205 protein-coding genes, 3 tRNA genes, 1 other RNA gene, 2 pseudogenes and 1 riboswitch (2 of these 212 running past the window's edge) are annotated in these 229,421 nt (G+C 65.2%); of the genes and pseudogenes, 134 read left to right on the forward strand and 77 right to left on the reverse strand.

All coding sequences use genetic code 11. The features are described 5' to 3' along the window. The 4 genes from AC3ANU_RS09240 to AC3ANU_RS09255 all read left to right on the forward strand — a co-directional run. Positions 1-1,097: the final stretch of a UPF0182 family membrane protein gene (locus AC3ANU_RS09240; RefSeq protein ID WP_186447752.1), read on the forward strand. The gene continues 1,882 nt to the left of window position 1, outside the view; only the last 1,097 of its 2,979 coding nucleotides appear in the window; its start codon lies beyond the left edge, outside the window; its stop codon occupies positions 1,095-1,097. A 136-nt stretch (positions 1,098-1,233) separates the two neighbouring features. Beyond that, positions 1,234-1,307, forward strand: a tRNA-Met gene (locus AC3ANU_RS09245). Positions 1,308-1,453: 146 nt separating this feature from the next. Beyond that, a tRNA-Met gene (locus AC3ANU_RS09250) sits at positions 1,454-1,527 on the forward strand. A gap of 138 nt (positions 1,528-1,665) precedes the next feature. Next, positions 1,666-2,598 (forward strand): cytochrome b/b6 domain-containing protein, encoded by a 933-nt coding sequence (locus AC3ANU_RS09255; protein ID WP_488315867.1) that lies wholly within the window; start codon positions 1,666-1,668, stop codon positions 2,596-2,598. Between the two features lie 29 nt (positions 2,599-2,627). Here AC3ANU_RS09255 and AC3ANU_RS09260 read toward each other — a convergent pair whose 3' ends face one another. The 3 genes from AC3ANU_RS09260 to AC3ANU_RS09270 all read right to left on the reverse strand — a co-directional run bounded on the left by AC3ANU_RS09260 (position 2,628) and on the right by AC3ANU_RS09270 (position 7,088). Continuing rightward, positions 2,628-4,052: a cryptochrome/photolyase family protein gene (locus tag AC3ANU_RS09260; RefSeq protein WP_018768544.1), complete on the reverse strand. Its 1,425-nt coding sequence runs from the start codon at positions 4,050-4,052 to the stop codon at positions 2,628-2,630. Positions 4,053-4,143: 91 nt separating this feature from the next. Next, a complete protein-coding gene (locus AC3ANU_RS09265; RefSeq protein WP_056388133.1) occupies positions 4,144-4,932 on the reverse strand; it encodes a PspA/IM30 family protein in 789 nt (262 codons plus the stop codon). 107 nt (positions 4,933-5,039) lie between these two features. Further along, a complete protein-coding gene (locus AC3ANU_RS09270; protein WP_488315868.1) occupies positions 5,040-7,088 on the reverse strand; it encodes a TPM domain-containing protein in 2,049 nt (682 codons plus the stop codon). A gap of 283 nt (positions 7,089-7,371) precedes the next feature. Between AC3ANU_RS09270 and AC3ANU_RS09275 the strand changes: the two genes are divergently transcribed. The 4 genes from AC3ANU_RS09275 (at position 7,372) to AC3ANU_RS09290 (ending at position 11,719) form a co-directional block, all read left to right on the forward strand. Beyond that, a complete protein-coding gene (locus AC3ANU_RS09275) occupies positions 7,372-8,943 on the forward strand; it encodes a S1C family serine protease (RefSeq protein WP_488315869.1) in 1,572 nt (523 codons plus the stop codon). A gap of 239 nt (positions 8,944-9,182) precedes the next feature. Next, the gene (locus AC3ANU_RS09280) at positions 9,183-9,974 is read left to right on the forward strand and encodes an electron transfer flavoprotein subunit beta/FixA family protein (RefSeq protein ID WP_018768539.1); all 792 of its coding nucleotides are present in this window, start codon (positions 9,183-9,185) and stop codon (positions 9,972-9,974) included. A 13-nt stretch (positions 9,975-9,987) separates the two neighbouring features. Further along, positions 9,988-10,935: an electron transfer flavoprotein subunit alpha/FixB family protein gene (locus AC3ANU_RS09285; RefSeq protein WP_018768538.1), complete on the forward strand. Its 948-nt coding sequence runs from the start codon at positions 9,988-9,990 to the stop codon at positions 10,933-10,935. 4 nt (positions 10,936-10,939) lie between these two features. Beyond that, positions 10,940-11,719: a PIG-L deacetylase family protein gene (locus tag AC3ANU_RS09290; RefSeq protein WP_488315870.1), complete on the forward strand. Its 780-nt coding sequence runs from the start codon at positions 10,940-10,942 to the stop codon at positions 11,717-11,719. A gap of 79 nt (positions 11,720-11,798) precedes the next feature. On the opposite strand, the gene AC3ANU_RS09295 is transcribed toward AC3ANU_RS09290, so the two are convergent. The 4 genes from AC3ANU_RS09295 to AC3ANU_RS09310 all read right to left on the reverse strand — a co-directional run bounded on the left by AC3ANU_RS09295 (position 11,799) and on the right by AC3ANU_RS09310 (position 14,941). Continuing rightward, entirely contained in the window at positions 11,799-12,671 is an 873-nt protein-coding gene (locus AC3ANU_RS09295) for an anti-sigma factor (protein WP_488315961.1), read from the reverse strand. A 10-nt stretch (positions 12,672-12,681) separates the two neighbouring features. Next, positions 12,682-13,290, reverse strand: a complete 609-nt coding sequence (locus AC3ANU_RS09300; RefSeq protein ID WP_018768535.1) for a sigma-70 family RNA polymerase sigma factor — start codon at positions 13,288-13,290, stop codon at positions 12,682-12,684. Between the two features lie 215 nt (positions 13,291-13,505). Next, a complete protein-coding gene (locus tag AC3ANU_RS09305) occupies positions 13,506-13,973 on the reverse strand; it encodes a tRNA (cytidine(34)-2'-O)-methyltransferase (protein ID WP_134163788.1) in 468 nt (155 codons plus the stop codon). A 23-nt stretch (positions 13,974-13,996) separates the two neighbouring features. Continuing rightward, positions 13,997-14,941 carry a J domain-containing protein gene (locus tag AC3ANU_RS09310; RefSeq protein ID WP_018768533.1) on the reverse strand — a complete coding sequence of 315 codons (945 nt, stop codon included), beginning with the start codon at positions 14,939-14,941 and terminating at the stop codon, positions 13,997-13,999. A 199-nt stretch (positions 14,942-15,140) separates the two neighbouring features. Here AC3ANU_RS09310 and AC3ANU_RS09315 point away from each other — a divergent pair, with 199 nt between their 5' ends. After that, positions 15,141-15,830 (forward strand): hypothetical protein, encoded by a 690-nt coding sequence (locus AC3ANU_RS09315; protein ID WP_488315871.1) that lies wholly within the window; start codon positions 15,141-15,143, stop codon positions 15,828-15,830. A gap of 179 nt (positions 15,831-16,009) precedes the next feature. On the opposite strand, the gene AC3ANU_RS09320 is transcribed toward AC3ANU_RS09315, so the two are convergent. Then, complete coding sequence (locus AC3ANU_RS09320) at positions 16,010-16,432, reverse strand: hypothetical protein (RefSeq protein ID WP_134163790.1); 423 nt, start codon at positions 16,430-16,432, stop codon at positions 16,010-16,012. Positions 16,433-16,520: 88 nt separating this feature from the next. On the opposite strand from AC3ANU_RS09320, the gene AC3ANU_RS09325 reads away from it, so the two are divergent. From AC3ANU_RS09325 to AC3ANU_RS09365, 9 genes are all read left to right on the forward strand, one after another. Then, positions 16,521-17,186, forward strand: a complete 666-nt coding sequence (locus tag AC3ANU_RS09325) for a helix-turn-helix transcriptional regulator (protein WP_488315872.1) — start codon at positions 16,521-16,523, stop codon at positions 17,184-17,186. Positions 17,187-17,231: 45 nt separating this feature from the next. Beyond that, a complete protein-coding gene (locus AC3ANU_RS09330; RefSeq protein ID WP_268003322.1) occupies positions 17,232-18,461 on the forward strand; it encodes a cysteine desulfurase family protein in 1,230 nt (409 codons plus the stop codon). 169 nt (positions 18,462-18,630) lie between these two features. After that, a complete protein-coding gene (gene mnmA, locus AC3ANU_RS09335) occupies positions 18,631-19,743 on the forward strand; it encodes a tRNA 2-thiouridine(34) synthase MnmA (protein WP_235509712.1) in 1,113 nt (370 codons plus the stop codon). 268 nt (positions 19,744-20,011) lie between these two features. Continuing rightward, the gene (locus AC3ANU_RS09340; protein ID WP_056388114.1) at positions 20,012-21,646 is read left to right on the forward strand and encodes an ABC transporter substrate-binding protein; all 1,635 of its coding nucleotides are present in this window, start codon (positions 20,012-20,014) and stop codon (positions 21,644-21,646) included. Between the two features lie 95 nt (positions 21,647-21,741). After that, a complete protein-coding gene (locus AC3ANU_RS09345) occupies positions 21,742-22,824 on the forward strand; it encodes an ABC transporter permease (RefSeq protein ID WP_018768526.1) in 1,083 nt (360 codons plus the stop codon). Then, positions 22,824-23,825: an ABC transporter permease gene (locus tag AC3ANU_RS09350; RefSeq protein ID WP_488315873.1), complete on the forward strand. Its 1,002-nt coding sequence runs from the start codon at positions 22,824-22,826 to the stop codon at positions 23,823-23,825. Before AC3ANU_RS09345 ends, AC3ANU_RS09350 begins: the two co-directional genes overlap by 1 nt. Next, positions 23,822-25,537, forward strand: a complete 1,716-nt coding sequence (locus tag AC3ANU_RS09355; protein ID WP_488315874.1) for an ABC transporter ATP-binding protein — start codon at positions 23,822-23,824, stop codon at positions 25,535-25,537. Before AC3ANU_RS09350 ends, AC3ANU_RS09355 begins: the two co-directional genes overlap by 4 nt. Positions 25,538-25,634: 97 nt before the next feature. Continuing rightward, positions 25,635-26,042 carry a chorismate mutase gene (locus AC3ANU_RS09360; protein WP_056388109.1) on the forward strand — a complete coding sequence of 136 codons (408 nt, stop codon included), beginning with the start codon at positions 25,635-25,637 and terminating at the stop codon, positions 26,040-26,042. Between the two features lie 74 nt (positions 26,043-26,116). Continuing rightward, entirely contained in the window at positions 26,117-27,124 is a 1,008-nt protein-coding gene (locus AC3ANU_RS09365) for a uroporphyrinogen decarboxylase/cobalamine-independent methonine synthase family protein (protein ID WP_018768522.1), read from the forward strand. Between the two features lie 2 nt (positions 27,125-27,126). Here the strand turns inward: AC3ANU_RS09365 and AC3ANU_RS09370 are convergent, their stop codons facing one another. The 6 genes from AC3ANU_RS09370 to AC3ANU_RS09395 are packed head-to-tail and all read right to left on the reverse strand — an operon-like array spanning position 27,127 to position 33,485. Further along, complete coding sequence (locus AC3ANU_RS09370; RefSeq protein ID WP_268003318.1) at positions 27,127-27,840, reverse strand: DUF4166 domain-containing protein; 714 nt, start codon at positions 27,838-27,840, stop codon at positions 27,127-27,129. Between the two features lie 43 nt (positions 27,841-27,883). Beyond that, positions 27,884-29,176 (reverse strand): DUF58 domain-containing protein, encoded by a 1,293-nt coding sequence (locus AC3ANU_RS09375; RefSeq protein WP_488315875.1) that lies wholly within the window; start codon positions 29,174-29,176, stop codon positions 27,884-27,886. Further along, positions 29,176-30,171: an AAA family ATPase gene (locus tag AC3ANU_RS09380; RefSeq protein WP_488315876.1), complete on the reverse strand. Its 996-nt coding sequence runs from the start codon at positions 30,169-30,171 to the stop codon at positions 29,176-29,178. The genes AC3ANU_RS09375 and AC3ANU_RS09380 overlap by 1 nt, the downstream gene beginning before the upstream one ends. Next, positions 30,168-31,394 (reverse strand): DUF4350 domain-containing protein, encoded by a 1,227-nt coding sequence (locus tag AC3ANU_RS09385; RefSeq protein ID WP_488315877.1) that lies wholly within the window; start codon positions 31,392-31,394, stop codon positions 30,168-30,170. Before AC3ANU_RS09385 ends, AC3ANU_RS09380 begins: the two co-directional genes overlap by 4 nt. Continuing rightward, positions 31,391-32,029, reverse strand: coding sequence for a DUF4129 domain-containing protein (locus AC3ANU_RS09390; RefSeq protein ID WP_018768517.1), 639 nt, complete (start codon positions 32,027-32,029; stop codon positions 31,391-31,393). Before AC3ANU_RS09390 ends, AC3ANU_RS09385 begins: the two co-directional genes overlap by 4 nt. After that, on the reverse strand, positions 32,019-33,485 hold the full coding sequence (locus AC3ANU_RS09395) for a DUF7847 domain-containing protein (RefSeq protein WP_488315878.1): 1,467 nt from the start codon (positions 33,483-33,485) through the stop codon (positions 32,019-32,021). Before AC3ANU_RS09395 ends, AC3ANU_RS09390 begins: the two co-directional genes overlap by 11 nt. Positions 33,486-33,667: 182 nt before the next feature. On the opposite strand from AC3ANU_RS09395, the gene mtrA reads away from it, so the two are divergent. The 7 genes from mtrA to secA all read left to right on the forward strand — a co-directional run bounded on the left by mtrA (position 33,668) and on the right by secA (position 43,995). Continuing rightward, positions 33,668-34,342 (forward strand): MtrAB system response regulator MtrA, encoded by a 675-nt coding sequence (mtrA, locus tag AC3ANU_RS09400; RefSeq protein WP_018768515.1) that lies wholly within the window; start codon positions 33,668-33,670, stop codon positions 34,340-34,342. Positions 34,343-34,469: 127 nt separating this feature from the next. Next, the gene (mtrB, locus tag AC3ANU_RS09405; protein WP_224084484.1) at positions 34,470-36,242 is read left to right on the forward strand and encodes an MtrAB system histidine kinase MtrB; all 1,773 of its coding nucleotides are present in this window, start codon (positions 34,470-34,472) and stop codon (positions 36,240-36,242) included. Continuing rightward, positions 36,239-37,954: an LpqB family beta-propeller domain-containing protein gene (locus AC3ANU_RS09410; RefSeq protein WP_488315879.1), complete on the forward strand. Its 1,716-nt coding sequence runs from the start codon at positions 36,239-36,241 to the stop codon at positions 37,952-37,954. Before mtrB ends, AC3ANU_RS09410 begins: the two co-directional genes overlap by 4 nt. 116 nt (positions 37,955-38,070) lie before the next feature. Next, positions 38,071-39,039 (forward strand): ComF family protein, encoded by a 969-nt coding sequence (locus tag AC3ANU_RS09415; RefSeq protein WP_488315880.1) that lies wholly within the window; start codon positions 38,071-38,073, stop codon positions 39,037-39,039. 144 nt (positions 39,040-39,183) lie between these two features. Beyond that, positions 39,184-39,909 carry a ribosome hibernation-promoting factor, HPF/YfiA family gene (gene hpf, locus AC3ANU_RS09420; protein ID WP_026265659.1) on the forward strand — a complete coding sequence of 242 codons (726 nt, stop codon included), beginning with the start codon at positions 39,184-39,186 and terminating at the stop codon, positions 39,907-39,909. A 32-nt stretch (positions 39,910-39,941) separates the two neighbouring features. Next, positions 39,942-41,153, forward strand: a complete 1,212-nt coding sequence (locus tag AC3ANU_RS09425; protein ID WP_488315881.1) for a winged helix-turn-helix domain-containing protein — start codon at positions 39,942-39,944, stop codon at positions 41,151-41,153. A gap of 100 nt (positions 41,154-41,253) precedes the next feature. After that, positions 41,254-43,995, forward strand: coding sequence for a preprotein translocase subunit SecA (gene secA / locus AC3ANU_RS09430; protein ID WP_056388091.1), 2,742 nt, complete (start codon positions 41,254-41,256; stop codon positions 43,993-43,995). 116 nt (positions 43,996-44,111) lie between these two features. Here the strand turns inward: secA and AC3ANU_RS09435 are convergent, their stop codons facing one another. Further along, positions 44,112-44,414 carry an Rv3235 family protein gene (locus tag AC3ANU_RS09435; RefSeq protein WP_018768508.1) on the reverse strand — a complete coding sequence of 101 codons (303 nt, stop codon included), beginning with the start codon at positions 44,412-44,414 and terminating at the stop codon, positions 44,112-44,114. 305 nt (positions 44,415-44,719) lie between these two features. After that, a complete protein-coding gene (locus tag AC3ANU_RS09440) occupies positions 44,720-45,622 on the reverse strand; it encodes a hypothetical protein (protein ID WP_134163803.1) in 903 nt (300 codons plus the stop codon). Between the two features lie 139 nt (positions 45,623-45,761). On the opposite strand from AC3ANU_RS09440, the gene AC3ANU_RS09445 reads away from it, so the two are divergent. Next, entirely contained in the window at positions 45,762-46,331 is a 570-nt protein-coding gene (locus AC3ANU_RS09445; protein ID WP_018768506.1) for a hypothetical protein, read from the forward strand. 5 nt (positions 46,332-46,336) lie between these two features. Here the strand turns inward: AC3ANU_RS09445 and AC3ANU_RS09450 are convergent. After that, positions 46,337-46,441: pseudogene (locus AC3ANU_RS09450) on the reverse strand (helix-turn-helix domain-containing protein); the annotation flags it as partial. A gap of 893 nt (positions 46,442-47,334) precedes the next feature. On the opposite strand from AC3ANU_RS09450, the gene AC3ANU_RS09455 reads away from it, so the two are divergent. The 4 genes from AC3ANU_RS09455 to AC3ANU_RS09470 all read left to right on the forward strand — a co-directional run bounded on the left by AC3ANU_RS09455 (position 47,335) and on the right by AC3ANU_RS09470 (position 52,288). After that, entirely contained in the window at positions 47,335-47,802 is a 468-nt protein-coding gene (locus AC3ANU_RS09455) for a hypothetical protein (RefSeq protein ID WP_488315882.1), read from the forward strand. 267 nt (positions 47,803-48,069) lie between these two features. Next, positions 48,070-49,173 carry a tyrosine-type recombinase/integrase gene (locus tag AC3ANU_RS09460; protein WP_488315883.1) on the forward strand — a complete coding sequence of 368 codons (1,104 nt, stop codon included), beginning with the start codon at positions 48,070-48,072 and terminating at the stop codon, positions 49,171-49,173. Further along, the gene (locus AC3ANU_RS09465) at positions 49,170-51,680 is read left to right on the forward strand and encodes a hypothetical protein (RefSeq protein WP_488315884.1); all 2,511 of its coding nucleotides are present in this window, start codon (positions 49,170-49,172) and stop codon (positions 51,678-51,680) included. Before AC3ANU_RS09460 ends, AC3ANU_RS09465 begins: the two co-directional genes overlap by 4 nt. Next, complete coding sequence (locus AC3ANU_RS09470) at positions 51,677-52,288, forward strand: DUF6262 family protein (RefSeq protein ID WP_488315885.1); 612 nt, start codon at positions 51,677-51,679, stop codon at positions 52,286-52,288. Before AC3ANU_RS09465 ends, AC3ANU_RS09470 begins: the two co-directional genes overlap by 4 nt. On the opposite strand, the gene AC3ANU_RS09475 is transcribed toward AC3ANU_RS09470, so the two are convergent. Both AC3ANU_RS09475 and AC3ANU_RS09480 read right to left on the reverse strand, forming a co-directional pair. Beyond that, positions 52,285-52,524 (reverse strand): helix-turn-helix domain-containing protein, encoded by a 240-nt coding sequence (locus tag AC3ANU_RS09475; RefSeq protein WP_109045392.1) that lies wholly within the window; start codon positions 52,522-52,524, stop codon positions 52,285-52,287. The genes AC3ANU_RS09470 and AC3ANU_RS09475 overlap by 4 nt on opposite strands. 138 nt (positions 52,525-52,662) lie before the next feature. After that, positions 52,663-52,779, reverse strand: a pseudogene (locus AC3ANU_RS09480) (helix-turn-helix domain-containing protein); the annotation flags it as partial. Between the two features lie 152 nt (positions 52,780-52,931). Here AC3ANU_RS09480 and AC3ANU_RS09485 point away from each other — a divergent pair. Genes AC3ANU_RS09485 through AC3ANU_RS09500 form a run of 4 tightly spaced genes read left to right on the forward strand, consistent with a single transcriptional unit; the run spans position 52,932 to position 61,277 of the window. Then, positions 52,932-53,573 (forward strand): hypothetical protein, encoded by a 642-nt coding sequence (locus AC3ANU_RS09485; RefSeq protein ID WP_488315886.1) that lies wholly within the window; start codon positions 52,932-52,934, stop codon positions 53,571-53,573. Continuing rightward, positions 53,570-54,874, forward strand: a complete 1,305-nt coding sequence (locus AC3ANU_RS09490; protein WP_488315887.1) for a CpaE/TadZ family protein — start codon at positions 53,570-53,572, stop codon at positions 54,872-54,874. Before AC3ANU_RS09485 ends, AC3ANU_RS09490 begins: the two co-directional genes overlap by 4 nt. A 55-nt stretch (positions 54,875-54,929) precedes the next feature. Further along, entirely contained in the window at positions 54,930-59,783 is a 4,854-nt protein-coding gene (locus AC3ANU_RS09495; RefSeq protein WP_144599949.1) for an NAD-glutamate dehydrogenase, read from the forward strand. A 27-nt stretch (positions 59,784-59,810) separates the two neighbouring features. Beyond that, on the forward strand, positions 59,811-61,277 hold the full coding sequence (locus AC3ANU_RS09500; RefSeq protein WP_018768501.1) for a sensor histidine kinase: 1,467 nt from the start codon (positions 59,811-59,813) through the stop codon (positions 61,275-61,277). A 157-nt stretch (positions 61,278-61,434) separates the two neighbouring features. Here the strand turns inward: AC3ANU_RS09500 and AC3ANU_RS09505 are convergent, their stop codons facing one another. Next, positions 61,435-61,683, reverse strand: a complete 249-nt coding sequence (locus AC3ANU_RS09505; RefSeq protein WP_003804966.1) for a WhiB family transcriptional regulator — start codon at positions 61,681-61,683, stop codon at positions 61,435-61,437. A 325-nt stretch (positions 61,684-62,008) separates the two neighbouring features. On the opposite strand from AC3ANU_RS09505, the gene AC3ANU_RS09510 reads away from it, so the two are divergent. Further along, complete coding sequence (locus AC3ANU_RS09510; protein ID WP_488315888.1) at positions 62,009-62,401, forward strand: hypothetical protein; 393 nt, start codon at positions 62,009-62,011, stop codon at positions 62,399-62,401. Positions 62,402-62,461: 60 nt separating this feature from the next. Here AC3ANU_RS09510 and AC3ANU_RS09515 read toward each other — a convergent pair whose 3' ends face one another. Then, positions 62,462-66,547, reverse strand: a complete 4,086-nt coding sequence (locus tag AC3ANU_RS09515; RefSeq protein WP_488315889.1) for an FtsK/SpoIIIE domain-containing protein — start codon at positions 66,545-66,547, stop codon at positions 62,462-62,464. Between the two features lie 242 nt (positions 66,548-66,789). On the opposite strand from AC3ANU_RS09515, the gene glf reads away from it, so the two are divergent. From glf to AC3ANU_RS09540, 5 genes are all read left to right on the forward strand, one after another. Then, positions 66,790-67,977, forward strand: a complete 1,188-nt coding sequence (gene glf / locus AC3ANU_RS09520) for a UDP-galactopyranose mutase (RefSeq protein WP_018768498.1) — start codon at positions 66,790-66,792, stop codon at positions 67,975-67,977. Continuing rightward, positions 67,974-69,998 carry a glycosyltransferase gene (locus AC3ANU_RS09525; protein WP_144599945.1) on the forward strand — a complete coding sequence of 675 codons (2,025 nt, stop codon included), beginning with the start codon at positions 67,974-67,976 and terminating at the stop codon, positions 69,996-69,998. The genes glf and AC3ANU_RS09525 overlap by 4 nt, the downstream gene beginning before the upstream one ends. Further along, positions 69,995-70,876: an ABC transporter permease gene (locus AC3ANU_RS09530; protein ID WP_223992093.1), complete on the forward strand. Its 882-nt coding sequence runs from the start codon at positions 69,995-69,997 to the stop codon at positions 70,874-70,876. Before AC3ANU_RS09525 ends, AC3ANU_RS09530 begins: the two co-directional genes overlap by 4 nt. Further along, a complete protein-coding gene (locus AC3ANU_RS09535; protein ID WP_144599941.1) occupies positions 70,877-71,602 on the forward strand; it encodes an ABC transporter ATP-binding protein in 726 nt (241 codons plus the stop codon). A 145-nt stretch (positions 71,603-71,747) separates the two neighbouring features. Next, complete coding sequence (locus tag AC3ANU_RS09540; RefSeq protein WP_488315890.1) at positions 71,748-73,724, forward strand: DUF6541 family protein; 1,977 nt, start codon at positions 71,748-71,750, stop codon at positions 73,722-73,724. On the opposite strand, the gene AC3ANU_RS09545 is transcribed toward AC3ANU_RS09540, so the two are convergent. Together AC3ANU_RS09545 and AC3ANU_RS09550 are read right to left on the reverse strand one after the other, a co-directional pair. Further along, positions 73,694-73,978 (reverse strand): integrase core domain-containing protein, encoded by a 285-nt coding sequence (locus tag AC3ANU_RS09545; RefSeq protein ID WP_488315962.1) that lies wholly within the window; start codon positions 73,976-73,978, stop codon positions 73,694-73,696. The two genes, AC3ANU_RS09540 and AC3ANU_RS09545, sit on opposite strands and share 31 nt — an antisense overlap. Before the next feature lie 1,494 nt (positions 73,979-75,472). Next, entirely contained in the window at positions 75,473-76,690 is a 1,218-nt protein-coding gene (locus AC3ANU_RS09550) for a polysaccharide biosynthesis protein (protein WP_488315891.1), read from the reverse strand. Positions 76,691-77,284: 594 nt separating this feature from the next. Between AC3ANU_RS09550 and AC3ANU_RS09555 the strand changes: the two genes are divergently transcribed. Further along, on the forward strand, positions 77,285-78,193 hold the full coding sequence (locus tag AC3ANU_RS09555; protein WP_488315892.1) for a glycosyltransferase: 909 nt from the start codon (positions 77,285-77,287) through the stop codon (positions 78,191-78,193). 33 nt (positions 78,194-78,226) lie between these two features. After that, the gene (locus AC3ANU_RS09560; protein ID WP_223992086.1) at positions 78,227-79,210 is read left to right on the forward strand and encodes a glycosyltransferase; all 984 of its coding nucleotides are present in this window, start codon (positions 78,227-78,229) and stop codon (positions 79,208-79,210) included. Positions 79,211-79,232: 22 nt separating this feature from the next. On the opposite strand, the gene AC3ANU_RS09565 is transcribed toward AC3ANU_RS09560, so the two are convergent. Together AC3ANU_RS09565 and AC3ANU_RS09570 are read right to left on the reverse strand one after the other, a co-directional pair. Then, the gene (locus tag AC3ANU_RS09565; RefSeq protein ID WP_223992085.1) at positions 79,233-80,159 is read right to left on the reverse strand and encodes a glycosyltransferase; all 927 of its coding nucleotides are present in this window, start codon (positions 80,157-80,159) and stop codon (positions 79,233-79,235) included. Positions 80,160-80,204: 45 nt separating this feature from the next. After that, entirely contained in the window at positions 80,205-80,966 is a 762-nt protein-coding gene (locus AC3ANU_RS09570) for a glycosyltransferase (protein WP_268003302.1), read from the reverse strand. Positions 80,967-81,290: 324 nt separating this feature from the next. On the opposite strand from AC3ANU_RS09570, the gene AC3ANU_RS09575 reads away from it, so the two are divergent. Next, a complete protein-coding gene (locus tag AC3ANU_RS09575) occupies positions 81,291-82,226 on the forward strand; it encodes a glycosyltransferase family 2 protein (protein ID WP_268003301.1) in 936 nt (311 codons plus the stop codon). 185 nt (positions 82,227-82,411) lie between these two features. Here the strand turns inward: AC3ANU_RS09575 and AC3ANU_RS09580 are convergent, their stop codons facing one another. Then, complete coding sequence (locus tag AC3ANU_RS09580; protein ID WP_488315893.1) at positions 82,412-84,283, reverse strand: DUF7657 domain-containing protein; 1,872 nt, start codon at positions 84,281-84,283, stop codon at positions 82,412-82,414. Positions 84,284-84,800: 517 nt separating this feature from the next. On the opposite strand from AC3ANU_RS09580, the gene AC3ANU_RS09585 reads away from it, so the two are divergent. Beyond that, positions 84,801-85,226, forward strand: a complete 426-nt coding sequence (locus AC3ANU_RS09585) for a GtrA family protein (RefSeq protein ID WP_268003298.1) — start codon at positions 84,801-84,803, stop codon at positions 85,224-85,226. A 131-nt stretch (positions 85,227-85,357) separates the two neighbouring features. After that, positions 85,358-86,239 (forward strand): glycosyltransferase family 2 protein, encoded by an 882-nt coding sequence (locus AC3ANU_RS09590; RefSeq protein WP_018768486.1) that lies wholly within the window; start codon positions 85,358-85,360, stop codon positions 86,237-86,239. A 55-nt stretch (positions 86,240-86,294) separates the two neighbouring features. Here AC3ANU_RS09590 and AC3ANU_RS09595 read toward each other — a convergent pair whose 3' ends face one another. Genes AC3ANU_RS09595 through rfbB form a run of 4 tightly spaced genes read right to left on the reverse strand, consistent with a single transcriptional unit; the run spans position 86,295 to position 89,868 of the window. Continuing rightward, positions 86,295-86,705, reverse strand: a complete 411-nt coding sequence (locus AC3ANU_RS09595; RefSeq protein WP_142072158.1) for a DUF2304 domain-containing protein — start codon at positions 86,703-86,705, stop codon at positions 86,295-86,297. 8 nt (positions 86,706-86,713) lie between these two features. Then, positions 86,714-87,445, reverse strand: coding sequence for a glycosyltransferase family 2 protein (locus AC3ANU_RS09600; protein ID WP_144599918.1), 732 nt, complete (start codon positions 87,443-87,445; stop codon positions 86,714-86,716). Continuing rightward, positions 87,442-88,866: a bifunctional dTDP-4-dehydrorhamnose 3,5-epimerase family protein/NAD(P)-dependent oxidoreductase gene (locus AC3ANU_RS09605; protein ID WP_268003297.1), complete on the reverse strand. Its 1,425-nt coding sequence runs from the start codon at positions 88,864-88,866 to the stop codon at positions 87,442-87,444. Before AC3ANU_RS09605 ends, AC3ANU_RS09600 begins: the two co-directional genes overlap by 4 nt. Positions 88,867-88,869: 3 nt before the next feature. Further along, positions 88,870-89,868: a dTDP-glucose 4,6-dehydratase gene (gene rfbB, locus AC3ANU_RS09610; protein WP_134163811.1), complete on the reverse strand. Its 999-nt coding sequence runs from the start codon at positions 89,866-89,868 to the stop codon at positions 88,870-88,872. Positions 89,869-89,923: 55 nt separating this feature from the next. Here rfbB and rfbA point away from each other — a divergent pair, with 55 nt between their 5' ends. Beyond that, the gene (gene rfbA, locus AC3ANU_RS09615; protein ID WP_018768481.1) at positions 89,924-90,790 is read left to right on the forward strand and encodes a glucose-1-phosphate thymidylyltransferase RfbA; all 867 of its coding nucleotides are present in this window, start codon (positions 89,924-89,926) and stop codon (positions 90,788-90,790) included. Positions 90,791-90,899: 109 nt separating this feature from the next. Here the strand turns inward: rfbA and AC3ANU_RS09620 are convergent, their stop codons facing one another. Then, on the reverse strand, positions 90,900-93,398 hold the full coding sequence (locus tag AC3ANU_RS09620; protein WP_488315894.1) for a GH25 family lysozyme: 2,499 nt from the start codon (positions 93,396-93,398) through the stop codon (positions 90,900-90,902). Positions 93,399-93,402: 4 nt separating this feature from the next. On the opposite strand from AC3ANU_RS09620, the gene AC3ANU_RS09625 reads away from it, so the two are divergent. The 17 genes from AC3ANU_RS09625 to AC3ANU_RS09705 all read left to right on the forward strand — a co-directional run bounded on the left by AC3ANU_RS09625 (position 93,403) and on the right by AC3ANU_RS09705 (position 109,420). Next, positions 93,403-93,759 (forward strand): hypothetical protein, encoded by a 357-nt coding sequence (locus AC3ANU_RS09625; protein WP_488315895.1) that lies wholly within the window; start codon positions 93,403-93,405, stop codon positions 93,757-93,759. A 346-nt stretch (positions 93,760-94,105) separates the two neighbouring features. Then, complete coding sequence (locus tag AC3ANU_RS09630) at positions 94,106-95,329, forward strand: TadA family conjugal transfer-associated ATPase (protein WP_488315896.1); 1,224 nt, start codon at positions 94,106-94,108, stop codon at positions 95,327-95,329. Beyond that, complete coding sequence (locus AC3ANU_RS09635) at positions 95,326-96,183, forward strand: type II secretion system F family protein (protein ID WP_134163814.1); 858 nt, start codon at positions 95,326-95,328, stop codon at positions 96,181-96,183. Before AC3ANU_RS09630 ends, AC3ANU_RS09635 begins: the two co-directional genes overlap by 4 nt. Next, positions 96,180-97,121 carry a type II secretion system F family protein gene (locus AC3ANU_RS09640; RefSeq protein ID WP_144599911.1) on the forward strand — a complete coding sequence of 314 codons (942 nt, stop codon included), beginning with the start codon at positions 96,180-96,182 and terminating at the stop codon, positions 97,119-97,121. Before AC3ANU_RS09635 ends, AC3ANU_RS09640 begins: the two co-directional genes overlap by 4 nt. A gap of 76 nt (positions 97,122-97,197) precedes the next feature. Continuing rightward, entirely contained in the window at positions 97,198-97,494 is a 297-nt protein-coding gene (locus AC3ANU_RS09645) for a hypothetical protein (protein ID WP_018768475.1), read from the forward strand. 3 nt (positions 97,495-97,497) lie between these two features. Then, complete coding sequence (locus tag AC3ANU_RS09650; RefSeq protein WP_488315897.1) at positions 97,498-97,911, forward strand: TadE family protein; 414 nt, start codon at positions 97,498-97,500, stop codon at positions 97,909-97,911. Continuing rightward, on the forward strand, positions 97,892-98,569 hold the full coding sequence (locus AC3ANU_RS09655) for a hypothetical protein (protein WP_488315898.1): 678 nt from the start codon (positions 97,892-97,894) through the stop codon (positions 98,567-98,569). Before AC3ANU_RS09650 ends, AC3ANU_RS09655 begins: the two co-directional genes overlap by 20 nt. Then, the gene (locus tag AC3ANU_RS09660) at positions 98,566-99,012 is read left to right on the forward strand and encodes a pilus assembly protein TadG-related protein (RefSeq protein ID WP_488315899.1); all 447 of its coding nucleotides are present in this window, start codon (positions 98,566-98,568) and stop codon (positions 99,010-99,012) included. Before AC3ANU_RS09655 ends, AC3ANU_RS09660 begins: the two co-directional genes overlap by 4 nt. A gap of 73 nt (positions 99,013-99,085) precedes the next feature. Next, positions 99,086-100,201 (forward strand): peptide chain release factor 2, encoded by a 1,116-nt coding sequence (gene prfB / locus AC3ANU_RS09665; RefSeq protein ID WP_018768471.1) that lies wholly within the window; start codon positions 99,086-99,088, stop codon positions 100,199-100,201. A 187-nt stretch (positions 100,202-100,388) separates the two neighbouring features. Further along, entirely contained in the window at positions 100,389-101,177 is a 789-nt protein-coding gene (gene ftsE / locus AC3ANU_RS09670; protein ID WP_488315900.1) for a cell division ATP-binding protein FtsE, read from the forward strand. Next, positions 101,174-102,088, forward strand: coding sequence for a permease-like cell division protein FtsX (gene ftsX / locus AC3ANU_RS09675; RefSeq protein ID WP_018768469.1), 915 nt, complete (start codon positions 101,174-101,176; stop codon positions 102,086-102,088). The genes ftsE and ftsX overlap by 4 nt, the downstream gene beginning before the upstream one ends. Before the next feature lie 29 nt (positions 102,089-102,117). Then, positions 102,118-103,548 (forward strand): peptidoglycan DD-metalloendopeptidase family protein, encoded by a 1,431-nt coding sequence (locus tag AC3ANU_RS09680; protein WP_488315901.1) that lies wholly within the window; start codon positions 102,118-102,120, stop codon positions 103,546-103,548. Between the two features lie 83 nt (positions 103,549-103,631). Next, positions 103,632-104,105 carry an SsrA-binding protein SmpB gene (gene smpB, locus AC3ANU_RS09685; protein WP_009356865.1) on the forward strand — a complete coding sequence of 158 codons (474 nt, stop codon included), beginning with the start codon at positions 103,632-103,634 and terminating at the stop codon, positions 104,103-104,105. A 73-nt stretch (positions 104,106-104,178) separates the two neighbouring features. Further along, positions 104,179-104,547: a transfer-messenger RNA gene (gene ssrA, locus AC3ANU_RS09690) on the forward strand. A 116-nt stretch (positions 104,548-104,663) separates the two neighbouring features. Next, entirely contained in the window at positions 104,664-105,125 is a 462-nt protein-coding gene (locus tag AC3ANU_RS09695; RefSeq protein ID WP_144599907.1) for a pyridoxamine 5'-phosphate oxidase family protein, read from the forward strand. A gap of 87 nt (positions 105,126-105,212) precedes the next feature. Then, a complete protein-coding gene (locus AC3ANU_RS09700; protein WP_488315902.1) occupies positions 105,213-108,398 on the forward strand; it encodes an HAD-IA family hydrolase in 3,186 nt (1,061 codons plus the stop codon). After that, complete coding sequence (locus AC3ANU_RS09705) at positions 108,395-109,420, forward strand: ATP-dependent 6-phosphofructokinase (RefSeq protein WP_018768464.1); 1,026 nt, start codon at positions 108,395-108,397, stop codon at positions 109,418-109,420. The genes AC3ANU_RS09700 and AC3ANU_RS09705 overlap by 4 nt, the downstream gene beginning before the upstream one ends. A gap of 4 nt (positions 109,421-109,424) precedes the next feature. Here AC3ANU_RS09705 and AC3ANU_RS09710 read toward each other — a convergent pair whose 3' ends face one another. Beyond that, on the reverse strand, positions 109,425-110,435 hold the full coding sequence (locus AC3ANU_RS09710; protein ID WP_488315903.1) for a zinc-dependent alcohol dehydrogenase family protein: 1,011 nt from the start codon (positions 110,433-110,435) through the stop codon (positions 109,425-109,427). Between the two features lie 21 nt (positions 110,436-110,456). Then, positions 110,457-110,927: a pyridoxamine 5'-phosphate oxidase family protein gene (locus AC3ANU_RS09715; RefSeq protein WP_018768462.1), complete on the reverse strand. Its 471-nt coding sequence runs from the start codon at positions 110,925-110,927 to the stop codon at positions 110,457-110,459. A 168-nt stretch (positions 110,928-111,095) separates the two neighbouring features. Between AC3ANU_RS09715 and AC3ANU_RS09720 the strand changes: the two genes are divergently transcribed. Both AC3ANU_RS09720 and AC3ANU_RS09725 read left to right on the forward strand, forming a co-directional pair. After that, positions 111,096-111,974: a hypothetical protein gene (locus tag AC3ANU_RS09720; protein ID WP_488315904.1), complete on the forward strand. Its 879-nt coding sequence runs from the start codon at positions 111,096-111,098 to the stop codon at positions 111,972-111,974. A gap of 10 nt (positions 111,975-111,984) precedes the next feature. Beyond that, on the forward strand, positions 111,985-113,040 hold the full coding sequence (locus tag AC3ANU_RS09725; RefSeq protein WP_488315905.1) for a zinc-dependent alcohol dehydrogenase family protein: 1,056 nt from the start codon (positions 111,985-111,987) through the stop codon (positions 113,038-113,040). A gap of 12 nt (positions 113,041-113,052) precedes the next feature. Here AC3ANU_RS09725 and AC3ANU_RS09730 read toward each other — a convergent pair whose 3' ends face one another. Then, on the reverse strand, positions 113,053-113,517 hold the full coding sequence (locus tag AC3ANU_RS09730; RefSeq protein WP_488315906.1) for a pyridoxamine 5'-phosphate oxidase family protein: 465 nt from the start codon (positions 113,515-113,517) through the stop codon (positions 113,053-113,055). Positions 113,518-113,679: 162 nt separating this feature from the next. Here AC3ANU_RS09730 and AC3ANU_RS09735 point away from each other — a divergent pair, with 162 nt between their 5' ends. Beyond that, complete coding sequence (locus AC3ANU_RS09735) at positions 113,680-114,663, forward strand: S1C family serine protease (RefSeq protein ID WP_488315907.1); 984 nt, start codon at positions 113,680-113,682, stop codon at positions 114,661-114,663. A gap of 48 nt (positions 114,664-114,711) precedes the next feature. Here the strand turns inward: AC3ANU_RS09735 and AC3ANU_RS09740 are convergent, their stop codons facing one another. The 10 genes from AC3ANU_RS09740 to AC3ANU_RS09785 form a co-directional block, all read right to left on the reverse strand. Next, positions 114,712-115,089: a hypothetical protein gene (locus tag AC3ANU_RS09740; RefSeq protein WP_018768457.1), complete on the reverse strand. Its 378-nt coding sequence runs from the start codon at positions 115,087-115,089 to the stop codon at positions 114,712-114,714. Between the two features lie 63 nt (positions 115,090-115,152). Continuing rightward, on the reverse strand, positions 115,153-115,551 hold the full coding sequence (locus AC3ANU_RS09745; protein ID WP_056388044.1) for a fluoride efflux transporter FluC: 399 nt from the start codon (positions 115,549-115,551) through the stop codon (positions 115,153-115,155). Continuing rightward, on the reverse strand, positions 115,548-115,985 hold the full coding sequence (locus AC3ANU_RS09750; RefSeq protein ID WP_051081310.1) for a fluoride efflux transporter FluC: 438 nt from the start codon (positions 115,983-115,985) through the stop codon (positions 115,548-115,550). The genes AC3ANU_RS09745 and AC3ANU_RS09750 overlap by 4 nt, the downstream gene beginning before the upstream one ends. Continuing rightward, the gene (locus AC3ANU_RS09755; RefSeq protein ID WP_018768454.1) at positions 115,957-116,670 is read right to left on the reverse strand and encodes a metal-dependent transcriptional regulator; all 714 of its coding nucleotides are present in this window, start codon (positions 116,668-116,670) and stop codon (positions 115,957-115,959) included. The genes AC3ANU_RS09750 and AC3ANU_RS09755 overlap by 29 nt, the downstream gene beginning before the upstream one ends. Before the next feature lie 45 nt (positions 116,671-116,715). Beyond that, positions 116,716-117,474 (reverse strand): class I SAM-dependent methyltransferase, encoded by a 759-nt coding sequence (locus AC3ANU_RS09760; RefSeq protein ID WP_056388041.1) that lies wholly within the window; start codon positions 117,472-117,474, stop codon positions 116,716-116,718. Between the two features lie 102 nt (positions 117,475-117,576). Next, positions 117,577-118,995: an aminotransferase class V-fold PLP-dependent enzyme gene (locus AC3ANU_RS09765; RefSeq protein ID WP_478223205.1), complete on the reverse strand. Its 1,419-nt coding sequence runs from the start codon at positions 118,993-118,995 to the stop codon at positions 117,577-117,579. A 36-nt stretch (positions 118,996-119,031) separates the two neighbouring features. After that, positions 119,032-119,145: riboswitch (SAM riboswitch) on the reverse strand. 152 nt (positions 119,146-119,297) lie between these two features. Then, complete coding sequence (gene hisN, locus AC3ANU_RS09770) at positions 119,298-120,110, reverse strand: histidinol-phosphatase (protein WP_018768451.1); 813 nt, start codon at positions 120,108-120,110, stop codon at positions 119,298-119,300. A gap of 44 nt (positions 120,111-120,154) precedes the next feature. Beyond that, positions 120,155-121,270, reverse strand: a complete 1,116-nt coding sequence (rsgA, locus tag AC3ANU_RS09775) for a ribosome small subunit-dependent GTPase A (RefSeq protein ID WP_018768450.1) — start codon at positions 121,268-121,270, stop codon at positions 120,155-120,157. Further along, positions 121,254-122,642 (reverse strand): 3-phosphoshikimate 1-carboxyvinyltransferase, encoded by a 1,389-nt coding sequence (gene aroA / locus AC3ANU_RS09780; protein ID WP_478223207.1) that lies wholly within the window; start codon positions 122,640-122,642, stop codon positions 121,254-121,256. The genes rsgA and aroA overlap by 17 nt, the downstream gene beginning before the upstream one ends. A gap of 6 nt (positions 122,643-122,648) precedes the next feature. Continuing rightward, complete coding sequence (locus tag AC3ANU_RS09785) at positions 122,649-123,197, reverse strand: DoxX family protein (RefSeq protein WP_018768448.1); 549 nt, start codon at positions 123,195-123,197, stop codon at positions 122,649-122,651. A gap of 194 nt (positions 123,198-123,391) precedes the next feature. Between AC3ANU_RS09785 and AC3ANU_RS09790 the strand changes: the two genes are divergently transcribed. After that, complete coding sequence (locus AC3ANU_RS09790; RefSeq protein ID WP_026265646.1) at positions 123,392-124,246, forward strand: sigma-70 family RNA polymerase sigma factor; 855 nt, start codon at positions 123,392-123,394, stop codon at positions 124,244-124,246. Further along, positions 124,243-124,503 carry a mycothiol system anti-sigma-R factor gene (rsrA, locus tag AC3ANU_RS09795; RefSeq protein WP_018768446.1) on the forward strand — a complete coding sequence of 87 codons (261 nt, stop codon included), beginning with the start codon at positions 124,243-124,245 and terminating at the stop codon, positions 124,501-124,503. Before AC3ANU_RS09790 ends, rsrA begins: the two co-directional genes overlap by 4 nt. Before the next feature lie 104 nt (positions 124,504-124,607). On the opposite strand, the gene AC3ANU_RS09800 is transcribed toward rsrA, so the two are convergent. From AC3ANU_RS09800 to AC3ANU_RS09820, 5 genes are all read right to left on the reverse strand, one after another. Continuing rightward, positions 124,608-124,682 (reverse strand): 50S ribosomal protein bL37, encoded by a 75-nt coding sequence (locus tag AC3ANU_RS09800; RefSeq protein WP_369299106.1) that lies wholly within the window; start codon positions 124,680-124,682, stop codon positions 124,608-124,610. A 119-nt stretch (positions 124,683-124,801) separates the two neighbouring features. After that, positions 124,802-125,263, reverse strand: a complete 462-nt coding sequence (locus AC3ANU_RS09805) for a PadR family transcriptional regulator (protein ID WP_018768445.1) — start codon at positions 125,261-125,263, stop codon at positions 124,802-124,804. Next, the gene (locus tag AC3ANU_RS09810; protein ID WP_056388036.1) at positions 125,263-126,096 is read right to left on the reverse strand and encodes a DUF4097 family beta strand repeat-containing protein; all 834 of its coding nucleotides are present in this window, start codon (positions 126,094-126,096) and stop codon (positions 125,263-125,265) included. Before AC3ANU_RS09810 ends, AC3ANU_RS09805 begins: the two co-directional genes overlap by 1 nt. Before the next feature lie 87 nt (positions 126,097-126,183). Continuing rightward, complete coding sequence (locus AC3ANU_RS09815; protein ID WP_488315908.1) at positions 126,184-126,783, reverse strand: GDSL-type esterase/lipase family protein; 600 nt, start codon at positions 126,781-126,783, stop codon at positions 126,184-126,186. Positions 126,784-126,938: 155 nt separating this feature from the next. Further along, positions 126,939-130,757, reverse strand: coding sequence for a multifunctional oxoglutarate decarboxylase/oxoglutarate dehydrogenase thiamine pyrophosphate-binding subunit/dihydrolipoyllysine-residue succinyltransferase subunit (locus AC3ANU_RS09820; protein ID WP_488315909.1), 3,819 nt, complete (start codon positions 130,755-130,757; stop codon positions 126,939-126,941). Positions 130,758-131,350: 593 nt separating this feature from the next. Between AC3ANU_RS09820 and AC3ANU_RS09825 the strand changes: the two genes are divergently transcribed. The 5 genes from AC3ANU_RS09825 (at position 131,351) to AC3ANU_RS09845 (ending at position 136,502) form a co-directional block, all read left to right on the forward strand. Beyond that, positions 131,351-132,685, forward strand: coding sequence for a hemolysin family protein (locus tag AC3ANU_RS09825; protein WP_134163830.1), 1,335 nt, complete (start codon positions 131,351-131,353; stop codon positions 132,683-132,685). Beyond that, positions 132,682-133,752 (forward strand): hemolysin family protein, encoded by a 1,071-nt coding sequence (locus tag AC3ANU_RS09830; protein WP_018768440.1) that lies wholly within the window; start codon positions 132,682-132,684, stop codon positions 133,750-133,752. Before AC3ANU_RS09825 ends, AC3ANU_RS09830 begins: the two co-directional genes overlap by 4 nt. Before the next feature lie 76 nt (positions 133,753-133,828). Continuing rightward, positions 133,829-134,806 carry a metal ABC transporter solute-binding protein, Zn/Mn family gene (locus tag AC3ANU_RS09835; RefSeq protein WP_134163831.1) on the forward strand — a complete coding sequence of 326 codons (978 nt, stop codon included), beginning with the start codon at positions 133,829-133,831 and terminating at the stop codon, positions 134,804-134,806. Further along, a complete protein-coding gene (locus AC3ANU_RS09840) occupies positions 134,803-135,618 on the forward strand; it encodes a metal ABC transporter ATP-binding protein (RefSeq protein ID WP_134163832.1) in 816 nt (271 codons plus the stop codon). Before AC3ANU_RS09835 ends, AC3ANU_RS09840 begins: the two co-directional genes overlap by 4 nt. Then, positions 135,618-136,502: a metal ABC transporter permease gene (locus AC3ANU_RS09845; RefSeq protein ID WP_488315910.1), complete on the forward strand. Its 885-nt coding sequence runs from the start codon at positions 135,618-135,620 to the stop codon at positions 136,500-136,502. The genes AC3ANU_RS09840 and AC3ANU_RS09845 overlap by 1 nt, the downstream gene beginning before the upstream one ends. On the opposite strand, the gene AC3ANU_RS09850 is transcribed toward AC3ANU_RS09845, so the two are convergent. Next, positions 136,480-136,941: a Fur family transcriptional regulator gene (locus AC3ANU_RS09850; RefSeq protein ID WP_307093236.1), complete on the reverse strand. Its 462-nt coding sequence runs from the start codon at positions 136,939-136,941 to the stop codon at positions 136,480-136,482. The genes AC3ANU_RS09845 and AC3ANU_RS09850 overlap by 23 nt on opposite strands. Positions 136,942-137,057: 116 nt before the next feature. Between AC3ANU_RS09850 and AC3ANU_RS09855 the strand changes: the two genes are divergently transcribed. Next, positions 137,058-137,714 carry an MBL fold metallo-hydrolase gene (locus AC3ANU_RS09855; protein WP_134163834.1) on the forward strand — a complete coding sequence of 219 codons (657 nt, stop codon included), beginning with the start codon at positions 137,058-137,060 and terminating at the stop codon, positions 137,712-137,714. Here AC3ANU_RS09855 and AC3ANU_RS09860 read toward each other — a convergent pair. Next, the gene (locus AC3ANU_RS09860) at positions 137,711-138,823 is read right to left on the reverse strand and encodes a PLP-dependent cysteine synthase family protein (protein WP_488315911.1); all 1,113 of its coding nucleotides are present in this window, start codon (positions 138,821-138,823) and stop codon (positions 137,711-137,713) included. The genes AC3ANU_RS09855 and AC3ANU_RS09860 overlap by 4 nt on opposite strands. 109 nt (positions 138,824-138,932) lie before the next feature. On the opposite strand from AC3ANU_RS09860, the gene AC3ANU_RS09865 reads away from it, so the two are divergent. From AC3ANU_RS09865 to AC3ANU_RS09875, 3 genes are read left to right on the forward strand one after another with little or no spacing between them, the layout of a single operon-like run. Further along, positions 138,933-139,847, forward strand: a complete 915-nt coding sequence (locus tag AC3ANU_RS09865) for a sulfurtransferase (protein ID WP_134163836.1) — start codon at positions 138,933-138,935, stop codon at positions 139,845-139,847. Further along, the gene (locus AC3ANU_RS09870) at positions 139,844-141,037 is read left to right on the forward strand and encodes an NAD(P)-dependent alcohol dehydrogenase (RefSeq protein WP_488315912.1); all 1,194 of its coding nucleotides are present in this window, start codon (positions 139,844-139,846) and stop codon (positions 141,035-141,037) included. Before AC3ANU_RS09865 ends, AC3ANU_RS09870 begins: the two co-directional genes overlap by 4 nt. Further along, positions 141,034-141,462 (forward strand): HIT family protein, encoded by a 429-nt coding sequence (locus AC3ANU_RS09875; RefSeq protein WP_018768431.1) that lies wholly within the window; start codon positions 141,034-141,036, stop codon positions 141,460-141,462. The genes AC3ANU_RS09870 and AC3ANU_RS09875 overlap by 4 nt, the downstream gene beginning before the upstream one ends. A gap of 25 nt (positions 141,463-141,487) precedes the next feature. On the opposite strand, the gene AC3ANU_RS09880 is transcribed toward AC3ANU_RS09875, so the two are convergent. The 3 genes from AC3ANU_RS09880 to AC3ANU_RS09890 form a co-directional block, all read right to left on the reverse strand. Beyond that, positions 141,488-142,471: a beta-ketoacyl-ACP synthase III gene (locus tag AC3ANU_RS09880; protein ID WP_134163838.1), complete on the reverse strand. Its 984-nt coding sequence runs from the start codon at positions 142,469-142,471 to the stop codon at positions 141,488-141,490. 30 nt (positions 142,472-142,501) lie between these two features. Then, entirely contained in the window at positions 142,502-146,470 is a 3,969-nt protein-coding gene (gene hrpA / locus AC3ANU_RS09885; protein WP_134163839.1) for an ATP-dependent RNA helicase HrpA, read from the reverse strand. Between the two features lie 78 nt (positions 146,471-146,548). Further along, positions 146,549-146,716 carry a hypothetical protein gene (locus AC3ANU_RS09890; RefSeq protein WP_166673023.1) on the reverse strand — a complete coding sequence of 56 codons (168 nt, stop codon included), beginning with the start codon at positions 146,714-146,716 and terminating at the stop codon, positions 146,549-146,551. 81 nt (positions 146,717-146,797) lie between these two features. Here AC3ANU_RS09890 and AC3ANU_RS09895 point away from each other — a divergent pair, with 81 nt between their 5' ends. Continuing rightward, positions 146,798-147,766, forward strand: a complete 969-nt coding sequence (locus AC3ANU_RS09895; protein ID WP_018768427.1) for a GlxA family transcriptional regulator — start codon at positions 146,798-146,800, stop codon at positions 147,764-147,766. A gap of 13 nt (positions 147,767-147,779) precedes the next feature. Here AC3ANU_RS09895 and AC3ANU_RS09900 read toward each other — a convergent pair whose 3' ends face one another. Together AC3ANU_RS09900 and AC3ANU_RS09905 are read right to left on the reverse strand one after the other, a co-directional pair. Next, on the reverse strand, positions 147,780-148,112 hold the full coding sequence (locus tag AC3ANU_RS09900) for a protealysin inhibitor emfourin (protein ID WP_056388014.1): 333 nt from the start codon (positions 148,110-148,112) through the stop codon (positions 147,780-147,782). A gap of 57 nt (positions 148,113-148,169) precedes the next feature. Further along, positions 148,170-149,222: a M4 family metallopeptidase gene (locus AC3ANU_RS09905; protein ID WP_134163840.1), complete on the reverse strand. Its 1,053-nt coding sequence runs from the start codon at positions 149,220-149,222 to the stop codon at positions 148,170-148,172. A 125-nt stretch (positions 149,223-149,347) separates the two neighbouring features. Between AC3ANU_RS09905 and AC3ANU_RS09910 the strand changes: the two genes are divergently transcribed. Continuing rightward, complete coding sequence (locus AC3ANU_RS09910; RefSeq protein WP_018768424.1) at positions 149,348-150,298, forward strand: cation diffusion facilitator family transporter; 951 nt, start codon at positions 149,348-149,350, stop codon at positions 150,296-150,298. 83 nt (positions 150,299-150,381) lie between these two features. Here the strand turns inward: AC3ANU_RS09910 and AC3ANU_RS09915 are convergent. The 4 genes from AC3ANU_RS09915 to AC3ANU_RS09930 form a co-directional block, all read right to left on the reverse strand. Continuing rightward, positions 150,382-150,454, reverse strand: a tRNA-Arg gene (locus tag AC3ANU_RS09915). Positions 150,455-150,564: 110 nt separating this feature from the next. Then, positions 150,565-152,115, reverse strand: coding sequence for an FAD-dependent oxidoreductase (locus AC3ANU_RS09920; RefSeq protein WP_134163841.1), 1,551 nt, complete (start codon positions 152,113-152,115; stop codon positions 150,565-150,567). Then, positions 152,112-152,984 (reverse strand): FAD:protein FMN transferase, encoded by an 873-nt coding sequence (locus AC3ANU_RS09925; RefSeq protein ID WP_488315913.1) that lies wholly within the window; start codon positions 152,982-152,984, stop codon positions 152,112-152,114. Before AC3ANU_RS09925 ends, AC3ANU_RS09920 begins: the two co-directional genes overlap by 4 nt. 3 nt (positions 152,985-152,987) lie before the next feature. Then, positions 152,988-153,479, reverse strand: coding sequence for an FMN-binding protein (locus AC3ANU_RS09930; protein WP_488315914.1), 492 nt, complete (start codon positions 153,477-153,479; stop codon positions 152,988-152,990). 210 nt (positions 153,480-153,689) lie between these two features. On the opposite strand from AC3ANU_RS09930, the gene argS reads away from it, so the two are divergent. The 10 genes from argS (at position 153,690) to AC3ANU_RS09980 (ending at position 166,366) form a co-directional block, all read left to right on the forward strand. Beyond that, positions 153,690-155,339: an arginine--tRNA ligase gene (argS, locus tag AC3ANU_RS09935; RefSeq protein WP_018768420.1), complete on the forward strand. Its 1,650-nt coding sequence runs from the start codon at positions 153,690-153,692 to the stop codon at positions 155,337-155,339. A gap of 4 nt (positions 155,340-155,343) precedes the next feature. Beyond that, the gene (gene lysA / locus AC3ANU_RS09940; RefSeq protein WP_018768419.1) at positions 155,344-156,816 is read left to right on the forward strand and encodes a diaminopimelate decarboxylase; all 1,473 of its coding nucleotides are present in this window, start codon (positions 155,344-155,346) and stop codon (positions 156,814-156,816) included. Next, complete coding sequence (locus AC3ANU_RS09945) at positions 156,817-158,133, forward strand: homoserine dehydrogenase (RefSeq protein WP_018768418.1); 1,317 nt, start codon at positions 156,817-156,819, stop codon at positions 158,131-158,133. Further along, positions 158,134-159,240, forward strand: coding sequence for a threonine synthase (gene thrC / locus AC3ANU_RS09950; protein ID WP_488315915.1), 1,107 nt, complete (start codon positions 158,134-158,136; stop codon positions 159,238-159,240). 2 nt (positions 159,241-159,242) lie between these two features. Next, positions 159,243-160,217: a homoserine kinase gene (gene thrB / locus AC3ANU_RS09955; RefSeq protein WP_018768416.1), complete on the forward strand. Its 975-nt coding sequence runs from the start codon at positions 159,243-159,245 to the stop codon at positions 160,215-160,217. Positions 160,218-160,510: 293 nt separating this feature from the next. Continuing rightward, positions 160,511-162,694, forward strand: a complete 2,184-nt coding sequence (rho, locus tag AC3ANU_RS09960) for a transcription termination factor Rho (RefSeq protein ID WP_018768415.1) — start codon at positions 160,511-160,513, stop codon at positions 162,692-162,694. A 106-nt stretch (positions 162,695-162,800) separates the two neighbouring features. Beyond that, positions 162,801-163,874, forward strand: a complete 1,074-nt coding sequence (gene prfA, locus AC3ANU_RS09965) for a peptide chain release factor 1 (protein ID WP_488315916.1) — start codon at positions 162,801-162,803, stop codon at positions 163,872-163,874. Between the two features lie 37 nt (positions 163,875-163,911). Further along, on the forward strand, positions 163,912-164,799 hold the full coding sequence (gene prmC, locus AC3ANU_RS09970) for a peptide chain release factor N(5)-glutamine methyltransferase (protein WP_223992008.1): 888 nt from the start codon (positions 163,912-163,914) through the stop codon (positions 164,797-164,799). Then, a complete protein-coding gene (locus AC3ANU_RS09975) occupies positions 164,796-165,608 on the forward strand; it encodes an L-threonylcarbamoyladenylate synthase (protein WP_134163845.1) in 813 nt (270 codons plus the stop codon). Before prmC ends, AC3ANU_RS09975 begins: the two co-directional genes overlap by 4 nt. Further along, the gene (locus AC3ANU_RS09980) at positions 165,608-166,366 is read left to right on the forward strand and encodes a WecB/TagA/CpsF family glycosyltransferase (protein ID WP_488315917.1); all 759 of its coding nucleotides are present in this window, start codon (positions 165,608-165,610) and stop codon (positions 166,364-166,366) included. The genes AC3ANU_RS09975 and AC3ANU_RS09980 overlap by 1 nt, the downstream gene beginning before the upstream one ends. Before the next feature lie 40 nt (positions 166,367-166,406). Here the strand turns inward: AC3ANU_RS09980 and AC3ANU_RS09985 are convergent, their stop codons facing one another. Beyond that, complete coding sequence (locus AC3ANU_RS09985; protein WP_134163846.1) at positions 166,407-167,303, reverse strand: glycosyltransferase; 897 nt, start codon at positions 167,301-167,303, stop codon at positions 166,407-166,409. A 275-nt stretch (positions 167,304-167,578) separates the two neighbouring features. Here AC3ANU_RS09985 and AC3ANU_RS09990 point away from each other — a divergent pair, with 275 nt between their 5' ends. The 14 genes from AC3ANU_RS09990 to AC3ANU_RS10055 all read left to right on the forward strand — a co-directional run bounded on the left by AC3ANU_RS09990 (position 167,579) and on the right by AC3ANU_RS10055 (position 181,168). Then, on the forward strand, positions 167,579-168,691 hold the full coding sequence (locus tag AC3ANU_RS09990) for an MraY family glycosyltransferase (RefSeq protein ID WP_018768409.1): 1,113 nt from the start codon (positions 167,579-167,581) through the stop codon (positions 168,689-168,691). Positions 168,692-168,802: 111 nt separating this feature from the next. Continuing rightward, complete coding sequence (locus AC3ANU_RS09995) at positions 168,803-169,285, forward strand: Cg1360 family ATP-synthase-associated protein (protein WP_018768408.1); 483 nt, start codon at positions 168,803-168,805, stop codon at positions 169,283-169,285. Continuing rightward, positions 169,278-169,616 (forward strand): AtpZ/AtpI family protein, encoded by a 339-nt coding sequence (locus AC3ANU_RS10000; protein WP_018768407.1) that lies wholly within the window; start codon positions 169,278-169,280, stop codon positions 169,614-169,616. The genes AC3ANU_RS09995 and AC3ANU_RS10000 overlap by 8 nt, the downstream gene beginning before the upstream one ends. An 81-nt stretch (positions 169,617-169,697) precedes the next feature. After that, positions 169,698-170,498 (forward strand): F0F1 ATP synthase subunit A, encoded by an 801-nt coding sequence (atpB, locus tag AC3ANU_RS10005; protein WP_134163847.1) that lies wholly within the window; start codon positions 169,698-169,700, stop codon positions 170,496-170,498. 109 nt (positions 170,499-170,607) lie between these two features. Further along, entirely contained in the window at positions 170,608-170,826 is a 219-nt protein-coding gene (gene atpE, locus AC3ANU_RS10010; RefSeq protein WP_003804776.1) for an ATP synthase F0 subunit C, read from the forward strand. Between the two features lie 54 nt (positions 170,827-170,880). Next, a complete protein-coding gene (locus AC3ANU_RS10015; protein ID WP_018768405.1) occupies positions 170,881-171,432 on the forward strand; it encodes a F0F1 ATP synthase subunit B in 552 nt (183 codons plus the stop codon). Next, a complete protein-coding gene (locus tag AC3ANU_RS10020; RefSeq protein ID WP_056387991.1) occupies positions 171,432-172,259 on the forward strand; it encodes a F0F1 ATP synthase subunit delta in 828 nt (275 codons plus the stop codon). Before AC3ANU_RS10015 ends, AC3ANU_RS10020 begins: the two co-directional genes overlap by 1 nt. 78 nt (positions 172,260-172,337) lie before the next feature. Then, a complete protein-coding gene (gene atpA / locus AC3ANU_RS10025) occupies positions 172,338-173,975 on the forward strand; it encodes a F0F1 ATP synthase subunit alpha (protein WP_056387990.1) in 1,638 nt (545 codons plus the stop codon). Positions 173,976-174,047: 72 nt separating this feature from the next. Continuing rightward, positions 174,048-174,938 (forward strand): F0F1 ATP synthase subunit gamma, encoded by an 891-nt coding sequence (locus tag AC3ANU_RS10030; RefSeq protein WP_056387988.1) that lies wholly within the window; start codon positions 174,048-174,050, stop codon positions 174,936-174,938. A gap of 83 nt (positions 174,939-175,021) precedes the next feature. Continuing rightward, positions 175,022-176,476, forward strand: a complete 1,455-nt coding sequence (gene atpD / locus AC3ANU_RS10035) for a F0F1 ATP synthase subunit beta (protein ID WP_056387986.1) — start codon at positions 175,022-175,024, stop codon at positions 176,474-176,476. A 1-nt stretch (position 176,477) separates the two neighbouring features. Next, on the forward strand, positions 176,478-176,762 hold the full coding sequence (locus AC3ANU_RS10040; RefSeq protein WP_018760117.1) for a F0F1 ATP synthase subunit epsilon: 285 nt from the start codon (positions 176,478-176,480) through the stop codon (positions 176,760-176,762). 10 nt (positions 176,763-176,772) lie between these two features. Next, positions 176,773-177,204 (forward strand): DUF2550 domain-containing protein, encoded by a 432-nt coding sequence (locus AC3ANU_RS10045; RefSeq protein WP_018768399.1) that lies wholly within the window; start codon positions 176,773-176,775, stop codon positions 177,202-177,204. Between the two features lie 5 nt (positions 177,205-177,209). Then, positions 177,210-178,538 (forward strand): alpha/beta hydrolase, encoded by a 1,329-nt coding sequence (locus tag AC3ANU_RS10050; RefSeq protein WP_134163849.1) that lies wholly within the window; start codon positions 177,210-177,212, stop codon positions 178,536-178,538. A gap of 32 nt (positions 178,539-178,570) precedes the next feature. Next, on the forward strand, positions 178,571-181,168 hold the full coding sequence (locus AC3ANU_RS10055; protein WP_488315963.1) for a phosphatidylglycerol lysyltransferase domain-containing protein: 2,598 nt from the start codon (positions 178,571-178,573) through the stop codon (positions 181,166-181,168). Between the two features lie 93 nt (positions 181,169-181,261). Here the strand turns inward: AC3ANU_RS10055 and AC3ANU_RS10060 are convergent, their stop codons facing one another. Together AC3ANU_RS10060 and nucS are read right to left on the reverse strand one after the other, a co-directional pair. Further along, positions 181,262-181,465, reverse strand: a complete 204-nt coding sequence (locus AC3ANU_RS10060; RefSeq protein WP_011692441.1) for a cold-shock protein — start codon at positions 181,463-181,465, stop codon at positions 181,262-181,264. 307 nt (positions 181,466-181,772) lie between these two features. Further along, positions 181,773-182,468: an endonuclease NucS gene (gene nucS / locus AC3ANU_RS10065; protein ID WP_018768396.1), complete on the reverse strand. Its 696-nt coding sequence runs from the start codon at positions 182,466-182,468 to the stop codon at positions 181,773-181,775. 119 nt (positions 182,469-182,587) lie between these two features. Between nucS and AC3ANU_RS10070 the strand changes: the two genes are divergently transcribed. Together AC3ANU_RS10070 and AC3ANU_RS10075 are read left to right on the forward strand one after the other, a co-directional pair. Beyond that, positions 182,588-182,941, forward strand: a complete 354-nt coding sequence (locus AC3ANU_RS10070) for a hypothetical protein (protein WP_026265638.1) — start codon at positions 182,588-182,590, stop codon at positions 182,939-182,941. A 29-nt stretch (positions 182,942-182,970) separates the two neighbouring features. Beyond that, positions 182,971-183,768 (forward strand): alpha/beta hydrolase, encoded by a 798-nt coding sequence (locus tag AC3ANU_RS10075; protein WP_488315918.1) that lies wholly within the window; start codon positions 182,971-182,973, stop codon positions 183,766-183,768. A gap of 37 nt (positions 183,769-183,805) precedes the next feature. Here AC3ANU_RS10075 and AC3ANU_RS10080 read toward each other — a convergent pair whose 3' ends face one another. After that, positions 183,806-185,125: an AI-2E family transporter gene (locus AC3ANU_RS10080; protein WP_478223226.1), complete on the reverse strand. Its 1,320-nt coding sequence runs from the start codon at positions 185,123-185,125 to the stop codon at positions 183,806-183,808. 234 nt (positions 185,126-185,359) lie between these two features. Here AC3ANU_RS10080 and AC3ANU_RS10085 point away from each other — a divergent pair, with 234 nt between their 5' ends. Genes AC3ANU_RS10085 through AC3ANU_RS10100 form a run of 4 tightly spaced genes read left to right on the forward strand, consistent with a single transcriptional unit; the run spans position 185,360 to position 189,473 of the window. Then, the gene (locus AC3ANU_RS10085; RefSeq protein ID WP_488315964.1) at positions 185,360-187,033 is read left to right on the forward strand and encodes a DUF8094 domain-containing protein; all 1,674 of its coding nucleotides are present in this window, start codon (positions 185,360-185,362) and stop codon (positions 187,031-187,033) included. Between the two features lie 51 nt (positions 187,034-187,084). Continuing rightward, entirely contained in the window at positions 187,085-188,077 is a 993-nt protein-coding gene (locus AC3ANU_RS10090) for a co-chaperone YbbN (protein ID WP_488315919.1), read from the forward strand. Next, entirely contained in the window at positions 188,077-189,174 is a 1,098-nt protein-coding gene (locus AC3ANU_RS10095) for an NADH:flavin oxidoreductase/NADH oxidase (protein ID WP_018768390.1), read from the forward strand. The genes AC3ANU_RS10090 and AC3ANU_RS10095 overlap by 1 nt, the downstream gene beginning before the upstream one ends. Before the next feature lie 14 nt (positions 189,175-189,188). Further along, positions 189,189-189,473 (forward strand): DUF3253 domain-containing protein, encoded by a 285-nt coding sequence (locus AC3ANU_RS10100; RefSeq protein ID WP_488315920.1) that lies wholly within the window; start codon positions 189,189-189,191, stop codon positions 189,471-189,473. 14 nt (positions 189,474-189,487) lie between these two features. Here AC3ANU_RS10100 and AC3ANU_RS10105 read toward each other — a convergent pair whose 3' ends face one another. Next, positions 189,488-191,362 (reverse strand): Na+/H+ antiporter, encoded by a 1,875-nt coding sequence (locus tag AC3ANU_RS10105; RefSeq protein ID WP_026265635.1) that lies wholly within the window; start codon positions 191,360-191,362, stop codon positions 189,488-189,490. A gap of 51 nt (positions 191,363-191,413) precedes the next feature. Here AC3ANU_RS10105 and AC3ANU_RS10110 point away from each other — a divergent pair, with 51 nt between their 5' ends. The 5 genes from AC3ANU_RS10110 (at position 191,414) to AC3ANU_RS10130 (ending at position 196,793) form a co-directional block, all read left to right on the forward strand. Further along, positions 191,414-192,208: an ABC transporter ATP-binding protein gene (locus tag AC3ANU_RS10110; RefSeq protein WP_026265634.1), complete on the forward strand. Its 795-nt coding sequence runs from the start codon at positions 191,414-191,416 to the stop codon at positions 192,206-192,208. Further along, entirely contained in the window at positions 192,190-193,761 is a 1,572-nt protein-coding gene (locus AC3ANU_RS10115; RefSeq protein ID WP_488315921.1) for a transporter, read from the forward strand. Before AC3ANU_RS10110 ends, AC3ANU_RS10115 begins: the two co-directional genes overlap by 19 nt. A 21-nt stretch (positions 193,762-193,782) precedes the next feature. Beyond that, the gene (gene nagB, locus AC3ANU_RS10120) at positions 193,783-194,562 is read left to right on the forward strand and encodes a glucosamine-6-phosphate deaminase (RefSeq protein ID WP_488315922.1); all 780 of its coding nucleotides are present in this window, start codon (positions 193,783-193,785) and stop codon (positions 194,560-194,562) included. A gap of 108 nt (positions 194,563-194,670) precedes the next feature. Further along, on the forward strand, positions 194,671-195,012 hold the full coding sequence (locus tag AC3ANU_RS10125; RefSeq protein ID WP_026265633.1) for a DUF3039 domain-containing protein: 342 nt from the start codon (positions 194,671-194,673) through the stop codon (positions 195,010-195,012). Further along, positions 195,012-196,793: a DEAD/DEAH box helicase gene (locus tag AC3ANU_RS10130; RefSeq protein ID WP_018768383.1), complete on the forward strand. Its 1,782-nt coding sequence runs from the start codon at positions 195,012-195,014 to the stop codon at positions 196,791-196,793. The genes AC3ANU_RS10125 and AC3ANU_RS10130 overlap by 1 nt, the downstream gene beginning before the upstream one ends. Positions 196,794-196,811: 18 nt before the next feature. On the opposite strand, the gene AC3ANU_RS10135 is transcribed toward AC3ANU_RS10130, so the two are convergent. Together AC3ANU_RS10135 and AC3ANU_RS10140 are read right to left on the reverse strand one after the other, a co-directional pair. Then, positions 196,812-197,444 (reverse strand): isochorismatase family protein, encoded by a 633-nt coding sequence (locus AC3ANU_RS10135; RefSeq protein WP_018768382.1) that lies wholly within the window; start codon positions 197,442-197,444, stop codon positions 196,812-196,814. A gap of 9 nt (positions 197,445-197,453) precedes the next feature. Beyond that, the gene (locus tag AC3ANU_RS10140) at positions 197,454-198,782 is read right to left on the reverse strand and encodes a nicotinate phosphoribosyltransferase (protein ID WP_018768381.1); all 1,329 of its coding nucleotides are present in this window, start codon (positions 198,780-198,782) and stop codon (positions 197,454-197,456) included. A gap of 332 nt (positions 198,783-199,114) precedes the next feature. Here AC3ANU_RS10140 and clpS point away from each other — a divergent pair, with 332 nt between their 5' ends. The 6 genes from clpS (at position 199,115) to rdgB (ending at position 203,442) form a co-directional block, all read left to right on the forward strand. After that, a complete protein-coding gene (gene clpS / locus AC3ANU_RS10145) occupies positions 199,115-199,498 on the forward strand; it encodes an ATP-dependent Clp protease adapter ClpS (RefSeq protein ID WP_018768380.1) in 384 nt (127 codons plus the stop codon). Then, a complete protein-coding gene (locus AC3ANU_RS10150) occupies positions 199,491-200,057 on the forward strand; it encodes a DUF2017 domain-containing protein (protein ID WP_056387968.1) in 567 nt (188 codons plus the stop codon). The genes clpS and AC3ANU_RS10150 overlap by 8 nt, the downstream gene beginning before the upstream one ends. A 123-nt stretch (positions 200,058-200,180) precedes the next feature. Continuing rightward, entirely contained in the window at positions 200,181-201,194 is a 1,014-nt protein-coding gene (gene murI, locus AC3ANU_RS10155) for a glutamate racemase (protein ID WP_018768378.1), read from the forward strand. Further along, positions 201,191-201,988, forward strand: a complete 798-nt coding sequence (locus tag AC3ANU_RS10160; RefSeq protein WP_018768377.1) for an MBL fold metallo-hydrolase — start codon at positions 201,191-201,193, stop codon at positions 201,986-201,988. The genes murI and AC3ANU_RS10160 overlap by 4 nt, the downstream gene beginning before the upstream one ends. Positions 201,989-202,039: 51 nt before the next feature. Beyond that, a complete protein-coding gene (gene rph, locus AC3ANU_RS10165) occupies positions 202,040-202,798 on the forward strand; it encodes a ribonuclease PH (RefSeq protein ID WP_026265632.1) in 759 nt (252 codons plus the stop codon). After that, a complete protein-coding gene (gene rdgB, locus AC3ANU_RS10170) occupies positions 202,795-203,442 on the forward strand; it encodes an RdgB/HAM1 family non-canonical purine NTP pyrophosphatase (RefSeq protein WP_018768375.1) in 648 nt (215 codons plus the stop codon). Before rph ends, rdgB begins: the two co-directional genes overlap by 4 nt. A 130-nt stretch (positions 203,443-203,572) precedes the next feature. On the opposite strand, the gene AC3ANU_RS10175 is transcribed toward rdgB, so the two are convergent. Continuing rightward, on the reverse strand, positions 203,573-204,367 hold the full coding sequence (locus AC3ANU_RS10175) for a DedA family protein (RefSeq protein ID WP_043424767.1): 795 nt from the start codon (positions 204,365-204,367) through the stop codon (positions 203,573-203,575). Positions 204,368-204,435: 68 nt separating this feature from the next. Between AC3ANU_RS10175 and AC3ANU_RS10180 the strand changes: the two genes are divergently transcribed. Continuing rightward, positions 204,436-205,491 carry a 3'-5' exonuclease gene (locus AC3ANU_RS10180; protein WP_056387966.1) on the forward strand — a complete coding sequence of 352 codons (1,056 nt, stop codon included), beginning with the start codon at positions 204,436-204,438 and terminating at the stop codon, positions 205,489-205,491. A gap of 83 nt (positions 205,492-205,574) precedes the next feature. Next, on the forward strand, positions 205,575-206,054 hold the full coding sequence (locus AC3ANU_RS10185; RefSeq protein ID WP_223991988.1) for a DUF4395 domain-containing protein: 480 nt from the start codon (positions 205,575-205,577) through the stop codon (positions 206,052-206,054). Here the strand turns inward: AC3ANU_RS10185 and AC3ANU_RS10190 are convergent. Next, a complete protein-coding gene (locus AC3ANU_RS10190) occupies positions 206,035-207,120 on the reverse strand; it encodes an ADP-ribosylglycohydrolase family protein (RefSeq protein WP_488315923.1) in 1,086 nt (361 codons plus the stop codon). The two genes, AC3ANU_RS10185 and AC3ANU_RS10190, sit on opposite strands and share 20 nt — an antisense overlap. A 215-nt stretch (positions 207,121-207,335) precedes the next feature. On the opposite strand from AC3ANU_RS10190, the gene AC3ANU_RS10195 reads away from it, so the two are divergent. From AC3ANU_RS10195 to AC3ANU_RS10210, 4 genes are all read left to right on the forward strand, one after another. Continuing rightward, complete coding sequence (locus tag AC3ANU_RS10195; RefSeq protein ID WP_488315924.1) at positions 207,336-208,280, forward strand: aquaporin; 945 nt, start codon at positions 207,336-207,338, stop codon at positions 208,278-208,280. Positions 208,281-208,337: 57 nt separating this feature from the next. Continuing rightward, the gene (locus tag AC3ANU_RS10200) at positions 208,338-209,516 is read left to right on the forward strand and encodes an exonuclease SbcCD subunit D (RefSeq protein WP_488315925.1); all 1,179 of its coding nucleotides are present in this window, start codon (positions 208,338-208,340) and stop codon (positions 209,514-209,516) included. Continuing rightward, on the forward strand, positions 209,513-212,641 hold the full coding sequence (locus tag AC3ANU_RS10205; protein WP_488315926.1) for an AAA family ATPase: 3,129 nt from the start codon (positions 209,513-209,515) through the stop codon (positions 212,639-212,641). Before AC3ANU_RS10200 ends, AC3ANU_RS10205 begins: the two co-directional genes overlap by 4 nt. 166 nt (positions 212,642-212,807) lie before the next feature. Then, complete coding sequence (locus tag AC3ANU_RS10210) at positions 212,808-214,064, forward strand: MFS transporter (protein ID WP_488315965.1); 1,257 nt, start codon at positions 212,808-212,810, stop codon at positions 214,062-214,064. Positions 214,065-214,099: 35 nt separating this feature from the next. Here the strand turns inward: AC3ANU_RS10210 and AC3ANU_RS10215 are convergent, their stop codons facing one another. Beyond that, on the reverse strand, positions 214,100-214,831 hold the full coding sequence (locus AC3ANU_RS10215) for an IclR family transcriptional regulator (RefSeq protein ID WP_488315927.1): 732 nt from the start codon (positions 214,829-214,831) through the stop codon (positions 214,100-214,102). Between the two features lie 250 nt (positions 214,832-215,081). Between AC3ANU_RS10215 and AC3ANU_RS10220 the strand changes: the two genes are divergently transcribed. After that, positions 215,082-216,416 (forward strand): MFS transporter, encoded by a 1,335-nt coding sequence (locus tag AC3ANU_RS10220; protein ID WP_018768365.1) that lies wholly within the window; start codon positions 215,082-215,084, stop codon positions 216,414-216,416. A gap of 78 nt (positions 216,417-216,494) precedes the next feature. On the opposite strand, the gene AC3ANU_RS10225 is transcribed toward AC3ANU_RS10220, so the two are convergent. From AC3ANU_RS10225 to AC3ANU_RS10235, 3 genes are all read right to left on the reverse strand, one after another. After that, positions 216,495-217,142: a phosphoribosyltransferase gene (locus AC3ANU_RS10225; protein ID WP_488315928.1), complete on the reverse strand. Its 648-nt coding sequence runs from the start codon at positions 217,140-217,142 to the stop codon at positions 216,495-216,497. 103 nt (positions 217,143-217,245) lie between these two features. Then, positions 217,246-218,073: an alpha/beta fold hydrolase gene (locus AC3ANU_RS10230; RefSeq protein WP_018768363.1), complete on the reverse strand. Its 828-nt coding sequence runs from the start codon at positions 218,071-218,073 to the stop codon at positions 217,246-217,248. 81 nt (positions 218,074-218,154) lie between these two features. Next, entirely contained in the window at positions 218,155-219,546 is a 1,392-nt protein-coding gene (locus AC3ANU_RS10235; RefSeq protein WP_488315966.1) for an amino acid permease, read from the reverse strand. Between the two features lie 301 nt (positions 219,547-219,847). Here AC3ANU_RS10235 and AC3ANU_RS10240 point away from each other — a divergent pair, with 301 nt between their 5' ends. From AC3ANU_RS10240 to AC3ANU_RS10260, 5 genes are read left to right on the forward strand one after another with little or no spacing between them, the layout of a single operon-like run. Continuing rightward, the gene (locus AC3ANU_RS10240; RefSeq protein ID WP_488315929.1) at positions 219,848-220,558 is read left to right on the forward strand and encodes an NUDIX hydrolase; all 711 of its coding nucleotides are present in this window, start codon (positions 219,848-219,850) and stop codon (positions 220,556-220,558) included. Next, positions 220,555-221,856 (forward strand): quinolinate synthase NadA, encoded by a 1,302-nt coding sequence (nadA, locus tag AC3ANU_RS10245; RefSeq protein WP_056387944.1) that lies wholly within the window; start codon positions 220,555-220,557, stop codon positions 221,854-221,856. Before AC3ANU_RS10240 ends, nadA begins: the two co-directional genes overlap by 4 nt. Further along, complete coding sequence (locus AC3ANU_RS10250) at positions 221,856-223,658, forward strand: L-aspartate oxidase (protein WP_056387942.1); 1,803 nt, start codon at positions 221,856-221,858, stop codon at positions 223,656-223,658. The genes nadA and AC3ANU_RS10250 overlap by 1 nt, the downstream gene beginning before the upstream one ends. After that, positions 223,651-224,568: a carboxylating nicotinate-nucleotide diphosphorylase gene (gene nadC / locus AC3ANU_RS10255; RefSeq protein ID WP_056387941.1), complete on the forward strand. Its 918-nt coding sequence runs from the start codon at positions 223,651-223,653 to the stop codon at positions 224,566-224,568. Before AC3ANU_RS10250 ends, nadC begins: the two co-directional genes overlap by 8 nt. A 7-nt stretch (positions 224,569-224,575) precedes the next feature. Further along, positions 224,576-225,742 (forward strand): cysteine desulfurase family protein, encoded by a 1,167-nt coding sequence (locus AC3ANU_RS10260; RefSeq protein WP_018768356.1) that lies wholly within the window; start codon positions 224,576-224,578, stop codon positions 225,740-225,742. Positions 225,743-225,756: 14 nt separating this feature from the next. On the opposite strand, the gene AC3ANU_RS10265 is transcribed toward AC3ANU_RS10260, so the two are convergent. Together AC3ANU_RS10265 and AC3ANU_RS10270 are read right to left on the reverse strand one after the other, a co-directional pair. Continuing rightward, the gene (locus AC3ANU_RS10265) at positions 225,757-226,245 is read right to left on the reverse strand and encodes a GtrA family protein (protein ID WP_144599852.1); all 489 of its coding nucleotides are present in this window, start codon (positions 226,243-226,245) and stop codon (positions 225,757-225,759) included. Between the two features lie 86 nt (positions 226,246-226,331). Beyond that, positions 226,332-226,994: a DUF1684 domain-containing protein gene (locus AC3ANU_RS10270; protein ID WP_018768354.1), complete on the reverse strand. Its 663-nt coding sequence runs from the start codon at positions 226,992-226,994 to the stop codon at positions 226,332-226,334. Between the two features lie 180 nt (positions 226,995-227,174). Between AC3ANU_RS10270 and AC3ANU_RS10275 the strand changes: the two genes are divergently transcribed. Both AC3ANU_RS10275 and AC3ANU_RS10280 read left to right on the forward strand, forming a co-directional pair. After that, complete coding sequence (locus AC3ANU_RS10275) at positions 227,175-228,002, forward strand: hypothetical protein (RefSeq protein WP_488315930.1); 828 nt, start codon at positions 227,175-227,177, stop codon at positions 228,000-228,002. A gap of 67 nt (positions 228,003-228,069) precedes the next feature. Next, a complete protein-coding gene (locus tag AC3ANU_RS10280; RefSeq protein ID WP_488315931.1) occupies positions 228,070-228,876 on the forward strand; it encodes a transglutaminase-like domain-containing protein in 807 nt (268 codons plus the stop codon). 74 nt (positions 228,877-228,950) lie between these two features. Here AC3ANU_RS10280 and AC3ANU_RS10285 read toward each other — a convergent pair whose 3' ends face one another. Continuing rightward, entirely contained in the window at positions 228,951-229,418 is a 468-nt protein-coding gene (locus AC3ANU_RS10285) for a MarR family winged helix-turn-helix transcriptional regulator (protein ID WP_018768351.1), read from the reverse strand. Beyond that, on the reverse strand, positions 229,418-229,421 hold the end of the coding sequence (locus AC3ANU_RS10290) for an LLM class flavin-dependent oxidoreductase (protein ID WP_018768350.1). Its footprint extends 1,106 nt past the window's final position; only the last 4 of its 1,110 coding nucleotides appear in the window; the start codon falls outside the window, past its right edge — the gene reads right to left on this strand; it ends in the stop codon at positions 229,418-229,420. The genes AC3ANU_RS10285 and AC3ANU_RS10290 overlap by 1 nt, the downstream gene beginning before the upstream one ends.

Genomic DNA, 229,421 nt, shown 5'->3' on the forward strand with positions numbered 1-229,421 from the left:
CGGTCAAGGCCACTGTGGATGCCTACGACGGCTCGGTCACCCTCTATGCCTGGGATGACACGGACCCGGTCCTCAAGGCCTGGCAGAAGGTCTTCCCCTCATCCCTGAAGCCGTACTCGGAGATGTCCGGCGCGGTGATGAGCCACGTCCGCTACCCGGAGGACCTCTTCAAGGTCCAGCGTGAGCTGCTGGGGCAGTACCACGTGACGGATCCCACCAGCTTCTACAAGAACAACGACGCATGGAGCGTACCTGCCGATCCCACGGTGGATACGGACGTGAAGCAGCCGCCGTTCTACATGTCGCTGCAGATGCCGGACCAGCAGAAGCCTGCGTTCCAGCTGACGTCCTCGTTCATCCCGCAGATCGTCAACGGCAATGCCCGCAACGTCCTGTACGGGTTCCTCGCCGCTGACTCGGATGCCGGGAACCAGGCCGGTGTGAAGGCCGACGGCTACGGCAAGCTCCGGCTGCTGCAGATCCCGCCGGAAACGCAGGTGCCCGGTCCGGGCCAGGCGCAGAACAAGTTCAACTCCGATCCCACTGTTTCGCAGGCACTGAACCTGCTGCGGCAGGGTGCGTCGGACGTGCTGAACGGCAACCTGCTCACCCTGCCCGTCGGCGGCGGCATCCTTTACGTCCAGCCTGTCTACCTCAAGTCCACCGGTGAGACGTCCTATCCCACCCTGCAACGCGTGCTGGTGGCCTTCGGGGACAAGGTGGGCTTCGCGCCAACGCTTGACGCGGCCCTCAAGCAGCTCTTCGGTGGTGACTCCGGTGCAGCAGCGGGTGACTCCGCCAACAACGGCCAGGTGCCGGCCGGCCCGGCAGCGCCTGCGACACCGGCCGCTGCGGACGCGAAGGCCCAGCTGAAGGCGGCCCTGGACGAGGCGAATGCGGCCATCCAGTCCGGCCAGTCGGCACTGGCGGCAGGCGACTTCGCTGCCTATGGCGAGGCGCAGAAGAAGGTGGCGGCCGCGCTGAAGAAGGCGATGGACGCCGAGGCCAAGATCCCGGTCACCGCTCCGGAGGCAAGCCCGGCCCCCGCTGCTTCCAGCTCACCCTCGGCAACGCCGTCCCCGTCAGCGGGCCGGTAGCAGGACGGGCACGGCAGCACGACGGCGGCGGCCCGGCATCCGAGCCCCATGGGGGCCGGTGCCGGGCCGGCGTAACGGACGTCACGCCGCTTCGATTTGGCCTGCGGTTCACCTCCCGGTAAAGTAGTTCTTGCGACGCGGGGTGGAGCAGTTCGGTAGCTCGCTGGGCTCATAACCCAGAGGTCACAGGTTCAAATCCTGTCCCCGCAACTGAGGAAAGGCCCGGACATTGGAAACAATGTCCGGGTCTTTTGCTTTCTCCGCTGGGGCCGCCGGGACCGTCGTCGAACCCCAAGGGGGCCTGGTGGACGTGTGGTCAGGCCGGCCGTGAAAGTAGGGTAGTGTTGATCAAGCGACGCGGGGTGGAGCAGTTCGGTAGCTCGCTGGGCTCATAACCCAGAGGTCACAGGTTCAAATCCTGTCCCCGCAACTTATGAAGGCCCCGACCGGCAGTTACGCCGGCCGGGGTCTTTCTTTTCCTTGGATGCGCACAGTTCCTAGTATTCTCTTTCGAAGGGTCCCGCGATCTGCGGGCTGCCCCAGTCATTCTTGAGAGGTATGTTGTTCGATGGCCACACCCACGAAGAAACCCGGCGCCGCGACGGGTAAGCGGTCCCGGCTCTACTGGGCGGTTCCTGTTGTCCTCGTGGCGCTGGTCCTGGTGGTTCTGGCGGCCAGGCTGGTCGTGGGACTGCCCGCCGTCGCGTCCTTTGTCACCGACTACCCGGGCCAGTCGGCACTGCCGGCCGGCGCCCCGGTGGGATTCCCCGCGTGGCTCGCCTGGCAGCACTTCCTCAACGCCTTCTTCCTGCTCCTGATCATCCGCACCGGATGGCAGGTGCGGACCACCACACGGCCCAGCGGGCACTGGACCCGGAACAACAAGGGCCTGATCCGCACCAGGAACGCGCCCACCAAGATCAGCCTTGAACTGTGGTTCCACCTGACGCTGGACGCCCTGTGGATCCTGAACGGGCTCGTCTTTGCCGTGCTGCTGTTCGCCACCGGGCAATGGATGCGCATCGTCCCCACCAGCTGGGATGTCTTCCCCAACGCCCTGTCGGCCGCGCTGCAATACGCCTCGCTGGACTGGCCCACGGAAGACGGCTGGATCAACTACAACGCGCTGCAGCTCCTGGCTTACTTCGTGACGGTCTTCCTCGCCGCTCCGCTGGCGTTCATCACGGGCCTGCGGATGTCCTCCGCCTGGCCAAAGAAGGCTGCCGGCCTGAACAAGGCCTACCCGATCGAATGGGCCCGCGCCGTCCACTTCCCGGTGATGATCTACTTCGTGGCCTTCATCGTGGTCCACGTCTTCCTGGTGCTCACCACGGGTGCTCTGCGGAACCTGAACCACATGTACGGGGTCCGGGACGACGACGGCTGGTTCGGCTTCTGGGTGTTCCTGGCCTCCGTGGCCGTCATGGCGGCCGCGTGGTTCCTGGCCCGCCCGGTCTTCCTGCGGCCCATCGCCTCCCTCATGGGCAAGGTCAGCCGCTAAGCCACCCAGCACCCCACAGCCGGGGCGGCTCAGCCGTCCTTGAGCTGCTGGTAGGCAGCCAGCGCCCGTTCCCGGGACTGAGGAAGCTCCACAAGGGGTTCCGGGTAGTCCGGGACCCCGGTCTTCCAGGGCTCGTGGATGGACTTGTTGTCCAGGTCCGCGAGCTCCGGAACGAACTCGCGCAGGTACCGGCCGCCGGCGTCGAATTTCCTGCTTTGGGTGACGGGATTGAAGATCCGGTAGTACGGCGACGCGTCCGCGCCGGAACCGGCCACCCACTGCCAGTTGGCCGGATTGCTGGCGGCGTCGGCGTCCACCAGCGTGTCCCAGAACCATTGCTCTCCAATCCGCCAGTCGGCCAGCAGATTCTTCACCAGGAACGAGGCCGCGGCCATCCGCACCCGGTTGTGCATCCAGCCGGTCTGCCAGAGCTGCCGCATCCCGGCGTCCACCAGGGGGTAACCCGTGCGTCCCTGCTGCCAGGCCGCGAGCTCACTCCTGCCCGGCTGCTGCCAGGCGAACCGGTCGAATTCGGGCCGGTAGTTGCGGGTGGCCAGGTCCGGGTTGTTGTACAGCAGCTGCCAGCAGAATTCCCGCCAGCCAAGCTCCGAGCGGAAAATTCCGACGTCGGCCGGCACCTTATGCGGAAAGCGTTGGCGGATCTCACGCCACACCCGGAACGGGCTGACTTCGCCGAAACGCAGGTGGGGTGACAGACGGCTGGTTCCCTCGATGCCGGGCAGGTTCCGTCCGGTTCCATATTCCTCGGCAGGGCCGTCCAGGAAGTCCGCCAGCCGGTGGCGCGCGCCTTCCTCGCCGGGAGTCCAGGTGGCGGAGAGGCCGCCGCTCCAGTCGGGGGAGGAGGGGAGCAGCCGCCAGCTGTCGAGCTCGTCGCCGGCCTGGAGACGGCCGCCCTGCGGGGGTCCCGGGATCCGGGCCGGAGGCTCCTGGGGGTCCCGGACCTCCTGGCCGGCAAGGCATGCCCGCCAGAAAGGAGTGAACACCTTGTAGGGGCCGCCGGAGCCGGTCTTGACCGTCCAGGGCTCGAACAGGAGGTTTGCCTGGAAGCTTGAAGCCTCCAGGCCGTTCTCCCCGGCCCACTCCTTGACCGCGGCGTCGATGCTGCGCTCGGGTTGACCGTACCGCCGGTTCCAGAACAAGTGCGTTGCTCCGGCGTGCACAGCCACTTCCTTAATCACCCGCCCGGCCGGCCCCCGGCGAAGGAGCAGCCGCGAGCCGCGGGCCTCGAGGGAGGAAGCCAATCGTGCCAGTGAGTGGTGCAGCCACCACCGGGTTGCACCGCCCAGCGGCCGGATGCCCGCAGATTCTTCATCCAGGACGTACACCACTGTCACCGGCAGGCCCAGCGCGGCGGCGGAGTTGAGGGCGGGGTTGTCATCCAGGCGAAGGTCATCGCGCAGCCAGACCAGGGCGGTCTCTTCAGAGGAGGTCATGGCTCCACGCTACACACTGCGGACATGCCGGTGGCCGGGACCACGGGGTCCCGGCCACCGCCTGGTTTCGACTGTGTGGTGCTGGCTGGCCTTAGAGCTTGTCGAAGTCCGCTTCCTCCACGGTTGCCTCGGACTCCGCGGCGTTGGCGGCGCCGAGGGCAGGTGTGGCGCCGCCGGCCTTCAAAGCGGCCAGCCGGGCCTCGATCTCCGTCTGCTCGCCAAGGTCCTCCAGCTGGTTGAACTGGGCATCCAGGCTGGACGCTGCCAGTTCCTCCTGGCCGCGGACCCTGGCCTCTTCGCGGCGGATCTTTTCTTCGAAGCGTCCCACTTCGCTGGTAGGGTCCATGATGTCGATGCTCTTGATGGCGTCGTGCACCTGGGACTGCGCCTCTGCCGTCTTGGACCTGGCCACCAGTTCGTTGCGCTTGCTGGTCAGCTGGTTGAGCTTGTTCTTCATCTGGTCCAGGCCGGTCTTCAGCTTGTCCACCACCTCGCGCTGGGAGGCGATGCTCGGCTCTGCGCCCTTGGCTTCGTTCTCGGCCGCCATCTGCCGCTGCAGGGCGACCTTTGCCAGGTTGTCGAACTTCTCGGCGTCGGCAACGTCGCCGGCGGCGCGGAACTCGTCAGCCTTGCGGGAGGCGGCCAGTGCCTTGTTCCCCCAGTCGCGGGCGTTCTTGACGTCTTCGTTGTAGTCGTCTTCCAGCATGCGGAGGTTGCCGATGGTTTGCGCCACGGCGGACTCGGCTTCGGCGATGTTGTTGGTGTAGTCGCGGACCATCTGGTCCAGCATCCGCTGCGGATCCTCGGCGTTGTCCAGCAAGGAGTTGATATTGGCCTTTGCCAGCTGCGCGATCCGGCCGAAAATGGACTGCTTAACCATGGTGTTTGCCTTTCGTCCTGCTCTGTGTTGACCACTGACGTCCGTGAACAGTGGTGTCGTGCTTCTGTCCGCCCGCCGGGTTCTCCAGCGTGTTCCGACGGAAGTGTTTAGAAACTGCCGGAGTCTCCGCCGCCGAAATCACCGCCGCCAAAGCCGCCGTCCCCGCCGAAGCCGCCGCCTCCACCGCCATCACCCCAGCCGCCGCCGCCGCCCCAGCCGCCGTGGCCACCGTTGAGGATTGAGTTGATCAGGATGCCGCCCAGGATGGCGCCGCCCAGTCCGCCGCCGCCTCCGCCGCCGAACATGCCGCCACGGCCGAAGCCCTGGTTGGCATAGCCGTCAAAATGCTCGACGTCGGCCTGGGCCAGCTGTGCGGCCTGTGCTGCCAGGGCGTGGGCCTGCTGCGCGTAGGTAAGCGCGGTGACGGGGTCGGTGCGGGCAATGGAGAGTGCGTAGTCGAGGTTCCGCTGCGACTCCGCAAGCCTGGTGCGTGCCTCGGTGCCCACCCCGCCGCGGCGCGCGGTGATGTAATCGGAGGTGGCACTGATCTGGGCCTGGGCGGACATGATGGTCTGCTGCAGCGACGCCTGTGCGCGGCGGGCCTGCTCCTGCTGGTCCCGGATCCCGGTCAGGGCCTGGTCCAGGGACTGGTGCGCGGTTTCCACCCTCTGCAGGGTGGCGATGGGGTCAATCTTTCCACCCTGGATTTCGGTCTTCACCTGGGCAAGGGCGGCCTCCACCGCTGCCACTGGACCGGCCAGTTCGGCGAGGGTGCCGGACTGGATCATGGCCTTTGCCTGGGCCAGGTCCTGGGACGTATCCACCACCGCCGCTTCGAGGCCGTTGCGGGCCTGGTCGAGATTGGCGGCGACCTTGGCGATGGCATCCAGCAGGACGTTGGTCTGGTGCAGGCTTTCTTCGGCTGCGCGAACGGCCACTGCCGCCAGGCTGCTCTCGCCCTCGCCGAGCTTCTGCTGCGCGGTTTCGGAGGCGTTCTGGACGAACGCCAGCCGTTCCTTGGCCTGCACGATGTTGTCCGAGACCTGGGTCAGCGCACTGTCGGCGTACTTTGACCGCATGGCGGCAAGGGACTGCTCCGCGCTGGCGATCTTGGCGTCCGCTTCGCGGGCTCCGGTGTTGACCGCCGCAAGGGCCTGCGGTGCGTTCTTCTCCAGCTCACGCAGGGAGTCAAAGTCCGCCTTCTGCTCCTGCAGGGAGGCGAGGGCGGCTTCCGAGCGCCGGATGATCTCGCCCAGCCAGGTCCGCTGCTGCTCCTCGGTGTCCGGAATGTGGTCGTCCAGCTGCTGCTGAAGCTTGAAGGACTCCGTCATGTGGGCCTTCGCTTCCGCCAAAGCTTTGGTGAAGTTTCCGACGGCGGCATCACCGTACTGTGCCTGGGCAAAGCCGAGTTCCTGCTCGCTGGACTTGATGGCGTCATCCGCTTCGATGAGCAGGGATCCGCTCTTCCGGCGGAGTTCCTCCACGCTCAGTGACGCCAGCGGGTCCAGTTCTGCGCCCTGGGGGCCGTAACTTCCAGTGGACGCATCCTTGCCGGCGGCCTTCTTTCGCCGGTTCCGGTAATACAGGTACGCACCGCCGCCGGCCACCACCACGCCGGCACCCACCAGGATGCCCGCGCCGGCCCCGTCACCGGATGACACATTGCCGCTGCCGCCGCCGGCAGCATCGCCGATGGCTGAGGCGGTATCGATGGCAGCCTGCGCGAAGTCGCGCTTGCCCGCCCCGAGGTTGGCGGCGACAGCGTTCTGGGTGATGTTGCTGCGCTTGGAGTAAATGGAACTGGCGGAATTGGGCGAGAAGTAGTACTTGCCCTGCTCGGTGGCGATGGCAAGAATGGCGTCTGCTTTGCCCATTCCCTTGGCCTGCGCCACCGCATTGCTCCAGGCTGCGGGATCAGTGGGGTTCTCGAACGACTTAACCGTGACCACGTACAGGTTGTACTTGTGGTCCTTCAGCAGCTTCTGGATGGCGTCCTGGACCTCGCCCTTCCGGCTGCCCAGGACGTTCGCGTCATCAACAATGTTGGTGCCGGAGGGGATGGTGACCGGGTTTTCGGCCCAGGCGGCGCCGGCGGGTACCGCCAGCAGCCCGGCAAGGCCGATCACGGCGAGGAAACGTTTGAACTTTGACCGCATGTGCAACCCTTCAGCACGCCTGACACCGATTCGGGACGAATCAGTCGTCGAATCCAACAGCGCCCCCACGCTTGGTGTGAAGCCGCAGGTCGCTGTGGCAATTCATCTTTGATTCTATGGTGCACCCCACAGCCAGTCCATGACGGCGAATATGCCCCCAGCGAAACGCCCCGCCCTCCAGAAGGACATGACCGGAACGTTCAGGAAGCTCTCAGCAAACATCCGAGCTTGTTCCAGCGGGACGGTCCATAGTTAATGGCAGACGAGGATGAAAGGAAGTCCCATGACTGAGAATCAAACCCCAGGACCGGTCCCGGAGGACAGCCACGCGGGCAACCGGAACCCGTGGCAGCGGCAGGGCCAGCAGCAGGACGCGCAGCAGCCCGGTGACCGGCAGGTGGCCACTCAGTATGGGAACGGGACCGCGGACCAGGAGCCCGGCGGCTACAGCGGTGCGGAGCAGCGCGACCACACCCAGGAGTTGCCCGGAGCTCCACGTCCGGTGTATCCGCAGCGCCAGCCGTTTTACGGCCAGTCCGGATACTATGGCCAGCAGCAGCACCACGAAGGCCAGCCCGTTCACGGCGGGGGCCCCGGCACGCCGAACGGCAACGCCGGCTACACCCCCAATCCCAAGGACGCGCCGCGCCGGAAGGCAACCTTTGGCGTCGGTACCCTCGTGGCCAGCATCCTCGCAGCAGGCCTTGTGGGAGGCGGCGTGGCTACGGTGGGTGCCGGCGAACTGTTTGGGAACACCGGGTCCAGCACTTCAACCGTCGGCAGCAACAGCCAGCCCGGCACGGTCATCGTCAACAACAAGGACGACGTCAACGCCATTACCGCGGCTGCCGTGAAGGCCTCGCCCAGCGTCGTCACCATCAGTGCCACCAGCGGCAGCTCAGGGGGCACGGGTTCGGGCATCGTCCTTGACGACCAAGGCCACATCCTGACCAACACCCACGTGGTGACCCTCGATGGCCAGACTGCCAATGCCACCCTCGAAATCCGGACCAGTGACGGAAAGGTCCTGCCGGCAAAGCTGGTGGGCACCGACCCCCTGTCCGACCTCGCCGTCATCAAGGTGGACGACACGTCAAGCCTGACCCCTGCCACCCTCGGTGATTCCTCCAAGCTGAACGTGGGTGATACGGCCATCGCCATCGGTTCCCCGCTGGGGCTGACCGGAACGGTCACGGACGGCATCGTGTCCACGCTCAACCGGACCATCAGCGTTGCATCGTCCGCAGCCCCGAAGGGCGGCGACAACAGCCAGGGCGGCGACCAGGGCTTCCAGTTCGCCCCTCCGGGCGGCGGCCAGAGCCAGCAAAGCGCGGGCGAGGGATCCATCGCCATCAACGTCATCCAGACTGATGCTGCCATCAACCCTGGCAACTCCGGCGGCGCCCTGGTGAACAGCAAGGGCGAGATCATCGGCGTCAACGTCGCCATTGCTTCCGCGGGCTCCGGGACGTCCACTTCCCAGAGCGGCAACATCGGCGTGGGGTTCAGCATCCCGATCAACAACGCCAAGCGCGTCGCCCAGGAAATCATCGACACCGGCAAGGCCTCGCACGGCCAGCTGGGTGTCAGCGTCAAGGCCAAGACGTCGGGTGCCTCCTCCGAATTCTCGGTGGGGGCCGACGTGGCAACCGTTGACCCCAACTCTGCCGCAGGAAAAGCCGGTATCAAGGTCGGTGACGTCATCACCAAGTTCAACGACCTCACCATCGGCGAACCGAACCAGCTGACCGCGGCCGTCCGCGAACAGCCGGCGGGCTCCACCGTGAAGATCACGGTGGAGCGCAGCGGCAAGGAACAGACATTCGACGTCACGCTGGGTGCCGCAGCCAGCTGAGGCCAGGCAGCAACATCGTGCAGCAATGACGACGGCGGCGTTCCCATCCAAGGGGGCGCCGCCGTCGTCATGCTGAGCCACGGTGAGGGCCTGACACAGGCGTTAACGGAAGAGGGCGCAGGGGCGCGCCGATATGGTTAGCTAGGAGCTACCCGCCTGCCGGGCATTCCGCGGCCATGACCCACCCGGCTGGCTGTCCACAAGCATGGAAGGCTGCTGTAAACACAGTGGAAGAGACATTGAAGATCGTAGTCCTGGTCAAACATGTACCGGACGCCCAGTTCGACCGTCATCTCAACGGTGAGGGCAACACGGTGGACCGCGACGAAAGCATTCTGTCCGAGCTTGACGAGTACGCCCTCGAGGCAGCGCTGCAGCTGGCCGAGGCGAGGGGCGGGAGCAAAGCGGGCAACCAGGTCATCGCCCTGAGCATGGGACCCTCCGGAGCCGTCAACGCCGTCAAGAAGTCGCTGCAGATGGGCGCCACCGAGGGCGTTCATCTGACGGACGACGCCCTGGCCGGCTCGGACGCCGCGGCCACGTCGCTTGCGCTCGCAGCGGCCGTCCGCCACCTGGGCGACGTGGACCTGGTCATCACCGGCATGGCCTCCACCGACGGTGAAACCTCGCTTGTCCCGGCGCAGCTGGCGGAGCGGCTCGGGCTGCCCCAGGTGACCTTTGCCTCCACGCTGGAGGTCGACGGCGGCCGGCTGACGGCCCGCCGCGACGCCGACACCTCCTCGGAGACCGTAGAGGCGCCGCTGCCCGCCGTCGTATCCGTGACGGACCAGATCAACGAGCCCCGGTACCCCAACTTCAAGGGAATCATCGCAGCCAAGCGCAAGAGCATCACCACACTGTCCCTGGCCGACATCGGTGTGGACCCCGCCCAGGTCGGCTTCGCCGGTTCCTGGACCAGCGTGGCCAGCGCGGAACAGCGGCCGCCCCGGACTGCAGGGACCATCATCACCGACGAGGGCGACGCCGGCATCAAGCTGGTTGACTTCCTGGCCGCCCAGAAGCTGCTCTAAGAGGGACATCGACATGGCAAAAGTACTCGTATTCATCGACAACCCCGGCGAATCGCTCAAGAAGAGCAGCCTTGAGCTGCTGACCCTGGCCCGTTCCCTGGGCGGGGGCGCCGTGGCGCTCAACGGAGACCTTTCCGACGGCGCCGCAGCCACCTTCGCCGAATACGGCGTGGAAAGCATCCTGCGCCCGTCTGCCCAGGACCTGGATGACTTCCTGGTGGCACCCAAGGCCGCCTACGTGGCCGCCGCGGCTGAAGCCAGCGGCGCCGGCATCGTGCTGCTGGACAACTCGCCCGAAGGCAAGGAGATCGCGGCGCGGGCGGCTATCCGGTTGAACGCCGGGGTCATTACTGACGTGGTGGCCGTGGACCCGGACGGCACTGCCCACAAGTCCGTCCTGGCCGGCTCGTACAACACGGACTGCAAAGCCACCACCCCGGTTTCCGTGCTGACCCTGAAGGCCAACAACGTCACCCCGGAACCTGCCCCTGCACCCACAACGCCCGAAACAGCGACGGTTGAGGTCCCCGCGGTGGCTGCAGCCGCCCGGATCACGGCCCGTGAGCAGAAGGTGGCCAGCGGCCGGCCCGACCTCACGGACGCACGGATCGTGGTTGCCGGCGGACGCGGCATGGACGGCGACTTCGGCCCGGTGGAAGAGCTGGCCGATGCCCTCGGTGCCGCCGTGGGCGCCTCCCGTGCCGCCACGGACGCGGGCTGGATCAGCCACGATGCCCAGGTGGGGCAGACCGGCAAGACAGTTTCCCCGCAGCTGTACATCTCCGCAGGCATCTCCGGCGCCATCCAGCAAAAAGCCGGAATGCAGACGTCCAAGGTCATCGTTGCCGTGAACAAGGATGCCGAGTCCCCGGTCTTCGAGATTGCGGATTTCGGCATCATCGGCGATGTGTTCGAAGTCCTCCCGCAGGCCACCGCCGAGATCAAGAAGCGAAAAGGCTGAATCGTTGACTGCCTCCCACGAGCAGGCAGGGAGCCCGTTCAACCCGGACATACACCGGGTTGGGCGGGTGCTCTGTTTTGCGGCCCACCCTGACGACATCGATTTTGGCGCAGCCGGCACCGTTGCCGCCTGGACGGCGGCCGGCGTGGAGGTCAGCTACTGCATCATGACTGACGGCGACGCCGGCGGCTTCGACCCGGCGCACCGCGCGGACATCATCGCCATGCGCGACGCCGAGCAGCGCCGTGCCGCGGAACTGGTGGGCGTCACCGACATCCACTACCTTCACCAGCGGGACGGGTACCTCGAGCCGTCGCACGAGGTGATGAAAGGGGTGGTGCGGCTGATCCGGGAACTCCGTCCCGACGTCGTCCTCGCCATGCATCCGGAACGGAACTGGCAGCGGATCCAAAAGAGCCATCCCGACCACCTGGCCGTGGGGGAAGCGGTAACACGTGCCGTGTATCCCGCGCTCGAGAACCCGTTCGCCTACCCGGAACTGGCCGAAGCCGGCCTGGCAGCCTACAAGCTGCCGTGGCTGTGGCTTTACGCCGGACCCGAGGAACGGGAGAACCACTTCGTGGACGTCACCGCCCAGGTGGACGCCAAGCTGGCCGCCATCCATGTCCACGTCAGCCAGCATCCTGACGTGGCTGCCATGGAAGCCGCCGTCCGGCAGGGTATGCGGCTCAATGCCGCACGGGCCGGGCTGCCGGAGGGGCACAGCGCGGAAGCCTTCCACGTGGTGGCAATCAACGGGCCCGGGACCATCGCAGGCTTTTGAGTTGGAAAGCGCCCCCGGTTCCTTCCTCAGGAAGGAACCGGGGGCGCTTTACTGTTTGACGGCTGATGCCGGGGCCGGGTCAGGCTCCCAGCGGGGCTGCCGCCACCGTGGGCAGGGTGGGGGCCTTGGACCCGCCCGCCGGCTCAACTGTGATTCCCAGTGAAGCGGCCGAGTGGATGCCCTGGACCACCGCAGGCTTGGACAGGGCCTGTTCGTCCATGAGGCCCTGCGACACCGGTGCGGAGCCGTCCTTGGGGATCAGCCACATCTGGTAGACCTTGCCCGCCGGGGGAGCGGGCACGCCGCTCATCTTCACTACGGCCGCGTCCTCCGACGCTGAAATCAGGAGGGTGGCCTTGCCGCCGCCCACCACGTTCACGGAAGCTTCGCGCAGGTCCCCGGCCCTGGCCACCTGGTTGACCGGATCGTTTTGGTCGGCAATGTAGGCGCCAACGCCCACGCCGCCCAGGGCAATGGCTGCTGCAGCTGCCACGCCGACCAGCCAGCGCCGGGCGCCGGAAGCGCCGCGCCGGTCCTCCCGGCGCTTGCGGGCCTGCGCCAGCTCATCGCGAGCTTCCGGCCCTGCAGGCTTGCCTTCAAATGGGGTTGGCGGGGTGCCTGCGGCCGGTACGGCTCCACCGGGCAGCCCCTCCTGCCCGGGGAATTGGGCAGGAAGCTGCGCAATGATCCGCTCGAAGAGGTCCGACGGGGGTTCTTCCTCCACCCGGAAAGTGCGCGCCAGCGCCTCGCGGGACTGCCGGACGCGGTCCAGGAAGGCCAGGCGCTCCGCTGCCGGGGCCGAGGAGATGTACTGGTCAATGGCGTCGCGTTCCTGCTCCGTGACCGCATCCAGGGCGTAGAGCTCGGCCAGGTCAACGGCGCGGCCTGACGCAAGGTCCATGGCGACGGTGTCGCCGAAGGAACCCGAACGTCCACTGCGCCCTTCGTCCATACCGCTCATCTCAACTCACCCCCAAACAGGTCTTCAATCGGATCAGTCCATCGCGGATGCGGGACTTGATGGTGGGCACGGCTGCGTTCAGCCGTTCGGCGACCTCCCGGTAGGTGAGGCCGCCGTAGTAGGCAAGGCGCACGGATTCCTGCTGTGTTTCGGTCAGCGTCCCCAGGCAGCGGACCACCGCCTCAGCCTCAAGCCGGCTGCCCACTTCGTCGGAAACACTGTCGTGGTCGATGTCCTGCGTGCTGGCCCCGTACCTGGCTTCCCTGTCGGTGGAAGACTGCGACGAGCGCACCTTGTCCACGGCCCGCCGGTGCGAGATGGTCATCAGCCAGGAAAGCGGGCTCCCTGCCTGCGGATCGAACTTCGCCGCGTTCTGCCAGACCTGCAGGAAGACTTCCTGGGTGGTGTCCTCGCTGAGTTCGGGATCGATCAGGACGCGCCGTGCCATGCCGAAGACCCTGCGGGACGTCAACTGGTAGAACTCGGCGAACGCCGCCTGGTCTCCGCGGGCGATGCCCGCGAGCAGGATTGACAGGCGTTGGCTGAGGTCTGCCGGCGGGTCAGTCACCGCGGCGGAGCCCTCGGAATTTGGCGCGTTGGGAGTTTCCATTAAGTCCAAGCATAAGTCTCCGGGCGGCGAATCCTGAGCACTGCCGTGCCGGTTGCGGCTTGCCTGCCTGGATCCTGACTCCAGTAGTGTCACCTGCCGCTCCTTGCTCCGCTCGAATGTCGTCAAGAGTCATTCGAGGCCGGAGGCGGGGCGGATGGGACGGCGGCTGAAGAATTTGCATGGCTCCTGGGAGGGGGCGCCGGTCCGGACGACTGCTACAGCCTGGCCCCCGCAAAACCTTGCTGGCGCCAGGCCTCATACACGGCAATCGAGGCGGCGTTTGCGAGGTTCAGGGAACGCAGGGCCGGCAGCATGGGCAGGCGCACGGTGGCCGTTACATGGGGATCGGTCTTCAGTTCCGCCGGCAGTCCCACGGATTCACGGCCGAACATCAGTACATCACCGGGACGGTAGGTGATGTCCGTGTAGCTGGTGGTGCCGTCAGAGGTGAAGGCGTAAACGTTCCCGGGCTGAAGGTGCTCCCAGGCGGCTTCGATCGACTTGTGCACAGTGACGACGGCGAGGTCGTGGTAGTCGAGGCCCGCCCGGCGGAGTTTTGCGTCAGAGAAGTCGAACCCCAGGGGTTCCACAAGGTGCAGCTCTGCGCCGGTGATTGCGGCAAGGCGGATGGCGTTGCCGGTATTGCCGGGGATTTCTGGGGCATGGAAAAGGATGCGGAACACCTCCCCATCCTAGCGATCCGTTCTTAGTGCATCCCCCGCAGCAGCCTTGCGAGGACCGGAACGTTGACGGTGTTCGGGGCAGGGCCCGATGCCAGGAACTCCTTCAGGCCGCGCACCATGCCGGCGGCATTGACGATCTGGACGGTCTCCAGGGCGCCCGCGGGGCGCCGGTGGTGGTCGATCACGGGTTCGTGGAGGTTGCCGTCAGGGCTGTGCACCACGGTCCATCCGGTGACGTTGAGCTCGGGAAAGATGTCCTGCATGGCCCACACCACGCGGGCGAGCTGCGGTGGTGCCACCGCGCGGCCGCCGTGGTTGAGGGTCCGGCCGTCCCATGCATAGGCGCCCTTGGGCAGCAGCATGGAGTTGACCAGGGCCAGCCGGTAGCCGGACAGGACCGCGTGGTCGATGTGGCTGTTGTCCGCGGGCGACTGCAGGCCGTTGATGAGCCGCGCGGCCGGGATGGCCGGAAGCACCTGCCGGGTCAGCAGCTGAACGGTGCGCATCTCGCGCTGGATGCGGGCCTCGGCACCGAAGATACCCCGTTTCCGCGGCATCCCGTGTACCTGTTGGCGGGCCTGGGCAAGGGGAATGAGCGGGACCGCGGAGCCAGCTGCCTCGTACGGCGGAACGTAGACCGGCGGGTCGCCTGCGGTGTTCCTGCCGTTGTCCGGCCTGCGGACGGTGGCAGAGGCCCGGCTTCCGGCGGCGGGCGCATCAAAGTGGGCGCCGCCGTCGGACGTGTCACGGACCGCACCCGCGCCATAGGTGCGGTCGTAGGCTTTCCGGCGCTGCGGATCGATGAGGGTCTCGTACGCGGCGGTCACCCGGCGGAAGGTTGCGGCGTCACCCCCGTGGTCCGGGTGTGCCGCCCTGGCAGCGCGCCGGTACGCCACCTTGATTTCCTTTTCGGTGGCGGTAACGGCCACGCGAAGGACCTGGTAGTGGGAGCTGCTGCTCTCGGTCAAGATCTTCCTTTTCTTGATGCGCGGCGTCTTAATTCTCCGCAGGGAAAGCAAAGTGCCCGCCCAGTCTAGCCAGCACGGTTGATGGGCCTGCCGTAACAACGAATGTCCGGGGCTTCCAGGTTCCCGGCCGACGGCGTCTAGACTCTTGCCAGCGCGGCCGGACACCGGCCGAAGGGGATGCGACGGACTGGAGACGGATATGCCGACGACGGCGGGACGGGCCGGCAGGGCATGGAACCGGGGAGTGCGGCCCGCCATTGCAGGCCTGGTTGCGGTGCTTCTTGGCGGCTGCAGCGTGGACGTCCGGGATCCTTCCGTGCCTGCTGCCCCTGCCAGCACGCCCGTTCTGTCCACGCCAACCATCATCCCGGGCCACGACGCCGCTGCAGTGGCGGGACGGGACCTGCCCTTTGCCGCCGGTGGCACCTTGGCGCCCGGGGTGCCGGTGGGAATTTCTGACGGGCTGAAGGACGTGCCCGGCTGGAAGGTCACCAAGGACAACGTGTCGGACGCCAGCGAATACGTCAAGGCGGATGGGTGCGTTGTCGCCGCACGGGTCAGTACGGGCCAGGGGCCGCTGGTCCGCGGCGATGACCGTGAATCGTCTGTCGCCCTTTTCCAGTACCTGGACGCCACCATCCAGCCCTCGTACCTGAAGACCGGGACTTTGCGGTGGGGTGGTACCCCCGAGGCTCCCGGCAAGAATGTGGAAGTGCTGGCGCTGGAGCAGACGGCTCCCGGCGGAAGGTCCACCGCCGTGCTGGCGAGGGTCTTCGGTACCGCAGGCTCCTCGGCCTATATATCCGTGTCCTGCCCGGATCCGGCCACCTTGGCCACGGCGCGCGACGAGGTGGTCCGCTACCTGCCGTTGCTGCCTCCGTCTGCTTGAGCCCGGACAGCGTGCATGCATGGGCCCTGTTGCAGGGCTGGGGCGCGGGGTCCGGCTCGTAAAACCGCCGGCGGCTGGAGGGCTCAGCTGCCGGCGGCTTTGGGTGTGCACAACGCTCCGCGCCGTGAGTAATGCTGTGCGCTGTCTGTAGTGCTTGCGCCTGGCCGGCGCCAGCGGCGTCAGGCAGCAGTTCGGCTGGTCCCCATCGACAGCCGGTTAAGGGCCAGCGCGCCGACCAGCAGCCCGAAGTCCCGCAGGGCCACGTCGTAGAAACTTCCCAGCAGGAGCAGGTTGATGATGATCCCTGCCAGCCACGCCGCCACGAGCAGCGAACCATACTTCGGCCGGACGGCCACGACGATGCCCGCGATGATCTCCACTGCGCCGACGATGTACATGAAGGTCTGGGGCGGCAGCGGCACCACCGCTGTTGCCTGGGGCGCCAGGTAGATGGTCCAGTCAGTCAGGATGTTCGTGAACTTGTCCAGGCCGAAAAGGACCGGAGCAACGGTGAAGACGGTACGCAGCAGCACGAACGCCTGCCGGGCCGCCGGCATGGTGGTTGATGCGTGCTGGGCCCGCACTGCCGATGCTGATTTCATGGTGTTCTCCTTCTAAAAGTAGGTATTCCCATTTTAGAAAGCGCACGTTCTATAATCAATAGATCTTGACTTTGGATTGGTGGGCATTATGTACCGACTTCCCTGGGCTGACAGGATTGCTGCCGTTGCCTCGCTGACGGACGCCAAGAGGCTGCATCTTTTCGAGCTCGTGGCATCATCACCACGGCCGCTGGGGCGCGACGATGTTGCCGAGGCCGCAGGCATGGCCCGCAGCACGGTGTCATTCCACCTGGACAGGCTGGTCCAGGACGGTTTGCTGGCCGTGGAGTTCCACAAGCCCGCAGGAAGGACGGGGCCGGGCTCCGGCCGCCCCGCCAAGATGTACCGGACAGTGGGGAGTGAAATCGGCGCGTCGGTGCCGGACCGGAACTATGACCTCGCCGGGGAACTCATGGCGGCCGCCATCGAAGCCTCCCAGGCCGACGGCGCGCCTGTGGCTGAGTCGCTCCGCGCGGCCGCCTTCCGGAAGGGCCGGGAACTGGCGGAAGCGGCGGGGGACCTGGAAGAGTTCCTGACCGAATCGGGCTACCAGCCAGAGCACGACGGCGAGGGCGGTTACCTGCTTCCCAACTGCCCGTTCCACCGCCTGTCGCGGGCACATGCGGCAGTGGTGTGCGATATGAACGGCGCCTTCCTGCGCGGGGCCGCGGTGGGGTGTGGCAGTCCGGAAGAGCGCGTTGCCCCGGCTGCCGGCGCCGGCCATTGCTGCGCGAGGATTACCGGCGGGGACTGACCGGCTCCCCGGGGATGCGGCGGCAGGCCACGATAGAATTGGGGGATGCCCGCCTATCTCGACCATGCCGCCACCACTCCGCTGTCCGCAGCGGCGCTCGCCGCCCTGACGCGTGAACTGGCCCGGACCGGGAACCCGTCGTCGCTTCATGGATCGGGACGCCGGGCGCGCCGTGCCGTTGAGGATGCGCGCGAGGTGATCGCAGCGGCCGCGGGAGCCCACCCCTCCGAGGTAATTTTCACCTCCGGAGGCACCGAATCGGACAACCTCGCAGTGAAGGGCATGTACTGGTCCCGCGTGGCAGGGGACCCACACCGGCGCCGCATCCTTTGCTCCGCCGTCGAACATCATGCGGTGCTGGACACCGTCGAATGGCTCGAACGCCACGAGGGTGCCGACGTGACCTGGCTGCCGGTGGACGGCAAGGGTGTCCTGGACCTCGACGTCCTCGAAGCCGAGCTCGCGCGCGACCCCGCCGCTGTGGCCCTGGTGACCGTGATGTGGGCGAACAACGAGGTGGGCACCATCCAGCCCATCCACCGGGTGGTTGAGCTGGCCCATGCCGCCGGCGTCCCCGTGCACTCCGACGCCGTCCAGGCATTCGGCTCCGTCCCGGTGCACTTCAAGGAATCGGGCCTGGACGCGATGTCCATCTCCGGACACAAGATCGGCGGCCCGGTGGGCGTGGGCGCACTCCTGCTGGGCCGCGCTGTAAAACTGACGCCGGTACAGCACGGCGGCGGCCAGGAACGTGACGTCCGCTCCGGCACGCTGGACACCGCCTCCATCGCTGCCTTCGCTGCCGCCGCGGAGGCCGTCACCGCCGGGCTGCCGGCGGAAGCGGCGCGGATTGCCGCACTGCGTGACCGCCTGATCGAGGGCGTCCGGGAAAGCGTTCCGGAGGCCGTCCTCCGCGGGGCACCCCACGGCGGCCGGCTGCCAGGCAATGCCCATTTCACGTTCCCCGGCTGCGAAGGTGACTCGCTGCTGTTCCTTCTTGACCTGGCCGGCGTCGAATCATCCACCGGCTCGGCGTGCACCGCCGGCGTGCCGCGGCCATCCCACGTGCTGCTCGCCATGGGCCTGGACGAGGAAACGGCACGCGGAGCCCAGCGTTTCAGCCTGGGGCACGCGTCCACCGAGGCCGACGTTGATGCTTTGCTGAGGGCGCTTCCGGAGGCTTATGCGCGGGCCCGCCAGGCCGGCATGGCCGGGCACGAGTCCTCCATCCAGACAGCAGGAACCGTGGCGCGGCAGGCGCTGCGCGGCGTGTGAACGCGCCACCCGACGTTCTTCGTGCCCATACCGGCCTGGATCGTGCCGGCCGATTTGCCTGCCACCGTAGAATAGATAGGCGAAGATCGTTTCCGCTGCCGGTGGGTCCCAGCCCGGCCCGGAAAAACATATCCCTCAACAGAAGGCCAGCATGCGAGTACTAGCAGCCATGAGCGGCGGAGTGGACTCCGCTGTTGCCGCCGCCCGCGCGGTGGAGGCCGGGCACGACGTCGTCGGCGTCCACCTGGCCCTCTCGCGCATGCCCGGCACCCTGCGCACGGGCAGCCGAGGCTGCTGCACCATTGAGGACTCCCGGGATGCCTGGCGCGCCTGCGACGTTTTGGGCATTCCCTATTACGTGTGGGATTTCTCGGAGCGCTTCAAGGAAGACGTCGTCCAGGACTTCATCGATGAATACGCGGCCGGCAGGACGCCCAACCCCTGCATGCGCTGCAACGAACGCATCAAGTTTGCGGCCCTGCTGGAAAAGGCCATCGCCCTGGGCTTTGATGCCGTGTGCACCGGCCACTACGCCAAGGTGATCGAAGACGCCCACGGTAACCGGGAACTGCACCGCGCCGCGGACTGGGCCAAGGACCAGAGCTACGTCCTTGGCGTCCTCACCCACGAACAGCTCAAGCACTCCATGTTCCCGCTGGCCGACACCCCGTCCAAGGCCGAGGTGCGTGCCGAAGCGGAGCGGCGGGGCCTGTCTGTCGCCAACAAGCCGGACAGCCATGACATTTGCTTCATTCCCGACGGCGACACGGCGGGTTGGCTTGCGGAAAAAATCGACATGACCACCGGCGACATTGTCGACGAGACCGGCGCGAAGGTGGGGGAGCACCCAGGAGCCAACGCGTTCACGGTCGGCCAGCGGCGCGGACTAAAACTCGGAACTCCCGCTGCCGACGGCAAGCCCCGCTTCGTCCTGGAAATCCGGCCCAAGGAAAACAAGGTGGTGGTGGGTCCCGAGGCGCTGCTGGCGATCGACGAGATCCGCGGCATCAAGGTGTCCTGGGCGGGACTTCCGATCGCCGAGGTGGAAACGGGAGCTGAGTTCGACTGCTACGCCCAGGTCCGGGCGCACGGGGACCCGGTGCCGGCCACTGCCAGGATGGAGCCTGCCACGGACGGAGCCGGAGGCCAGCTGGTGGTCCGGCTGGTGACGCCCCTGAGGGGGGTGGCCCCCGGCCAGACAGTGGTGCTCTACCAGGGCAGCCGGGTACTGGGCCAGGCCACCATCGACACCGCCCGGTCGCTGCAGCGCGCCGCGCTCTAGCCACACGATCCCAAGGCACCGTCCCGGTTGTCGCCGGGGCGGTGCTTTGGCGTTTCCGGCCGATTCCTGTCCCTCAGGCGCCTGCATCCGCAGTCCGACCAGTGGGCAGGGGTACCAATGAGATAAATTTTGTGTTTCAACTCACAAATTGGCCGTCCCGAGGGCTGACTCTCTGATTGAATCTAGGGATCAGCCCTGTGCTCCGGGGCAGGGGCACACACGCCCATGTGCCCGGAGCGCACGTTCTCATCGGACAGAAAGCTCACAGATGACGAAGAGCAACAAAGCCCTGCATGGCGCGATCGCGCTGGCAGGCATTTCCGCGCTGGCAATGACGGCCTGCACAGGCCCGTCCGGAGGCGGAAGCAGCACAGCATCGGGAAGTGCAGGCAGCATCATTGCTTACGGCACCACCGACAAAGTCACTGCCCTGGACCCGGCGGGGTCGTACGACAACGGTTCGTTCATGGTGATGAACCAGATCTACTCCTTCCTGATGAACTCCAAGCCCGGCGGCGCCGAACCTGCACCGGACCTGGCCGAATCGGGTTCCTTTACTAAACCCACGGAATTCACGGTCAAGATGAAGAGCGGCCTTAAATGGGCCAATGGGCACGTACTGGACTCCAAAGACGTGAAGTTTTCGTTCGACCGCCAGGTCAAGATCGCTGATCCCAACGGGCCTGCATCCCTGCTGACCAACATCCAGTCCATTGCCACCCCGGATGCCACCACAGTGGTGTTCACCCTCAAGCAGGCCAACGATCAGACCTTCACCCAGATCCTGCAAAGTCCCGCGGCCCCCATTGTCGACGATGAAGTCTTCCCGGCGGACAAACTCCTCAGTGACGAGGAGATCGTCAAGGCCAAGGCCTTCCACGGCCAGTACGTTATCGACTCCTACAACAAGAACACGCTGGTGAGCCTCACGGCTTGGCCCGATTACAACGGTGTCCTCGGCAAACCGGCCAATTCCGGCGCCACCATTAAGTACTACACCGACCAGACCAACATGAAGCTGGAAGTCAAGGGTGGGCAGATCGACGTTGCCAACCGCAGCCTCAGCGCCACGGACATTGACGACCTCAAAAAGGACTCCAACGTCAAGGTCAACGTCGGCCCCGGCGGCGAGATGCGGTACATCGTCTTCAACTTCGACACCATGCCCTTTGGCGCCAAGACTCCCGAAGCAGATCCTAAGAAGGCGCTGGCCGTGCGGCAGGCCATGGCCAACCTCGTTGACCGCCAGGCCATTTCCGACCAGGTCTACAAGGGCACCTATCTGCCCATGTGGTCCAATGTTCCGTCCGGTTTCCTCGGCGCCAACGAATCCTTCAAGCAGGCGTACGGCGACGGAAGCGGCAAGCCGAGCCTGGACAAGGCGAAGAAGGTCCTCAGCGACGCCGGCATCAGCGGTCCGGTCAATCTCAAACTGCAGTACAACCCGGACCACTATGGCAAGTCCTCGGGTGACGAATATGCCATGGTCAAGGACCAATTGGAGAAGAGCGGCCTCTTTACCGTAGATCTGCAGTCCACCGAGTGGGTCACCTACAACTCGGCATCGAAGAAGGACAGCTACCCCGTCTTCCAGCTTGGCTGGTTCCCGGACTTCAGTGATGCGGACAACTACCTGACCCCCTTCTTCCCTAAGGGCGGCTTCTTCAACAACCACTACTCCAACACCGACGTCGAAGCGCTGATTGCCAAGCAGTTGGTCACTGCCGACAAATCGGAGCGTGTTAAGACTATCCAGGACATTCAAAACCAACTGGCCAAGGACATTTCCACCCTGCCGCTGCTGCAGGGAGCCCAGGTGGCCGTTTCAGGGAAAAACGTGAAGGGCGTGGATTCCACATTGGACGCATCCTTCAAGTTCAGGCTCGGGACCGTTTCCAAGTAATCACCAATCCGCCAGCTTAGGAGGTGGGGCCTGCGCGGCTCCGCCTCCTAACTGTTGGCCCCATATCTTTCGTTTTCTTACCAAGCAGGGACAGCATGGCCACAATGATCGATGCGCCGCCGCCAACGGTAGCGCCGCCCAAATCCAAATCCGCGGGAGGTGGCCTCGGGAGATACATCCTGATCCGCTTCCTGCTTATCTTTCCGACGATCTTCATCCTCGTCACCCTGGTCTTCTTCCTGATGCGGATCACTGGCGATCCCATCACCGCATCCCAAGGCGGACGCCTGCCGCAGGAGCAGATTGATGCGTTGATCCACCAGGCTGGTTATGACCGGAGCCTGTTCATTCAGTACGTCGAGTACCTTGGCAACATCGCCACAGGCAACTTCGGAAGGACCATCTCAGACGGGCGGCCCGTCATCGAGATGCTGACCACTTTCGGGGCCGCCACGCTGGAACTGAGCATCAATGCCTTGATCGTGGCGCTGCTGGTGGGAATTCCGCTGGGGATGTTTGCCGCCCACAAACGCGATAAGGTTCCGGACGCCCTCCTGCGGTTGTTTGCCATTCTTTGCTACGCCACTCCTGTCTTCTTCGCAGGTCTGCTGCTGAAGCTGGTCTTTTCCGTAGGCTTGGGCTGGTTCCCCGTCGCGGGCCGTGCATCCACCACAACGGAACTGGCGATGGGCAGGCTGGCAGCGCCCAGCCGGATCTACTGGCTGGACGCCCTGCGCAGCGGTGACCTGGCAGCTTTTGGCGACATCGTCCACCACGCGGTTCTGCCTGCCGTCGCCCTCGGCCTGCTTACAGCCGGTGTTTTCCTGCGCCTGGTCCGCACCAACGTCATTGGCACCCTGGGCAAGGATTATGTTGAGGCCGGCCGCTCCCGTGGAGTCAGCGAATTCCGGCTTGTGACAAAGCATGCCTACAAGCCGGCCCTGATCCCCATCATCACCGTTATGGGCCTGCAGATCGCCTTGATGCTCGGCGGCGCAGTGCTGACGGAAACCACTTTTGAGTGGAAGGGCCTTGGGTATCAGCTGGCGCAGTACCTGACGGCGCGTGACTTTGTTGCGGTCCAGGGGATAGTCATGCTTCTGGCCGTCATCGTTGCGGTCACCAATTTCGTGGTGGATATTGCGGCCGCGCTGATTGATCCGCGGGTGAGGTACTGATGAATAACGAAGCCCTGTCCCATCCCAAAAAGCCGCTGCTCGACCGCCTGCCGGTGGCGTCCCACATCCGCCAAAGCGTTGGCCTGCAGCGCACGATGCTGCTGATCGGCGTCGTGCTTTGTGTTGTTTTTGTGGTGGCTGCTGTTTTCGCGCCGCTGCTGGCGCCCTATGGTTTCTCCCAGATTTCCGATGAAGCAGGCTCGTTTCCGGCCCAGGCGGAACCCGGTGGCAAGCACCCATGGGGGACGACTGTTGGAGGCTACGACGTCCTGTCACGCGTGATCTGGGGATCACAGACAGCCGCAGCGGTGCTTGTGGCCGCTGTCGTGATGTCAATCTTCCTCGGGGTATTTCTGGGGCTCGTCAGTGGCTACATTGGTGGCTGGCTGGACCGGGTTCTTGTGGTGGTTGCTGATGCCATCTATGCCTTTCCGACCCTCCTCGTAGCGATCGTTATGTCCATCGCGATCAATAAGGGGCAGTCCGGATTCTGGGGTGGAATCTTCGCCTGCGGGCTGGCGATCACCGCAGTGTTTGTCCCGCAGTACTTCCGGGTGATACGTGCCGAAACCATACGGCTGAAAGCCGAACCGTTCGTGGAATCCGCCCAGGTGGTAGGTGCCTCCAGCGCCAGGATCATCGGCCGGCACATTTTCGCCAACGCCACCAGGACCCTGCCATTGATCTTCACCCTCAACGCATCGGAAGCCATCCTGACCTTGGCAGGGCTGGGCTTCCTGGGCTTTGGCATTGAGCCGAGCTCCGCTGCGGAATGGGGATTTGACCTGAACAAGGCACTTTCCGATGCCTCCTCGGGCATCTGGTGGACCGGTGTGTTCCCTGGCTTGGCCATAGTCCTGACGGTCGTCGGACTCACCTTGGTCGGGGAGAGCATTAATGACCTGAACGACCCGCGCCTGCGCGGACGCAAGCGTGCCGGCGGCACGGCGCCGGCCCCGGTGGCCAATGAGGCCATCGCTGCAGAAGTGAGGAATTCATGACAGGCAACATCGACCCGTCGCCGGTACACGAGCCCGACGCCGGCCAGCACGTGCTCGACATCGACCACCTGCAGGTCACGTTCGCCACGGACGCAGGCGATGTCCACGCAGTCAAGGACGTGAGCCTCAACGTCAGGAAGGGTGAGGTCCTTGCCATCGTGGGGGAGTCCGGCTCCGGCAAGACCGTCACGGCCAAAACCATCCTGGGCCTGCTCCCGGAAACCGCCACGAGTTCCGGCGCGGTCCTGATCAACGGCACCAACATCATCAGCCTCAGTCCGCACCGGCTGCGGCAGATCCGCGGCCGGGATGTGGCCATGGTGTTCCAGGAGCCGTCCACGGCCCTGAACCCCGTATTCACAGTGGGCTGGCAGATCGCCGAGGGGATTCGCGCCCACGCCGCCGTGGATGGCGGAGGCCGCGTCTCGGCAAAGGAGGCCAAAGCACGGGCAATCGAGGCGCTCCGCAAGGTGGGCATCCCTGACCCGGAACACCGCGTCAACTATTACCCGCACCAGTTCTCCGGAGGGCAGAAGCAGCGTGTGGTGATCGCCGCCGCGCTGGCGCTGAACCCCGGACTGATTGTCGCCGACGAGCCCACCACCGCCCTCGACGTCACCGTCCAGGCCGAGATCCTGGAGCTGCTGCGAGACCTTCGCGACAAGTACGGCACGTCCATAGTGCTGATCACGCATAACATGGGCGTGGTGGCTGACCTGGCGGACCGCGTGGTGGTGATGTACCAGGGCGACGTTGTGGAGGAAGCCCCGGCGAAGACGTTGTTCGCTGAACCCCGCCAGGACTACACCCGCAAGCTCCTGGCTGCAGTCCCGCACCTGGGCCGGAATTCCGCGTCCGCAGGCCTTACCGAACGGCGCCACCAGGATGAGGAAGTCCTTGTGGCTGCTGACAACCTGGTCATCGAGTATCCGGGGCGGCTCGGCACCCCCGCTTTCAAGGCCGTGGACGGCGTCAGCTTCACCCTGTCCAGGGGTGAGGTTTTCGGCCTGGTGGGCGAATCGGGGTCCGGCAAGACCACCATCGGGCGGGCCATCGCCGGGCTCAACCGGACCACCGGCGGCAGCCTGAAGGTGCTGGGCTATGAGATGCTCAACCTTCGCGAACGCACTTTCAAGCCGCTCCGCAAGGACATCGGCTTCGTGTTCCAGGACCCCGCCGCCTCCTTCAACCCGCAGCTGACCATCGGGGAATGCATCGCCGAACCTATGGTCATCCACACAAATCCAAGCCCGGCCCAGGCGCGGAAACGCGTCGGTGAGCTGCTCGAATCAGTCCAGCTGCCGGCGTCGTACGCGGCCCGTTACCCGCACGAACTGTCCGGCGGCCAGCGGCAGCGGGCATCACTGGCGCGGGCGCTGAGCCTGAACCCGCGGCTGCTGATAGCGGATGAGCCGACGTCGGCCCTGGACGTTTCGGTGCAGGCAAAGGTCCTGGAGCTGTTCAGGGACATCCAGGAGGAGTTCGGCTTCGGCTGCCTGTTCATCAGCCATGACCTGGCTGTAGTGGACATCCTGTCCTCGTGGGTGGGCGTGCTGTACAAGGGCAAGCTGGTGGAGCAGGGGATCGGAAGCCAGGTCATGGGGAACCCCCAGCATGACTACACGCGCCGGCTGATCGCCTCCCTGCCCGTGCCGGACCCGGCCGAACAGGCCAAACGCCGGGAGGAGCACCGGGCACTCCTGGGCATCTGACCCTCCAGGCCCGCAGTGTGGGGCGCCGGTGCCGGCGGACGGCCGCACCGGCGCTTCACACCCGCGTCGATTCCGTCGGCTCCCATAGACTGGAGCCATGACGCAGCACAACCCCAGCACTCCTGGCTCCGACGATTTTGATCCCTCCGCCAGCTCACTGGCTGGCCACGTGGACGATTCGGTGATGGCTGAACTGCTGTCCATCCGCTCCAGCATCGACAACATTGATGCCACCCTGGTGTACCTCCTGGCCGAGCGATTCAAGGCCACACAAAAAGTGGGCTTCCTGAAGGCAACGCACCGCCTTCCGGCCGGCGACCCAGGACGTGAAGCAGCCCAGATCGCGAGGCTGCGACGCCTCGCCGAGGACGCCCACCTTGACCCGGCATTCGCAGAGAAGTTCCTCAACTTCATCATCGGCGAGGTGATCCGCCATCACGAGGCCATCGCCGAGGACCACCAGGCCTCGTCGGGCCAGCAGCCGCAGACTTCCGCACTGGCGTGAGCCGGGAACAGCACCAAAGGGGCCCAGCCCCGCGTCCGGCCGCGGCTCCCTTCCAGGAGGTCACAGCCAGGGAAGTGACGGCCACCGGACTGGGACCGTGGCCGGGCGAGGACCCGCTGGAAGCCGCCCGGATCATCCGCGGCGAGCTCGGCAGCCCGCACCTGCCATTCCTCGCCGAACTGCCCGACCGCGGTGTCGGCTCAGACGCCCTGGGCCGTACGGCCTCGTTCCTGGAAGAGCTGGCGGTGGACGTCCAGCCCTACGGATGGCGGCTTGTTGACCGCCCCGGCAAGGACATGCAGCGTGCCGTGTCGGCGCTGTCCACCGACCTGAATGTCCTCGCCGACGTGGCCGGGGGCGAGGACGTGTCGGCGGGTGAACTCAAGGTGCAGCTGGTGGGGCCGCTCAGCCTTGCCGCCGGCCTGCACTTGCATAACGGGGAGCGCGCCCTCCTGGACTACGGAGCCCGCCGGGACGTGGCCGCGTCCCTTGCCGCGGGCGTCGGCGGTTACCTTCGCCGGGTTGCGGCGGCCGTACCGGGTGCACGCCTGGTGGTGCAGGTGGACGAGCCCGCCATCGCCGCCGTGCTGGCCGGAACCATACCCACGGCGAGCGGTTACCGCACCCTCCGCGCAGTGCCGGCATCGGAAGCGCGCGAATCCTGGCGCCTGGTCCTGGACGCCCTCCGCTCGGCCGGTGCCGCTGAGGTTGTTGTCTCATGTCCTGAAATCGAAGCGCCGATCGAGCTGGTCCTGGCGGCCGGTGCGGACGGCGTCGCCCTGCCGCTCAAGGCACTGACCAACCGCCAGTGGGAACAGCTTGCCGCAGCACTGGAGTCAGGGAAACAGTTCTGGGCCGGTGCGCTGGACGTCCCCGCCGGCGCCCCGCTGCCCAGGGTCGCCGACTGCGTGGAGTCAGTATGGCGTCCGTGGCGCCAGCTGGGTCTTCCGCCGTCGCTGCTTGGCGCCATCCGGGTGACGCCTTCAGCAGGACTGGCAGGCCACACACCTGCGCAGGCCACCGCCGTCCTGGGCCGGCTGATCCAGGTGGCCGACGGCCTGAACCAGCAGGCGCTGGGATAGGGCTACACCCTGTTCTCCCAGCGGTCCGGCTGGGCGTAGCGGGGCAGGAAGCTTTGGGCGGAACTGCCGCCAGTGTAGGGCCGCAGCCGGTAATCGAAGGCGCCCGCGTACACCAGCACCAGGCCGATCTGCGGCTGGATGACCTTCACCTGGATGCGGTGCCGCCCGTTGCTTCCTTCCGCGGGATCCCACCACTGTTCGGCGTAGGCCTTGGCGTCCAGGCCTGCCGGAAGCGGGACCCGGAGCGGGCCCAGGAAGAGCCGCGACGCCTCTGAGACACCGCGCAGACTTCCGGCAGCGGTGACGCTCAGGTTCAGGTCGGTCACCAGGCGCCGGTATCTGCCCACGTAGTCCACCAGCTGGGTGGTGCCACCCCGGTTGGTGACGCTGGTGGTGTCCTGGAAAAGCCGGGTGCGCGCCGGGAACCGGATCTCGCGCCGGGCGGTAAGGCTGGAACGGCCGAACGGATCCTGGTGGGCGTGGTTCTCGATCCGGAACGGAACGTTCTCCCCGTACTCGGGGAAGAAGGCCTCTTCGCCCCCGGTGACCCTCAGCAAAGGGCGCAGCCACCGCTGGCGGCACCCCACGACATCGAACGTTCCTTCCCCTACGCCGTACTGGCCGGATCCCGGGACCAGCGAGAAGTACTCCTGGAGCTCGGGCTGCAGCCGGGAGAATTCCCGGCCCAGGGCCTGCTGGTAGATCGGGACGTTCATGAAGTGGACCTCCTGTTGCCGGGGGAGACGATAGCCTCCGGATTCACAATCTACCGGCAGCCTTGAGCCGGATGTACATGTCCGCCAGCCGGGGCGGCAACTCGTGGGGCTCGGCGTCCACCACTTCCACCCCGTAGCGGCGCAGCTCGGCTGAGACCGCCGCCCGCTGCAGGAGGGCGCGCTCGGCCGCGGCCGCGCGGAACACCGCCGTGGCATCGTTCCGTTCCCGGAGCATGGCGCCCAGCTGCGGGTCGCGGACAGCCGCCACCACCACGACATGCTGGTTCGCCAGCCGCTCCGCCACGGGAAGCAGGCCCTCCTCCGGCGCCCCGCTGTCCAGCGACGTCAACAGCACCACCAGCGACCGGTGCGCCGAAACAGCACGGACCTGGGCCGGGACCGCAGGCCAATCCATCTCAATCAGCTCGGCCTCAAGCGGAGCCATGGCCTGGACCAGCCGGCCCAGGATATTGCCCTGCCCGGCAGAGCCCGCCCGCGCCCGGACCCTGCGGTCGAAGGCTACCAAGTCCACCCGGTCGCCACCTCGTTCGGCCAGGACACCCAGAAGGAGCGCAGCCTCTATCCCGGTGTCCAGGCGCGATTCGTCCACGATCCTTGCTGCGGCGGTACGGGACGTATCCAGGACCATCACCACGCGCCGGTCCCGTTCCGGGCGCCAGGTCCGGACCACCACGGAGGAGCGCCGGGCAGTGGCGCGCCAGTCGATGGAGCGTACGTCGTCACCGCGGACATAGTCCCGCAGGGAATCGAACTCGGTGCCCGCGCCCCGGACCTGGACTGCCGCCTTCCCATCAAGTTCACGCAGCTTCCGCAGCTTTGACGGCAGGTGGCGTCGGGAATGGAAGGGCGGCAGCACCCGCACCGAGCCCGGACAGTCAATGGTCCGCTGGCGGGCTGCCAGGTGCAGCGGACCAAAGGACCGAAGCGTCACGTGCGGCGCTGAGAGGTCACCCCGCCGGACCGGCCGGAGCCGAACCGCGAACCGCCTGCCTTCCCCGGCCGGGACATCAATGTACTGGACGGGGTTCCGGGCACCGGCGGAAGGTTGCCACCCGTCCCGGAACGATCCCCGAAGCCGCCTGCTGCCGCCGTTACGGATGGTGAGCGCCGCCTCCACCGCATTGTTCAGGGTTACGTTCTCCGGTTCGGCACGCGCCACATTGACCTGCCGGAGGGGTGCCGCGGCCAGCAGGTCCGCGCCCAGCAGCGCTGCAAGCACCGCGATCGTGGCCAGGACCGTCAGCCATTCCGGGAACAGCAGTACCGGTACAAGTCCCAGCAGCGCCACTGCCACGAAGCGCCCGGAGATGGCCATCAGCGCGGAACGGGGACGGCGGCCAGGATGCTGCCCAGGACGTCGTCCACCCGGACCCCGTCCATCTGCGCTTCGGGCTGCAGCGCCACCCGGTGCCGCAAGCAGGGCAAAGCCAGCGCCTTGACGTCGTCCGGGGTCACGAAAGAGCGGCCGGAGAGCCACGCCCACGACCTTGACGTGTTCAGCAGGGCGGTGGCGCCACGCGGTGAGACGCCAAGCTGGAATGAAGGCGCTGACCGGGTGGCGCGCACCAGGTCAACGATGTAGCCGATAATTTCCGGTTCCACCGCCACCCGGCCCACTGCCTCCCGCGCCTGTTCCAGGTCCTCCGCGCCGGCCACGGCCCGGACGCCGGCGGCAGCCAGGTCCCGCGGATCGAACCCGGCGGCGTGGCGGCGGATGACTTCTATCTCATCCCTGCGTTCAGGCAGCGGCATGGTGAGCTTCAGCAGGAACCGGTCCAGCTGTGCCTCAGGCAGGGAATAGGTCCCCTCGTACTCCACGGGGTTCTGGGTGGCCGCCACCAGGAATGGCGAGGGCAGCCGCCGGGAGACGCCGTCCACAGACACCTGCCGCTCTTCCATGGCTTCGAGGAGTGAAGCCTGGGTCTTTGGAGGAGTCCGGTTGATCTCGTCCGCCAGCAGGAGGTTGGTGAAGACCGGTCCTTCCCGGAAGCTGAACTCGGAGGTGTGCGAGTCGTAGACCAGGGAACCGGTGACGTCACCCGGCATGAGGTCGGGGGTGAACTGCACCCGCTTGGTGTCCAGGCTCAGCGCGGAGGACAACGCCCGGACCAGCAGGGTCTTTGCAACCCCGGGGACGCCCTCCAGCAGCACATGCCCCTGGGAAAGCAGTGCAATCAGGAGGCCGGTGACGGTGGCATCCTGCCCCACCACCGCCTTGGCCACCTCCCGGCGGACCGCAAGCAGCGCCTGCCGAGCGCCGTCGTCGTCAACCGTATTAAGGACCCGCTGGCCACTGCTCTGTTCGCTCATCGGATCTTGACCTCTTTCTCGAGTTTGTCCAAGGCCTGCGACCAGGCAACCAGCCGGGCCTCGGTTGCGGGGCGTTCGTTGATCAGCGCGCGGACTTCAGTGGCGTCCCGGTTCAGGATCCGGGCTGCTGCCGAAATCGTGTCCTCGGCGGTGGCGCCTGGTCCCATCCGCAGCTTCCCGGACAACCGGACCAGCAGGCCGGCCCGGAGGTTGTCCCGTGCCTGGTCGATGGCGCGCGCGTCCTGGTAGAGCCGGGCACGTCCCTCGGCCGTCTCAACAGCCTTGACCACCACCGGCAACGGCTCGAATACGAGCGGCCCGTGCCGCCGGCCCCGCCACACGACGGCCGTCACCGCCACCAGGAGCAGCCAGGGGCCCAGGAAGCGGGCCCAGGCCGGAGCAATGTCATCGAGGGTTTTCCCGGATCCGTTGGATGCTGCGTCCTCAATCGAGGGCAAGTACCAGACCAGGTCAGGCGACGCGCCGAGCAACCTGGTGGCAAGCGCGGCGTTTCCCAGTTCGTCCAGCCTCCCGTTGCCCAGGACGGCCGTGCTGCCCAGCACGGCCAGGCGGCCATCGCCGCTGATGGCAAGCATTCCGGCGGTTCCTGCTGTCCGGAAACAGGACGTGCCGCCGTCGTACACAAATCCTCCCTGTCCCGTGATCTGTCCCGCAGCTTCCGCGTCAGGGTGGGAACACCCGGCATCAAGGATCGGGAAGGCATCGGGAACAACGCCGGCCTGGTGGATGCCGCTGTCAAGGGCGGTGAGCGTCTCCAGCCGTGGGGAGAGCACCACCACCCGGTCTGCCTCCGCTCTCAGGTCGGCCAGCTGCTGCGCACCCAGGATGCCGTTCCTGTCGTAGAGCAGGAGGGTGGGGGAGGAGCCGGAGCGCAGGTCCGCCAGCGCTGCATCGAACCGGCCCGGTGTGTGAACGGAAACCCCGTGCCGGCCCAGGATCTGCGCCAGCGCCCTGGCCCCTTCCGGCGCGGCATTGTGGACCGAGAGGGGAACGGCGTCACCCTTCGGAGCGAGTTGCGTGCCCACGACAAGTGCCAGCCCCGCAGCCACCACCATTGCCGCCGCGGTCAGGCCGCGGTGCCGCCGCAGCCAACCCCGAATCCTCCGGTTGTCAGCCACGGATCCGGTGGCCGGTTGCTTGCCACCGTCCGGTTCCCTGCCCGCGTCCCGGGGTTTCTCGCCGATGGCGGGAAGGCCGGTCACGGCGTCACCGCCGCAGTGCCGGCGGTGGCGGGCTTCATGGCGTCCAAGGCGGTATCAAGCTCCACCATCTGCCGGTAGTCCCCGCTGTCGGCCGCCCTGTTTCCGTAGCGGACCCCGTCGAAAGTGGCCGCTGCCCGGGCAAGGCGCCCGGACTGGCTGTTGAACGGAACGGACAAGGCCCGGGCCGCTTCGTCGGCAGTGCGGCCGGGCTGCGGGTCCAGGATGGCCCGGTCCTCCGCACTCCGGACCACCGCGCGGAAGCGGTCGACGACGGCGTCCCCCCACTTTCCGGCGGCGGCCGCCGCTTCCGCACGGGCCCGGTAGTCGGTGGCACCAAGGGTGGGTTCCCGTTCGAAGACGTCCCTGGCCTGCCGGGACCGGGCGTGCAGGCGGGGGCGGGCCAGGATGACGGCAGCCGCGATGATGGCGGCAATAACGAGGGCGATGACGGGGCTTGGCACCGGGGCAGCGTCTCCCTGGGAGCCGTCCAGGGACTGCAGCCAGTCCAGGAAGTTCCGCCACAGGGTGCCGAGCCATGAGGGGGCGGCATCACGGTACTCCCGTTTGGCCAATTCCTCCTCCGCCCAGCGCCGTGCCTCCCCGGCACCCGGACGCACGGGTGGCTCAGCCGCCATAAGGCCAGGCTCCAGGCGAGGCTCCATATCCGGGATACGGGCGGTTGTTGCCGGGGTGCGCGCCCCGGCCCGGGATGCCGTCAGGATCAGCGCCGTTCTCCAATTGGTGCAGCAGCGCAATGTCCAGGCCGTCCCGGCGCATCCGCAGGTCCATGTAGAGCAACGCCATGACTGACGTCTGGAAGGCGTAACCGACCGCGCCCACCAGGGCACCGACCACCGCGGTGAAGATGCCGACGGCCACGGCGAGCGTTGCTTCCTGCCCGCTGCCGCCGTGCGGCGAGACCACCCCGGAGAGGACCGTTGGCAGGATGCTGGCCGGGATCAGGACCACCTGGGTGATGACGGCCACCAGGATCCCCACCACCAGGGTGATGCCAAAGATCCGCCACCAGTTGCCCCTGGTCAGTTTCCAGGACCGGCGAAGGCCGGCAAACGCCCCGAGTTCTTCGATAACGACGGCGGCGGGCGCCACCATGAGCTTGACCGCCACCCAGAGGAACCCGGCGCCGAAGGCCAGCATCAGGGGGATGACCAGCAGGGCTCCCGCGCCACGCACGTTGGAGAACAGGAGCACGACGACGGCGACGAAAACGATCGCCGTGGCCAGCACGGCTGCAACCAGCAGCGCCGCCAACCTGATCAGTGACCCAAACCTTGGACGCGCCAACGACAGCATGCGCCGGAAGCCGGTGGGCTGGTTAAGGACGGACCGGGCCACCGGGACCACCATGGCACCTTGGAGGACAACGGTGATGAAGACGGACAGGATGGACAGCAGGACGAAGGTGGCCATCAGCCCGAATCCCAGGGAAGCGATATCGGTGTTGCTCGCCGTCCGGGCCCAGGCTTCGATGGACCCTGACGACGTCGCGAAAACTCCCGTTAGCACCGCCGCGAGGATGGCTGACAGGGACTGCGCCAGGAGGCCGGCGCCGAGCATCGCCTTGGCGTTGCGCCTGATGGCCTGGAAGGAACCGTCCAGGACCTCCCCGAACAACAACGGCCGCAACGGAATGATCCCGGGTTTGGGCGGGGCTGCATACCTGGGCTGCGCTGAGGGCCAGGCGCCGTAGGAACCGCCGGAATACGGCGACCGAATATCTGGGGGTCCGCCGTAAGGCTGGCCGCTGTATCCCGGGGTCCCGTAGGACTGGCCGCCGGATGGGAAAGCTCCGGGGGACGGGGCGCCAGGGTACGGGGCTTCAGGGTACGGGGCATTTCGGGGCGGGTGCTGTCCGGGCTGCTGTTGCCACTGCGGTTGCTGCCGCGGCTCGGTTCCCGGCCAGGGGCCTGCTTGCCGGCCCTCGGGCGGCGTCCAGGGCTGGTACCACTGCTGTTCCCGGGCGGGCGGCACCGGCCCGGGCCCGCCTGCGGAAGCCGGCCCGACGTCGTCGTGTCCAACGCCTGGCTGCTCCTGCGCCGGCTCCCCGGGCCCCGACTCCTGTGGTGACACTGATTCCTCCCCCAATACCAGTCCGCCTGCTCCTGCGCCGGAAATGCACCCGGCAAAAGGGCGCACCGGCCACGCGGGGCATGACCCCAAGACTATAGTTCCGGCGCCGGACGGCCTAGTGCCCCGCCATGCCGGAAGCCGCTCAACAGGACAAACCCATCCCGATAAGGGAATATATAGCTATGAAGGCACGCATTCTGGTGGTAGATGATGACGAAGCGCTGGCCGAGATGATTGGAATTGTCCTCCGTAATGACGGCTTCGAGCCGGTCTTTTGCGCCGACGGCGCCCAGGCCCTGGACGTGTTCCGGTCATCGCGGCCGGACCTGGTCCTGCTCGATCTCATGCTTCCCGGTATGGATGGCATCGAGGTCTGCCGCCAGATCCGCGGCGAGTCGGACGTGCCCATCGTCATGCTGACCGCCAAGTCCGATACCTCAGACGTCGTCCGCGGGCTGGAATCCGGGGCTGACGACTACGTGCCTAAGCCGTTCAAGCCTGCCGAGCTGGTGGCACGCGTGCGTGCCCGCCTTCGCCCGGGGGACCAGAAAGCGCCCGAAACGCTGCGCATCGCGGACATCACCATCGACGTCGCCGGGCACACGGTCAGCCGGGGCAATGAGCGGATCTCCCTGACGCCGCTGGAGTTCGACCTCCTGGTGGCGCTGGCCCGCAAGCCTTGGCAGGTCTTTACCCGGGAACTGCTGCTGGAGCAGGTCTGGGGCTACCGCCACGCCGCTGACACCCGGCTTGTCAACGTCCATGTCCAGCGCCTGCGGTCCAAGATCGAGCAGGACCCGGAAGCTCCGGAAGTCGTATTGACGGTGCGTGGTGTCGGCTATAAAGCAGGGGTCTGACCCCGCCGCGCAGGACGGGGAACCGGATCAGCGCCCAACCCCGGACTCCGCGGATGCCGTGAAACAGGACGGCGCCGTCCAGGACGTGCCGGAAGCCGGCGACGCCGCCACTCCCGGGCTGCGGCACATGGCGTTCCGGGCAAGGATCTGGCAGCGGCGTGCCCTGATTGTGGCGCTCCGCGTCGCCCGGCTCGTCCGGACGGGAGTCCGGCGCTTCCTTCCCGGTCTGCGGTACCTTGGGCGGGCCTTGCAGCGGCGCTGGCGCCGGTCCATTCAATTTCGCACCGTTCTCACCACCCTGATGCTCGCCGTGACCTCGTTCGCCGTGGTCGGTGCCTATCTGTCCAACCAGATTGCCAACAACCTGTTCCAGGAGCGGCTGACGCAGGCGGAGTCCGAGACCCGCTACAACGTCAAGCAGGTCCAGGAAACGTTCGACGGCGCCCAGGTCACCGACCAGTCCAGCGTCATCACCCTGGTCTACGACACCCTGAACGCGGTGGAGGGCCGGGGCTCAGTGATCCAGCGCCGGTACGTCTTCGAGGCGATGCCGGAGCAGACCAAGCCCCGCAACCGGTGGGTTGAGTCGCGGGCATCCGACCAACTGACGGTCAGCGTCATTCCCCCTGAGCTGCGCAAGGCCGTCCAGCAGTCGGGGAAGGACCAGTACTGGGCTTCCACCGTCATCCCCGTGGGCACCGAGGACCGGCCGGGGATCGCGGTCGGCAACAAGGTGACCTTCAACGGCACTGTCTACGAGCTTTACCTGATCTACGACCTGAACACAGCGCAGCAGACGCTTAACGAGATCCAAAGCGTCCTGTGGGCCGGCGGTGCGGTGCTGGTCCTCCTGATTGGCGCTGTCGCCTGGTACGTCACCCGCAACGTGGTGAGCCCGGTCAGCCATGCCGCGATGGTCTCGGAGAAGCTCGCCGCCGGGCAGCTGCAGGAGCGCATGGTGGTCAAGGGGGAGGACGAGGTGGCCCGCCTTGGCGCTTCCTTTAACCACATGGCCGCCAGCCTGCAGGAGCAGATCACCCAGCTGGCGACGCTCTCCCAGATGCAGCAGCGCTTCGTGTCCGATGTGTCGCACGAGCTCCGGACGCCGCTCACAACCGTGCGCATGGCGGCAGAGGTCCTGTACGACGCCCGCGATGACTTCGACCCCATCAACAAGCGGTCCGCAGAGCTCCTGTACAACCAGGTGGAGCGGTTCCAGTCCCTCCTCTCCGACCTCCTCGAAATCAGCCGCTTCGACGCCGGCGTGGCCGTGCTGGATGCTGAACCCGAGGACCTTCTCCAAGTGATCTCCCACGTCATTGAAGGCGCCGCGCCGGTGGCGGCTGAATACGGTTCGGAGATTGTCCTGACCGCTCCCGAGGGCGCCGTGGTGGTGGAGATGGACGCCCGGCGCATCGACAGGATCCTGCGGAACCTGATCCTGAACGCGGTGGAGCACGGTGAGGGCAAGCCGGTGGCCGTCACGGTCGCGGTCAATGAAACTGCCGTGGGCGTTGCTGTCCGCGACCACGGGATCGGGATGGACCAGGCACAGGCCGCCAGGGTTTTCGACAGGTTCTGGCGAGCCGACCCTGCCCGCGCACGCACCACGGGCGGCAGCGGGCTGGGATTGTCCATCGCCATGGAGGATACGAAGCTGCACCACGGCTGGCTCCAGGCCTGGGGCAGGAAAGGCGACGGCGCCAACTTCCGTTTGACCCTTCCCTTGCGCCAGGACGGTGGCATCACTGAGTCGCCCGTCCAGCTGGAGCCAAAGGACGTCACCAATCCCGGAGCACCGGGGAGCGTTCCCGCGGAACAGGACTACAAAAACATGCTGGTGCTGCAGGCGGGAGCGGCCCGGCCTGCTCCGGTGCGCGCGCCCGAGGAGACACCATGAGGGCCACCGTGCGCCTGGCGAAGTACCCGGCGGCACTGCTTGCCCTGCTGATCGTCCTCTTGTCCGGCTGCGCACGGATCCCCACGTCCGGTCCGGTGGGAAAAAGCAGCGAAAGCAGCGCCGGCAACGTCAGCGCCCCCGTGTTCCTCCCGGCAGCGCCGCAGCCCGGGGCATCACCCGAGACCATCATCGACTACTTCTACCGGGCAGGCAGTGGCTACGAGGACGACTATGCGGTGGCCCGCCAGTACCTGACCCAGGCCTCGGCTGTGTCCTGGAAACCGGACAAACGCGCGCTGGTATACCGGGAGGCGCGCGTTGTGCCCACGGGCACGGAAAACGTCTTCAACTACGAGCTCGATGTGTCCTACACGGTGGACGCCGACGGCATAGCCACCCAGTCGCCGCCGGGAACCGTGGAGCGCATCCCGGTGACGGTGACCCAGGTGGATGGAGAGTGGCGGATTTCGGCGATTCCCGACGGGACCGCCATTGCCGAGGAAACGTTCAAGGTGATCTACGGTGCCTACCCCATCTACTTTTACGACCCCACCTTCACCTATGCCATCCCGGACGTCCGCTGGTTCCTGAAGAACAAGACCGTCAAAGCAATGACCAGTGCCCTGCTGGCCGGGCCCGCCCCGTACCTGCGCGGCGCCGTCGCCAGTGCCTTCCCTTCCGGGATCAAGCTCGCCCGGGAATCCGTGCCGGTGGTGTCCGGGGCCGCACAGGTGGACCTGACAACCAAGGAGCTGACGGAAACATCGGCGGAGGACCGGCTCCGCATGCAGATGCAGCTGACCCTGACATTCCGCAGCCAGCCTGACGTGGTCAATGTTGAACTCCGTGCCAACCAGGACCTGGTCCGGGTGGAGGACAACGGGTCCGTTCTTCCTCCGGTGCTGGACAGGACCGTGCCCTCACGCCAGATCGCCATCAGCGGCAACGAACTGGTGCGCTATGAAAACAACCGCGTCTCGCCGTTGCCTGACATGCAGCCGGTGTCTGCGCTCAACCCCCGCTATCCGGCGGAATCCCCGGTGTCACAGACGGCTGCCTTCCTCAATGAAGGCCGCACCACGCTGTACAGCATCAATCCCGGCCAGCCTGCGCGCGCCTTGACTACCCGGAGCACCCTCACCCGCCCGTCCTTCAGTGTCTCCGACTGGGTATGGACGGCCGGACCCGGTGCCACCGGAGCCACGGAAGTAGTGGCTTTCCATCCCACCGGAGTGGCAGAGGGCGCCGCCGTTCCGTCCGTGACGCTGGCACCCTCCTGGCTTGCCGGCCGCACGGTCAAGGAATTCCGCGTCTCACGCGACGGTGTGCGCGCCCTGGTCATATCCGAACAGAACGGGAAGTCCAAGGTGCAGGTGACAGGCATGATCCGCGCCGCCGACGGCACGCCGCGCGAACTGACCGCGCCCGTCACCCTGGTATCCGGCACCGACCCTGATCAAGGGGTGTGGGTGAATGGCATTACCGTTGCCGTGATGAAGGGGGCGCCGGGTTCCAACGTCACACCGGAGCTGTTGTCCCTCACCTCCGGACAGCCGCAGCAGCTTGCCCCGTGGCCGGGCCTGGTAGCCATCAGTGCCGGGAATGGCGCCGACGACATTTATGTCCAGTCCGGGGAAGGGATCTTCCAGCGCCTCGGCAATGGCTGGTCCCCGCAGATCAAGGGCCCTATCGACCCCGCGTTTCCCGGCTGACACCCTGTTGGCGGTATCGCCAGGTTCTGCCTCCGCCGTCCCGATGGGGCCTGCCTTATGCACATAGCCCGGCCTGGGCCTCCAACTGTGACTGGGCTTCAGGCGACAGTGGAACCATGAAACGGCTCATCCGCAGGAACGGCGCGGCCGGTTCCGGCCACCGGGGGACCCGGAGGGTGGATCCGGACCTTCAACCGCCCCCGCCCTGGGCGGCGCTGCACCGGGGTGAACACGCGGCCGCCCTCCTTCGCCTTGCCGACTGGCTGGCCGGCGCCGTGGCGGATCTGCTCGCCCTGGCCGTCCCTGTGGACTGTGTCTGCTGCGGGGCCGAAGACAGCACCCTGTGCCCATCCTGTGCCAGCCGCATCCGCCAGCTGACCAGGCAGCCATTCCGGGCCGAAAGCGGAGCTCCGGCCCTTATGGATGTCGCCGGCTCCGTCGTGCTTCCCGTCGTGGCAGCGGGGGTGTACCGGGACGAGCTGGCGCAGGGACTGCTGTCGTTCAAACGGCACGGCCAGCCTCAGCTTGGCAGAAGCCTTGGCCGGGCGCTCGCATGTGCAGTCAGGGCCGCCGTCCCTGGCCCCGGCCGATGCCTCCTGGTCCCCGTGCCCACCAGCACGCCGGCCTACGTCAGCCGGGGCTTCAGCCCGGTCCACCTGCTCCTGAAGTCGGCGGCACGGCAGCATCCACGGCTCGACGTCGCGGATGTGCTGGGCAAGACTCCAAGGCCTGGCCCCGTCCTCCCCGGCACCCGCGGATCCGGCAGCGGAAGAGGTGTGGCCGGCCAAAAAGGCCTGGGGAGGGGAGCCCGTTCCCAGCGCGTCCGGGGGTCCATGCGGGTCAAGCCCGGGGCCCGGGCAAAGGTGGCAGGGCGCCCCTGCATCATCGTTGATGACGTCCTCACAACCGGTGCCACGGTGGGCGAAGCAGCCCGCGCACTGCACCTGGCCGGCGCTGTGGTGAGGGGCGCCGTCGTGCTTGCCGCGACACGCCCGCCCGATACCCAGCAGCCGGGCTGCCGGGCCGCCGCGCCGCGTGAAAGCCCGCATGACTTAGAAAAAAATAAACCGGGAAAGGATGAATAACGGGTGGCTATGAACTAACGTCTGAGGTGGGTACCAAGAACAGAATGTACCTTTCGATGGCGGCTCGGAGAGGGGCTCGACTGTCACACAGCCCGGCCCAGGGAAGCGCCGCCGTCGTGTCACCGAAGTCATTTGGAGGGCACCATGGAGTTTATGATCAGCGGACGAAATCTGACAGTTTCAGACCGGTTCCGCGAGTATGCCGGGGAAAAGATCGCGAAAATTGAATCGCTGGGCGACAAAGTCCAGCGGGTCGACGCGAAAGTCTCCAAGGAGACCAATGCCCGGCAGACCGGCGACCAGCTGACCGTCGAGGTGACAGTCCTGGGCCGCGGACCCGTAATCCGTGCCGAAGCAAGCGCCGCAGACAAGTTTGCCGCCTTTGACCTCGCCTACAACAAACTGCTTGAGCGGCTCCGGCGGGCCAAGGACCGCAAGAAGGTCCACCACGGCCGCCACACTCCCAAGGCTGTCCGTGAGGCCACCGCCTCACTCGAACCTGCCAGTGCCCATGAACCGCTGTATCTTGAGGCCAACCACCGGAATGAAGCGGTGGCAGCCCCCGAAGACAAATCGCCGTACGATGTTGACAACGACATCCCGGCCGGAAACTCACCGGTGCTGATCCGGCGCAAGGTCTTTCCCGCCGCATCCCTCTCCCTCGACGACGCCGTAGACAATATGGAGCTTGTGGGCCACGACTTCTATCTCTTCGTGGACAAAGCGACCAACACGCCCTCCGTCGTGTACCGCCGCCGTGGCTGGACCTATGGGGTCATTACGCTGGACCATGAATGCGAGCCGGGAGACACCGTGGTGGAGGAAAAGATTCTTGCCTACCGCTCCGACGACGCCGCCGCCAACGCTTAGGGTGGACCAAACCACCAGCAGAGAGGACTGAATTGTCAGCAACGCTGAGCCTTCACCAGGCACGGCGGATCGCATTGGCAGCGCAGGGACTCCATAAAGTACGGCCCACCGGCCCCGTGACAGCACGGGCGGTGGGCCGTACTTTTGCCCGCCTCCAACTCGTCCAGATCGACTCCGTGAACGTCCTGGTCCGCAGCCATTTCCTGCCCTTTTATTCCCGCCTTGGCAACTATGACCGGGACATCCTGAAGCGCATGTCTGCCAGCCACCCCCGCCGGATGCTTGAGTACTGGGCACACGAAGCGAGCTACATCCGGCCGGAGCATTACCAGGATCTGCTGCTGTGGCAAAAGCGCTCCTGGGTGGGCGCCTCCCGGCTGGATCCCGGGCTCCGCAACGACGTCGCAGACCGGGTCCTGGCGGTCCTGGCCAGGTCCCGGCCCATGACGGCCTCCGAACTGACCGCCCGGATTGGCCACGTTGAGGAAAAACAGACAACCGACTGGGGGTGGAACTGGAACGCGGTGAAACGGGTCCTTGAACACCTCTTCGAAGAAGGGTTGGTATCGGCAGCCTCGAGGACCGGGCAATTCGAGCGCAGGTACACGCTGACAGCCAAAGTCCTCCCACGCCCTGCCGAAGCAGGAGGGGAAGTCGACCCAACAGCTGCGCTCCGCCGGCTGACCGAAGCGGCGGCCCGGGCGCATGGGATCGGAAGCATCCGCTGCTTCGCCGACTACTTCCGGACGCCCGTCAAGGCAACGGCGCTCGCCGTTGCGCACTTGGTGGAGCAGGGCAGGCTGGAACCGGTCAACGTGACGGGGTGGGGGAGGGACGTGTTCCGGCATGTCGAGGCTGTACTGCCGCGGCGTGCCACCGGCCGGGCCCTGTTGAGCCCGTTTGATTCCATGGTCTTTGAACGCCGGCGCCTGCTGGAACTGTTCGGCTTCCATTACCGGATCGAGATCTACACCCCGGAGCCCAAACGGCGCTACGGCTATTACGTCCTGCCGTTCCTGCTGCGCGACAGGATGGTGGCCAGGGTTGACTTGAAGGCGGACCGGACGGGTGGCCGTCTGCTGGTGAGAGCCGCCTTTGCCGAGCCGGACGCACCCGCGGACACCGCGGTCGAACTCGCTGCCGAGCTGAGGCTGATGAGCCAGTGGCTTGGCCTGCCGGATGTGGAAGTGGGGCCGGCAGGAGACCTCGCTGCAAGGCTTGCCCATGAGCTGGCACGGCTGTAAGGAGTATCCGCTCTCAGGGAAAAGGGGGCACCGGCCGCGTGTCTCTCCCGTAGACTGAACACGCCAGAATTCGGCGGCATCAGACTGGGAGCATCTTCACGTGGCATCACTTATCGAAAAAATTCTCCGCACGGGTGACAAGAAAACACTCCGGCAGCTGCGGAACTATGCCGATTCCATCAACGCCCTCGAAGACTCATTCAAGACCTTTACCGACGCAGAGTTGCGTGAGGAGACTGACCGTCTCCGCGAACGCCACCAGGACGGTGAAAAGCTCGAAGACCTTCTACCGGAGGCTTTTGCCGCCGTGCGCGAAGCGTCCTCGCGGACCCTGGGGATGCGCCACTTCGATGTCCAGCTGATGGGCGGCGCTGCCCTGCATTTGGGGAACATCGCTGAAATGAAAACCGGTGAAGGCAAGACCCTGGTGGCGACCGCTCCCGCCTACCTGAACGCCCTCACCGGCAAGGGTGTCCACGTGGTCACCGTCAACGATTACCTGGCCGAATACCAGTCCGAACTCATGGGCCGTGTCTACCGCTTCCTCGGCCTGACCAGCGGCGTCATCCTCGCCAACCAGGATCCTGCCGTGCGCCGCCAGCAGTACGCCGCGGACATCACCTATGGAACCAACAACGAGTTCGGGTTCGACTACCTGCGCGACAACATGGCCTGGGACCGGAACGAATTGGTCCAGCGCGGCCACAACTTCGCCATCGTCGACGAAGTCGACTCCATCCTTATCGATGAAGCGCGTACGCCGCTCATCATCTCCGGCCCTGCCCAGGGGGACACCAACCGCTGGTACAGCGAGTTCGCCAAAGTGGTGCTCCGGCTGCAGCCGGAGAAAGACTACGAAGTCGATGAAAAGAAGCGCACCGTCGGCGTCCTGGAGAGCGGAATTGAAAAGGTCGAGGACTACCTTGGCATCTCCAACCTGTACGAATCCGCGAACACGCCGCTGATCGGGTTCCTGAATAACGCCATCAAGGCCAAGGAACTGTTCAAGCGGGACAAGGACTACGTCATCCTGGACGGCGAAGTCCTGATCGTTGACGAGCACACCGGCCGCATCCTGGCCGGGCGACGCTACAACGAAGGCATGCACCAGGCGATCGAGGCCAAGGAAGGCGTCGAGATCAAGGCGGAAAACCAGACCCTTGCCACAGTCACCCTGCAGAACTACTTCCGCATGTATGACAAGCTTTCCGGCATGACCGGCACCGCCGAGACTGAGGCGGCCGAGTTCATGAGCACCTACAAGCTCGGCGTGGTGGCCATCCCCACCAACCGGGACATGCAGCGGATAGACCAGCCGGACCTCGTGTTCAAGAATGAGGTTGTCAAGTTCGACGCCGTGGTGCGGGACATCGCCGAACGCCACGAAAAAGGCCAGCCTGTCCTCGTGGGCACCACCAGCGTGGAGAAGAGCGAGTACCTGTCCAAGCTGCTCGCCAAGGAAGGCATCCGGCACGAAGTCCTGAACGCCAAGAACCACGCCCGCGAAGCCGCCATTGTCGCCCAGGCGGGCCGGAAGGGCGCGGTTACCGTGGCCACCAACATGGCCGGCCGCGGCACCGACATCATGCTCGGCGGCAACGCGGAGTTCACCGCCGTGGCCGAGCTTGCCAAGCGCGGGCTGGACCCGGAGGAGAACTCGGAAGAATACGAGGCAGCCTGGCCTGCGGCACTTGAAGCTGCCAAGCAGTCCGTGAAGGACGAACACGAGGAAGTCCTGGACCTCGGCGGTCTCTATGTCCTGGGCACCGAGCGCCATGAGTCACGCCGCATCGACAACCAGCTCCGCGGCCGTTCCGGCCGCCAGGGCGATCCCGGGGAATCCCGGTTCTACCTCTCGCTGACAGACGACCTTATGCGGCTCTTCAACTCGGGAGCCGCGGAACGGCTGATGAACAGCTCGGTCCCGGACGACGTCGCGCTCGAATCCAAGCTTGTCTCGCGTGCCATCGCGTCCGCGCAGGGCCAGGTGGAAGGCCGGAACGCCGAGCAGCGCAAGAACGTGCTGAAGTACGACGACGTCCTGAACCGTCAGCGCGAAGCGATTTACAGCGACCGCCGGCGCATCCTTGAGGGCGATGACCTGCACGAGAAGGTGCAGTTCTTCATCGAAGACACCATTACGGCGCTGATCGACGCCGCAACGGCGGAGGGGAACGGTGACGACTGGGACTTCCACCAGCTGTGGACCAACCTCAAGACGCTCTACCCGGTCAGCGTTTCGGCGGAAGACATCATCGAGGAAGCCGGGGGCAAGTCCAGGGTCACCGTGGAGCTGCTGAAGGAGGAAATCCTCTCTGACGCCCGCCTGGTGTACCAGGCCCGCGAGGAGGTCATCGGCTCCGAAAGCATGCGCGAGCTCGAGCGCAGGGTGGTCCTGTCCGTCATCGGACGCAAATGGCAGGAACACCTCTACGAGATGGACTACCTGAAGGAAGGGATTGGCCTGCGCGCCATGGCACAGCGCGATCCGCTGGTGGAGTACCAGCGCGAGGGCTTCGCCATGTTCCAAAGCATGATGGAAGCCATCCGCGAGGAAAGCGTTGGATTCCTCTACAACCTTGAGGTGGAAGTAACCCCCGCCCAGGATGTAGTAGTACAGGATGCCGCCGGCGGGCATACCGAGCACGTTGACCCCCAGGTTCACGCCGCCGGCCTCGAAGCCCCCGAGAAGCCTGCGCAGCTGCAGTACACGGCTCCCTCGGAAAGTGGAGGAACCCAGACACGCGTGGAAACGCGCGCCGGAAGCGGTCGCTCCGGCAATCCTGCCAAGGCAGCTGCCCAGGATGCAGCCAAACGCCCCGCGAAAAAGAAGAAGCGCTAGCAGGACAGCTGCAGGTACCCGCCGGCGGCGGCAAACAGGGCAGGGACGGACGCGTCCCTGCCCTGTTTGCGCGTCGCCTGTTCCGTACCACCGCACGCCCCAGGTATTTCGACGGGTCAGCCGATGACAAGTTCAACAACCCGCCACACCTGCTTGCTGCGCTCAAGCCGGACAGCTACGGCACGGGCCCGCACATCATCCACCACTACAGCACTGGCCTCGTAGATTCCGTCGGCCACTTCACAGACCCGCACGGAGCGGACTGTTGAATTCCGGTGGAGCCGGGCCAATGCAGGATTGCCGGTCCTGGTGAGCTCGCGCCTGATCAGCGCTGCCCGGTGCTGCAGCGATGCCAGGCAGCGCGGGTCCAGGCGCCGCGCCAACTGCTGGATGGGGCGGATGCCGGCGAGGACCTCCATGGAAGCCTGAACTGTCCCGCGGGTAATGGCCCTGACCTCCGCAGCCTCGCTAACTGGCCGCAGCGATGGAGGGGTTGCCCCGGTGGATTGGCCGGAGCGGGTTGGCGTCGACACAGGCAGCGGCTTTGCGGGACCGGCCCCTCCCTGCCTGGACTCGGTGGCCGGACCTTTAACGGCCCGGATAGGTGTCACTGCGGTCATGGCGTTCCCCTTGGTTGGTGTGACTGGTGATTAGGCTTGCTTCTGGTTCGACGTGATGTTGGTACTTTGACCGGTTATTGGTGCGAGTGGGTCACTTACAGCGGCTACGACGCTGCCGGCGCCTGGAGTATCTGGCCTGGAAGCAGGACATCCGGGCTTCCACCGATCAGTGCACGGTTCGCGGCATACCAGCGCGGCCATTCAAGAGCGATGTCCACATCCGATGCCTCCGGGCCCAAATGGGTGGCTACGATGTCCCACAGCGTGTCGCCCGCGAGGACCGTCACTGCCTTTGCCGGGCCACCCCTGCCATTGGCACCAGGGCCACTGCCGCCCCACTCCGGCGCGGTCCTGGTTTCCGGTCCGGCCAGGAGGCCGGGCTCCACCACAGGGGGAGCGGGCTGCCAACCGGGGTCGATCGGAGTGACGGTGGGCGGTGTCGTGGAATTCCATGCCGGCGACGGCCCTTCCCGGCCGGTTGGCGCTGCTGCAACCGGGAGAGGCGGGTTTTTAACGCGCACACCGCCCGGGCTGTCGCTGACCGTGGGCAGCGGACCATCTTGGGGAGCCGCCGGGTCTGACGGAGCCGATGACGCCACGTGTGCCTGTGTAGGCGTCCACTCGGGCCCGGGAGCGCTTAGGACCGCCGCATGTGCGGCGACACCTGACGCGAGTTGTATTGAGAGTGCCGCGACAACTGCCCTCCGCATGAAAGCGGGCGAGAGCCTCCGCGCGGCCGCTGCGGCCCGCCGTCGTCCCAGGCGTTCCAGCAGAACGGATGCCCCGGCGGTCAGGATCGAGACACCCCACCAAAGGAGAAGGCCAATGCCGGTGGCCGCTGTGGTCCCACCCAGGAGGAGGTCCACGGATTCGCCCTGGTGCCGGGCCATGGATTCCTGCCACTGGGACAACAGGCCCGTTCCGAGGAAGCAGAGCAGAATGCCGAGTACCAACAGGGCCAGGACCATGCAGGCATCCGACCAGTGGATTTTGTCTGCCCGATCCATTAGTACTCCTTTGATAGCGTTTGATGCTGTTTATTGATGTTTGAATCAGTTTGGACCGCAATCAAAGTATTTGTCCATACGTTAGAATGAAAAAGACGGCGCATTGACGGGCCGGACAGGGGGACCCTACGCTGGCGGAATGCGCTGGGATGCACTCTTCAATGACATGGAAAGCCAGCTTGCGGAGGCTGAGCGGCTGGCGCTGGACAGTGAGGTCAACGAGCGCGCGCGGGCAGAAATGGTGAGCCTGCCCCTTGAAGGCAGGTTGCGCGCCGCTGTTGGGTACCGGATCGGTGTTCAGCTCATCTGCGGCGAAACGGTGCACGGGGAACTGACGCATGCTGGAGCGGATGCACTGGTCCTGGATGAAGGCCAGCACCAGGTGCTCATCCCCTATGCGGCGGCGGCACGCTACGTTGGCCTGGGCAGGCACGCATTGGCGGAGACTTCACCGGTCCGCCGGTCGATCGGATTGGCGCATGCCCTGCGTGGCCTGGCGCGCGACCGGGCGGAGCTCTCGGTAACGATTGGTGGTGGAGCCGGGACCAGCAGGCTGGCAGGCGTGATCGACCGTGTTGGCAGGGACTACATCGACCTGGCCATGGTCAATACCGGGGAGCCCCGGAGGGGTCACAGTGTAGGCCAGGTTTCAGCAATACCTTTCACGGCCCTGGCCATGATCAGGTCATACAAACCCGGCGGGAGCTAGCGGCGTCAGACGGACTTCGAGCGCGATTCCTGGATCATGCGGCTGGCCTCGGCGTAGCGTTCCTCGATGTACTGCTCCAGCATCTTCTCTTCGACCCGCCATTGCCCGCGGTTATCTTGCCTGGAATGAGCTGTGGGGATTGTTCGTTTTGGCATGCAACTCGCCGCTCCTTACACTTTTTGCGGCCGGCGTGAGGATGGAGCCTGACGACCTGGAGTCATTGGGGTAAGTGGGTCAGAACTACGGTTACGATGGCTGCTCCCAGTACGACGAATCCCGCTCCAGCGATTCTGTAAATGCTAGCGTCCGGAGCCGAACCGTTGAAGAACACTGAAGCGTTGTTTTTTGCGAATTGGCCAAGCCAACGGGCGGATCCCTGGAAGTCCGCAACTACCGAGAGGCCAAGCAACACGGCCACTGAAGCCGCACCTATGGCCGCTGCCCCGAGGAGCGTCCTGTTCGTTTGACCGAGCAAGGTCAAAGCGATGACCGCGACAAAGAATAGAATGCCCAGGACTTTCAGCGGCCACGGCACTGGTGCATTCGACTTCACAGGCTCCCCCTGGTTCGGACGGACGATCCCGAGGCTCTGTGAGCACGGCGGGCATGGCTGAACTGAATCACTGACATGTCATGGGGGCAAGACGCTTGCGCAGATCTTGTGGCCTGTTGCGACGGCGGAGCGGCAACCCGGTGCTCCGGAGCGCGGTGAGGGCCTGGCTGCGCCGGCCGAAGTTTTGATCAAGATCGTTGTTTTCCTTCCTCCCCGGGGTTAGCCTCTGCCTGTATTGGGGTGAGGTCGTGACCAACGGTTCGAGGAGCCGGGACATTCTTGTCAGGCACAGCCATGCAAATTTGACGACGAGAGTCGAGCCACTCGCGCTGCAAATAAGGGGAGGGAATTACGATCGGACCACCAAGGCCGGAACCAAGCCTCGAGCCCACGCCGCGGCGTTGGCTGGAGAAATTCTATGACTCGGGTATCGCTAACATCGTGCCGCCATTGCTGATGTTTTTGGTGGCGTTCGATCCGCTTCGTCAAGCTCTTGGGTGGTTGCCGGCCTTTGTCATCACTGTGGTGGCCGGTGTTGTTTTAGGGTTTGTCATTTCCTTGCCGGTCGTTCCTTTGAAAAAACAACGCGCCAAGCAAGACGCGGAACGAGGGATCGTCGAATGCGTCCACCGGGAAAAGGGATCAACCCTCCGGGGACGATGGGCCACTGGGTATGCCAAGGCAGAGCCAGGCAGGCTCCTGTTTCAAGCCAAGACTGGTCAAACCGGCCCGCTCTACGGAAGCGTCGAGATATACATAGCTCCCCGCCCGCTCGGCAAGCCCGTAAAAGCCCCGTTTTCAGTATTTCCACGAGGAGAAATCATGGCTTTTGCTACCGACAAAGGGGAAGTGGAGTTGGCTGCTGCGCCTTCAAGCTTGAAGCTACTGACTGAACTAACCACGCGGGACGGCCACTGAAACCGGCTTCAAACCAACCTCTCGCCGCCTGGGAAACGCATTCATCCAAGGCTCCTTGCTCAACCCGTCGCTGTCTCCGTTCGGCGTGAGGATCGGAGCCTCTCCATCAGGCCGCACCCGAAGTCTTAGGGCAGTCCTTTGTTGAGCAGGGTGCGGCTGGTCTTATTCGGTCTCCTCGTCTTCCAGCCGGATAGTTTGGTGACAATTAATCCTCCAGTTGCATCCTGGCTGTTGTTTGCCCCGATTCGTCCTCGATAGCTTCCGTTTATGAAGATTTTCCAAGCGGTGGAAGTGACGGTCGAGAAGGACGAGATCGTTTGGGCTGTGGTGGATGACCGGTTCGTCCTGAGCGAGGAATGCCGTAGTTACGCGTTGTGGTTGGCCCATACGGGCCGTGCCATCAATACCCAAAGGGCGTATCAGCTGAGGCTGGCTAGGTTTCTCTCTTGGTGCGCTGAAACGGGGACCCCGTGGGAAGGGCTTCGCTTCCACCAGCTCGCCGCATACAAGGCCAGTCTTGAAGGGTTGCGTGATAAGAGTGGAGACGGGTTGTCGGGGAAAACGGTCAACGCCCATTTGACGGCAGTGATGGTGTTCCTGCGTTATGCCCTGGCACAAGGTTTTGGCACTTACCAGCTACGGGCCACGGTCGAGGGCGGCCGCCACGCCGTGGCTTCCCTTGGTCCTGAGGGCCAATGGACGACGGCGCCGCCAAGGCTGGTGAAGGCCCGGGAGATCAAACGGCGACCGGTGGTGCTGACCTCGTCACAGGTCAGCCGTGTCCTGGATGCGGTCGAGAGGCCGCGGGACATGCTCCTGGTGTTGCTGATGCTGCGTTGCGGTCTGCGGGCCGGCGAGGTGCTCGGCCTACGGCTGGAGGACATGCACATGCTGCCCGATTCCGGCCACCTGGGCTGCACGATTCCCGGGCCCCACGTCCATGTTGAAAGGCGTAGCAACCCGAACGGGGCCTGGGCCAAGTCACCGTATGAGCGGAACGTCCCCGTGCCTGCCGATGTTTGCGAGGTCCACGCCGCCTATATGGCCCAAAGATACGCATCGTTGGGCGGCAGTCAGCCGGACGCGTTGTTCCTGTCTAGGGACGCCAAGAAGCCGCAGGTGCTGGGATACCCGGGGCTGCACCGCATGCTCGCGACCGTTGGGAAGAGCACGGGATTGCCGGTCAGAGCTCATCAGTTTCGGCATACCGCAGCCACCGGCTGGGCACGGGCCAAGGTCGACCCCGACGTCATCATGGGACTGCTCGGCCACAGGTCATTGGCGTCGACGTCGATCTATCTGCACCCCGCGCAGGAGGAGCTTCGCAGCGCGGTGGAAGAAACCCTGCCCGGCAAGGACGCACCACAGTGACAGCGTCCACCGAATTCCTGCGCCGTGAATCTCCGGTCCCCGATACCGGCTCCTATCTGGCATTTCTGGAATCCATGCTCGAGCCCCAATGGCGGCCCGACGAATGGGACCACCGGCTCTGGCTTTTCGCGGCAGACCCGGAGAATCCTTTGACCGGGATCTACCCTTGTCCCACGCCCGGGTGCCCCCGCGTTGCGACCGTCACTGGCCGCCTCTGCCGTTCCTGCACCGATGGAGAACCCGGGGCCGACCCTGTCCCGGCACGGCGCTGGTCCCCTGATCCCGACGCGCCTCGCTGCATCGTCGGCTCAGCCGGGCGGAACTGCAAGGCCATGGGCATGATCAGGGGGCTCTGCCACCTGCACTACGGCCGCTGGCACCGCAGCTTCAACAACGGACGTCCCCGGCTCAGCATCGAGGAGTTCGCCGCGGCCGACACCATCATGTATCGGCCCGGCAAGCCCTGCGCGTCCCCGGGCTGCAGGGAAGAATCAAACCAGCGCGCGACGCGGCTCTGCCTCTGGCACCACAGCATGTTCCGCCGGCTCACTAAGCTCGGCGTCGACCTCGAGACCTTCACCGCGGTCGAACGCCCCCTTAACCGCCACTACCACCGCCATGTCTTCTCCTTCATCGATCTGCCACCGATCCTGCGGACCGAACTGCTGCTCGTCCTCCAGGAACGAGACCGCAAGGCATTCCGGATCCTGCCGGTCATCATGCGCCGGATCGTCCGGACCGCCATGGAAACCCGTGCCCGGTCCATCCACCGGCTGCTGGATACAGAAGAGGCCCGGATTCGCCGCGATGCGAGCGTCATCGGGTTCCTCCGGCACGCTGGTCTGCTCACGGCCCGGTGGCGATACCGCCACTCCGGCCGGGACATGCGCTCAGAGGACGTCTGGGATTCCGCCGTCATTGGTCTTCGCAAAGACCGGACTACCGACACGCTCTGTTCCAAAGGCACTCTCGATTTCCGGCCCATCGGTGTCGACTGGCTGCGCCAGGCTGCCAAGGACTACTCCCGGCACTTTGACCTCGCCGCAGACCAGGTGCGGGATGTCATCCGCACCATCCAAGTCGTCTCGGACGCCCTGGCACGCCGCCCCCACGGAACCCGGCCCGAACTCCTAACCCGAACAGACGCGAACGCAGTCGTGGACGCCTACCGCCACCTCACCGACACCGACGGCGAACCCCGGACTGACTCCGTGAAATACGACTACTTCAAGCTCTTCCAACGGATCCTCCGCAATGGCGGGGACCTTGAAAGCCTGGCCCGGGTCAGCCCCAAGTTCATGTTCATCACTGCCGATTCCCTCCCAACCGCGGCGCGAGCCAGGAACGCCGGGAAGGCAATCCCGGAACACGTCATCAGGATTCTCGATGCGAACCTGGAACTGCTCGCCGTGGACGAGGGTTTTGCCAATCCGGTCGGTCGAACTAGGGCCCTCCACAACCTGATGCTGCAGACCATCTACCAGTTGCTGCGGGACCTCGGCCGGCGGCCCACGGAAATCTATTCCCTGCCCCGCGACACCCTCCGGGAAACCGACGACGGCCAGCCTTACATCATCTACAACAGCCACAAAACCGGCGAGTACGGGCTGGAACTTCCCATCCACCGCTCCACCGCCCGCGTCATCCAGACCTGGCAGGACGCGCTTGGCGCCGTCGAGGGCATCCACCCCGACGCTGCCGGCTACCTGTTTCCCTCGCCACGGCCCTACGGCCCGCAGTCACGGACCCACATCACACCAACTGGATTTCACACCAACTACTGGCGCTGGATCGACCGGATCCGGAACCTGCCCGACGTCCGGGACGACCCCGCGAAACCAGTCGACTTCCTCACCAGGTCCCGGATGGGCCTCTATAACTGGCGCCATACCTACGCCCAACGGCTCAGCGATAACAGCACGCCGCCGGATGTCATTCAGGAGCTGATGAATCACAAGAGCTTCACGACTTCCACCGGATACATCAAAATCACTAGGGAACGACAGCGCCAGGCCATCGAGATCGTCAACAGCACCACGATTGACCGCCAGGGGCTGCTCCACGGACCCAAAGACTATGCAGCCTATGTCCGGGAATCCGTAGCGACGCCACTGGGGCTCTGCACCGAGCCCAGCAACGTCAAAGCCGCCGGACAATCCTGTCCCGTCCGCAACAAATGCGGCGGATGCCAGTACTACCGGGCCAACCTCTCCCATCTGCCGCAGATCGACGCCCACATCGTCGCCCTCACAGCAGATCTCGCAGCGGCCGGTGACATCGCCGAACCGTGGATCCACCAGTCACTCAAAGAAGAGATCAACTCCTACAAGCGAATGCGCACCGCGCTGCTGAAGGAAAAATCCAGGCTGACCCCCGAGGACAAGGCCGCTATTGATGACGCCGTCACGCTCCTGCAGCAAATCCCTCCCGCAGCGCCACGCCTTGAAGCCGCCGGAGAACGCCGCATGCTGTCACTGACCCCCGTCCGAACCGCGGACCGCAGATGAGCGAAAAACGGCAGGCAGCCATCGCCGCGCTTATCACGGCCAAGAAAAAGGAAAGCAAAACCAAACAAGCCCTCGTCCGGAAAGCAATCACCCGGCTCATCAACGGCTCCGAGCTGCTCACCGTCTCCTCAGTCGCACGGGCAGCCGGGGTCAGCCGCTGGCTGATCTACAACACCCCGGAACTGAAAACCGCGGTCACCCGCGCAGCGGCGCAGCAGCGCGCAACGTGGGCCCAAGGCCATGAACAGGCAGGAATGACACCCAAAGGCGCCGTGACCGAACTCCTGCGGCTCCAGGAACGACTCGCCACCGTCACCCGGCAACGCGATCACTACAAACGCGCAGTGAACACCAACCTCGCCGAAGCCCTGGCCGGAAGAACCCCGGAACAAATGGCCAGCTACATCAGCGAACTGGAAAGCCAACTCAGCACAGAACGCAAAAGCGCTGAACAGGCACGCAGCGCCATCTCACTACTCGAAGCCCAGGTCGAAGACCTGAACGACCAGCTGCGCGCCGCGCAGTCCATCAACAGGACCATGATGAAACAACGTAACGAGGCAGTGCCCATCACGAAACTTGAGGCCCGAATACCTGAAAAGGGCTAGACACCGTCCGGCACGGGCCGGCCCTCAGCAGACTGCGCACGGACATACTCGGCGGTCTTCTCATAACCTCGGGAAATGTATTCCTCTAGAAGGCGCGACTCAACCCGCCACTGCCCCCGGCCCCCAACCTGAATCGCAGGCAATTCGCCTGACCGGACCAGGGCATACGCCTGGGCTGAGGAGATGTTCAGAATCTCCGAAACATCAGCCAACGCCAAAAACCGCTTCTCAGCCACAGCACATCACGCCCCAAAGACTATCCAATCGGGCCCTACGATCCTCGCGAACCGCACAGAAATCAATCACCGGAATCAAGCCCTCTGGCCATGAGCTCCGGGCAGAAATGGCATCGACCCACGTGACTGATCAAGATAACCGCGGCCACCCACCTGGATAGCCTTCAGCTCACCGCTGCGGACCAGGGCGTAGGCGGCGGGGGAATTGATCTGGAGCTGCTCCGCGACGTCAGCGAGTGTGAGGAACCTGGGCATGTATCCATTTTGCCATCAAGTGGCTCATTTTGTGGCTGTTATCCACAGATTGGCGCCATTTAGACAAATGACTTTTGTTCACCGGGCCATGCGGTAACAATGAGGAGTCCGGCCAGAGCGGACAGGTTCGGTATACCTGGGGGGAGAACGGCATGGTTCCTGATTCAAGTGCCACTGCAGCGCGGCTTAAGCGTCCATCGTGGAAGGACCCCCGGCTGCTGGTTGGCGTTCTCCTGGTCCTGGTGTCCGTCGCCGGAGTCGTCTTCCTTGTCGGAAGTGCAGACCGCACCACCGAGGTCTACGCCGCACGGGACGGCATAGCCGTTGGTGAGCGCCTGACGCCCGACAATGTAGTCCGCGCCAAGGTCCGGCTGGGCGATGCCGAACAGCACTACATCACTGTCGAGGCCGGCCTGCCCCAGGACGTGGTCGCGATGCAAAGAATCGCAAAAGACCAACTGGTTCCCAGGGCAAGCCTCGGTACGGTGGATCGGTTGGACCGGAAGCCCGTCGCCCTCAGCGTTGAGCAGACTTTGCCGTCACAGGCAGTTGCCGGTGCCCGCGTGGACGTCTGGGTGGCACAGCCGGATGCGAAGAATGGATTCAGCGAGCCCAGGCTGATCCTTCCCGGAGCGGAAATTGCAGAGGTCTCCACGGGATCCACCGCTCTTGGATCGTCAAAGACCACTGTGCTTCTGGTCCTGGTGGAGGACAAGCAGATGCCTGCGTTGCTGGGGGCCCAGGCAAACGAGGCCAAGATCTCCGTGGTGTGGAATCCGGGCGGCGCCCGATGAACATTCCCGTTGTCACCGTCGGCCAGAGCCGCGAGGACCTGGTGGGCGGGCTCGAAAGACTCCACGGCCCGGTCACGGTGGTTCGCAGGTGCGCTGAACTTCCCGAACTGCTTGCTGCCTGCCAGAGCGGGCTGGCGAGGGCGGCAGTCGTGGCAGAGGGTTCAGAGGGGCTGACCGCGTCCCTGGTTGACCGTCTTGGAGCTGTTGGCGTGGCGATCGTCGCGCTGACCGATAACGCGGAGGAGGCAGCCAGACTCCGCACGATAGGTGTCGCTTCGGCGCTGTCGGGCGTTGAGTCCGCGGAGCTTTCGGACAGGATCGCGGACGCCGTCGCCCAGCTGACCGGCGCGCTTCGTCCGGCGAACCTCAGCGCGCCCGCCGATACCGCTGCTGCACTGGCAACGGATCCCGTTGTGCCGGCGGTGGACGAGGAGGGGCGCGGGGCCGGGAAGCTGATCGTTGTTTGGGGTCCCGCCGGATCTCCGGGACGTACAACGGTTGCTGTGAACATCGCCGGTGAGATGGCAGCCGACGGCCGGTCAGTCCTGCTGGTCGACGCCGACACGTACGGCGCCAGCGTGGCGGCAGTGCTGGGACTCCTGGATGAGTCAGCCGGGCTTGCCCAGGCGTGCAGGCTTGCAGACCAGGGCCTGCTGGACGCCGAGGCACTGCGGAAGGTGGCCGCCACGGTCGCCACCACGGCCGGGACGTTCCGGGTGCTGACCGGCATAACCCGGGCCGATCGGTGGACGGAACTCCGCGCCCCTGCCCTGGGACTGGTCCTTGAGCGGGCCCGGCAGATTGCCGATGTTGTGGTGGTGGACACCGGGTTTTGCCTTGAGGCGGATGAAGAACTGAGCTTTGACACCACGGCGCCTCGACGGAACGCGGCGACACTGCGTCCGCTGGAACTGGCGGACACTGTGTACGCCGTCGGCGCTGCTGATCCCGTGGGTGTCCCACGGCTGGTCCGTGCACTTGCCGAGCTGGAGGGCGCAGTCCCGCACGCATCGCCCACAGTCGTAATGAACAAGGTGCGTTCGTCGTCCGTGGGAAGGGCCCCCGAGCGGCAATTGCGGGATGCGTGGGAACGGTACGGCCCCGCGTCCAGCCTCAGGGCATTCCTGCCTTACGACCCTGTCGCCGCCGACGCCGCACTCCTGGCGGGATCACTGCTGCTCGAAGCGTCGCCCGAATCGACCCTCCGGCGCGCTATCCGGGAACTGGTTTGTGCACCCGACCAGCGAAAGTCCAAATCATCTGTATTTTCTTCCACACCGCGGCGAAGGGCAAAGGACTAGGCTCGCCATAAGAGCTGCAAAGGTGCGGCGAGAATCTCTGATGGAGGCGTTGTCGATGTCGTCTGGATCCAGTGTGGAGGATCAGCCCCTCTCCATTGAAAGCCTTGAAGGCTTCATGGGGGACTACTACCAGCACCTGGCTGAGGAGGATGCCCGAAGCTACCCCCGCGACGTACTGGAGTCCCGGGCCGAGGAACACCGCCGGACAGCATCAGTACGGCAGCCCGGGCAGGCGAAGATCTCGATCATCGACGAAGAGGACAGCAGCGTCATCTTTGTCGTCACCGACGACATGCCGTTTCTTGTCGACTCCGTGAACTCAGAACTGGTCCGGCAGCACGCCGCCATCAAGCTTGTGGTCCACCCGCTTTTCGTGGCCACCAGGAACCGGGAAACGGGCGAGCTGGTCAAGGTCAACAGGGTCCCCGCGCACTTGGGCATATCAAGTGGGGATACCGCGGCAATGCCAAACCTCTCCCACCTCATCGCGCAGGGTGAGAACGCGTCGCACATGGAGTCGTGGATCGCCGTCGAAATCCAACGCGTCTCCGACGACGTGAAGGCGTCCCTGCTCGCCGGCCTGACCCGCGTGCTGAAAGATGTGCGCGCCGCCGTTGAAGACTGGCCCAAAATGCGCCAAAAGGCCCTGGAAATCGCCGAAAGCCTGGACCGGGTGGCCAATCCCGCCCAGATTGCCGAACTGCGGCAGGCCAAGGACCTGCTGCGGTGGCTTGACGAAGGGAACTTCACGTTCCTCGGCTACCGTGAGTACGACCTTCTCAACGTGGACGGCGAAGACGTCCTCGAACTGCGCGAGGACAGCGGCCTCGGGCTGCTGCGCGCGGCCGCCGACTCCCCGCACATCCAGCACCTCACTGATACCGGCCGTAAGAAGGCCCGCGAAAAGCGTGCACTGGTCATCACGAAGGCCAATTCACGGTCCACCGTCCACCGCTCGGCCTACCTGGACTACATCGGCATCAAAAGCTTCGACGCCGCGGGCAACGTCAACGGGGAGCGCCGTTTCATCGGTCTTTTCGCCACCAGCGCCTACGCCGGCTCCGTCCGCGATATTCCCATTGTCCGGGAGAAAGTGGATGCCGTGCTGCAGAGCGCGGGTTTCCCGCCGGACTCGCACTCGGGCAAGGACCTCCTGGGAATCCTCGAAACCTACCCCCGGGATGAACTTTTCCAGATCGAAATTCCCGACCTTGCCGCCACCGCGCTGGGAATCCAGAAGCTGCAGGAACGGCGGCGTACCCGCCTGTTCCTGAGGCCGGACATCTACGGCCGGTTCATGTCCGCCGTCGTTTACCTGCCGCGCGACCGTTACACCACCAACGTCCGGCTTCGCATAGAACAGGAACTGCGGGAAACGTTCCAGGCGGTCTCGATTGATTACGAAGCCCGTATGACGGAGTCCGCCCTCGCCAGGCTGTTCTTCCGTATTCGGCTGCCCAAGGATGCCGATGTCAGCCACGTCAACAGCGATGAGCTGGAAAAGCGGCTGGTCCGGGCCGCAAGGTCATGGAGTGAAGGCATCGCGGAAGTCCTGCGTGAAGGGCGGGATGCGACCGAAGCCAAGGAACTCGCCGCTATCTGGGCCGAAGCATTCCCGGCCAGCTACCGCGTGGACTACGAAGTAGAGGACGCGCTTGAGGACATTGCGCGTTTCGAAAAGTACGGGGCCGCCGCGGAGCGGAGCACCGGCGCGCGGCAGGAAAGGCCCGGCGTCCACGTGTACCTTCCAGAAGGGGCCGGCGCCACCCTGGAAGAGGATGCAAGGGTCAAGCTCTACATGCTGGAGCCCAAGAGCCTGAGCCAGATTTTGCCGTACTTCCATAATCTCGGACTCGAGGTCCTGGATGAACGGCCGTTTGAAATCGAAACAGCAGACCACCGCGACTTCTTCCTGTACGACCTGGGTTTGAAATACCCGGCCGGCGTGGACCCGATGTCAACGGGAGAGCTTCTCGCGGAATCCTTCGGGGCGGCTGTCACGGGCGCTGCGGAATCGGACAGCTTTGACCGGCTGGTGCTGAGGGAGGGCCTGCACTGGCGGCAGATCACCGTACTGCGCGCCTATGCCCGTTACATGCGCCAGATGGGCAACAGCAGCTCCTTCGGCTTCATGGCGGACACGCTCCTCGCGAACCCCAACGTGACAAGGGGCCTCACGGCGCTCTTTGCCGCCCGCTTTGACCCGGCCTTGACTGACGGAGACCGGTCCGAGGCACAGGCCTCCGTGGGACGGGACCTGGCAGCATCCATCGAAAAGGTGGCAACGCTGGACGCCGACCGCGTGCTGCGCACCTTCGTCAACCTCATTGAGGCCACGCTTCGCACCAACTTCTACCAGGACAAGCCGCACCTGAGCTTCAAGCTGGATCCCGCGCGGATCGAAGGACTGCCCTTCCCGCGGCCTATGTTTGAAATTTGGGTTTACTCCCCACGAGTTGAGGGTGTGCATCTTCGGTTCGGCAAGGTGGCGCGTGGCGGATTGCGCTGGTCTGACCGGCGGGAGGATTTCCGGACGGAGGTCCTGGGCCTGGTGAAGGCGCAGACGGTCAAGAACGCCGTCATCGTGCCAACCGGTGCCAAGGGCGGCTTCTTCGCCAAGCAGCTTCCCGATCCCGCCACGGACCGCGCCGCCTGGATGGCCGAGGGCGTCGAAAGCTACAAAACGTTCATCCGTGGGCTGCTGGATCTAACTGACAACCTTCTCACGGAAGGCGGCGGCGAACGGCTCGTGCCGCCGTCGAACGTTGTCAGGCATGACGACGACGACTCCTACCTGGTGGTCGCGGCGGACAAGGGAACGGCTACTTTCTCAGACATTGCCAACAGCCTTTCCGCGGAGTACGGCTTCTGGCTTGGCGACGCCTTCGCCTCCGGCGGCTCCGTGGGGTACGACCACAAGGCCATGGGCATCACGGCCCGCGGCGCCTGGGAATCGGTCAAGCGGCACTTCAGCGAGCTGGACCTGGATACCCAGACCGAGCCGTTCACGGTGGTGGGTGTGGGGGACATGTCCGGTGACGTGTTTGGCAATGGGATGCTCCTGTCCCGGCACATCCGCCTGCTGGCTGCCTTCGACCACCGGCACATCTTCCTGGACCCGGAGCCGGACGAGGAGTCCTCGTTTGCGGAGCGGCAGAGACTTTTCGAGCTGCCCCGGTCCTCGTGGGACGACTACGACAAGTCGCTGATCAGTGAAGGCGGCGGGGTCTTCGCCCGGCAGGCCAAGTCCATTCCCGTGTCCACGCAGGTTCGGACCGCGCTGGGGCTCCCGGCGGACACCACTGAACTCAGCCCTCCCGAGCTGCTGCGTGCCATCCTGCTGGCGCCTGCCGACCTTCTCTACAACGGCGGTATCGGTACCTACGTCAAGGCGAGTTCCGAATCCAACGCATCCGTGGGGGACAAAGCCAACGATGCCATCCGCGTCAACGGCCGGGACCTGCGCGTCAAGGTGGTGGGTGAAGGCGGAAACCTGGGCATGACCCAGCGCGGACGTATCGAGGCAGCGTTGCAGGGCGTCATTCTCAACACGGACGCGATCGACAACTCCGCCGGCGTGGACTGCTCGGACCACGAAGTGAACATCAAGATCTTCGTTGACCGGATGGTTGCGGCTGGCAAACTGCCGGCCGGTGAGCGGGCCGACTTCCTCGCTTCCATGACCGATGAGGTGGGCCGGCTGGTCCTCGAAGACAACATCGACCAGAACATCCTGCTGCTGAACGACAGGACCCGCGTCGCGGAGTGGAGCCCGAGCTACGAGCGGCTCATGGACTGGCTGGAGAAGAGCGCCGACTTGAATCGCGACCTGGAAGCGCTGCCCAGCACGGCAATGCTCCGGGACCGGCTGCAGCAAGGCCAGGGCCTGACCTCTCCCGAGCTTTCGGTGCTGGCCGCCTACGCCAAGATCGAGCTTGCCTCGGCGCTGCGGGACAGCGACCTTGCCGATGACCCGTGGTTCCGGCAGACGCTGCGTTCCTACTTCCCGCACCAGGTGCGGGAACGCTTCGATGCGGAACTGGACACCCACCCCCTGCGCCGCGAGATTATCGCCACCGTGGTGGCGAACGACATGATCAACCTGGGCGGCATCACCTTCGCCTTCCGCGTCATGGAGGAAACCTCGGCCAGTGAAGTGGCCGTGGCCAAGGCATTCGTGGCGCTGCGCGAGGTGTACGAACTGGATGCGATGGTGGGCGAGCTGAACAGCCTGCCTGCCTCGTTCCCCACGGAGCACTGGAGCACCGTCCACCTGGACATCCGCCGGCTTCTGGACCGTGCGGTCCGGTGGCTGCTGAGCCAGGAGAGCGTTTCACGCCCCATCGCCGACGTGGTGGCCGAGTTCAAGCCGCTCATGGATCCCATGCGGGCACGGCTGCTGGACTACCTGCGCGGCGACGACCGCGAGCGGGTGGCGGAATGGCTGGCGAAGGGCCGCGAGTGGCAACTGCCCGAAGGCCTTGCCCTGCGCTGGGCAGAACTGTTCGAGAGCTTCGTGCTGCTGGACATCGCAAAGATCGCCCGGACCCGGAAAGACCCGGTGGAGCAGATCGCCGCCGTCTACTACACGGTGTTCAACCGGTTCCATGCCGACTCGCTGCTGGAGCGGATCAGCAGCCTGCCCCGACAGGACCGGTGGCAGGCGCTGGCAAGGGCTGCCCTGCGCGACGATCTGTACTCAACGGTGTCGGACATGACGACGGCGGTGCTGGACGCTACGTCTGCCGCCGACGCCCCCGATGCACGGCTCAAGGACTGGGAGGCACAAAATGCCGAGCAGCTGGGCAGGGCAAAGAGCATGTTCGACGAGGTGAATGCACTCGAGGCCGACGACATGGCCTCGCTGTCGGTAGCATTGAGGCTCTTGAGGTCAATCGTCCGACGCTAGCAATCCGGCGTCGCAAATGGAGGTGCAGTGGCAATCTTTACGGACCCTATCAGGGAACATGCTGATTTCGGGCCGGGCGATGCCGAATGGCTGCACCTCCTGGTGGGGGACTGGCAGATGGTCGCGGACTTGGCGTTCGCCGACCTGGCGCTCTGGTTCCCCCACCCGGAGCTTGGCTACATCGCTTTGGCGCACGTACGCCCGTCCACCACGCACACGGCGTTCCACAGCGACTTCGTCGGCGAGGGAATCCGGTCAGACCTGCAACCGCTCGTGGACAAAGCCTGGAACTCCCGGTCCATTGAGCGCTCCAGCGAGACGAACTGGAACAGCGAGATGGCGCTGCGGGTGGAGGCCGTCCCCATGGTCCGCAACGGCCGGACCCTTGCGGTAGTCACCACCCATATGGACCTCTCCAGTTCACGCATGCCGTCACGGCTGGAGTTGACCTACCGCCAGTGCGCCTACGACCTCCTGCGAATGGGCACGCTTGGGTTGTGGCCCGACTTCGCCTCACCTACCGGCTCCCGCCGGGGCGCGCCCCGCGTAGGGGACGGCCTCATCCGGCTGGATGCCGATGGCGTGGTCCAGTACGCCAGTCCCAACGGAGTGTCGGCCTTCCGGCGCCTGGGTGACGGCGAATCCCTGGAAGGGCGCTCGCTCGCCGAAGTCACCGCCGGCCTGCTCAAGGACCGGCGCATGGTCGATGAGACCCTGCCGCTGGTTGTCACCGGACGCATGCCATGGCGCAGCGAGATCGAGTCCCGCGGGGTCAGCCTGTCCCTGCGGGCCATTCCGCTCCGGGACGAACAGCAGCGGTTCGGCGCCCTGGTTCTCTGCCGTGACGTCTCCGAGTTGCGCCGACGCGAAATGGAGCTGGTGACCAAGGACGCCACGATCCGGGAGATCCACCACCGGGTCAAGAACAATCTTCAGACCGTGGCTGCGCTCTTGCGGATGCAGTCCAGGCGCATGGTCAGCGATGAGGCGAAGCAGGGCCTGGAGCAGGCGATGCGGCGCGTTGCCACGATCGCGCTGGTCCACGAGACATTGTCGCAGGGCCTGACGCAAAGTGTTGATTTCGACGAACTGATCGGGCGCCAGTTCAGGCTGTCTGCTGAGGTGGCCTCCCCGTCGCAGCAGGTCCGGACCGAACGGTCAGGGACCTTCGGTGAACTTCCCAGCGATCTTGCCACCCCGCTGGCCCTCGTCATCAACGAACTGGTGACCAACGCTGTGGAGCATGGCCTTGAAGGAAGGGCAGGAACAGTCTGGCTTGTTGCCGACCGGTCCGAAGGGGACGACGGCGAAGAACTGACTGTGACCATCGCCGATGACGGGGTGGGGCTTCCGCAGACTCCGCACGTTGAGGGGCTCGGGCTTCAGATCGTGCGCACGCTTGTCACCAGCGAGTTGGGCGGGACCATCACGTGGGAGCGCCGCGAGGGCGGCGGGACTGAGGTCAAGATCCGGCTCAGCCTGGCCGGGAAGTAGAGGGTGCCGGTCCGGCCACATCCAAGGGCCGGACGGTGAGTAATACAGACACCGTAGAACAGACAGAGGCCCCTGGACGATCCATGTGGATTGTCCAGGGGCCTCTGTTCTGCGGTTGCTGGGCCCGATGCTGACCGGCCTGCGGTGCCGTGCCTTCCTAGGAGGCGCGACGTGCGCGGGCGGCGCGCCGTTTAAGCGCGCGGCGCTCGTCTTCGCTCATGCCGCCCCATACGCCGGCGTCCTGGCCGGACTCGAGGGCCCACTGCAGGCAGGTGTCTACGACAGGGCACCGGCGGCAGACGCTCTTGGCTTCCTCGATCTGCAGGAGGGCAGGTCCTGTGTTCCCAACGGGGAAAAACAGTTCCGGGTCCTTGTCAAGGCACGCTGCGCGGTTACGCCAATCCATGCTGATCAGTTGCTCCATTTCTGGGAAATGCCTTTGTGAAATTATTCACTAGTGGCTACAAAGGAAAGGGGCCCTCAGGGCCCCCTTGGTCATCTGCATCAAGCCTGTCATGTTAACGCTGTGTAAACAAGGGGTAATAACGCTTGATATCCGCTGAAACCTGAGCGATGCATCACAGTGTCGGCTCCCGCCCTCACCAGTGTCCGACTATGTCCGGTAGGGTGCCAGTGTGTCAAGACCCCCGGTAAACCCAGCAGGCGCCCCCTCTTCTCCTGATGAGCCCCGTGACGGTGCTGACCCTTCGGCCGGCGATCGTCCGGCAACCGTGCCGGCCGCGGCCAAGGTGGTGGCCATTGTTTCTGCTGCAGAGGCGACGGCTTTGCTGGCAGCCGCCGGGTGGTACGCCTACGAGCTGCTCAGCGGGAGCCCCGTGCTGTCCTTCTGGGGTGCCGTCTTCACCTTGGGGCTCCTGCTTGCTTTCTCCGCGTGGCTGTTTGCCGTGTCCGTCTTTTTGTACAGGGGCTATCGCTGGACCCGGGCGGCCGCATTGGTGGCCCAACTGTTCGTCCTGACCATAGGCGTACCCGCCATAACCAGCGGCCTGGTCCTTGCCGGGTTGGCGATGCTGGTACCCGCTGTTGTCGCCATCGTCCTCCTTTTCTCCAACAACGTGATCAACCATGCCTCCCGAACCGGAAGTGCTCCGCCCGCACTTTGACCTGCAGCGCGGGGCCTGGCCGCCTCTCCGCGGGACGGCGTTCGACGGGCACCGGCATGCTCAGCCTGTCGCGCCCGCCCAGGCCACCTGAACGGGGCAGGACCGCCCGCCGGAGATGAGGACGCCACGCCCCGGCGGAGCGTTGGACTCAACTTCGAACCTGATCCCAAACAGGTCGCCATCCGCCAGGGAACGTGGACCCAGCAGAAGTCCGGCGCCGGCGCCCCTTGCGTTCATGACCAGCGGAACGCGTTGGAAAAGCATTGGGCTGAAGGCAGCAGTGACCATCAGTGAGTGGCCCAAAGCGGCCAGCTGCTCCAAAGCCCTCAACGCCGGAAGGGCCAGCAGATCAACGTCGTCAACCAGCAGTACGGTCTCCCGCGAAAGCCCCCCGCTCTCCGCCTGCATAAGCACGTCCCGCCAAAAATCTTCTGCGCCTTCTGCCGGTACCGGACACGTGCACCACTGCTGTCCCGGGTTGAGTGCTGCCAGCGCGAGCAGGGTATTGCTTTTGCCGCTTCCCGGGTTGCCAAGAATGGCGGTGACTCCGCTGCCAGGCATCCGCAAGGACGCTGGAGCGGGTTCGTCTCCGGCTACACCCAGGAGGACGTTGCGTGGCCGGCGGGGCGGTTCCGATAGTTCGGAGCAGTGCGTACCGCCAGGCGGGTCCTGGTCTGGGGACCGCAGGGCTCGTTGGGGTGTCCCCGCCGCCGACATGACCGCTGCGACCTGCCGGACCGTGATTTTCGCCGGGAGGGGTTCAATGCGGAATGGAGTCGATGCGGCTGGCGGATATCCGGCGCCTCTCCGGCCTGTGCAAGCCTGCAGATCGGGGGTGCGGTAGAACTGGCAGGCAACGGGGTTGCCGCCCGAGACAGGGCCGAAGGCTACAGCCCTGCCCTTGACGGCCGGGACGGCAGGCATCCGCGGCCACAGGGCGCGGTTCTCCTCGGTGGAGCAGGCTGGAAAAAAGAAACGATTGGGAAGTGCACCAAAGAACCTGGCGGTGACAAGCTCCCGCTCCCCATGGACCAGGAGCGTTATCCCTGCCCTGGCGCCGTCGCGCACGAGGTCCAGAACCAGATCTTCCGCCCAGGCCAGCGGTCCGGACCGGAATGCCGAAACCCAGGATCCCCAGCCGATGATGACGAGGACGAGAGGTTCCGGATTGGAGGCGGGTTGACTCAACCGCTGCCCCAGTTCACGGACGAGCCGTTCCAGGATGCGCACTCCACGCCGCAGATCGTGCAAGGCGGCGTGGGCGCCCACCCGTGCTTCACCTGCCAGCGGGCAAAGACTCCCGTCCGCGTCCAGGAAATAGAAATGGGCTCCATCAGGACTGGCCATTAGTTCATGGACAGTTAATTCCAGTGCCGATCCGGCCCCGGAAGTTGGACTGCCAATGAAGGCTGCGTGACCGTGCTTGGCATGGCTCCACAGAAGGGGCTGAAGTTCTTGTTGCTCGGGAACATCCATCAGGCCGAGGCAGATCTGGCCCGCCACAGCCACGGGTTCCAGGGCCAGTGAGTCAGCGGTTCCCGAATCCGAGGATGGCGCGTTCGGGTCGGGCTTTTCCAGTTCAGTCGGCAGTGGAGGTGCGACAGGCCTTCTCGGTGCTGGTCTCTGCTGGGCAGCGCACAGGCTCCTCACCAAGGCTGCCAGCGGTTCCACTGCCTGTGCGGGGGTGGGTGCAGGGGCTCGTCTGTCGCCTGGTTCGGCTGCCTGGCAGGCGAGATAGTCCATTGTCCGCTGGACAGAAACGGCACTTGGCTGTTTGCGATCGGAGACTGACGACAGGGACGCGGCCTGGAACTCCTCGGCCGGCTCCGTTCCGCGCGCCAGGAAGGCGCGGCCGGGGGTCTTAACGCTGATGGCCGAAGCGTCCCTGGAATTGACGATGTCGACAGATTCCATGTCGGACTGCACGCGAAGTGCAATGCTCGAGGTGACGTTTGCACGGATGTCAGCTGTCAACGCTCCCTGCGGCCTCTGAGTGGCCATGATCAAGTGGATGCCCAGTGACCGTCCGATCGATGCTATCCGCAGCAGCTCACGAAGCACTTCCGGCGCGTCGTCAACCAGCATCCTGAACTCATCGATGACGATGACGAGGTGGGGGAGCACAAAATCCTTGGCCGCCGGTGCGGAGCGGTACGTGGAGACGTCAGGGACGCGGGCCGCGGCGAGGCAGCTCTCCCGCAGCCTCACTTCGGCGCGAAGCGATGTCAGTGTCCGCTCCATCTCGGAATCGGAAAGATCCGTCTGCAGTCCCACGCAATGGAAGAGCCCGCTGAGCGGACCAAGACCTGAACCGCCCTTGAAATCGATGAAGAAGAAGTTGACCCGGTCCGGCGGATAGGACAAGGCCAGCGCCAGGGCCATGCTCCGGAGCAGTTCCGACTTCCCTGAGCCTGTGGTGCCTGCCACCACGAGGTGCGGACCGTCGGCCAGGAGGTCGAAGGTCTTCGTTCCCGACCTGCAAACGCCCAAGGGTACGGGCAATCCGATGTTTCGGGCGCTGCAGTCCCATCTGCTTGCGGTAGCCGCGAGCGTCAGTGGCAGGACTTCGTCAAGGCTGCAGGAAGCGGGAACGGTCTTGGCCTGTTCCTTGTCACGAATCAGGGCACCGGCGAGGTGCCGGCAGAAAGCGGTAAAGACTTCGTCCGGGACCAGGTCAGGGACAAACACAGTACCGCGGTGGTTCTGCACCACGGTTGATGCGCGCTCGGACAGGAGGACGTCAGGTGCAGGCCAATCGCCGTCTTCGGGCAGGAAGTGAAGAACCTGCCACCCCCGCTGGAGCGCTGCTTCCCGGAGCGACTTTTCCACCACCGCTCCGGAGTTATCCCCCCGGATCAAAAGGACTCCCCGCCCGCAGCCCTGCTGCTCGCTGCCGTCCACTGCATTGAGGGCGGCGGGCAGTGTTGCAGTGAGCGTCACTCTGCTGAGATACCGGGCTGCGAGGGGTAGGGCTTCCGGCAGCCCGTGGACGACGACATTCATCGTGCCCGTGCGCGGGTATGCCGCAAGTTGCATGAGAAGGGAGCGGAGGGTGCCATCGGTGGCAAAGCGCGGGCCGCCCAGCGTGGTGAGCGGGACGTCCGGGTCCAGAACGACGGGGACGATTCCTGCCCGTGGGATGGTCGCGGCAGCACCGGGCGGTTCGATCCTGACATTGGCCGGCTGTTCTGCCTGTCCCAGCCGCAGCCACACCCCGTCGCCGGGTGAATCCGGGCTGGACGTCCCTTCAGTCCGCCGGGCCGCAAGAGCAACGATGGACAGGGAAGGGGCGCACCGTCGTCGGCGTTCCCTGTCATCTTCAACAGCCGACTTCAGGGCCGCGGACAGGTCCCGCCTGTGCCGCCGTCCGCTGACCGCGGGCACCAGGACCGAAAACACCGAAACCGCGGAAAAGGCCAGAAACATCCACATGCCGGTGAGAAAGGCCAGCAGTACCCCAAGTGCCAGTGGGAGAATCGCGGTCAGAAGGAGTGCCGCGCGGTTTCCTGGATCAGGGCGGCCGGACACCACGATAGGTTCCGCCACCGACTTTCCTGCTTCCGAGAGGACTCTATGGGGCACATCTGCAAACACCAGCGATAGGTTCGATTGACCGCACCTGATGGTTGAGTCCGTTGAGATAACCGTGTTCCGTATCCTTTGGCCGTCGACATACGTCCCGTTGGCGCTGTCCAGGTCAACCAATATGATCTCCGTGTCAGTGACCACCACACTGGCATGTTCACGGGACAACTCCGGGTCCGGGATGACAATCCGTGTGCCGCTTCGACCGATGGTGTAGGTGCCACGCCGTAATGGCACAACGGTTCCCGCTGCTGCTCCGCTGTCGATGGCGAGGACCAGGGGAGGGACGGCATCGGCAATTGGCGGGCGCCGTGGCCGCCTGCTCGAAGGTGGGGTGCCGCCGTCGACAAGGATTGCCGCCTCTACGAGCGGCGGCACGCCGAGGACCAGGGAACGCAGATCCTGCCCGTCCACTCTGACTGAGCCCGCACCGTACTTCTGGACCAACTGTTCGTGAATGACGTACCCTGCCGTGCCGGCCGGTGCATCAATGGACAGTTCCACGGGTGGCTGGGGACGCGGTGATCCCGGTCCGCCCACCAGAGTGCAATTAAGCGTCATGGGTAGTTGGTCCCTCGTGCATGCACCCACGCTAGCCACCGGGCTCAGTGCGGGGCATTGGCTTCTGCGCCTATGTGGATAAACCGCACTGGGATAACGGAGTCCTTCGCCTGCCCACCGGGACTCCGTGTGCCGGGTCACAGCGGGAATGCTGATTCGACGGGCCCTGCAGTCACTCGGGTAGGCTAGAGCAGCAGACACTGCGCACCATTGCGCTGCCCGCATTCGAACCAGGAGATTTTGTGACCGCTGACCTCGTCATCGTAGGGTCCGGCTTTTTTGGCCTGACAATCGCAGAACAGGCCGCCACTGAGCTCGGCCTGAAGGTCGTTGTCATCGACCGCCGCCACCACATCGGCGGAAACGCGTACAGCGAAAAGGAAGAGCAGACCGGGATCGAGATCCACCGGTACGGCGCCCACCTCTTCCATACCTCGAACGAGCGGGTGTGGGAGTACGTCAACCGGTTCACCACCTTCACTGACTATGTGCACAAGGTCTATGGCGTCCACAAGGGCGAGGTCTATTCGCTTCCCATCAACCTGGCCACCATCAACCAGTTCTTCCGGGCCAATCTCACCCCCGGCCAGGCCCGCGACCTCATCCAGGAACAGGCAGGGGAACTGGCGGGAACTGACCCCCAGAACCTGAACGACAAGGGCATCCAGCTGATCGGCCGCCCCTTGTACGAGGCCTTCATCAAGCACTACACCGGCAAGCAGTGGCAGACAGATCCCAAGGACCTGCCGGCCGGTATCATTTCTCGGCTGCCTGTGCGCTACAACTATGACAACCGGTACTTCAATGACAAGTACGAGGGCCTGCCGACCAACGGCTACACCGCCTGGATCGAAAAGATGGCAGAGCACCCCAACATCGAGGTGCGGCTCAATACCGACTTCTTCGACGAGTCCCACGAGTACAGCAAGAACAAGGTCGTGGGCAACATTCCTGTCGTCTACACCGGCCCGGTGGATCGGTACTTCGACTATGCCGAGGGCGACCTGTCCTGGCGCACCATCGACTTCGAGGAAGAAGTCCTTGAGATGGGCGACTTCCAGGGCACGTCGGTTGTGAACTACAACGACGCAGACGTCCCCTACACCCGCATCATCGAACCGCGCCACTTCCACCCGGAGCGCGACTACCAGACCGAAAAGACGGTCATCATGCGCGAATTCTCGCGCTTTGCCGAAAAGGGCGATGAGCCTTACTACCCGGTCAACACCTCCGCGGACAGGGAACGCCTCCTGAAGTACCGAGACCTCGCTGCGGCCGAAAAGGACGTATTGTTCGGCGGCAGGCTGGGCACCTACAAGTACCTCGACATGCACATGGCCATCGGCGCCGCTCTCAGCATGTTTGACAACAAGATCCGGCCGCACTTCGAAAGCGGCGTACAGCTTGAAAGCGGGGGAGTCGACGCATGAGCGTCCCTACCGACAACAAGACGAAGAACACCGTGAGGGCTGACGCTGTTAAGGACCGGGGAGCGTGGCAGACGCTTCAGCGTGTGATCCTGCCCAGTGCCAGCCAGATGGACACGGTGCCCCTCTATATGGACATGGGCACCGCGACGGGCATTCAGTTGCCCACCGCCGGCGACCGCGACGGTAAGACCGCGAAGCCCCGGACCATCAGCAGCCCCACCAAAGAAGCGCACGTTGAAGACTTCCTTTCGCGGCACTCAACGTCTGTCCGTTCCGGCGAACGGGTGTCTTTCGGCACCTACTTCAACGCTTTCCCCGCCAGCTACTGGCGTCGGTGGACGACAGTAGACAAGATCCGGCTCCAGGTCCGGACCCAGGGCGCCGGCTCGGTTATCGTCTACAAGTCGAACGCCCGCGGTTCCCTGCAGCGGGTGGACACCCGCCGGGTTGAAGGCAACGCGGAGAGCACGTTTGAACTTTCACTGGCGCCCTTCGGCGACGGCGGGTGGTACTGGTTCGACCTGCTGGCCGGAACCGAGCCCTTGATCATGCTCGACGCGGAATGGCAGGGTCCGGCGGTCGAAACAACGCCGGGGTCCGTCACGCTCCAGATCACCACCCTGAACAAAACGGATTTCTGCCTCAACAACCTGCGGCTCCTTGCCGACAGCGAAGAAGCGCTGGCCCACGTGCAGGAAATCCTGATTGTTGACCAGGGCACACAGAAACTTTCCGACGCTGAGGGGTTCGACGACGTCAAGCGTTCCCTCAGGGGCAAGCTCCGCATCATCAACCAGTCCAACCTGGGCGGTTCGGGCGGGTTTGCGCGGGGCATGTTCGAGGCTGTCGAGAACGGCAGCGACTACGCCCTGTTGATGGATGATGACGTCGTTGTTGAGCCTGAGAGCATCATTCGCCTTCTGACGTTCGCGGACCGGTGCAAGACTCCGACCCTCGTCGGAGGGCACATGTTCGACCTCTACAACCGGACGGTCCTGCACACCTTCGGCGAAGTGGTAAACCCTTACCGATTCCAGCCTTCGCTTCCCAGCGAGGACATGATCCTGGGCCACGACTTCCTGTCGTCCAACCTTCGCCAAACCCCGTGGCTGCATCGGCGTTGCGACGTCGATTACAACGGCTGGTGGATGTGCCTGATCCCCACCCAGGTGATCCGGGAGATCGGACTCTCACTCCCGCTGTTCATCAAGTGGGACGATTCCGAATATGGGCTGCGGGCCAAGGCGGCCGGATACCCCACGGTGTCGCTGCCGGGCTCAGCTGTTTGGCACGTGTCCTGGATTGACAAGGACGACCTCGTTGGCTGGCAGGCCTACTTCCACGCCCGCAACAGGGTGGTGGCCGCCCTCCTTCACAGCCCCTACGAGTTTGGCGGCAGGGTCATCAAGGAGTCGCAATACGCTGACGTCAAGCATCTGGTGTCCATGCAGTACGCCACGGCCCAGGGCCGGCAATGGGCCCTGGAGGATGTGTTGAAGGGGCCGGAAGCCTTGCCAGGGCTGTTGTCAGCGAAACTGCCGCAGATCCGCGAGATGATGTCCGCGCATTCGGATGCTGTCTTCCGTCCTAATCCGGAAGACTTCCCGGCCCCCAAGATGGATAAGCCTCCCCGCCGGGGCCACGGTCCCTCGAAGCCGGGAAAGCTGACACTTCTGCCCTGGGCTGCCAAGACCGTCGTTCGGCAATTGGCGAGCCCTGTCCATGGCACCAGCGCAGAGCGCCCGCAGACAACTATCGCCCACCAAGACAACCGGTGGTGGCGCATGGCGCAGTACGACAGCGCTGTAGTGTCCAACGCTGAAGGCACCGGAGCCTCCTGGTACCGCCGGGATCCCAAGGAACTGAGGAAGATGCTGGCCGAAAGTGCCCGTCTTCACTCTGCCCTCCTCAAGGACTGGCCGGCCCTAAGCAGGAAGTACAAAGCAGCAGTCTCGGACCTCACCTCCATGGAGTCCTGGAGGAAGACGTTCGAACAACATACCCAGAACGAGATCAAGTGAGCGCAATCGCATCCGGTGAGTTGACCACTCCCGGACTGGGGGGTGGCCTGCGGGACATCAGGCAGTCAGGCTTCCTTCTTAAGCTGCTGGTACGGAAAGAACTCAAAGTGCGCTACCGAGGGTCGGTCTTGGGCCTGCTCTGGTCGTATGTGAAGCCCGGCGTGCAGTTCATCGTCTTCTATGTGGCCCTGGGAGTCTTTCTCGGACTGGAACGAAGCTCACGGAATCCGGAGGGGCTGACAAACTATGCGGTCTACCTGTTTTCCGGAATTGTCCTGATCAACTTCTTCTCAGAGGCCCTGGGCAATGCGGCCAGGTCCATCGTCAATAACGGAAACCTCATCAAGAAGATCTATCTTCCGCGCGAGCTCTTTCCTGTGGCGTCAGTGTGGGTTTCTGCTGTGCACTTCTTCCCGCAGCTGGTGGTGCTCATCGTCGGTTGCCTATTCGCCGGTTGGCATCCCAACGTGTTTCAATTGCTCGCTGCGGTGGCCGGCTTTGCTATCGTTGCCCTCCTTGCGACGGGCCTGGGTCTTCTGTTCGGCGCGGCCAACGTCTACTTCCGTGACTCCGAGAACCTGGTGGACATGCTCCTGATGGTTGCCACCTGGGCATCGCCCGTCATGTATGCATGGTCCATGGTGCAGGAGAAGCTGGGAGCAGGATGGTTCGCCGTCTACCAAGCGAACCCGATCACGATCGGCGTAGAGCTTTTTCACTACGCGTTTTGGTTCCCGACGACTGACGGTTCCGTCTCCATGCCCCCCAATCTGTTTAGTATTTGGCTGCTGGTTGGGCTGGGTGTTGCCTTGGCGATCCTCGTCTTGGGCCAATTCACTTTCCGCCGCCTTGAGGGCCGTTTCGCGCAGGAGCTCTAAGTGGTCAACGCAATTGAAGTTTCTGACATCAGCAAGCAATTCGTCCTTCGTCATACGCGATCCATCAAGGAAGCCGTCGTTTGGCTCGTGAAAGGGCGCAAAGGGGATCTTTCGGAGAAGTTCCACGCACTAAAGAACGTTTCTCTCAACGTCGAGGCGGGGGAAACTGTGGCGCTGCTGGGCCTGAACGGCTCCGGCAAGTCCACTTTGCTCAAGCACATTTCCGGAGTCATGCTTCCTGATTCAGGAACGGTAAAGACAAGGGGCAGGGTCGCAGGACTGATCGAAGTCGGCGCGGGCTTCCACCCGGACCTCTCCGGACGCGACAACGTGTTCCTTAACGGCGCCATCCTGGGAATGACTGAGCAGCAGATCAAGGACCGGTTCGACGATATCGTCGAGTTTTCCGAGATCGGGCAATTCATCGATACAGAGGTTAAGTTCTATTCCTCCGGCATGTACTTGCGGCTGGCGTTTTCGGTTGCTGTCCACACAGACCCGGAAGTCTTTCTTATTGATGAGATCCTTGCGGTCGGAGACGAACCTTTCCAGCGCAAATGTATTGACAAGATCCAGGAACTGGCCCGGGACGGTAAGACCCTGGTCGTGGTAAGCCATGACCTGGACCTTGTCTCCCGGATTTGTCAGCGGGGTGTTCTCCTCAAACACGGAGAAATGATCTACGACGGCCCGATACGCGAGGCCGTCGGCCTGTTGCGTCATTGAGCCAAGTAACCTTATGTCGCGGTTAGCATCCTAACCGGCCGCGATGTTTCAACGGGCAGCAGCGGCATGCAGAATACCCGCGCTCCAGTAGCCGTACGGAGGACTCTTGTCTTGGTTTGAAGCAGTACCGCAGTGTGTCCTCGCGGTGGCCCTGCTGACTATCCCCGGTTTCGCCGTCGGCATGGCGGCCCGGCTCGGCGCAGCCCGGGCCGCCGCCACAGCTCCCGGGATAAGCGTTTCAATAATTGCTGTGGCTGCAATCGCAGCACCCTTCGCTGGAATCGCATGGTCGCTCCTGCCGGTAATCGCCGTAACCATTGGGGTGGCTGCCGTAGCTTTTGCGCTGTCCCTCCTGCTCAGGAAGCGGGCCGGCGCGGGCGATGCGAAATTGGAGGACAAACCGGGACACTGGATCGTGGCTTCTGTAGCGGCGGCGGCCGTCGCAGCCGTCCTCATAGGTGGCCGTCTGCTGCGCGCTATAGGATCCCCCGAATCGTTCTCCCAGACGTTCGATAATGTCTTTCATCTGAACGCTATACGGTACATTCTTGACACCGGTTCCGGTTCGTCACTTACTTTGAGCGGAATGACGGGTGGTAGTTCCTACCCTGCTGCCTGGCACGACTTGGTATCCTTGGTCGTCCTCATCGGGGGAGGGGAGATAACCTCCTCCGTAAATGTAATCAATCTTCTGATAGCCGCCTTCGTATGGCCTTTAGGCTGCATTTATCTTTCGCACGCTATCTGGGGGCGACGTCCTGCCGTGAGTTTCGCGGCCGGCGTACTCTCCGCTGCCTTTGGTGCCTTTCCTATCTCTCTGCTGGATTTCGGCGTTCTTTACCCCAATTTCCTTGCGCTCGCGCTTTTGCCCTTGGTGTTTGCTCTAGGCCTCGAGTCAATGGGTTTGTCCGCCATCTCGAACCGATCCAAGCTGTTGAGCCTTCTTCTGCTGCTTGCCGTGCTTCCTGGTATGGCGCTTGCCCACCCGAGTGTCGCCATGGCGTGGCTGGCGCTGATGTTGCCGCCGGCCCTTTACGTCTATGCCCTCGTTTTTGCCAATGCGCTGAAGTTTAGGAGAGGCAGAGCACGCATTCTGGTGGCGACGGTATTCTCCATTGCTTTACTTACCGGCATCGCTTTGATCAAAATGCTGTGGGATGTGGTACGCCCTCCGGCGGAAACCGCCTTTTGGCCGCCGGTAGAGTCTACAGGCCAGGCAATTGGAGAGGTGATCTCCAGCTCAGCTATCGGCCGCCCCGCAGCGTGGGTGATCATGCTTCTGACGCTCATGGGCATTTATTTGACCATCCGGTCTAGCCGGCAGCTGTGGCTACTGGGATCCTATGCCGTCGCAGCATTTCTCTTCGTTGTAGTCAGCTCCTTTCCGGCCGACGACTTCCGGCTCTTTCTCACTGGCATCTGGTACAACGACCCGCCCCGGCTGGCGGCACTCCTACCCGTGGTGACCATCCCGCTCGCGTGCCAAGGCGCCGTCTTTGTGTGGACTCAGCTGACCACCATCCTGGCAAGCTCTACCGGATTGCTGAGGGGTCGTTCTGTTCGAAGCACGGCGCCTGCAAAGGGGGGAAGGACATCACAGCCGGAACTACTGGTTGCCCTAGCGGCTACCGCGATGGTCTTTGCTTTGATTGTGGGTACTCAACGCGGCAATGTCGGCCAAGCCGAGGCATCTATGGCTGGATCTTACCGGTTGTCCGAGAATTCGCCGCTGATATCGAGCGACGAAATGGCGCTTATCAAGCGTTTGCCGGGCGAAGTGCCTAAAAACGCCCTTATGGTGGGAAATCCTTGGAATGGAAGTTCCCTTGCGTATGCCTTTGCCGACCGGAAGCTCGTCCAACTTCACATCCTCAGTGCTGTTCCCCAAGGCGCAGCTCCATTGCTCAACGGTCCCACTCCAGCCAAGGGCGACCCCGCTGTATGCCCCACAGTTGAGCGCCTTAAGATCGAGTACATCCTCGACTTCGGGCACCGGGAAGTCCATGGAAGAGACAGCGGCTACAAAGGATTGGACGCCCTGATAGGTGCCGGGCTAGCTACGCTCGAAGACTCACAGGGTGAAGCGAAGCTCTACAAGCTGGATTTATGTCCTGCTGTTTGAGTTAGGGCGGTCTTTGCAGTGCGTCCGTGGTGCCTCGGTGTGCCCAGTCGGTAAGTTGACAGTTGACACCTGCTGGTGGGTGGACTCGCTCCGAGGCTGCGGTGGGCCCGGTGAGTGTTGTAGAAGTTTAGCCACGACTGCAACGCATCGGTCCGGGCCTGGTTTGAGATGCAAGTCTCTCGGTGCTCCCGGCCTTTCTGGAAGGTGCGGTTGAAGCGTTTTGCTTTGCCTTTTGCAGAGATGGCGGCATCTATTCAGGATGTGCTTGGCCCCCAACGCGGCCAGCGCGTCGTGGAAGTCCCGAGCGAGCAGGTAGGCGAAGGCGCTGTCAGTCATTACGTGTGTTACCGGAGCAGGGTTGGCTGTCTGGCGGCTCTTGAGCGGGCGAGGAATCTGGCGCCGGTTGGGCTTTTCTCGTCGGGCAGGACCCGGCGTAGGCGAAGCGGGGGAGCAAGCAACCGCGGCGAGGACGTAGTAAGATCCAGGTCTGCCCGAAGGGCAGTGGGTGGCCCGGCTTTGGGAAAGGTCTGTCTGCTGACCGCCGCTGTCGGGAATACGGTCGACTATCCTCGGCGTGGATGTGAATCATGTGTCCGGGATGTCACGTTCATAGCGGTGGTCCTTGGCAGGAGAAGCTCGGATCCGGGTCGCATAGCCGGGGCATGCCGGCGCGGGCCAGAATCCTACAGACCGTCCGGGCACGGGACACGCAGCGCAAGACGAGGCCGTCGGCCCCTCCCGATACATCACCCGCTTGACAGGAATGTGGCCCGGGTGGCGAGAGGGCACTACTTTGGACGGGAACTCCGGTCCTCAAGGTCTTCCCAGCCGTGGAAGCGGTATCGGCTTGTCCAGTGGTGGGAGCGGGTCCCTTGAGAAGCCCAGTCCCCTGGCCGCGTGGGCGACCGCGCGTCCGGTGACAACACGCTTTCATGATGATGCGTCTACCTGTCGGTGACGGTCGATAGGCGAGCCTTTGTGACGGCGGCGGAGTTCAGCGGTCGATGCAACGGTTTATGGTTCTGTCGCCGGTGAAGTCCGTCTAGCCAGGTGCTCCATTGGACTCTGCCAACCCAGGACTTCGCGGGGGCTGCGATTAATTTCGGCCGCGACCTTGGTGAGGTGTTTGGGGCTGTGGACGTCGAAGTCTGTTCCTGTCGGGAAGTACTGCCGGAGCAGGCCATCACTATTCTCGCCTGAGCCGTGCTGCCAGAGGGTCGCTGGATCACAGAAATGCATCGGAATCAGCGTCTGCCGCGTAAGACTCTGGTGGCAAGCCCTTTCAGTCCCCTGAACCCACGTCAAAGAATGGCTCACGGGAGTGGGCTCATAGAAGGAGCCAGCCGATCGCGCAGATTCCCAGAACCGTGGTTTCCGCCAAGTGTACGGATCTAAGAGGTCCTCAACCATTCATGATAACCACCATTCTGCTCAGTACATCTAGGCTGCTGAGAGTAGGAACGGCCGTCGGTGGATTTCACTTGCGGGATACTGACGCGCTGCCTAGCGGAGAAGTCGAACATAGTGGATGAACTACATTTTCCGGGGCGCATTTTGGGCCGGCGTGGTCAACATCCGTGTCTGCAGCGCTGGCTACACTCAATTTCATAAAATCGTCGCCCGTGTCATCGTGTACGTCTGCAGCACAACCACGCCCCGTGGCTTTTACACGCGGCCCGGCAGCGAGACTTTTGGGTTAACCCTGGAACTGGGTTGCGTAAGTCGCACGCCCAAGTCGGTGGCTGGATTTAGGGATAAGAGAGAGCCGTGTTCCTGACGAAGTATCGTCGGAGGGCTCTGCCTTGATACGCGGCAACTAGTATTTCAGAAACCGCGACTGCCCACGCTACTCCGGTGACATCGGTGAACAACGCCGCCAACACAATAGCAGGCGCGCCGCAGACGGCACCGAGAACGGTTGATTGGACAAGGATTCTTCCCTGTCCCACGGACACGAGGCAAGCCAACCCAAGGATCTGGGAAACTGCCACTGACAAGAACATCAATCCCACAGCAGCGCTCAGTGAACTCGGGAAAATAACTAAACCGTTGGACAATATCTCGCTTGCGACCGGACCTAGTAGGAAGATGCCCATTCCGCCAAGAAATCCGAACAAGGGTGCAACCTGAGCACTCCGCACGAGCCTATGCTTTAGGTTTTCGGGACCCCCTTCGGGGATCCAGCCCTGAATGAATTGAAGGAGCGGGGAAAGCGCCAAAACGCCGTAGCGAAAAATTCTATCCGCCATGAGGTAGACCCCCAGCTGCGCGGGCAGGAATAGATTGATCGCCACTAGTGGCAGGTTCACGTATAAGCTTCCGGTCGCGGCTGTGACGACGCCGTGTCTCTGGTGCGCCAACCGGCTAAAGGCTTCCCTTACCCTGAAGTTTGCCGTAATACTTGCCTTCGCAGGTTTAACTATGACCGTGCAGGTAAGGGCCAGAGCAAGAATATTGAAGAGCAATTGTATCGCTACCAGCCAGATGATCTCGCGGGTTAGAGCCAGGACTGCCAGGCCGATCAAAGTCCCACCAAACTGCGGGAGTGCATCGAGGAAAAATAGCCTCTTGGGCTTGGCTTCACCTATGAAGTACCAGTTTCCGCCAAGGAACGGCAGCAAATACGCGATGGAGGCCAGCACAACGAGAGGCACATGTTCAGGTTGCAGGATGATCATGACGGCTGCCATCGCCGGGGCCGCGATCAAATATAGGTAGCCTCGACTAACAAGCGAATCAACGAAGAGCTGGGGTCGAAGTGCCTTGTTCATCGAGGCAACCATCGACGGACCGGTAGTGCCCCAACCGAAGGCAACAAGGATGCCGAACATGATCGACACAGATTGGGCCATTGCCTGAACTGCCCAAAGCTGTGCTCCGGCGATCCCGGTTATCACCGGAATTGACACAAGCCCAACGATCGTTCCGACGCCAACTGTTAGGGAAAAACTTGCAAGACGTGCCAAGGAGGCCATGATCGGTTTCGCTGACAAGATTTCTCGCGTTCCTCGAGTTTGAACAGGCCAAGTACCCAATAATAGTTCACCACGCGGTGGGGCCAGGATTGCCTGATGGGCCACGTGATACTAATCCCACCTTCGGAGGCAGCGCTGTACAGCCCCGATTGGTGGACTCGCGGGATGGAAGCAGAGGGCTGCTGCTTCGCAGAATGTCCGCACATCTCGCCACACTAAGAGGCGCTGAAGCCGCTAGTGCTGTCCAAGGCTCTGTGTCAGCTACATAGGGAAGTCCACATTACGGCTCAACAAAATGGCCGGAAGTCTGCTTCGTGGTACTTGCAGGGGCGGTGAGACGTGCCAGCATCATGGTGCTTGGGTCATGGTCCATTAGAATTGGTTGACGACAGAGCCGTTTGAGCGGGAAAGTTCGGGGCGTTCGGCTTTGCCTGCGGATCGTACTCGGGCTGTCGTGGTGGGCATGAATGCTGCCGAGTATGCAGCCCATCTTTCCGAATATCTCGAGTTTCAGCTCGGATGCTGACAACTGCGGCGGCGGGCGCTGCAAGATAAACAGCTACACGATGAATTGAGGAAATATTCATGACGCAGGGAGAGGAGAGCGTTCGCGTCGCCGCGATTATAGCGGCGTATAATCCCGATAAGAAGGTCATTGATGTTTTTAGGGCCGTTGTTGGGCAGGTGGATTTGGTTGTTGTCGTAGATGACAGATCAAATGATTCCTCCACAATGCCAGTTTTTGAAGAATTACGGTCTTTGGGTGCAGAAGTAATTCATTCACCAAACAACGGCGGCATAGCCAGAACGCTCAATATAGGTATAAGCAGGTGTGCAGCGATCGGCCGGTTTGACTATTATCTGACCTTGGACCAAGATTCCATACCGGACCAGGATTATGTCAGCAATGCTTTGAAGACGGACAGGCTTGCGCGTGAGCTGAACATACCAGTGGGGTTCGTAAGTGCTGCGACATATAACAACAGCCCAGTCCTCGGAAACGGAACCTTACTCGGATTCGAGCAGCCCTTCGATCCATGGCAATCGGGAATGTTAATACCCCGCTCGACCTTCAACGCGGTAGGGGGCTTGGATGAGAAGCTCGTTATCGACGCAGTCGACTCTGAATTTACGCTACGAGTGCGGAAGGCCGGCCTTGCAGTTCTTTGCGGCAGTGGGTGCAATATGGCGCACTCTCTGGGACAACAAAGTACGGTTAGTTTTTGGGGAAAGAAGAGGCTCTATACGTACCATTCGCCGGTACGTGTCTATTACATCACTCGAAACAATTTATTAATTTTCTTCCGTTACTTCTTGGCGGACCCAATTTGGGTTGCGCGTAAAAGCTACTACGAGCTGGTCAACCATTCTCGAAGGATTCTTTTTAGTAAAAATAAGAAGGAAATTTTACGGGCCATGCTCTTCGGAGTCCGCGATGCCTCAATGTTTCGAAATGGTATTATTAGGGCCAGCGACATGCAGAAGTTGAGCTAGCCTGTGTTTTTTGGTTGGGTGAAGGGGAATAAATTGAACGATCAGGTTCGGACGGGCTTTGGTGTTGTCGCCCTAGCGGCCTACAAACCTGACTGGAACCTGTTCCGGCGTCAACTGCAATCGATTCGCGATCAATCGCATGATGAGTTCCTATGCTTAATTTCGGCTGACGGTGGCTGTGATGAAATCAAGGCTTTCGTCGATGAAACTGTTATGGGCGACACTCGGTTCCAGGTTATCGGATTTGATGAGCGTTTGGGATTCTATGGAAATTTCGAACGAGTTCTAGAGCATGTGCCGGTGGATGCCACCTGGATTGCTCTATCGGATCAGGACGACTTTTGGTATCCAAATAAGTTGGACACGTTGATTCCCTATCTTACTCACTATTCACTGGCGACTGGCCAAGCTCGTGTAGTCACCGAGACGGGTGCTGTCCTCGCTGAATCCACTAATCGATGCAACGTCCCGCCAGCGCATCTTCTCGTTGACAATCAGATAACCGGGGGCCTTTCCGTCTTCCGGAGGGAACTACTTGCTACCGTTCTTCCGTTTCCTCGTTTGAGCAATCCATCCGAGAACCACGACCATTGGATTGGGCTTTGCGCGGCCGTCGCTGAAGGGGCTTATATTGCTGACGCATTAGTACAGGACTATGTGCAGCATGGAGGGAACGTTCTGGGTGAGCCGGACCGGAGTTTCAATGTAAAGCGTTCGATCGATAACTTCCGAAGAATGGGTCACAAATTCGAAGGTGCGGGTAATTTGTCATCGCTTTTGCGCGTGATGATGAACATCAAGTTCGGCTGGTCTCGTACCATGGTCCTTGAGCTTCGAGGGAGAGCGCCGCAACGCCTCCAGGCATTGGAGCCGCTCCTGGAAGTTGTGACGCCCAGAAAATACTGGATCAAGAAGCTGGCAGTTCTATGGTCCGCCGTTTCAAGCAAGCACGTCTCGATACCCTCAGCCATAACGTTTGCAGCAGGCGCTGCCGTGGCATCGGTACTTCGGCGATAACCCCGCTGGTCATCGCCGGCTTCTATTTCAATTTCGCGGCATCTTGTGGTCGAATGCGGCCAGAATGACCGGCGACTGCATCCCGGATACCAGTAAGCCACGCGCGCACGAACGCGATGCGGCGTGGCCCAAATGCGACGCGGACAATGTTGCTCTCGACTTCCATCCAAAGGCGTCGCAACATCCAAATACGATTCGTAGAAAAGTAGCGGACGACCATGAGCCAGATATTTCGGGTTATGTAATAAACGCGAACAGGAGAGTGATGGATAATCTGAAGATCCTGACCGTCAACCCGCAAAGGGCGCCCCATTATAGACATAGGCCGTGTTTCTCCAAGGGAGTGTTCGATGTCGCAGCCGACGCCGACAGGGGTTGAGTAACCTGCTGCACGGATCCGGAGATTAAAGTCGGTATCAACGCAGTCTATGAACAGGCTCTCATCGAAAAGCCCGACGTCGTCCAATACGCTGACTGGAATAAGACAACCCGACTGCATCGGGTCAAAGGCCTGGACTACGTCTTCGTTTCCATGGAGCCTCTTGACTGGTTTTGCGTTGTGCGACTCCGGTGAAACCAGGCCAACTCGCATTCCTTGGGCAGCCGCATTACGGAAGCTGCGAAGTGCATTTTCCACGTAGTTCTCGCCGAGTGTCGAATCTTGGTCCATAGTAAGGATCCAGTCGGGCTCCCATAGGGTGCGCGCCTGCCGGATGCCCTCGTTGAGCGCACTGGCAATTCCTGAGTTCCGCGGCTGGCGGAGAACTGTTATGCCGTCTTCTTCCAGAACGCTAAGAATGGGCGACGCATCCTGATTGGAGCCGTCGTCCACGACCAATATGTAGGGTACAAGATTCCGGAGGAGAGTTACACGGGAGATGATGTCAACTGAGGGGTTATAGCTGGTGACGACGGCGGCAACTTTATGCTGGGGTCCTGCTTCAAACATGGGTATCCGTTTCGCGATGTGTGGCGGATTTAGCGCGCAGCAAACTCAACCTTTGACAGTTGCGGGCGATTTGCGCCGCCGCCTGCTTCGAAGCGCCAGAGTGACGAGGTTGGCTAGGAACGCGGCGCGGGCGCGGACAATCTTACTAATTCCGCGCATTTTTCTGGGGGTCAGATTCTCATTGTGCAGCCGGTGAAGTATCGTGTCATCCTCAAGATAGGCGATGCTCTTTGAAAAATTACCGCACATTGCCAACCACTGGTCGTGGGATTCAGACATATGAGACGGGAAAGGGAGCGCCAACTCCTTCAAATTTGACTTGAAAGCCATGGCGCAGCCCCAATGCAGTCTATACCCAATAACAATTCCCAGGAGATTCCTAAAATGTTTCTGGGAATCTCTGCTGCGAAGCCTGATGTCATGAAAACGACCCGATTCACCACCAAAATGCTTGCAGTTTGTTACCACCATGGATTTGTCGGCCAGAGCGGCGAGCATTTTGTCCAGCCGGCCTGGGACCCATATATCATCTTGATCGGATAGAAAAATATAATTTCCGCTGCTTAGCCATATCGCTTTTTCAAATGTTCTCACATAGCCAAGATTTTGCTTATTGCGATGAAGGACTACCCTCGAATCTTGAACAGCCTCAATCCGTGCGACTGTGTCGTCCGTGGATTCATCATCTACTATGAGCAGTTCGTCATTTGGTCCGAGCTGCGGCAGTATGGACTCGATCTGCTCTGCGATGAATTCGGAGCCGTTATAGGCGGCCATGCAGACGCTGACCCGGACATTTTCTGTCATTAGTCGGAAGCCCTTCTTCAACTCACGGACAGGAGAATCACGCGGTAGCAAATACGTGAGGTCTATAAGAGTTTACCCGTATTCCTGACGAGACTCCGTCTGCGGGTCTTCGACGGTAGAGGCCAGGCCGGGTTCCTGCACGAAGAGGCGTTGCTGGTGTCTGCCTGTCCGATACACCATCCTTGCCGGGGCAGCAGGAGCCTCTGCTGTATACGTTCTCCGCGATCAGAAGCGTGGGAAGCCAGCGGGTCCCGACCCAGGAGCTTACCGAGGCGGATGGGCTATGGTTGATGGGTTCATCTTCACCTTTCGACAGGAAGTCCAATGACCGTTGCTGCTGTGGTCGTCTCATACAACAGGAAAGACCTCCTCGAAAAATGTCTTGCTGCCCTCGAGGGGCAGACACGAGCACTCGACGAAATCATTGTGATCGACAACTCGTCCACCGACGGCGCTCCTGAACTGGTGAAGGAATTGTTTCCAAAGGTGAAACTCTTTGACACGGGCTCCAACGTCGGTGGAGCAGGTGGCTTTGCGTGGGGCGTTGAGTTGGCGATTGCGCACGGACACGAGTATGCCTGGTTGATGGACGATGACGCCGAGCCGGAGCTGGACGCCTTGGAACCGCTGATCGAGCTTGCAGGAAGCGCTTCTGAGCCCTACTCCTTCCTGGCATCTATGGTCACGCTGGGTGGAAACACCATCAACACTGGGAACCCGCCTGTATTCAGCAACGACATCAGCCGCCAGGTGAGTGCGAACCTCAAAGGTGCGATCGCAATCGATGCAGCGACTTTCGTAGGCGTTTTGGTAAATCTTGACGTCGCCCGCCAAACCCACCTGCCGCAAAGGGATTATTTCATCTGGGTTGACGACACCGAGTACACCTTTCGCTTGTCTCGTATAGCCCCGGCTGTGATGGTGCGGGAGAGCAGGATCAAGCATCCCCTCAGCAAGTCAGGGTCAAAAGACATGGGCTGGCGTCTGTTCTACTTCCTTCGAAACAAGCTTTGGCTGATCCGGACAGATCCCCAAATGAGCATCCAACGAAAGGCATTTGAGATTCTGGGTTATGTCGGCGCCGCATTGCTCCAGGGGCCGCACGCGGAAGACAAGAAGTTGTGGATTCGAAGCGTAGTCCGCGGGGCATATCAAGGCCTCGTCAAATCCGCACGTAAGGAACTTCCGGGCACTTTGTTGGATGAATTGAGCCCTACAGAACGCGACACAGCCCTCGAACATAAAAGTATGAACGTTTAGTGGAGTATGTGGGCGCCGGCAGCCTAGCTATGCAAAGACTGGCCGGCATCTTCAGCGAGGCAGGTTTCTCGGCCTATCTGTGAAGGCTGGACAACGGTGGGACAGGCTGATCCTCTCTGCGACTGAGTAGGCTCTGTCATCTCAACCCTAGGGTGAAACTGTGAGAAGTGGATCATTCGCCTTGTCTACGAAACTTTGTAGATAAGGGTTTCTTGTCCCGACCATGTCAGCTCCTTTTCCAGGCTCAAGCAGGACCCGGAAAGTTCTTGCGACGCAGTGATGTGGGTGAGGGAGGGAAACGACTCCTTGAGGTCGCATGGATCGATGTGGACGATTGTTCTGTCCGTACCGTTATTTGAAAACGCCGGCGGTGCCCCTGGCGTCCAGAAGAACTGGATAAAGCCGCCACCTCTGTTCCAGTCGTTGGCAAAGCGCTGTTCGGGGTCCAAGACGGTCCACTTGCTAGCGTCCGGGCCGGAACGTTGAACTCCCGTAAGTGACGGTACGCCGTTAGCGAGCAGCAACGTGTCGACCGAGGGCCGGTCAGAAGCCCAAAGCGAACCTGCCGCGCGGCTTACTTTGCCTTCAGAGTAGAAATATTTAGCCGTTGTCGATGCACGCAGGTCACCCAGCCCAAATATCAGGGGATTCGATCCAAAAACAGGGATCGCCATCAGGGCTGCTGCAATACCCACAGAAAAGGCGGACTTGGGAAAGCTGGTCACAATGAAGACCACGACGGCGACGCCAGCAGCGGCAAGCAGAACTTCTTTCCTCGACATGGTAGGAAGGTAAGAAAGTTGAAGCTCGGATCCTGCATACGCTGTCACCAATCCTGTTGCCAGAGCCGAAGCTATCGAGAGGCGCCAGCGACGATTGTCCGGCAGTCGGGACAGTAGCACACCGACTAACAGCGCCCCCAAGATTCCGCAAACCTGTGCTGCCCTGGCAGGCTGCACGTAGTTCAGCAGGGGAATCTTCGCGCCCATGGGCCCGAAGTTGAAAGAGCACCATAAGAGCCATAAACCACCCGAGAAGGCAAGCACCAGGGCCACGACATTGTCGCGCCACCTGCCCATGGCAGAGATGCCGAGCCATATCACGACAGCCCAGACGAACGTCACTGTGAAGGCCGTTGACATCTCGCTCTGGTTACTGCCAAGAGGCACTGCATCCTTGAGTTCGCCGAGAGCTGGCGCGCCGAAAAGAAATCCGAATGGCTGGGCTTCACCGGTCGACCGTCTCGAACCCGGATAGACGGTGTTCAGCAGCCCATTGATGCCCTTTTCATTTTCCAGCAGCGTGCCGACGCCGAAGATCAGTGCGACACCAGCGGTGAAGCCAACGGCTTTTAATTTTGGCAGCCACCCGTCCTTCCGGGACAGGATCCAGAGAGCACTTGCGGCAAGAACGGGCAAACCGAGAACGAGTGACCAAGGAATGTAGAAACTAGGGATGCCGGCAAGGAGGATTCCGCCGACAACCGACTGCAAAAGCGGTAGAGCTGACCGTTTAGATTTGAAGCCGCAGTAGGCGGAGAGAAGCAAACTCGAGCCCGCAACCGTGTAGGCAATGAGCTGAATAGGCATCATCGTCCACCAGGATGCGGCGGGGGAGAGCGCTATCAGGAACGCTGCCAACCAGCCCATATTGCGGGACGATCCAACCTGTTCGAACCATTTAGGGAGAAAGAGGAAGAGCGCGACGGCAGGAAGCCACCAATGGGCTGCGAAGACCATCTCGTCTGGAAGTATCGCCGCCGCCCGAAGCATTGTGGAATCAAAGTAGACGAATGTTTCAAAGAAGCCGCCAGATGGGTACCTGTGAACAACATCGGCGGGGGCCGCAAGGTAGCTTGTCGTTGGCGCTGCACCCGTAGCCATGATCGAAATCGCTATAGGAGAAAACGCGTTGAACTCGTCCGAGCGGATGACGGAACTTGACCCTATTTGGTATCCCTCGGGGTGGGAGGGATCTTGTCGGAGTTCTGCCACTCCAATTGAAGAGGTCGTAGCGCCGGTGATCACCAGGAATGCATATACAGCGATGACGGCCATTCGCGCCATTCGGTCGGAAGCTGACACCCAACGCCAGGCATGCAAGCTGATGCTTTGAAGTCTGGACGACATCTGGGGTGACATTCTGCTCTTCCTTCTTGCCTAACGACTGCTGTTACCTGTGCCATAACCCGGGCGCGACGCTGCACAGACAATTTCGACCGACTTGCATGGGATCCCTGCCGCCCATAGATCGCGGCTGGCGCCCAGACCAAGGGGTCCAAAGGTGAAATCACCGGCTATGGCTCGATGCCGCAGAATGATGTGTTGTTGCTCCCCAAATTTCTGAAGCGCCGAATTAACCCCCGCGCCCCCGGCGAGGGCGCCACGTATGCAACGGCAACGCAAGTATAACGTCATGGAACCGGTCGAAGCCGTCGGCGCGAATGCCGCCTCGACCTCTTTGCCGGTAGCACCCCATGGACAGCCACCCGGTATGATGGCTTGAGCCCGACTGCAACCTGCGGGGGTATACGGAACTGGGAGTGGCTTGCAGACAACAGACAGTGCGCGATCAGTGAAGCATCGAGCACAGAAACTCGCTTCCCGGATCTCAGGGATCGTTGAGCGCAGCCACCTGATCAAGTTCCTGCTCGTTGGAGGCGCTTCCTTCGCAGTAGATCTTGCTCTACTGGCCCTCATGCATGAAGTCTTCGGAGTGGACCTCTGGATTGCCACGCCCATCGCTTTTGTCGCCAGCTTGGTGTTCAACTTCGCCCTCCAGCGCTCCTTTACGTTCCGTGCCAGAAACCGGAGCCATGTGAGCCTGCTCAAGTATCTGGCCCTGGTGGTTTTCAACATCGTGGCAATAGATGTCATCGTGAACGGCTTCGACGCCTGGGGAATTTCCTACGGAATAGGCAAGGCGTTCGCGACTGTACTGACCACATCTTGGAACTTTTGGCTCTATAAGGTATGGATTTTCAGGCATGAGCCCGGATAAGTTCCTGCTCGTGCAGGAACTGTGACCGCTGAAGGCACGGACTAGCACTCCTCAAACGACCATCTGGCTCACGTTCGGACTAACCGCTGGCGGGCATCCGCTGGAAGACAAGAAAAGGATCTACCTGGCACATGGCCATTGATGTATTGCTTCCCTACTATGGGGACGTCGACCTGATGAAACTCGCTGCCCAGAGCGTCATGAGCCAGCAGTTCGAAGACTGGCGGCTCATCGTGGTGGATGATGGGTTTCCAAGCCCGGAACCTCAGCGCTGGTTCGAATCCATCTCCGACCCTCGGGTGAGCTACCAAAAGAACGAAAAGAACCTGGGTGCCAACGGAAACTACCGCAAGGCCCTGGACCTGGCTGAAGCCCCCATCGTCGTCGTCATGGGCGCTGATGACATCATGCTGCCGAACTATCTGGCAGTAGTATCAAAGGCTTTCGAAGCCTACCCACAAGCCAGCGTGGTGCAGCCAGGGGTCCAGGTGATCGACGAGAAGGGCCGAGTCGCGTCGCCTCTGGTCGACATCGTCAAGAAGGTCTATGCCCCGAGCGTCAAGGAACCGGTCCTCCTGCAGGGCGAAAGAATGGCAACCAGCCTTATGCGGGCAGACTGGGCTTACTTCCCGTCCCTTGCTTGGCGCACGGACGTGATTCGCCGCATCGGTTTCACCGAGGGGCTGCACGTCGTCCAGGACCTCGCACTATTGCTGGATATTGCTGCTGAAAACGGATCTATGGTGGTTGATCCAACCTTGGCATTCCTTTATCGCCGTCATTCAGCCTCAGACTCATCAGTTAAGGCTCTGGATGGGAGGCGCTTCGATGAGGAGCGGGCCTTCTTCGAGGGCCAGGCGCGCCGATTCCGCGAACTCGGCTGGCAGAGGACAGCTCGCGCGGCTGCTTTCCATACGACGTCGCGTCTGAACGCCGCTACCCTGGTCGCGCGTTCCCTGGCGATTGGGAAGACCGATTCCCTGCCCCGGCTGTTGAAACACGTTATCTCTTAGGAGACTTAAATAATTCAGGTGGCTGCAGGCATTGACCGGCAGCCACCTGAATAGTTTAAGCAGTGGTTTCGGGCGGCCTTCCCGCGCTTGGCACCTCGTTGCCCGGTACAGATTGATCGCGTGTTTGGCCTTTTTCCAGTTCCTGTACTTTGAGCCGCAGAATTCCTACTTCTTCGGCCAGGACACGGATCTCGTCCTCAGCCTGGGACTGCTCGAAAGACAGATGAAGGCAGACCAGGACGAGCAAAAGCAATGCCATCGCGAAAAGGAGGTTTGAAGGCACTTGAACGCCGAGCACGCCGCTGGCCCAGAAAAGTAGCTGTGGGAACGCAACAAGGACCAGCATTCCAACACCGATGATGATCCAGAGGACTGCGTACTTTTCCCTCAGATGACGCCGGCGGAGCATCTCGAAGATAATGAGCAGAATGACCAGCACAAAGATGAAGCCAACAAGCGTGGCCATGTGAACTCCTAGTTGGATGACGGTACGTTTTTCTTGCGCGTCAAAGCGAAGAGGAGGGCAAAAGCTGACCGGCCGAGGTAGATGGCTGCCTTCAATGGGTCGTGGCTCGGCGTCCCGCCCTGCCGCTCCCGCATTGACACTCCAACCTGGCGCACGGTGCACCCGGACCGGATCGCAACAACCAGGGAATCAATGGTATCCCCGAGGTACTCCGCAGGGTAGTGGTCAACGTATTGCCGGATGGCCTTTGTGTTCGCAGCGCGGAACCCTGACGTGACATCCGTGAGCCGGGTTCCTGCGACCCTCGATATCGTCCACGCCAGGACGTTCATGGCCCACTTACGGGGCCCGCGGACTGTGTAATTGCCCTTATCGGCGAAGCGGGCACCGATGACGATGTCTGCTTCCTGGAGCCCATCGAGGACGGCTTTTATATCCCGGGGATCGTGCTGGCCATCCGAATCCACTTGGATGACCTGGGTGTAGCCGTGCATCTTTGCGAATTTGAACCCGGTTCTCATGGCACCGCCAACGCCCATGTTGAACGGTAGCTGCACAACCAGCGCGCCTGCATCACGGGCTACCTGTGCCGTGTCGTCCCGTGAACCGTCGTCAACTACCAGGACATCGCAATCCGGGCCAAACTCGAAGACCTCACGAATCGTGTTGCCGATGGCCTCCGATTCGTTCCAGGCCGGCATGATCACAAGGGTGTGCTGCGTCTGATCTACAGGTCTCATGCCTTATCGTTTTCCAACTTCAGATAGGCTGCCAGCCGCTCGTCGGCATCAGGTATGTCGAAACCCGTAGAGCGCGTCTTTGCCAAGTCGAGCGTGCTGGAAAGTGGCCGCGGGGCCGCTGCCTTGTCCTTGAAATATTCGGCAGTGGTGATGCCAGTGACGTCACTGCCGGATGCCCCGCACTGCTCGAACACATCCCGCGCAATATCCGCCCAGCTCCTGACGGGCCCGTCATTGCTGAAGTTATACAAACCATAGGTTGCATCCGACTCCAGCAAATGTCGAATGAAAGCCGCAATGTCCTGGGTGAAGCTCAGGCGGCCTGTCTGGTCATTCACGACGGAAGGCTTGACCCCTTTTCGCGCCAGGCTGGCCATGGTGCGGACGAAGTTATTTCCTTCTCCAATAACCCAACTGGTCCGCACAATGTAGTGGCGGGGAACCACGCTGACTACCGCGTCTCCGGCGGCCTTTGTCTGCCCATAAACGCCCAAGGGAGAGCAGAGCTCGTCCTCGTCGTGGATATCGCGGCTACCGTCAAAGACATAGTCCGAGGAAATATGGACCAAAGTGAGATCATTCTCGACGGCGGTGCGCGCCAGTTGCGCTACGGCCGCGACGTTGATGGACCAGGCGGAGGCCCGCCCATCTGCGCTTTCCGCCGCGTCGACAGCAGTGTAGGCGGCGACGTTGATAATCGTCGAGTAGTTCTTCCAGTTCCTGCTTTTGAAACTGTTCGCGTTGGTGAGATCGAACTCAGCGCGGCCTGCAAACTCAACCGAGGTATCGCCGTCGTACTGGGCACGAAGTGCCTTGCCCAGCTGCCCCCCGGCACCTACCACAAGGATCTTCTTGGCTGCCATCGGGACCACGTCGGCCATCCGCGGGTGCGCTTTGTCCTTGTCAGAGAGTTCCGCCTGGGTGAGCGGAATCGGCCACTGGATCGCAGCCGTCTCATCGGCGAGGTTAAGGAAGGTGTATTGACCTTGAGCGTCCGCGGACCAGTGGTCGTTCACCAAGTACGTGTAGGCGGTATTGTCCTCCAGCGTCTGGAACGCATTGCCGACTCCGCGGGGGATGAAGATTGCCTGGCTCGGGTCGAGTTCAGCCGTGAAGACCGCACCGAACGAGGGGCCCTCCCGAAGATCAACCCACGCCCCGAAGATGCGGCCGGTGGCCACCGAAATGAATTTGTCCCACGGCTCGGCATGGATCCCACGGGTGGTTCCGGCCTTTTCGTTGTAGGAGATGTTGTTCTGCACGGGCCGGAAGTCAGGCAGCCCGAGAGCAAGCATCTTTTCCCGCTGCCAGTTCTCCTTGAACCATCCCCGGTTGTCGCCGTGGACCGGGAGGTCGTAGAGAACGACGCCGGGAATGGGGGTTTGGTGGGCAGCAAGCTTCTTCGAGAACTCCAGCGACATGGATTACTGGCCCTGTTCCTTGTATTTTGCTTCGGTGGCAGCCTTCTGCGGGCGCCACCAGTCTTCGTTATCCCGGTACCAGGCGATTGTGTCTTCGATGCCCTCGTCGAAGTTGGAGAACTGAGGTTTCCACCCGAGTTCGTCGCGCAACTTGGTGGAATCGATGGCGTAGCGGAGGTCGTGACCTGGCCGGTCGACCACATGGTCGTAGGCATCCGGGGCCTGTCCCATGTGCTTGAGGATCAGCTCTACGACGTCTTTGTTGTTCTTCTCGCCGTCCGCGCCGATCAGATAGGTCTCGCCAATCTTTCCCCCGGCGATGATTGCAAGCACAGCGGAGGAATGGTCGTTGGCGTGGATCCAGTCCCTGACGTTCTCGCCCTTACCGTAGAGCTTGGGGCGAATGCCGTCGATGACATTGGTGATCTGCCGGGGGATGAACTTCTCCACGTGCTGGTACGGACCATAGTTATTGGAACAGTTGCTGATGGTGGCCTGCAGGCCGAAGGAGCGTACCCATGCCCGTACCAGCAGATCGGAACCGGCCTTGGTTGACGAGTACGGGCTTGAGGGGTTGTAAGGCGTTTGTTCGGTGAAACGCTCCGGGTCATCCAGCTCCAGGTCTCCGTAAACTTCGTCCGTGGAGATGTGGTGGAAGCGTTTGTTGTGCTTGCGCGCTGCCTCAATGAGCGTATAGGTGCCGATGATGTTGGTGTCCAGGAAAGGGCGTGGGTCGTGCAACGAGTTGTCGTTGTGCGACTCGGCAGCGTAGTGAACAACGACGTCGGAATCGGCAACAAGACCATCTACAAGGGCTGCGTCCGCGATATCCCCCCGGACGAAGGTGAAACGTTCCTCCGGAAGGCCCTTCAACGACTCGAGGTTACCTGCGTAGGTCAGCTTGTCCAGAACCGTTACGTGGTCGTCGGTGTTTTCCAAAACGTAGTGGACAAAGTTCGAGCCAATAAAGCCGGCTCCGCCGGTTACGAGAAGTCGCTGCATAATTCCCTAGACTACCGGATTTGCTGCTGCTCCTAGCGAAGGGAAAGATGGGGACATGCGCGGAATAATACTGGCCGGCGGAACCGGCTCCAGGCTTCATCCCATCACGCTGGGTGTCAGCAAGCAATTGGTACCGGTCTACGACAAGCCGATGATCTACTACCCGCTGTCCACGCTGATCCTGGCTGGGATCCGGGACATCCTCATCATTACCACTCCCCACGACGCGGAGCAGTTTGAACGCTTATTGGGGGATGGGTCCCGGTTCGGCGTCTCCATCACCTACAAGCAGCAGCCTTCTCCTGACGGACTGGCCCAGGCATTTGTGCTCGGTGCGGACCATATCGGTGATGACAGCGTTGCTCTGGTCCTGGGTGACAACATCTTCTATGGCCAGGGCATGGGCACTCAGCTGCGCAGGTTCAAGACCATCGACGGGGGAGCAGTCTTCGGATACTGGGTCAAGGATCCGTCTGCTTACGGGGTGGTGGAATTCGATGACGATGGCAAGGCTTTGTCCCTGGAAGAGAAGCCCGCGGCACCCAAGAGCCACTACGCAGTTCCAGGGCTCTATTTCTATGACAACGATGTTGTTGACATCGCCAAGAACCTCAAGCCGTCCGCCCGCGGTGAACTCGAGATCACCGACGTGAACCGCGTCTATCTGGACGCCGGTAAGCTGCAGGTCGAGATCCTGCCCCGGGGAACTGCTTGGCTCGACACCGGGACCTTCAACGACCTAAACGATGCGTCCAATTTCATTCGGACGGTGGAGAACCGGCAAGGCTTGAAGATTGGAGCGCCCGAAGAGATCTCGTGGCGGCTGGGGTTCCTGACCGACGATGAACTCCGCGAAAGGGCCGAACCCCTCGTCAAGAGCGGTTACGGCTCATACCTGCTCGAGCTCCTCGCCGAAAAGTAGATTTCTACAAACAGAAAAGGGTTGAAGCGGCTGCTTCAACCCTTTTCTGTTCTGAATCCAAGAGCTCAACCGCTGTGGCTCCTGCTGCCCGCAGCAGGAGCCACAGCGGTTACCGACGCACTGTGCTTGCGCTGGCCCCAGTTGTGGGGCTCCAGGTGATGGACCCGCCCTGGTAGTTCTGGAAGCAGCCTCCGTTGGCCAAGGTGCAGGAAGTTGCTGCGATGGGATAGCCGAGGAAGCTGTTCTCGTAGCCAAGGCTGGCGTATTTTGCACGAATCGCTCCACTGCTGGGTTGAGCCCCCGTTGCCTGCGACCACAGCATCGCTCCGCCTTGGAAATTCTGGTAGCAGCCTCCGTCCCTGATGCCGCAGACCACACCGCCCGTAGGGTATCCCAACTCGCTGAGCTCGTAGCCCATGGAGCCCCACTTGGATCTGATGGGTCCGTTGGGGCTTATCTGCGCGCCCGTGGCGGGAGACCAGAGAATAGCCCCGTTTTGGTAGTTCTGGTAGCAACCACCGTCTTTCAGGCCGCAGACCTGGTTACTGGTGGGGTATCCGAGAGAACCGTTTTCGTATCCTGTCGCAGCCCAGAGTGTGCGGATGGGCCCTGCAGGGCTCGGCTGGGCGCCCGTGGCCGCCGACCAGAGAACGGCGCCATTCTGGAAGTTCTGGTAGCAGCCTCCTCCGACAAGCCCGCAGACTTGGGTTGCGCTGGGGTAGCCAAGTACTCCGGACTCGCGCCCCTGAGCTTTCCATGAGGCAAAAATTGGGGACATGACCTGCAAGACGCCTCTGCCGGAAGTCCACGTAAGTGAGCCGTTCTGGAAATCCTGCGAGCAGCCTCCGTCGGGTAGCCCGCAAACTTCGGTTGCGGTGGGGTAGCCCATGGCACCGTTCTCAAAGCCGGTTCGAGCCCATTCATTTCTGATGGGACCAGCCTTGCTCAGCTGCGCACCGGAGGTCGCTGACCAAATAATGGCCCCGCCTTCGAATTCCTGGAAGCAGCCGCCGTTCACGAGCCCGCATGTTTGAGGTGCGGTGGGATATCCCATCAGACCGCTCTCACCCCCTTGCTGAAGCCACAACGTGCGGATAGGTCCGTTGGGGCTCAATTGGGCTCCAGTGGAGGGTGACCAGACGGTGGCACCCTTTTCGAACAGTTGCCGGCACCCCCCGTTTTTCAGTCCGCAGGATTCATCCTGAGTGGCATACCCGAGCGGTCCAGCTTCCCGCCCGGAAGTGCGCCAAGCCGACTCCATGTCGCCCCAAACGATGTGCGTTCCGGTGGCGGTGGAGCTGGCGATGCTCCCTGTTTGAAAGCGCTGGAAACAGCCGCCGTCCCGCAGCCCGCAAAGCGTGTCGCTGGCGGGATATCCCAGGGGTCCCGCCTCGAATCCGGTCTTCTGCCAAGCCGTTCGAATGGGACCGTTCAGGCTGAGGTTGGCTCCGGTGCCGGGCGACCACAAGATCGCACCCGACTGGAAATTCTGGTAGCAACCTTGAGCGGAAAGGCCACATACCTGGCCTCCCAGTGGATAACCCATGGGTCCGTTTTCAAATCCCGAGTTTGCCCATGCCGTTCGGATGGGGCCTCTCACGCTGATTTGAGCGCCAGTGCCCGATGTCCAGATGATCGCCCCGTTCTGGAAGTCCTGAAAGCAACCGCCATTCTTCAGGCCGCATACGACAGCAGACGTTGGGTAGCCCAGTATTCCGTTTTCGAAACCGGATGCTTGCCAGACGCCACGGATAGGGCCCGTAGGGCTTGGCTGTGCTCCGCTGGCAGGCGACCAGATCACAGCGCCATTTTGATAGTTCTGGTAGCAGCCGCCGTCGCGCAGACCACAAACTATTGCCGATGTCTGGGCCCCCAGCTCCGGCGTGCGGGCTCTGACGTCACTAATACCCTGACTTGCTGCAAGCGGAATAGCGGTCCCAGCGAATGCCTTGAGTCCCGCATAGTCCCCGTTCCAAACGTTGGAGTCCCCAGCAAACGGCCCGGTGCTGCTGTACTGCCAGATGCTGTAGGTGTCCCAACTCCCTGTCGGAATGGCGCCCGCATCGTTGGTTGCCGAGTACGGGTAGGCCGCAACCCACAAGGGATAGTCCCCAAAACCGGTGGGATTGCCCAGGCACTGGTTCCACCAATTTGTATTCGTATAGATCATCGGCAGTCTGCCGGTGAGGGACCTCATCGTGTTTCCGAAGTCCTGGACCCAGGATGTCAGTTGCGCCTGGGACATGCCATAGCAGGTGTTGCCAAAGTAGAAGCCGTTGATCGTCCGACCCTCGTAGGGGTTGAACTCGAAGTCGAGAACCGGCGGCATCGTATAGCCGTCGCCGGACCATCCACCACCGTTGTTCACGAAATAGCGCGCCTGATCGGCGCCGGAAGACCAGTTGGGGATCGCGAAGTGGTATGCGCCCCGGAGCATCCCCACGCTTCGTGCGCCTTGGTACTGTGAGCCAAACAGATCATTCGTGAAGTAATTGCCTTCAGAGGCTTTCACATACGCGAACCGGGCACCCATGTTCCACTGCTGCTGCCAGTCGACGCTGGTTTGGTGTCCACTGACGTCAAGCCCCTGTATCCCAAAGGAGGGCATCCATGTGCCCTCTGTTGCGAGCGATTCGGCGCTGAGCTTCTGGGCGGTGGGCGACGGGGAAGCAGAGGTCACTCTCTTGGACCTCTGCCCCATTTCCGCCCCGCCGGGGCCGATGGCCTGGGCCATTGACTGGGGAGCAGCCGACGTCGGCGAACTGGCTGCGATGGAAGGCTGCGGCGACGCTGTGGTTGTTGGTGCCGGCGTCGCCTGTGGCAGCGTAGTGGCAGTTTGGGACGGGGCAGGCGTTGGTGTGGGACTGGGCTCCAAAGCGGAAGCTGCTCCGATCAGGCCAGGGCCGGTCAGCAAGGAGGCAGCTAATAAGCCGGCCCCAAGGGACATCATGATTGGGCGACGGGACTGAGACAGGTTCCGCTTCATATGTGCTCCGGAGACAATGCGGCGCTCCCCCAAGCGCCTCTTTGGATACTGCTCAGGTGATTTCCCCCAGGAAGGCACCTGATAGTGCTATTTCGATAAATAACGCGCTCACCATAGCACCAGTGTTACTGGCGCAACCAGTGATTCTGGTGTTACTTATGTGAATCCTGTGGTCTTCGAAGCGAAATCTTGAGCCCTACTAAGGGGAATCTTGAGGGTCGTCAGTTATCCACAGGAGTGCTGAATGACTTGTTGCGGCAGGACGCTCTACTTAAGCTGTACCCAGTCGAACTGCCTCCGCTGGGGGCGGCAGTTGTATGGGGGAACATATGGACGCGCTGGAAATTGTCGAGGACGAAGTCCGCGAGCTCATCCGCCGTCGTGGGCTGGACCCACTGAGGCAGGCAGGAGAGGTCCGTAGGCTGGTGGAAGCAGCCGTCACTGACTATGACGAGCGCGCCCTTATGGGGCCTCTTCCACCCCTTGGCCCGTTGGATGCTGCCCGTAGGTTCCTGTTCGATGCCGTAGCCGGCTTTGGAGTGCTCCAGCCACTCCTCGACGATCCTTCAATAGAAGAGATCTGGCTCAACGCGCCAAACGAAATATATGTGGCACGCAACGGGGAGTCAGAGCTGACCTCGCTGAGCCTCTCCGAGCAACACGTGCGTGACCTCGTAGAACGCATGCTCAAAAGCTCCGGCAGGCGGCTGGACATGTCGTCCCCTTTTGTGGACGCGGCACTGCCGGACGGATCCAGGCTCCACGTAGTCATTCCGGATGTAACCCGCCGGCACTGGGCCGTGAACATCCGCAAATTCGTCGTGAAGGCCAGCCGACTGGAACACCTGGTCGAGTTGGGAACGCTGACACCGCAGTCGGCACGATTTCTCGGCGCAGCGGTGTCCAGTGGCCTCAACATCCTTGTGTCGGGGGCCACCCAGGCAGGCAAGACAACCATGCTGAACTGTCTGGCGGCGAGTATAGGTAGCCGGGAGCGTGTCATCACGGTCGAGGAGATCTTTGAACTTCAGTTTCCGCTCCGGGACGTGGTGGGTCTGCAGTGCCGGCAGCCGAACCTCGAAGGTGAGGGCGAAATTCCACTCCGTCGCCTGGTCAAGGAAGCGTTGCGGATGCGTCCGGACCGGCTGGTGGTAGGGGAGGTGCGGGAAGCCGAGAGCCTGGACATGCTGATTGCCCTTAACAGTGGCCTGCCCGGAATGTGCACCGTCCATGCGAACTCGGCGCACGATGCTGTGACCAAGATCTGCACGTTGCCGCTGCTGGCGGGGGACAACATCTCCAGTGCGTTCGTGGTCCCCACCGTTGCATCCTGCATCGACCTTGTAGTGCACTGCAGCAGGCATCCCGATGGGCGTCGGCAAGTGACCCAAATCCTATCGTTGGGGCGCCGCGTGGAAAACGGCATCATCGAGTCGTCACTGGTTTTCGCCCTGGAGAATGGAATCCTGCAACCACGGGCCAACGCCATGCCGGCAGCTGAGAAGTTTTCGCGTGCAGGATACGACCTCGCCACGCTGCTGGATCCGCGATGATCCCGGCGCTGATGGGGGCGGCGCTAGGGATGGGCCTCTTCCTCATTTGGTGGTCCTGTTGGGAAACGCCGGACCCCGGGAACCGCGTGCGAAAGCCCGGCCACCTGGCTGACCTGCTCGCGGTTGCCGGGGTCGACAGGGTCTCAGCCCGCGGTTTGGCCGGTACTTGCTTGGGCCTCGGGGTTTTTGTAGCACTGGTGTTCTACGGGCTTAGCCATTCGTGGCCCATTGCGGGCTGCTTCGGACTTTTCGGCACATGGCTTCCCGTCACCATCCTCAGGTGGCGGGCCAAAAAGAGGACGGCCCTGCTGCGCCAACTCTGGCCTGACGTCGTGGATCATCTGCGCTCTGCGATCCGTGCGGGCCTGCCCCTGCCCGAGGCCCTCATTCAGCTTGGAGAAAAGGGACCTGAGGAATTGCGGCCCATTTTTCGTGAGTTCGGCGCTGACTATCGCGCCGGAGGCCAGTTTGATGGGTCTCTAAACAAGTTGAAGCAGCGATTGGCTGACCCGGTGGCCGACCGCATCGTCGAAGCGCTCCGGCTGACCCGGGAGGTAGGCGGTTCGGACCTGGGGAAGCTCTTGGGCACCTTGGCGGAATTCCTGCGGGAGAATGCCCGGACCCGCAGCGAGCTCGAGGCGCGGCAGTCGTGGACCATCAATGCCGCCCGGCTTGCCGTCGCGGCTCCCTGGATCGTGATGATCCTGCTTGCCAGCAGGCCGGAGGCGATCCAGGCCTACAACACGCCTATGGGCGCCGCAGTCCTGCTCGGCGGCTTGGTGGTCTCGCTTGTTTGCTACACGGTGATGTTGAAGATCGGGGCCCTGCCACAGGACGAAAGGGTGCTCCGATGATCATCATCCCGCCTGCAGCAGTAATCTGCGGTATCGGCCTTGGCCTTGGTTTGTGGCTCGTGATCTTCCGGTCACCTCCCATGCGCGCCCTGACGCTTTCCCAACGCATAGAGCCCCAACTTAAGTCGCAAAACCTGGAGTCGAGGCTCCTGCACGCCGGCGAGCAGAACCTGACACCTTTCGGCCCCCTCGAACGAATTTTCCGTCCCGTCTTCCGGGACTGGCTGTCCGCATTGGGAAGACTGAACCCCACGCCTGGTGCCACGGGCCGGCGGCTGGCCCAGGCAGGAATCAACAAGTCTGCCATCGACTTCCGCGCTGAACAGTTGCTGTGGGCTGCTGCGGGTTTTGTCCTCTCAGCGACTTTCATGCTCATTGGAGCCGCAGCGGGCAGGTTCAGTCCGCTCTTGGCAGCGGCGGTAATTATCGGCAGTACCGCAGCGGGTTTTGTGTTGCGGGATTACTGGCTTGGCGCCCAGGTCCGCCGGCGGGAAGCGCGGATGATGGCCGAGTTTCCCAGCCTTGCCGAACTGATGGCCCTGGCCGTCGGCGCAGGGGAGAGCGCAACAGGCGCATTGGATCGCGTCTGCAGGAGTGCCAACGGTGAGCTGTCCAAGGAATTTTCGAAGATCCTCGCGGAGACCAGGGCCGGCAAGCCGCTGATTCTGGCAATGCAGGAGTTCTCTGCGCGCACCGACCTTGCGCCGCTGGTCAGGTTTGTTGACGGCATCATCGTTGCGGTGGAAAGAGGAACACCCCTTGCGGACGTGCTTCGCGCGCAGGCGCAGGACGTGCGCGATTCGGCCAAGCGGGACCTGATGGAAGCTGCCGGGAAAAAGGAAATCGCAATGATGGTGCCCCTGGTTTTCGGGGTGCTTCCCCTGACCGTGGTGTTTGCTGTCTTCCCCGGCCTGGCCGCCATCAACCTGGGCTTCTGATGGGGAGAAAGACCCGAAGCCCGGACCCGCTGCCATTAGTTAAAGCCCACCTTAGGAACCAGGAATAGGACTCAAGATGAAAACCATGGGAACCCGCTGTGCACTGCTGCTTCTTGGCCTTGCCGCTTTACTGCAGCTCAAGGTGCCCGCGACAGCCGGGAGGGGGCGCCCTATCGGTGCACAGTACACCGAAGGCAGGGAAGACCTTCAGGTGCCTCCGACCATCGGTAACGATAACCCTGAACGAGGGGACGTTCCGGGATGGGTGATGATAACCCTGATGTCCGCGGTCCTGGTTGCAGCCCTGCTGGCGCTCGCGGGCCCCGCCTTGGAGGCCATGTTCAACCAGGCAATGGACAAGGTGGGGAACTGAACCATGCTGCCGTCCGCTCACGGACCCGTGCAGCCAGTGCTGCCCAAGCCGGGCGAGCGGGGTTCAGCCGTGGTGGACTTCGTCCTGGTTGGCGGGTTGCTGACGATGTTCTTCCTTGCGATTATTCAGCTGACCCTGGTTCTGCATGTCCGGAACACACTTATTGATGCTGCTGCCTCTGGTGCCCGGTACGGCACACTCGCTGACCGCAATGCCGCCGACGCGCAAGAGCGGACCCGCAGCCTCATCAGCATGGCCCTGAACGAAGGCTTTGCTGACCAGGTCAGTACGCAGGAAGTAACTGTCCAGGGGATGCGCACCCTGGAAGTGACTGTCCGTTCCCCAATGCCGGTCATCGGTCTGATTGGGCCCCGGGACCTGCTGGAGGTGAAAGGGCATGCGGCTGTCCAGCCTTGATCCGTTCAGCGCCAGCCCGTTGCCCCACCCCGACGGACCACCCCGCGCCAGTGCGCAGTCCTGTTCCAGTGCCCAGTCCCGCTCCAGCGCACAGTCCGGTTCCAATCTGTTCCTGGTCACGGCCCGCGTGGCAGAAGTGCTCTGCAGGGAGCGTGCCGGGGGCACGCACGTGGGCGACCCATCCCACTGCCCCAGGCCTGCTCGCGGGGAGCACCAGCAGCAGGGCTTTGTGCATGAGGAGCAGGGGAGCGGACACGAGCAAGGAAGTGCGGTAGTCGAGTTCACGTTCCTTGCACTTCTGCTGATGGTCCCGCTGGTGTACTTCGTGATCACCGTCGGGCAAATCCAGGGCGGTTCCTTCGCCGTGGTGGGTGCCGCGGACCAGGCGGCCAAGGTTTATGTGGCACAGCCGGATTCCTCCACAGCCCAGGCAGCTGCGGAGCAGGCCGTGGCCCTCGCCCTTTCCGACTTCGGGCACCAGGCAGACAGGGCCCGCATGGCCACGACCTGCAACCCTGCTGACTGCCAGGCCGCCGGAACCACGGTGACTGTCACCGTAAGCCTGAGCGTACCGCTGCCGTTCATTCCATTCGCCGACGGATTATCAGCCACGGAGGTTGAGGCGTCTTCCACCCAATTGGTAGGCCGGTACCGGTGAAACGCGGGGAATCGGACCAGAGCGGCCAGGTCATGGTGATGATTCTCGGCTACATCACCCTGGCACTTCTGGTGGCGACGGTCGTCGTCGGCATATCTGCCGTCTATCTGGAGCACAAGCGCCTGCTGTCCCTGGCAGACGGGGCATCGCTTGCGGCGGCCGACAGCTACACCCTGGGAGAAGTCACATCCCAGGGTGGAAGCCCCTCGGCTGTCCTTAATCCCGCGCGCGTCCGCAATGTAGCTGCCGACTTCGTCTCGAGGAGCCCAGCCTCGCAGCGTTTCTCAGGCCTCGCCGTCGCCGCTACAACGGGTACACCTGACGGCTCCACCGCCGTCGTGGTCCTCACGGCAGACATGCACCCACCTGTGGTGAACTTCCTTGTCCCTGATGGCATCCGAATCGAAGCGACGTCCACCGCCCGCTCACGCCTGACCCGCTGAGTCATGCACCCGCTGAGCCAATGATCCTGGCAGCGCCGGGCCGTACCGCTCCATAGCGTAGGCTTAAACAACCATGGCCAATATTGATTTTTCCGCTGAAATCCGGGCGCTGCGCGCCACCTACGAGTCCATTGAACGCGTCAGCGACGTGGAGACACTCAAGGAGGACATCGCCGAACTCAGCGAGCGGGCAGGGGAGCCGGACCTTTGGGACGACCCCGCGGCCGCGCAGAAAATCACCTCCCGGCTTTCCCACCGCCAGTCCGAACTGGAGCGACTCACCAGCCTGGCATCCCGGATCGACGACCTTGAAGTCCTCGTTGAGCTTGGGCAGGACGAGGACGACGCGGACTCGATGGGGGAGGCCGCGACAGAACTTGAGTCCATTAGGAAAGCCCTCAAGGACCTGGAAGTGGTCACCCTGCTGTCCGGCGAGTACGACGAACGCGAAGCCGTGGTCTCCATCCGCGCCGGCGCGGGAGGCGTGGACGCCGCAGACTTCGCCGAGATGCTGATGCGCATGTACCTCCGGTGGGCCGAGCGGCACGGCTACCCCACCACCGTCATGGACACGTCCTACGCGGAGGAGGCCGGGCTCAAGTCGGCCACCTTCGAGGTGAAGGCTCCCTACGCGTACGGCACGCTCAGCGTGGAAGCCGGAACCCACCGTCTCGTCAGGATCAGCCCGTTCGACAACCAGGGCCGCCGCCAGACGTCCTTTGCCGCCGTGGAAGTCATTCCGCTGATCGAGCAGACGGACTCCATCGACATCCCGGACAACGAAATCAGGGTGGACGTGTTCCGTTCGTCGGGCCCCGGCGGCCAGTCGGTCAACACCACGGACTCCGCCGTCCGCCTCACCCACATCCCGACCGGCACGGTGGTTTCCATGCAAAACGAGAAATCGCAGCTGCAGAACCGCGCCGCCGCCATGCGCGTGCTGCAGTCCCGGCTCCTGCTGCTGAAGAAGGAGCAGGAGGATGCGGAGAAGAAGGCGCTGGCCGGCGATGTTAAAGCTTCGTGGGGTGACCAGATGCGCTCCTACGTTCTGAACCCGTATCAAATGGTGAAGGACCTGCGCACCGAGCACGAAGTGGGCAACACGTCCGCAGTGTTCGACGGCGAGATTGACGACTTCATCGATGCGGGCATCCGCTGGCGTACTGACAACCGCAACGCCGAAAAGTAGGCCTGCCGGCCCCGCCGTCCTGCAGCTGATCCAGCGACACGCCCCCGAAAGCAGGTCGAAGCACGGGGGACCCTGCGTATAGTCGAGGGGCCGGGGCCCTACTTTCCCCAAACGAAAACCCGTGCACCGGCTGCAGAACTGGGCTGCATCACAAGAATCAGCCATGCCCTGCAGGGTACTTAGGGCCATGATCCGATTCGAAAATGTCACCAAGGTTTACGACCAGAAAGCCCGTCCGGCGCTGGACTCTGTCACCCTTGAGATTGACCGCGGCGAATTCGCCTTCCTTGTCGGTGCGTCCGGCTCCGGAAAATCCACCTTCCTCCGCCTGGTGCTGAAGGAAGACCGCGCCACCTCCGGCGCTGTTTACGTCGCCGGCCAAAACGTCGCGAAGATTTCCAGTTGGCGTGTTCCGCGCCTCCGCCGGGGCATCGGCGTCGTGTTCCAGGACTTCCGCCTCCTGCCCCAAAAGAATGTCTTCGCCAACGTGGCGTTCGCCATGCAGGTCATCGGCAAGAGCCGCAGCGTCATCCGCGACACCGTCCCGGAGGTCCTGAAGACCGTCGGCCTCGAAGGCAAGGAACACCGCATGCCGCACGAGCTGTCCGGCGGCGAGCAGCAGCGCGTGGCCATCGCGCGTGCCGTGGTCAACCGGCCCGGGATCCTCCTCGCGGACGAACCCACCGGAAACCTGGACCCCACCACGTCCATGGGAATCATGGGCGTCCTGGACAAGATCAACCAGAACGGAACCACCGTGGTGATGGCCACCCACGATGACGACATCGTCAACGAAATGCGCAAACGGGTGGTCGAACTCAGGAACGGCGTGGTGATCCGCGACGAAGCCAAGGCCTTGTACACCTCGATGATTCCCGTCGTCGGCCAGTCCAGGCGCCTTAAGGACGCCAGTGGCAGGGAAACGCCCGACGGCGGCCTGCCGGGCAATGGCGCTGAAAGCGAGGCCCAGCGGTGAGGCTCGCATTCATCCTTTCGGAAATCGGCAGCGGGCTGCGCCGGAACCTTTCCATGGTGGTCTCGGTCATCCTGGTGACGTTCGTGTCCCTCACCTTCGTGGGTGCGGCCGGAATGCTGCAAATGCAGATCAACCAGATGAAGGGCTACTGGTACGACAAGGTCCAGGTGGCGATCTTCCTTTGCAGTGAAGGTTCGACGGCGCCGGGTTGCGCTTCCGGGCCAGTCACCCCTGAGCAGCAACAGGGCTTGAACGCGCTCCTTGAGTCCCCGGCCGTGGCGCAGTACATCAACGACTTTCAGTTCGAGTCCAAGGATGAGGCCTACAAGCACTTCAAGGACCAGTTTTCGAACTCTCCGATCGTCGATTCCGTGACGCCGGACCAGCTGCCCGCATCGTTCCGGATCAACATGAAGGACCCGGAAAAGTACCAGATCATCAGCGAGACGTTTTCCTCCCAGCCAGGCGTGGAAACGGTGATCGACCAGCGCCAGCTCCTCGAACGCCTCTTCTCGGTGATGAACGGTGCGTCCCTTGTGGCGGTCGGCATCGCAGGGGTCATGATCGTCTGCGCCATCCTGCTGATCGCCACCACCATCAGGCTCTCCGCGTTCAGCCGGCGCCGCGAAACCGGAATCATGCGCCTGGTCGGTGCCTCAAAAACCGTGATCCAGCTGCCGTTCATCCTGGAAGGCGTCATAGCAGCCGTCATCGGCGCTGCCCTGGCCTCGGGCACCCTGTGGGCCGTAGCGCAATACTTCCTGGGCGACTATATGTCGCGGCAATACCCGGATACGGCCTTTATCTCATCCGGGCAGACCCTGATCATCGCCCCGGCGCTGATAATCCTTGGCGGATCCTTGGCAGGAATTTCGTCTCTCTTGACCTTACGTAGATATTTGCGCGTTTAGGCTGTGCACACCGCGACCTAGGAATGCCCATGAACCTCATTCACCAAACCTTGCCCCGCCCCCGGCACAGCCGAGGGCGGGCCGCTGCCCGCCGTTTGGGGATCGTCAGCGGCGTGCTCACCGTCATCCTTTCGGCCGGGATGGCCCTTGCCACACCCGTCGCTTTCGCCGACGACCTCGAAGACCGCCAAGCCGCGCTCGAGGCCGAAGCCGCACGCGTCCAGGCATCCCTCGAATTCGTCGATTCCCGGATCGCCAAGGCCGCCAGCGACCTGGTGATCTACCAGGGACAGTTGCCCGGTGCCCAGCAGGCACTCCTTGAGGCACAGGGGCGGGTAGCCGGGGCTGTCAAGGAGGTAGAGGCGCTGTCGGCCCGCGTGGACATGGCCCAGCAGAACAAGGCCAAGATCACCCAGCAGCTGGAGACGGACAAGCAAAAGATCGCGGACACCAAGAAACTGATTGGGCAGATCGCCACCCAGGCCTACAAATCCGGCGGCGTTCCTTCGAACCTGTCGCTCTTCTTCGGCTCCAACAGGGGCAGCAGCCTGACCGAAACCATGGACCTTGCGGACCAGGCCATGCGCAGCCAGAACGCAGCCATGGACAAGCTCAGCCAGCAGAACGCCACCAACGTCAACTCCGAAGCGCGCCTGCAAGCTGTCGAAGCTGAGATCAAGGACCTCAAGGCCAAGGCCGACGCCGCCCTGGAGCGGGAGAAGGCCGCCCGCGACGAGGCTGCGGCCAAGAAGGCCCAAGTCGACCAGCTCATTGCGAACACCACCCGCCTCGATGCCGAACTCCAAGCGGCAAAGCCCGGCATCCAGGCCCAGTTGGCCGGCGTCCAGGCCAACCAGAACCAGGTGGCCAACGAGATCGCCGAACGCGACCGCAGGGCCCGTGAAGCTTGGGAAGCCGAGCAGCGCAGGCAGGCGGCTGCTGCTGCCGCTGCGGCGGCCGCGGCCGCGGCCGCCGCAAACCGCCCGGCCCCGCCCGCGCAGCCGTACGTCCCGCCCGCCGCGGGATCGCCGTCGGCGTTTGGCCTCCGCCACCCCTTCGACGGCAGCATCCCCATCACCTCCGGTTTTGGCTACCGCACCACCCCGCCGGGAACCATCGACTTCTATGGCACCGGTGGATACATGCACACCGGAATCGACTTTGGCGCAGCCTGCGGCACGCCCGTGTATGCGGCAGCTGCCGGTGAGGTCTTCAGCTCAGGCTGGAATTCCGCCGATGGTGGCGGTTGGCGCGTCAAGATCGATCACGGCGTGGTGCAGGGCAATACGCTCACCACCATCTACTACCACAACTCCAGCATCGTGGTTTCGAATGGGCAGAGGGTCTCCCAGGGCCAGCTCATTGCCTACTCCGGCAGCACCGGCAACTCCACGGGTTGCCACGCCCACTTCGAAACCTGGCTCAATGGTGCCGCCGTCGACCCCATGGGATTGCTGTAGGGGCGAAGCGCTGCTGCCGTAGACTGGTATAGCTCCGCGCCGCAGGCCCGGAGGCACCCGACCTGAACCCGAGGAGTTTCCCCGTGCCTAAAGAAAGTGGCCGTAAGGTAGTGGCCACCAACCGCAAGGCCCGGCACGATTACCACGTGCTGGATACTTACGAGGCCGGCATCGCGCTGATGGGCACCGAAGTGAAGTCCCTGCGTGAGGGCCACGCCTCCATGGTGGACGGATTCTGCACGTTCTATAACGACGAACTGTGGATGGAAGCCATCCACATTCCCGAATACAACCAGGGCAGTTGGACCAACCACGCGGCACGCCGGCGCCGCAAGCTGCTGCTGCACCGGGAAGAACTCATCAAGATCTCCCACAAGGTCCGGGAGTCCGGCTACACCATTGTTCCCCTCCAGCTGTACTTCGTGGACGGCAAGGCCAAGGTGGAAATCGGTGTTGCCCGCGGCAAGCGCGAATACGACAAGCGGCAGACGCTGCGGGAACAGCAGGACAACCGTGAAGCCCAGCGTGAGATGCGCGAGCGCAACCGGCGCCGGTAGGAATTATTTCCACGGGTCATGCGTTAGTATGGATAGTCCGGCAGGCTTGCCAGCCGGTTTGGTAACAAAATACGGGGATGATCGGTTTCGACGGTGTTAGTCGCGACAGGTGAAGCGGGCCGAGGATGCAGAATTATCTCGTAAACGCTTTCTGCAAACCAATAAGTGCCGAATCTAAGCGCACTGACTTCGCTCTTGCTGCCTAAGCAGTAAGACAGTCCGTCAGCCCGGGGTTGCTATCGCCCCGGATCCTGGCGTCATTTAGATAGCCACTGCTGTTTGCTCCCGTCATCGGAGTAAACGGGACTTTTAGATGACTGGGCCCGGATCAGCCAGCTGTTTGCAGCATGGCTGGGGCCGAGAAAATCCGACGCAAACTGCGCCCGGAGAAGCCCTGACAACACGACATCGGACGGGGGTTCAATTCCCCCCATCTCCACCCACGGGTAAAACACCCCGGTCTTCGGACCGGGGTGTTTTTCTTTGCCTGTCAAGGCAAGGGGACCCGGGCCTAAATGCTCTACCGGGCTGGCCCCGCAAGCCGTTACCTTCGACTGCATGCACAACGATCCACCGCAAACGCCTACCGAAGTCCTGGACGCCGGAACGTGCTGGGACCTCCTGCGTGGAGTATCCGTCGGCCATTTGGCAGTGCTGGTGAACGGATACCCGGAGGTGTTCCCGGTCAACTACAAAGTGGACCACGAATCGCTGGTCTTCCGGACGGGGGAGGGAACGAAACTGCGCGCAGCAGGCGGGCCGCTCGCCGTCGCCCTGGAAGCCGACGGCCATGATGCCGCCAAAGCATGGAGCGTCCTGGTCAAAGGCAAGGCCGTCATCCTCGAGCCATCGGAGGAACTGATGAAGGGAGCAGGGCTTACCCTGTTTCCCTGGCAGGCCGGTGAAAAGGAGCACTTTGTCCGGATCGTTCCCAACTCCGTAACGGGCAGGCGTTTTTCCATCACGTCCCCGTTGACCTGGTGGAGCCACGTGGGGCACACAGCCGGCGCAAAGACATAGGGTTCCAGTGGCCGCGTCGTGACCCGGCGGCCGCGCCGGGCCCTAGGGCCCTGTCCGGAATGACCGCTTTGCTGGTACCACTGACCTATGATCGGGTCGCCCACCGCCGCTGCTGCCAAGCCACCGTTTGACGCCGTCATCTTCGACCTGGACGGGGTGGTCACCAATACAGCGCTGGTCCACCAGGCTGCCTGGAAAGATGCGTTCGACCGGATCCTGCGTGACCCAAGAGTCCCTGCCGGCGCCAACCGTGCCCCGCTCAGCAGGAATGACTACCTCACCTTCATCGACGGGATGCCGCGGGAGGAGGGGGTGGTACGGTTCCTGGCTGCCAGGGGAGTGCAGGTTGAGAAGGGAAACGAGACGGACGAAGCCGGCGCATGGACCGGGTTCGGCCTGGGTGCCTGGAAGAACGAACTGTTCCTGAAACACCTCCGGACCGACGGCGTCCAGAGTTACCCAGGCACCCTGGATTTGCTGCAGAGGCTTGCGGGCGCGGCAGTGCCCACTGCTGTGGTCACCTCAAGCCGGAACGCCGGGTTGGTCCTGGAAGCGGCGGGCATCCAGGATCTCTTCAGGGTGGTGCTGGACGGAACGACGGCGGCCCGGCTCGGCCTGCGCGGAAAACCGGCGCCGGACGTCTTTCTTGCGGCCGCATCGCGGCTTGGGGTCTCCCCGCCACATGCGGTGGTGATCGAGGACTCCGCGGCGGGGGTTGAGGCCGGCCGCCGGGGTGACTTCGGCCTCGTTGTCGGAATCGACCGGACCGGCAACCGCCGGCAGCTTGAGGCAGCCGGCGCCCATACCGTCCTCAACGACGTGGGGGAGCTGGATCTGGGCCAGGTCATCGGCAACGCCTGGCACCTCGTCTATGAAGGTTTCGACGCCGCACACGAGGGACACCGGGAAGCCCTGACCACGCTGGGCAATGGTTACATGGGCGTCCGCGGGGCGGCGCCCGAAGGCGGCAGCTTCAGCTACGCGGGCATGTACCTCGCCGGCGTCTACAACCGTGTCCGCGCGGAAGCCGGCGGCGAGACGCTGCTGGAAGAACACATGGTCAACGCCCCCAACTGCCTGCCGCTCGACCTGCGCCTGCCGGGCCAGCAGTGGTGGTCGGAGGGCGGAATGACCTCGGTCCGCGAGCACAGGGTCCTGGACCTCAGGCGGGCGGTACTGGAGCGGCGGCTGCTGCTGGAGACAGCCGACCACCGCAGGCTGGAAGTAGTGCAAACCCGTTTCGCGTCCATGGCCGAGCCCCATCTGCTGGTCCTTGAGACGGTTATCACCGCGCTGGGCTGGAGCGGTCAGGTGGAGGTCCGCAGCGGTGTCAACGCCGGGGTCCGCAACGCCAACCTCCCCGAACATGCCCAGGGTTCGGACGTCCACATCGCTGACAGGACAGCCTCCCACCGCTCCATCCCTGAGCCGTCCGCGCTTGCTGCCTCCGTCGTCGAAGTGGAAACTACCCAGAGCCTCATCCGCATCGCCGCGGCCTATCGAACACAGGTATTCCCGGAAGCGGAGGGAGTTGAGGAGGGCAGGAAAGGGGCCTTCCATTTCCAGACTCTTCTGCTGTCCCTCAGTGCCGGCGCCGCGGTGCGGATCACCAAGACGGTGGCAGTGGTGACGTCCCGTGACCGTGCCATATCCTCTCCGGAAGCCGGTGCCCGTGCGGTCCTGGCGCGTATCCCCGGGGACTTCGATTCGCTGCTGACGGCGCACGAGGAAGCGTGGCGGCGCGAGCTGCGGCCGTTCATGGTGGAGATCGATGCCCCGGTCCAGGTGCGCCTTGTCCTGAACCTGCACATATTCCATCTGCTGCAGACACTGACACACCATACGACCGAACTGGATGCCGGTGTGACGGCGCGTGGACTCCACGGCGAGGGCTACCGGGGCCACGTCTTTTGGGATGAGCTGTTCGTCCTGCCGGTACTCGCCTCGAGGACGCCTGAGGTTGCGCGTGCCGTCATCGATTACAGGTGGCGGCGGCTTCCCGCCGCCCGGCATGCCGCGGCCCTGGAAGGTCTGGCAGGGGCGAAATTTCCGTGGCAAAGCGCCAGCGCCGGAACCGAGGAAACGCCCAAATGGTTGTACAACGACAGGTCCGGCAGGTGGGTCAAGGACTACTCGCACCTGCAGGTGCACTCCGGACTTGCTGTCGCGTTCAATGCCTGGCAGTACTTCCAGACCACTGGTAACAAGATCTGGCTCCTGCAAAAGGGGGCGGAACTGGTGATCGAGGTTGCCCGTTTCTTCCGCTCACTGGCGGACTACGACCAGCAGGAGGGCCGTTACCACCTGCGCGGCGTCGTGGGACCGGACGAATACCACACCGGCTATCCCGGCAGCGACGGACCCGGCCTGGACGACAATGCCTACACCAATGTCATGGCGGCATGGGCCTGCTCCACGGCAAGGGGAATCATGGCTTTCCTGCACGGCAGCGAACGTGCCGTACTCATGGAACGCCTGGGTGTCACAGAGGAGGAAACCGCCGGGTGGGCGCACGTGGGATCGGCGATGTACGTCCCCTTTCACGAGGACGGCGTCATTAGCCAGTTCGAGGGCTACGGGTCGTTGAAGGAACTCGACTGGGACCACTACCGGGACAGGTACGGCGACATTGAGCGGCTGGACCTCATCCTCGAGGCCGAAGATGACAGTACCAACTGCTACAAGCTGGCAAAACAGGCCGACGTCCTGATGCTCCCGTACCTGTTGGGACACGACGGACTGGTCAGCATTCTTCGGCGGCTTCAGTATGCATTCACGGCGGAACACCTTAACAAGACGATCGAGTATTACCTGGCCAGGACGGCGCACGGCTCCACCCTGAGCAGGGTTGCCCACGCGTCCGTCCTTGCGGGCTTGGACGCGGACCGGGCGTGGGACAGTTTCCGGGAAGCGCTCGACGCCGATCTTGACGATACCCAGCACGGCACCACGCGCGCGGGCATCCATTTGGGCGCGATGGCCGGAACCATCGACGTGGTCCAGCGCAGCTTTGCGGGGCTCCGGTTCAGCGGTGACACGATCCTGTTTGCACCCAACCTCCCCACCGGGCTGCGCGCCGTTGCCTTTGAGGTCCTCTACCGGGGACACCGCCTCCGCATACATCTCAAGGACGGGGACATGAGCATCGCCTCTGCTCCCGGTGACGCCGGCCCCATCAAGGTGCAGGTGCATGGCAATGACGAGGTCCTTCCTCCCGGGCAAACCCTCCATTTTCCGTTGCCTGTCCGGGCTTCGGGGGTGGTGGTCCGGTGAAGCGGCTGGGGATCCTCACCAGTGGCGGTGACTGCCCGGGCGTGAACGCGGTCATCCGGGGAGCCGTGCTGGGCGGACACGTTTCGCATGGCTATGGATTCATCGGGTTCCGGGACGGTTGGCGGGGTGTGTTGGAGCAGGACATTTACCCTTTGCCCCGTACGAGTGTCCGTGGGATCGCCCGCCTGGGTGGAACCATCCTGGGCACGTCCCGGACCAACCCGCTGGTGGGCAATGGAATCGAGGGTGTCCGTGCCTGCGTCCGGCACAACGAACTGGACGGCCTGATTGCCATTGGGGGAGAGGGAACACTGGCAGCCGCCCGGGAACTCTGCTCCCAGGGCATCAACGTGGTGGGAGTGCCCAAGACCATCGACAATGACCTCGGCGCCACCGACTACACCTTCGGCTTTGATTCTGCGGTGCAGACCGCCACCGAAGCCATCGACCGGCTCCGGACCACCGGCGAATCGCACCACCGGTGCATGGTGGCCGAGGTCATGGGCCGCAGTGCGGGCTGGATAGCACTGCATTCCGGGATGGCATCGGGCGCGCACGCCATCCTGATACCTGAACATCCGGTGTCCCTGGACCAAATTTGCTCGTGGGTGCTGTCAGCCCGTGACCGGGGCAGGGCTCCGCTCGTGGTGGTGGCCGAGGCCTTCGCTCCTGAAGGCCACGAAGCACCGTACGCGCCCCGTGGCCTGGATACTTTCGGACGCCCGCGGCTGGGAGGCATCGGACTGCTGCTTGAAGGAGAACTGCAGCTGCGGACCGGCATCGAAACGCGCGCCACCGTCCTGGGTCACATCCAGCGTGGCGGCGAACCCACGGCCTTCGACCGTGTCCTTGCCACCAGGCTGGGCCTGGCCGCCGTCGAATCGGCAGCCGCCGGCAGGTGGGGCACCATGGTTTCGCTGCGCGGCACGGACATTGTCAACGTCGACCTTGAAGAAGCGCTGGGGGAACTGAAGGTGGTCCCTGAAGCGCGGTACCAGGAGGCCGCCGTCCTGTTTGGATGAGAGGCTACTGTTCCGGCCGGACCCGCAGGACTGCCGAACCGGTAATCCTGTCGGCAGCCAGGTCCTCAAGTGCCTTGGCCGCAGCCTGGAACGGGTAGGCCGTGGTGGTGAGGGTAAGCGAAAGCCTGGCTGCGAGAGCCAGGAACTCACGCCCGTCAGCCCGGGTATTGGCTGTCACGCTCCGCACCTGCCGTTCAAAAAAGAGCTCCCTGGTGTAATTGAGGGCCGGGATGTCGCTTAGGTGGATTCCGGCGATGGCAAGCGTTCCGCCCCGGTCCAGGGCGCGCAGCGCAGCCGGGACAAGGTCTCCAACCGGTGCGAAAAGAATGGCGGAATCGAGCGGTACCGGCGGCTGGTCATAAGCGTCCCCCGCATAATCAGCTCCCAACTCCAGGGCGAGCGACCGCGCGCCGTCAGACCGGGTCATGACATACACGGAGGCGCCCTGTTTAAGCGCCAACTGGGCGGTGATGTGGGCAGAGCTGCCAAAGCCGTAAATGCCAAGGCGGCCACCCACGGGAAGGGCGGCGCGCTTCAGCGCGCGGTACCCGATGATGCCCGAACACAGCAGTGGTGCCGCCTGCTCATCCGGGAAGGCTGGAGGTACCGGGTAGGCAAAGTCCTCCGCAACCGTCAAGTACTCGGCATAGCCGCCATCCCTGTCCCAGCCGGTGAAGACGGGCGACTGGCACAGATTTTCATCACCCCGGCGGCAGTAGTCGCACCTGCCGCAAACCCCGCCAAGCCACGCCACACCCACCCTGTCGCCAGTCCTGAACCGGGAGCAGTCAACTCCTGCCTCAACAACCACGCCGATTGCTTCATGCCCGGGCACAGTCTGCGCACGGTGCGGTGCCAGGTCTCCTTCAGCGAGGTGGAGGTCGGTGCGGCAAACACCGCAGACAGTCACTTCCACCACGAGTTCGTTGGCCGCAGGCGTGGGAGTGGCACGGAGTCCCTGAACCAGCGGGTGGGTGGATATGGGGCCCGGCCCGTTCACCCACCATGCGCGCACGGTGTCTCCTGCCCGTAATTCCTACTCGAAACCGGCGCGGGTTGCGTCGTCCAGCGAGGTTTGCCACAGCAGTGGTGCGTCCACCGTGAAGCGCCTCCCCGTTATTGACTCCGGCGTGATGCGGATGAAGTGCTCCTGCCCCACGCCCTGCCATGGAAACAGCGCCCGCTTGACGTCATCCAGGTCAGGGCCCGTGGGCGTCGCTTCAACAGCCGTGCCTTTGACCACGACGCTCCATGCGAGCCCGAATTGGGAGCTGACCGCATCTGCTTCGAGGGCCACGGTGGCTTCCGACTGGAGGGCCTGGTGCTTGGTACCGCCGCCGGTGCGGAAAACCAGCGTCCTGCCGTCCACCTTGTAATTGACGGGAAAGACATCCGGATGGCCATCGGCGATGACGGCCAGGCGCCCCACCCCGGTCTGGGCGAGGAGCGTCCAGCACTCGTCCGCGTCAAGGATTTCCGGCACAGGCACGTTCGTTTTCTCAGTCATAGGCCACAGCGTAGGCAACTCTCCCGCCTCCCGTAAGGGCATAAAGGCCCGGCCTCCAAGGAAGGACCAATGCCCAAGGAAGGACCAATGGCACTTGGGGTCCGGCCGGCCCAATGGGACGCTGTGGGGACGCCCGGGAAACGCTCATCTTCCGGTGAAAGGTGGCCCATGCTGACCCATCTGTTCCTCAACCGCCTGCTGTGGGCTGTTGCCGGACTGCTGGCGCTCGCCGCTGCGGCAACGGGGCTTTGGCGGCCCGGAATCTACAACAGGGTGGTTGCCGCTGACCTGATCCCCGGCGCCTACTCCCAGGACCTGCTCTCCGTCGCGGCCGGGCTCGCGTTGCTGTACCTGGCCTACGCGGTTGGCCCGCACAGGGCCAAATACCAGATCGTGGCACTGGGGCTCCTTGGCTACCTCTTCTACGCATACGGGATCTACGTCATTGAGCGGACGTACAACGGCCTGTACCTGCTCTACATGGCAGTCTACGCAGTGTCATTCTGGGCCATGGTCACCGCCGGGGCCACCATGGACCGCGACGCGCCATCCGCCTCCCTTCCCCGTGCACTGAGGCTGGTGTCAGCGGCCGGTGCCATCCTTCAGCCGCTGATCTTCTACCCTCTGTGGATCGGGATGCTCCTGCCCCTGATGCGCAGCGGCGAGCAGATTGACTCCCTCTACTCGTTCTTCATCCTGGACCTTTGCTTCATCATGCCCGGGTTCCTGATCCTGTCCTTCCTCACGTACCGGGGCCACCGTACGGGACTGCTGCTTCTCCCGGCCCTGTATGTCCTGGGTTTCACCCTCATTTTCTCCCTGGCGGTGGGTGAACTGGTTAAACCCCTGTTCGGTGCAGAACCAAGCCTGGCCGCCTTGCTGCCCGCCCTTGGGCTCTCGGGGCTTTTCCTGGTGCTCGGAAGCCTGCACATAGCCAAACTCCAGGCACTGGATCCGCCGGCAGCCAATCCCGCCGGCCCGCAGCCCAACCATCAGCTGTCCGCGCAAGCCGGCGGCGAACGTCGGAGAATCCGTCCCACACAGTAAGGAGAGACACATGAAAGCCCTCGTCTACGGCGGCCCGGGTGACAAGTCATGGACTGATGTCCCCGACCCCCGGATCCAGCAACCCGGCGACGTCATCGTCAAGGTCGATACCACCACGATCTGCGGCACCGACCTGCATATCCTCAAAGGTGACGTACCCGCCGTCGAAAAGGGCCGGATCCTGGGACATGAGGCGGTGGGAACCATCGTGGAAACCGGGCCTTCCGTGACCGGCCTGAAGGTGAATGACCGTGTCATCATCTCGTGCATCAAATCCTGCGGCCACTGTGCCAACTGCAAGACCGGACTCTATTCGCACTGCCTGGGAGGCGAGGGCCAGGAAGGCACCGGGTGGATCTTCGGACACCTGATCGACGGGACCCAGGCGGAGTATGTCCGCGTGCCGTACGCCGAAAACTCGCTGCACCTGCTGCCCGCGGGCGTCAGCGACGAACAGGCCGTCATGCTCTCTGATATCCTCCCCACCGGATTCGAAATAGGTGTCCAGTACGGCCGGGTGAAGCCCGGCGACACCGTGGCCGTTGTTGGTGCCGGGCCGGTGGGCCTGGCGGCGATCACCACGGCAGGACTGTACGGCGCAGCGACTGTGGTGGCCATCCACCTGGACGCCAACCGCCTGGCGAAGGCAAGGGAGTTCGGCGCCACGCACACTGTCCTTTCCGGCAGCAGTGACTGGAAGGAACAGGTCCTGGCCCTGACCGGCGGACAGGGCGTCGATGTGGCCATCGAAGCTGTTGGCGTGCCGGCAACATTTGGCATGTGCACCGACATAGTGCGGCCGGGTGGATCGGTGGCGAACGTTGGCGTGCACGGAAAACCGGTGGAGCTGCACCTGGAAAACCTGTGGATCCAAAACATCAACATCAGCATGGGGCTGGTGAATACCAACACGACGCCCATGCTGCTCAAGCTTGTGGCCCAGGGAAAGATCAGGGCGGAGAAGTTCGCCACGCACCATTTCAGTTTCGACCAGTTCCTTGACGCCTACGACACGTTTTCCCGGGCAGCCGAAACCAAGGCCCTCAAAGTGATCATCACGGCGTGAGACCGCAGGCCGCTACAGCCAGTCGGCGGAAAAATCGACCGGCGGCCACCAGCGGGTCCGCGGCCTGACAGCGAAACGGCGGCCGGTGATATCGGTGGGGGTAATGGCCACCAAGTGGTCCTTGATCCCCGGTTCCCAAGGTTCCCGGTCGGCGTCTTCCTCCGGAAGCTTCATGCTGGCTTCATCGAATGGCTGCGGCCTGCCCTTGGCGACAACGCTCCAGACCTGAGTGGCGTATGGGTTGAGGCCGTCCACCTCCAAGGCGGCAACCGACCCGCTGAGCAGGGCACGGAGCTTGGTCCCCGGCGCCGTGCGGAACAGCAGGGTGTCGCCGGCGACCGAAAAATTCACGGGAAAAATCTCGGGAACGTCACCGTTGATGACCGCCAGCCGCCCGATATAGGAGGACCGAAGGTACCGCCAGCACTCCTCAGCGTTCAGTATTTCCGTTTGAGACCCTGCAGGGGAGTCAGTCATGCTCCGATCCTAAAGCCTTGACAGCCGCACCGCACCGCAATGCCGGCGTTCACCCACGGCGTAGCTCCACCGGGAGTGGACCGTGCCCGGCCATTGTTGTCTCCCGTAAGGACCCGTAAAGGGCATGGATTGCCGGAAGCGGCACCAGACCGGAGGTGCGTCATGGAACAGGCGCGGGAACCCATATCCACCGGAGACGAGGACGTCCTGGACTCGTACTCGCAAACGGTCATGCGTGTCGCGGCAGCGGTTACGCCCCACGTGGCAGCCATCGAGATGACCGCGAATAGGGGCAACGGCAGGGTGAGGGTGGGCGCCGGCTCGGCCGTTCTCTTCACGGAGGACGGATACCTGCTCACCAACTCACACGTCGTGGCAGGCACCCGGCACGGTTTTGCGGTGTTTGGAGACGGGAGCCAGATGGAACTGGAACTGGTGGGAGCCGACCCCCTGTCCGATCTAGCAGTCGTCCACGGTTCGCGGCCCAAGGTGCCACCTGCTCAGTTCGGCGCGGCCGAGACCCTGCGCGTGGGCCAGCTTGTGATTGCCGTCGGAAACCCACTGGGCCTGGCGGGGTCAGTCACCGCGGGCGTGGTCAGCGGTTTGGGCCGGGCCATTCCAGTCTGGGCGGGCGGCAACAGGAGGGTGATCGAGGACGTTATCCAGACGGACGCAGCGCTGAACCCAGGCAACTCCGGTGGAGCGCTGGCGGACACGCACTCCAGGATCGTCGGCATCAACACCGCAGTGGCGGGCGCTGGGCTGGGGCTCGCCATACCAATCAATGCCACCACCCGCAGGATCATCTCCGCGCTCCTGTCAGACGGGAGGGTACGCCGTGCCTACCTGGGCCTTGTCAGCACGCCCATCCAGCTCAACCCCAGCGCTGTGATCCGCAGCGGGCTGCGCGAAGGGCTCCGCGTCGTGGAGGTCCTGCCCGGCTCGCCGGCGGACAAAGCAGGCCTTGCCGCGGGTGACATTATCGTCACCGCCGGAGGCCGTCCCGTCAGCAACGCCGAAAGCCTGCAGCGGCTCCTGTTTTCCGATGCCATCGGCGAGCCGCTGGACGTGAAGGTACTCCGCGACGGCACCGAGCTGCACCTCACCGCCGTCCCGGAAGAAATGACAGGCAACGGCGCAGGATAATGCCCGACGCCGGACCGAAGGTCCCCGGGGCACGTCACCCGGGCGGGCCTAAGGACGGACCGGAGGCGCTTCCACGTCCGCGATGCCCACGAAACGGGTCCCCACGCCGTCGTACTCGCTGCGGACGCACCCGGGGCGGACGGCGGGAACATCGGAAGGCGCATGATGGCTGCATACCACGTAGGTGAAGTCCGGCCACCACTTCTTGGGCCGGGCCGCCTCCTCATAGCCACAGACGGCGCATTCCAGGTGCACCCACACCGGCCGCTTGCCCGTCCGGTTGGCGCGCGACTGCACCAGCCATGGCGGAGGATTGTCGAGGATGGCGCGGAGTTCGGCCTCCGTCATCCACTTCGGCAGGCCGTGGCGCTGCGCCATCTCAAGGGGAACATCAAGGGTTATTGCGGCGTCGCGTCTGCTGATCATCACCTTCCACCATACGGGAGGCCGCCAAATCGCCGGCCGGGCCCCCAACGGGGAACAGCGTCGCTAGGAAGCCAGTGCACTGCCAGCGGCCGCGGCAGCAAAGCCAAGGCCCAGGTTAACCGCCACGTTCAGGGCCGCGGCGCCGAACCGTGCTTCGCTGAGCAGGCGGATGGTGGCGGTGGTCCACGAACTGAAGGTGGTAAGGCCGCCGGCCAGTCCGGTGGCCAAACCCACCTGCCATTCCGCGCCCAGTCCCAGCCCGGCGGTCAGGCCGTGTGCCAGACCGATGATGAAGCAGCCGACGACGTTGACCAGCAGGGTGGCCCAGGGCCAGTGCAACGCCGCACGGCCATCGGTGCGGACGCTGCGGATGCTGCTGTGGTGTGCAAACCAGCTGTCGATCCCGAACCGCAGCAGCGCCCCGGCCACGCCAAACACTCCCACCAGGGCTGCCGTGATCATGCCGGGCCCCGGTTCCGGGCGATGAGCCTTCCGGTGCGCCAGCCCAGGCCGGCCGCCGAAAGACCGAGCAACAGCGACAAGCCCAGGTAGAGGAGCCATACGGGGTGCTCACCCGCGCGTGCCAACTGGTCCGAGGCGAAAATGACCGCGGAAAAGGTGGTGAAGGAACCCAGCAGGCCCGGCCCGATGCCGGCGCGCAGCCAGAAGGCCGTGTGCGGGCGTGCCATCCAGACGGTGGTCAAAGCCGCGAGGACGAAACTGCCGCTGATGTTGATGCCCAGCGTGGCCCACGGGACCGAACCGGGCACGTCCGGAAACGCCAGGCCCAGCCCGTAGCGCAGCTCACTGCCGATCAGCCCGCCGGCGGCGACAGCCAGCCAGGCACGGGCGGTGGGCAACGCCACGTCAGAGCCCGTCCAGGGCGCAGCCGGCATGCGGCGCGTCGCTGGAGACCCAGAGCGCCGAGGCGATTTCCTCAGCGAAATCGTACTCACGGGCGCCGCCGGGACCACCGATCCGCACCACCAGGGCTCCGCCGAAAGGCCGCCGTCCCACCACCTCGACGTCCGCATCAAGGTCGATGGCCTGGGCGGCCAGGTAGCGCAGCAGTTCCGGGTTGTCGTCGCTGATCCGGGTGATCCTGCCGGTATGTCCCTGGTCCAGCTCGGCGAGGAGGTGCGCGCGCGGCATCAGCACCTGCCCGTCCGCCGTGGGGATTGGATCGCCGTGCGGGTCACGCTTCGGGTCCCCGAGCTTGGCGGCGACCCGTTCGATGAACGTGTCCGATACGGCGTGTTCGAGTTGTTCAGCCTCATCGTGGACTTCGTCCCAGCTGTATCCGAGCCGCTGGACAAGGTATGTCTCGATCAGCCGGTGGCGCCGGACCATGGACAGCGCCAGCCGCAGGCCGGCCTCGGTCAGCGTGACGGCGCTGTAGGGCTTGTGGTCCACCAGGCCCTGGTCCTTGAGTTTGCGGACCATTTCCGAAACCGAGGAATTTGCCACCCCCAGCCGCTGTGCGAGCTGGGAGGACGTGATGGGCTTGTCCTGCCATTCGGTAAAGGAATAAATGACCTTGACGTAATCCTCGATCGAGGAGGAGGGCGCGCTGGTCTTCACGAATCCAAGCCTACCGGCTCTGCAGGCGCCATACGGGATGCGCCGTCATGCCTTGACGGCCCGCCAAGCCAGGGTGAGGTAGGGAAGGTCGATTTCCTGGTCAGGGGTGTAGGCAAGGTGTTCGTGCAGGTACCAGTCCAGGTTGGCCAGGACCTTGGCCCGCGTTGACTCGCCGGCCCGGAGGTAGTAGCTGCGGGATTTAGTGAGTTCCATCAGGTCCGTGGTGTCCACTGTGTCCTGCCAGTGGGTGACATGCCCTTCGAGCCCCTGGAACTCCGGGCCGATGACGGGCTTGTGCCCCGGCCGGTAGACGTCGCCTGCGTGCATGATCCGGGAGAGCCGGTGCACCCAGGGCACTGAGGTGTCCAGCTGGTTCCACACCAGGCCGAGGGTTCCGTGCGGGCGCAGCACGCGGGCCAGTTCGGTGCTTGCCGCCAGGGCGTCGCACCAGTGCCACGCCTGGGCTACGGTGACGACGTCGAAGCTGGCGTCGGGCAGGCCTGTCGCCTCGGCAGTCCCCGGCATCGCCGTGGCAGCCGGGTAGTGTTCCGTGAGCTGGGCGAGCATGTCCGCCGAGGGGTCCACGGCCGTGACGTCCAGCCCCATGTCCAGCAGCAGCGCGGTGAACTTTCCGGTACCGGCACCAACGTCGAGGGCTTCATGGGCGTCGGCGGGCACCAGCCACCGGGCTGACTCCTCAGGGTAGCCGGGCCGGACGCGCTGGTAGTGCCTGCCGCCGTCCTGGAAGCTCTGGCCCAGTTCCCTGCGCCGCCCGTGATCAAGCTTGGGGCCACCCCGAACCACGCGTGGCCTCCTTCAGCTGACGTCCTGCGGTACCTTTCGAATTTACCGCATTCCCCTGACGCACGGTCAGCCGGCTGAAACAGGAGTGGCCGGTCTCCGGCGTCAGTCGTCGATGCAGGGCGCTGCGCCGGCTGTTCCAGGGGTGTTGGGCGCCCAGTGCGGGTAGGTGCGGGTGTCGTTGGCAGGGACCCAGCGGCCTGCGTCCACCACGTAGTCCCAGCCCAGCCCGTTGCTCCGGAGCGCCTGGATGCCGGCCAGCAGGCGCTCGGCATCTTCCAGGCGCGAACCGACGCCGAAGCTGGCGCGGAGGGAACCGGACGGCAGGCCCAGGCGCTTCAGCAGGGGATGGGCGCAGAAGCGCCCGTCACGCAGGCCCACGCCATGCTCTGCCGAAAGGTACGCAGCCACCAGTCCTGCGTCGTATCCCTCGACGGAGAAGTTGACCACCCCGATGGTGTCCGTTTCGGGGTTGGTGTCCTTGAAGATCTGGTGAACCGTGACGCCGTCGATCCGCTGGAGTCCCTCCACCAGGAAGGAGCGGATGGCGGACTCGTGGGCGTGCCAGCGTTCCTGGTCCAGGCCGGCAATGACCTGGGTGGCGCGGGCCAGCGTGGCGGCCCCCAGGACGTTCGGCGAGCCCCCCTCATGGCGGGCCGGGCCGGTGGCCCAGCTGACGCCGTCGAGCCTGGCTTCCTTGACGGCGCCGCCCCCGGCGAGGTGCGGGACGCCGGCGTCCAGCCAGTCCGGGCGTCCCACCAGGACGCCGGCGCCGAAGGGCGCGTACAGCTTGTGGCCGGAGAAGGCGAGGTAGTCGACGTCATCCGCGCTGATGTCTATGCGGCGGTGCGGCGCGAGCTGGGCCGCATCCACCACGATCCGTGCGCCATGTTCGTGGGCCAGCGCGGCCAGCGCCCGGATGGGGAGGATTTCGCCGGTCACGTTGGAGGCCCCGGTGACCGCGACCAGGCTGACACCGCCCTGTCCAAGCTCGGCACGTACGGCTTCAAGGGTGCCGGTGATGGTGTCGGCGGCGACGATGCTGCGGTGCGGGACGCCCTGCCACGGCAGGAGATTGGCGTGGTGTTCGATGTCCAGGTACAGCACTTCGCCGTCGTGGCGGCCATCGGTCACGGGAAGGCAGCCGGCCAGCAGGTTCAGCGAATCCGTCGTGTTGCGGGTGAAGATGACCGAATCATCCGGGCGGCCGCCCACGAAATCCCTGACGATGCTGCGCGCGTTCTCGTACACGGAGGTGCTGATCTGGGATGCGTATCCTGCCCCGCGGTGGACGCTGGCGTAGTAGGGGAGGATCTCATTCAGGTAAGCGGACACTACGGACAGTGCCGGGGCGGAGGCGCCGTAATCGAGGTTGGCGTACCGCACGTGGCCGCCCGAAATCAGGGGCGCCTGGATTTCGGCGCCGGTGACGGCAGCGAGCGGCCGGCCGGCTGCGGCGTGGCGTGCATGGGGGACGGCAGCTTCGGCAATGACGGGCTGGGGGGAGACGGTGGCAGTTGTCACAGAGACCTCACTTGGTACAGGACTCCGGCATAGTGGAATCCGCGCTTGCCGCATCCGCTCCGGACCGGCCTGGTCGTCACCCGGGGCACCCCACCGCGAATGGAGGGTTGCCGGCCAGCAAACCGGGGTTTTGCGCTGGCACTCGTGACCTGCATAAAAGCGTAGGACATGGGGCGGCCAGGACTGAAGCCGCGGCAATTGTTAAGGGCTTTGTTACGCGCCCCCGAATAAACGACGCCGGGCACCTGCCTTGGGAGGTGTCCGGCGTCGCATTATTCGTTCAAACGTGGAAAGCGCGTGAGTTACAGCAGATCGTCCAGGTACGGGTTCAATCGGTGCAGGACCTCCGAGTGCAGGATTGAGTTCGTGGCCAGGGCGTTCCCGCCGAACGGGCCGTCCTCGCCTTCCAGGGATGTGAACCGGCCGCCGGCCTCCACCACGATCGGCACCAGGGCAGCCATGTCATAGAGGTTCAGCTCGGGTTCGCAGGCGATGTCCACGGAGCCCTCGGCCACCATGCAATACGACCAGAAATCCCCGTAGGCCCGGGTCCGCCAAACGTCCTCGGTAAGGCCGAGGAACTCGTCAAGGTTTCCGCGTTCCTTCCACCCGCCCAGGCTGGAGTAGGAGAGGGAGGCGTCGGAAAGCTTCGACACGTTGGACACGCGGAGGCGGGTGGCGGCGGCAAGGGACCTGCCCATGTACGCGCCCATGCCTTTCGCCGCCCACCAGCGCTTGCCCAGGGCCGGGGCGCTGACGACGCCCACCACCGGTTCGCCCTCATCCACGAGGGCGATCAGCGTGGCCCATACGGGAACGCCGCGGACAAAGTTCTTGGTTCCGTCAATGGGGTCGATGATCCAGCGCCGGGAACCGTGGCCGGTGCTGCCGAATTCCTCGCCCAGGACGGCGTCGCGGGGGCGTGAACGGGAGAGCTGGCCCCGGATGGCTTCCTCGGCGGCCTTGTCCGCGTCGGTGACCGGCGTCAGGTCCGGCTTGGTCTCAACGTGGAGGTCCAGGGCCTTGAAGCGGCTCATGGTCTGGTCATCCACGGAGTCGGCCAGGACATGGGCCAGGCGCAGGTCATCGTTGTAGCTCGAAGCGGGTTGGATCATGGTTCCAAACTACCGTCTGTGGACGGTTCTGCCGGGAGAACGCGTCAGTTGACGCTGCCGAGCTCCTTGGTTTCCTGTGCTTCCATCCTCGGGTCCGTACCAAGCAGGCGCCGCAGCGAGGCCAGCCGGGCCGCGCCGGTGGGACCTGCGTGTCCGCCTGCCACCCAGTCGTCGAGGCCGCAGTTCACTGCGGTTGCGGTGTGCTTGCAGCCCCGTTCGCAGTTCTCGATGCCGGGGGAGAGGTCCGGGAAGGAGCGCAGGATGCGGTCAGGGTCCACGTGCGCCAGGCCAAAGGAACGGATGCCGGGGGTATCGATGATCCAGCTGCCGGGAGGCGCGTCCGCCAACCGCAAGGCAAGGGCCGACGACGACGTGTGGCGGCCGCGCCCGGTCACGGCATTCACGCCGCCGGTGGCCCGCTCGGCGCCGGTCAGGGCGTTCACCATGGTGGACTTGCCGACGCCGGAGTGCCCCAGCATAACGGTGACCTTGCCATCGAGATGGTCCCGCAGCGCCGCCACTGCGGCGCTGTCCAGCCGCGCCGAGAGCCCGTCATCGGACCGGGCATCGATTCCCGACGCCTGCGCATCCGCCGTCTTGCTGATGATCACCGGGAAGTCCAGGTGCGTGTAGTTGGAAAGCAGGTCCGCGGGGTCTTTGACGTCGGCCTTGGTGACCAGCAGGATGGGTTCGATTCCGGCGTCGTATGCGGCCACGAGCGCGCGGTCGATGAACCCCGTGCGGGGTTCCGGGTTGGCGGCAGCCACCACGATCACCAGTTGGTCGGCGTTGGCCACCACCGCGCGCTCCACGGGGTCGGTGTCGTCGGCGCTGCGGCGCAGGAGGGTGTGGCGGTCCTGGATCTTCACCAGCCGGGCCAGCGTGTCCGGCGCGCCGGACACGTCCCCCACGAGCGAGACGAAGTCGCCTGCCACAACGGGCGAGCGCCGAAGTTCCCGGGCGCGCGCGGCAATGACAACGCGCTCATTCTCCGAGTCCTCGTCCACTACCGCGGTGTACCGCCCGCGGTCCACCGTGATGATCCGTCCGGTCACGGCGTCGTCGTGGCTGGGGCGGTCTTTGGTGCGCGGCCGGGAGCCCTTCTTGCTGGGACGGATCCGAACGTCCGATTCGTCCCAGGAATCAGTGCTCCGCGCCACTGCCGCGCCCTTCCGGTCCGGCGGCGGACCCTTCTCCCTGGGCCAGCATGCCGGCCCACAGCTGCGGGAAATCCGGCATGGTCTTGGCCGTGGTGCCGATGTCCTCCACCTGGACGCCTTCGACGGCGAGTCCCAGGATTGCGCCGGCCGTGGCCATGCGGTGGTCGGCGTAGCTGTGGACGACGCCGGCGTGCAGCCGGGCGGGCCGGATCACCAGGCCGTCGCTGGTTTCCTCGGCGTCGCCGCCCAGCCGGTTGATCTCCGATACCAGGGCCGCGAGCCTGTCCGTCTCGTGTCCCCTCAGGTGGGCGATGCCGCTGAGGCGGGAAGGCCCCGTGGCAAGGGCACACAGGGCCGCGACCGTGGGAGCCAGTTCACTGGTGTCCGCGAAGTTGCCGCCCTTGATCTCCGGGCCGCCGGTGACGGTCAGGACACCGTCAGCCAGGGTGACCGAGGCGCCCATGCTGGCCAGGATTCCGCGCCACAGGTCCCCCACCTGCTGCGTTTCATCAGGCCAGTTGGGAATCCGTACGGTGCCCCGCGTGGCCAGGGCCGCAGCCAGGAAGGGCCCGGCGTTGGAAAGGTCCTGTTCAATCCGCTGGTCGAAGGCGCGGATGGGTCCCGGCGCCACCACCCAGTGGTTGGGGACGGAGTCGTCCACTGAAACGCCGGCACCGCGCAGGACGGCCACTGTCATGTTGATGTGGTCCAGGCTGGGTACCGGCTTGCCCACATGTTCCAGGTGCAGGCCGTCGTCGAACCTTGCGCCCACCAGGAGGAGGGCGGAGACGAACTGCGAGGAGGCGCTGGCATCGATCACCAGATGGCCGCCGCGGACTGCGCCGTTGCCTTCCACCACAAAAGGGAGCGACGACGGCGCGCTGCCGTCTTCGGCGGAAACGGCCACGCCCAGGGCTTTGAGGGCTTCGATGATGGTTCCCATGGGGCGCTTGCGGGCGTGGGGATCGCCGTCGAACACGCTGGCTCCGTTGCGGAGCGCCGCCAGCGGCGGAACGAACCGCATGACGGTGCCGGCAAGTCCGCAGTCGATCCTGGTGTGGGACGCGGCCGCTGCCGCCGGCAGCGGAACCACCTCCAGGTCGGGCCCAAAGGCACCGTCCCCGGGCACTTCGGTGATGACGGCACCGAGCTGCCGCAGTGCGTCGACCATGAGTGCGGAGTCCCTGGAATGCAGGGGGGCCCGCAGCCGGGACGGGCCGTCCGCGAGGGCTGCCAGGACCAGGTACCTGTTGGTCAGGGACTTCGATCCGGGCACCGTCACGGTGGCGTTAACGGGCCGGGACGCAAAGGGTGCGGCCCAGTGCTGGACAGGCGTTCCGGACCCGTCCCGGGTGGCAACTGCTGCGGTCATTCGTGTTTATGCTCCCGTAGCGTGTTCGACGGCGCGGCGCACGGCCTTGTCCGCCTTGTTCAGCTTCTTGGTGGTGGTCCTGCGCGCGTCGGCGGCCAGGTGCGAGGCGTTACGACGGGCATCGGCCGCCAGGTGCTCGGCGCGCCAGGCCAGGCCGGGCTTGCCGGCGGTGTCCACGGAAGCGAGCAGGGCGCCGCCGCTCAGCGAGAGGTTCTTGAGCAGCTGGTTCCGGCGGCTTTCGCGGCCTTCCTTGCTGCTGATATCCGCGCTGCGCCATTCAACGAAGGTGTTCAGGAGCGAAATCACCGTCAACAGGCCCGCGGAGAGCCGGGAAAACTTGCCAAGGCCGAACAGGACGCCGGCCCCTACCTGGGTTCCGCCAATCACACGTGCGAGGGTGGTTTCGTTCGCCTGGAAGGGAAGCGAGGCTGCAGCCTTGCGCAGCAGCGGTGAGAGCTGCTGAGCGGTGTCGTCTGCGTTCCTGAGCTTATCCAGTCCGGCGAGAACGAAACTGGAGGCGAGCATGGGCCGTGCGAGCGTGCGGACAAAGGACATGGATTTCCTCCTGGATGGACGAGCCGCGCCGAGCGGCGGAGTCGGTCCTAGTCTTGCACTTTTGGGGAATATTTGCCCGTGGGAGGCGGTTATGGCAAACAGGTCCGCAACAGGGGCCTGACAATCATTCACCCGAAACAGAGCGGAGTTGGCCCTTGGGGAAGGTGTTGGACGGAACCAGGCAGGCGGGCCCGGTGGCAGTGGACAAGCTGGCCTCGGAACCGCCGGAATACGGCACGCCCCGGGCAGGGAGCCTGACAGTAGACTTGAAGGCAATGAACACCCTGGATCCGGCCGTTGCGGCCATGTATGAGGCTACCCCCGGCGAAGCAAACGGCAGGGCCGGCACCGCGCCTGTGCCTGCCGGACAGGCAGACCCTGAATCATTGGCCGCAGAAGCGGATGCCGAGGATGCCACGCTGGACGTCGCCACGGAGAGCGTGGAGGAGCGCCGCCTTCGCTTTGAGCGGGATGCCATGCAGTACGTCGACCAGCTGTATTCCGCTGCCATGCGCATGGCCCGGAACCCGTCCGACGCGGAGGATCTGGTCCAGGAGGCCTACACCAAGGCTTTTTCGGCCTTCCACCAGTACAAGCCGGGAACAAACCTGAAAGCCTGGTTGTACCGGATCCTGACCAACACGTACATCAACCTCTACCGCAAGAGGCAGCGTGAGCCCCTGCAGTCCAACTCGGACAGCATTGAGGACTGGCAGCTGGCACGGGCGGAGTCGCACACCTCGAGCGGACTGCGCTCAGCCGAGGCTGAAGCCCTGGATCATCTTCCGGATTCGGACGTGAAGCGGGCGCTGCAGGACATCCCCGAAGAATTCCGGCTGGCGGTCTACTTCGCCGACGTTGAGGGCTTTGCCTACAAGGAAATCTCGGACATCATGAACACGCCCATCGGCACTGTGATGTCCCGGCTCCACCGCGGCCGGCGAATGTTGCGGGACATGCTCGCGGAATACGCCGCCGAGCGGGGATTTAAGACGGCCGCAGATGCCTCGGATGCGGCAGGAAGCAAAGCACAGGAGAACAGGAAATGAGCGACTGCCAGGGATTGGGCGATTGCGACGACACCAGGATGCAACGCATCTACGAATACCTTGACGGGGCGCTGACCCGCGAGGACCTCACGGAAATCAAGAACCACCTTGATGACTGCCCTGAGTGCACGGAACAGTATGACCTGGAGTGCGTCATCCGCAATATGGTCAAGCGCTCCTGCACGGAGTCCGCGCCGGACAACCTGAAGAACGCCATCCTGGACAGGATCCACACCATCCGTCCCGTGGAGGCCTAGGAACAGGCACGCGTTGCGCCGGTCAGGGCCGCAGACAGCAAAGGACCCCGGAAGCCGTTTGGCTTGCGGGGTCCTTCGCTTGAACCGTAGTTCCTGGCATTTGCCTAGGTGTTGGGGCGCTTCCCGTGGTTCGCGCCGCCACGCTTACGGTCACGACGCTTGCGTGCACGCTTGCTCATAGCTGGCCTCCTTACTGTTGGTACTCAAAAGAGCTGCCCTCAAGTCTCCCACATGATGTGGCGGCCCGCGAACCGGGTAGGGGCGGATGACCTGCGGAAGTGCGGCAGCAGGCGCCGCCTTAGGACTGCAGGGTGCTGCGGATGGCCGCGCGGGCGTCGTCGAGGGCTGTCCTGACGGTTTCCAGCGTCACAGGGCTGATGGGGCGGCGCATGGCCTGCCGCCGCAGGTCCGCGCAGAGCTCATCATGGAACTTCTGCACCATCAGTTCCACGTCAAGCCGTTGGACGGAGACGGCGATGTCATTCTCGACCCCCGCCAGATCGTCGCGGCGCCGGTTCAGTTCGGCAAGGCCGGCGGCTGTAATGCGGTAGTTGGTGCGCCGCCCGGCCGGCTCGGTGGCCACCAGGCCATCCTCCTCGAGCTTGCCCAGCCGGGGGTAGATGGTTCCGGCGCTTGGCGAATAAGTCCCCGCGAACCTTTCCTTGAGCGCCTTGATGAGCTCGTACCCGTGCTTGGGCCCGCTTTCCAGCAGTGCCAGCAGGTAGAGGCGCAACGCACCGTGTGCGAAGACGGGCGGCATCAGCCTTGCGCTTCCCCGTCGCCGTCAAGTGGTGCAGGAGCGTGGGATATGGACGTCCTGCCGGATACCGAATTGGTCCGGACGAGCATCAGCTGGCCGTCGGGCCCGGCAATGGTCTCCACTTTGCCGTTGGCCAGGAGGCACTGCCGGCCGTCAAGGATCACCGCTCCGCCGGCGGACTTGGCCACGATGTCGACGCCGACGTCGTGCGGCAGCCTGATAGCCAGATCCCCGGACACCGAGTTGGAGCCGAAGTCCCGGGTGAAATCGAGCAGTTCAACGTCGAGGTGCCCGCTGACGGTGTTGGTGCGCACGTTGGTGAAGTATCCGGAGGCGGTAACCCTGCCTGAGACGCTCTTGGCCATGAGTACCCCGCGGTGGTTCCTGACCTCCACGCTGCCGCTGATGGTATTGACCTGAAGCTCGCCGGAGGTACTGTCCGCCACTACGGAACCTGACACGGTGTTCAGCCGGACACGGGCAGAGACGCCCGAAACCAGCCCGTCCCCGCTGACGGTCCCGGCCTCCACCTCCACACCCTGGGGAACAGCGATGGTGATGAGCGCGGAGTTGTCGCTGCTGTGGTTGACCGTCTCCATGAGGTTCTTGAACCAGCCCTGGGCTCCGTGCAGCTGGTGCCGCACTTCGAGCCTGCCGCTGTTCAGTGACACGGCTACCGGATCGCCGTGCACGTCGGCGAACTCCAGCCGCACCTGGGACCCCGCGTGCGCCGTGATCCTGAACCTGCCACGGACCATGCCCAGCTTCAGGGCCGTCACGCCGTCGACGTCCATGGTTTGCGGGTCTGTCACACTCCAGTTTTGCTCGGCCATGGTCCCCTCCAAAAGACGATATATCGCGTAGCCCCTACAACGTATCGCCGCAGGCGGGCAGGGTCAAGATATATCTCGAGCGGGCTACTACTGGGGGCCTTCCAGTCCCAGCCACTGGAACCAGCCGCGGTGCAGCACCAGCCATGCCATGAGGCCATAGCCTGCCTGGCCGGGCGTGCCACCGTTTGCGGCAAGGTCCTGGCGCCACTGTTCGTGGTTCAGCAGGGGCGAGAACGTGTCGACGTAGAGGTGCTTGCGGCGGGTGGTGACATCGGCGAAGGCGGTGTTCAGTTCGTCAAGCCGCCGGTTCTGGGCCGGGTCCAGCGTGGGAGGCGGCCCCACGACGAATACCTCGATCCGGTTCTGTGACGCCGAGTCCAGGATATTGGCCAGGTTCAGCCTGCTCCGTGCGGTGGAAAGACCGAATTCAATGTCCCGCCCGGACAGGCCGATGACCAGCCGGTTCTCCGCCTGGGGGCTGAAACGGCGGCCGGCTTCCTCCAGCCAACGTGCCGCAAGCCCCTCGGTGCCTTCCTGCGGACAGGGGAGGGCGTAGCTTTCCAGGAGCATTCCGTCCTGGGGAGTGCGGGCCAGGACGCGGCCCAGCCAGCCAAGTGCCCGGGGATCCCCCAGTCCGGCCAGCAGTTCGTCTCCTACAGCTGCGATCCGCAGCTTCCTGTCTTCCACGCGTTCCTCTTTACTTCGGTACGGGTTTACTTCGGTACGGCCGCTGCATCGTCGCCGCCGCGGCTGCGGGGGTACGGGGCGGCGCTGTCCATCCATTAAACAGAACTGCCCGGCCGGAGTCTGGTATTTCGACTCCGGCCGGGCAGCCTTACTGCTTACTTCCGTGCAAATGCCTGCTTCAGGAGGACATCCTGTTCCGCAGCGTGCCGCTTCATGGAGCCGGCTGCCGTGGAGGCGGATGCCGGCCGGGACACAAGGCGGACCCGCCGGTCAAGGGCCTCGGGCAGGTGCAGGCCGATGAATGGCCAGGGGCCCTGGTTGGCAGGCTCATCCTGTGCCCAGACCACTTCGGCGTTGGGGTACTTGGCGAGCTCCGCCGCGATCTCCTGGTGCGGCAGCGGGTAGAGCTGCTCCACGCGGATGATGGCGGTGGTCTTGTCGCCGGTCTTCTGCCGGGTGGACAGGAGATCGTAGTAGAGGCGGCCGGAGACCAGAAGCACGCGTTCGACGGCGGTGGCCGGCAGCTGCTCATGCTCACCAATGACAGGACGGAAGGTGCCGCTGGTGAAGTCCTCCACGGACGAGGCGGCAGCCTTCAGGCGCAGCAGCTGCTTGGGCGTGAAGATGATCAACGGCTTGCGCGGCCGGTTGTACGCCTGGCGCCGCAGCAAGTGGAAGTGCGAGGCCGCCGTGGTGGGGTTGGCCACGATCATGTTGTCTTCCGCGCAGAGCTGCAGGAAGCGCTCGATCCTCGCCGAGGAGTGGTCCGGGCCCTGGCCTTCGTAGCCGTGCGGGAGCATCAGGACCAGCGAGGACCGCTGGCCCCACTTCTGCTCTGCGGAGGAGATGAATTCGTCGATGATGGTCTGCGCACCGTTGACGAAGTCGCCGAACTGGGCCTCCCAGAGGACCAGGGCGTCCGGGCGTTCCACGGAGTAGCCGTACTCGAAGCCCATGGCCGCGTATTCGGACAGCAGTGAATCGTAGATCCACAGCTTGGCCTGGTCGTCGGAAAGGTTGCCCAGCGGCAGCCATTCCTTGCCGTTGGCACGGTCGTGGAAGACGGCGTGGCGCTGTACGAAGGTGCCGCGGCGGGAGTCCTGGCCGGCAAGGCGTACGGGGACGCCTTCCATGATCAGGGAGCCGAAGGCTGCGATCTCGCCGAAGCCCCAGTCGATGCCGCCTTCGCGGGACATCTGCTCGCGCTTTTCCAGCAGCTGCTTCAACTTGGGGTGGACCGTAAAGCCATCGGGGATCTCGACGTGTGCCTTGCCGATCCGGGCCAGGGTGTCGGCGCTGATGGCCGTGGAGGCCGGTGCGCTGACGCGGGAATCGGACTGCTGGGCCATGGGCCGCTCGATATCGGACACGGCAGCGGAATCCGCGGTCACGATCGGGATGGGGGAGGTCTGGGCGGCGTGGGTCTCGGCGAAGACCCGCTCCAGCCGTTCCTGGTAGTCGCGGAGCAGCTGCTCGGCTTCTTCCTCGGTAATGTCCCCGCGGCCGATGAGCGACTCCGTGTACAACTTGCGGACGGAGCGCTTGGCCTCGATCAGGTTGTACATCAGCGGCTGGGTCATCGAGGGGTCGTCACCCTCGTTGTGGCCCCGGCGGCGGTAGCACACCATGTCGATGACGACGTCCTTGTGGAAGCGCTGGCGGAATTCGTAGGCGAGCTGGCCGATGCGGACCACAGCCTCGGGGTCGTCGCCGTTCACGTGGAAGACCGGTGCCTGGATCATCTTGGCAACGTCCGTGGAGTACGTGGATGAGCGCGACGACGACGGGGCGGTGGTGAAGCCGACCTGGTTGTTGACCACGATGTGGATGGTTCCACCGGTGCGGTAACCACGCAGCTGGGACAGGTTGAGCGTTTCCGCAACCACGCCCTGGCCGGCGAAGGCAGCGTCGCCGTGGACCATGATGGGCAGGACGGGGAACGACTCGCCCTGGTCAAGGCGGTCCTGCTTGGCCCTGACAATGCCCTCGAGGACGGAGTCCACGGCTTCCAGGTGGGACGGGTTGGCGGCGAGGTAGACCTTGGTCTCCTTGCCGGTGTCCGAGGTGAAGGTACCTTCGGTGCCCAGGTGGTACTTGACGTCGCCGGAGCCCTGGACGGAGCGCGGATCCTGCGTGCCTTCGAATTCGCGGAACACCTGTGCGTAGGTCTTGCCGGCGATGTTCGTCAGGACGTTGAGGCGGCCGCGGTGGGCCATGCCGATGGCAACCTCGTCCAGGCCGTCATCGGCTGCATCGGACATGATGGCGTCCAGCAGCGGAATCAGGGACTCGCCGCCTTCCAGCGAGAAGCGCTTCTGCCCCACGAACTTGGTCTGCAGGAAGGTTTCGAAGGCCTCGGCCGCGTTCAGCTTGGAGACGATCCGCAGCTGCTCTTCCCGGCTGGGCTTGGAGTAGGGGTGTTCCAGCTGGTCCTGGAACCACTTGCGCTCGGCAGGCTCCTGGATGTGCATGTATTCGATGCCGGTGGTGCGGCAGTAGGCATCCCGCAGGACTCCGAGGATGTCGCGGAACTTCAGCATCGGCTTGCCGCCGAAGCCGCCCGTGGGCCATTCGCGGTCCAGGTCCCAGAGGGTCAGGCCGTAGGTGAGGACGTCGAGGTCCGGGTGCTTGCGCTGCACGTACTCCAGCGGATCGGTATCCGCCATGAGGTGGCCGCGTACGCGGAAGGAGTGGATCAGCTGCTGGATCCGGGCAACCTTGTTGATCTCGTCAGCCGGATCCACCTGCAGGTCCGCACTCCAGCGGACAGGCTCGTAGGGGATGCGGAGGGCTTCGAAGATCTCGTCGTAGAAGTTCTGTGCGCCCAGCAGCAGCTGGTGCACCAGCTTGAGGAACTCGCCGCTGCCGGCGCCCTGGATGACGCGGTGGTCATACGTCGAGGTCAGGGTGAGGACCTTGCTGATGGCGTTGTGGGCGATGATCTTTTCGCTGGCACCCTGGAATTCGGCGGGGTAGTCAAGGGCGCCGACGCCGATGATGGCCGCCTGGCCCTTGGAAAGGCGCGGCACTGAGTGCACGGTGCCGATGCCGCCGGGGTTGGTCAGGGAGACAGTGGTGCCCTGATGGTCCTCGGCGGTGAGCTTGCCGTTGCGGGCGCGCTTGATGAGGTCCTCGTACGTGTGCCAGAACTCGGCGAAGTTGAGGGTCTCGGCCTTCTTGATGTTCGGGACCATGAGCAGGCGGGTGCCGTCGGGCTTGGGCATGTCGATGGCGATGCCGAAGTTGACGTGGGCCGGCTGGACCGCAACGGGCTTGCCGTCCACCTCGTCGTAGTACACGTTCATCGACGGGAACTGGGAAAGGGCCCGGATGACTGCGTAGCCAATGAGGTGCGTGAAGGAGACCTTGCCGCCGCGGGCGCGGGCCAGGTTCGAGTTGATGACCACGCGGTTGTCGATGAGCAGCTTGGCCGGAATCGCCCGGACGCTGGTGGCCGTGGGCACCTCAAGGCTGGTGACCATGTTGGTGGCGATGGCCTTGGCAGGTCCGCGGAGGACGGAGACGACGTCCTCCTCCGGCGCGGTGGGGGCCTTGACGTTCTTGGGCAGCTGCGCCGGAATGGGCTGCGAGCCGGTGCCTGCTTCGGTCTTCTTGCCGCCGTCGCGTGCCTCCGTGGCGGGGGCCTTCTTGACCGGCGCAGGGGCTGCTGCAGGAGCGGCAGCCGGGGCGGCGGCGGGTGCCGCCGGGGGAGTGGCAGGGGCCGCGGCCGGCGACGGTGCCGAAGCAGCGGGTGCCGTCTTCACCACGGGCAGCTCGCGCGTAGGAGGATTGGCAGCGTGCGCGGAATTTCCATTGTTGGAAGAACCGTTACCCGAGTCGAAAGATTCAAACAGCGGCCACCACTTGGCGTCCACGGCGTTCTTGTCCTGTTGGTACTGCTCGTACAGTTCGTCAACGAGCCACTCGTTCCCGCCAAATTCCTCTGGTAGACGGTGGCTTGGCTGCTCTGGCACTTGAAATACGCCTCTTCCATGAGTTTGATTTCTCTTTGGCCCCCCGGTGCTTCAGCACTGCGATCGAACCAGTCTCTGCGTCCTCTGAACCCAGACCCTTAGCAAGTCTAGTGAGCATCTTGTGTTAACTGCCAATAAGGGTGACCCAAATCATGAAGTGACGAACATGGGGCTGAATGTGAGCCCAAAATTGCATCTGAATTGCCATCTGATACGCCCGGCTCCTGGAGCGCCAAGGGTCGCCGGGAAGCCCCGCAAAGTGCTGGGGCGGCCGGAGGCCGGGCCGCCCCGGCGGCGGACTGCCGCGCATCCGGCCGGGGCCGCTCCTGTAGACTGAAAGTCTTATGGACAGTAAATCTAGGTGCCGGCCTGGGCACTGTCAGCGGAGCTCCACGAGGAGCGCCGCACAGTCCGCCCCCAGAGCCGGCAAACCCCGACAACGCGCCCATCACCAGCCAGCGGCCCAGCTTGCCGCATCCCGTGCGGACCAGTCCTCGGGATCCGCCGACCATCCTCCGCCGGGCCGAAGCAGTTCCTCCCTTTTCCGGTCGGCTGCGCTCCCGGCGGTCCTGCCGCTCCAGGCGGGATGCTGAATGGAGTGGCTCCTCCTGGCAGCAGGCCTGCTGCTGATCGCCGGCACCGGATTCTTTGTGGCCGTCGAGTTTTCCCTCATCGCTTTGGACCAATCCACCGTCCAGCGTGCCATTGACGACGGGGACAGCGGCGCTGTGCCGTTGCTCACCTGCCTCAAATCGCTGTCAACCCAGCTGTCGAGCTGCCAACTCGGCATCACCCTGACCACGCTGCTCACCGGCTACGTCATGGAACCCTCGGTTGGCCACCTCCTCGAGGCGCCGCTGGCCGCCGTCGGACTTCCCGCCGTGGCCGTGCAGTCCATCTCCCTCATCCTCGCCATGGTGCTGGCTACGCTGCTGTCCATGCTCCTGGGTGAGCTGGTGCCCAAGAACATGGCGATCGCGCTGTCGTTCCCCGTGGGCCGGGCGCTGGCCCGGCCACAGCTGATGTTCACGGCGATCTTCAAACCGGCCATCCTGGTCCTGAACGGCTTTTCCAACAAGGTCCTGAACGTTTTCGGGCTGGAAGCCAAGGAAGAAATTTCCGGCGCGCGGACTCCGGCGGAGCTTGCCTCGCTGGTCCGCAGGTCGGCTGCGATGGGAACGCTCGACGCCGGGACTGCCAACTTCATCGCCCGCACCCTGAATTTCTCAACGCGGACGGCCGCGGACGTCATGACGCCGCGCATCCGGCTCGAGACAATCGACGCCGACCAGCCGGTTTCCGACGTGGTGGAGGCGGCACGCAGGACCGGGTACTCCCGGTTCCCTGTTATTGGCGAGTCCGCCGACGACATCCGCGGACTGGTGCACGTCAAGAAGGCCGTCGCTGTTCCGTGGGACCGGCGCCGCAACCTTGAAGCGGGCGCCATCATGACCGAGGTACTGCGGGTGCCCGAGACCATCCACCTTGATGCACTCCTGGCCGAGCTCCGCGAGGGAAACCTCCAGCTGGCCGTCGTGCTTGATGAATACGGGGGTACGGCAGGCATCGCCACCCTTGAGGACCTGGTGGAGGAAATCGTGGGCGAGGTGGCGGACGAGCACGACAAGGTCCGTCCGGGGCTACTGCAAAGCGCCTCCGGCGACTGGTACTTTCCCGGGCTCCTCCGTCCGGACGAGTTGTCCGAACAGATCCCGGGGCTGAGTGTTCCGGACGAAGCGGCCTACGAGACCGTGGGCGGCTACGTCATGAGCAAACTCGGCCGGATCGCCGTGGTGGGGGACTCCGTCCCGGTGGGCGGCGGAACGCTCAGCGTTACCAGGATGGACGGCCGGAGAATCGACCGCATCTGCTTCCACCCGGCGGATCAACCGGCTGCACAGGACGCCAATGACAGGAGCAAGCCATGAGTGACTGGGCGGGCATCCTCTGGCTGGGCTTGCTCCTGCTGGGCAATGCCTTTTTTGTGGCGGCTGAGTTTGCCATCATGTCCGCGCGCCGCAGCCAGATTGAGCCCTTGGCCGACACCGGATCCAAGCGCGCCCAGACAACCCTGCGCGCCATGGAGAACGTGTCCTTGATGCTGGCCTGCGCGCAGCTTGGCATCACCGTCTGCTCCCTGCTGATCCTGCTGGTGGCCGAGCCGGCAATCCACCACCTGCTTGCCGTCCCCATCGAGACGGTGGGCCTGCCGGCGGAAGCTGCGGACGTTGCAGCCTTCGCCGTGGCCCTGATGCTGGTGACCTTCCTCCACGTCACATTCGGCGAGATGGTGCCCAAGAACATCTCGGTGTCCGTGGCGGACAAGGCCGCGCTGCTCCTGGCCCCGCCGCTGCTGTTCATCTCGCGGCTGGTCCATCCGGTGATTTCAGTCCTCAACTGGTCCGCCAACTACATCCTTAAGCTGATGCGGATCGAGCCCAAGGATGAGGTGACGTCCTCCTTCACGCTGGAGGAGGTGCAGTCGATCGTCCAGGAGTCCACCCGCCACGGCCTGGTGGACGACGACGCCGGGCTCATTACCGGTGCCCTGGAGTTCTCGGAGCACACGGCGGAGGACATCATGGTGCCGCTCGGGAAGCTGGTCATGCTGGGGGCTTCCACCACTCCGGTGGAGTTTGAAAAGGCCGTCAGCCGTACGGGATTCTCCCGGTTTCCCATGCTTGATGACGACGACATGCTCTACGGCTACCTCCACGTGAAGGATGTGCTGTCCATTCCGGAGTCCGCCTACGAACTGCCGATTGCCGAGAGCCGCATCCGCTCGCTGGCCAACCTGGCGCTGGGGGACGAGATCGAAAAAGCCATGTCCGTCATGCAGCGCACGGGATCCCACCTTGCACGCGTGATCGGCCCGGACGGCAAGACGCGGGGTGTGCTCTTCCTTGAGGACGTCATCGAACAGCTCGTCGGTGAAATCCGGGACGCGACGCAGGCCACCGGAATCCGCCGGTTGGGCCAGCCGAACGGAAATTGACCTAAATAGGAATCATTCGCATTTAGGTATAGGCTTGCACTGTCGTCCTCCCCATCTGCGTGAACTGAGGTTTTCCGTGCGCCGTACCGCCGCTGCCAGCTCTTTCCTTGCCGCCCTGACGGGCCTTGGCCTTCTGCTCAGTGCGTGCAGCCCGCAGCAGTCCGGGACGCCCGCTTCCACGCAGGGGATCAACGTCGTGGCCTCGACGAATGTGTACGGCGACATTGCCAGGAGCATCGGTGGGGATAAGGTCAGCGTGACCGCGATCATCAACAACGCCGGCCAGGATCCGCATTCCTATGAAGCGACCGCCCAGGACCGCCTCACTGTTTCGAAGGCGCAGCTGGTCATCGAAAACGGCGGCGGCTACGACGACTTCCTTCATACCCTGGTGGAGAGCAGCAAGCTCGACGGCGGTTCGGTGCTGACCGCCGTCGAAGTCTCCGGCCTTGCCCACCCGGAGGAGGAGGCTTCCGCCTCGACCGGGCCGGCCGCCGAAGGCTCTGGCGGGCACGATCACGGCAACTTCAACGAACACGTCTGGTACAGCCTGCCGGCCATGGAGCGGATGGCCGACAGTGTTGCGGCGAAGCTCGGCATGCTGGATCCCGGTTCTGCCGCCACGTTCACAGCCAACGCCGGCGCCTTCAAGGCCTCCCTCTCAGACCTGCACGGCAAGCTGGAGGCCCGGAAAGGCGCGGCGGCCGGAGGACAGGTTGCGGTCACCGAACCCGTTCCCCTCTACCTGCTCGAAGATGCGGGCCTGAAGAACGCCACACCTGAGGCCTACACTGCCGCGATCGAGGAGGGCACTGACGTCCCGCCCGCCGCCATGAAGGAGGCCACAGACCTGGTGGCTTCCGGGACAGTGCGGCTGCTGGCCTACAACGCGCAGACCGAGGGCCCGCAGACGGAAGCACTGAAGAAGGCTGCTGAAGCCGCAGGGGTTCCGGTGGTGGACTTCACCGAAACCCTGCCTGAGGGAAAGACCTACGTGCAGTGGATGACGGACAATGTGAACAACGTCAGCAAAATTCTGGAGTCAAACAGGTGAAATCCGTCGTCAGCCTCAGCGGGGCGTGCCTCAGGTTCGGTCAGCGCACGCTTTGGGAGGATCTGGACCTGGACATCAGGCCCGGTGAGTTCTTCGCCGTGCTGGGCCCCAACGGCAGCGGCAAAACCAGTTTCCTGAAGGTCCTCCTGGGCCTGCAGAAGCTGCACTCCGGACAAGCGTTCCTGGGCGGCCGGCCCGTGGAACGCGGCAGCAACCTGATCGGCTACATTCCACAACAGAAGTCGTTTCCGCAGGACACGCCCCTGCGTGCCCGCGACCTGGTGGCCCTGGGAGTCGACGGGCACCGGTGGGGCATCCGGTTGTCGGCCGGCAAGACAAACCGCAGGGTGGACCAGCTCCTGGAACTGGTGGGCGCCTCCGACTACGCCAAGGTCCCCGTTGGCCAGCTCTCCGGCGGGGAGCAACAGCGGCTCCGCGTGGCGCAGGCACTGGCAACGGATCCGCAGGTCCTGCTCTGCGATGAGCCGCTGTTGTCCCTTGACCTGCACCACCAGCAGGCAGTCAGCGCCCTGATCAACAAACAAAGCCGCGAACACAACAGCGCCGTTGTCTTCGTTACCCACGAAATCAACCCCATCATCGACTACGTGGACCGGGTCCTGTACCTGGCAGGGGGACGGTTCCGGGTGGGGACGCCGGAAGAGGTCATGACCACGGAAGTGCTCTCTGACCTCTACGGCACCCAGGTGGAGGTGATCCACGCCAACGGCCGGATCGTCGTCGTTGGCCTGCCCGATGCCACCACCCACCACCACGCCGAGGCTGACGCCCTGGCAGGGGAAACAGCGTAATGGACGCCGACAGCATCCTCGGTGCCATCTTCAACTTCGACAACTACGGCGAACTGCTGGTCCTGGTCCAGAACTCAATCTGGGCGGGCGCCATCCTGGGGCTCCTTGGCGGCCTCGTGGGCACGTTCGTCATGAAGCGGGACCTCGCTTTCGCGGTCCACGGCATCTCCGAACTTTCCTTCGCCGGCGCCGCCTTCGCCCTGCTGGTCGGTGCGGACGTGGTTTTTGGCTCGCTCATAGGATCGGTGGCGGCAGCGCTGCTGCTGGGCCTGATGGGTGTCCGGGCCAGGGACAAGAACTCAACCATCGGCGTGATCATGCCGTTCGGCCTGGGACTCGGAATCCTGTTCCTGTCCCTGTACCAGGGCCGGGCCGCAAACAAGTTCGGGCTCCTCACCGGGCAAATCGTTTCCGTGGACACCGTCCAGCTCCAGGCCCTCGCCGGGACCGCTGTCGTGGTGATGCTGGTGCTGGTGGCCATCTGGCGGCCGCTCACCTTCGCCAGCGTGGATCCCGAACTCGCCGAGGCGCGGGGAGTCCCGGTCCGCACGCTGGCCCTCGTCTTCATGGTCCTCCTGGGCGTCAGTGTGGCCTTGTCCATCCAGGTGGTCGGCGCCCTGCTGGTGCTTGCGCTGCTGATTACGCCGGCGGCCGCGGCACTGCGGGTCACGTCGTCGCCGGTTGCGGCGGTGGTCCTGAGCGTCGTTTTTGCTGTCACCGCAACGGTGGGCGGAATCCTGCTGGCACTGGGCGGACGGATCCCCATCAGCCCCTACGTCACCACGTTGTCGTTCCTGATCTACGTGGCGTGCCGCGCCATCAGCTCCGGGCGCGCCGCGCGCGGCATCAACGGGCGGGTCCTTACAGCTTCCCGGCAGCCTTAAGGGCGGTGCAGTCAGGGCACAGGCCGAAAATCTCCACGGTATGGTCCACCTCGGTAAACCCATGATCGGCGGCCGTGCGCACCGCCCACGTTTCGACGGCGGGTGCCTCCACCTCCACGGCCTTTCCGCAGTTCCTGCACAGCAGGTGGTGGTGATGCGCGGTCACCGCACAGCGGCGGTACACGGCCTCGCCGTCGCCATTGCGCAGCACATCTACCAGTCCCTCATCGGCCAGTGACTGCAGGATCCGGTAGGCAGTGGCCAATGACACGGACACGCCCTGGTTCTGCAGGATGCGGTACAGCTCCTGCGTGCTGACGAAGTCGTCCAGGTGGTCCAGGGCCGCACTGACGGCCTTGCGCTGCTTGGTAACGCGCTGTTCCCTGCCGCCTCCTGCCGGGGATGGGGCGGCGGAATCAGCCTTGACGCCGATCGGCATGGACGAACTCGCTTCCGTGGGGGGCAAACACCAAGATTACCAGCCGGAGCTTCATGGGCCGGAGTGCAGGACAGGGTCCGTGGACAGGCTTCCGGGGCGGACCCTAGGCTGGCGCTATGAAGCTGACCAAGTACACCCACGCCTGTATCCGGCTCGAGAAGGAAGGCCGCATCCTGGTCCTGGACCCCGGCACCTTCTCCGAATCAGCCGAGGCGTTGTCAGGGGCCCAGGCAGTCCTGGTGACCCACGAACACGCAGACCATCTTGACACCAAGGCCGTGGTCGCCGCCCTCGAAGGAGACCCGGGCCTGGCGCTGTATGCCCCCGGGGGCGTGGCCGGGCAACTGCGCCGGGAAGCTGCCGCCGCGGCAGACCGCATCCATACGGTGGAACCCGGCCAATCCTTCCAGGCCGCCGGCTTCGACATCCGCAGCTTCGGCGGCCAGCACGCCCTGATACACCCGCAGATCCCGGTGGTTGCCAACATCGGTTTCCTGGTGGACGGAAACGTGTACCACCCGGGGGACTCGTTCATCATCCCGGACGGAATCCAGGTCCAGACGCTCCTGGTCCCGCTGCACGCGCCGTGGAGCAAGTCCGCCGAGGTTGTTGACTTCGTCATCGGTGTGCGGGCGCCGCGCGCCTTCCAGATCCATGACGGCCTGCTCAACGACAACGGCCTGGGCATCGTTGAAGGCCATGTCAAGCGGATCGGCGCCAAGTACGGCACCGAATACAGGCACCTGGCCGCCCGCGAGTCCGTGGAGGTTTAGGCCGGCGCGCCGGTCCACTCCCCGGTGTCCAGGAAGCGCGAAATCACGGCCTCGTAGGGCGCCGGATCCAGCCCCTGGGAAGCCAGCCAGTCCTGGTTCCAGTAGTTGCCCGCATACCGTTCGCCGCCGTCGCACATCAACGACACGATGCTGCCCTTGCGGCCTTCGGACAGCATCTGGGCCACCGTCTGCCAGACTCCCCACAGGTTGGTTCCGGTGGAGGGACCTGCATGCAGGCCGGCGAATGAGTTCAGGTGCCGCATTGCTGCCACCGAGGCGGCATCCGGCACCTGGACCATCCGGTCGATCACCGTAGGGATGAAGCTCGGCTCCATCCGGGCCCGGCCAATGCCTTCGATGCGCGAGGGCAGGCCGGTGGGCCGTTCGGCTGTTTCCCCCAGCCAGCCTGGATAGAAGGCCGAGTTCTCCGGGTCCACCACCAGCAACCGTGTGGGATGGCTGTGGTAGCGCAGATACCGGCCGATCGTGGCGCTGGTTCCGCCCGTACCGGCGCCAACCACGATCCACTCCGGCACCGGATGCGGCTCCAGGCTGAGCTGCCCGAAGATCGATTCGGCGATGTTGTTGTTCCCGCGCCAGTCGGTGGCCCGCTCCGCGAACGTGAACTGGTCCATGTAATGCCCGTTGCAGGTGGCGGCTACTTCTTCGGCTGTCGAATACACATCCGTGGCGTTCTCCACCAGCAGGCAGGAGCCGCCGAACTTTTCGATCAGCGCGATCTTTTCCGGGCTGGTGGTGCGGGCCATCACGGCGACAAAGGGCAAACCCAGCAACTGGGCGAAGTAGGCCTCCGAGACCGCGGTGCTGCCGCTTGAGGCCTCCACGATGGTGGTGTCCGCCCGGATCCAGCCGTTGACCAGCCCGAACAGGAACAGGGACCTGGCCAGCCGGTGCTTCAGGCTGCCGGAGCGGTGCGTGGACTCGTCCTTGAGGTACAGCTGGATGCCCCACTGTTCCGGCAGCGGCACGGAGTACAGGTGCGTGTCAGCGGAACGGTTGTTTTCGGCGGTGATGGTGCGGATGGCCTGGTCGGCCCAGTCCCGGTCCGTTCCGCCATCGTTCCTGCCGGTGCTGCCCTCGATCGTCACCAGTCCAGCCTACCCGCGGGCCGGGAACTCCCCGTCTAGAGTGGGACCGGCGGCCGTCCAGGCAGGATGTCCCCGCGTCCGCCGTCAGCACGCTGCAGAAGGAGCACCGATGAAACCGTTGATGGACGTTGCCGCCCTCCAGGCCAGGCTCGGCGCCGGGCGCCGGACGGTGCTGCTGGACGTGCGCTGGGTCCTGGGCGATCCGCACGGCCACGAACACTATCTCGCAGGGCACCTGCCGGGTGCCGTCTTCGTGGACCTGGCCTCCGAGCTGTCCGACCCGGCGGTTGCGGACCGGGGACGGCACCCCCTGCCCTCCGCCGGACAGTTCCAGGAGTCGGCCCGGCGCTGGGGCGTCAGGAAGGGCGACGTCGTGGTCGCCTACGATGACAGCGCGAACATGGCGGCCGCAAGGGTGTGGTGGATGCTCCGCGATGCCGGCCTCAATGAGGTGTACCTGCTCGACGGCGGCCTGGCCGCCTGGCGTGCCGCCGGCCTGCCCCTCGAACCGGGCCCGGTCCATCCCGCGCGCGGCGACGTGGAGCTGGGCAGCGGGCAGATGCCAGTGGTCGACGCCGGTGCTGCCGCAGCCTGGCCGAGGGATGGGCTGCTGTTCGATGCCAGGGCAGGGGAGAGGTACCGGGGCGAGGTCGAACCGGTTGATCCCCGTGCCGGACACATTCCTGGAGCGGTGAGCGCCCCCACCACGGGGAACGTGGACGACGCCGGGCGGTTCCTGCCGCGGGAAGAGCTGCGGCGGAGGTTTGAATCCCTTGGCGTGGTGGCAGGCCTCCCGGTGGCCGTCTATTGCGGGTCCGGCGTCACGGCCGCCCACGAGGTGGCTGCACTGGAACTCGCCGGGTTTCCGGCAGCCCTGTACCCAGGCTCCTTTTCGGAGTGGTCCAACCGGCCCGGGCTGCCGGTGGCCATGGGTCCGGAACCCGGGGGCGGCGGAACGGAGACCCGGGAGGGCGGAAGGCCGGCTGGAAACTCCGCAGGCGGCGGGGGTAGCGTCGCACTATGACACCAGGACGCCCGGTACCACCGCCCCTAGCAAAACCCATAGATCCAGCCCAACCCAACGACCCCTCCAACCCTCTGGAGCCCGTATCTGATGCTGCCCCCGCCGCTGAAGCCGGGTCGCTTGCCGGCGCCTGGGGTGCGGTCTCCCGGGAGAGCGGACTGGTGCCGCTGACCGTGGCCCGGCGCGCGCCCAAGCCGGACGACGTGGAGATCGCCATCGAGTTCTGCGGGCTCTGCCACTCCGACGTGCACGCAACCCGCGGAGAATGGGGCGGCCAGGCGTACCCCCTGGTTCCCGGCCACGAAATCGTGGGAACCGTCAGCAGGATCGGCGCGGACGTTACCGACTTCGCCATAGGCGACCGGGTGGGCGTGGGCTGCATGGTGGACTCCTGCCGCGAGTGCGACAGTTGCCTTGACGGCCTTGAGCAGTACTGCGAAAACGGGATGACCGGCACTTACGGTGCCAAGGACCGGCGGAACGGTGACGCAATCACCCAGGGCGGGTATTCCTCGTCCATCGTGGTGGACCGCCGGTACGTCCTGCGTGTCCCGGCGTCGCTGGACCCGGCCGCCGTCGCGCCCCTGCTGTGCGCCGGCGTCACCACGTTCTCCCCGTTGCGGCACTTCGACGTCGGGGAAGGGGACGTGGTGGGCGTCGTCGGGCTGGGCGGGCTCGGCCACATGGCCGTCAAGCTTGCAAAGGCGATGGGGGCGAAGGTGGTGGTATTCACCACGTCAGAGTCCAAGGTGGCGGCCGCGCTGGAGCTTGGCGCGGACGAGGTTGTCCTGTCCCGGGACGGGGAGGCGATGGCGGCCGCGGACCGCACGGTGGACCTCATCATCGATACCGTTGCCGCCCCGCACGACCTGAACCCCTTCTTCCGCACCCTGCGCGTGGACGGGGCATTGTTCCAGCTGGGACTGCCCTCCGAGGCGATGCCGCCGGTCAACCCGGGTGCTCTGATCCGGCGCCGGATCGCCTATGCAGGGTCCTTGATCGGCGGGATTGCCGAGACCCAGGAGATGCTGGATTTCTGCGCTGAACACGGCGTGGTGGCCGACATTGAGATGGTGACCGCTGCCCAGCTGAATGAAGCTTACGACCGGATGGTCGCAGGAGACGTTAATTACCGGTTCGTGCTGGATACCGGCACGCTGCAGGCAGCCGCTGAGGAGGCAGACGCATGAGCACACTGTTCACGAAGATCATCAAGGGTGAGATCCCGGGCCGGTTTGTGTGGCGGGAGGACGACGTTTCGGCGTTCCTGACCACCGGCCCGCTCGCGGACGGCCACACGCTGGTGGTTCCCACCGAAGAAGTGGACCGCTGGACGGACGCGTCGCCGGAAACACTGGCCAAGGTCATGGAAGTGGCACGGCGCATCGGTGCCGTCCAGGTGGACATTTTCGGGGCACGCCGGGCGGGCCTTATCGTGGCGGGCTACGAAATCAACCACCTGCACGTCCACGTGTGGCCATCGCAAAGCATGGCCGACTTCGACTTCGGATCGGCGGACCAGAACCCGGACCCCGCAGTCCTCGACGCCAACGCGGAGAAACTGCGCGACGGCCTCCGGGCCGCCGGGTACGGGGAGTTCGTGCCCGGCAGGTAGGACGCGGGGAAGGCTGGCAGGGAGATCAGTCCCGGCGCGGCGTCATCGCCACCATGCCCGCATAGGTGAAGCCGCCGCCGAAGCCGAAAAGCAGTGCGGGGACGTCCGCCGGGATCCTTCCGGAGTGCCACCATTTGCTCAGCCCCAGCGGCACGCTGGCAGCGGACGTGTTCCCGGACTCGGTGACGTCGGTGATGACAATCCGGTCCGACAGCCCCAGGGCCTCGGCCAGCGGTTCGATGATGCGGAGGTTGGCCTGGTGCGCGGCAAGGACCTGGATGTCGTCCATTGCCAGCCCCGCCCTGGCCACCGTCTCGCGGGCACGCTCCGGCGCTTTGGTCAGGGCCCACCGCAGCACCTCGCGGCCGTTCTGCGAAAACCTGCCCGACGGCGGGGAGATCCGGACAGCATCGGCCATGCCGCCCTCGGACCCCCACACCACCGGGCCAATGCGGGGCGTCTCCGACGGACGCACGACGGCGGCGCCGGCGCCGTCCGCGGTGAGCACCGCCGTCGCGCGGTCCGTCCAGTCGGTCACGGCTGAGAGGGTTTCCGCGCCAACGACGATCGCGTGGGAGGCGCTGCCACTGCGGATGGCCTGGTCGGCCACGCCGAGGGCGTACTCAAAGCCCGAACAGGCCGTATTGACGTCCATGATGGCCGGTCCCCGGCCGTCCCGTCCCAGGCCCAGCGCCTCGGCCACCCGGCCCGCGGTGTTGGGGGAACGTTCGGCGGCCGTGGTGGTGGCCACCACCACGAGGTCGACGTCCGCGGCCGCGACGCCCGAATCGGCCAGGGCCATCCGTGCCGCCGGAACCGCGAGGTCCACCACTGTCTCGCCCTCGCCGGCGATGTGCCTTGTGACGATGCCGGTGCGCTGGCGGATCCACTCGTCGTTGGTGTCCATCATGCCCTCGAGCTCATGGTTGTCCATGATGCGCGCGGGCTGGGCGTGGCCGAGCCCTGCAATCTCTGTCCCTGCCGGGCCCTGGGCAAGCGTGAGCTTCATTGGATTCCTCTCCTTGGTGGCTGGCCGCCGCTAGGCGGGGGCCAGTGCTTTGTTGAGCACGGCGCGGATCCGCTTCTCAGACACTGAATACGCGGTGCCGAGCTCGACGGCGAACAGGCTTACCCGAAGTTCCTCGATCATCCAGCGCACCTGTGTTAACTCGCGTCCTGCCCGCCGTCCGGGCAGCAGCGCCGAGACGGCATCGTCGTAGTCGTCCTCAAGCCGCTGGACGACAGCCATGTTAAGGGCGTCGCGCTGGACGTTGCCGGGCAGCCGCTCCAGCCGCTTCTCGATGGCCGCCAGGTACCGGGGCATCTGGCTGAGCTGTGCGTAGCCCGTGCGTGCCACAAAACCGGGATACACCAGTTGTTCCAGTTGGCTCTTGACGTCGTTGAGCGCGCTGATCAGGGCCAGGCTGGTGGTGCCCTTGAGCTGCTTCTCGATCCGGCGGGTGCTGGCCAGGATGCGCTCCACCACGGCGGTGACCGTGAAGACGGTGTCGATCAGTTCGGCACGCACCAGCTCATACAGCTGGTCAAAGGCCTTCCGGTCCCAGGGAAGGTCTGCGGGGGTGAGCTTGTCGATGGCCGCCAGCGCGCAGTCCGCGATGAGGGCGGATACCGAGCCGTGCGGGTTCTGGCTGAAGGTCAGCTTTTCCGTGTTGCTCAGGTGCTCCAGGACGTAGCGGTCCGGCGCCGGAACCCGCAGGGCAAGCAGGCGGATCACGCCGCCGCGCATCGCGTCGAGCTGTTCCTCCTGCGTCTGGAAGACCCGCAGCGACACTGAGGTTCCCTGGTCCACCAGGGCCGGGTACCCGGTGACGGTGTGGCCTTTGACCATGCTGCTCACCTGGCGTTCGATGGTGCCGAAACTCCATTCCGTCAGGCCTTCCTGCTCCACGAACCCGGCCGCGGCGGAGGTTCCCGGCACCCCGGCAGCCTGCGGGCGTGCGGCTGCTCCGGCGTCGGACGCCTTGCCGTTCCTGCGCTGCTGGGCCTTGCCGCCGGCGCCGGGCGCAGTGGAGGCCGGCGTGGCGCCGAGCGAGTCTGCAATCGCACGCCGGGTGGCAGGAGCCAGCCTCTCCTGCAGTTCGGCCAGGTCCTTTCCTTCGCCCAGCACCTTGCCGCCGCTGTCCACCACCTTGAAACTCACGCGCAGGTGCGCAGGCACGGCGTCCCAGTTCCAGGAACCGGGTGGGATGATGGCGCCGCGGATCCGCCGCAGCGCGAGTTCCAGCGACGGCTCCAGCTCATCCCGGGCAGGATCGAAGTCCGCTTCGAGGACCGCCACCGCCTGCCGGGCAACATCGGGGGCAGGAACGAAGTTCTTGCGGACCTGCTTGGGCAGCGACTTGATCAACGCGGTCACCAGCTCCACGCGCTGGCCGGGGATCAGCCAGCGGAACGGGGCATCGTCCAGCTGGTTGAGGAACAGGACGGGAACTTCGGCCGTGACGCCGTCGGACGGGTTGGGCGGTGAACCAGGAGCCACGGGGTGGAACTCGTACGTCAGCGGAAGCTCGAAGCCCTTGTGCAACCAGGTCTTGGGGTAGGCCGATTCATCCAGGTCATCGGCGTCGTCACTGAGGAGCAGCGATTTGTCGTAGTCCAGGAGGTCCGGATTCTCCCGGCGGGCATCCTTCCACCATTTATCGAAGTGCCGTTCGGAAACCACGTCGGGGCCGATCCTGGCGTCATAGAACTCGAACAGCGTCTCGTCATCCACCAACAGGTCGCGGCGGCGCATGCGTGCCTCGAGTTCCTCCACCTCATGCAGGAGCGCCCGGTTGCGGTGGAAGAACTTGTGGTGGGTCTTCCAGTCACCCTCCACCAGGGCATGCCGGATGAACAGCTCCCGGGCCACGACCGGATCCACCCTGCCGTAGTTAATCCGCCGCTGGGCAATGATGGGAACGCCATAAAGGGTGACCTTTTCGTAGGCCATGACCGCGCCCTGCCGCGTGGACCAGTGCGGTTCACTGTAGGTGCGCTTCACCAGGTCCGGTGCCACCTGCTCGGCCCACAGGGGATCGAATTTGGCCGCCACCCTGGCCCACAGGCGGCTGGTTTCCACCAGCTCCGCTGCCATGACGAACGTGGGGGACTTCTTGAACAGCGCGGAACCGGGGAAGATCGCGAACCGGCTGCCGCGGGCACCTGCATACTCGCGCTTGCGCTCATCCAGGATTCCGATGTGGCTCAGGAGCCCGGACAGCAGGCTGATGTGGATCCCGTCATGGTTGCCCACGGGATCGGCCAGGCGCTTGTTGTCCAGGGCGATCCCCAGCGGCCGCGCAAGCTGGCGCAACTGCGCGAAGAGGTCCTGCCACTCGCGAACCCGCAGGTAGTTGATGAATTCGGCCCGGCACAACCGGCGGAAGGCCGACGAGGACAGTTCCTGCTGTTTCTCCTGCAGGTAGTTCCAGAGGTTGAGGTAGCCGGTGAAGTCCGAGTTTTCGTCCCGGAAGCGGTTGTGCTTTTCCGCGGCCAGCTGCTGCTTGTCTGTGGGCCGTTCGCGGGGGTCCTGAATGGTCAGCGCGGCCGCCAGGACCATGACTTCGCGGACGCAGCCGCGTTTTCCGGCCTCCACGATCATTCGGCCCAGGCGGGGATCGACGGGCAGCTGGGCGAGTTTCTGTCCGACGGCGGTGAGGCCGCCGCCTGCCCCGGGCTTACCGCCGTTGTCTTGCGGGCGTGGGGGAGCCAGGGCGCCGAGCTCGCGAAGGAGGGTAACGCCATCGTTGATGGCCCGCGTTTCCGGCGGCTCGACAAAGGGGAACTCCTCAACGTCCTTGGGGCCCTTTGCCACGCCCATGGCGGTCATCTGGAGGATGACGGCGGCGAGGTTGGTGCGCAGGATCTCCGGATCCGTGAACCGGGGCCGGGACTCGTAGTCCTCCTCCGAGTAGAGCCGGATGGCGATGCCGTCAGACACCCGGCCGCAGCGGCCGGAGCGCTGGTTGGCCGATGCCTGCGAGACGCGTTCGATGGGCAGGCGCTGGACCTTGGTGCGGTGCGAATACCGGGAGATGCGGGCCGTGCCCGTGTCGATGACGTACTTGATGCCCGGCACCGTGAGCGACGTTTCCGCCACGTTGGTGGCAAGCACGATCCGGCGCTTGCTGCCGGGGTGGAACACCTTGTGCTGCTCCTGCAGGCTCAGGCGCGCGAACAGGGGAAGGATCTCGGTGTTGGACAGCCTTCGGTTGGACTGGATCCGGGCCTGGAGTGCGTCCGCGGCGTCGCGGATCTCCCGCTCGCCGGAGAAGAAGACCAGGATGTCACCGGGCGCCTCCGCCGCGAGCTCGTCCACCGCATCGCAGACGGCATCCAGGGGATCGCGGTCCTCCTCGAGTTCATCGTCCGAGGGGTCGTCGTCGTCGGCCTTGGGCTGGGACAGCGGCCGGTAGCGGATTTCCACCGGATAGGTCCGGCCGGAGACTTCGACGATGGGAGCGGGTTGTTCCGGGGTCCCGAAGTGGTGGGCGAACCGTTCCGGGTCGATGGTGGCCGAGGTGATGATCACCTTCAGGTCCGGCCGCTGCGGCAGGATCCGCTTGAGGTAGCCCAGGATGAAGTCGATGTTGAGGCTTCGTTCGTGTGCCTCGTCAATGATGATGGTGCTGTACCTGCGCAGCAGTCTGTCCCGCTGGATCTCGGCAAGCAGGATGCCGTCGGTCATCAGCTTGACCTTGGTTGCCTTGCTTACCTCACCGGTGAAACGGACCTGGAAGCCCACCTCCTGGCCGATGTCCACGCCAAGCTCTTCCGCAATGCGCTCGGCCACGGTCCGGGCTGCCAGCCGCCGGGGCTGCGTGTGGCCGATCAGTCCCTTCTCGCCCAGGCCAAGTTCCAGGCACATCTTGGGGATCTGGGTGGTCTTTCCGGAGCCGGTCTCGCCGGCGATGATGGTCACCTGGTTGGCCGCGATCGCGGCCATCAAGTCCTCGCGGCGCTCGGAAACCGGCAGCTCGGCGGGATAGGAGATATGAAAAGTCATGGCTGCAGACAGTCTACTGCGGGAGCCCCGGCTTCCCGTTTGTACTGCCGGCAGGTGTCCGGCGCCTTTGGTTCTGCCCTAGAAAACGCGGAGCGTGTAGTTGATGCTTGGGAGGTCCAGGGCGGACCAGGCTTCATGGGATTCAGCAGGAGGCGTGTGCCCCCGGCCATCACGCAAAAGCGCTGAAATGGTTGCTGCGGCCACGAGGAGGATCAGGAGGATGAGGAGGCTTATGAGGATTTCCATGCCTCCATGCTTCTCCATCCTGCAACAGGGAAAAAGTGGCAGAAATGCCCAAAAAGACATAATTCCTGCCACAATGGAAGCATGCTCAAATCAGTGGCCGTCATCGTGGTTCCCAACTTCTCGATGTTCGAGTTCGGCACTGCCTGCGAGGTATTCGGCATCGACAGATCCGGCCGGGGGAGCGGCGTCCCGGCCTTCGACTTCCGCGTCTGCACGCCGGAGCCTGGCGACGTCCGGTTGAAGTCAGGCCTGACCCTCAACGTGGGCCTGGGACTTGAAGCCACCGAAGATGCGGACCTGGTCATCATGGCCCCCTACGGGAGGGGCGACGAGTTGCATGAATCCGTAGTCGAGGCGCTGAGGGCTGCTGATGCAAGGGGGGCATGGGTGATGTCCATCTGCTCGGGCGCTTTTGCCTTGGCCCGCGCCGGCTTGCTGGATGGGCGCCGCTGCACCACGCACTGGCACTACTCCGGCCAACTGGCCGCCGAAAATCCCGGCGTGCAGGTGGACGAAAACGTACTCTACGTGCAGGACGGCAACATCATTACGTCCGCAGGGACCGCCGCCGGGATCGATGCCTGCCTCCACCTTGTGCGGGTCGAACTCGGGGCCAAGGTGGCTGCCGCGATCGCCAGGGACATGGTGGTTCCTCCGCACCGCGACGGCGGCCAGGCGCAGTTCATTGACCGGCCAATGCCGGCCTGCGGCTCAGCTCCCATGGAGGAGCTGCTGCGCTGGATGGTGGAGAACCTGGACCGCGAGCACACGGTAAGCGAACTGGCGGCACGCGTGCACCTGTCGGCCAGGACGTTCGCCCGGCGCTTCCGGTCCGAGACCGGAGCGACGCCTGCCGCCTGGCTCAATTCACAGCGGGTGCTCCGGGCCCAGGAACTCCTTGAGTCCACGGACCTGAACATCGAAGAAATCGCCAGGGAGTCCGGCTTCGGGCACCCTGTCCTGCTGCGGCACCACTTCGCCAAGGTCCTGGACACCAGCCCGCAGTCATACCGCCGCGCTTTCCGCGGCCAACTGGCTGTGGCGGGGTAGCACCCTTTGCACCCTAGCCCGGGGCGGGCTCGTCGCGGCGTTCCTGGGCGCGGAGTTCCTCGGCCGCTTCCCGTGCGCTGTCCACAAGAATCCGCCAGGGTCCGGTGACGGCCTGCTCGGGAAGTGCTGCCCTGCGTTGCCCTGCCCGGATCGAGTAGATGAACCTGTCCGGTTGGGCTTCCGCAAATTGCTCGGCAGCTGCCCTTGGCGTCTTGGGTACCGAATCCCACGGGCAGGCCTCGACCAGGGGCTGCCATTGGCTGAGGTCGCTGTCCGATTGCGCATCGACCGTCCACACCCGCGTAACCGCAGCTATCCCGCCGCTCCGTTCCACCTTGATCTTCATGGCATGGCCCCTGGGCTTCCCTGTGGCCCGGCGGCCAGTGACGGTCAGCCGGGGTGGTTAAACCTTGACCTTCACAGTTTCCCACGCCCCCGTTACGGCGTCATGCTCTTTTGACCCCGAACCGAACAGGTCCGCGGCGGCCCGTGCCGTGGCGCGGGCAAAGACGGTGAAGGTTGCGGCCGGCGGCATCGAACCGCTGGTAAGGGTCTCGTACCAGATGCGGCCGGGCGCCTCCCAGGCATTGCCGCCGAGGGCGTTCGCCACCAGGTAGAACGCGCGGTTGGGGATGCCGGAGTTGATGTGGACACCGCCGTTGTCTGCGCTGGTCCGGACATACGAGTCCATGGAGTCGGGTTGCGGGTCCTTGCCCAGCACGTCGTCGTCGTACGCCGTTCCGGGCGCCTTCATGGACCGAAGGGCCTGCCCCTGGACCTTGGATGTAAAGAGGCCTTCACCGATCAGCCAGCTGGCCTGGGCGGCGGACTGGTTCTTGACGTACTGCTCAACGAGGGCGCCGAAGACATCTGACATCGACTCATTAAGGGCGCCCGCCTGGTTCCGGTACGCAAGCCCGGCCGAGTACTGGGTGACCCCGTGCGCCAGTTCGTGTCCAATAACGCTGAGGGACTTGGTGAACCGGTCAAAGACGTCGCCGTCGCCGTCACCGAACACCATCTGGGTGCCGTTCCAGAAAGCGTTGTCGTACAGGTTGCCGAAGTGCACCGTGGCATCGAGCTTCATGCCGCGTCCGTCAACCGAATCCCGGCCGAAGGCGTCGGCATACAGCCGGTGCGTGTGACCCAGGCCGTCGTAGGCTTCATCGGTGGCGGCGTCGCCGGTGGCGCGCCCGCCTTCTTCCCGGACCAGCCTGCCCGGGAGCGTTTCTTCGCCGCCGGCATCGTAGATGGTGCGGTCCACCGGTCCCGGCTTGACCTGGCGCAGCCCGGGCGGGAGGACCGGGACGGCCTGTGCACGTGCTGCCTGGAATGATTCGATGTGGCCAAGGGCCTTCCGGGCCGCGCTTGCCGCCGAAGAGAATCCCGGTGCGTCCTGTTGGGCCAGCCGGCGCAACAGGTAGGGCGGAACGATGGAACAGAACTGAACTTGCATGGCGTACTCCCTCAGCTAGGTGCTTTCAGCCTAAGAGGAGCCTCCGACAATTGACTGCAGGCGGCCGCCGCGAATTCGGTTGGCTTCCGGGTACTGCAGCAGGCCCAGATGGGTACGGTAGGCGCATGGCTGACACCGAAAAGCACAACAAGCCCGGCTCCACCCTCCTCACGGTCATCATCGCCTTCGTAGCCAATACGCTCGTGGCGGTGGCGAAGTCGGTGGCCGCAGTCCTTTCGGGCTCGGCCTCCATGGCAGCGGAGGCAGCCCACTCCTGGGCGGACACAGGAAACCAGGTGTTCCTGTTCTTCGCCGAGCGCCGTTCAGGCAGGCCCAGGGACAAGAGCCATCCCATGGGCTACGGCCGTGAAGCCTACGTGTGGTCCATGTTCGCCGCGTTCGGACTCTTTACCGCCGGCGCGGTGGTGTCCATCATGCATGGCATCCAGGAGATCATCGAGCCGGAGCCGGCCGCAGATTTCATGGTGGCCTATGTGGTCCTGGCGGTGTCTTTCGTCTTCGAAGGCATCTCCTTTGTCCAGGCTTTCCGGCAGACCAGGAAGGCGGCCCATGAGCTGGACCGGCACACGATGGAGCAGGTGCTCATCAGCTCCGATCCCACCCTGCGCGCCGTCTTCGCCGAGGACGCTGCCGCGCTGATCGGCCTTGTCATAGCCTTCGTGGGCGTGTTCCTGCACCAGGTCACCGGATCGCCGTTGCCCGATGCAATCGGTTCGATCGCGGTCGGCGTGCTGCTGGCCGTCGTCGCCGTCGTCCTGATCGACCGCAACAGGCGCTTCCTGGTGGGCCAGGGCGTCACCCCCGACATTGAACGGTCCATGGCGCAACGGGTGCTGGCGCACCCCGAGATCGCGCGGCTCACGTACCTGCACCTGGAATTCGTCGGTCCCCGCAAGCTGTACCTGGTTGCGGCCGTGGACCTGCAGGGGGACCATCCCGAACATGAAGTGGCGGTGGTCCTGCGCCGGATCGAGCGTGAGCTGGAAGACCATGAAACTGTCGAGGAAGCCGTGCTGACCCTGGCCACGCTTGACGAGGTTGCCCTGCATTTCTGATCCTGCGGCTTCCGCAGCGCAGCAGGAAAGGCCGGAAAACGAAAGAACCCCCGCCGCTTCAGTGAAGCGGCGGGGGTTTTCTGTGCCCTCGATAGGATTCGAACCTACGACCTTCTGCTCCGGAGGCAGACGCTCTATCCCCTGAGCTACGAGGGCAATCCGTATTTCCTGCCGTTCCCGGCGGGACGTCCTAGAGCTTAGCAGGAAGGTGGCCCGCAAGGGAAAACCGACACCAAGGCCAGGAATGGACAGGCAAAGAAGCGGTTTCAATAGCCGGCGAAGGAGTCCGTCCGGACCCGGCGGGCACCGGCGCTCTTCGCCGCCCGGCGGAGCGATGCAACGCTTGCCGGGGACCCCGAAACATAGACGTCACGGGCGGCGATGTCCGGCACGAGCGCCGCAAGGGCCCCTCCGTCCAGCCGGGCTCCCGGGCCGGTGTTTGCGGCAGCGGAGGCCAGGCCGGAGGGCGGCCGGGAACCGTCCGCCAACCGCACCAGCACCCGGATGCCGGCGTCCCGGAGTTCCTCCGCGTAGGCCACTTCCCCTGCGCTATGGGCCAGGAGCAGGAGCACGGCGTCCCGCTCCCGCAGGCCCCCGGAGGACAGGTATGAAACGAAGGGCGTGATGCCGATTCCCGCCGCGATGAGCAAGACCGGCCGGTGCGGATCGCGCGGCAGGACAAAGTCGCCGCCCACCGCCGTGGCTGCCACTTCGTCGCCCGGCCGCAGGGCCAGCAGCGCCTCCTTTGCCGCAGACAAGGGACCGGCCGTCCGCACGGCGAACTTCACCAGCCGCTCCCGCGGTGGGCTTGTCAGGCTGAACACCCGGCGTCGGCCCTTGCCGTCCGGCCTGGCGTGCGGCAGGTCCAGTTCCATGTACTGGCCCGGAAGGAAGCGCACCGGCCGGGCCGGGTTGAACGTGAACTCGGTGGTGGCGGGCGTCAGCTGCCGGGTGCCGGTGAACCGGAGCTTCACGGCCCCGCGCTGCCCTGCCAGGAAGGCCAGCAGGTTGCCTGCCAGCAGGGCTGCCTCGGGCGAGTTGGCGAACAGGCCCAGGTTCCAGGGGACGGCGAAGAGCACTCCCACCACGGCGGCCAGCGCCAGCTGGTGCCTGCGGCGGGGCGGCAGGGTCAGGGGCTCGGTCAGCATGAATCCCACGAAGAACAGGACCGGCCGCTGCGCCAGGGCCTGGTAGATGCCCATGCCCGCCGTCATGCCCGATCGAAGCAGTTCAAGGGTGATGATGGCGGTGGCCACCAGCGTGAACATGGATGCCATCAGCACTTTGCGGGTCCGGTACAGGACCAGCAGCACGCCCGGCACCAGCAGCCACAGCATGGCAGGAGTTGCCGCCCACCACGTTGCGATATTCAGCCCGGTGAGGCCGGTGGCGAAGGCGCCGGCGGCGGCAGGATTGAAGATGTGCCGGCCGCGCCACGCCAAGGCATATTTGGAGGCGGAGGCCAGGACGCATGCCAGTGCCACCCCGGCCAGGTCCAGCGGCTGCAGGGACGGCCAGAACAGGAAATACAGCAGCAGCCCCGTGATGAGGGAGGACTCCGTGTGGGGGTTGACCCGGAAAAGCGCCGCCAGCGCCCGGTTGGAGGCGTAGGTCAAGCCCAGGCACAGCGCCAGGTGCGCGAGCATTTCCGGGATACCGAACGTCAGCCAGCCCAGGATGTTGAGCAGGATGCTGTAGGCGGCCAGGACCGCCAGGACTGTTAGGACAACCCGGTACATGGTGAACCTGCCCACGGCGGTCCCCATCCGGCCGGCCAGGGACGGCGCCGGGGGGTGCGGTGTTTCCACGGGACTCATGAGAACAGCATCCCTTCGAATTCGGCGGAGTAGGCGGCGCTGCCGTCGGAAAAGACGGTCAGCCACGAAAAATCAAAGCTTTCCTGAAGCGTGGCGCCGGGAACAAAGAACAGGGCCGTGGCGAGTGCGTCGGCCACCATGGCAGTCCCCGCCAAGGCCCAGGTGGCGACGGCGGTCCGCACCGGCTGCCCGGTGGTCCCGTCCAGGACGTGGTGGAGTCCGTCCCCCCAGGCGCGGCGGTTGGCAGCCGACGCACACAGGGCGCGACCGTCCAGGTAGATCGTCCCAATCGCCTGTGCAGGGTTGTAGGGGTGTTCAAGCGCCACGCTGACGGGTCCTGCCCCGCGGGCCAGCAGGTCGCCACTGGCGTCGATGACGAAGGCGCCGATGCCGGCGGCCGCCAGGTCCGCGGCCAGGAGGTCCACCAGCAGGCCCTTGCCTGCGGCGCCGATGTCCAGCAGCACGGGGGCGCTGGCCGTCAGGACGGTTCCGGACCACGTGAGCACCGATTCCCAGGCCGGCGCAGGCAGCGGCGGACCGGCCGGCCGGAGCGAATACGCTGCGTCATACCCCAGGCGCTCCAGGCTGCCGCCAATCAGCGGCGTCATGGCGCCGCCGGTCACCCGGTAGAGCAGGCTGTAAAGCTCGCCCAGCGGAGCAGCCTCGTCCGGAAACTGATAACGCCCCGGCTCCCGTGCCAGGTCCGACACCAGCGAGTCGGCCCGGAAACGGGACCAGTCGGCGTCGAACTTCTCAACCGTGTTAAGCACGCGTTCGCGCAGGGACGCGGGCAACGGCAGGGGAGTGGTGATGTCCCAGCCGGTTCCGATCCCCTGGAACAGGAAGTCATCCCAGTCCGTGACGGACACCGCCTACTGCGCCTCCGCCTTGATCTTGTCCACGGCCTGGTTGAAGCCTCCGCTGGTCAGGGAGGAGCCTGCAACCTTGGAAACGTTCAGTTCATCGATGTTCCTGCCCACCACCTGGGCAGCGATGCCACCGGCGAACTGGCCCTGGAACTTGCGGGTGTTCGGATTGGACGGGTGCTGGGTGATCTGCACGTCCGTGACCTTTCCCGCCGCCAGCGTCAGCTGAACGCCCACCGTTTCCGTGCCGTTGGGTGACACGTAGTTCCCGTCCGCGCTGTAGGTGCCGTCTCTGTAATTGCCGCCGCTGCCGGCCAGGGCGGAAGAACCCGCAGAAGGAGTGGACGGGCTTCCCGCAGCGCCCGGGGTGCTGTCCGCCGTGGATGGTGCACAGCCGGCCACGGTTCCTGCGAGGGACAGGCCTGCAAGGCCGGCGAAGATACCCTTGCGGAGCGAGGCGCTGGATATGGCGGGGCTTTGAGGGGTGGAGGGTCTCATGAAGGCTCTCGTTTCACTGTTGGGGCTGTACCGGTCTCTTTGCGCAATGCCGTCTTTGCGCAATCCCGTGCGGCAGTGGTTACGGTCTAGTCAACGCCGGATGGGCCGGAATGGTTCACCGCGGAGCCGGGCCCACCCGTCCATGGAGCCGGAAGGGCGGCCCAGGCCGCCAAATTCTTTGCTGTCACTGGCCCCCGGTAGTCTAGAGGGGTGACTCCCGAAGAACTTTCCCTCGCCATATCCGCCTGCCTCAAAGACGCCGTCGCCGCCGGTGATATTGACCTTGCGGCGTCAGCCATTCCGGCTGAGGTGCGCGTGGAGCGGCCCAAGAACCGGGACCACGGCGACTGGGCCACCAACATTGCCCTCCAACTCGCCAAGCAGGCGGGTACCAACCCGCGCGAATTCGCCACCCTCCTCAGCAGCCGGTTGAAGACCATCGACGGCGTCTCCGCCGTCGACATCGCCGGCCCTGGCTTCCTGAACATCACGGTGGACGCCGCGGCCGCCGGCGCCCTGGCAAAGGTCATTGTCGAGGCCGGCGGGGACTACGGCACCAACACGGCGCTCGCCGGGCACACCGTCAACATGGAGTTCGTGTCCGCAAACCCCACCGGGCCGCTGCACATCGGGCACACCCGCTGGGCCGCTCTGGGCGATTCCATCGCCCGCGTGCTGCGGGCGTCCGGGGCCGACGTCACGGCCGAGTACTACATCAATGACGCCGGCTCGCAGATGAACACCTTCGCCACCTCCGTCTACAACCGGCTGCACGGCCTTCCCGTGCCGGACGGCGGCTACCCGGGACAGTACATCGCGGACCTGGGCCACGAAGTGCTCACTGCCCACCCGGACATCCGCGAGCTCACTGAAGTGGCGGCCCTGCCGGTCATCCGCGCCGCCGCCTATGAAGCGCAGATGAAGGACATCAAGGCCACCCTGGCGGACTTCGGCGTCGAGTTCGACGTCTTCTTCTCCGAACAGGAACTGCACGACGCCGGCGCCATTGAAAGTGCCGTGGCCCGCCTTCGCGAACAGGGCCACGTGTTCGACGACGGCGGGGCGGTCTGGCTGCGGACCACGGACTTTGGCGACGACAAGGACCGCGTGATGGTCCGGGCGAACGGCGAGCCCACCTACTTTGCCGCTGACGCCGCCTACTACCTGTCCAAAAAGGACCGCGGCTTCACCGAGAAGATCTACCTCCTGGGCGCCGACCACCACGGCTACATCAACCGGCTCAAGGCCATTGCCGCCGCTGCCGGTGACGACCCCGAGGTCAACATCGAGGTCCTGATCGGCCAGCTGGTGTCCGTCAACGGTGCCAAGCTGTCCAAGCGCGCCGGCAACATCATCGAACTCAAGGACCTGATCGAGTGGCTGGGCAAGGACGCCGTCCGCTACTCGCTGGCCCGGTTCCCCGCCGATTCACCGCTGACCCTTGACCCGGACCTGTTGAAGAAGCACAGCAACGAGAACCCGGTGTTCTACGTGCAGTACGCCCATGCCCGCTCGCGCGGCGCCGCACGCAATGCCGTGGCTGCGGGCGTGGACCGTTCCGCGTTCGACGCCTCGCTGCTGGACCACGCCACGGAAAACGAGCTGCTGTCCTACCTGGGCAGCTACCCGTCCATCGTGGCCAAGGCGGCAGAGCTGCGCGAACCGCACCGCGTGGCACGGCACCTTGAGGCCATCGCCGGGGCCTACCACCGCTGGTACGACGCCTGCCGCATTGCCCCCATGGGCGACGAACCCGTGACCGACCTCAACCGCACCCGTCTGTGGCTCAACGACGCCACCAGCCAGGTGCTGGCGAACGGACTCGACCTGCTGGGCGTTTCGGCGCCGGAACGGATGTGACCCGGTGACGCACACAGCAGCCCAGGCTTCTCCGCTTGCCCCGGAGTGGCTCACGGTTCCGGACGACCTCAATGCCCTCCACGAACCGATGTGGGCCCGCGACGTGGCACGCAACGGGGACGGCGAACTCAGCATTGACGGCATCCCCGTCAGCGAGCTTCAGCGGCAGTACGGCACCCCGCTTTTCGTGATGAGCGAGAACGACTTCCGTGCCCGGGCCAGGGCATTCAGCGACGCCTTTAACGATGCCTTTGCCGATATTTGCGGGGGAGTGGACGTCTACTACGCCGGAAAGTCGTTCCTCTGCACCGCGGTGGTCCGCTGGGTGGAAGAGGAAGGGCTGCGCCTGGACACCGCCTCGGGCGGCGAACTCGCCGTGGCCCACCGGGCCGGAATTCCCGGCGCGGACGTCGCGCTGCACGGCAACAACAAGTCCGACGGCGAAATCCACCGGGCCCTGGACATGGGACTGGGCCGGATCGTGGTGGACAGCCTGGCCGAACTCCACAGGGTGGGCACCATCGCCGAGGCCCGCGGTGAACAGGCCAAGGTCATGCTTCGGCTGACTCCCGGCGTGCACGCCCACACCCACGAGTTCATCGCCACTGCCCACGAGGACCAGAAGTTCGGCCTCTCCATGGCAGCCGACACCACTGACGAGGCCGGGATCTCGGCCGCCGAGGAAGCAGTGGCGGCGGCCACAGCCCATCCCGGCATCGAACTGCTGGGCCTGCACTGCCACATTGGGTCGCAGATCTTCGAACCGGACGGTTTCGCGCTGGCCGCCGAGAAGCTCCTTCGCTTCCTGGCCGCCATGCAGGAAAAATACTCCATCACCCTGCCGGAACTGGACCTCGGGGGCGGATACGGGATTGCCTACACCCCGGTGGACACCCCGCGCCCCGCCGCTGAAATCGCCACGGCGATGGCCGCCGTCGTGCGTTCCACCTGCGCCGAGCTGGGCATTGACGCGCCCCGCATCTCCATCGAGCCCGGGCGCGCCATCGTGGGCAGCACCACGTTCACCCTTTACGAGGTGGGCACCGTGAAGACGGTCCGCGTGGATGCCCCTGCGGCTTCCGCGGACGGTGACGCGGGCAACAACGTTACGTATCCCCGCCGGTATGTTTCGGTTGACGGTGGCATGAGCGATAACGCCCGGCCAGTGCTGTACGACGCGGATTATTCGGCCGTTCTGGCCTCGCGGACGTCCGGCGCGGCGCCGCAGCTGTCCCGCGTGGTGGGCAAACATTGCGAGAGCGGCGACATAGTTGTTAGAGATGTATATCTGCCCGAGGACGTGGCAGCCGGTGATCTGCTTGCTGTACCGGGAACCGGCGCCTACTGCTGGGCCCTCTCGAGCAACTACAACTATCTGGCCCGGCCGGGCGTTGTCGCGGTGCGCGACGGATCTTCCCGGCTGATTGTCCGCGGGGAAACCGAAGAAGACCTGCTGAACCGCGACATGGGAGCCTGAATGACGGAAATGCGAACGCTGAAAGTAGCCCTGCTGGGCTGTGGCAACGTTGGGGCCCAGGTTGCGCGGATCCTCCTTGAGGACGCCGATGCCCTTGCCGCCCGGACAGGTGCCCGCCTGCAGCTCAGCGGCATCGCCGTGCGCAACGTCAACGCCCCGCGCGACGTTGACCTGCCGCAGGAGCTCTTCACCACCGACGCCGACACCCTGGTCAAGGACGCCGACCTGGTCATCGAACTGATGGGCGGCATCGAACCGGCCCGCACCCTGATCCTCTCCGCCCTGCGCAACGGCGCGTGCGTCGTGACGGGCAACAAGGCGCTCCTGGCCCAGGACGGCCCCACCCTCTACGAAGAGGCTGACAAGGCCCACGTCCAGCTCTCCTACGAAGCTGCCGTGGCCGGTGCCATTCCCATCCTCCGCCCCATCCGCGACAGCCTCTCGGGCGACCGGATCACCCGGGTGCTGGGCATCGTCAACGGCACCACCAACTTCATCCTTGACCAGATGGATTCCACCGGTGCCCAGTTCGCGGACGCCCTCGCCGAGGCCCAGCGCCTTGGCTACGCGGAAGCCGACCCCACGGCCGACGTCGAAGGCCACGACGCCGCCGCCAAGGCCGCCATCCTGGCCTCGCTCTCCTTCCACACCCGCTTCGCCCTGGAGAACGTCCACTGCGAGGGAATCACCAACGTCAGCGCTGCCGACATCGCCGCGGCGAAGGACGCCGGCTTCGTGATCAAGCTGCTGGCCATCGCGGAGAAGCTGACCGACGCCAATGGTGAGGAAGGCGTGTCCGTCCGTGTCCACCCCACCCTCCTGCCGCGCGAACATCCGCTGGCCGCGGTCCGCGGTGCCTTCAACGCCGTGTTCATCGAAGCGGAAAACGCCGGCGAGCTGATGTTCTACGGCCAGGGCGCCGGGGGAACCCCCACGGCGTCTGCCGTTATGGGCGATCTCGTGTCGGCCGCCCGCCGGCTGGTCCTGGGCGGACCCCAGCGCACGGAAACCACCACCGGCCACGTCCCGGCGCTGCCCATCGAAGCGGCCACCACCAGCTACTACATCGGCCTGGATGTTGCAGACCAGCCCGGTGTGCTTGCCCGGATCGCCCAGCTGTTCGCCGAGCACGGCGTCTCCATCGAAATCATGCGGCAGACCATCCACCGGGATGCGGAATCCAACGTGGAGTCGGCCGAACTGCGGATTGTCACCCACCGCGCATCAGAGGCTGCCCTTGCAGCCACCGTCCAGGCCGTAAAGGGCCTGGACGTCATCAATTCAGTTACATCCGTTCTGCGGGTAGAAGGAGTCTAAGTGGCTCACCAATGGCGCGGCGTCATCCGCGAATACGCTGACCGTCTGCCCGTGACGGAGTCCACCCGGGTGATCACCCTGGGGGAGGGCGGCACCCCGCTGGTCCACGCGCAGAAGCTCTCAGAACTCACCGGTTCCGAGGTCTACCTGAAAGTGGAGGGGATGAACCCCACCGGGTCCTTCAAGGACCGGGGCATGACCATGGCCATGACCGCGGCGGTAGCCTCCGGTGCGAAGGCCGTTGTGTGTGCGTCCACCGGCAACACGTCCGCTTCAGCCGCTGCCTACGCAACCGCCGCCGGCCTGAAGTGCGCCGTCCTGGTGCCCGAGGGCAAGATCTCCATGGGCAAGCTGAGCCAGGCGATCGCCCATGGCGCCACCCTCCTGCAGGTGGATGGCAACTTCGACAACTGCCTGGACATCGCCCGCAAGCTGGGGGAGTCGTACCCCGTCTTCCTGGTCAACTCCGTCAACCCTGCCCGCATCCAGGGCCAGAAGACCGGCGCCTTCGAAGTGGTCGATGCCCTGGGCGACGCACCGGACATCCACGTCCTGCCCGTGGGCAATGCCGGCAACATCACGGCATACTGGAAGGGCTACAAGGAGTATTCAGCCCCCTTCGAATCCGACACGGCCGGCACCCTGCCCGCCGTCGCCACCAGGACGCCCGCCATGTGGGGCTTCCAGGCAGCCGGGGCAGCACCGTTCGTGGCGGGCCACCCGATCACCGAGCCGGACACCATCGCCACGGCCATCCGCATCGGAAACCCCGCTTCCTGGGACGGGGCCGTAGGGGCACGTGACGAATCCGGTGGACTCATCGATGCCGTCACCGACGAGGAAATCCTGAACGCCCACCGCTGGCTGTCGGCCAGGGAAGGCGTGTTCGTGGAGCCCGGCTCCGCTGCCGGCGTGGCGGGCCTGCTCAAGAAGCACGCCGCCGGCGAGGTTCCCAGCGGCAAGACCATCGTCATCACCGTCACCGGGCACGGCCTGAAGGACCCCCAGTGGGCCCTGCGCACGGAAGACGGCAGCGAAGTCCAGCCCGTCAAGGTACCGAATGACGTGGTTACTGTCGCCGCTGAGCTGGGACTGGAAGAAAGATAGCCTTGGACACCACCTCGCAGGCCACTGTCGGACTGCACCTGATCGAGCCCGGGCAGCGCGTCAGCGTCCGGGTGCCCGCCACCAGCGCCAACCTCGGTCCGGGCTACGACAGCCTGGGGCTCGCTCTGGCCCTGCATGACACCCTCACCGTGGAAAGCCTCGACACGGATGAACTCGTGTTTGAGCTCCGCGGCGAGGGCGCGGACACTTTGCCGCGGGATGCCAGCCACCTGGTGGTCCGCGCCATGGACGCGGCCTTCGAGCGGCTGGGCTACCGGCACGGCGGACTGCGGGTGGTTGCGGACAACGTCAACCCGCACGGCCGGGGGCTGGGCTCATCCGCGTCAGCGGTGGTGGCCGCAGTTTCGGCTGCAAATGCCATGGTGCCGGCCGGGGACCAGCGCGGAAAGGATTGGATCCTCCAGCTCACCAGTGAACTGGAGGGCCATCCGGACAACGTGGCACCCGCCATCTTCGGCGGCCTGGCGCTGTCATGGCAGGACAGTGAGCAGTACAGCAGCACCAGTGCCACGGTGGCCACGTCCGTCATCCCCATCGTGGCGGTACCTGACTACGAACTCTCCACCGAGGCAGCCCGCGCCCTGTTGCCGGCATCTGTGGGACACCACGCTGCCGCCATGAACTCCGGCCGGGCGGCGCTGCTGATCCACGCGCTGACGCAGAACCCCGAATTCCTGCTGCCGGGCACCGAGGACTACCTGCACCAGAGCTACCGCGCGGACGCCATGCGGCCCAGTGCCGCGTTGATCGGCGCACTCCGCAAAGCGGGCTACGCGGCCGTGGTTTCCGGTGCCGGGCCCACCGTCCTGGTGCTGGCAAACGGTGAAGACCAGGCAGGCAAGGCCCTCGCCTTCATCAAGGCCTACACGGCGGAGAACACGCCGGACATCGGCTGGCGCGTCCTGAAGCTCGCAGTGGACGTTGAAGGTGCTAAGGTTGAACTGCACCGGCGGTAATTCCGCCTATCTGATCTGCTCCTGCATTCAGTTGCTATTTGATCTACGACTGTGAATGTATTCCGGTGCCGCCTGCTTGGTCTGTCGCAGGAATCTGCAGCATTCAACTGCCCCTGAACCGTCAGTCCGGCGCTGCGCCATGGGCGCAGTGCAAGGTGAATCAGTATCCGGCCCTGCTGGCCGAAATCCAACCGGCAAGGCCGAAATCCCGGCTGCAGATCTGAACTGCAGCCCAGATCAAATCATCGCGCCCAGCTCCCAGTCTGGACGCCGTCGAGGGGGAAGGATCCTTCGTGACCGAAACCACTGAGCTGTCGCCAGCTGTGGAACACTCAACTTCTGCTGCCGAATCACCGGCCGCAACCGCCAAGAGCAGCGGCCTTGCCGGCCTGAAGCTCGCCCAGCTGCAGGCTCTCGCCAGCCAGCTCGGTATCTCGGGTGGATCCCGCATGCGCAAGGGGGACCTGGTCTCGGCCATTTCCGCCCACCGTGCCGGAACACTCACTGCCAAGGCCCCCGCAAAGGCTGCGGCAAAGGCTACGGAATCCGCCGTGGCCCCGGCCGCAGCTGCACCGGCTTCCGCTCCGGAGGCCCCGGCCGCCGAAGCTCCCGCCGCGGAAGGCACCCGTGCCCGTGGACGCGGCCGCAGCCGCCGCGCCGTCAGTGACGGCGTGGTTTCCCCGGCAACCGAAGCTCCCCTTGTGGAAACCCCCGCCGCACCTGCCGGCGCCACCGTCGAGGCGCCGTCGGCCGCCCCTGCGGAAACTGCGGAGGCCACTGAAGGCGCCCCTGAGCGCCGCCAGCCGCGCACCCGCAACCGCCGCCGCAGCGAAGCCGCTGCCGCCGTCCAGGAAGCCCCGGCCGAGACCCCGGCAGAACAGCCCGCCACGGAACAGCGTTCAACCGAGCAGCGTTCAACGGAGCAGCGTTCAACCGAGCAGCGCACCGAAGCCCCCGCAACCGAAGCAGGCGACGCCGGCCAGCGCACCGAACGCCGTGAAGGCGGCCGCACCCGCGGCCGTGACAACACCTCCCGCGACTCGGACGGCGGCCGTGACAACAGCGGCAGCCGCGACGCCGGCCAGCGTGAAGGTGCCCAGCGTGAAGGTGCCCGGGACAACCGCGACAACGATGACAGCGACGGCGGAAGCCGCCGCAACCGCCGTAACCGCCGCGACCGGAACGACCGCAACGACCGCTCCGGTGGCCAGGACCGGGACAACTCCCGCAACGACCGCTTCCGCGACCGCAACGACCGCCGCCGTGGCCGCAACCAGGGCCCGGACGTGGACGACGTCGAAATCACCGAAGACGACGTGCTGCTGCCCGTCGCCGGCATCCTGGACGTCCTGGAGAACTACGCGTTTATCCGCACCTCCGGCTACCTGCCGGGCCCGAACGACGTCTACGTCTCCCTCGCCCAGGTCAAGAAGTACAACCTGCGCAAGGGCGACGCCGTGGTCGGCGCCATCCGTGCACCGCGTGACGGCGAGGACCGCAGCCAGCAGTCCGCCCGCCAGAAGTTCAACGCCCTTGTCCGCGTCACTTCCGTCAATGGCAAGACGCCTGAGGAACTCAAGGACCGCGTCGAATTCGCCAAGCTCGTCCCGCTGTACCCCTCCGAGCGCCTGCGCCTCGAGACGGACCCCAAGAAGATCGGCCCCCGCGTCATTGACCTGGTGGCCCCGATCGGCAAGGGTCAGCGCGGCCTGATTGTTTCGCCGCCCAAGGCCGGCAAGACGCTCATCCTGCAGTCCATCGCCAACGCCATCACCACCAACAACCCTGAGGTCCACCTCATGATGGTGCTGGTGGACGAACGTCCCGAAGAAGTCACGGACATGCAGCGCACCGTCAAGGGTGAGGTCATCGCCTCCACCTTCGACCGTCCCGCCGACGACCACACCACCGTGGCCGAACTCTCCATCGAACGCGCCAAGCGCCTCGTGGAGATGGGCATGGACGTGGTGGTCCTCCTGGACTCCATGACCCGCCTGGGCCGCGCCTACAACCTGGCAGCACCGGCCTCCGGCCGCATCCTGTCCGGTGGTGTGGACTCCGCAGCCCTCTACCCGCCCAAGCGCTTCTTCGGTGCCGCCCGCAACATCGAAAACGGCGGCTCGCTGACCATCCTGGCCACCGCCCTCGTGGAGACCGGATCCAAGATGGACGAGGTCATCTTCGAAGAGTTCAAGGGCACCGGCAACATGGAGCTCCGCCTGTCCCGCCAGCTGGCCGACAAGCGCATCTTCCCCGCCGTGGACGTCAACGCGTCCGGCACCCGCCGCGAGGAAAACCTGCTTTCCCCCGAGGAAGTCAAGATCATGTGGAAGCTGCGCCGCGTCCTCTCCGGACTCGAGACCCAGCAGAGCCTTGAACTGCTCACCAACAAGATCCGGGAAACCCAGAGCAACGTCGAGTTCCTCATGCAGGTCCAGAAGACGACGCTTGGTGCGAAGTCGGATAACGACAAGTAGCTGAGTCAGGGGCGGGGCCGTCGCATAATCTGCGGGCCCCGCCCTTTGGCGTGTCCTACCAGCCACCCGGCGAAACTAGACTTGTACAAGTCGAAAGAGGTTTTAAATGTTTGAGTCCGTACAGGGCCTGCTTGATGAGCATGATGCCATCCAGGCGCAGCTGGGGGATCCTGCTGTCTATGCTGACCAGCGGCTTGCCCGGAAACTGGGGCGGCGGTCGGCTCAGCTCAATGGCATTGTCGAGGCCTACCACAAGTGGGAAGGCATCCGTGATGACCTTGCCACCGCCAAGGAGATGGCGTCCGAGGACCCCGAGTTCGCCGCCGAGGTGCCTGAACTCGAAGCCGCGATGGAGACTGCCGCGGCCAAGCTGCGCCGCCTGCTGATTCCCCGGGATCCTGACGATGCCCGCAACGTGATCCTTGAGGTCAAGGGCGGTGAAGGCGGCGACGAGGCCGCGCTGTTCGCCGGCGACCTGCTGCGCATGTACACCCGGTACGCCGAGTCGCGCGGCTGGAAGACCGAAATCATCTCCGCCACCGAATCGGACCTCGGCGGGTACAAGGACGTCCAGGTGGCGGTCAAGGGCAACTCCAACGACCCCGCCGAGGGCGTGTACGCACGGCTGAAGTTCGAAGGTGGCGTGCACCGCGTCCAGCGCGTGCCCGTCACCGAATCCCAGGGCCGCATCCACACCTCCGCTGCCGGCGTGCTGGTCCTGCCCGAGGTTGACGAGCCCGAAGAACTCGAGATCAGCCCCAACGACCTCAAGATCGACGTCTACCGTTCCTCGGGCCCCGGCGGGCAGTCCGTCAACACCACCGACTCCGCCGTCCGCATCACGCACCTTCCCACCGGCATTGTGGTGGCCATGCAGAACGAGAAATCACAGCTGCAGAACCGCGAGGCCGGCATGCGCGTCCTGCGGGCACGCATCCTGGCGCACCAGCAGGAGCAGATCGACGCCGAGAACTCGGCCCAGCGGAAGTCGCAGATCCGCACCATGGACCGTTCGGAGCGCATCCGCACCTACAACTACCCGGAAAACCGGATCGCGGACCACCGCACCGGCTACAAGGCCTACAACCTTGACCAGGTCATGAACGGGGACCTGGAGCCGGTCATCCAGTCCGCCATCGAGATGGACGAGCAGGCGCGGCTGGACGCCATCGGCGACTAGTCCGCCCGGCGCACCATCAGGACACGAAATACAGGACATGACATTCGGGCCAGGCCAGTCGCTCGCTGATGCCGTCAGCGAGGCCACCGCCATCCTGCGGGACGCCGGCGTTCCCAGCCCACGCGTGGACGCGGAGCTGCTTGCGGACCACCTGCTGAACGTAGGGCTCGGCCGGCTTCGCGCCATGATGCTCGGCGATGCGCCGGCACCGGAAGGCTACGAAGCCCTCGTGGCCGAACGCGCCGGCAGGACTCCGCTGCAGCACATCACCGGCGTCGCCCACTTCCGCTACCTTGAACTGGCCGTGGGGCCCGGGGTGTTCATCCCGAGGCCGGAGACCGAATCCGTCGTCCAGCTGGCCATCGACCACGTCAAGGACATGCAACGGCCCCGGATCGTGGACCTGGGGACCGGTTCCGGCGCCATTGCCGGATCCATTGCGCACGAGGTACCGGGCGCCGAGGTCCACGCCGTCGAATTCAGCCCGTTTGCGCACGCCTGGGCGGCCAAAAACCTGGCACCGTTGGGCGTCAATCTGGTCCTGGGGGACCTGCGCGACGCCTTTCCGGAACTCAACGGGACAGTCGACGTCGTGGTTTCCAACCCGCCCTACATCCCCGCCGAGGCTATCCCCAACGAACCGGAAGTGGCCCTGCACGACCCGCCCGAGGCGTTGTACGGCGGGGGAGCGGACGGCATGGAACTTCCGACGGCGGCGGCCGCCTCCGCTGCCCGGCTGCTGCGTCCCGGCGGCTACTTCGTCATGGAACACGCGGAAGTCCAGTCCGGCTGGATAGCCGCCATGCTTGCCAGGACCGGATCCTGGACAGCCATCACGACGCACCTGGACCTCAACGGCAAGGAGCGCGCCACAAGTGCCGTGCTCGCGGACCAGGCCATACGGAATGAAAGAATGGGCCAGTGACCACTACTTATGACTGCACCATTGACGACGAACGGGCACGCGGCCTGGAACATGCCCAGCGCGCCATCAGCGAAAAGAAGTGCGTCGTGCTGCCCACGGACACCGTCTACGGCATCGGCGCAGACGCGTTCTCGCCGCAGGCCGTCACCATGCTGCTGGTGTCCAAGGGGCGCAGCCGCACCATGCCCCCGCCTGTCCTGATTCCCCGCATCAACGCCCTGGACGGCCTGGCCACCGAGGTTTCGGCCGAAGCCCGCAAGCTGGCAGAAGCCTTCTGGCCCGGCGGCCTGACCCTGATCCTGCACGCCCAGCCGTCCCTTGACTGGGACCTGGGCGAAACCAAGGGAACGGTGGCGCTCCGGATGCCCGCCGACGAGGTCGCCCTGGAACTGCTGACCCTGACGGGCCCGCTGGCCGTTTCCTCTGCCAACCGCACCGGCCAGGCCCCTGCGCAGACTGCCGCAGCGGCGCGGGAACAGCTGGCGGACTCGGTGGAGGTTTACCTGGAGGGCGGCCCGCGCCCACTGGAAGGCGAAGCCGGCGTGCCGTCAACCATCGTGGATGCCACCGGCCCCATCCTGCGCGTGGTGCGCAACGGGGCAGTGAGCCTGGACCGGTTGCGCGAGCACGTCCCGGGCGTCCTGGGCCTGGGTGAAATCCCCATGGCGGAGAAGGAAGCGGCACCGGCGCAGCCTGCGGCAGGGGAGGACGGGAACGACGCCGGGTCCGCGCCTGCTGCGTCCGGCTCCTCCGCGGTCACGGGTACAGCAGCGGAACCCGCCTCGCCGGCCGGAGACCCGCGGCCTTGATGACGCTGGAGCGCCAACGCATTCCCGTCCTGGACGTCCATGCCACTCCGCTGCGGGTGCCTGAGCTCGTTGCGGAACTGAGCAGCTACGTAGCGGAAGGTTCCACGCGCACCGTCCTGGGCCACAACCTGCACAGCGTCACGCTGGCCTTGTCCGACGCCGGGTTCCGCCGCCTCTACGAGGAAAGCGATGTGGTGCTCCTGGACGGGGCGCCGGTGCTGTGGCTCTGGGGGAGGACCGGCAACGCTGACGCCCCGGTCATGGACTACCGGCTGGGCTCCACCGACTGGCTGCCGGCCCTGGACCAGGTCCGGGGGCTGGAACGGATCGCCGTGATCGGTGCCGGTCCGGACGCGAACGCCGGAGCTGTCAGCCGGCTGAAGGCGATCGTTCCGGGCGCCCGCGTGTCCGGCCTGCCCGGCGAAGGCTGGGGTCCTGCCCTGGAGGAAGCCGCCGTCGCATGGCTGCACCGTGAACAGCCCCAGATGGTCCTGCTTGGCCTGGGAATGCCGCTGCAGGAGGACGTGCTGCAGCGGCGGCTGCGCGACATGCCCCCGGCCGTCTATTGTGCCGTGGGCGGCGCCATCGAGCAGTTGGCCGGGGTCCAGAAGCTGGCGCCGCGGTGGCTTGGCAGGATGGGGCTGGAGTGGGCCTGGCGCCTGCTCCTGCATCCCCGCCGCGTGGCGTACCGGGTCCTGGGCGAGCCGTGGGTGCTGCTGTGGCTCCTGGCCGCGCGCCGGCTGCGGACCAGGGCCTGAACCGGCCGCGGCTGGTCAGAAACCGGGAGAGGGGCGCTGGCTAGAACTTCTGGTCCTCCAGGGGGCCAAAGCCCTTGCCCCGCAGACCCGTGCCAAAGGCGCGCGCCCAGGCCACAAAGCCCGGCAGGTCGCGGCGCTGCAGGAAGTAGCCCAGGTACCCGCCGGCGTCGGCCACAAAAGAGCGCACCCGGAAGTACCGGCGGATGAGGTAACCGCGGTTCCGGTAGTAGTAATAGCGCTTGAAGGCGGAGTCGGGGACGATGACATGCCAGCGGGCCCCGTAGACATGCTGCGTTTCCGTGAAGGCGTGCGGATGCGTGATGGCCGTGGTGGTGACCGTCCCAAAACGTATACCGGCCTTGCGGAGCCGGATGGTGAAATCGACCTCGTCGCCGCGGATGAACAGCCGCATATCCGGCAAGCCCACTTTGAAGAACACGTCCGAGCGGATCAGCGCGCCGTTGAAGAAGTGGCCGTCGTCCGGAAGGAAACCGAGCTTCTCCACCTCTGCCCGGTCGTGCGTCACCTTGCCGTCCAGGCGGAAGAAAAAGGACAGCCGGTCGGGATGGCCCGGCGCCGTGACAAGGGGAACCACAGCCTCCAGGTCGCGCGCCTCGGCCTCGCGCAGCAGCGTGGCCAGGCATTCGGGATCAGCCGGCTCGGCGTCGTCGTCCATCATCCAAATCCAGCGGGCACCGCTGGCGACTGCCTTGAGGGCGGCCAGCGCAAACCCGCCCGCGCCCCCGAGGTTGGCTTCGGACCGGACGTAGTCCACATTGCGGTGCTGTTCGGCCACCTCCCGTGCAGGCGTGGTGCCACTGTCCACCAGGCAAATGGTGTCCACGCGCAGGCTCTGCGCGTTGATCGAATCCAGCAGCACAGACAGTTCCTTGGGCCGGTCGAACGTCACGGCGGCAACCGCAATGCGGGGGGTCATGGAGGTCCTTTCAGCATGGCCGCCAGGGAGTTCCCCGCCTGATATGCGCCCGTGTGGCGCGGAGCCATGGTGCCGGTGGCACTAGTATCTTTGACTAGAGTCCACTGTAATACAGCCCTGTACGGCACCGAACACTGCCTGCTGCGCGCTCGGCGACGGAGAAGTTTCATTTATCGAAGAACAGATTCCCGGCCAGTGAGCCCACCGACCACGGACCGGCTGCCAGGGCAGCCGAGCGGCTTCGACACCACCAATCCTGAAACGGCTCCAGTCCCATGATCATGTACATGCTCATGGGGCTGGTGGCTGCCATTGTGTCCTACGCTGCCACGTGGGGCGCCCGCATCGTGGGGCACCGGCTTGAACTGCACCTGCCCATCCGCAGCCGTGACATGCATTCCACCCCCGTTTCCAGGCTTGGCGGCGTTGCGATCTTCCTCGGTGTCATGGTGGCACTGGTCCTCGCCAGCCAGTCCTTTTTCGTCAAGGACATCTACCGGAACAATTTCTCCCCCTGGGGGGTCCTCGCCGGTGCAGCGGTGATCGTCCTGGTGGGCGTGGCGGACGACCTGCTGGACATCCGCTGGTGGGTGAAGCTGATCGGTCAAAGCGCCGCCGGACTCACCGTGGCCATCTGGGGTGTCCAAATGACCATCGTCCCGTGGGTGCCCGACCCCATCTACCTCCAGGACGGGACACTCCGCGTGGTGCTGACGGCGGGACTCATCGTCACCACCATGAATGCCTTCAACTTCATTGACGGACTGGACGGCCTTGCTGCAGGCGTGGCCATCATCGGCGGAACGGCGTTCTTCTTCACCGCCTACTGGGTGCACCGGAACGCTGTGCTGCTGGACTACTCGGACCTGGCAACCCTCATTACGGCCGTCCTGGTAGGCGGGTGCCTGGGGTTCCTGCCACACAATTTCTTTCCGTCGAAGATCTTCATGGGCGATTCGGGCGCCATGCTGATCGGGCTGCTCATGGCCTCGGCCGGCGTCGTGTCCACAGGACAGATCTCCTCAGGCCTGTATGACCGTGCCAACGGTATTTCCACCGTGATTCCCATCCTGCTTCCCTTCGCCGTGCTCTTCCTTCCGCTGCTGGACCTGGGCCTCGCAGTGGTTCGCCGCACGGCCCGCGGGCGTTCCCCCTGGTCCGCCGACCGCGGGCATCTGCACCACAAACTGCTGGACATCGGCTACTCCCACCGCACCGCTGTGATCCTGATGTATCTCTGGACCGCCGTGCTGTCCTTCGGCGGCCTGGCCTTTGCCGTCTTCCCCTGGCAGGTCGTTCTCGCCGTCGACATCTTCGCCACCCTGGTGATGGGACTGGTGACCGCATGGCCATACCTTTCCCGCGGCAACGGGGAAACTGCGGCGTAATGCCGGTTCTGAATTATTTCTATCTCATGTAGAATTTAGGGGCAGCCCAAGCTGCCACTCCACCCCCTGCCTCCTGGCCATTTGCCATGTGGTGCCGACGATTGGGATCGAATGACCTCCAACGCCGAGTCCGGACCTGCCTCCGGCAACGGACACGTTGGCGCCTCCGGTCCCACCCGCTCGCTGTGGCTGAACCTGCTTAAGCGCAGCTCGATCGCCGCCGGTGCGGGGCTCGCCCTGTGTGCCATTCCCGCCGGACTCCTCAACGGAGCAAGCGGCGCGGTCTCCAGCGTGCTCGGTGGCCTGCTGGTCATGCTGTTCTTCGGCATCAGCCTGCTGATCGGCCACTTCGTGGGACGCGGGAACCCGTCCGGCGCGATAGGGATGTTCGTAGCCACCTATTTCATCAAGGTAGTTGGCTTCGCCGTCGTCCTGTTCGTCATCGGCGCCCCTGAATGGCTACACGGCCGCTGGTTCATCATCGGCGCCGTGGTGGCGGTCGTCCTGTGGCAGGCCGCTGAGATCCACGGATTCAGCAGGGCCCGCCTCCAGATCTACAACGATCCAGATGACAAGGGAGCAACCCATGCGTGACCAGAAGAAGCCCGCGGCTGCCGCACATGGCAAACGCGGATCCAACGGCTCCGCAGCAACCGATTCCGACGCCTCCACCGATGGCGGCTACAACGCTGGAATGGCTGTATTCAGCTACATCATTGGCGGAATCATCGTCTGGAGTTTGATAGGGTGGGGACTGGATTATCTGTGGGGAACGCGCTGGATTGTGCTCGCAGGCGCTCTGCTCGGAGCCGTCGGAGGTTTCTACCTTTCCCACATGCACGGCCTCACCAGTTCCCGAAAAATTGCTGATGAGCGCCATGCTCCCAGCGCACCGTCCCAGGACGGAAAAGATAGTGCCAAATAATTTCACAGGGGGAACAGCAGGCTGTCAGGCTGCCGGACCCCGCCCAACGCCCAATGATGGACACTGCAGAGAGGAAACGCGTTGATCGCGCTTGCGCTCCCGGCCCAAGATTCAGGAGAGTTCACTCCTCCTGGTATTAACGAAATGCATTTGCCGGCAATCCTGCCGTGGGGTGCCGCAGAAGGATTCTCCAAGCAGATGCTGCTGGTCCTCCTCTCTGTCGTCTTTATCGCAGTCTTCTTCGTGCTCGCCGCACGCAAGCAGCAGCTGGTACCCGGCAAGCTCCAGTTCGCCGGAGAGGCCGCCTACGGCTTTGTCCGCAACGGCATTGCCAAGGACATCATCGGCGGCAGGGACTTCATGAAGTACGTCCCCCTGCTGTTCAGCCTGTTCTTCTTCATCCTGGTCAACAACATCTACGGCGCCATCCCGGTGTTCCAGCTCCCCACGTTCTCGCACGTGGGTGGAGCGTACGTGCTGGCCGGCCTGGTCTATGTCACCTGGATCGCCATCGGCGTGAAGAAGAACGGCCTGCGCTACTTCAAGCTGGCCACCGTCCCCTCGGGCGTGCCGTGGTACATCCTGCCGATCGTCATCCCGATCGAAATCATCTCCAACTTCGTTGTCCGGCCCGTCACGCACAGCCTCCGTCTGTTCGCGACCATGCTGGCCGGCCACCTGATCGTGATGATCGCCGGTTCCGGCATCGAATACCTCATCATGCAGGAGAACGTGCTGCTGAAGGGAACGTCCATCCTGGTGCTGGCAGGTGCCATCGCCATGTACATGCTCGAAGCCCTGATCATGGTCCTGCAGGCCTACGTCTTCACGCTGCTGACCGCGATCTACATCGAAGGCGCCCTTCACGCCGACAGCCACTAGGCACCCTGCCGGGAGCGACGCTCCGCCGGCCCACCACAGTCTTCCCCTCGCGGGGATGAAGCAACCCAAACAACCTGCCACACAAAGTGGCATCTTGAAAGGAAAAAAAATGGAAGGCTCCATCAACGGCTCCCTCAACCTCATCGGCTATGGCCTCTCGGCTATCGGCGGTGGTATCGGTGTGGGTCTCGTGTTCGCTGCCTACATCAACGGCGTTGCACGTCAGCCGGAAGCCCAGCGCGTCCTGCAGCCGATCGCATTCCTTGGCCTGGCGCTGACCGAAGCACTCGCCATCCTGGGCCTGGTCTTCGCTTTCGTTCTCAAGTAAACCTTCAGAACTTCAGCGAACATTCAGAACCGAGTAGATAAGGACGGGTGAAATATGCATCAGCTGATCATCTCAGCCGCCGCTGAAGGCGACGTCAACCCACTTATTCCCAATGCCTGGGAAATGCTGGTTGTCTTCGTGGGCTTTGCCATCCTCTTCTTCATCGTGGTCAAGTTTGTTGTCCCGATGTTCGAGAAGACCTTCGCAGAGCGTGCCGAGGCCATCGAAGGCGGTATCGCCAAGGCTGAAAAGGCCCAGGCTGAGGCGTCTGCTGCACTCGAAGAGTACAAGCAGCAGCTGACCGACGCCCGCACCGAAGCCAACCGCATCCGTGAGGAAGCCCGCGCCGAAGGTGCCCAGATCCTCGCGGATCTCAAGGAGAAGGCGGCAGCAGAGTCTGCCCGCATCACCGCGCAGGCCCACGCACAGATCGAATCCGAGCGCCAGGCGGCCGTTGTGTCCCTGCGCTCTGAGGTAGGCACCCTGGCCACCACCCTGGCAGGCCGCATCGTGGGCGAATCGCTCAACGATGATGAGCGTGCAGCGCGGGTTGTGGACCGCTTCCTGGCAGATCTGGAGTCCCAGAACGCAGGTGCAGCTAAGTAATGGCAGGCGTATCGAGCGAATCGCTGGCAACAGCGCTGGCAGAGTTGGAAGCAAAGCTTCCCACCGCGTCGCTGCAGCTGGCAAAGGAACTCTTCGGAATTCTGGGAATGGTGGACAGCTCGGCTGGCTTGCGCCGCGCCCTGACTGACCCGTCCCGCAACGGTGACGAAAAGTCGGCGCTGGTCAAGCAGCTGGTTGGCGGGAAAGTCTCCGCTGATGCTGCAGACATTGCAGGCGGACTGGCCAGCTCACGCTGGGCAAACGCCCGTGATATCGGCGATGCACTCGAGACTCTTGCCGCAACGGTGGTCATTTCCGTTGCTGAAAACAAGTCGGCCGTTTCTGCCTCCGGAATCACTGGCCTGGAAGAGCTGGAGAACGACCTGTTCTCCTTCAACCAGGCTGTTGCCTCCAGCCATGAGGTACAACGTGCTCTGTCCGAACCACAGGCCAGCGGTGCAGCCAAGGTTGTACTTGCGGAGAAGCTTGTGCCCGGCGCCAGTGAGGAAGCGAAAGTCCTCATTGTCCAGGCTGTAACCCAGCCCCGCGGCATCAAGCCCACCCGGCTGGTGCAGCGGTTCGCCGAGCTTGCGGCCAAGCGGCAGCAGCGCTGGATTGCAACGGTCAGCGTGACCCGTCCTTTGACGCAGACGCAGCTTGCCCGCCTGCAGGCTGGCCTGAATGCCATGTACGGGCGGGAACTGAAGGTCAACCTCAATGTTGACCCGGCACTCATTGGCGGCATCCGCGTCCAGGTTGGTGACGAAGTGCTTGACGCTTCGGTCCTCACCAAGCTGGGCGAGCTGCAGCGCCAGCTGGCCGGCTAGCCGGACAAGCACAACCTAACTGATAGAAACCCCGGTCACCGCTTGCGGTGATCACAAACAGGAGAGCAGGGACTGCAGATGGCCGAATTGACCATCAACGCCGACGACGTCCGTAATGCGCTGAACGAGTTCGCGGCGTCCTACGAACCCGGAAACGCAGAGCGCGTAGAGGTCGGCCGCGTAACCACCGCTGGTGACGGCATCGCCCGTGTTGAGGGCCTTCCCTCGGTCATGGCGAACGAGCTGCTGCGCTTTGAGGACGGCACCCTGGGCCTTGCCCAGAACCTCGACGTCCGCGAAATCGGCGTCATCATCCTCGGTGACTTCACCGGCATCGAAGAAGGCCAGGAAGTACACCGCACCGGACAGGTTCTGTCCGTTCCCGTGGGCGACGCCTTCCTGGGCCGCGTTGTCGACCCGCTGGGCATGCCCATCGACGACCTCGGCGAGATCAAGGCCGAGACCACCCGCGCCCTGGAGCTCCAGGCTCCCGGCGTGACCCAGCGCAAGTCGGTGCACGAGCCGATGCAGACCGGCCTCAAGGCGATCGACGCCATGATCCCGATCGGCCGCGGCCAGCGCCAGCTCATCATTGGTGACCGCCAGACCGGCAAGTCTGCCATTGCCATCGACACGATCATCAACCAGAAGGCCAACTGGGCTTCCGGCGATGTGACCAAGCAGGTCCGCTGCATCTACGTGGCGATCGGGCAGAAGGCGTCCACCATCGCCGCCATCCGCCAGACGCTCGAGGACAACGGTGCGCTGGAATACACCACCATTGTGGCTTCTCCCGCTTCGGACCCCGCAGGCTTCAAGTACCTGGCACCGTATGCAGGCTCGGCCATTGGCCAGCACTGGATGTACGGTGGCAAGCACGTCCTCATCGTGTTCGATGACCTGTCCAAGCAGGCCGAAGCCTACCGCGCCGTGTCGCTGCTGCTCCGCCGTCCGCCGGGACGCGAAGCCTACCCGGGCGACGTCTTCTACCTGCACTCCCGCCTGCTGGAGCGTTGTGCGAAGCTTTCCGACGAGCTCGGTGCCGGTTCCATGACGGGCCTGCCGCTGATCGAGACGAAGGCGAACGACGTGTCCGCCTACATCCCGACCAACGTCATCTCCATCACCGACGGCCAGATCTTCCTGCAGTCGGACCTCTTCAACGCCAACCAGCGTCCCGCTGTTGACGTGGGTGTCTCGGTGTCCCGCGTTGGCGGTGCCGCCCAGGTGAAATCCATGAAGAAGGTATCCGGCACCTTGAAGCTGGACCTGGCCCAGTACCGCGATATGCAGGCCTTCGCGATGTTCGCATCCGACCTGGACGCAGCATCCCGCCAGCAGTTGACCCGTGGTGCACGCCTGATGGAACTGCTGAAGCAGGGCCAGTACTCACCGTTCCCGGTCGAGGACCAGGTTGTGTCCATCTGGGCCGGCACCAACGGCTACCTGGACGACGTTCCGGTTGAAGACATCAGCCGCTTTGAGTCGGAGTTCTTGGAGCACCTGCGCCACAAGTCCTCGATCCTGACCACGCTGGCCCAGACCAACGTGCTGGACGACGACACCGTTGCGGCCCTGAAGTCCTCGATTGTCGACTTCAAGAAGGGGTTCTTCGGCGAGGGCGACAACCTGCTGGTTGGTGCCGGGCATGAAGAGCACGCCCCCATCGACGAGGCCCAGGTTGACCAGGAAAAAATCGTCAGGCAGAAGCGCTAGTTCCACTGACCGGGTGTGCCGGGCCCACGGGTCCGGCGCACCCGCTGCAGGGAACGCTAGGAAAGGATAAGTATGGGAGCCCAGATCCGGGTCTACCGCCAGAAGATCAGCTCGACCACGTCGATGCGCAAGATCTTCAAGGCGATGGAACTGATCGCTACCTCGCGCATCGGCAAGGCCCGTGCGCGCGTAGCAGCTTCACTGCCTTACGCGAACGCGATTACGCGCGCCGTTTCTGCTGTCGCCAGCCAGAGCGAGATCGACCACCCGCTGACCACCGAGCCGGAGCAGATCCGCCGTGCCGCCGTCCTGGTAATCACCTCGGACCGCGGCCTGGCCGGTTCTTACTCCGCCAGCGTGCTGAAGCAGGCGGAAGGCCTCGTCGAGCTTCTTCACGAAGAAGGCAAGGAAGTCAAGACCTACGTCGTCGGACGCAAGGCCCAGGCCTACTTCGATTTCCGGAACCGCGAGTATGCGCGGGTCTGGACCGGGGGGACCGACGCGCCCGAGTTCGCGACCGCACGTGAGATCGGCGAAGCTCTGCTGTCGGAATTCGCAACGGAGTTCGAAGAGGGCGGCGTAGAGGAAATCCACGTCGTCTACACCCGCTTCAAGTCCATGGTCACCCAGGAGCCGACGGTCATCCGGCTGCTCCCGCTTGAAGTTGTGGAAGAACAGGCTGCATCTGAATCGGACCTCTTGCCGCTGTACGAGTTTGAGCCGGAAGCCGAGCGGGTTCTTGACGCGCTGCTGCCGCGCTACATCGAATCCCGTATCTTCGCAGCCATGCTGCAGGCAGCAGCTTCCGAGCTCGCCGCCCGCCAGCGGGCGATGAAGTCCGCAGGCGACAACGCGACAGACCTGATCAAGAAGTACACGCGTCTGCGCAACACGGCCCGCCAGGCCGAGATCACGCAGGAACTCTCCGAGATTGTTGCCGGTGCCGACGCTCTTGCGTCCTAGCCTCCACCACCTCGGTTCCCGCGTAACCAGCACCACCACAGATAGACTTAACCCCACGCCATCTACTGAATGAAGTGAGAGAGATGACTGCCACTGCTACCGAACACGTAGCCGCAACGTCCGGTGCAACCGGCCGTATTGCGCGCGTAATCGGCCCGGTTGTCGACGTCGAATTCCCGGCTGACGCAATCCCGTCGATTTACAACGCCCTCACCACCGAGATCACTCTCAACGGTGAAACCAAGACCATCACCTTCGAAGTTGCGCTGCACCTGGGTGACAACCTCGTCCGCGCCATCTCCCTCCAGGCCACCGATGGACTCGTCCGCGGCACGTCCGTGGTGGACACCGGCGCCCCGATCTCCGTTCCCGTCGGTGACGGCGTCAAGGGACACATCTTCAACGTGCTGGGCCAGCCCCTGGACGTTGCCGAGTCGGAACTGGAGATCACCGAGCGCTGGCCAATCCACCGCAAGGCCCCCAGCTTCGCCTCCCTCGAAGGTTCCACCGAGATGCTGGAAACCGGCATCAAGGTCATCGACCTCCTCACCCCATACATCAAGGGTGGAAAGATCGGCCTCTTCGGCGGCGCCGGCGTGGGCAAGACCGTGCTGATCCAGGAAATGATCACCCGTGTTGCCCGCAACTTCGGTGGTACCTCGGTCTTCGCCGGTGTTGGCGAGCGTACCCGTGAGGGCAACGACCTCTGGGTTGAAATGGAAGAGGCAGGGGTCCTCAAGGACACTGCCCTTGTATTCGGCCAGATGGACGAGCCGCCGGGAACGCGTCTGCGTGTGGCCCTGTCCGCGCTGACCATGGCGGAGTACTTCCGCGATGTGCAGAACCAGGACGTGCTGCTCTTCATCGACAACATCTTCCGCTTCACCCAGGCCGGCTCCGAGGTATCGACCCTGCTGGGCCGCATGCCTTCCGCCGTGGGCTACCAGCCCAACCTGGCGGATGAGATGGGCCTCCTTCAGGAGCGCATCACCTCCACGAAGGGCCACTCCATCACCTCGATGCAGGCCATCTACGTCCCCGCAGATGACTACACCGACCCGGCTCCGGCCACGACCTTCGCACACCTCGACGCGACCACGGAACTTTCCCGTGAAATCGCCTCCCGTGGTCTGTACCCGGCCGTTGACCCGCTGACGTCCACGTCCCGCATCCTGGATCCCCAGTACATCGGCAAGGACCACTACAACACGGCAGTCCGCGTGAAGCAGATCCTGCAGAAGAACAAGGAACTCCAGGACATCATCGCCATCCTCGGTGTCGATGAACTCTCCGAAGAGGACAAGATCGTTGTCTCCCGTGCACGCCGCATCCAGCAGTTCCTCTCGCAGAACACCTACACCGCCAAGCAGTTCACCGGCGTTGAGGGCTCCACGGTTTCCATCAAGGACACCGTTGAAGGCTTCTCGGCCATCTGCGACGGCGAGCTGGACCACGTCGCGGAGCAGGCGTTCTTCAACGTCGGCGGCCTCGACGACGTCGAGCGCCAGTGGGCCAAGATCCAGGAACAGACCAAGTAATATGGCTGAGCTTGAGGTTGAGATTGTCGCAGCGGACCACTTCGTGTGGTCCGGAGCGGCCAAGATGGTCAAGGCCCGCACCAGCGATGGTGAAATCGGAATCCTGCCCGGCCACTCGCCCCTGCTGGCGATCCTGGCCGAGGGTGAACTGGCCATCCAGCCGGTGTCCGGGGACCGTATTGCGGTAGACGTCGACGGCGGGTTCTTCTCGGTCGACAACAACCGCGTGGTTATCGTTGCTGACAACGCCCAGCTGGGCGGCTCGGCTACCGCTGGGATCCGCTAGCACGACCTTGATGGACGCACCGGGTATTCCGTTCATCGCACTGGCAATCGCCTTCGGATTGCTGATCATTGCACTGTGCCTTTCGGGGGTGCGCCGCTTCAACCTGCGGCGTGCCCTCGGCACGGTGGACGCCTCCATTTGCGTTGCTGGAAACAGCTGGCAGATGGGGGTTTGTCGTTATCAGGACAACGACCTTGAATGGTTCAGGCTCATCTCCTTGAGCGTGCGTCCCAAATACACGTTCAAGCGCAGTTCGCTGGAGCTGCTGGGCCGCCGGAAACCCACGGAGGCGGAAGCCGTCAAGGTCCAACCGGACGTGGTGATCGTTGAACTCCGGTATGAGGGGCAGGACCTGCACCTTGCCATGAAGTTCGACGCATATACGGGTCTTTCATCCTGGCTTGAGGCAGGTCCGGTGATAGGCGTGGGGACCTGGCGCTAGCCGACGTGGATTGGCTTTCAGACATCCGGCTCACGGACGGTCCACTGTATGGGACCGTCCTGGTATTGGGAATGGGCGGCGCCGCCTATCTCCTGGTGCCACCCTGGCGCGCCTCCATGACGCCGGGGCACCGCGCCCGGGCGTGGGCGGTCCGCATCCTCACCGCCGCGGCAGCCGCCTTTGCGCTGGTGGGTACGGTGCACTGGGCGCTCATCAACATCTTCTCCACCTTCCCCGAGGACCTGCCGGACCCCGTCCTGCTGTGGATTGTGCCCGGTGTTGCGGCTCTTCTCCTGGGCCTTCTCCGGCTGCCCCGGAGCAGCTGGGGCGGACGCGGGGGAGGGATCCTCGCCGCACTGCTGGTGGTGCTGCTCTCGGCGATCCAAGTCAACGCGTACTTTGGCCTCAACAGGACCGTGAGCGATCTGCTGGGTACGGCCCTGGCCCGGATACCGGCCCTTGAACAGGACCTTATGCGCCGTCCGGGCGCGTCCGACGGCGTACCCCTCCAGGGGTGGAAGCCGGAAGGGGAGCTGCCGGACGGGGGCGTCCTGCGGAAGTCCGCGATCCCTGGAACGCAGTCCGGGATGAACACGCGTGAGGCCTACATCTACCTTCCGCCGGCCTACTTTGCGGCGAACCGGCCCGCATTGCCGGTACTGGTTCTGGTGGCCGGACAGCCGGGCGGGCCGGCGGACTGGCTCACCGGCGGCGCAATCCGCGGCCACATGGATTCCTTTGCCGCGGCACACGGCGGAGTGTCCCCGGTGGTGGTCATTCCGGATCCCAACGGGTCGCAGTCCGCCAACACCATGTGCATGGACAGCCGCATTGCCAACGCGGACACCTATCTCTCACAGGATGTACCTCAGTGGATCAGTTCCACCCTGGCGGTGGATACCAACCACAGCCACTGGGCTGTGGGTGGCTTCTCCTTCGGCGGCACGTGCGCCGTGCAGATGGGAACCCGGCATCCCGACGTCTACGCCGACGTGCTCGCCTTCTCCAGCGAGGCCGAACCTGCCATTGCCAAGGAGCGGCAGAAGACCATAGACGCAGCATTTCCCGGAAACCCAGATGAATTCACCAAGCAGACTCCACTGGAGATCATGAAACACCAACGGTTTGAGTCCAGCGGCATGTACCTCACTGCAGGCCAGAACGATCCCGAGTTCGTGGGCAACCTCCACACGCTGGCGGCTGCGGCAGAGGCCGCCGGCTTCACCGTGCAGGCACACGAGGTGGAGCACACGGGCCACTCCTGGGATACGTCCTCCAAGCGGTTCGCGGATGCGCTGCAGTTCCTTGGCAGCCAGTGGGGGCTGCAGTGGTGAGTACCAGGAAACCGGAACGCACGGCCGCCCTGATGTGGGCCGCCGTCGGACGTCCGGCAGTCCAGCAGGCGCTGCTCACGCTGAAATCCATGCCCTTCACCCTGGGCGTGCTGGTTGCCTTCCTTGCAGCCGCTGCCCTGACCGGAAGCTTCCTTGACGGGCCGCCGGAGCAGCTCCTGGGCCTGGCCTCGGTCAGCGGCCCCGGCCTGCGCAGCGGGCAGTGGTGGACGCTGTTCACCAGCGCCTTCTTCGCCACCAACCCGCTCGCCTACCTTGCCGCGTCGCTGATGATCGTGCTGCTGCTGGGCCTGGCGGAGCGCAAGCTTGGCCGGCGGGCCGCCGTCGGACTGTTCTTTGGCGGGCAATTCGCGGCCGTCACGGTGTTCCTCCTGGTAACCCAGCTGGCCGTGTATGTGGGCGACGGCTGGCTGGACCGGATGGTGGATGACAGGCTCATCGGTCCGTATGCCCCGGTGCTTATTGCCGGTCTTGCGGCCAGTGCCCGGATCACGCTGCTGTGGCAGCGCCGGCTGCGCACCGTGGTGCTGTCCATTTCCCTGCTGCTGGTCCTGTACGTGGGGCACGCCGAAACCGTCATTGGCCTCATCGGCGCCCTCCTTGGCCTCCTTGCAGGCTGGTGGATCCAGGGGGACCAGGGGCGGCTTCACCGTCACCGGTCAACGGGCCGGGAAACCAGGAACCTCCTGGCCCTGACCGTTGCCGTGTTCGCGGTGGGTCCCATCCTGACCGGAATCACGCGTGCGCCAACCGGCCCGCTGGCTTTGCTCCGGGACGTCGTCCTGAGCCCGATGCCCACGCTGAACCAACTGATCTTCAACTGCGGCGCCACCGTTGACGCCACTTGCCTGGAAACGGGCAGGGCAGGATTTGCCGGCCCGTTCGGCCTGGCGCTGGCCGTGGTGCCGGTCCTCCTGCTGCTGATCTGCGCGGACGGCATGCGCCGGGGCCGCCGGCTGGCCCTGAACATCGCGCTGGCCATCCAGTTGGCTGTCACGGCCCTCGCCGCGGTCTACCTGGCACTGTTCGCCCTTGTTCCCTCACGCCTGCAGGGCACGCATGCAACGCCGCTGTCCTCGGCCTTCGCACATGTGCTGCCGCTCGTGGTGGTTCCGCTGCTGCTGGCAGTGGTCCTGTGGCTGAACCGGCGGCAGTTCCGCGTGCAGACGCGTCCGGGCGCCCGGCGGACGCTCGCTGCGGTGGTCTGCGGAACCTGGCTGGTGCTGGCCAGCTCATATACCGTGGCCTGGTTCTGGTCCGGCGGACTGTCCCGTGACGGCGGCTTGCTGGGCCTTTTCGCCGAGTTGGCCCGGCAGTACGTCCCGGTGCCCATTCCGCAGAATTTCCGCCGGGTCTTCCCGGAACGCGACAGTGCCGAAGCACTGCTGTTCGCCTACTCGGGACCGGTGTTCTGGCTCGTGGCCCTGGCGGCGGTGTTGTGGGTGCTGGTGGGCCGGCACCACGGCCTCCACTTCGGACGGCAGGACCGCAGCCGCGCCCGGGAACTGCTCCACCAGGGCGGCGGACCCTTGTCCTGGATGGCACTGTGGGAGCCCAACACGTACTGGTTCAGCCCGGACGGCGCAGGCGGCATGGCCTTCCAGCAGCATGGGACCGTGGCCCTGACCTTGGGCGGTGCATTCGGTGACCGCAAGGCCGAGCAGCGGGTCACCGAAGGCTTCCTGGACTACTGCCGCAGCCAGGCCCTGATACCGGCGCTGTATTCCTGCGACGACACCATGTGGCCGGTACTGAGGGAACGCGGCTTCTCCCGCGTGGCCGTGGCCCAGGAGACCCGGCTGGCGCTGAACGAGCTTGAGTTCAAAGGCAAGGAATGGCAGAACGTCAGGACCGCCCTGAACCGCGCCGCGAAGCTGGGCGTCCATGCCGTCTGGGGCTCCTACCATTCGCTGCCCGCAACGCTCCGGCTAAGGCTGAACGAAGTGTCCGAGGAATGGGCGGCCGGCAAGTCCGTTCCGGAAATGGGCTTCACGCTGGGGGGAGTGGACGAGCTCGACGACGAGGAGGTCCTGTGCTGCCTGGCCGTGGACGGCCACGGCGTGGTCCACGGCGTGACCAGCTGGTTGCCCGTGTACGACGGCGGGCGGCTGGTAAGCAGGACCCTGGATGTCATGCGCCGCGGCAGTGAAGGATTTCCGGGGGTGATGGAATTCCTGATTGCCTCCGCCGTACTGGAGTTGCGGGATTCCGTGGACGTGATCTCCCTGTCGGGTTCGCCGCTGGCCAGCCGTCCCGATGCCCAGCCGGAGCGGGGAACAGGAACAGGCGCGGAGGGAACGGGCGCTGAGGGAACAGGCGCCGGGGGCCCCGGCGGGGGCGAGGACGCAGGGCAACAGGAGGGCGCCCCCGATGAGGGCGCGCAGAACCTGGTCAGGATCCTGGACCTGGTGGGCCACGCGCTTGAGCCGGTCTACGGCTTCCGCTCCCTGGCGGCCTTCAAGTCCCGGTTCAAGCCGGAGTACCGGGCGCTTTACCTGTACTACCAGGATCCGTTGCACCTGCCCGCCATCGGCAGGGCGCTGACCCGCGCCTACCTCCCCGGTCTTTCCCTGGCGCAGGGCGCCCGGCTGGTGCGCAAACTGGTGACCTGAGGCGGCAGCAACGCCGGCATAAAAAATGGTCCCCGGCAATCCTGCCGGGGACCATTTGGTTCGCTGACAGCCGCGGGAAGCGGCCGGGCGGTACTAGACCAGCGTTACGCCGGTAGCCTGGGGACCCTTGGCGCCCTGGCCGATTTCGAACTGAACGCGCTGGTTCTCGTCGAGGGTCTTGAAGCCGCCGGTCTGGATTTCGGAGTAGTGAACGAAGACATCGCCATCGGAGTCATCCGGGGTGATGAAGCCGAAGCCCTTTTCAGCGTTGAACCACTTGACGGTTCCCTGTGCCATTTATTTCTCCTCATTGTGGAACTTTTTAAGACCGGCACACCTCGTGCCGACCTTGGTCACTCCGCGAGAAGAATCCTGATTGCCTTTCCCTGATGGGAGATCCGGCGCTGCAGGAGCTTCGCGCTCGCAACATGTCTTGCGAGCATGAAAAACACCTACACAAAGACTGAGATAAGAATTTCATGCCCGTTCCCGCAGGTCAACGGGCCGGAGGACAAAAAGGACAAAATTTAGGTAAAAAAGAGATGTCGCTGAAGCCTGCACCGAATGCCGGGCAATTAAGTGCCTAAAGCAACAAAGGCAAAAACTAGAAGAGGCGGGATTCGCTGTCGTCCACTCCGCGCATGGCGTCGTAGTCCAGCGTTATGCAGTCGATCCCGCGGTCGTTTGCCAGCACCTTGGCCTGCGGCTTGATCTGCTGGGCCGCAAAGATTCCCCGGACCGGTGCCAGCAAAGGGTCGCGGTTGAGCAGCTCCAGGTACCGGGTCAGTTGCTCCACGCCGTCAATGTCGCCCCGGCGCTTGAGCTCAATGGCCACGGTGGCGCCGTCCGCGTCGCGCGCCAGGATGTCCACGGGCCCAATGGCGGTGAAGTACTCGCGCCTGATGAGGGAGTAGCCCTGTCCAAGCGTCTCGATCTGCTCGGCGAGCAGCCGCTGCAGGTCCGCCTCCACCCCGTCCTTGATCAGTCCGGGATCCACGCCCAGGTCGTGGGAGGACTCGCTGATCTTTTCGTGGATATTGATGATGAGCCGGTCATCGGTCTTGGCCGACTGCACCGTCCACTGCTCCACCACGCCAAGTTCGAGGTCCACTTCGTCGGGGGAAGAAACCCGCAGCGTGGCAGGCGGGCTCATCCAGTTCAGCGGCTTGTAGGAACCGCCGTCGGAATGGACCAGCACGGAGCCGTCCGCCTTGACCAGCAGGAGCCGGGTGGCGAGGGGGAGATGGGCTTTGAGCCGGCCAACGTAATCAACGGAGCAATGGGCTATGACAAGTCGCACGCCGTACAGACTATCGCGTGGGCTCCGCAGGCCATGTCCGACGGCGGGGCGCCGGGTGCATCGGAAGCGGCGGCAAGGAGCGGGACAGGGGAGTGGGCGGCCTGGGGCAGAATGGATACATGCCGCGTTCCAACCGTCCCCGCCGTCCTGTTTCCGGCAAGGGTTCCGCTTCCGGCAGGGGCGCAGGAGGAAAGAGGAGCGGGGACATTCCCGAACTGGACCTGGAACGGGCACGGGCCGGTATCGCCCGCCGCGAGAGCGCCCCGGACGGCGAGTGGATGGTACGGACCATGACCGCCAGGAATGCTGAGAAGACCTACATCTGCCCGGAATGCTCCACCGCCGTGCTGCCCGGCGTCGCACACCTGGTGGTCTGGAAGGACGACCACCTCTTTGGTGCCGCCGCCGGGCTGGCCGAGCGGCGGCACTGGCACACCAACTGCTGGATGACGCGCAGCTACCGGTACCGCTGACGCCGCCCGCTGTCGCTAAGCTGGCAGTCATGACTTTTGATCCGGCGTCGTACCACTTCACCCAGGCCGGGGGCCCTGTCCCCATCCGTGCCTCCACCGTCCTGCCCGCCCGTCGAGAGAACATCGAGCTGCAGACGGAGGACGGCCACACGCTGGTGGGCGAGCTGGCACTGCCGGAATCCGGCCCCGTCAAGGCAACGCTGATCACGCTCCACCCGCTGCCGACGCACGGTGGCTTCATGGATTCCCATGTGTACCGCAAGGCCTCCTACCGGCTGCCGGCGCTGGCGGGCATCGCGGTGCTGCGCTTCAATACCCGGGGTACGGCCTCCCCCCGGGGTGCCAGCAGCGGCGCGTTCGAGGAAGGGATAGGGGAGCGGCACGACGTCGAGGCAGCCGTGCGCTTCGCCGTTGAGCGGGGCCTGCCCAACCGCTGGCTGGTGGGCTGGTCGTTCGGGACCGAACTGGCGCTGATGTACGGGGCCGTGGAGCCGGTGGCCCCACAGATCGAGGGGGCGGTGCTGCTGTCGCCTCCGCTGCACCGCGCCACGGACAAGCACCTGCAGCTGTGGGCCGAATCCGGCAAGCCCCTCACCGTCCTGGTGCCGGAGCACGACGACTTCCTCCAGCCTGCCGAGGCAACCGCAAGGTTCAGCCTGGTGCCGCAGGCCCTCGTAGTGGGCGTGGCCGGGGCCAAGCATCTGTGGGTGGGGGAGAAGTACGCCGCACGGGTCCTGAACGACATCGTGGCGCTTGTCAGTCCAGATGCCGCCGCAGCACCGCTGCCGCAGGAATGGGAAGGGCCGGCGGCGACGGCCGGCGCCTAAGCGGCCCCGCAGGGAACGACGTGCGGGGGACAGCGGGTCAGTGCTGGTCCTGCCGGACGATATAGATTTCCCGGAGCAGCAGCAGGACCGCTGCGGCAGTGGGGATGGCGATCAGCGCACCGAGCACGCCCAGCAGGCTTCCGCCCGCAATCACGGAGATCACCGCCACGGCACCGGGCACGGCAACTGCCTTCTGCATGATGCGCGGCGAGATGAAGTAGGCCTCGAACTGCAGGTACGCGAAATAGCAGATGGCGTAGATGGCGGCCGCCTGCCAGCCCTGGGTGAGGGATACAAGGATCACCACAATGCCTGCGATCATGCCGCCCACCAGCGGGATGAAAGCGAGCAGGACCACCACGAACGCCAGCAGCAGGGCAAAGGGGATGCCCACGATGGACATCACCACGAAGGCGAAAGTGGCGTTGAGGAGGGCCACGCATGCCTGGCCGATGACGTAGTTTCCCACTGACCGGGTGATCTCCTCGGAGAGGGCGGCCACCCGTTTGCGGCGGGAGCGGGGGGCCAGCCTGTAGCCCCACTTCTTCATCGCCGGCAGCGCTGCCAGGAAGTACAGGCTCAGCACCAGGACAATGAGGGTGCCGAAGAGCCCGTTGGCCACGGTGGATCCGAATCCCACCACGCCGCCGAAAATGCCGCCCATGGCCGCCGGGTCATTGACGAACTTGTCCAGTTCCTCGGTGATGCGGTCCCGCACGCCGAACTGGTCATCGAGGCTGCGGAAGAAGTCCGAGTCCATGAAGTTGCGCACCCAGTCCGGCGCCTGCCGCACGATCTCCGACACCTGTTCAACAATGGTGGGGATAAGAGTGGCGAAAAACCCGACGACGGCGCCCATGAGGACAGCCACGGAGACAAGGATGCCGGCGGGCCGGGGGATCTTCCTGTTTTCGAGCCAGCCCACCACGGGTTCAAGTCCCAGGGCGATGAACAGCGCCGCCACGATCCACAGCAGCAGCTGCGTGGTGTGGGAACCGATCCAGTAGACCAGCAGCGCCAGTCCCACGCCCACTGTCCCCATGAAGCCCATGTACAGGGGATGCTGGGGGGACATGCGCGGCCCGGGGTGGCCGAACTGGGGTTCCTCGTCACCGCCGTGGTCCGTCTGGGGAACCTGCCCGGTGTATTCCGGGGGCATTTCGAACCGAAGCCTGGGCTGTGCTCCGGGCAAGGGCTGGCGGAGCCTGCGGACCACCTGGCCGAGTGCAGCCGCTGCCGTGCCCCTGCGGTGGGCTGCCGCTGCCATTCCCAGGGGAGGCACCGTCGCAGGGACAGGGCCCCTGGAATCCCCGGGATTTCCGGTTGCCGCCGAGGATGGGTCCGTCTTGTCAGTCACTGGTTTTGGGGGCCTGTTCCGTGCGTGGCTCCGCGTGCGCGGGCCAATGTGATGATCATCGCAAACACTATCAGCAGGCTTGTCACCGGGAGCCGAAGCCACCGCCCGGAGGTCTTCGGAAGAGGGGCCGGAACGGGCAAAAAAGGGCTCCTGGTAACAAAAAGGTTACTATTGAAGGCAAACCCCCGCTGATGATAGGTGTTTCCCTTGCGTTTAAAGACTGCAGCCGCACTTGTGCTGCTCGGCCTCCTGACACTTTTGGCCGGCATCGGCCAGAGAACCATCTGGGCTCCATCCGAGACGTTCACAGCGTCCGTGCCGGCGGATGCCGCCGCCGCGCCGTTGACGGTCATCGACCATAAGCTGCGCACCCTGCATGACGGAACCGTCAAGATCACCGTCCAGGGCGACGGCAACTTCATGCTGGCCACGGGACGGCCCGATGACGTGAGCGCCTGGGTGGGCCAGACGGCCCACAACACCATCACCGGCGTCACCGAAGACGAAAAGTCACTCGTGGTTGAGCACGCCGACGGCGAAGGGACCGCCCCCAACCCGGCCGGTTCCGACCTCTGGGTTTCCAATGAGAATGCCAGCGGCGAGCTTGAATACACCTGGACCCCGCCCGCCGACGGTGACTGGAGCCTGCTCCTCGCTTCCGACGGCACCAAGGCCGCCCCGGCTTCTGTCTCCATGACCTTCCCCAACGACACGTCCACCCCCTGGGCGGTCCCGCTGATGGTCCTGGGCAGCCTGCTGATCGTGGGCGGAATTGTCCTGGGACTGCTTTCAGCCCGCCGGAAGGACGGCGAGGGCGGTGACAGCGGCTACGCCCGCCGCGCCCGTGCACGGAACGCCGAAACGCAGGGCCAGGCCCCGTCGTCGTCCTCCTCTTCCAAGGCCACCATGGTGGCGGCCGGCGTGGTTGCCGCCCTGCTGGCCGGATCCGCCACTGCTGCCCAGGCCGCCAGTCCAAGCCCGCTGCCGTCCGGCAGCGCCTCATCCACGGCGAAGCAAGCCGCGGGATCGCCGGTCCTGCTGGACGCCCAGTTCCGCCGGATCCTGGAGCAGGTCTCCAGCGCCACCGACGCCGGCGACGCCGCCAAGGATGCGGCCAAGTTGGCGGACCGCGTGGGTGGACCGGAACTGGAAGTCCGTACCCAGAACTACAAGATCCGCTCCCAGGTGGGCACTTACGAGCCGCGCATGCCCGTACGTTCCACCAAGCTGCTGACCACCGTCGTTACCAGCGATCGTGACTGGCCCCGCTCGGTGCTGGCCGTGACCCAGGGCGAAGGCAACGTCGTTCCGCAGATCCTGACCCTGGTCCAGCAGTCGCCGCGGGAAAACTACAAGCTCATGGAAACCACGCCGCTGCAGCCGGGCACCACCTTCCCGAACATCAGCCGCGGCGGTACCGAGACGCTTTCCGCAGCGGACAAGAGCGGGCTGCTCTACAGCGGCGAGGAAGCAATGTCCGGCCTGGCCGACAGGCTCACGTCGGCGGACTCGCCGTTCAAGGACAAGCTGGTCGAGGGCCAGTCCTCGCCGTATATCGCCGATACCCTGTCCTACCAGGCTGAGGTGGCGAAGGCAGGCGAAAACGGCAACTTCTCCTTCACTCACAAGGTGGTCCCCGAAAGCACCGTGGTGTTCCGCACCTCGGACGGCGGGGCCCTGGTCCTGGGCCGGATCAACTTTGGCTTCGAGGGCACCCCCAAGGCGGCCGGTGACAAGCTGAGCATCGGCGACGATGCGGCAGCCCTGGCCGGCGGCAAGGAAACCACCACCGGCATGGTGCTGAGCTTCGCGGAATCCATGGCGGTCTATGTGCCGCCGGCAGGATCCACGGACCCGATGAAGCTCGTCGCCGCAACCCGCGGCCTGGTCGGAGCCACCTTCAAGTAGGGCCTGGCTGTATTACCACCGGCAGCGGCCGGAGTGGCTAGAGTGGGAAACATGAGTTCGCCAGCTTCCCGCCCAGTCCCTCCTGCCGCTGCCAACCCGGTTAACCTGCGCGGCGCCGTCGACCTTTCCTCGCTGAAGCGCCCGGCCGCCCCGTCCGGGCCTGCCGCCCCGTCCGGCCCTGCAACAGCGCCCCGGGGCGACCAGCCGGACGCACCCGCCGGCGGCCCCGAACTCAAGGTCAACGTCACCGAGGCAAACTTCCAGCAGCTGGTGGAACTGTCCGCCCAGGTCCCCGTGGTGTTCGCCCTGTGGGCCCCGTACTCGCCCGAATCCGGCAGGATGCTCGAGACCCTTGAGCGCGTGGTTGCCTCGTACGGTGGACGCCTGGTCCTTGGCGCAGCAGATATCGAGGCCTTCCCGCAGCTGGCCCAGGCCTTCCAGGTGCAGGCCGTTCCCACCGCCGTCGCCGTCTTGAAGGGGCAGCCGGTGCCGCTCTTCCAGGGCAGCGCGGAAGAAGAGCAGGTGCGCAGCCTCTTCGACGAACTCCTCAAGGTGGCTGCAGCGAACGGGGTCACCGGAAGCCTTGGCGGGGAAGCGGGCGGGGAACAGGAGCCCGCGCCGCTGCCGCCGCTGCACCAGGCCGCCTTTGACGCCATTGAGGCCGGCGACTACGCCGCCGCAGCTGCGGCCTACCGCCAGGCGCTCAAGGAGATGCCGGCCGACCATGAGGCCAAGGCCGGCCTGGCGCAGGTGGAACTGATGGACCGGCTGCAGTCGTTGTCGGCCCAGGACGGCGAGGCGCTGCGTGCGCAGGCCGCGGATGAGCCGGACAACCTGGCGGCACAGCTCGGCGTGGCGGACCTCGACGTGGCCGGCGGCCACGTCGAGGATGCACTGAACCGGCTGGTGGCGTTCATCGGCAGGAACTTCGGCCCGGAGCGGGAGACCGCACGGGTACGGCTGCTGGAGCTGTTCGACATCGTGGGCGCAGGTGATGAGCGGGTAGCAAAGTCGCGGCAGGCGCTTGCCCGGGTGCTGTTCTAGTGCCGGCCCTGTTCCAGCCGCTGACGCTGCGGTCCATGGAGCTGCAGCACCGTGGCTGGGTATCGCCCATGTGCCAGTACAGCTGCGATCCCGACGACGCCCCGGGCGTTCCGAACGACTGGCACCTGGTGCACCTTGGCGGGTTTGCCACGGGCGGCGCCGCGATGATCCTCACGGAGGCCGCGGCAGTAAACGCCGCCGGCCGGATCAGTCCCCGCGACGCGGGCCTCTACAACGACGACCAGGCGGCGGCCTGGCAGCGGATTATCTCCTTTGTCCACCGGCACGGTACCGCCGGCACCAGGATCGGCGTGCAGCTGGCCCACGCCGGCCGCAAGGCGTCAACGTACTGGCCGTTTTCGGGCAAGCACGGGAGCGTTCCGGCGTCCGACGGCGGCTGGGACACCGTGGGCCCGTCCACCACCGCTTTCGAGGGCTATGCGGCGCCTGCCGCCATGACCGTGGAACAGATCCACGGCGTCATTGCCGATTTTGCCGCTGCCGCCGTGCGTGCGGTGGACGCCGGCTTTGACACGATGGAGATCCACGGGGCGCACGGCTACCTCCTGCACCAGTTCCAGAGCCCGCTGATCAACCAGCGTGACGACGACTGGGGCGGGGACGAAGCCGGACGGAACCGGCTCATGCTGGCCGTGGTGGACGCCGTCCGCGCTGTCATTCCCGATTCCATGCCCCTGCTGCTCCGGATCTCTGCCACAGACTGGGCGCCGGGCGGCGTGGACCAGGCGGCGTCGGTGCGGCTGGCCCGCGAGGCGGCCGCCCGCGGCGTGGACCTGGTGGATGTCTCCAGCGGCGGGGCCGTGGCGCACCAGCAGATCAAGCCGGGCCTGGGCTATCAAACCGGATTCTCCGCAGCCATCCGCGAGGAGGCAGGAGTCGCCACCGGCACGGTGGGGCTGGTGACCACGCCCGGGCAGGCGGAGCACGCCGTGGCCACCGGCCAGGCCGACGGCGTCTTCATTGCGCGCGCGGCGCTGCGCGACCCCCACTGGTGGCTGCGGGCCGCATTCGAACTGGGTTACGACATTGCCTGGCCGCCCCAGTACGAGCGGGCCATCCCGCGGCGTGCCTTCTGACCGCGGCGTCCGGCATGGCGCGTCCTGGCGGAACGGGGCCGCAAACCAAGGTTGACCGGCAGCTGGAAGCGAAGATCCTGGAACTGTTGGCATCCCGTGCGGACACGGCCACCATCTGCCCCTCTGATGCTGCCAGGGCCGTGGGCGGAGATGACTGGCGCCGGCTCATGGAACCCGCCCGGGCCGCCGCACGCCGCCTGGTGGACGCAGGGCAGGTCCACATCACCCAAGGCGGTTCCGTCGTTGATCCGGGTACGGCCAGGGGGCCGATCAGGATCCGGAAAGTGCCCCCGAACTAAGTACCCGGCCTGCTTCAGCCGAGCAGGTCATCCACGTAGCACCAGCGCCAGTCCTCGCCGGGTTCGATGCTGCGCATGACCGGGTGGCCGGCTTCCTTGAAATGGCGGCTGGCGTGCCGTCCCGCCGAGGAATCGCAGCAGCCAATGTTTCCGCAGGCCAGGCACATTCGCAGGTGTACCGGTGTGGTCCCTTCCCGTTCGCACCCGGCACAGGTGGGGTTCGCCGGAACCGGCGACGGCATGGCGGCGGTCAGGTGGTCGCACACGCCGCCCGGCTGGGCAAGTCCTTCGCCGCCGCCCTCTGTGGCGGCGTCGGGTTCGTTGAGGGAGGCATCAAGCATGGACTCCTCCACATCCAGCCGTTCCAGGACCTCACTGAGGACTTCATGCGCGAAGTCCCCGCCACGCCGAAGCTCCAGCACCTTGTCCCGCTCAGCCTCCAGCATGGCCATCCGCAATTGGGCGTAACGCTGGCTGGGGGTGGCCGACTCCGCGGCCGGCCTGCCCAGGCGCTCCCAAGCCGCGAGTCCCCGCTCCTGGGTCCGGCGCCGGAGCATATCCATGACCTCGGGCGGGTCGTTCTCGCGCCGCAGCTGCTCCAGCCGCTCCATTCCCGCCGCGGTGGCCAGCTGCATCAGCGCGGCCTGGTTCAGCGCGTCCTCGCGCCTGTCCGGTCCCGGCAGCCCCAGGACCCGGACCAGGGCCGGCAGCGTGAATCCCTGCAGCACCAGGGTGCCTGCCACCACCACCATGGCCGCCAGGACCAGTACGTTGCGGTGCTCCAGGTCGTCCGGCAGCGTCAGGACGGCGGCAAGGGTAACCACGCCGCGCATGCCTGCCCAGGACACAATGGCCGGGAACTGCCAGGGCGGCGCGGGGTCTTTCCGCTGCACGGAAGGGATCAGCCGGGGCAGGTACGTGGCCGGAAAAACCCAGACGGGCCGCAGCACCAGCACCGCCAGCAGGATCACGGCACAGCCCAGCCACACCCGGCCGGCACCCAGCGAATCGTCCTGGACGCTGTCGATGATGCTCCGCACCTGCAGGCCGATCAGGAGGAACACGGCGTTCTCCAGCAGGAACTGGACGGTGTCCCAGTTGCTCCGGGCGCTTTGCCGCGCGGCGCCGTTGGGCATGGACGGCGCCTTGGTGCCCATCACCAGGCCGGTTACGACGACGGCGAGCACCCCGGACGCGTGGATCGCCTCGGCGGGGAGGAACGCAACGAAGGGTGCCATCAGCGATGTTGAGGTGTTGATGGCAACGTTGCTGATCCGCTTCCTGACTTCGGTGAGGAGGTACGCTGCGGCCAGTCCCACCGCCAGGCCGCCGCCGGCCGCCACCACAAATCCACCCGCCACATCCAGGGCGGAGACGGAGCCCGCGATGGCCGCCACCGCAGCACGCAGGCACACCAGTGCCGTGGCGTCGTTGACCAGTGACTCGCCTTCCAGGATGTTCACGATCCGGCGGGGCATCCCCACCTTCCGTGCAATGGCCGTAGCCGCCACCGCGTCAGGCGGCGCCACCACCGCGCCAAGCGCAATGGCTGCGGCCAGCGGGATTTCCGGGAACAGCCACCACACCACCAACCCGACTCCCACGGTGCCGAAGATGACGTAGCCAACGGACAGCAATCCGATGGAGCGGCGGTTGCTCTTGAAGTCGAACAGCGACGTGCGGAACGCGGCCGCGTACAGCAGCGGCGGCAGCAGGCCGACCAGCACCAGTTCGGGGTTCAGCTCGACGGGCGGAATGAATGGCAGGAACGATCCCGCCACCCCGGCCAGGACCAGCAGCAGCGGAACCGGGATATTGAACCTGCGGCCCACGGCGCTGCCGGCGCACACCACAGCAACGATCACCAGCAGGCCCAACGCAATACCCATGGGGCTAGTTTCGCACCCCCGAAGCCCCGGTCCGCGGACTAGGCTGGCAGCATGACTGCTCCGATACCGTCCCCGGCGCCGAATACGGGGCCCGTGGCGGCCCTGTCCATCCGCGGGCTGGCCAAAAGGTTCGGCGGGAAGATCGCGGTGGACGGCATCAGCCTGGAGGTCCCGGCGGGTTCGTTTTTCGGGATCGTGGGGCCCAACGGTGCGGGCAAGACCACCACGCTGTCCATGGCCACCGGCCTCCTGCGTCCCGATTTCGGCACGGCGGTGGTGCACGGGGTGGATGTGTGGCGGCACCCGCTGGAAGCCAAGCGGCTGATGGGGATCCTGCCCGACGGCGTCCGGCTCTTCGACCGGCTCACCGGGGAGCAGCTGATCACGTACGCCGGGCTGCTGCGCGGCATGGACAAAGCCGTGGTGGCCGCCCGGGTAGGGGAACTGCTGGCGGCAATGGACCTGGCCCAGGACGCCGGGACGCTGGTGGTGGACTATTCCGCCGGCATGACAAAGAAGATCGCCCTGGCCTCGGCCTTGATCCACGCCCCGAGGCTGCTGGTCCTGGACGAGCCCTTCGAAGCCGTTGACCCGGTGTCGGCGGCGAACATCCGGTCCATCCTGGACCGGTACGTCGCCTCCGGTGGAACGGTCATCGTCTCCAGCCATGTGATGGACCTGGTCCAGCGCATGTGCGACCACGTCGCGGTGGTGGCCCGGGGCAGGCTGCTGGCCGCAGGAACCGTGGACGAGGTGCGGGCCGGCGCCTCGCTGGAGGACCGTTTCGTGCAGTTGGTCGGAGGCCACAGCCACACGGAAGGGCTGGAATGGTTGCGCACCTTCTGAGGCTCAAGCTCACGCTGCTGCGCAACGGACTGCGCCGCAGCCCCTGGCAGCTGGTGGGCATGGCCATTGCGGGGCTCTACGCGCTGGGGGTCGTGGCAACACTGATCATCGCCCTTGTCCTCCTGCGCAACGCCGGCCCCGCCGCCGCGCACACCACAATCGTCCTTGGCGGCTCCGCCGCCGTGCTTGGCTGGGGCATCATTCCGGTGGTGGCATCCGCCACGGACATGACGCTCGATCCGGCGCGCTTCACCACCTTTGCCATCCCCATGAAGCAGATGCTCACCGGCCTCGCCCTTGGCGGACTGATCGGCATCCCGGGGTTGGCCACCACGCTCGTGGCCCTGTCCACGGTGGTGACCTGGTCCCGCGGCGTGCTCCCCGCGCTCGCCGCCCTCCTTGGCGCATGCCTGGGTGTCATGACCTGCGTGGTGCTGGCCAAGGTGGTCACCACCGCCACGGCAAGCCTGGCTGCCTCGCGGCGCTTCAAGGACATCAGCGCCATCGCCTTCATGGTGCCCCTGGTCCTGCTGGGCCCCATCGTGGCAGGGGTTGGCCGTGGCATCTCCGCTTCCACCGGATTCCTGCCCGGGTTCGCCGGGACGTTGTCCTGGACGCCGCTCGGGGCACCGTGGTCCCTCGGTGGCGACATCGCATCAGGCCGGCCCGGGCAGGCGGCGGTGAAACTGCTGGTTTCGGTGGCGGTCCTCGGCGTCCTGGCCTGGTGCTGGAAGCTGCTGCTCGAGCGGGCGCTGGTCACCCCGCCGTACGCCGGTGCCGGGAAGCGCAAGGGCGGCCGGCTGGGCCTGTTCGGCGTGCTGCCGGCCACCCCGGCGGGCGCGGTGATGGCCAGGTCGCTCACCTACTGGATCCGGGACCCGCGGTATTCGGGATCGTTGGTGGTGATCCCGCTGCTCCCGGTGGTGCTGGGTGTCCAGGGGGCCCAGACCGGCAGCTATGGCAGCCTTGCCTTCCTTGCCCCGGTGTCGGCCTTCATCCTGGCCTGGTCCATCTCCGCGGACGTCTCGTACGACAACACGGCGTTTGCGCTGCACCTGGCCACCGGGGTCCGCGGGGTGGCTGACCGGCTGGGCCGGGCCCTGGCCTGCATGACCTTCGCCCTGCCCGTGGTGCTGGTGTTCTCGGTGGGCTACGCGGCATTCACCCGCAACTGGGCCGCGCTGCCCGGCCAGCTGGGGTTCAGCCTGGGGATCCTCTTCACCGGCCTGGGGCTGTCCTCTGTGGTGTCGGCCCGCTACACGGTGACCGTGCCGCTTCCGGGCGACAGTCCGTTCAAGAAGCCACCGGGCAACGTGGGCCAAACCCTTGCCGTTCAGTTCGTTGGAATGCTGGTCCTGATGGTCCTGGTCCTGCCCGAGGCAGCGCTGCTGGTGGCACAGGCTGTCACCGGCAACGTCCTGTTCGGTTGGCTCACCCTCGCCGTGGGGACCGTTTTGGGCATGGTCCTTTTCCTGGCCGGTGTGCGGCTGGGCGGCAAGTGGCTCGAGGCGCGGGGGCCGGAGCTCCTGGCGCAGGTTACCGTCAACCGCTGACAGTTCCCGGAAAGGAACAACATGGAAATCGTGATCCTTGGCGGCAGCCGGCAGATCGCCAAACTCGCGGCGGACGCCATAGAGAAACTGATCAGGCGCAAGCCCGGCGCAGTCCTTGGCCTGGCCACGGGGTCCTCTCCCTTGCCTGTCTATGACGAACTGGCGGCCCGGCATGGACAGGGCCTGGACTTCAGCCGCGCCTCCGGCTTTGCCCTGGATGAATACGTGGGCCTGCCCGCCGGCCACCCCGAGTCCTACCGCGAGGTGGTCCGGCGGGAATTCACCAGCCGCGTGAACATTGCGCCCGGGAACGTCCACGGCCCCGATGGAACTGCATCCGACATCCCCGCCGCCTGCGACGCTTACGAGCAAGCCATCACCGCGGCGGGCGGCGTGGACCTGCAGCTGCTGGGCGTGGGCACCGACGGACATATCGGTTTTAACGAACCGGGCTCCTCCTTTGCCTCCCGGACCAGGATCAAGAGCCTGATCGAACAGACCCGCCGCGACAACGCCAGGTTCTTCAACAGCCTTGCGGAGGTACCGCACCATGTCATCACCCAGGGACTGGGCACCATCATGGAGGCCAAACATGTGATCCTGGTGGCCACGGGGGCGCAAAAGGCCCGGGCCGTCCGCGACTTCGTGGAGGGACCCGTGGCTGCCATTTGCCCCGCATCCGTCCTGCAGTTCCATCCACACGCCACCGTCCTGCTGGACGAGGCCGCCGCTTCCGGCCTCAGACTGGCAGATTTCTACCGCCACACCTATGAAAACAAGCCTGCGTGGCAGGGACTCTAGCCGCGTTACGCGCGCTGCCGCCGGCGATGAAAAGGTACGACGGCGGCCGGTGCGGGGCCCCCGCGCGGGCGTGCCGCCGTCGAACGCCGGGCCGGGGGAGCGGCTAAGATGGATGCCATGACTAGCATGACGGACCCTCTCGACAACGACCCGATGCGCGAGCTTTCCGGGGCTGGATCGTCCACGGCCACCATTGAGCGCGAGGAACTGCGCCAGGAAGTGGAACCCGGGGACCGGGAGCGCTTTTCGCACTATGTGCGGAAGGAAAAGATCATGGAGTCCGCGCTGACCGGGGAGCCCGTCATCGCCCTGTGCGGCAAGGTCTGGACGCCGGGACGGGATCCGCAGAAGTTCCCGGTCTGCCCCATGTGCAAGGAGGTCTACGAGGGCCTCCGGCCGGGCAATGACGGCGGCAAGGGTCCCGGAGGGGACTCGGGCAGCAACAAGTAGTGACGGAGACGCTCTTTGGCGGTCCCACCCTGCCTCCGGCGTATCCGGAACGCGCAGCCTGGGGAACCGCCCCGAAACTCCGTGCCTGGCAGCAGGAAGCCCTTGACCTTTACCTGAAGAACAGTCCCCGCGATTTTCTCGCGGTGGCAACCCCGGGCGCCGGTAAAACCACCTTCGCGCTGCGCATCGCCTCCACGCTCATCGATTCCGGCGCCGTTAACCGGGTGACCATCGTTGCGCCCACGGACCACCTGAAGCGCCAGTGGGCGGATGCTGCCGCCAAGGTGGGGATCGCCATCGACCCCAACTTCAAGAACTCCGACGGCCAGCACGGCCGCGGCTTCATCGGCGTCGCCGTCACCTATGCCCAGGTGGCCAGCAAGCCGCTGCTGCACCGGGCCAAGACTGAAGCTGCCCGGACCCTGGTGATCCTGGACGAGATCCACCACGGCGGCGAAGCCCTGTCCTGGGGCGACGGCCTGCGCGAGGCATTCGATCCCGCCGTGCGCCGCCTGTCGCTGACCGGTACGCCGTTCCGCTCCGACACCTCGCCCATCCCGTTCGTGGAGTACGCCGAGGACCGGGACGGGATCCGGCGCTCCAAGGCCGACTACACCTACGGCTACGGCAACGCGCTCCGGGACCACGTGGTCCGGCCCGTGATGTTCATGGCCTACTCCGGCCAGATGCGCTGGCGCACCAGCGCGGGCGAGGAAATGGCGGCGTCCCTCGGCGAGGCAGCGGTGACCAAGGACATCACCAGCCACGCCTGGCGGACCGCGCTCAATCCCGCGGGGGAGTGGATCCCAGCGGTCCTGGCCGGCGCGGACAAAAGGCTCAGCGAAGTCCGGCGCACCGTCCCGGACGCCGGCGGCCTGGTCATCGCCACCGACCACGAGGACGCCCGGGCCTACGCCGGCCAGCTGAAGAAGATCACCGGCGAGTCGCCCACCGTCATCCTGTCCGACGACGCCAAGGCCTCCAGCAAGATCGAGGAATTCTCCGCCGGCGAAAAGCGCTGGATGGTGGCCGTGCGCATGGTCTCCGAAGGCGTTGACGTGCCCCGGCTGTCGGTCGGCGTATACGCCACCTCGACGTCCACGCCGCTGTTCTTCGCCCAAGCCGTGGGGCGCTTCGTGCGTGCCCGCAAGAGGGGCGAAACGGCGTCGGTCTTCCTGCCGTCCGTTCCCCAGCTGATGGCACTGGCCAACTCCATGGAGATGGAGCGCGACCACGCCCTGGACCGCCCCGAAAAAGAGGACGGCGACGGGCTTTTCAACCCCGAAGACTCACTGATGGAGGAGGCCAACCGGGAAGAAAAGGCCTCCGACAGCCTCACCAAGGGCAAGTTCGAGGCACTGGACTCGCAGGCCTCCTTTGACCGGGTCCTGTTCGACGGCGGCGAGTTCGGCACCGGCGGCGAGGTAGGGTCCGACGACGAACTGGACTTCCTGGGGATCCCCGGCCTGCTGGACGCCGAGCAGGTGGGAACGCTGCTGCGCCAGCGCCAGCACGAGCAGCTGAACCGGAAGAACCGGAAGGCACCGGCCGCCGCCGAAAGCCAGGCCCCGGCCGTTCCCGACCACCGGATGCTGATGGACCTGCGCAACGAACTGGCCAAGAACGTGGCCGCCTGGGCTGCCCGGACCGGGACGCCCCACGGCGTGGTGCACACTAAACTCCGCACGGTTTGCGGCGGCCCTCCCGTGGCGCAGGCCAACGAGGAGCAGCTGAAGTCGCGGCTGCGCAAGCTCCAGGACTGGTTCGTGGGCCGCAAGTAGCGGCCGCACTCCCAGGAATCAGGCGATGTCCGCCCCGCCGAGTTCCATTTCCGCAACGGCGTCTTCCAGGTCCTCGGCGATGCCGGCGGTCAGCGACCGCAGCACCGTGACACCGTAGCCGGCCTGGACGGCGTCAAGCGCGGTGGCCTTCACACAGTAGTCGGTGGCAATGCCAACCACCACCACGTCCTCCACGTCGTGGCTCTGCAGCCAGTCATCGAGGCCGATGGCGTCCTCATCGGGCTCCAGGGCCTCCCTGGCGGCGGGCAGGCCGCCGGCGTTCCGTTCCCCGGTGGGAACGGCATCCTCCGGGGCCAGCAGTCCTTCGAAACCTGAGTAGGCGGCGGCGAACTGCCCCTTCCGGAAGTAGGCATCGATGTACTCGGTGTCCAGGTCCGGATGAAGGTCCGCTCCGCGGGTGCCCGCGACGCAGTGCGGCGGCCAGCTCTCCTTGAAGTCGGGTGTGTCCGAGAAGTGGCTGCCGGGGTCCACGTGCCAGTCCTGGGTGGCAACCACATAGTCGTATTCGCTGTTGTGGGCGTCCAGGTACTCGCTGATGGCGCCTGCCACGGCCGCGCCGCCGGGAACGGGGAGCGATCCGCCCTCGCAGAAATCGTTCTGCACGTCCACGATGATCAAAGCGCGGGACATTGGTGCTCCTTAGTTTTCCTCGTAGAGAGTGGGGATGGCGGCCTCGCCGCGCTGCAGGCGGTTGACCACGGACGGCAGCTCGGCCATGGAGTCGGCGTGGCGCTGCCGGGCCCGCAGCACGCCCTCGTGTCCGGTCCAGCCCGGGATTACCTCGCCGTTCTTCATGAACTGCTGCAGCAGCGGACGGTCGTTGCCGTCGTCCTCCGGCCGGTGGCCCACGCCCACCACCTCTGCGGTGGCGGTGCCACGTTCGTCCAGCTTGCGCAGCGCGTACTTGCGCCCGCCCACGCTTGCCTTGTTCTTGGCCGCCTTGGCCACGGACACGAAGTTGCCGTCGTCGTCGGTGCGGCTGACCAGTTTGTAGACCATGCTGGCGGTGGGCGCGCCGGAGCCGGTCACCAGCGACGTTCCCACGCCGTAGGAGTCCACGGGCGCCGACTGCAGGGCAGCGATGGCGTACTCGTCCAGGTCGGACGTCACCACGATCTTGGTGTGGTCGTTGCCGAGGTCGTCCAGCAGCCGCCGGACCCACTGCGCCTGGGCCACCAGGTCGCCGGAGTCCAGGCGGACGGCGCCCAGGCGGGGCCCTGCCAGGTCAACGGCCGTGCGGACGGCCTTTTCGACGTCGTACGTATCCACCAGCAGGGACGTCCCCTCGCCCAGCGAGGCAATCTGGGCCTCGAAGGCCTCCCGTTCGGTGTCGTGCAGCAGCGTGAACGAGTGCGCGGCGGTGCCCACGGTCTTCACGCCGTAGCGGATGCCGGCCTCAAGGTTGGAGGTACTGTCAAAGCCGGCAATGATGGCCGCCCGGGCTGACGCCGTGGCGGCCTCCTCATGGGTGCGCCGCGAACCCATCTCGATGCAGGGCCTGCCACCGGCGGCGCTGACCATCCGGGAAGCCGCTGAAGCGATGGCGGTGTCGTGGTTCAGGACGGACAGCAGGTAGGTCTCCAGCATGCAGGCTTCGGCGAAGGAGGCCTCGACGATCAGGATGGGGGAGTTGGGGAAGTACGCGTCGCCCTCGGCGTAGCCCCAGATGTCGCCCGAAAATTTATAGTTGGCCAGGTACTCCAGCGTCTCCCGGTTCACTACGCGGGTACGCTCCAGGAACTCCAGTTCAGCGTCGCCGAAACGGAACTGCGCAATGCCCTCCAGCAGGCGTCCGGTCCCGGCGACAATGCCGTAGCGCCGGCCGTCGGGCAGCCGCCGCGCGAACGCCTCGAACACCGACCTGCGGTGCGCAGCCCCTGAATGCAGCGACGCCTGCAGCATGGTCAGCTCATAATGGTCGGTGTAAAAGGACGTGCGGGGATGGTCCCAGCCGGCTGAGGTGCTCACGAAAGTCACTCTAGTCCCCACCGGCTCCCGCGTCTCGCTTCGCTTCGCCGCGGGGCCCTCGCCGGTGTGGGCCCACCCACCGGCTCCCGCGTCTCGCTTCGCTTCGCCGCGGGGCCCTCGCCGGTGTGGGCCCACCCACCGGCTCCCGCGTCTCGCTTCGCTTCGCCGCGGGGCCCTCGCCGGCGTGGGCCCACCCACCGGCTCCCGCGTCTCGCTTCGCTTCGCCGCGGGGCCCTCGCCGGCGTGGGCCCACCCACCGGCTCCCGCGTCTCGCTTCGCTTCGCCGCGGGGCCCTCGCCGGTGTGGGCCCACCCTCCCCATAGAATGGACAGATGACCATAAGCGTTGCGCCCGGCCCTGATACACAGGAGGGCATCCGGACCGGCACAGCAGAGTCCACCGACTCCCTGACCGCGCCGGACATTCCCTGGAACCTGGTGATCTGGAACGATCCCGTCAATCTCATGAGCTACGTCAGCTACGTGTTCCAAAGCTACTTTGGCTACTCGGAAACCAAAGCCAACAAGCTCATGATGGAAGTCCACCGGAAGGGCCGGTCCATCGTCGCCTCAGGCAGCAAGGAACAGGTGGAGCGCCACGCCGTGGCCATGCACGGCTTCGGGCTCTGGGCCACGGTGGAAAAGGCCAGCGGCGGCCCGGGCGGCAAATCAGGCAAGTCCGGCGGTCCGGGCCAGGGTAAGGGAAAACGTGGCTAAGGCATTCAAATACGGGCTCAAGGGCATCACCGGCTACCTGGAACCGGCTGAACGGGACCTGCTGCGCAGCCTGATCGACGACGTCATTTCCATGCTCCAGCCTGAGGACCGCACCGGGCAGGACCCGCTGGCGGCACTGATCGGCCTGGACATGGAGGTGGCAGAACCCACGGACCGGGCCGTCAAGCGGCTGTTGCCCAACGTTGTCAAGGACGACGGCGACGCGTCCCTTGAGTTCCGCCAGCTCACCGAGCGTTCACTGCGGGAGACAAAGATCGGGGCCCTGCGCGCCGCGGCTTTGGACCTGGACAAGGACGAGATCGTGCTGACCCCCGAGGGGGCGCAGCACTGGTCCATGGCGCTGAACGATGTGCGCCTGGTCCTGGCCGAACGGCTGGACATCCGGGACGAGGCCGACGCCGAGCATGTGCACCGCATGCAGGACTGGTCCCAGGCCGAGGACGTGGAAAGCTATCTGGCCCTGGTCTACAACTTCACCACCTGGCTCCAGGAGTCCCTGGTCCAGGCCCTGCTGCAGTCCATGGAATCCCGCCGGTGAGCCACGGCGGCCAGGGGGAGGCCGTCCGCTGTGACGCAGCAGACATGAGTCGCGGGACACAAGATGATGGCTGACGCTTCCGGGAACACCTATCCTCGAATAATCATGACTACAGCCCCGAGCATGGAACCACCGGCGGAAACACAGCCCACGGACGCCGACAGCGGGTTCCCCGCCGTCGCCCCGGAAACCCGTCCCATCGGCGTCTTCGATTCCGGTGTCGGCGGCCTCACCGTGGCCCGCTCCATCATTGACCAGCTTCCCAACGAGTCGATCCTCTACGTGGGGGACACCGCGCACGGGCCGTACGGGCCGCTCCCCATCGCGGAGGTGCGGGCCAACGCCCTGGGCGTGATGGACGAACTCGTGGACTCCGGCGTCAAGCTGCTGACCATCGCCTGCAACTCGGCGTCGGCCGCTGTCCTCCGGGACGCCCGGGAGCGGTACACCGCCAAGTACGGCATCCCGGTCATCGAAGTCATCCAGCCCGCGGTGCGGCGCGCCGTTGCCGCCACCCGCAGCGGAAGGGTGGGCGTGATCGGCACGTCGGCCACCGTGGGCTCGCGCGCGTATGAGGACACCTTCGCCGCGGCGCCCGACCTGGACATCACCTCTGTCGCCTGCCCGGAGTTCGTCAGCTACGTGGAGGCCGGGATCACCACCGGCCCGGCCCTGCTCGCCGTCGCGGAAGAGTACCTTGCCCCGTTGAAGGCGGCCGGGGTGGACACCGTGGTCCTGGGCTGCACCCACTACCCGCTGCTGACGGGCGTGATTTCCTACGTCATGGGCGCGGATGTCACCCTGGTCTCCAGCGCCGAGGAAACGGCCAAGGACGTGTACCGCGCCCTTGCCACGCACAACCTGCAGCGCACGTCCCCCACCCCGCCCGAGCACCACTTCGTGGCCACCGGCGACGCCGGGCAGTTCGAGGCGCTGGCCCGGCGGTTCCTGGGCCCCGAGGTGCTGTCCGTCCGCCACGTGGACCATGTGGCCGCCCAGTACCCTACGGGCAGCCTGGCGCGGATCACCCCTGAGATGATCGCCGCCGCGCAGGGCGCGCGCGAACGCCCCAGGATCTCCAACTTCGTGGGCGGCGGACTGGCCGACGCACGCCGCTCCGGAGGACCCGCCCTGTGAAGCTGACCATCGTGGGATGCACGGGCTCGTTCCCCGGGCCCGGCTCGCCGGCGTCGTGCTACCTCCTGACCGCCACCGACGGTGAGCGGTCGTGGAAGGTGGTGATGGACCTTGGCAGCGGCGCGTTGGGGGCCATCCAGCGCTACACGGACCTGGAGGACATCGACGCGATCTTCCTCACCCACCTGCACCCGGACCACTGCATGGACCTGTGCGGGCTGCACGTTGCCATCCGCTGGAAGCCCGGCGGGTGGGGGCGCGGCCGCATTCCCGTGTGGGGCCCCGCCGCCACGGCGGACAGGATGGCCACGGCCTATGGGCTTGACCTGGACCCCGGCATGCATGAGGAGTTCGACTTCACCAACTGGACCGAACGCGAATCCGTGACCGTGGGCCCCTTCACCGTGACGCCCTTCGCGGTCAACCACCCCATTGAGGAGGCCTACGCCCTCCGGGTGGAGGTGGTGGAGCCCGGCAAGGACGGCACGTCGGTGTCCCGGGTCCTGACCTATTCCGGCGACACGGACTCCTGTGCGGGGCTTGAGGAAGCCGCCAAGGACGCGGACCTGTTCCTGTGCGAGGCAGCCTTCGAAGAGGGCCGTGACGCCGGCATCAAGGATGTCCACTTGACCGGCAAGCGGGCGGGGGAGGCTGCAGCGGCGGCCGGTGCCCGGCGGCTCCTGCTGACCCACATCCCGGTATGGACGTCCCAGACCACGGTCATGGCCGAAGCGCGCCCGGTGTTCCCCGGGGACGTGGCCGTTGCCGTAGCGGGCGTGCACTACACCATCTAGCCGCGCCGGCGCCCCGACAAGCCATGCACCGGCACTCGATAAGCTAGGGGCATGACATCTGAAGCAACTGCAGTGCCCATTGTGCGCGCCGACGGCCGTGCCCCGGACCAGCTCCGGCCCATCAGCATCACCCGCGGATGGTCCAACCAGGCTGAGGGATCGGCACTGATCGAGTTCGGCAACACCAGGGTCCTGTGCACGGCGTCGCTGACCCCAGGCGTCCCGCGCTGGCTTAAGGGCGAGGGCCGCGGCTGGGTCACGGCGGAATACGCCATGCTCCCGCGCGCCACCAACACCAGGTCCGACCGCGAATCCGTCAAAGGAAAGATCGGCGGCCGCACCCACGAGATTTCGCGCCTGATCGGGCGCTCGCTGCGCTCCATCATCGACACCAAGGCCCTGGGCGAGAACACGATCGTGCTGGACTGCGACGTCCTGCAGGCCGACGGCGGCACGCGCACGGCGGCCATCACCGGTGCCTATGTGGCACTGGCGGACTCCATCCGGTTCGCCCGCGACAACCAGCTCATCGGCAGGAACGCCCAGCCCATCATCGACACCATCGCGGCGGTGTCCGTGGGCATCATCGACGGGGTTCCCATGCTGGACCTGCCCTATGTCGAGGATGTCCGCGCTGAAACCGACATGAACGTGGTGGTGACCGGCTCCGGCAAGTTCGTGGAGGTGCAGGGCACGGCCGAGGGCGCTCCCTTCGACCGGGCGGAACTGGACCAGCTCCTTGACCTGGCCCTGCTGGGAACCGCCCAGCTCGCTGCCATCCAGCGCGAGACCCTGGCGGAATCCCTGTGAGCAGCCCGGCTCCCCGGCTGGTGCTCGCCACGCACAACAAGGGCAAGCTCCGCGAACTCCGTGAGCTGCTGCGCGGGCAGGTGCCAGGGCTCGACGTCGACACCCAGGTGGTGGACGCGGCGGCGGCGGGTGCGCCGGACGTTGCCGAAACCGGCGTGACGTTCGCCGAAAATTCGCTGCTGAAGGCCCGCGCCGTCGCCGGCGCCACCGGCCTGGTGGCCATCGCCGACGACTCCGGGCTGGCCGTGGACGTCATGGGCGGGGCTCCGGGCATCTTCTCCGCCCGCTGGGCAGGACGCCACGGCGACGACGCCGCCAACCTGGAACTGCTGCTGAACCAGCTCTCCGACGTCCCGGACGAACACCGTGGCGCCGCATTCGTGTGCGCCGCCGCGCTGGCCGTGCCCGCTGACGGAGGCGGACCCGGGCGCGAAGTGGTGGAGTACGGGCAGCTTGAGGGGATCCTGCTGCGCGAACCCCGGGGTAGCGGCGGGTTCGGCTACGACCCCGTCCTGCAGCCGGCAGGCGAGGACCGCAGCTGTGCCGAACTGTCCGCCGAGGAAAAGAACGCCATCAGCCACCGCGGCAAGGCCTTCCGGGCCCTGCTGCCGTCCATTGTGGCGGCCCTGGAGGCGGCCCGCTAGGGAACCTGCCTGCCCGCAGGCCAGCCAACTTCAAAACGGCCAGCCAACAAAAGAAGGTGCGCATCCCGGCGGGATGCGCACCTTCTTTTGCAGCCTGGCCGGCTTTTGCAGTCTGGCCGGGGGAAGGCTGCTACTCCGGCCGGCCGCGGTGGCTGTTGCGGGGAGTCTTCCGCTCCTCGTCCGGTTCGTGTTCCTCGATGAACTCGTCCACCGCGTCCGTGCCGTAGGCCTGTGCCTGGCGCTTGGCGGACAGGCCGCGCAGGACCTCGATGCCGATGGGAATCACCGAGACCAGCACAATGGCGATGAAGATGATGTCCAGGTTGTCCCGGACCCACGGAACTTTGTCGCCCAGCAGGTAACCGAGCAGCGTCACACCGCCGCCCCACAGTGCCGCTCCGATGACGTTGTAGAGGAAGAATTTCCTCCTGCTCATTTGCGCCACGCCGACGATCACAGGAACAAAGGTCCGGATGATGGGGACGAAGCGGGCCAGGATCAGTGCTTTGCCGCCGTGCTTTTCAAAGAAGGCGTGCGCATTTTCGACATTCTCGCGCTTGAAGAGCTTGGAGTTTGGCTTGTTGAAGATGGCGGGACCGGCCTTTGAACCGATGAGGTAGCCGGTCTGGTTGCCGATGATGGCCGAGACTACGATCAGGAGGGCCAAAAGCCAGATGTTGAACTTGATGGTGTCCGTGGCCACCAGCAGGCCGGCGGTGAACAGCATGGAGTCTCCGGGGAGGAAGAACCCCACCAGCAGCCCGGTTTCGGCGAAGACGATGCCGCACACCAGCAGGACCACCCAGGGGGCGAGCGCGGGATCGGCCAGGAAGACCTGGGGGTTCAGCCAATCGGGCAGGAAGGAAGCCATTCTTGGCTGGACCGGTCCCGCACCCACCAGCATGGACACAGCGAGGTCATTCATCACAGGAAAGTTCACCTCTCAAGGGTACTTGACCGGTCTGGGAGGCCTGCGGCGGTAAGGTAGGGGCCGTGGGTTTGGACTTTACGGCGATCGACTTCGAAACGGCCAACGGCTTCCGCGGCTCCCCGTGCTCTGTGGGACTGACGAAGGTAAGGGGCGGGGAAATCGTCGCAGAGGCCTCCTGGCTGATGCGCCCCCCGGCCGGTTATGACCACTTTGACCATCACAACGTCCGGATCCACGGCATCACGGCTGCGGATGTTGCCGGAAGGCCCCGTTTTGGGGAGTTGTTCCCGGAGATTGGCGCGTTCATCGGCGACGACGTGCTTGCAGCCCACAATGCGGCCTTTGACCTGGGCGTGATCCGCTCGGCGCTGGAGGTATCGGGCCTGCCCGGTCCCGCCTACGACTACGTCTGCACCGTCATGCTGTCCCGGCGCTGCTACTCGCTCGTCTCCAACTCGCTTCCCTTCGCCGCCGAGGAAGCGGGCGTACCGCTGGTCAACCACCACGACGCCGCCGAGGACGCCCGCGCCTGTGCCGGGATCCTCGTCGACATCGCCGCGCGCAACGGTGCCAACAGCATCGCCGAACTCTTCCTCTCCCTGGGGCTGGCCATGCCGCACCAGCAGGCCTTCGATCCCGCCTCGGGCGACCTGTCGAAGCCAAGCGTGGCGGCCATGGCTGCTGCGTCCGGCAACGGTGCCGCACTGGTGCGCCGGTTCCAGTCCGGCTGGCCCGAGGAAGGGCTGAACCCGGAACCCAACCTGGACGCCGAGCCAGGCCATCCGTTGTACGCGCAGACGGTGGTATTCACCGGGCAGCTCTCCATTGCCCGTCCGGAAGCGAAGCTGCGCTCGGCCAGGTGCGGTGCCCGGACGGAAAGCCGGGTCACCGGCCGTACCACCGTGCTGGTGGTGGGGGATGGCTTCGTTGCCTCAGACCTGCGCTCCGGCAGGCTCACCGGCAAGGCGCGCCGCGTCCTGGAGCTCCATGAGCGGGGACAAGCCATCGAAGTGCTGTCCGAGGGTGAGTTCCTCCAGATGGTGGGCAACGGGGACGCCCTGCACGCCGACCCCGGGGAAACCTGGGACGGCGCCCGCGCGACTGCCGTCAGCGCCTGACGCGGCCGGCACTCAAAGTCGCGCCCGCTTCATGCGGCGCAACACAGCTTGGCAGCCCTGCCACAGGCTCCTAGCCTTGCCATATGGCGTCCCTGTTCGCTTTTCCCAATCCCGTCAACGAGTACGCCGCCCGTGTCACGGCAGCGCTCGTGGTGCTGCTCGCCGTCGTCACCGCCTTGGCGGGCTCCGGGTGGGGGCTGCTGGCCATCTCCATCGGGTTCTGGCTGCGTCTGCTCTTCGGCCCGCGGATTTCACCCCTGGCGCTGCTCTCAGTCAAGGTCATCACTCCGCGGCTGGGAAAGGTAAGACTTGTGCCGGGGCCGCCCAAGCGCTTTGCCCAGGGGATAGGTGCCGCCGTATCCACCTCGGCGCTGCTCCTGTTCGCCGCAGGTGCAGCAGCCGCAGCCTGGACCCTCCTGGGGATCCTGGTGGTGGCAGCCTCCCTGGAGGCCTTCGCCGGGTTCTGCCTGGGGTGCGCCATCTTCGGGTTCCTGCAGCGCCGCGGGCTGGTCCCCGAGGACGTCTGCGAGGCCTGCAACAACATCAGCCTTCGCCGGTTGTGACCTTCACCAACTGATTGGCCATGCCGCGGACCACCCCGGGCGCTTCCAGGGCCCCGAGCCACTGCGCCGGCAGGCAGTCTTCCCCATAGAAGGCGCCCAGGATGTTCCCTGCCAGCGAGCCCGTGGTACTGCTGGGGCCGTCATGGTTCACGGCCAGAACAACAGCGTCCCGGAAATGCCGGCCGGGCCCGGCGTCCGCGTCGTCAGCGGGCAACGTGGCCAGGACTGCATACAGTGCGACGGCGAGTGCCTCCTCCGCCATCCGGCCCCCGCCAAGCACGTGGACCAGTTCCTCCGGGTCAACGATTGCCTTGTCGGCGAGACGAAGGGCGGCCTCAAGCCTCTCCGGGAGCTCCGGCGCCACGTCCGGGAGGGTGGCCGCGTGCGCGGCCACCGCGGCAGCGGCGTCCCGCAGCGCCTCGCCGGACACGAGCTTATGGATCAGGAGACTGAAGATTCCGGCGCTCTGGCGGGCGGAAGGGTGCCCGTGCGTGAGGGAGGCGGCGTCGGAACTGAGCTTGTAGACGGCGTCGGGCGCAATATGTGGAATCAGCCCGAACGGCGCCGAACGCATCACCGTGCCGGCGCCTTTGGCCTCGGGGTTGACGGGGCGGACCGACGTGCCCATCTCGCCGGAGGCCAGCCCGGTGATGCAGTCCTGCTCCGGATGCCGGCGCTGCCGCAGCACCTCGTTGCCGTCGATCCAGCGGGGCTGGGGTGCGGGCGCTGAAGCCCCGGCGTCTTCGCCCTGGTTGGCCAGCCAGCGCAGGTACGCCAGCCAGAGGCAGGCGTTCACATCCGCACCCACCCCGTCGTTGGCCCACTCCAATGCCTCCACCAGCCCGTCCACGGTATACAGGGTCAGCTGCGTGTCGTCGGAAAAAGGCCAGGAACCGGACAGAGCGTCAAACCCGGTCAGGCCCCGGGCTCCGAAGCGCCGGCGGATGGCGCCGATGGAATCAGCCTCCACCGCATAGCCCAGTGCATCCCCCAGCGCCCCGCCCAGCAGCGCACCATGGATCCGGGACTTGAGGGTGGGCACAGGGGTTCCGCGGTCGATGCTCATGAAGTAAATTTACCGTCCGAAAACCGGTCCCGCCGCCTGGTCCCATCCGTCCCGCCGGCCATTGCGCACGGCTGGTGTCCAGCAAACGCACAGCCTGGGCTGGAATACTGCACGGGTTGCCCGGCGCCGCCCTGCAAGCTGGTGGAAGCCCCGGAACCGGCAGCAGTTGCCGCTTGCAACGCAAAGCCCAGGCCCCAAGAAGCGAAGGTCACATCATGAGCACCCCTGTCCCCGCCCGCGACGCACTGCAGCCCGGCGCGGCCACCGCGCCCAGCGCTCTGATGCCCCGCCTGGTGGCCGAGGCCTTCGGCAGCCTCTTCCTGGCCGTGGCCGGGCTGGGCGTGCCGCTGTTCAGCATTCCGCAGTCCAGCCCGGTGCCGGCGGCCCTTGCCGCCGGCCTGGCCATCACGGCGGCAATGCTCGCCTTCGGACACATCTCCGGCGGCCATTTCAATCCCGCCGTTACCCTGGGTCACCTCCTGGCGGGACGGATCCGTGCCGGCGCCGCCGCCGCATACGCCGCCGCCCAGGTGGTGGGAGCCCTGGTGGGCGCCCTTGCCCTGTTCGGCATCCTCCGCACCCTTCCCAGCATCCCTGACAGCCGTACTGCCTTCGACACCGTGACCGCGGGCTTCGGCGAGCATTCCATCATTCAGGCCCCGCTCGCCGCCGTCGTGCTCCTGGAACTGCTGGGGGCCGCGATCATCGTGGCTGTCTTCCTTGCCGCCGGCCGCTCCGGCGGCAGCCGCAGCGCGGCGCCGGTTGCCGTCGGCCTGTCCTTCGCGGCCCTGCTGCAGGTGGGCCAGTCGGTGGGGAACCTGCCGTACAACCCCGCCCGCGCCGTCGCCTCCGCCGTCTTCAGTTCCGGCTGGGCCTTGGAGCAGCTGTGGGTCTTCCTGGTCGCGCCGCTGGCCGGCGCTGCCATCGCGGGGCTGGCGTTCCGCATTACCGGAGTGGCTGAGTCCGCTGCATCCGTTGAGGACGGCGCGGACCTCCATGACGACGAGGGCGCCGCCGAGGCCGACGACGACGCCGGGGAGGCCGACGACGACGCCATGGACAGTGCCGGCACGGACAGGGCTGTGCCCGCAGCGGCCGCCCGGCAGGACGCAGGCGGCGTCAACGAGGCGCAGGAGTTTTTCGAAGGAAAACGGTCCTGACCGCCGCTGGCCGCGGCGTTTTCCTTGAGTGTCAGTGGTTGCCGATAGCTTAGGGATATGCGGTTACTTCACACCTCGGACTGGCATCTGGGCCGTTCCTTCCACGGCGTCGGCATGCTGGACGCCCAGCGCGCCTTCGTTGACCAGCTGGTGGCAGCGGTCCAGCGGGACAGCGTGGACGTTGTCCTGATCGCCGGCGACGTCTATGACCGGGCGCTGCCGGGCGTGGACGTGGTCCACCTGCTTGATGACGCACTGGTCCGCCTGACTGCCACGGGTGCAAAAGTGGTGCTTACCAGCGGGAACCACGACTCCGCCATCCGCCTGGGTTTTGCCTCCCGCCTGCTGGAACGCGGGGGAGTGCACCTGCGCACCAGGGTGGAGGACCTCGCCCACCCGCTCCTGCTGCCGCTGGGCGCGGATGCTGCCGGAAAGGACGCCGTCCTCGCGCTGTACGGCATCCCATGGCTTGAGCCCAGGCTTGTCGCCGAACAGCTGGGGGCGGAAACGCCAAGCCATTTCGAGGTAACCCGGGCGGCCACCGCCCTGATCCGGGAGGACATCGCCCGGCGGGCGGCTACCGCCACCGTCCACTCCGTAATCCTGGCCCACACCTTCGCCAGCGGCGGCATCAGTTCGGACAGCGAACGGGACCTCAGCATCGGCGGAGTGGGCGCGGTGCCGCTGGACCTCTTCGACGGCTTCAGCTACACCGCCCTGGGCCACCTGCACGGGCGTCAACAGCTGTCCGGCTCCGTCAGGTATTCCGGGTCGCCGCTGGCCTATTCCTTCTCCGAGGCCGCCCACCGGAAGGGTGCCTGGCTGGTGGACATCGGTCCGGCGGGAGTCACATCCGTGGCGGAGGTCCTGTGGGAGGCCCCGCGGTCCCTCGCCGTACTGCGCGGAACCCTGGAAGATCTCCTGGCGGACCCGGGCCACGCCTGGGCTGAGACCGCCTACTGCCAGATCACCCTGACGGATGCCCAGCGTCCCGCCCGTGCCATGGAACGGCTCCGCGCCAGGTTCCCGGACACCCTGGTCCTGTCCTTCGATCCGCAGGGCGGGGCTGCCGCCCCCCAGGCCAGCTACAGCAGCAGGCTCGCGGGCGCACCGGATGACCTCGCCCTGTGCTGCGGTTTCCTGGAGCATGTGCGGGGACGGACTGCAGACCCGGCGGAGAAGAACGCGCTCGCCGCCGCGCTGGAAAACGTCAGGCTGCTGGAGGCGTCACGGTGAGGATCCACCATCTGCGCATCTCCGGGTTCGGCCCTTTCGCCGGAACCGAGGACATCGACTTTGACCGCCTCAGCGCCCATGGCCTGTTCCTGCTGAACGGGCCCACCGGTGCCGGCAAGACCAGCGTGCTGGATGCCATCTGCTTTGCCCTGTACGGATCTGTCCCCGGTGCCCGGCAGGACGGCAAGCGGCTGCGCAGCGACCACGCGGAACCCGGTCAGGAACCTTCCGTGACCTGCGAGTTCTCCTCGCAGGGCCGCCGCTTCGAAGTGACCCGCTCGCCGGCGTGGGACAAGCCCAGCGCGCGGGGCAAGAATGGCTTCACGGTCCAGCAGGCAAAAACGCTGCTCCGCGAACGGATCGACGGGGCGTGGGTGGAAAAGTCCGCGCGCAACGACGAAGCAGGCGCGGAGATCATGGCGCTGCTGGGCATGGACCGTGAGCAGTTCACCCGGGTGGTCATGCTGCCGCAGGGTGATTTCGCTGCCTTCCTCCGCTCCAAGGCCGCCGACCGCCTGGACCTGCTGCAAAAGCTCTTCGGCACCCAGCGCTTCGAGGCCCTGGAACAGGAACTCTCGCGTCAGGCTGCCGCCGCCCGGGAGGACGTCGCCGCCCTGTCCGGCCAACTCGGCCTCCTTGCCTCGCGTGCCGAAACCGAGGCCGCTCCGCTCCAGCTTCCTGATGCCGGAGCTCCGCCGGCGGACGACGTCCCCGGCCGCCTTGACTGGCTGCAGGCTTCCGTTGCCGGCCGGCTGGCGGAACTCACGGAGCACGCCGCAGCCGCGGCGGCGCTCAGCCAGGACCGCCGAAGTGAGGTGGACAGCGAAGCCGCGCGGCATGAGCGGCACCGGAAACTCCAGGCGGCCACCGCCCGGCGGAAGTCCGTGGAGGACGGGGCTGCGCATCGCGATGAGCTCTCCTCCCGTCTGGCCCGGCACCGCCAGGCCGAGGTCCTCCAGGGGCAGCTGCAGGCCGTGGACGCTGCGGCAGCCAAGGTCCACAACGCGGAAGCCGCTGCAGAATCTGCCCTGACGTTGCTGCGGATGGCTGCCACGGACGACGGCGAACTGGCCCGGCTGGGCCTGGAAACCCTGGGCTCCAAAACACTGGGCTCCAAATCACCGGGCTCCAAATCACCAGGCTCCGAAACACAGGGTTTGGAACCATTCGCCGCCGGAGGCAGCGTCCCCGGGGCAGCGGACGAACTGGGCCGGCTGCGTTCGCTGCTGGCCGTCGTCGAGGCCCGGCTGCCGGACGAGGACAGGCTCCAGGACCTGCGGAAGCGGCACCGGAGCCTGGCCGGCCGGCAGGAAGAGCTCCGGCTCACCGTGGAGACGCTGGGGAATCGCGCAGCCCATTTGCAGGACGATCGGGCGGTACTGGCCGACGGTATGGACCAGCTGGAAGCGCGCTCCATCGAGGCGGCACTCCGCCGTAAGGAAGCCGCTGCGGCCGCGGAGCTGCTGGACATCGTCCGGCGGCACGGGCGGGCTGCCCAGCGGAGGGACCTGGCCAGGATCCGCCATGACGATTCGCGGGAGGACCTCCTGGAGGCAAAACGCCATTGGCTGGACCTGCGGGAGGTCAGGCTCGCCAACGCCGCATCCGAGCTGGCAGCCAAGCTGGTTGCCGGCGAGCCCTGTCCCGTCTGCGGAAGCGGGCAGCATCCACGCCCCGCGGATGGCGGCACTACCGGCCCGGGCCTGGCCCAGGATGAAGAGGAAGCCCACCGCTTATACGAGGCCGCAGAGGCAGCCCATGCCCTGGTTGCCGCTGACCTTGCAGAAGCGGAGCAGGCCGTGGCAGTCCTCGCGGGCCAGGGCGGGACCACCCCTGTTGAAGAGGCACGCGCCGGTGCCGAGGCCGCCCTCGCTGCCGCCGCGGACGCCGAGCAGGCCGCAGAGGAGCTGCAGGACAGGCGGCAACGGCTGGAAGCGCTGGATGCCGGCCTGGGGCAGGCGCGTGCCGCGCTGTCCGAAACAGAGGCAGAGCTGTCCCGGACTGCCGTGTCCCTTGCCGAGGCGGCCGAACAGGCTGCAGCACTGGACAAGGCGCTCGCCGCCCTGCGCGGCCCCCACCCCAGCTTGACCCGCCGGCTGCGGGCACTCGAGGACGCCGCAGCTGTCCTGGACAAGGCCGTCGAGGCGCAGACGCGGCTGGACGCGGCGCGGCTGCAGTCCGCCGAGGCGCAGGAGCAGTTGGAACTGGCCCTGCCGGGTGCGGGTTTCGCCACGGCAGACGACGTCCGCAGCCAGCTCCTTGGCGCCGCCGAAGCGGCAGCCCTGGAAGCCGCCGGCCGTGCAGCCCAGGACGAAGCCGCGCGCGTTGCCGGATTGTTCGAATCCGAGGAAATTGTGCTGGCCCTGGCAGAAGCCGCGGACGGCTTCCGGGCAGACGAGGAGCGGCTGGCAGCGCTTCGCCTGGAGGCGGCCACTGCCCAGAATGACGCGCGGGAAGCCGATCTTGCCGCCGGTCTCGCCTCGCGTTGCCTGGAATCCCTGAAAACGATCGCCGCCGACTACCAGGAGCTGGTCCGCGCATCCCGGGAACCGGCGGAGCGGGCACAGATGCTTGCCGGGCTGGCTGACGCCGCAGCCGGCCGGGGTGAGAACACGTACCGGATGAGCCTGAACAGCTACGTCCTGGCGGCGAGGCTGGAGCAGGTGGCCCTCGCCGCGTCCGAACGCCTGGTGGCCATGAGTGATGGCCGCTACCTGCTCCAGCACACCGACGCCAAGGCAGCGCGTGGCGCAAAATCAGGGCTGGGACTTGAAGTGGTGGACCAGTGGACGGGCTTCCGGCGGGACACCTCCACCCTGTCCGGAGGCGAGTCCTTCATGGCGTCGCTCTCGCTGGCACTCGGGCTGGCGGACGTCGTCCAGCAGGAGGCCGGAGGGGTGGAAATCGAGACCCTGTTCGTGGATGAGGGCTTCGGAAGCCTGGACGAACAGTCCTTGGAACAGGTCATGGATGCCATTGAGGGGCTCCGCGACGGCGGCAGGGTGGTGGGACTGGTCAGCCATGTTGCCGAGATGAAACAGCGCATCGGGACCCAGTTGCAAGTGATCAAGAGCCGGAACGGCTCCACGCTGCGGATCTCCGAGACTGTGGACGCCCTCGCCTGACCCGGCCGATATACTGGAGCGCGTTACCGGGTTGCGCGCATCGGGAGGAGGGACGATGCGCACCTATTGAACGAGCCCGGAATTGACACCACAAACTACTCCTTCAACCACCCCCGACACTCCTGCCCGCACCGCCGCAGAGCAGGAAACCTCCAGCCCGGACTCCATGGAACGGGCAGCGAGGGGGCGTTTTTCCCGGCTGCCGCAGCTCGCCGGCAGAAGCTTCATTCCCTTGGGACTTTTTGCGCGGCTTCCCCTGGCCATGCTGGCTATGGGCACGCTGACCCTGGTCACCTCGGTCACGGGTTCCTTCGCCGCCGGCGGGGCCGCGGCCGGCGCGGTGGGGATCGGCTCCGCGCTCGGAGCTCCGGTGCTTGGAGCCCTGGCGGACAGGCGGGGACAACGGCCCGTCCTGCTCCTGTCCGCTCTGCTCAACACCCTGGCGGTGCTGGCCTTGGTCTTCATCGCCAACACCACATCCGAGGCGGGGGATTTCCCGCCCGCCGTCCTGGTGGCCGCCTTCGCCGCCGGCGCCACCTGCCCCCAGGTGGGACCCCTGGCCCGGGTCAGGTGGATGGCGCTGACAGCCAGTGCCGCAGGTCCGTCGGCGCCGTCCGGTGGCGCTGCCCGTGAGCTGGACACCGCGCTCTCCTACGAGAGCACGGCCGATGAACTGACGTTTGTCCTGGGGCCGGCCCTGGTGGGAATCCTGGCCAGCCTCGTGGCGCCCTGGCTTCCCCTGGCGCTGGCAGCGGCCATGACCATCACCCTTGTCCCTGCCTTCGCGGTGCACCCTACCCATGGCGCCGTACCTGCCACCGGTCGTCCCGTCCGCAGGAAGGGCACGGGCAGGGCACAACCCGTGAAGCTGCCATGGGTCGTTGCCTTGCCGGTTCTGGCCATGGTCTGCATGGGGACCTTTTTCGGTTCCACCCAGGCCGCCCTCAGCGCCTTCTCTGCGGGGCTCGCAGGCACGGAAATTGCGGGCCTGCTGTACGCCGTGATGGGCCTAAGCTCTGCAGTGGCGGCATTCTCGGTTGCCTACTGGCCGCGGCGCGCCGGCCTGGCACTGCGCTGGGTGCTGTGCGCAGCCCTGATGGCGGGGCTGGCGGTCCTGCTGCTGGTGCCGGCATCGCTGCCCATGATGGCGGCGGTCCTGCTGGTCCTTGGACTCCCGGTGGGTCCGGTCATGGTCACGGTCTTCGCCGTGGGCGGACAGGTGGCTCCCGCCGGCCGGCTTGGCACGGTCATGACCGCCCTGGCCAGCGGTATTGTCGCCGGAACGGCCATCGGGTCCTCGATTGGGGGACAGCTGGCCCAACTCCACGGCCCGGCGGCGGCGTTCCTTGTCCCGGTCTGCGCGGCGGCAGCGCTGGCGCTGCTTGGGGCCGGGGCCGCCGTCGTGCTCCGCCGGAGGACCTGACAGGGCCTCGATGCCAGCCTGCCGCCCTCCCGCCGTTACGCCAGTTGGCCCTCGATCCTGGCGGCGCTTGCGGCGATGGCCGCCCCCACCGTTTCCGGATCATGGGCGGAACGGATGTAGACGACGGCGAGGGCGGCCGGGCGCCCGCCGGGCACCCGGACAGGGGCTGCCAGCGAGGAAACCCCGGCAATGACCTCGTCATGGCTGGCTGAGTAACCCCTCCTCCGCGCTTCCGACGCCTCCGGACGGTAGGGGATACCCGTATCCAAGCGGTCCCACTCGGCTTCGGACAGGGCCGACTGGATGGCGATACCCGGCGCGCCTGCGTTGATGGGGTGGCGCGTACCAGGGTGCTGGGCCACGGTGGCGCCCGAATGCCGCGGCTCAACCGTGACGAGCGTGATGCAGTCATGGTGGTCCCACACCGCAACGAACGCCGTCATATCCAGCGAGTTCGCCAACTGGGTGAGCTCGGGAAGGGCGGCGCTCTGCAGGTTGCGCGATACTCCCCGGGCCAGGACTGCCAGGCCGGGGCCGGGCTGGACCCGTCCGGCATCGTCACGCACCAGGAGGGAATGGTCTTCCAGGGTACGCAGGATCCGGTAGGCCACCGAACGGTGGACACCCATGGCGTCGGCCAGTTCGGCGATGGTCATCGGGCCCGGGGCAGCTGCCAGGATCTCAAGGGCGCGGATGCCGCGCGAAAGGGTCTGGGACGGCGAAGCCTGCGGCTCCGCCGTCCGGGCTGCGGCTGCTGGAGGTGTCATGAAATCCATCCTAGGGGCGAACGCGCGGCCTGCCGTGACTCTTGTCTCATCCGGGCGCACCGGGTATTGTCCTCTATACGAACTTGTAGTTCGAATATAGAACTCAATGTCGGGCATATCCCCTTGAAAAAATCCGCACACCGTGTTCCGCATCACAATTCCGTAGTACCCTACTAACTAACTGACCGTTCTGTCGGTAATTCTGAAGGCGTCCGGGTGGCACCGCTGCCCAATAAACAATGGAGTTTCAATGACCACACCTTCCAAGGTGGATACCCCCGCCGGTCCCAGCAGCCGGCGGGAGGAACGCAAGGTCCTCGCCGGCACCCTCGTCGGCACCACCATCGAGTGGTACGACTTCTTCATCTTTGCCCAGCTGACCGCAACGCTGCTGTCGCCGCTGTTCCTGGCACCGCTGAACGAGTCCAACCCGGGACTGGCGCAGATCCTCTCGTTTGCCCTCATCGGCATCAGCTTCCTGTTCCGCCCGCTCGGCGCTGTTGTCGCCGGACACCTGGGCGACCGCCTGGGGCGTAAGGCGATGCTGGTCTTCACCCTGGTCATGATGGGCGCCGCGACGGCCCTGATCGGCATGCTCCCCACGTATGCGCAGATCGGCGCCTGGGCTCCCATCCTGCTGATCCTGCTGCGCGTCATCCAGGGCTTCTCGGCCGGCGGGGAATGGGGCGGCGCCGCCCTGATGGCTGTTGAGCACGCACCCATCAGCCGCCGCGGCCTGTTCGGAGCCTACCCGCAGATCGGCGTACCCGTAGGCATGATCCTGGCCACCGGCCTGCTCTACTTCCTCAACACCGGCATGTCCAAGGAAGACTTCGCGGCATGGGGCTGGCGCGTGCCGTTCCTGCTCTCCATCGTCCTGATCGTGGTGGGCTACCTGATCCGCCGCGCAGTCGCCGAGAGCCCCGTCTTCCAGGAGATGGCCCTGCGGAAGAAGGAAAGCAAAGCGCCGCTGGGCGAGCTGATCCGGAACCACAAACTGCCCGTCCTGTACTCCACCCTGATCTTCATCGGCAACAACGCCGCCGGGTACCTGCTGATCGCGTTCTTCATCTCCTACGCGACCAAGACCCTGAAGATGCCCACCCCGCAGATCCTCCTGGCCACCACGCTGGCGTCCTTTGGCTGGCTGATCTTCACCCTGGTGGGCGGCTGGCTGTCGGACCGGATCGGCCGCGTGAAGACCTTCCTCACCGGCTACGCCATCGTCTTTGCCTGGATGATCCCCATGTTCGCCCTCATCGACACCAAGAACATCCTGCTCTACGGCGTCGCCCTGTTCGTCCTGACCATCGGCCTGGGCCTGTCCTACGGTCCCATGTCGGCCATGTATGCAGAGATGTTCCCCGCCAACGTCAGGTACTCCGGCATCTCCATCGGCTACGCCTTCGGCGCCATCCTGGGCGGCGCCTTCGCGGCCACCATTGCCGAGTCACTGCTGCAGGCCACCAAGTGGACCGGTTCGATCGGCATCTACATCATGGTCCTCTGCGTCATTTCGGCCGTCGGCGTGGTGCTGGCCAAGGAAACCAAGGGCCGCCCGCTGGGCGTCAGCAACCACCACTGATCCCCATCGCCCCCGGACGACGTGGGCAGGACTGCAGGCCCGGACCGCAAGGTCCGGGCCTCTGTGCTTCCGGGCGGCCTAGTGCGCCAGCAGCCTGACCGCGTCGTCGTCGCTCAACTGCCCAAAGTGCCGGTAATAGCTTCCAACAGCCCGGAATCTTCCCGGCAGGTGCAGGCACACCACGGCTTCGCACACACGCTCAAGCGAGGCTTCGGCGTCGATCGATCCCACGGGAGCTGCCGCCACCACGGCAGCCGCGCCGCCCTCCCGCATGGCTTCGACGGCGGCACGCATCGTGGCGCCCGTGGCCAGGCCGTCATCCACCAGGAGGACGGTCCTGTCCGCCACGTCGACGCCGGTTCCCGGATACAGCTCCACCCGACGGAGCAGTTCGTCCCGTTCGCGCCTCTCAACGTCATCCAGCCATTCCTGCTGCACGCCGTGGTCAAGGACGCGTTCCAGCAACGGCTTGTTGATCAACCGGACCGTGCGCCCTTGCGCCCAGGCCAGCGCCCCAAAGGCGGTTTCCTCGTGACCCGGAATGCCCAGCTTCCGCACCAGGACGGTGCCCAGGGGCAGGCCGAGGGCAGCCGCTGCAGCCGCGGCGACAGGAATACCGCCGCGCGCCAGGCCCAGGACCACGGTGTCCGGCTGTTCCCGGAACTGTCCAAGCGCAGCGGCCAGGCGGTGGCCGGCGTCAGTGCGGTCTTCGAAACGCGTACCCATCTGTCCCTCCCGGCAACTGCGGCCTGCCTGCCCCCAGCGTACTGCTGGATGCCCTGGCGGTTTCAGCCCGGGGCCAGGCTTTCCAGCAAGACCCGGGCCCTGCCTAGACGGACAGGAACGAGATCGCGGCCTGCTTGAAGGCCCTGCTGGTGATGGCGTTGGTGTGGTTCCGGCCCGGGAGGACCAGCTGTTCGACCATGGAACCGGCGCCGCGGGCCAGCTCGGCGAGCCTGGGCAGGATCGCAGCGCGTTCGTCCTTGTCGCCCGCCACCAGCAGCATGGGAACATGGGGGACTGCCTCGGCGGGGTCGTAGGGCTCGGCCTTGATGGCCTCCACCAGGGACAGCAGCGCGAAGATGTTGTTGTTCGGCAGCAGCAAGGCCATCTTCAGGAGCTGGGCGGTTGATTCGTCCTGGATCGGTGTCCCGTCCGCAAGGTAGTCCTGGGCGGCGATGAGATCGAATGCAGCAAGGGGGTCGGAGTCGTTGGGGCCGCCGAGCACCAGCCGGTGCACCAGCTCGGGCTGGGTTGCGGCGAACTCCCAGGCGAGCCTGGATCCCAGGGAGTAGCCTACGACGTCCAGCCCGCTGGAAGGGTCGCCGTCCTGCAGGGGGTGGACGCCGGCGTCGAACGCCGCCTGGAGCAGGTCCGCCCTGATCCTGCTGGGGGAGTAGGAGTCACGGTCCTCCGGCGCGCCGCTGCGGCCGTGGCCGGGAAGGTCCACGGTGATGACCCGGCGGCCGGCCTCGAGCAGCGCCGACACCCAGCCGGTGTCCTCCCAATTGAGCTTGGAGGAGGAGGAGAAGCCGTGCAGCAGCAGGACCGGCCGCAGGCCGGCATCGTTTGCGGGCTCATGGACCGCCACATACAGCTGGGGGTCGGTGCCTTCAACGGTGTGCGCGTGCTGCTGTCCGGTGTGCCTGCCGCTCATGGTGTCAGTTCCCCAATCAGGTACGGCGCCTGGGCGGGCCCGGCGCGTCGGTGCGTCTTCCTTGGAAAGGTACGCACCACTCTACCTGTTGGCAGGCTGGTCCCTGCCGGTGAGGCGGGCCCCGGCAGCACACGCCAGCGCGATGCCGGCAACCAGGGCGAAGGTGCTGAAAAGCTGCACCCGGCTGCTCTCCGCGCTGAGGCCGACGGCAAAAATCACCCCAAGGAGGACCAGGCCCAGGATGGTCAGGCCGGGAAAGCCCTTCATCCGCAGCGGAAGCGGGATTCCGTCCCGGTCTGCCCGGCGGCGCAGGATCAACTGGGAGACCAGGGCGCTGCCCCAGACCACCAGGCACGTCGATCCCACCAGCTGGAACAGGGCGGGCAGGATCCGGTCCGGGAACAGCAGCTCCAGGACGGTGGCGATGAAGCCGAAGGCCACCGATACCGCCACTGCGGCCAGGGGCACGGCGGCGCCGTTGAGGCGGGTCAGGACGCGCGGCGCTTCACCGCGCTGCGCCAGGGAGTACACCATGCGGGACGCGCCATAGAGGTTGGCGTTCAGTGCCGAGAGAAGTGCGACGACGGCCACCAGGGTGATTGCGGTGGACGCACCGGGGATCCGGGCCGCATCCAGCACCCCGGCGAAGGGCGAGGCCAGGCTGCTGGACGTGGCGGGGAGGACCGCGGCGATGACGAAGACGGAGCCGATGTAGAACACCAGGATGCGCCACACCACGGTCCGGATGGCCTTGCCCACGCTGCGTTCCGGGTCCTCGGTTTCGGCCGCGGCCACCGAGACGATTTCCGTTCCGCCGAATGCGAAGATCACCACGAACAGGGCCGCCGCAACGCCGCCCAGGCCCTGGGGAGCAAAGTTGCCGGTAAGGTTTCCGGCTCCCGGGGAGTCGACGCCGGGCAGCAGCCCCAGGAGCAAAGCGGCCCCCACTGCAAGGAACAGCACGATGACGGCCACCTTGAGGATGGCGAACCAGAACTCGAACTCACCGAAGTTCCGGACACCGGCCAGGTTGATGCCGGTAAACACCACCATGAACAGCAGCGCCAGCGCCCAGACCGGGATCATGGGCCAGACGGAGAACAGCAGCCCGGCGGCGCCCAGTGCCTCGGCTGCGATCACCACCACCAGCTGCAGCCACCACAGCCATCCGATGGTGGCCCCGGCCGTGCGGCCCATGGCCCGCCCGGCGTAAACGGAAAAGGCGCCGCTGTTCGGGTTGGCGGCCGCCATTTCGCCCAAGGCCCACATCACCAGGATGATCAGCGTGCCGGCCACCAGGTAGGAGATGAGGACTGCCGGTCCGGCGGCCTGGACCCCGGCACCCGATCCCAGGAACAAGCCTGCGCCGATGGCACTGCCCAGCCCCATCATGGTGAGCTGGCGCGGCTTCATGCTGTGGCTTGCCGGCGTCTTGGGCGGGGCTGCGGCGGACATGGTCCGGCCAGGCTTCATCGTCATTGGGATGGTGCACCTTCTGGAGCTGGTTCGACAGTCCGGTCCGGATGGTCCGGGGGTCCTTGTGGGACCTTTTGAATTTACCGGCTTCGAGGAGCCGCCCAAAAACGGTAGGAAGAACCGCCAGGGGAGAAGGGCGGGCGCGCCCTTGACCCTGGACCGTTCCGGCGTCCCCAGGCGGCAGCAGAAACATTTCCCATTCCTGCGCTGCTGGTCGTAGAATTAGTTTTGGTCAAGTTGACCATAACTCTGAAGAACCGCCGCATCCGGCGATGGGCACGACGAGAGGCGGTGGAACGTGTACTACAGCTCGGCAAACGTGTCTGAGCGGCAGGCCGCGCCGCCGTCGCTGGCCATTTCCACGGTGATCTTCGCCCTGCGGCCCAGTGAAACGTCGGGCCGTCCCACGCTGTGGCTGCCCCTGGTGCGGCGCATCCGTGAGCCCTTCAAGGGGCTGTGGGCACTGCCGGGCGGCCCCCTCAGCCATGAGGAGTCGCTCCAGGACGCCGCGGCCAGTAACCTGCGGGAAACCACAGGCCTGGCGCCCCGCTACCTTGAGCAGCTGTACGCCTTCGGCGGCCTGCACCGCTCACCCACGCAGCGCGTGGTCTCCATCGTGTACTGGGCCCTGGTCCAGCCCACGGAGGCTGCGCTCGCCGACGAATCCGAGAACGTGCGGTGGTTCCGCGCGGACCGCCTGGGCGGGCTGGCCTTCGACCACAACGCGATCGTTGACTACGCCCTCGGGCGACTGCGCAACAAGCTGGCCTACGGCTCAGTGGCGTACCACCTGCTGGGCGAGTACTTCACCCTGGCCCAGGTCCGCGAAGTCTACGAAGCTGTCCTGGACCGCGAACTGGATCCCGCCAACTTCCGCCGGCAACTCAAATCCACCCCGGAAATCGAAGAAACCGGGGAATACCTCCAAGGCGGGAAACACCGTCCGCCACGCCTCTACCGCTACACCGGCCGGCCAGGCCTTGACCCAGACAACAGGAGCACACCATGAGCAGCGTCAACACGGCAATCCAGCTGATCACGCGCGAACAGGCCGAAAAAGGCGCAGCCGAACGCAGCACCTGCAGCCCGGCACTGGCGAGCGGACCCTGGGACTACGACCTGGCCGAGGCACTGGCGGGTGTCCCCGCCTACGGCCCGGGTGCATCCAGCGCCGACCCCGCCCCCGCCACCACCCCGCGCCAGGGCCAGCTCCCCGAGGAATACAAGCGGGCCAGCGACGCCGAACTCGGCGAACGGATCAAAGCCGCCAAAGCCGAACTGGGGGAACGCGCCGTCATCCTGGGCCACTTCTACCAGCGCGACGAGGTGATCCAGTACGCCGACTTCGTGGGTGACTCCTTCCAGCTCGCCAACGCGGCACTCACCAGGCCGGAGGCCGAGGCGATCGTCTTCTGCGGGGTCCATTTCATGGCCGAAACCGCGGACATTCTCTCCACCCCGGAGCAGGCGGTCATCCTGCCCAACCTCGCCGCCGGCTGCTCCATGGCCGACATGGCGGACGCGGACTCCGTGGAGGAATGCTGGGAGCAGCTGGCGGAGATCTTCGGCACCGAGCCCGACGCCGACGGCCGGGTTCCGGTCATCCCCGTCACCTACATGAATTCCTCCGCAGCCCTGAAGGCTTTCTGCGGCGAGCACGGCGGCATCGTCTGCACCTCCTCCAACGCCAGGACCGTCCTGGAGTGGGCGTTCCAGCGCGGACAGCGGGTGCTGTTCTTCCCCGACCAGCACCTCGGCCGCAACACCGCCAAGGCCCTGGGCGTACCGCTTGGGCAGATGCCCATGTGGAACCCGCGCAAGGACCTCGGCGGCAACGACGAACAGGCGCTGCTCGACTCCCGGGTGATCCTCTGGCACGGGTTCTGCTCCGTGCACAAGCGCTTCAACGTAGCCCAGATCGAGAAGGCCCGCGCCGATTTCCCCGGCGTGCAGGTGATCGTGCACCCCGAATGCCCCATGGAAGTGGTGGACGCCGCCGATTCCGCCGGCTCCACCGACTTCATCAAGAAAGCCATCGCCGCAGCCACCGAGCCCACCACGTTCGCCATCGGCACCGAAATCAACATGGTGAACCGGCTCGCCGCCGAATACCCGCAGCACACCATCTTCTGCCTGGACCCGGTGATCTGCCCCTGCTCCACGATGTACCGCATCCACCCCGGTTACCTTGCCTGGGTGCTGGAGGAACTGGTGGCCGGCCGCATCGTCAACCGCATCACGGTGGCTGACGATGTACAGGCCAACGCCAGGACGGCGCTCGAGCGCATGCTCGCTGCGAGGCCCTGATGCGCCGCGGGCCCGACGCACCCGCCCGCCGGCTCGCCGTCGTCGGAAGCGGCATCGCGGGACTTTACGCCGCCCTGCTTGCCGCAGATGCCGGCGCCGACGTGGTGCTGGTGACCAAAGGCGCACTGGAGCACAGCAACACCTGGTACGCGCAGGGCGGCATCTCCGCCGTGCTCGCCGAACCTGCGCCGGGGGACACCGTTGCCGCGCACATCGCGGACACGCTCCGGGCAGGGGCGGGGCACTGCAACGAGGACGCCGTCCGGCTGATGTGCACGCAGGCACGGCAGGACATCGCCGGCCTCCAGCGCTACGGGGTGGCGTTTGACGCGGGGCCAGCTGGAGCGGGCCACGGTGACGCAAGGCACGACGGCGGCCCGGCCCTTGGGCTCGAGGCAGCACACAGTGCCCCGCGCATCCTGCACGCAGGAGGGGACGCCACGGGCGCGCGCGTCGCCGGTGCACTGATCCAGGCGGTCCTGTCCCTGCGGGACGCGGGTAAGTTGACGCTCCTCACGGAAGCCCACGTCACAGCCCTCACCACCCGCGACGGGAATGTGAGCGGGGTCGAATACCACCAGGACGGCCGCAACCTCAGCCTGGACGTGGACGCCGTCCTGCTCGCCACCGGAGGAGCCGGCCAGTTGTTCGCCCAAACCACCAACCCCGCCGTGGCCACCGCCGACGGCCTGGCGCTCGCCGTCCGCGCCGGCGCAGCCACGGCAGACCTCGAATTCTTCCAGTTCCACCCCACCTGCCTGGTCAGCTCCGCCACAGCCCACCCCGGACGCCTGGACGGACCCCTGCTGATCTCCGAAGCCGTCCGCGGCGAAGGCGCCGTCCTGCTCGACTCCAACGGCCGGCGCTTCATGAAGGCCTACCACCCAGACGCCGAACTGGCACCCCGCGATGTCGTCTCACGCAGCATCGCCCTCCACCTCGCCAAACTCGGTGACCCCAACGGCCACGTCTACCTCGACGCCCGCGCCATCGAACAGGCCAGGGGCAACGGGTTCCTCCAACAGCGGTTCCCCACCCTCACCCGCAAGACCCTGGACGCCGGTATCGACTGGACCCGCGAACTGGTCCCCGTCGCACCTGCCGCCCACTACTGGATGGGCGGCGTAACCACCGACCTCCACGCCCGCACCACCGTCCCCGGGCTCTACGCAGCCGGTGAAGTTGCGTGCACCGGCGTCCAAGGGGCAAACCGGCTGGCCAGCAACTCCCTCCTCGAAGGACTCGTCTTTGGCCGCCGCGCTGTCGAAGACTTCCTCTGTGGTGACGCGCTTCCTTGGGTGTCGCCTGACGGCGCTCCTCCGCTCGCTGTCTCGGCCGCTGCCGGCCTCCCCTTGACGCTCGCTTCCGGAGCACCCTCAGTCGACGTTTGTCGGGTCCCCTTGGGTGCTGCCGCAGAAGGCGCGGCGGACCGGCCAGATGGTCCGCTCGGGAGCCTGCCGTCCAACTTCGGCGGGGGCGGGGAGGCCGGGGAGGCGTTTTCGCGGGGCGCCCTTCGCCGCCTCATGACCTCGCATGCCGGGGTTTTGCGGTCCGGGGAATTGTTGGCTGAGGCTGCTTCCACTCTTGACCGGTGGGCCGCCGTCGTCCGTCCCCATGCTGACTCGCCCTCTGCCGGCCCTGCCGTGCTTGAGGACCGGAACCTGCTGCTGGCCGCCCAGCTGCTCGTCGACGGCGCCCTTGGCCGCCGCGAATCCCTCGGGGCGCACTACCGCAGTGATGATCCCGCAGACCCTGAAACCACTTACCCTCCGCGCCCGAAAGCGAGCCTGCTCCATGACTGAACCCGCCGTGATCGACCAGGCAGCCACCCTGCGCCCCGCACTGGACCTCACCCTTCCCGCGGCACCGGTCAGGGAGATCCTGGAACGGGCCTTCGCCGAGGATGCACCCTCCGGCGACATCACCTCGCAACTGCTCATTCCCGCCTCGGCCCGCGCCACGGCCGTCCTCAATGCCCGGGTGGCCGGGGTCCTCAGCGGCGCAACAGTGTTCCGCGACGCGATGCAGCTGGTGGATCCCGCCACCCAGGTGGAGCTGCTCGTGGCGGACGGGGAAGCGTTCGACGCCGGCACGCACCTTGCGAGGGTCACCGGCAGCGCCCGTTCGGTGCTGATGGCAGAACGCGTGGCGCTCAACCTGGTCCAGCGGATGTCCGCCATCGCCACCAAGACCGCCGCGTTCGTCCGGCTCGCCGAGGGGACCCGGGCGCGCATCACCGACACGCGCAAGACCACACCGGGCCTGCGCGTCCTGGAACGGTTCGCCGTACGGTGCGGCGGCGGCGCAAACCACCGGTACAGCCTGTCCGACGCGGTGCTGGCCAAGGACAACCACTTGGCCGTGATGACCGGGGGAGACCCGGCAAAGCTCACCGGGCTCCTGCTGGCCGCCAAAGCCCAGCTGGGGCACACCACCCACTTTGAAGTGGAAGTGGACAGCATGGAGCAGATCGAGCCCGTGCTGGCCGCCGGCGTGGACACCATCATGCTGGACAACTTCACGGTTGAGGAGCTGAAGGCCGGCGTGGCCCTCGTGGCCGGTCGCGCCCGCGTGGAAGCAAGCGGCAACGTCAACCCCGGCACCGTCGCGGCGATTGCCGCCACAGGGGTGGACGTCATCTCCGTGGGGGCACTGACGCACACCGTGGCCGCACTGGACCTGGGCCTCGACGTCGAACTGACCGCCCGGTGAGCACGCCATGATCTTCCTCGACGCCGCCGCCACCACCCCCGTCCGCCGCGAAGTACTGGACGCCATGTGGCCTTACCTCACCGGCTCCTTCGGGAACCCCTCCAGCCACCACACCCTTGGTGAGGCGGCAGCTGCGGCGCTCGCGGGGGCGCGGGCAGCGGTGGCCGGCGTCCTTGGCTGCCGGCAGGGCGAGGTCGTGTTCACTTCCGGGGGAACGGAAGCGGACAACCTGGCCGTCAAGGGCATTGCCCTGGCCCGGCAGGCGGCAAACCCGCATTGGAACCGGGTGGTGATCAGCGCCGTCGAACATCCGGCCGTGGAGGAATCCGCGCGCTACCTGGAGCGTTTCCACGGCTTCGTGGTGGACGTGGTGCCGGTCGACGCAACCGGCCAGGTCACCCCTGATGCGCTGGCCGGGGTGCTGTGCCCGGAGACCGCGCTGGTCAGCATCATGTACGCCAACAATGAGGTGGGCACCGTCCAGCCCATCGCCGCGCTCGCAGAACTCGCCCACCACCACGGAATCCCCTTCCATACGGATGCCGTCCAGGCCGCCGGATGGCTGCCGCTGGACACCAAGGCCCTGGGCGTGGACGCCATGAGCATCTCCGGGCACAAGCTGGGGGCGCCCAAAGGCTGCGGCCTGCTCTTCGTCCGGAGCCGTACGCGGCTGGAACCGGTCATTCACGGTGGCGGCCAGGAAAGGGGCCGCCGCTCGGGGACGGAAAACGTGGCCGGGGCGGTGGGGCTGGCCACGGCCCTCACGCTGGCCCACGGCCGGCAGGCCGGCCAGCAGCCAAGGGTGGCCGCCCTGCGGGACCGTTTCATCGCTGCCGTGCTGGCCGCGGTGCCGGACGCTGTCCTGACCGGCCACCCCTCCGAACGGCTGCCCTCCGTAGCATCATTCTGCTTCCCCGGAACCAGCGGCGAGTCTGTGCTGCTGGAGCTGGAACGGAGCGGCGTGGTCTGCTCCAGCGGTTCAGCCTGCGCTGCCGGCTCGGATGCGCCGTCGCCCGTGCTTACCGCGCTGGGAATTTCCGCCGAAGTGGCGCAGACAGCGGTCCGGTTCAGTTTCGACGCATCGGTAACCCGGGAGGAACTGGACGTGGCTGCGGACGCGGTGCGGGCCGCCGTCGCCAGTGTCAAGAACCTGGGCGCGGGCAAAGGCCGCTGACCGTGGCTGCCTGGTCAGCGGTGGCGCGCGCGGCGGAAAATCCAGTGCCGCAGCATGCTGAAGCGCACCGCCGTGGCCAGGAAGCCGGACAACGTGGTGGCCAGCAGTTCGTCCGCCACGGTGGCCTCCGGATTGAACCAGTGCAGCACACCCAGGCTGCTGCCGGTGATCACCAGGGCCACGGCGATCACCACCAGGCCGTTGAGGTGGTCACGGGTGCGGCGCTGCTGGCCTGCGATCTTGAACGTCAGCCGGCGGTTCAAGGCAGTGTTCAAGAGCGACGTGAGGACCAGCGCCACCGCGTTGGCCAGCTGGGCGCCAAGCCATGGCCGCAGCAGCGCGTAGAGGCACAGTGATGCAGCGGTGCAGATGACGCCGACACCGGAGAAGCGGAGCAACTGCCGGATGACCGGATAGCGCAGGACTCCCCGGTAATGCCTGGTGGCAGGCAGGCGCCGGGTGCTGGTCTCCGGTACTGCTGGTGCGGACAGTCCCTCCCTCATCCGGCGGCACCGGCAGGACGGTCAGCGCCGCGGGCAGGGGGCAAGCAGGAGATGCGCACAGGGCGCGCAGGACGAACCGCCATCCGTCAGTACAGCTCGCCCACGGGAATTTCCACTGCCAGCCGGTTGGAGGGCCCGGGCAGCGGGCAGGCCCAGGCCTCGTTGTAGGCGCAGGAGGGGTTGTAGGCGAAATTGAAATCCAGGACGAACATGGCGCCCGGGCCGGTGCCGGCTACGCCGTGGAAGGCGCCCTTGATGGTGTCGATCAGGTAGCGACCCGCCCCGTAGGTGCCGCCGGGCTGGCCTGCCGTGGCATCGCGGAACGGAACGAAGATCCCGCCGCCGTACCCGTGGAGCTTCCACACCGCGAGCTGGCCCATTTCGGGCAAATCGAAGGTGCCCAGCCGGACAAAGTGCACCACGCCGTCGGTCCCGGTGTCGACGCTCATCTCGCGGCCGGCACCCTCTTTGGTCAAGGGCACGTGGAACCGGTAGATGGGATCGTAGTCGGCGGTCTTCAGCCCGGAGAAGCGCGCCTTGCCCGCGGCGGTCAGCGCAGAAGCCGGGTGGGTGGCGAACATCATGTCACGCTGGTGGCGCCAGTACGAGTGTGCCTCGGACGGGCTTTCAACCGAGAGCCGGCGGACGGTGTCGTAGAGCGCAAAGGTCCTCAGCCGCCAGTCGGCGATATCCAGGGCGGAGATGTCCGCCGGGTTGTCTTCGGCTGCGCCGTGCTGCTCTTCCGCCATAACCCCCAGCCTAGTCCCCGGGCAGCGTGGCAGCCGTCCGACGGCGACACGCCGGGTATGTGCCCGGGGGAACGGATGGCCGGCGCCCGGCAGAGCGGGCCACGGAACACCGTTCGCAAGCGCAGGAAACACCGCCGTGCCGGCCCGGAGAGGAGCCGTGCCGCCATTAGGCTGGCTTCCATGACAGGCAAGGAAGTATTGAGCGCTCTTCCCCGGATGTCACTGGTGGCCGCCGTGGTCCTGCTGACGGGTTGCTCAGGATCACCGGCCGGCCCGGGATGGACGGCACAGCCGGCAACCTCCGGGGCAGCAATCTCCGGATCTGCAGCGCCCGGGCCAACATCCGGAACGGCGTCGGCGTCACCGGACGCCGGCGGCACCGTCCCGGCCCCTGGCTCCGCAACTGCCGGCGAGCCGCAGGGGGCGGCCACCGCCGCCTCCTGGAAGACATACTCGGATCCTGCCAGGACGGTGAGCTTCGACCTGCCGGCGGACTGGATCGCGCAGTCGGTGGCGCCCGAGGAAGGCGTGCTTCCCGGTGGGCTGAAGATTGAGGTGAAGAAGCCCGACGGAACCTTCGTCGCCGCGCTCCGGACCGGACTGCCGCCGTCGAACGTCGACTGTCCCGACAACGCACGGCACCCGTACACCGTGATCAGCAGCGTGCCTTTTGAGCTCTCCGTCCCGGGCGGGGAGGGAACCATCCCGCCGCGGATGGTCTACCGGGTGATCCAGGGGTACCGCTACTTCGGTTCCTACGGCATCACCAACCTGGTGGGCGGAACAGACGGGCAGGCGTGCGGGCTGCGCAACGTGGTTCGTGGTCCGGCCGGCAAGGGGGACTACTCGTTCGGCGACCTGGTGACCCTCAAAGCCTTTGCGCCGGATGAGAAAGTGGCACCGGCGAAGGCCTTCGACACCCTTGGCGAGGCCGCCCAGTACGTCAACGAAAGCGCTGACTTCGCCAACGTGCAGCGGATGCTAATGTCGCTGAAGGTCAAAAACTAGTCCCGCTGCCGGCACTCACAAGTGCGGGGTGTGCGACTTACCTTCCCCCCAACACCCCCGGAGAGACATGGAACGCTCTGTTTCCGCACGCCTGGCCTTCAGGACCATCGCCAACACCAAGGTGGCCATGGCCATCGCCGTAGCACGGAACAGCGGCTACTCATCCTTCACGGAGTCCCTCTCCGTCACTGCCGGCGGGGCCGAGGTTCCACTCACGGAAGTTTCCGACCACCACGGCGGCCGGTTCCACTACATGGAGTTTGCCCAACCCACCGACGTCAGCGTGGACTATTCCGCCACGGTGGCAGGCCGCGCCGTTCCGGAAGACGCCACCCTGGCCGAGCGGATCCGCTACGTCCGTCCCAGCCGGTATGCCGAGTCGGACCGGCTGCTGCCCACGGCCTATGCCGAGTTCGAAGGGGTCCAGGGAGCGGACCTGGTGCGCGCCGTCCGCGACTGGGTCAACGGTGAACTGCGGTACATCAGCGGCTCCTCGCGCGGCACGGACGGTGCCGTGGAGACCCTCCTCAGCAGGCGCGGCGTGTGCCGGGACTTTGCGCACCTGGCCATCGCGCTGCTCCGCTCCAAGGACATCCCGGCCCGGCTGGCGGCCGTCTACGCACCGGGCCTGAGCCCGATGGATTTCCACGCCGTGGCGGAAGCCTACGTAGAAGGGGCCTGGCACGTCATCGACCCCACGGGGCTCGCGCCGCGGGAGTCGATGCTGCGCATTACCGCCGGCCGCGACTCATCAGACACGGCGTTCCTTTCCACGGTGGGTGGAAGCCTGGTGTTGAACCAGCTGCGCGTCACGGCCGTGGTTGACGGGGACCTGCCCGGCGAGGATCCCTCCCGGCTGGTGGCGCTCGGCTGACTGTCCACCCTGGCTGTCCACCCGGCACGGGCCGTCCTGTTCGGCCGGCCCGTGCGGCAGCGGGAAGCCGCCTGCTACCGCGGAAGGGGACCCAGCGAACTTCGCAGCTTGTCCGTGAGCCGCTTCAGTTCCTTCTGCTCCGCGGCCGTCAGGGCGGGACCCACCAGCGCGGAAATGTCCCGGACGTGCTCGCGGCCGATTTCCTTCTGCAGCTCCCGCCCCTCGTCGGTCAGCTTCAGCAGGATGCCGCGGCCGTCCTCGGGGGCCGGCATTCTGGCCACAAGCCCCCGCTTTTCGAGCCGCTCCACCAGCCTGCTCAGGCTGGACTGGCTCAACAGCACGTTGTCGTTGAGCTCGTTGAGCCGCAGCCAGCCGGACGGGCACCGGGAGAGCGTGAACAGGACGTCGTATTCGTTGACCGCCAGCTTCCGGAAAGCCCGCCCGGACTGCAGCTTGCGCATCACCGCTACCTGGGCGCGGAACAGGGACTCCCAGGTTTCGGCTGCCAGCCGCACCGGAGATTCCGTTCCTCCCGCAGCCATCAC

This window comes from Arthrobacter sp. SDR-2R (genome assembly GCF_057747955.1).

Coding starts and splice junctions, on each gene's coding strand:
- AC3ANU_RS09255 (WP_488315867.1), top strand. CDS start 1,666: ATGGCCACACCCACGAAGAAACCCGGCGCCGCGACGGGTAAGCGGTCC.
- AC3ANU_RS09260 (WP_018768544.1), bottom strand. CDS start 4,052: ATGACCTCCTCTGAAGAGACCGCCCTGGTCTGGCTGCGCGATGACCTT.
- AC3ANU_RS09265 (WP_056388133.1), bottom strand. CDS start 4,932: ATGGTTAAGCAGTCCATTTTCGGCCGGATCGCGCAGCTGGCAAAGGCC.
- AC3ANU_RS09270 (WP_488315868.1), bottom strand. CDS start 7,088: ATGCGGTCAAAGTTCAAACGTTTCCTCGCCGTGATCGGCCTTGCCGGG.
- AC3ANU_RS09275 (WP_488315869.1), top strand. CDS start 7,372: ATGACTGAGAATCAAACCCCAGGACCGGTCCCGGAGGACAGCCACGCG.
- AC3ANU_RS09285 (WP_018768538.1), top strand. CDS start 9,988: ATGGCAAAAGTACTCGTATTCATCGACAACCCCGGCGAATCGCTCAAG.
- AC3ANU_RS09295 (WP_488315961.1), bottom strand. CDS start 12,671: ATGGACGAAGGGCGCAGTGGACGTTCGGGTTCCTTCGGCGACACCGTC.
- AC3ANU_RS09300 (WP_018768535.1), bottom strand. CDS start 13,290: ATGGAAACTCCCAACGCGCCAAATTCCGAGGGCTCCGCCGCGGTGACT.
- AC3ANU_RS09315 (WP_488315871.1), top strand. CDS start 15,141: ATGCCGACGACGGCGGGACGGGCCGGCAGGGCATGGAACCGGGGAGTG.
- AC3ANU_RS09320 (WP_134163790.1), bottom strand. CDS start 16,432: ATGAAATCAGCATCGGCAGTGCGGGCCCAGCACGCATCAACCACCATG.
- AC3ANU_RS09325 (WP_488315872.1), top strand. CDS start 16,521: ATGTACCGACTTCCCTGGGCTGACAGGATTGCTGCCGTTGCCTCGCTG.
- AC3ANU_RS09330 (WP_268003322.1), top strand. CDS start 17,232: ATGCCCGCCTATCTCGACCATGCCGCCACCACTCCGCTGTCCGCAGCG.
- mnmA (WP_235509712.1), top strand. CDS start 18,631: ATGAGCGGCGGAGTGGACTCCGCTGTTGCCGCCGCCCGCGCGGTGGAG.
- AC3ANU_RS09340 (WP_056388114.1), top strand. CDS start 20,012: ATGACGAAGAGCAACAAAGCCCTGCATGGCGCGATCGCGCTGGCAGGC.
- AC3ANU_RS09345 (WP_018768526.1), top strand. CDS start 21,742: ATGGCCACAATGATCGATGCGCCGCCGCCAACGGTAGCGCCGCCCAAA.
- AC3ANU_RS09350 (WP_488315873.1), top strand. CDS start 22,824: ATGAATAACGAAGCCCTGTCCCATCCCAAAAAGCCGCTGCTCGACCGC.
- AC3ANU_RS09355 (WP_488315874.1), top strand. CDS start 23,822: ATGACAGGCAACATCGACCCGTCGCCGGTACACGAGCCCGACGCCGGC.
- AC3ANU_RS09360 (WP_056388109.1), top strand. CDS start 25,635: ATGACGCAGCACAACCCCAGCACTCCTGGCTCCGACGATTTTGATCCC.
- AC3ANU_RS09370 (WP_268003318.1), bottom strand. CDS start 27,840: ATGAACGTCCCGATCTACCAGCAGGCCCTGGGCCGGGAATTCTCCCGG.
- AC3ANU_RS09375 (WP_488315875.1), bottom strand. CDS start 29,176: ATGGCCATCTCCGGGCGCTTCGTGGCAGTGGCGCTGCTGGGACTTGTA.
- AC3ANU_RS09380 (WP_488315876.1), bottom strand. CDS start 30,171: ATGAGCGAACAGAGCAGTGGCCAGCGGGTCCTTAATACGGTTGACGAC.
- AC3ANU_RS09390 (WP_018768517.1), bottom strand. CDS start 32,029: ATGGCGGCTGAGCCACCCGTGCGTCCGGGTGCCGGGGAGGCACGGCGC.
- mtrA (WP_018768515.1), top strand. CDS start 33,668: ATGAAGGCACGCATTCTGGTGGTAGATGATGACGAAGCGCTGGCCGAG.
- mtrB (WP_224084484.1), top strand. CDS start 34,470: ATGGCGTTCCGGGCAAGGATCTGGCAGCGGCGTGCCCTGATTGTGGCG.
- AC3ANU_RS09410 (WP_488315879.1), top strand. CDS start 36,239: ATGAGGGCCACCGTGCGCCTGGCGAAGTACCCGGCGGCACTGCTTGCC.
- AC3ANU_RS09415 (WP_488315880.1), top strand. CDS start 38,071: ATGAAACGGCTCATCCGCAGGAACGGCGCGGCCGGTTCCGGCCACCGG.
- hpf (WP_026265659.1), top strand. CDS start 39,184: ATGGAGTTTATGATCAGCGGACGAAATCTGACAGTTTCAGACCGGTTC.
- AC3ANU_RS09435 (WP_018768508.1), bottom strand. CDS start 44,414: ATGGAGGTCCTCGCCGGCATCCGCCCCATCCAGCAGTTGGCGCGGCGC.
- AC3ANU_RS09440 (WP_134163803.1), bottom strand. CDS start 45,622: ATGGATCGGGCAGACAAAATCCACTGGTCGGATGCCTGCATGGTCCTG.
- AC3ANU_RS09445 (WP_018768506.1), top strand. CDS start 45,762: ATGCGCTGGGATGCACTCTTCAATGACATGGAAAGCCAGCTTGCGGAG.
- AC3ANU_RS09460 (WP_488315883.1), top strand. CDS start 48,070: ATGAAGATTTTCCAAGCGGTGGAAGTGACGGTCGAGAAGGACGAGATC.
- AC3ANU_RS09470 (WP_488315885.1), top strand. CDS start 51,677: ATGAGCGAAAAACGGCAGGCAGCCATCGCCGCGCTTATCACGGCCAAG.
- AC3ANU_RS09485 (WP_488315886.1), top strand. CDS start 52,932: ATGGTTCCTGATTCAAGTGCCACTGCAGCGCGGCTTAAGCGTCCATCG.
- AC3ANU_RS09490 (WP_488315887.1), top strand. CDS start 53,570: ATGAACATTCCCGTTGTCACCGTCGGCCAGAGCCGCGAGGACCTGGTG.
- AC3ANU_RS09495 (WP_144599949.1), top strand. CDS start 54,930: ATGTCGTCTGGATCCAGTGTGGAGGATCAGCCCCTCTCCATTGAAAGC.
- AC3ANU_RS09505 (WP_003804966.1), bottom strand. CDS start 61,683: ATGGATTGGCGTAACCGCGCAGCGTGCCTTGACAAGGACCCGGAACTG.
- AC3ANU_RS09515 (WP_488315889.1), bottom strand. CDS start 66,547: ATGACGCTTAATTGCACTCTGGTGGGCGGACCGGGATCACCGCGTCCC.
- AC3ANU_RS09525 (WP_144599945.1), top strand. CDS start 67,974: ATGAGCGTCCCTACCGACAACAAGACGAAGAACACCGTGAGGGCTGAC.
- AC3ANU_RS09555 (WP_488315892.1), top strand. CDS start 77,285: ATGACGCAGGGAGAGGAGAGCGTTCGCGTCGCCGCGATTATAGCGGCG.
- AC3ANU_RS09565 (WP_223992085.1), bottom strand. CDS start 80,159: ATGTTTGAAGCAGGACCCCAGCATAAAGTTGCCGCCGTCGTCACCAGC.
- AC3ANU_RS09570 (WP_268003302.1), bottom strand. CDS start 80,966: ATGACAGAAAATGTCCGGGTCAGCGTCTGCATGGCCGCCTATAACGGC.
- AC3ANU_RS09575 (WP_268003301.1), top strand. CDS start 81,291: ATGACCGTTGCTGCTGTGGTCGTCTCATACAACAGGAAAGACCTCCTC.
- AC3ANU_RS09580 (WP_488315893.1), bottom strand. CDS start 84,283: ATGGCCGTCATCGCTGTATATGCATTCCTGGTGATCACCGGCGCTACG.
- AC3ANU_RS09590 (WP_018768486.1), top strand. CDS start 85,358: ATGGCCATTGATGTATTGCTTCCCTACTATGGGGACGTCGACCTGATG.
- AC3ANU_RS09595 (WP_142072158.1), bottom strand. CDS start 86,705: ATGGCCACGCTTGTTGGCTTCATCTTTGTGCTGGTCATTCTGCTCATT.
- AC3ANU_RS09600 (WP_144599918.1), bottom strand. CDS start 87,445: ATGAGACCTGTAGATCAGACGCAGCACACCCTTGTGATCATGCCGGCC.
- AC3ANU_RS09605 (WP_268003297.1), bottom strand. CDS start 88,866: ATGTCGCTGGAGTTCTCGAAGAAGCTTGCTGCCCACCAAACCCCCATT.
- rfbB (WP_134163811.1), bottom strand. CDS start 89,868: ATGCAGCGACTTCTCGTAACCGGCGGAGCCGGCTTTATTGGCTCGAAC.
- rfbA (WP_018768481.1), top strand. CDS start 89,924: ATGCGCGGAATAATACTGGCCGGCGGAACCGGCTCCAGGCTTCATCCC.
- AC3ANU_RS09620 (WP_488315894.1), bottom strand. CDS start 93,398: ATGCCCTCCTTTGGGATACAGGGGCTTGACGTCAGTGGACACCAAACC.
- AC3ANU_RS09630 (WP_488315896.1), top strand. CDS start 94,106: ATGGACGCGCTGGAAATTGTCGAGGACGAAGTCCGCGAGCTCATCCGC.
- AC3ANU_RS09635 (WP_134163814.1), top strand. CDS start 95,326: ATGATCCCGGCGCTGATGGGGGCGGCGCTAGGGATGGGCCTCTTCCTC.
- AC3ANU_RS09640 (WP_144599911.1), top strand. CDS start 96,180: ATGATCATCATCCCGCCTGCAGCAGTAATCTGCGGTATCGGCCTTGGC.
- AC3ANU_RS09645 (WP_018768475.1), top strand. CDS start 97,198: ATGAAAACCATGGGAACCCGCTGTGCACTGCTGCTTCTTGGCCTTGCC.
- AC3ANU_RS09650 (WP_488315897.1), top strand. CDS start 97,498: ATGCTGCCGTCCGCTCACGGACCCGTGCAGCCAGTGCTGCCCAAGCCG.
- AC3ANU_RS09655 (WP_488315898.1), top strand. CDS start 97,892: ATGCGGCTGTCCAGCCTTGATCCGTTCAGCGCCAGCCCGTTGCCCCAC.
- prfB (WP_018768471.1), top strand. CDS start 99,086: ATGGCCAATATTGATTTTTCCGCTGAAATCCGGGCGCTGCGCGCCACC.
- ftsE (WP_488315900.1), top strand. CDS start 100,389: ATGATCCGATTCGAAAATGTCACCAAGGTTTACGACCAGAAAGCCCGT.
- AC3ANU_RS09680 (WP_488315901.1), top strand. CDS start 102,118: ATGAACCTCATTCACCAAACCTTGCCCCGCCCCCGGCACAGCCGAGGG.
- AC3ANU_RS09695 (WP_144599907.1), top strand. CDS start 104,664: ATGCACAACGATCCACCGCAAACGCCTACCGAAGTCCTGGACGCCGGA.
- AC3ANU_RS09700 (WP_488315902.1), top strand. CDS start 105,213: ATGATCGGGTCGCCCACCGCCGCTGCTGCCAAGCCACCGTTTGACGCC.
- AC3ANU_RS09715 (WP_018768462.1), bottom strand. CDS start 110,927: ATGACTGAGAAAACGAACGTGCCTGTGCCGGAAATCCTTGACGCGGAC.
- AC3ANU_RS09720 (WP_488315904.1), top strand. CDS start 111,096: ATGCTGACCCATCTGTTCCTCAACCGCCTGCTGTGGGCTGTTGCCGGA.
- AC3ANU_RS09725 (WP_488315905.1), top strand. CDS start 111,985: ATGAAAGCCCTCGTCTACGGCGGCCCGGGTGACAAGTCATGGACTGAT.
- AC3ANU_RS09730 (WP_488315906.1), bottom strand. CDS start 113,517: ATGACTGACTCCCCTGCAGGGTCTCAAACGGAAATACTGAACGCTGAG.
- AC3ANU_RS09735 (WP_488315907.1), top strand. CDS start 113,680: ATGGAACAGGCGCGGGAACCCATATCCACCGGAGACGAGGACGTCCTG.
- AC3ANU_RS09740 (WP_018768457.1), bottom strand. CDS start 115,089: ATGATCAGCAGACGCGACGCCGCAATAACCCTTGATGTTCCCCTTGAG.
- AC3ANU_RS09745 (WP_056388044.1), bottom strand. CDS start 115,551: ATGATCACGGCAGCCCTGGTGGGAGTGTTTGGCGTGGCCGGGGCGCTG.
- AC3ANU_RS09750 (WP_051081310.1), bottom strand. CDS start 115,985: ATGCCGGCTGCGCCCTGGACGGGCTCTGACGTGGCGTTGCCCACCGCC.
- hisN (WP_018768451.1), bottom strand. CDS start 120,110: ATGATCCAACCCGCTTCGAGCTACAACGATGACCTGCGCCTGGCCCAT.
- aroA (WP_478223207.1), bottom strand. CDS start 122,642: ATGACCGCAGCAGTTGCCACCCGGGACGGGTCCGGAACGCCTGTCCAG.
- AC3ANU_RS09785 (WP_018768448.1), bottom strand. CDS start 123,197: ATGTCCTTTGTCCGCACGCTCGCACGGCCCATGCTCGCCTCCAGTTTC.
- rsrA (WP_018768446.1), top strand. CDS start 124,243: ATGAGCGACTGCCAGGGATTGGGCGATTGCGACGACACCAGGATGCAA.
- AC3ANU_RS09805 (WP_018768445.1), bottom strand. CDS start 125,263: ATGCCGCCCGTCTTCGCACACGGTGCGTTGCGCCTCTACCTGCTGGCA.
- AC3ANU_RS09810 (WP_056388036.1), bottom strand. CDS start 126,096: ATGGCCGAGCAAAACTGGAGTGTGACAGACCCGCAAACCATGGACGTC.
- AC3ANU_RS09825 (WP_134163830.1), top strand. CDS start 131,351: ATGGAGTGGCTCCTCCTGGCAGCAGGCCTGCTGCTGATCGCCGGCACC.
- AC3ANU_RS09830 (WP_018768440.1), top strand. CDS start 132,682: ATGAGTGACTGGGCGGGCATCCTCTGGCTGGGCTTGCTCCTGCTGGGC.
- AC3ANU_RS09845 (WP_488315910.1), top strand. CDS start 135,618: ATGGACGCCGACAGCATCCTCGGTGCCATCTTCAACTTCGACAACTAC.
- AC3ANU_RS09850 (WP_307093236.1), bottom strand. CDS start 136,941: ATGCCGATCGGCGTCAAGGCTGATTCCGCCGCCCCATCCCCGGCAGGA.
- AC3ANU_RS09855 (WP_134163834.1), top strand. CDS start 137,058: ATGAAGCTGACCAAGTACACCCACGCCTGTATCCGGCTCGAGAAGGAA.
- AC3ANU_RS09865 (WP_134163836.1), top strand. CDS start 138,933: ATGAAACCGTTGATGGACGTTGCCGCCCTCCAGGCCAGGCTCGGCGCC.
- AC3ANU_RS09870 (WP_488315912.1), top strand. CDS start 139,844: ATGACACCAGGACGCCCGGTACCACCGCCCCTAGCAAAACCCATAGAT.
- AC3ANU_RS09875 (WP_018768431.1), top strand. CDS start 141,034: ATGAGCACACTGTTCACGAAGATCATCAAGGGTGAGATCCCGGGCCGG.
- AC3ANU_RS09880 (WP_134163838.1), bottom strand. CDS start 142,471: ATGAAGCTCACGCTTGCCCAGGGCCCGGCAGGGACAGAGATTGCAGGG.
- hrpA (WP_134163839.1), bottom strand. CDS start 146,470: ATGACTTTTCATATCTCCTATCCCGCCGAGCTGCCGGTTTCCGAGCGC.
- AC3ANU_RS09890 (WP_166673023.1), bottom strand. CDS start 146,716: ATGGAAATCCTCATAAGCCTCCTCATCCTCCTGATCCTCCTCGTGGCC.
- AC3ANU_RS09895 (WP_018768427.1), top strand. CDS start 146,798: ATGCTCAAATCAGTGGCCGTCATCGTGGTTCCCAACTTCTCGATGTTC.
- AC3ANU_RS09900 (WP_056388014.1), bottom strand. CDS start 148,112: ATGAAGATCAAGGTGGAACGGAGCGGCGGGATAGCTGCGGTTACGCGG.
- AC3ANU_RS09905 (WP_134163840.1), bottom strand. CDS start 149,222: ATGCAAGTTCAGTTCTGTTCCATCGTTCCGCCCTACCTGTTGCGCCGG.
- AC3ANU_RS09910 (WP_018768424.1), top strand. CDS start 149,348: ATGGCTGACACCGAAAAGCACAACAAGCCCGGCTCCACCCTCCTCACG.
- AC3ANU_RS09920 (WP_134163841.1), bottom strand. CDS start 152,115: ATGAGTCCCGTGGAAACACCGCACCCCCCGGCGCCGTCCCTGGCCGGC.
- AC3ANU_RS09930 (WP_488315914.1), bottom strand. CDS start 153,479: ATGAGACCCTCCACCCCTCAAAGCCCCGCCATATCCAGCGCCTCGCTC.
- AC3ANU_RS09945 (WP_018768418.1), top strand. CDS start 156,817: ATGACGGAAATGCGAACGCTGAAAGTAGCCCTGCTGGGCTGTGGCAAC.
- prfA (WP_488315916.1), top strand. CDS start 162,801: ATGTTTGAGTCCGTACAGGGCCTGCTTGATGAGCATGATGCCATCCAG.
- prmC (WP_223992008.1), top strand. CDS start 163,912: ATGACATTCGGGCCAGGCCAGTCGCTCGCTGATGCCGTCAGCGAGGCC.
- AC3ANU_RS09980 (WP_488315917.1), top strand. CDS start 165,608: ATGACGCTGGAGCGCCAACGCATTCCCGTCCTGGACGTCCATGCCACT.
- AC3ANU_RS09985 (WP_134163846.1), bottom strand. CDS start 167,303: ATGACCCCCCGCATTGCGGTTGCCGCCGTGACGTTCGACCGGCCCAAG.
- AC3ANU_RS09990 (WP_018768409.1), top strand. CDS start 167,579: ATGATCATGTACATGCTCATGGGGCTGGTGGCTGCCATTGTGTCCTAC.
- AC3ANU_RS09995 (WP_018768408.1), top strand. CDS start 168,803: ATGACCTCCAACGCCGAGTCCGGACCTGCCTCCGGCAACGGACACGTT.
- AC3ANU_RS10000 (WP_018768407.1), top strand. CDS start 169,278: ATGCGTGACCAGAAGAAGCCCGCGGCTGCCGCACATGGCAAACGCGGA.
- atpE (WP_003804776.1), top strand. CDS start 170,608: ATGGAAGGCTCCATCAACGGCTCCCTCAACCTCATCGGCTATGGCCTC.
- AC3ANU_RS10015 (WP_018768405.1), top strand. CDS start 170,881: ATGCATCAGCTGATCATCTCAGCCGCCGCTGAAGGCGACGTCAACCCA.
- AC3ANU_RS10020 (WP_056387991.1), top strand. CDS start 171,432: ATGGCAGGCGTATCGAGCGAATCGCTGGCAACAGCGCTGGCAGAGTTG.
- atpA (WP_056387990.1), top strand. CDS start 172,338: ATGGCCGAATTGACCATCAACGCCGACGACGTCCGTAATGCGCTGAAC.
- AC3ANU_RS10030 (WP_056387988.1), top strand. CDS start 174,048: ATGGGAGCCCAGATCCGGGTCTACCGCCAGAAGATCAGCTCGACCACG.
- atpD (WP_056387986.1), top strand. CDS start 175,022: ATGACTGCCACTGCTACCGAACACGTAGCCGCAACGTCCGGTGCAACC.
- AC3ANU_RS10040 (WP_018760117.1), top strand. CDS start 176,478: ATGGCTGAGCTTGAGGTTGAGATTGTCGCAGCGGACCACTTCGTGTGG.
- AC3ANU_RS10045 (WP_018768399.1), top strand. CDS start 176,773: ATGGACGCACCGGGTATTCCGTTCATCGCACTGGCAATCGCCTTCGGA.
- AC3ANU_RS10055 (WP_488315963.1), top strand. CDS start 178,571: ATGTGGGCCGCCGTCGGACGTCCGGCAGTCCAGCAGGCGCTGCTCACG.
- AC3ANU_RS10060 (WP_011692441.1), bottom strand. CDS start 181,465: ATGGCACAGGGAACCGTCAAGTGGTTCAACGCTGAAAAGGGCTTCGGC.
- AC3ANU_RS10070 (WP_026265638.1), top strand. CDS start 182,588: ATGCCGCGTTCCAACCGTCCCCGCCGTCCTGTTTCCGGCAAGGGTTCC.
- AC3ANU_RS10075 (WP_488315918.1), top strand. CDS start 182,971: ATGACTTTTGATCCGGCGTCGTACCACTTCACCCAGGCCGGGGGCCCT.
- AC3ANU_RS10090 (WP_488315919.1), top strand. CDS start 187,085: ATGAGTTCGCCAGCTTCCCGCCCAGTCCCTCCTGCCGCTGCCAACCCG.
- AC3ANU_RS10100 (WP_488315920.1), top strand. CDS start 189,189: ATGGCGCGTCCTGGCGGAACGGGGCCGCAAACCAAGGTTGACCGGCAG.
- AC3ANU_RS10105 (WP_026265635.1), bottom strand. CDS start 191,362: ATGGGTATTGCGTTGGGCCTGCTGGTGATCGTTGCTGTGGTGTGCGCC.
- AC3ANU_RS10110 (WP_026265634.1), top strand. CDS start 191,414: ATGACTGCTCCGATACCGTCCCCGGCGCCGAATACGGGGCCCGTGGCG.
- AC3ANU_RS10115 (WP_488315921.1), top strand. CDS start 192,190: ATGGTTGCGCACCTTCTGAGGCTCAAGCTCACGCTGCTGCGCAACGGA.
- nagB (WP_488315922.1), top strand. CDS start 193,783: ATGGAAATCGTGATCCTTGGCGGCAGCCGGCAGATCGCCAAACTCGCG.
- AC3ANU_RS10125 (WP_026265633.1), top strand. CDS start 194,671: ATGGATGCCATGACTAGCATGACGGACCCTCTCGACAACGACCCGATG.
- AC3ANU_RS10135 (WP_018768382.1), bottom strand. CDS start 197,444: ATGTCCCGCGCTTTGATCATCGTGGACGTGCAGAACGATTTCTGCGAG.
- clpS (WP_018768380.1), top strand. CDS start 199,115: ATGACCATAAGCGTTGCGCCCGGCCCTGATACACAGGAGGGCATCCGG.
- murI (WP_018768378.1), top strand. CDS start 200,181: ATGGAACCACCGGCGGAAACACAGCCCACGGACGCCGACAGCGGGTTC.
- rph (WP_026265632.1), top strand. CDS start 202,040: ATGACATCTGAAGCAACTGCAGTGCCCATTGTGCGCGCCGACGGCCGT.
- AC3ANU_RS10175 (WP_043424767.1), bottom strand. CDS start 204,367: ATGAATGACCTCGCTGTGTCCATGCTGGTGGGTGCGGGACCGGTCCAG.
- AC3ANU_RS10185 (WP_223991988.1), top strand. CDS start 205,575: ATGGCGTCCCTGTTCGCTTTTCCCAATCCCGTCAACGAGTACGCCGCC.
- AC3ANU_RS10190 (WP_488315923.1), bottom strand. CDS start 207,120: ATGAGCATCGACCGCGGAACCCCTGTGCCCACCCTCAAGTCCCGGATC.
- AC3ANU_RS10195 (WP_488315924.1), top strand. CDS start 207,336: ATGAGCACCCCTGTCCCCGCCCGCGACGCACTGCAGCCCGGCGCGGCC.
- AC3ANU_RS10200 (WP_488315925.1), top strand. CDS start 208,338: ATGCGGTTACTTCACACCTCGGACTGGCATCTGGGCCGTTCCTTCCAC.
- AC3ANU_RS10210 (WP_488315965.1), top strand. CDS start 212,808: ATGGAACGGGCAGCGAGGGGGCGTTTTTCCCGGCTGCCGCAGCTCGCC.
- AC3ANU_RS10215 (WP_488315927.1), bottom strand. CDS start 214,831: ATGACACCTCCAGCAGCCGCAGCCCGGACGGCGGAGCCGCAGGCTTCG.
- AC3ANU_RS10220 (WP_018768365.1), top strand. CDS start 215,082: ATGACCACACCTTCCAAGGTGGATACCCCCGCCGGTCCCAGCAGCCGG.
- AC3ANU_RS10225 (WP_488315928.1), bottom strand. CDS start 217,142: ATGGGTACGCGTTTCGAAGACCGCACTGACGCCGGCCACCGCCTGGCC.
- AC3ANU_RS10230 (WP_018768363.1), bottom strand. CDS start 218,073: ATGAGCGGCAGGCACACCGGACAGCAGCACGCGCACACCGTTGAAGGC.
- AC3ANU_RS10235 (WP_488315966.1), bottom strand. CDS start 219,546: ATGAAGCCTGGCCGGACCATGTCCGCCGCAGCCCCGCCCAAGACGCCG.
- nadA (WP_056387944.1), top strand. CDS start 220,555: ATGAGCAGCGTCAACACGGCAATCCAGCTGATCACGCGCGAACAGGCC.
- AC3ANU_RS10250 (WP_056387942.1), top strand. CDS start 221,856: ATGCGCCGCGGGCCCGACGCACCCGCCCGCCGGCTCGCCGTCGTCGGA.
- nadC (WP_056387941.1), top strand. CDS start 223,651: ATGACTGAACCCGCCGTGATCGACCAGGCAGCCACCCTGCGCCCCGCA.
- AC3ANU_RS10260 (WP_018768356.1), top strand. CDS start 224,576: ATGATCTTCCTCGACGCCGCCGCCACCACCCCCGTCCGCCGCGAAGTA.
- AC3ANU_RS10265 (WP_144599852.1), bottom strand. CDS start 226,245: ATGAGGGAGGGACTGTCCGCACCAGCAGTACCGGAGACCAGCACCCGG.
- AC3ANU_RS10270 (WP_018768354.1), bottom strand. CDS start 226,994: ATGGCGGAAGAGCAGCACGGCGCAGCCGAAGACAACCCGGCGGACATC.
- AC3ANU_RS10275 (WP_488315930.1), top strand. CDS start 227,175: ATGACAGGCAAGGAAGTATTGAGCGCTCTTCCCCGGATGTCACTGGTG.
- AC3ANU_RS10280 (WP_488315931.1), top strand. CDS start 228,070: ATGGAACGCTCTGTTTCCGCACGCCTGGCCTTCAGGACCATCGCCAAC.
- AC3ANU_RS10285 (WP_018768351.1), bottom strand. CDS start 229,418: ATGGCTGCGGGAGGAACGGAATCTCCGGTGCGGCTGGCAGCCGAAACC.